We start from the raw sequence: 230,686 nt of genomic DNA, 5'->3' as shown, positions 1-230,686 counted from the left end.
TGGCAACCCGGGTTCGAAATACGAAAATACGCGCCATAACGCAGGGTTCATGGCGCTGGATTATATTGCGGAAAAGTTCGGCGTGCGCGTCGACCGCGTAAAATTCAAGGGGCTTTGCGGAACGGGGCTGATCGGCGGTAAAAAGGTCCTTTTGCTAAAGCCTTCGACCTATATGAACCTGAGCGGGCAGAGCGTAACGGAAGCCATGCGCTTTTACAAGCTTCCGCCCGAAAAAACAATCATCCTATACGACGACATCTCGCTTGATCCCGGACGCATGCGCATCCGCATGAAAGGCAGCGACGGCGGTCAGAACGGCATGAAAAACATCATTTACCTGAGCGGGAGCGACCGTTTCCCGCGCATTAAAATCGGCACCGGCGCAAAGCCGAGCCCTGAATGGGATCTGGCGGACTGGGTGTTGTCCAAGTTCAATGAAGCGGACCGCAAGGCGGTGTATGAGGCAATCGACCATGCATGCTCCTCGGTGGAGCTGATAGTGCAGGAGAGAGCCTCCGAAGCCATGAACAAATACAATTCCTAGTATCCTGTAACACCGCTTCCTAAAGAATAGTGTTATAAGATACTGGCGAAGCATATACTATATAATAAAATCCTGTAGAAAACGGAATTTGTACCTACAAAAATCACAGCCGTACAAAGGGGATTCCATGAAATTTCTCACGAATGCAATCAGCGGGCTGAAAGAATTCCAAAGTCTTGAAGCCGCAGTAAAAACCGGCGCGCTTCCCGCTGCGGTAACCGGGATTTCCGGTATTCACAAAGCCAATATCATCTATTCGCTCTGCGCAAAATTACAGCGCAGGGCTTTTGTTGTTGCCGGCGATGAAAGCGAAGCGCAGCGCCTTTGCGACGATCTGAGCGCCATGGGCATGAAGCCGCTGTTCTACCCCGTGCGCGATTTTTCCTTCCGCGACACAGCGGGAAGCAGCCACGAGTACGAGCACCAGCGCCTGCAGCTGCTGGAACGTACGCTCAGCGGCGAATGCGACGCAGTTGTCTGCTGCCTGGACGCGGCGTTACAGTACACCATACCGCCAGACGAACTGAAAAAGCGGACGGTTTCGCTGAAAACCGGTCAATCCATTCCCATGGAGCAGGTCTTGGACGCCCTGAACCGCTGCGGCTATGAGCGCGCCGATCAGGTGGACGGAACCGGGCAGTATTCGCAGCGCGGCGGTATTCTGGATATTTTCACGCCCGACGCGCCGAACCCGGCAAGGGTGGAATTCTGGGGCGACGAAATCGACACCATTTCCCTGTTTGATCTGGAAACGCAGCGCCGCACCGAAACCATTTCGCAAGTCACGGTCACGCCCGCCGTAGAAGCGCTGATCGATGACCCGGGGCTGTTGGCGCAAAAAATCGGGGAACTCGCTTCTTCCCTGCGCGGCAAGGCCGCACCGGCCGCAAAAGCTGTCTTGGCGGAGCAGGCGCAAAAGCTGGAAAACGGCCTGCACCTCGGCTGCGCCGATAAATATATTTCCCTGTTATACCCTTCGACCGCCACACTGTTCGATTACATGACGCCCGACACCCTGCTGTTTGTCAGCGAACCCGCGAAGGCAAAGGAGCGCATGCGCAGCACACTCTGGCAGTGGGGCGAAGACGTGAAAGCCCTTCTCGCGGACGGCACGCTCTGCCGCGGGCTGGACACCTTCGGCGGCGACTGGGATTACGCGCTGGAACGCTTTGCGCGCGGCGCCGTTTATCTGGACACCTTCGTGCGCGGCAGCTACGACACGCCTGTGCGCACCCTTCTGAACATGACCGCACGCCAGCTTTCCGTCTGGGGCGGCAGCACCCAGCTTCTGGGTGAGGATGTGCAGAATATGCTGGCAAGCAAATGGGCATGCGTCGTCCTTGTCGGCAATGAACGCGCGGCGCAGACCGCCGTCGCGGATTTACAGGCGCAGGGCATTCCCGCCGCCTATGTGGAGCATCCTGAAAAGGTCGAGCGCGGAACCGTAGTGGTTACCTCCGGCGCGCTTTCCGCCGGGCTGGAGTATCCGGGCGCGTTTTTCGGGCTGATTACCCATGGCCGCCTGATTTCCTCCCCGAAGAAAAAAGCAAAGCGCAGCAAGAACAGCCAGGAAATTTACAGCCTTGCCGAGCTGGTACCCGGCGATTATGTCGTTCATGCGGCGCACGGCATCGGCGTATTCGAAGGAATCCACAAAATCGATATGCACGGCGTCGTAAAGGATTATATTAAATTACGCTACGCCAAAAAAGATACCCTCTATGTCCCGGTTACCCAACTGGACATGGTCTCCAAATACATCGGCCCACGCGAGGACGCGAACATAAAGCTGCACCGCCTGGGCGGCGCGGAGTGGCAAAAGGCCAAAGCGCGCGTCCGCGCGGCGGTTAAAGACATGGCAAAAGAGCTGATGAAGCTTTACGCCGAACGGATGCAGACAAAGGGACATGCATTTCCTCCTGACAACGAATGGCAGCGCGATTTCGAGGCGCATTTTGAGTTTGAGGAAACCGAAGCGCAGCTCCGCTGTATCGAAGAAATCAAAAGCGACATGGAGCGGGAAGCGCCCATGGACCGCCTGCTCTGCGGCGACGTCGGCTTCGGAAAGACGGAAGTCGCCCTGCGTGCGGCGTTCAAATGTATCACCGACTCCAGACAGTGCGCCATGCTCGTCCCGACCACCATCCTTGCGTGGCAACACTACCAGACGATCACCAAGCGTATGGAGGGCTTCCCCGTTAAAATCGAGCTCCTTTCGCGTTTCCGCACCCCAAAGCAGCAGGAGGAAATCCTCCGCCGGTTAAGCCGCGGGGAAATCGATATGATTATCGGCACGCACCGGCTGGTTTCCAAGGACGTACAATTCCACGACCTCGGCCTCGTCATTATCGACGAGGAGCAGCGTTTCGGCGTTGCGCAAAAAGAGAAGCTGAAGGCTCTGTGTAAAAATGTGGATATCCTTACCCTTTCAGCCACGCCGATTCCGCGCACGCTGAACATGGCGCTGTCCGGCATCCGCGACATGAGCCTGATTGAGGAAGCGCCACACGACCGCCACCCGGTACAGACCTATGTCCTAGAGCACGACAACGGCCTGATCGCCGAAGCCATCCGGCGCGAACTTCGCCGGGGCGGGCAGGTTTACTACCTGCACAACGACGTTGCGACTATCGAGCGCACCGCCGCCCGTTTGCAGAAACAGATTCCCGAAGCGCGTATCGGCTTCGGCCACGGCAAGATGAACGAACAGGAGCTTTCTGAGGTCTGGCGCCGCCTGATTGAACACGAAATCGACGTTCTTGTCTGCACCACCATTATTGAAACCGGCGTGGACGTGCCGAACGCCAATACATTAATTATCGAAAACGCGGATCGCATGGGGCTTTCCCAGCTTCACCAGCTCCGCGGGCGCGTGGGGCGTTCCAGCCGCCGCGCCTATGCATACCTAACCTTCACACCCAACAAGGTGCTGACCGAAATTGCGCAGAAGCGCCTTTCCGCGATCCGTGAATTTACGGAATTCGGCTCCGGCTTCAAGATCGCCATGCGCGACCTGGAAATCCGCGGCGCGGGCAATATTCTGGGCGGCGAACAGCACGGGCATATGGAAGCCGTCGGCTACGATATGTACCTGCACCTGCTCGCCGAAGCGATCAGCCGCGAAAAGGGCGAAACGCCGCAGGAATACGATCAGGAATGCCTTGTAGACATGCAGGTACAGGCGCATATTCCCGAAAGCTATATTTCGAACCTCAGCCAGCGGCTGGAAATTTACCGCCGCATCGCCGATATCCGCACGCGCGAAGACGCGCTCGACGTAACCGACGAGCTAATCGACCGCTTCGGCGACCCGCCGGAGAGCGTAAACGGCCTGATTGAAATTGCTCTGCTCCGGAACCTTGCTTCCCAACTTGGCATCTATGAAATCAAGCAGCAGAACGACGTGCTTCTGCTTTACAAGAAGCAGATCGACATGAAGCAGGTCAGCGCGCTGATTTCCGCCCTCCATTCCCGCGTGATGCTCAACGCGGGCGCCAAGCCGTATATCAGCGTAAAAATCGAACCAGACGCCACGCCTTTGGACACGCTTACTGAAATTCTCGACGTAATTCAAAATGGCAGCTAGCGGGCTTGGTATTTTTTATCCTGTATGCAAAATGCGACAGTTTTTCGCTGGACAAGTCTATTTTATTCATGTATAATAATAAAATTGGTTATGCTAAAAAAGTTCGCGTGTTTACCATCTAGGAATTTCGCGCGCAAGCGTATGGAGGTAACTATGATAAAAATTTTGAAAAAGGGCGTTGCCGTCCTTCTCGCGTTTATTATGGCGGCAAGCACCGCAGCGTGTGCCAGCACCGACAAAAGCTGGGCAATGAAAAACAACAGCTTAACCGTTCCGATCGGCGTGTACATCTACAATCTGTATTCTGCATACCAGAGCGCGAATACCTTGAAAAAAGACCCAACCAAACCGGTTCTGGACCAGAAAATCGAAAACAAAAGCGCCGAAGAATATATCAAGGACAAGGCGCTTACCTACACCAAAATGCTTTTGGTTCTGAACGATAAAATGAAAGAACTGAATCTGTCCCTTACGGCGGAGGAAACCAAGACGATCAGTAGCGTCACCGATGCCCAGTGGGAACAGGCAAGTTCCACTCTCGAAAAATACGGTGTTTCAAAACAGTCATTTAACCTTGCCTATGCGGATTTTTACACCAAATACCAGAAGGTCTTTACCGCGCTTTACGGCAAGGGCGGCAAGAAAGAAGTTCCCGATTCTGAACTCAAATCGTATTTTGAAAAGAATTACACGGACTTCTCTTTTATTGCAAAATCTCTCTATAATACAAAATCCGACGGTAGTGTAACCCCGTTTACGGATCAGGAAAAGGCCGCCGTGAAAAAGCAGTTTGACGCTTACGCCGCAGAGGTTTCTTCCAAAAAGAAAACGATGAAACAGATTGCCGACGAATACAAGGCCGCTTCCAAACAGACCACCGAGCAGCTTCAGGAGGCAACCGAAAACCTGAACACAAGCACCAGTTACCCGGCGGATCTGAAAACCTTGCTGGATTCCATGAAGCCGGGCGAAGTAAAATCCGCTGAAATTTCCGGCGCTTTCCTCGTTGTCATGAAGAATGATATTACAAAAAAGACCAAGGACGAACTCAGCATGGAAAGCTCCCGCAATAACCTTCTGGCGGAAATGAAGGCAGAGGAATTCTCCAAGGATCTGGATAAGGCGGCGCAGTCCTACAGCAACGTCACCTTGAACCAGGCGGCGATCGATTCCTACAAGCCATCCATGTTCGTAACCGAAACGTCTTCCGCCGCTCCTGCGGCTTCCACAGCGTCCGCAGCTTCTTCCGCTGCCGGTACGGCTTCCACAGCTTCTAAGTAAAGAATAACCGCAAAGCGCCGGGGCGAAACCCCGGCGCTTATTTCTTTTTTCTTCTCGGATAAGGTTCCTTTACATCTGTCAACCCCACAAGGTAGTCGATACTGGTATTATAAAAGTCCGCTAATTTTACCAACACCGGAATCGGAATGTTTAATTTTCCCAGTTCGTAATCCGAATATTCCAATCAAATAACGGATGTTATAAACGAATTAAAGGTAGTGCATCAGGAAACCAAAGAAATGTATATTTTACAGGACAAAAGGAAAAATTGACTTTTTAATATAGCACCACCGTGCTGCCCTGGAAGGCGCAGCGGCATTCGTAGCTTTTCTGCTCACCTGTCTGCACATCATAAATAGAATTGAACTCAAACGAATCCTTTTCGTCCGAAAGGATATAGCGCGCAAGGATGAACCGGTCGTCCACACAGGCGAGGAACTCGCCCAGCTCCTTGCTGTATTTCGCGTGGATTTCCGAATTCAGGACACCGTCCACCTCGTAATTATCCTCGTCCTCGGTGATGCGGTAAACCCGTGCGCCGTTCACGTCAATATAGAAGGAAGCAGGCTTTTCGTCCCCTTTCAGGTTCAACTCCGCCGCCACCGTCTTTTTCCCGGTCATCTTGTTGTAAGCGCAGAGCCGTTGATCACCGGTGGGGAAATATTTCGCGCGGAAATACAGGTTTTCCGGATCCATTCCAGCGTAACGCACCAACCCGCAGGTTCCCGCGCTTAAAATCAGCTCCAGCGGCGCACGTTCCTCTCCGTTTTTCACAGCGATTATAAAATCGAAAAGCGGACAGAGCCAAACGTTGTCGTTCACGTTGTCGCCCAACCAGCGCCTGTTCTTATAGCATTTTTCCTTTTCCGCTTCGTCCCCATGGGGCAGAAGCACTAAAAGCTGAACCTCCCCGTCCCGTGTGAAAGGGATCAGGCCCATGCTGTCCGCATTGCAAATGCGCGGGTCGCGCACATAGTAGTACTTTTCTTCGTCCAGATCGTATAAATACGAAATCTTCGAGAAACCCGTCAGCTTTTTGTAAGCCCGGAACATATTCTGGTGCTTTTCGTTTTCTACGGTATAAAGGATGAGGTGGTCCTCATCCAGCGCTGTACAGTCCAAAAAGCTCCCGAGAAAATTCAGCTTCGCCATGGTTTTTTCCTCGCCGGTGTGCTTGTCGATGCGCAGAATCCAGGCTTCGCTTTCTCCGCTTTCCATCACAATGATGATATGGTCGGGGAAACAGAAAAAATGCTGGACAAAGGACGGATTGCTGAGTATGTAGTTGGTTACGATTCTTTCCCGCCGCGTAACCCGGTTATATTCTAAAATGAAGAGGCTGTTATGACCCTCTTCCTTTTTTTCTTCCGCATAATAAATATAATTGTCGCTGATTTCAATCAGCATGTCATTACAGTTTGCAAAGACATTGCGCAGGTCCACAACCTTCAAATTGATCCCTCCTGTTTTGTCCTTAATTATAGCATAAAAAACGGATCGGTTGCTTTCATTTTGTCGGATTGATGATATAATGATGATTGATACAATTCGTTGCCCATCCGGTCTGCAAAAACGGAAATTTTTCATAAGCTGGCGATAACATTGTTACAGGAAAGACACGGGAATCTTCTGGAAGTGAATATCCACGGTATGACCGTGGAAGAAGCAAAGCGCAGCTTGGAACAGCTTCTGAACCGGGCCGACGCAAAGGTCACAGAAATACGGGTCATTCACGGGTACAACAGCGGGCAGGCATTGCGCGACATGGTGCGCCTGCGGCTGAAGCATCCTCGCATTGCCGCGAAGCTCATCTGCCTGAATCCGGGCGAAACACGCATCCTTCTGCAGAAAAGGAAATAGCCGCGCGGGAAGCGGCAAAACGGCACTATGCGCCCGCTTTTCCCGGGAAATACACCGATTCGACCGGCTGTGCGCAGAAGAACCATTCTTCTGCGTCGGCCAGCTATTTTTTATATTCTTCAATCTTAAAACGCGGCCGCGCCTTTACTTCGCCGTAAATCTTGCCGATATACCCGCCCACAACGCCAAGGCACAAAAGCTGGACGCCGCCCAAAAACCAGACGCCGCAGAACCCTGCCGTTATAAAGGAACGGACTACCAGCGCCCGGATCACGCCGATCAGGCTGACAAGGCAAAGAACCGCCCCCAACCCCGCAATCATCCGCAGGGGCTTTACGCTGAAGGAGGTTATTCCGTCCCATGCAAAAGCGATCATCTTTTTCAGCGGGTATTTCGACTCCCCGGCAAAACGCTCATGCCGGTCGTAATACACATAGTCGCTGCGGTAGCCGATCAGCGGCACAATCCCGCGCAGGAACAGGTTGGTTTCTTTATATTCGCTCAGCGCTTCCAGCGCGCGGCGGCTCATCAGGCGGTAGTCCGCGTGATTGTACACCACATCCACTCCCAGCGCCGCCATGAACTTATAAAATCCCAGCGCGGTGGTACGCTTGAAAAACGTATCGGTCTCGCGCTTGTTGCGGACGCCGTAGACCACGTCGCAGCCTTCCATGAACTTGTCCACAAACTGGTCGAGCACCTCAATGTCGTCCTGCAGATCCGCGTCTAAGCTAATGGCGCAGTCGCAGGATTCCTTTGCGGTCATCAGCCCGGCCAGCAGCGCGTTCTGGTGCCCGCGGTTGTGCGCAAGCTTAATCCCGCTCACCAGTTCGTTTTCTTCGCTGAATCTGCTGATCAGCTCCCATGTTTTGTCGCGGCTGCCGTCGTCCACCAATAACATACGGCTTTTCCGGTCGGCGCGCCCGGACGCGATCATGCCGTTGATTTTTTCCGTTAGCCGCCGGACGGTTTCCGGCAGAACCTCTTCTTCGTTATAGCACGGTATTACAAAATAGACTGTGGGCATAGCAACCTCCGATCATTTCGTTTTCAGATTTTCCGCTTGTGCGGCGGATCCTATCGTTCTCGGCAAGGGGCGTTTAATTCGGTATGTTTTCCGCCTGTGCGGATGCTTTTTATCGCAGCGTTTGGTCATAATCCAGTAGAAGGCAAGCAGCGCCGCGCCGCCAAGGGTTATCAGCGCCCCTTGCTTTAAGCCGGGCGTCGTATAATCAAAGCGGATCGTGGACTCGCCCGCCGGCACCTTCACCGCCATAAACCCAACGTTGACCTTCAGAATCTCCGCCTCCCTGCCGTTCACCTTGGCGCTCCAGCCGCCTTCCCACGGCACGCTGAAAAAGACCAGCCGCTCTTTGTCGGCGTTGATTTTCGCGGTGAATCCGCCGTTGTCTCGTTCAAAGGAAGAGCATGACTCGGCTTTTCGGTTCAGGCAGTCCTCGAAATAGGCCTCCTGTGAAAAATCGGATTCCAAAAAATTGTCATCATGCTTTAGAATGCCGGTTACTTCCCTCACATCCTCGTTTTCCACCACCAGCGTTTTTAGCAGAAGCAGATGCCGGTTTTCCTTTTCGACCTGCTCGTATTCCGAGCGGGTGATGTAGGAATCGTAACTGAACCCCATGGGAATATAATACTGATTCTGGTAAATCTTAAACCCGTTCTGCGAAGCGTAATAACGCCAGCCCGGCATGGCCGGTGCGTTCGTATCCGTTTCGCCTACGGCAAAGTCCTTGCCGCTCAAAGCCGGATCGAAAAGCCAGCGGCAGCTTGTCAGCCCGCGCAGGCCGTAATACTTCGTTTCCGGGCGGGAACCCACATCGCGCTGTACGCCAACAGAGGGGTAGAATTCCATGATGGAACCGGGAACAATACTGTGGAACGCCTGAATGGTCGGGATCTGCCAGAACATGGCCTGATTGTCCATCCCATCGTAAACGTCAACGCGGCAGTTCCTGGTATCGGGCAGGTGGATATCCGCGCCGCCGTTGAGCGAATAGGGGATGATTTCCTTGTGGGCGTCGTCGCTCTGGGTTTTGCCCAACGCGATGAAGAACAGCGCGTAAACAAAGGAGATTGCCGCCACGCCGCCCATGCAGCGGCGGATAAACCCTTTTTTGTCGCGTTGATAATATTTGAAGATAATCGTCAGGAGGAGCAGGCTTACCATGGCGATGGCAACATAGGACCAGAAGCGCGTCGGGTAATCCTCCAGCCCGAACGTATAGGTTTTTTTGCCGTCCTGATCGGTGGATTTCACCATCAGCCCGATCGGCAACGCGATGCCGAGGGTAATGCCCATCGTCCATTTAATTGAGCTTTTCCAGTCAATGCACGCCCGCTGCAACGCAAGAATCGTCGCGAGGCTCATCATCAAAGTCAGCATATAGAACCAGCGCGCATAATAGGAAGCGTTAAAAAGCTGGAACGCGGAATTCAGCACCGGGACAAAGGCCATCAGGTACAGGATTCCCAACAGGGTTTTCAACCAATGCTTTCTCCGCATTTTTAAAAAGCCGATTACGCCGGTCATGCTGAACAGCGGCAGCCACGCGCCAAGCGAGGCCCATTTTGCCTCTGACTTCGGGGTAAAGTTCGGCCGCGCAGGGATATCCGGCGGGAAGAAGAAACATTCTAGAATATGGACGTACCGCTGGTTCCAGTCGTAAAGCAGCGCGTTCCAGCCCTCCGGCGGGTCGTTCACGCGCGGGTTCTGGATTACGGCGAGCACGGTCGGCACTAGCAGCACACAGGCGCACAGCACCCCGATGACCGCTTCGCATACCAGCAGCAGAAAATCGCGCAGCGTAATTTTCCAGTTCCCGCTGAACAGCCGGGTAAAGCCGTAAAGCAGCGTAAAAACAACCTGTCCCACAAAAAAGTAATAATTCACAAAGCAGCAGGCAAACACGGTGACCGCGAAAAGCCCCCTGCGCCTTTTATACATGTATTCGTCCAGCGCCCACAGCATGAGCGGGAAAAATACGATGGCTTCATGAAAATGGTTAAAAAAGATATTGTAAATCGAAAATCCGGAAAACGCGTACAGCATGCCGCCGATGACCGCATAATCCTTGTCCTCCACATACCGCTGCAAATAAAGGTATCCTGTCAGCGAAGCGCAGCCGAATTTCAAGATTAGCAGCGGGCCCATCAGGTACGGCACCGCCGCGCTCGGGAACGGGATGGTCAGCCAGAAAAACGGGCTTCCCAAAAGGTAAAACGAGTACGATCCGATGAAATTCGCGCCCAGGTCCGTTGTCCAGTTCCAGCCGATGTTCCCGCTGCGGATCGCGTCGTGGCACATTCGGTAGAAGGGCACCTGCTGCACATTAAAATCGCCGTAGAATAAAAAATAGCCGTTGTCATAAAGTATAAACGGGATGAAAAAGAGAAAGGACACTGCAAGGCCGTATAAAAAAGCCTTCAGATAGTAATTCTGTTTTCCTTCGCGGGTCAGTATGCTGGTCAAACTGTCGCCTCCGTTTAACAGCAGCGCACATGAGAAAACCGCCTGTGCTGCTTATGAAGTAATCAATCCATATTATAACACACGCTTTTGTTGGAACAAAGCGAATTTAATAAAACCGACCACGCTTCTTGCAAAATTTACGTTTTATTAGTATATTATAAATAATTCGTTTACTATTTATTATCGCCGCCCATTTCGGCGGATTTCCTGTCTTCCCCACTTGTTTCGGGGTAGTTTTGCTGCAAAATCGGGAAGTATATTTAAGGATTACAGGGGGATTTCGGATGTTCCATTTTTATGCGGTGCTTTCTCGCATGAAATATATTAACCGCTGGGGCCTGATGCGCAACACGCGCGAGGAAAACCTTTGCGAACACAGCTTTGAAACCGCTGTTATCGCCCACGCGCTGGCAGTACTTCGCAACACCCGCTTCGGCGGAAATGTAAATCCGGAGCGTGCCGCGCTCCTCGCGCTTTACCACGACGCGACCGAGATCCTGACCGGCGACCTTCCCACCCCGGTAAAATACTATAACCCGGAAATCCGCTCCGCCTACGCCGAGGTGGAAAAAACCGCCCGGAAAAAGTTGCTGAGCCTTCTGCCGGCTGATTTAAAGCCAGGTTACGAAGCCATCCTTGCCGCGAACGGCGAGAGCGACCGCAAGCTTCTCCCTCTTGTAAAAGCGGCGGACAAGCTTTCCGCTGTTATCAAATGCATGGAGGAAAAAGGGGCGGGCAACAGCGAATTCGCCAAGGCGGAAGTTGCGCTCCGCCAGGCCGTTGCCGATATGCACCTTCCCGAAGCGGACTGTTTTGTAGAGGAATTCCTGCCCTCCTATCAACTCACGCTGGACGAGCAGGATTGAATTGGGAATCTGTTTACAAATAAATTCTTTTAAATAATTATTTTATCGATGCAACAGAGTATAATGAATCGGTTATCGTAACAAAAATTGCCGATTAAGGACTGATGTTGTGAAAAAGGCAGGAAAAATGCGAAAAAATGCAAAAAGTCCAAAAACCTTGATTCGAAATATAGTGATTCTTGTTTTAAGCGTGGTCATGCTGATAACCGGCATGGGTTGTGTTTACGCTGACCAAATGCTAAGCCGAATTAATTTTGTCCCGATGGAGGAAAATTCACAGGTAAATACCGGCGAACTTTTCCAAGCGGGCGCCAGCAGCACCAGCGCAAAAGCGGGGATTTTGGGCGGGCTCTACCATGATGACGCCATTACGAACATCCTTGTAATGGGCGTGGACGATTACCAGCCGAACGACCCCGGGCGAAGCGACAGCATGATGCTGGTCTCCGTTGACACGCGCCACAAAAAGCTGAAGCTGAATTCCTTCATGCGCGATATGTATGTCGCGATTCCCGGGCATGGGAGTCAGCGGCTGAACGTCGCCTATACGCTCGGCGGCCCGCAGCTCTCCGTTGCCACCATCGAAGCAAATTTCGGAACCGATATCGACCGCTTTGTACTGATCGATTATGCTTCTTTCTCGAAAATTATCGACAGGCTCGGCGGCGTAACCATGACGATTACAAAGGGCGAAGCGCAGCTTATTAACCAGAACTCCGGGGACTCGCGCCGCAACTTGACCGCCGGAACCTTCGTTTTGAGCGGGAAACAGGCGCTTTACTATTCCCGTATCCGTGCGATCGGCGACGACTTCGAGCGCACCCAGCGCCAGCGCAAGGTCTTTTCCAGCCTTGTTGAAAAATTCAAAACTGCGGACATCGGAACGATCAACCAGGCGCTCTACGATGTTCTTCCTCTTATTACAACCAACATGACCAAGAACGAAGTGCTGAACATGGCGGCAAATTCGCTGACCTACCTGAATTACCCGATCAGCCAGAACCGTACGCCGGGCAACAATGAATACACCTCCGAACGGGTCAGCTTCAACGGAACCCCGGCGGACGTACTCGTTCCCGATCTGGATAAATGCAGCAAGAGCCTGGCGGAATTCATTTATGAAAGCAACCTGCCAAGCAAAACGTATGACGGCGATTAAGAAATGCCGTAAAAAATTCTTCATCAAGGCCGTACGGTGGAAGCCGTACGGCCTTTTTCAAAGGAGTTAATCAGAATGCCCACCCCGCTTTACACCGCTTTAGTAGAACATAAGGAACGCGGACGCGCCTCTTTTCACACGCCGGGGCATAAAAACAACCCCGGCGCCCTTCCGCCCGATCTGCTTTCGCTCGATTTCACCGAGCTTCCAGACACGGACAGCCTGTTCGAAGCGGACGGCCCCATCGCCCGGGCGGAAAATCTTGCGGCGGAGCTGTTCGGGGCAAAACGGACCTGTATTTCCGCGGGCGGATGCACCCTCTGCATTCAGGCGATGTTCCGGCTTGCTGCGCCGGGCGGTGGCAAAATCGTCTGCTCCCGCGTTTTGCACCGCAGCGCGGTAAACACCATGGCGCTGCTGGATTTAACCCCCGTCTGGGCAATGCCGGAAGATGTGCTTTCCGTACTTGCAAAAACACCCGACGCAAAAGCGGTTTACGTAACCAGCCCGAACTATTACGGGCAGCTTCTCGATATCCCCGCCATTGCCGAAGCGTGCCGGGCGCGGGATATCCCCCTTCTTGTGGACAATGCCCACGGCGCGCATCTGATGTTCACCGAGCCAAAGCTCCACCCGCTTGCCCTCGGCGCGAGCATGACCGCCTGTTCCGCGCACAAAACCCTGAATGTGCTGACGGGCGGCGCGTGGCTCCATATTGCGGACAGCCGTTATACTGCGGACGCAAAGGAAGCCATGGCGCTGTTCGCTTCCACCAGCCCCGGCTACCCGGTAATGGCTTCGCTTGACCTTGCGCGCGAGTGGCTCCGGCTGCACCGCAGGGAATTCGGCCCTTTGCAGGAAAAGGTTTCGGAAATCAAAGCCGTAGCGCAAAACCGCGGCATTTCCCTGCCGGGGGGCTTAACGGACCCGACGCGCATCACGCTGAACACAGCCTCCGCCGGAATCCCCGGGATCGAAGCCGCCGACCTTTTCCGCCAGGCGGGCGTGGAGCCGGAGTTTGCCGACGGCGCACATGTGGTTTTCATCGCAACCCCGTTTAATACGGACCGCGATTTTCTCCGGCTGAAGGACGCAATTGAACGCTTACCGGTGCGCATCCCCCTTCCGCAGGCGCCGGAGCTGCCGGAGCTTCCCCCTGTAAAGACAAGCCTGCGCGAAGCGGTTTTTGCCCCGTCGGAAAGCGTGCCGCTTGAACAGGCGGCGGGGCGGATTGCCGCGCAGGCCGCCTGCCCCTGCCCGCCGGGCGTTCCGGTCGTGATGCCCGGGGAGGAAATCACAAAAGAAATCCTCCGGTTTTTGCGCGGGTATGGCTTTTTCGCAATAAAAGTGTTAAAATAATATTCATAAAAAAGGGTTCCTGATTTTGCATTTTCTGGAGGGATTCATTATGAAACTGGTTCTTGCGATTGTAAGCAACGACGACAGCGGCATGGTTTCCGCCGCGCTGACGAAAGAAGGATTCGCCGTTACCAAGCTTGCAACCACCGGCGGGTTTCTGATGGCGGGCAACACTACCTTCATCGTCGGTACCGAAGACGACAAGGTTGACCAGGTTATCTCCATTATTTCCAAGCAAAGCAGCCGCCGCACCCAGCTTGTACCGAGCGCAACCACCATGGATGTCGGCATGTATTCCTCATTTCCGGTTGAGGTCACCGTGGGCGGTTCCACGATTTTCGTTCTGAATGTGGACCGCTTTGAAAAGGTATGAGCCAGTTAAACCTGCACGCGGTTCCCGCCGGCGAAGAGGTAAAGCATTCGCTTGCGCTTTTGTTTGAGGAGGGCAGGCTTCCCCATGCGTTGATTTTGGAAGGTCCCCAGAAGGAGCGCAACGAGCTTGCCGCCGCATTGGCAAAGGCCTGTGTCTGCACCGACCCTGTGGAAAGCCCCTGCGGAAAATGCCCGGGGTGCATCAAGGCGGCAGCCGGCTCCCACCCGGATCTTTTTACGCTGGACGGCGACGCGGACCCGCGCGCTTTCCCAATTGATGCAATCCGCTCCATACGGTCCGACGCCTATATCCGGCCGAACGAGGCAAATTGCAAAGTATATCTGCTGTACGGTGCGCAGAATATGAGTGAGGTTTCGCAGAATGCCCTGCTGAAGGTCTTTGAGGAACCGCCCGAAAGCGTCCGGTTCCTGCTCACCGCCTCCAGCGCAGCGGCACTTCTTCCCACCATCCGCTCGCGGGCGCAGATTTTTTCGCTGGAAGCCGTTCGGGAACAAAGCGGCGTTGAACCGGAATATATAAAAAAACTGGCCGCGGCGGTTACCGCGGCGAACGAAACGGACCTGCTGTTCTTAACAGCGGATCTGATAAAAAATAAGGATCGGCTGCGCGCCGTCCTTTCGGAACTTTTGCTTCTTTTCCGCGACGCGGCGGTTTTGCGCGCAGGGGGCAGTACCTGCCTCTCCGGTCAGCCGGAAGCGGTCGCGTCACTTGGTGCGGGGTTTACCCGCGGAAAGCTTCTTACCCTTCTGGACGAGGTCCGGAAAGCGCAGCGCGCGCTTGACCGAAACGCGAACGCGGCGCTGCTTGTAACGGCTCTTTGCGCAAATTTGCGCGCGGCCGCCGGCAGATAATGCCAATTTATTCATGGGAGGTTCACATGGCCGAGGTTATTGGCGTTCGTTTTAAAAATGTAGGAAAAGTATATTATTTTGACCCCGACGGGAATACACTTAAGCAGGGGGATATGGTCATTGTTGAAACCGCGCGCGGCATAGAGTGCGGCGAAATCGCAATGGAAAACCGGCAGATCAGCGACGAAAGCATCGTCCAGCCGCTGAAAAAGCTGATCCGCGTCGCCACAAAGGAAGATTTGAAAAAGATGGCGGAAAACAACGCCAAGGAAAAAACTGCCTTCAATATCTGCCTGAAAAAAATTGCAGCCCACAAACTGGAAATGAAGCTGGTCGACGTGGAGTATACCTTCGACAACTCCAAAATCCTGTTTTACTTTACCGCCGACGGGCGGGTCGATTTCCGCGAGCTGGTAAAAGACCTGGCTTCCGTCTTCCGCACCCGCATCGAACTGCGGCAGATCGGCGTGCGCGACGAAGCGAAAATGCTCGGCGGGCTCGGCATCTGCGGCCGGCCGTTCTGCTGCTCAACGTTTCTGGGCGGATTTCAGCCGGTTTCCATCAAGATGGCAAAGGAACAGGGGCTTTCGCTGAATCCGGTGAAAATATCCGGCACCTGCGGGCGGCTGATGTGCTGCCTGAAATACGAGCAGGAAACGTATCAGGATCTGCTGCGCTCTATACCGACCGTCAATTCCGTAGTAATGACTCCGGACGGAAAGGGCACCGTAGTCGACTTGAATATGCTGACCGGCGTTTTGCAGGTGCGCATGGATACCGCCCCGGAAGCCGCGCCCAAGCTTTTTAAAGCCTCACAGGTAAAGCTGATTAAGGGCGGCCACGTAAGCATTGACCGAAACGAATTGGAACAGCTCAAGGAGCTCGAAAAGGATTAAATTATTTCCTCCTATTCTGTTGCATTTTCTGTCATTTATGATAGAATTATGTAGTAATTAAATATGGAGGTGTTTTTCCCAATGGCATATGTTATTAGTGATGAGTGCATTTCCTGCGGCGCTTGCGAAGCGGGTTGCCCGGTAAACGCGATTTCTCAGGGCGACGGTAAATTTGTCATCGATGCAGATCTTTGCACAGAGTGCGGCGCCTGCGCCGATGCATGCCCCGTAGGTGCTCCTGCACAGGAATAATATTGCAACCGGATAAAGGCGGAGCGTTTTCGGCGCCCGCCTTTTTCTTTTTATACGTCTTCAGAAAAGACGAAAACAGCATAAATAAAAAGCCCAGCACAAGCTGGACTTTTTATTCGGCTCATCGTGTATTTCTCTCTATCATTTTGGAATATGGCGCTAAGCATACGAGAAACCGGGCGGGCGTGAAGGCGCCGCAAAAGCGGAAACTGAAAATTATTGCATACTGACTTTTTGATTTATTTATAGTAAAATATTACAAGAAATCAATTTGCCTTTCTTCCATAAGATTATAAAAACGAGGGGGAAATTTGTCTTGAAGGCCGAACGCCTTGAACCGCTTTCGCGCGATTACTCCGTAATTGTTTCGCAAAGCCACCGTTTTAATACTGACACCATCCTGCTTGCCGCGTTTTCCACGCCGCGGGCGGGGGAGCTCTGCGCCGATCTGGGCACGGGCTGCGGCGCCATCCCGCTGATCTGGTGCGCGCGGGCAAAGCCGCGCAAAATATACGCCCTTGAAATCCAGGAGGAAGCCTGCGCCATGGCGCGCCGTTCGGTCGAATACAACCGGCTTTCCGAAACGGTTAAGGTCGTGCACGGGGATATCTGCGAAATTAAAAAATACGGCCTGCCCGCCGGCGAATTCGGCACCGTTGCCTGCAACCCGCCGTACAAAATCGACGGCACGGGCATACACAATCCCTCGGAGGCACTACGCGTTGCGCGGCACGAAACCGCGTGCCGGTTTGAGGACATTGCAAAAGCCGCCGCGCACCTTCTGCGGTTCGGCGGCCGTTTCTTCTGCTGTATGCGCCCGGAGCGCCTTTGCGGTGCGATGCTCGACCTGCGGAACGCCGGGCTGGAGCCGAAACGCCTGCGCTTTGTGCAGCAGCGGCCCAACCGTCCCCCTTTTCTCTTTCTTTTGCAGGCGAACCGGGGGGGGAAAGCGGGCATGACGGTCGACCCCGTCCTGTTTATTGAAGGCAGCAACGGTTTTTCCGAAGAAATGCAGCAAATATACGGCGAATACACGCTGAATAAAGGAGCTTCGGGCAAATGAACGGAAAATTAATGGTGGTGGGCACCCCGATCGGAAACCTTTCGGACTTTTCCCCCCGCGCGGTGGAAACTTTACGGCAGGCGGATTTTATCGCCGCAGAGGATACGCGCGTCACGCTGAAGCTTCTCAACCATTTCGATATTAAAAAGCCGATGATCAGCTATTTCGAGCACAACAAGCGCGAGCGCGGGCAGATCATCTGCGACCGGATCGAGCAGGGCGAAACCTGCGCCCTTGTATCCGATGCAGGCATGCCCGCAATTTCCGACCCCGGCGAACTGCTCGTCTCCCAGTGTGCGGAGCGCGGGATTCCGGTTTACGTCGTCCCCGGTCCCAGCGCGCTTGTTTCCGCGCTGGCGGTTTCCGGGCTGCCGACGGGCCGTTTTACGTTCGAAGGCTTTTTAAGCATGAACAAAAAGAGCCGCCGCGAACACTTGGAGGAACTGAAAAATGAGCGCCGCACCATGATTTTTTACGAAGCGCCGCACAAGCTCCCCTCTACCCTAAGCGACATGCTCGCCGCGTGGGGTGATCGCCGCGTCGCCCTTGTGCGGGAACTTACAAAAATCCACGAGGAAGTCATCCGCACCACGCTTTCCGAAGCGGCCCGGCGCTACGCCGACGGCGGCGCAAAAGGCGAATTCGTACTGGTGATCGAGGGCGCCCAGGCCCCGGAAAAAACAGATTTCACGCTGGAAGACGGTGCCGACATGGCGCGGGACATGATTGCTGATGGGCTTTCGCCCTCGGAGGCCGCCAAAAGGGCCGCTGCAGAAACCGGATTGAAAAAGGGTGCCATTTACAAAGCGATTTTGCAAAGCGGAAAGGAGAATCCGTAAAATATGGAAATCATTGATTTAAACACATGGCCCCGCAAGGAACATTTTGCTTTTTTCCGGCGTATGGAATACCCGCAGTTCAATATCTGCGTAAAACTGGATGTGACGCATTTTCTGCAATTTGTAAAAGAAAACGGGCTTTCCTTTTACTTCACCATGGGCTACGCGTCCGCCGCGGCCGCCAATGAAATCGAAAACTTCCGGTACCGCATCCGCGGGGAACAGGTTGTCCTGCACGAAAAGGTGCACCCGTCCTTTACCATCCTTCCGAAGGGGAAGGAGCTTTACAAAATGGTTGCCGCCGACATGACCGACGATATCCACAGCTACACCAGAACCGTACAGGAAAAGGAGCGCCGCCAGCCGGTCTTTATGGATCCGGAAGAAGAAGGGCGCGATGACCAGCTTTACTGCACCTGCACCCCATGGTTTTCCTTCACACAGGTTACGCATCCCATCATGCTCGGGTGGCAGGATTCCATCCCCCGCCTTTCCTGGGGAAAGTACCAGCGGGAAAACGGAAAGGTGCTGCTCCCCTATTCCCTACAAGCCAACCATTGCCTGATGGACGGATACCATGCCGGAAAATATCTGGAGCGCCTGCAAGAGTACATTGATGCTCTTTAATGGAAACACCCAGATTTCATTTTAAAAATTGCGTTTTTTGATGATTTCCAATTCCTGCTTCATCTGTAAAATTTCCGCTTCGCGGCTTTGTATGTACATTTCTTCTGTTTTGCATTGAACCTGTTTAAGTTCTTCGATAATATCGGTGACTTTATTAAACAGAATCGTATACATTTCTTTATAATCTACCATTTTATCACCCCCAATGCTATTTTAGAACATTATCATAAAAAAATCATATTATAGAATAATTTGTTCTAAGCTATAATTTTCTCGGTGATAAAAATGCAAGTGTATACACGTATTCGCAATCTTAGAGAGGACCATGATCTGACACAGGTGAAAGTCGGCGCCGCTGTAAACGTGACGCAAAGGGCCTACTCCTACTATGAATCCGGCCAGAGGATGATCCCCCCTAATGTTTTATGCGCTCTTGCAGATTTTTATAATGTCAGTGTCGATTATCTTCTTGGAAGAACCGATAAAAAAGAGACAAACCGTTGAATTTTGTTCCGTACCGCCCGCCGGGCGGTACTTTTTTAATTTTTGAAAATCCCTGTTGACTCTCACGTTACGTCATAGTGTATGGTATACTCAAACGGAAACAAAAAGGCAAATTGACTTCGCAGAAAAACCGCAGCCCTTCGTTCGCGTTAAAAAGCCACAAAGACCCTCCTTACGAAAAAACGCGACCGTCTGAACCAATTAATTGATCTGGCAGACAAAATCATAAAGGGGGAAACGGCCATGAGTTTTCAGGAGTTTGACACAACCGAAATTGAACACGAAAAGCACCGCCCCAAAGGGAACGGTGCTTTTCGTTTGGAAGGGTTTACTTGGAAAGGATTTTCTTGAGATCTTCGTCCGGTGTGGAAATCGGGGATATCTGAAAATTCTCCACAAGATAGTTCAGTACGTTTGGCGAAACGAACGCTGGCAAGGTTGGTCCAAGATAGATATTCTTTATCCCAAGCGACAGGAGCGTCAGCAAAATGCAGACCGCTTTCTGCTCGTACCAGGAAAGCACCAGCGTCAGCGGCAGTTCGTTTACGCCGCATTGGAAGGCGTCCGCAAGGGCAAGCGCAACGCGGATGGCGCTGTATGCATCGTTGCACTGCCCCATATCCATCAGGCGCGGCAGCCCGCCGATTTCGCCAAGGTCCAAATCATTGAAGCGGTATTTCCCGCAGGCAAGGGTAAGGATTACGCTGTCCTTCGGCGCTTTGCGCACAAATTCCGTGTAGTAATTGCGGCCGGGCTTCGCGCCGTCGCAGCCGCCGACAAGGAAGATGTGCTTAATCGCCCCGCTCTTCACCGCTTCCACAACCTTATCGGCTACGGACAGCACCGTCCCGTGGCCAAAGCCGGTTGTTACCTGTGTCCCGCCGTTGATGCCCGTCATCGGATGGTCGCTTTCATAGCCGCCCAGCTCCAGCGCCTTGTTGATAACCGGAGTGAAATCCTTCTTGTCATCAATATGTACGATTCCCGGATACTGCACCACTTCGGTGGTAAAGACGCGGTCGCGGTAGCTGTCTTTTACCGGCATCAGGCAGTTGGTGGTAAAGAGCACCGCGCCCGGAATATCCGCAAACTCCTTCTGCTGATTCTGCCATGCGGTTCCAAAATTCCCCTTTAAGTGCGGATAGGCTTTCAGCTTCGGATAGGCGTGTGCCGGAAGCATTTCGCCGTGGGTGTAAATATGGATTCCCTTGCCCTTGGTCTGTTCCAAAAGCAGGTACAAATCGTGCAGGTCGTGGCCGCTGACCACAATGAACGGCCCTTTCTCGATGGTAAGCGGCACGGTGGTGGGCACCGGTGTGCCGTAGGTTTCCGTGTTCGCCCTGTCCAGCAGCTCCATGCATTTGAGGTTGACGGTTCCGGTTTCCATCACAATGGGCAGAAGCTCGTCCATGCCCCAGTCCTCGCCAATCGCAAACAGGCCCTTGTAAAAGAAGCGGTTCACTTCCTTATCGGTATAGCCCAGCATCAATGCGTGGTAGGCATAGGCCGCCATTCCGCGCAGGCCGAACAGAATGAGGGATTTCAGGGAACGGATATCTTCGTTCTCCTCCCATAATTGCTTCATGTTGTAATCGTCGGTGCGGGAACAGGGCGAAGAGCAGCATCCGCAACCGGGAGCCAGCGCGTTTTTCTCCCTGTGGACGGCCTGAATCTGCCGGCGTACGGTTTCGCTGTCAAAGTTTACGTTGGTTATGGTGGTGAACAGCCCCTCCAGCATCGCGCGGTCGGCGGAAGCGCCGGGTTCCTTTCCGGACGCCGCACGCGCAAGGCCGATCAGCGCCCCGGTCAGTTCATCCTGCAAATTGGCGGTGTCCGCCTGCTTGCCGCAGACGCCGGCTTTTCCGGTACAGCCGGTGCACCCGGCCGTCTGTTCGCACTGGAAGCAAAACATATTCGACATTCTTTATTCCTCCTGATTATGTAATGGATTTTCTAGCATTCCGCCCGCCCCTCGCATGGTTGAATGGGAGGGGCGGAAAATCGGATTTATTTATTCGGAAATACTACAATTAAAAACATTTTAAAGCGCTCCGCCGCGCAAACGGCATGCGGCGTCTTGCTGGGCATAATAATCGTTTCCCCCGCGTGAACCGTAAACTTTTCGCCGCCTACGGTAATTTCGCCTTCACCGTCCAGCGCAACCACCATCGCGTCCCCTTCGGACTCGTGGGTGCTGATTTCCTCTCCCTTGTCGAACGCAAACAGGGTCAGGCTGAGCGCACCGTTCTGCGCCAGCGTCTTGCTGACGATCTGCCCCGGCTGATAGCTCACCTGTTCCGCCAACGGGAGCACCTGTGCGAAATCGATGTTCTTAATATACTTGTCTGCCATTTTTCTTCCTCCTTATGCTTCTTCTAAAATTTCTCCATCGGTGGATATGGTGACAACCTGCCAAGGAATCAGCTTGCCGCAGTTCATCAGCGCGCTTTTTACCGCGTTGACGATACCGCCGCAGCAGGGAACTTCCATCCGCACCACCGTAATGCTCTTGATTTCATTGTTCTTTAAAATTTCCGTAAGCTTTTCGGCGTAGTTTCCCTCGTCCAGCTTCGGGCAGCCGATTAAGGCAATCCGGTTTCTGATAAAACGGTTATGGAAATCGCCGTAAGCGTATGCTGTGCAATCCGCCGCAACCAGCAGGTTCGCGTTCTCGTAAAACGGCGCTTTCACCGGGAGCAGCTTCATCTGTACCGGCCACTGCATCAGCTGGCTTTTTGCCTGCGCCGGGGCGCTTGCCACCGCAGGCGCCGCCTCGCGCACAATGGCTTTTGCGCGGGAACCAGGGCAGCCGCCCGAATGGCAGGGGCTATTCTGCTTCATAGCCTTCTGGTGCTTTTTCACGGATTCCTCGTCATAAGCCGCCGCTTCCCGTTCAATAAAGGAGATCGCACCGGTCGGGCAGACCGGCAGGCAGTTTCCCAATCCGTCGCAGTAATCGTCGCGGATCAGCTTCGCTTTCCCGTTGACCATCGCAATGGCCGACTCTTTACAGGCATTGGCGCAAAGACCGCAGCCGTTGCATTTATCTTCATCAATATGGATAATCTTACGTATCATAAAAACACCTCTGTTTCAATTTTGATTTCCTTTACTTTCTGGCCCTAGTGTACTATACTTAAAAAAATATTTCTGTTGCAGGTGCAACAGAAAAAGAAAAGAAGTAATTTTTATGAACGAAATAACGATTTTAAAAAGGAATAAATTGTTTGAGAACATAAAGGAAGCGGATATCCCCGCTATGCTGAAATGCCTTGGGACACGGCGGCAAAATTTCCATAAAGGAGAATATATCTGTATGGCAGGCCGGACGGAACCTGCCGTAGGCATTCTGCTTTCCGGCGAAGCGCAGATCACAAAGGAAAACCGGCTGGGGGACGCGATGATCGTCGGCACAATCCGAACCGGCGACCTGTTCGGGGAGGTTTACGCCTGCATGGGGAAAAGCGTGCTGCCGGTTTCCGTTGTCGCGCTGGGGAAATGCGACGTGCTGCTCCTGCACGTGGAACGGATTGTCCACACGTGCCAGAGCGCCTGCCCATTTCACCAGCAGCTCATCACCAACCTGCTGCGGATTATGGCGGAGAAAACCGCAATGCTGAGCCGGAAAATGGAATTTATCGCTTACAAAACCATCCGGAGCCGCCTGGAAGCCTATTTTTACGACCGGATGGAGCAATGCGGTTCCAATGAATTCATTATCCCGCTGAACCGGAACGAGCTTGCCGACTATCTCTGCATGAACCGGAGCGCCATGTGCCGCGAGCTTTCGCATATGAAATCCGACGGGCTTCTGGATTATAATGGAAACCATTTTTACTGGCTAAAAAAAGACAGTTAAATGGCAAGGATTCCGCCGCTTTAAAAGCAAGCAGGGAATCCGCTGTGAAATATTTCGGAAAGGCCCCTTTTCCGAGGAAATCCGTTACTTTACATTTCCGCCATGCGCAGCATTTCGTCCGGATCCCCGATCCCCTGCATAAAATCGCCCCTCATCAGCTTCATGACGGTCTTTTCATCCTGAATTTCCTTCGCGGTGCGGATACCCGCGCGGCGGAGAAACGGAATGGACGGGCACCAGCCCTGAACGGCATGCTGCAAAAGGCAATACCCCACCACTCCGGTAAACAGGAAGCAGGGACATTTTCTCTTCATATATCCGGCCAGCGAAGCGGTTGTTATCAGCATCCCGGCGTTCGCTTCCAGAACCCTTTCCGTGTCCCATTCCTCATCCAGCTCTTGAATCCGGTTGGTCAGCTCCTCTTTGCTGCCGTCTTGAAGGAGATGAATCCGGCAAACGGTGCACGCCCGTATTCTTTTATTTATCTTTTCGCAGGTATGCTGCGGCACTCTCTCCGTTGTGGAAGAAACCCATTTTTTCATAAATACAATCCTTTCTTAACCCAATTTGAATTTTAAAAGTATTGTCTCCCGAAAAGGGCGGGTTATGAACGGAAAAACGGCTGCGAAAATTGCAAAGGATATCTGCAAAAAGCCTGTATAAAAAATGCGGCTTCTCCATGAACCGCATTCCAAACAAAAAAAAGCGGGCAAACGCCCGCTTCTGATTTCTAAATTTTTTCTTTTGTTTCAAACGGCAGCCGGTTATTCCTCCTCCAGAACAAGCTGCCCGGTTTCGCGCGTACGGCTCATATTAATCATACGCTGGTTGCGGCTCCCCCGGAAGGCAAGGGTCAAATCCCTTTCCGCTAAAATAAAGGGGCCGTCGATCAGCACGTCGGTCTGGGCAAGGAGCGCGTCCACATCCGGGTCATGGTGGTTCACCAAATCCTCATAGAGGTAACCCGTAAAAACGGTTACACTCAGCTTTTTTTCATGAACCCGCTTTGCAAGCTCCGCAAGCGGCCGCGGCTGACAAAAAGGCTCGCCGCCGCTGAAGGTTACACCGTTTAAAAGGGGGTTTTCACAGATTTCCGAAAACAAGTCCTCAATATCCACCCATTTCCCGCCATTAAAATCATGCGTCTGGGGGTTGTGGCAGCCCGGGCAATGATGGGGGCAGCCCTGTGTAAAAACAACGTAGCGGAAGCCCTTGCCGTCTACAATGGACTCCGGCTCCACGCCGCTGATTTTCAGTTTAGAGGCCATGTTTAACCCTGTCCCTTTCCTCGGCGCGCTTCGCGTTGTTCCAGCGGTCGGTTGTGCCGACCAAATAGCCGGTGATTCTGCGAATCCGCTCGAATTTCGGGCCGCCGTCGTTTTCGCGGCGGTGGCATTTCGGGCATTCGTTGTCGATGATTCCGTTGTAGCCGCAGACCGGGTCGCGGTCAACCGGATGGTTTACCGAACCGTAGCCGATGCCGCTTTCCTTCATGCAGCGGATAACCGCCTCGAAGGCTTCCAGGTTTTTGCTGGTATCGCCGTCCAGCTCAACATAACTGATGTGCCCCGCGTTGGTAAGCGCATGGTACGGTGCTTCCAGCTTGATTTTATCAAACGCTTTAATAGGATAATAAACCGGGATATGGAAGGAATTCGTATAATACTCCCGGTCGGTAACACCCGGGATTTTTCCGTATCGTTTCTGGTCAATCCGAACAAACCGGCCGGCAAGGCCTTCCGCCGGCGTTGCAAGCAATGTAAAGTTCAGCCCGGTTTTTGCGGATTCTTCGTCCATGCGCTTACGCATATAGCCGACGATTTCCAAGCCGAGCTTCTGGCTTTCTGCGCTTTCGCCGTGATGCTTTCCGGTCAGGACTTTCAGGGTTTCCGCAAGGCCGATAAAGCCCATGCTGAGGGTTCCGTGTTTGAGAACCTCCCTTACGCTGTCTTTCGGGCCGAGCTTCTCGGAATCAATCCATACGCCCTGCCCCATCAGGAAGGGGTAATTATACACTTTCTTGGAGCATTGGATTTCGAAGCGGTGCAAAAGCTGCCGGATGACCATATCCATCCTCTCGTCCAAAAGCTCATAGAATTTCTTGAGATCGCCCTTCGCTTCAATGCCGATACGAGGCAGGTTGACGGAGGTAAAGCTCAAATTCCCGCGCCCGCAGGTAACCTCTTTTGTCTTATCGTAATTGTTGCCCATTACGCGGGTACGGCAGCCCATGTAGGCAACTTCCGAGTTATAGTCGCCCTTCTTATAGTACTGCAGATTGAAGGGAGCGTCGATAAAGCTGAAGTTCGGGAACAGGCGTTTCGCGCTGACTTTGCAGGCAAGCTTGAAAAGGTCGTAGTTTGGGTCACCTTCGTTATAGTTCACGCCTTCCTTCACCTTGAAAATCTGCACAGGAAAAATCGGGGTTTCGCCGTCTCCCAAACCGGCTGAGGTGGCTTCCAGCAGGTTGCGTATCACCATGCGCGCTTCCGGGGTGGTATCCGTTCCGTAGTTAATGGATGAGAACGGCACCTGCGCACCCGCGCGGGAGTTCATGGTGTTGAGGTTGTGAATCAGGGCTTCCATCGCCTGGTAGGTTGCCCGGTCGGTATTGCTGGTTCCAGTTTCCACCGCGTAGCGGTGTGCTTTGAGCGCCTGATCGGCGTTAATCTCCTCAAATCCGTTTTCCCGCTGGTGCTTCGGAAGGTAATTTTTCAGCTCTTCACCGTACCAGTCGGCATTGGAAAGCGTAATTTGCTCTTTTATAGCGGACCGGACTGCCGCGCACAGCGCGTCGGCATCGGCTTTTTTCATGCCGTTGGCAACCTGGAAATACTGGGACAGGGCTTTATAGTAGGCTTTGCGGAACGTTTTGGTAACGCCCGGCGCCATGGAGTAGTCGAAATTCGGTATGGACTGGCCGCCGTGCATTTCGTTCTGGTTTGCCTGAATCGCAATGCAGGCCAGCGCAGCGTAGGAACGAATATCGTTCGGCTCGCGCAGCGCGCCGTGGCCGGTGCAAAAGCCTTTGTGGAACAGTTTGATCAGGTCGATCTGGCAGCAGGTTTCGGTCAGCATATAGAAGTCCTCGTCGTGAATATGGATATCGCCGCCGATATGGGCCGCCGCGATGTCCTTCGGGAGGACATAATTATTGATAAAATACTTCGAACCCTCCGAGCCGTATTTCAGCATGGTACCCATGGAGGTATCGGCGTCGATATTTGCGTTTTCACGCTTAATGTCCACGTCCTTCGCGTCACGGAATGTCAATTCCTTGTAAATATCCATCAGGTCGCTCTGCGCTTGGCGGATTTTTGCATGCTCGGCACGGTAAAGGATATACGCCTTGGCTGTTTTCGCGTAATCGACGGCGATTAGTGCTTCTTCGACGGCATCCTGAACCTGTTCCACGGTGGGAACTGTGCCGTCTGGGAAAACGGCGGAAACCTTGTCGGTAAGCTCATTCAGAAGCTCATCGCTCATAGGTTCTTCTTTCACCGCCTGATTCGCCTTATAAATCGCATTGCGTATCTTTTGTTTGTCGAACGGAACAACGACACCATTGCGTTTTTTTATTTCCAATGCCAATTTTATGCACCCTCTCAATCTCCAAAATCTTACTGTAAACTTTTATCGAGTACTATGAATTTTACAAGATTTACTTGTGCTTGTCAAGAGCAAAATACACAATATATAGTATTTAATTTCTATATACGAGATAATAATCCCTATATCTATTATTTAACAATCTTTAGAAAAGCAGACGGAAAGCACAGAAAAAGGGTCGCGGGCCGCATTCGATAGCCCGCTTATTCCTCCTTCATTTGCCGTAGCCCCCATTCGTACATCTGCTCCAGCGACGGAATCAAATCCAGCCCGTTCTGTGTTATGCGGTATTCCACTTTCGGCGGAATCTGTTGGAACTGCCTGCGGACAATCATTCCGGAAGCCGTCAACTCCCGAAGGCTCTGGCTGAGCATCATGTCCGTAATGGAAGGAATCTGTTGTTTGATTGCGCCGTAGCGCAGATCCTCCCCGCCGCGCAATGCCCACAAAATACGGATTTTCCACTTTCCCCCCACAATGGACAGCGCGTATTCCAGCGGTTCCGACGAGGCGTCTTTCGGAAACAAGGCCCTTTCTGCCTGCGCCGCAACCTGCTGCACCTTTTTTTCCCGTTTTTTCTTTTTCTCCTTGTCCTTTTTCATAATGTTTCCTCCCATACCCCTGCCATGCCCGATTCCACGGCTGCGTTGGTACGGCTCCATCATTAACAAATCGTGAAATTAAGCCTATCATAACACCGCCATGCAGTAAAGTAAATAGAAACTTCGGCGGCCGTTTTCCCCATAATGGAACAAAAAAGTGTCTTTTTTACTCATCTTAAATCCTATTTAGAAATTTCTTTGCCTTTTCCGGAAAGTTTTCCAAGTTTTCCACGGAGTTTTCCACCGCTGTTGAAAGCTTCGTGGAAAAAACGGACAATCCATGTAAGACAAGCGTAAAAGGAATCCTTCCTGCAAGAAAAAAGTGAAAAACGGCTGAAATCAAACGAGAAATCCGTATTTTTGAGCGGACCCGTCCAATGCCGCCAGAAGGTTTTCAAAAAGAGAACCTTCTATTTTTTCCGTCGGCAAATTTGGCATTTCGAAGTCGCCGGGAACGGTTCCGCTCCTTCTTTAATCCGGAAAGTTTTCAACCATCTGCCGTTCCTATGTGGAAAAGTTTTTCACTTTTAAACGGCGGTCACGCTCTGCTTTGGAAAACACACAGCCACAGTAATCCTGACGGTAGAGATTATACTGCGCAGACAGCTCGATAGACCGCTTGTAGCCGTTGCGCTTCTTAAAATCGGAAGGCAGATACCGCACGCCGTATTTCTTTTCGAGCGCCGAGCCGATTTCATTCAGCTTCTCGGCGTTTTTATACGGGCTGATGGAAAGCGTGGTTGTAAAATAATCAAAACCGCCGGCATTTGCCGCCTGCGCAGCTTCCTCAAGGCGCAGGGCATAGCAGGCAAAGCACCGTTCACCGCCCTCCGGTTCCTGCTCATGCCCCTTTGCAAGGGCAAAAAAGCGCTCGGCGTCATACGTTCCTTCCTGAAAGCGGACCGGATATTTCACCGGCAGTTCGGAAATCAGCCGCTTAACCTCTTCCATGCGCTTCTTATATTCCGTAAGCGGGGAAATATTCGGATTATAGTAAAACAGGGTGATCTGAAAATATTCGGAGAGATACTCCAGCACATAACTGCTGCACGGCGCGCAACAGGCATGCAGCAAAAGCAACGGCGCTTTGCCGTCCAGCCCGCGAAGCAGGCTGTCCAGCTCCTTCTGATAATTCCTCTTCAAATGCGGGCCCTCCTTTTGAAAAGAACGGCAGTCCGCGCATCCGCTGGCTATATGCGGTTTTTCTGCACAGAATGCCGATCCGTTATCTGCTGTTATTGTTTTTCCTTGGTACGATTGTCATCCTTCGGAAGAATCGCAATGCCCAGTTCCGCAAGCTGCACTTCGTCAACGTCCGTCGGGGCACCCGACATCAGCTCCGAAGAAGAAGCCACCTTCGGGAAGGCAATTACGTCGCGGATGCTGTCGCAATCCAGCATCAGCATAACCAGACGGTCGAGACCAAACGCCATGCCGCCGTGCGGCGGCGCGCCGTAGCGGAACGCATCAATCAAGAATCCGAAGCGTTTCTGCGCTTCCTCCGGCGTTAAGCCCAGCGCTTTAAACATGCGCTGCTGTAGCTCGGGGTCGTTGATACGGATGGAACCGCCGCCGAGCTCGTTGCCGTTCAGCACCATATCGTAGGCAATTGCTTTTACGCTTCCCGGGTCGCTTTCCAGCTTGTCAAGATCCTCAAGGCGCGGGCAGGTAAACGGATGGTGCATTGCCACAAACCGGTTCTCTTCCTTGCTGTACTCGAACAGCGGGAAATCCGTCACCCACAGGAGGCACGGCTTGCTCTTGTCAATTAAATCAAAGCGCCTTGCCAGCTCGCAGCGGAGGGCGCCGAGGGAATCAAACACAACCTTGTTTTCATCGCTGGCGACAATCAGCAGGACGTCGCCGGTTTCCGCTCCCAGTGTTTTACGTACTGCGGCCGCTTCTTCGGGGGCAAGGAATTTTTCATAGGAAGATGTTTCCCCTCCCGCCGTCAACCTTGTCCATGCAAGACCTTTTGCTCCGTAGGATTTTATCCACTCGGTCAGCTTGTCGATTTCCTTGCGGCTCAGCTTTTCCGCAAGCCCTTTCAGATTGATGCCGCGCACGCCGCCGCCGCCATCAATCGCGCCCTTGAACACACGGAACTCCGTTGACTTCAGGTCGGCTGTCAGGTCCGCCAGCTCCAGCCCAAAGCGAAGGTCCGGCTTATCGGAACCGAAGCGGGTCATGGCCTCATCCCAGGTCATGCGACGGAACGGCGTTTCCAAATCGATGCCCAGTACTTTTTTATAGACAAGCTTCATAAAGCCTTCGGCGATTTCCATAACGTCGTCGGCGCTTACAAACGACATTTCAAAGTCAATCTGCGTAAACTCCGGCTGACGGTCGGCGCGCAGATCCTCGTCGCGGAAGCAGCGCGCAACCTGCATATAGCGGTCAAAACCGGAAAGCATCAAAAGCTGCTTGTAAAGCTGTGGGGACTGGGGAAGGGCAAAGAAACTCCCGGGGAACATCCGGGAAGGAACAAGGTAATCGCGCGCGCCTTCCGGGGTGGATTTAATCAGAATCGGGGTTTCGATTTCAAAAAAACCGTTGTCGTCAAAATAATCGCGCGCTACCTTCACGATTTTATGCCTGCCGATGATCTTATCCTGTACATCGGGGCGGCGCAGGTCAAGGTAGCGGTACTTCAAACGCAAATCCTCTTTTACATTTGACTTCTCCACAATTTCAAACGGAGGGGTTTCGCTCTTCGCCAGCACACGCAGGTCGGTGACCTCCAGCTCAATGTCCCCCGTCGGAAGCTCCGGGTTTTTTGAGGAACGCTCGCGCACGACGCCGGTTGCCGCTACAACATACTCGGAGCGCATGGAAAACGCCTTATCAAATATTGCGCGGTCGGTCGCGTCGTTGAAAGCAAGCTGTAAAATGCCGGTGCGGTCGCGCAGGTCAATAAAAATCAACTGTCCCAAATCGCGCTGGCGCTGCACCCAGCCGCACACGGTTACGGTCTTGCCGATATCGCTTGCGCGCAGCTCGCCGCAGTAGTTTGTCCGTTTCATTCCCGTCATGAATTCTGCCATAAATTAGCCTCCAAAGTTAATAGAATTCTGTATTTTATTATGAAGCCCTTGCGGGGGCCTGGGGCGGCGCCCCACGTTCCCAGCCTTTCAAAAAGCGCAGCAAGCAAAAACAGCCCGGCGGACGTTTCCGGGGAATCCCCGCAAGCGCCTTTCCGAAAGGTAGGAACTGCACCCGGTTTTATGTTTTCGCATCAACCAATCCGACCCATTCTTCCTGCATAGCGAAATTGTATCTGCTTTCGGTTTGTAAAGCAGGAGCAACGGAAAATCTTGGCTTTTAAACGTGCGCGCAGGCTCCGCCTGCCGGAAAAACAGCCGAAAGGGCGCTCGGCTTAAAACGCGATATCGTCCTCGCCCTTTGCCTGCAAAACAATAAACTGCTCGACAAAGTCCTTGCTCAGGTCGACTTCTTCTTTTTCACCGGTTTTCATGTTCTTTACCATTGCTTTTTTGCTTTCCAGCTCATTGTCGCCAAGCACCAGCGTATATTTCGCGCCAATCTTATCCGCGTATTTCATCTGTGCCTTCAGTCCGCGGTCGTTCAGGTCGCAGGCTGCGATAATGGAATACTCCTGCAGGCTGTGCGCCAGCCGGAACGCTTCCACCTTTGCCGCCTCTCCCAGCGCCGCGATAAAGATATCACAGGTTTCCGGCTCGGGCATTTCAATGTTCTGCTTCTCCATAATCATGATAAGACGTTCCATGCCGAGGCCGAAGCCCAGCGCCGGCAGATGCTGGCCGCCCATTTCCTCCACCAGTCCATCGTAGCGTCCTCCGCCGCAGACCGTGCTCTGTGCGCCAAGGTCCCCGGAAACAAACTCAAACACCGTTTTGGTGTAGTAATCCAGCCCGCGCACAATAGCCGGATTCACATTGTATTCGATCTTGACTGCGTCCAGATAGCTCTTCACGCTTTCGAAGTGTTCTTTGCACTCGTCACAGAGGTAATCAAGCATGCGGGGCGCGCCCGCGGCGATTTTCGAGCAGATCGGGCTTTTGCAGTCCAGAATACGCATGGGGTTGCGCTCCAGCCTGCCGAGGCAGGTTTCGCAAAGCTGATCCTTATACCCGCTGAAATACGCTTTCAGCGCCTCGTAATATTTGGCGCGGCAGTCCGGGCAGCCGATGGAATTGATCTCCAGCCTTAAACTGCGCACGCCAAGGCGGTCAAATATGCTTTTTGCAATACTGATCAGCTCCGCGTCCGCCATCGGCGAGGGAGCACCCAGCATTTCCATTCCAAACTGGTGGAACTCACGCAGGCGCCCCGCCTGTGTGTTTTCATAGCGGTAGCAGGAAGTGAAATAATACAGCTTCTGCGGAAGACCCTCGTTGTAAAGGCCGTGCTCCAAAAGCGCGCGCACCACACCGGCGGTCCCTTCCGGACGAAGGGTAATGGAGCGGCCGCCTTTGTCGTTAAAGGTGTACATTTCCTTTTGGACCACATCGGTCGTTTCGCCTACCGAACGCTGAAAGAGGCGCGTATCCTCGAAAACCGGGGTGCGGATTTCCCCGAAGCCATGGATTTTCGCCTCGCTGCGCATCACGTCCTCAACAACCTGCCACTTGCCGGTCTGAATCGGCAGCAGATCCTGTGTTCCCTTTTGTGCTTTAATCAGTTCCATAGCGTTTCTCCTTGAAAGAAAATAGAATATAAAAACCCCCGTCCCCAAAGGGACGAGGGAAATCCTCGCGGTGCCACCCTTCTTCAAGGGCCGAAGCCCTCCTCAAAAATCCCCGATAACGCGGGGAACGTCGGCTCCCGGATGTCTTCGCTGAAAGCGCCGATGCAGGCGCGCTTACAGTCACGACGCGCCCTCCCTGGGCTGGGCTTTCAGGTACTCCTTCCGTTCATCGCCCTTATTCTTTATGCTTTGGGGTTCAAAATATTGCGCCAATCCAAATCGCCGCGCTCCAGGCCGTGAATCAGCACCTCAGCGGTTGCGATATTCGTGGCGACCGGAATATTGTGCATATCACACAGCCGCAAAAGGTTCATATCGTTCGGTTCATGCGGCTTGGGGTTCAGCGGATCACGGAAAAACAGAAGCAGGTCCACCTCGTTACAGGCAATCCGCGCGGCAATCTGTTGGTCGCCGCCCTGGGAACCGCCTAAAAAGCGCTGGATTTCCAGCCCGGTTGCTTCCGACACCATCTTCCCCGTGGTTCCTGTGGCGCACAGGTAATGCCGGCTTAAAACGCCGCAATATGCGATACAGAACTGAACCATCAGTTCCTTTTTAGCGTCATGGGCAATTAATGCGATATTCATACCATTCTTCCCCCTATTATAAGGAATAAGCTTTAAAATTTTTGCAGCGAGGCAAGGGGAACATGTTCGCCCTCCAGCCTTGCGGCAAGCCGGCCCAATGCCATCGCGCCGATCGATTTCGGCGAGACCGGCGCGCTGTTCGCGGCAGCCGCCGCCAAAAGCGGATCCTCCGGAACAACGGCAATCAGCCGGATTCCGGCGGCGTCAATAACAGAATCCAAATCGGGATAAAAATTCTGCGTGCGGAAATTGCGGGTGCTGAACCGGTTGATAATCAGCCGTTGCTGCCGTACCCCGCCCTGCTCCAGAAGCATACGGGTTTTTCTTGCGCCGTTCAGGCAAACCGGGTCGGGGGTGGAAACAACCAGCGCGCGCGGCGCCGCCGCGACCGCGCTTTGGAACCCCCCACCAATCCCCGCGGGGCAGTCGATCAGCACATGGTCGTAATACCGGCTAAGCACGGAAACCAGCTGTTTCATAATGTCGGGGCTGATCAAATCCTCCTCCGTTGTGGGAGCAGGTATTACAAACAGCCCTTCGGCAAAAGGGCAGGGGTAAATTGCCTTCATCGGCTCCACACGGCCGGAAACCACATCCGCAATATCGAAAACTTTATTCTCTTCAATTCCAAGCATATGGTCAAGGCAGCCAAGGCCCGCGTCCCCGTCGATCAGCAGGACGCGCTTGCCCCTTTGCGACAGGGCAAGACCCAGGCCGGATGTGATCGTGGATTTTCCCACGCCGCCTTTTCCTGATGTAATTACGGTAATAGCTCCCATTTCATGACCTCATTCTCATACTACCACAAATTTTCTTGGTAGTCAAAACGTTTTTCTTGTAATATTTCAACAAATTCATTTTTTACCAATATTAATGGGAAGAGGTGGAACCGGAAGATGCGCCCGACGCCGCCGAAGAGGCGGAAGGCATTACGATATTTCCTTTCTCGTCCACCGTCTTTCCGTAGAAATAAGCGTCCAAAACATCCTTCGCAACGGAATTCGAGTACAGGCTGGTCGCGCCGTGCTCCAAAACAACCGCTACGGCGATTTCCGGATTGTCAAACGGCGCATAAGCCACAAGCACAACATTGTCCGAGTGGGGGGTCTGCACCGCCGTACCGGTTTTCGCGGCGATCGGGATGCCGTAATTCTTAAACATGCTGCTGGCCGTACCGGAAGTCGCAACCTTCCGCATGGCACGCTGTACGTAAGAAATGTATGTCTGGGAAACGCCCACGTTGTCCACTTCCTGCGGCTGGGTCTGCGAAATGACGTTTTTCCTCGTATAATCGGTTACTTTGCTGACAATATGGGATCTCAGCCTGGTCCCGTTATTCGCGATGGTCGCGGTATAGGTTGCGAGCTGAAGCGGGGTAAACTGGTTGTCGCTCTGTCCCACTGCGGCTTCAACGGTATCGGCATCCCACCAGGAACCGCCGGAAGCGGCACGTTCCTCGCGACCGGCCAAGATACCGGCGTTTTCGCTCAACTCAATTCCGGTTTTCACGCCCAGACCGAAATGCTTCGCATACATGTTCATATTCGTAATTCCCAGCCGGTACCCTGTCTCGTAAAAGAAGGAGTTGCTGGACTTTTCAATCGCGTAATCCACGGTGATCATCCCGTAGTTGCCGATACTTTTCAGAATCAGCCCGGTGTCTGCAAAGCGTCTGTAAACGCTGTTTCCTTCCAGCCGGGTGGACGTGGTAATCGCACCTTCCTGCAAAGCCGCCATCGCAACATAGGGCTTTACTACGGAACCCGGGGTAAACACGCCGTTAAAGGCGCGGTTAATCAGCGGCTTTGCTTTGTTTTGAATCAGGGATGTATAATAATTCGTATCATTTAAGTATTCTGTTAAATCATAGGAAGGGTAGGTGGAAGCGGCAAGCACAGAAAAGTCCTTTACCCGCAGCACCACCGCGCCGCCCGCGACACAGTCCTCGCCGTGCCCCTTGGACGATCCCTTGTAACGCTGTGCGCAAAGCCGCAAGCCGTTCGCGCGCGCAGCCTCCACATTTTTTGCCAGCGAGGCGTTCAGCACCTTTTGAATCCGGCTGTCAATGGTTAAAAATACGGAATTGCCCGAAACCGGCGCGGTTTTTACGGTTTCCGAAGCCAGCGAACCGGAGCCGGTGGTTTCCACCAGCTTCTCCCCGGATTTTCCGCGAAGCATGTCTTCATACGCCTGTTCAATGCCGCTCTTTCCGAGCCGGTCGTTGAACGCATAGCCTTTGCTCTTGAGCTTATCGTATTCCTCCTGCGAAATCGCGCCGATGGTTCCGATAATATGCGGTGCAATGGTTCCGTCCGGGTACTGCCGCACCGTCGTGACCTTTGCCGTCACGCCGGGAAGCATGGCGGAATTCTCGCTGATAATCCCAACCGTATCGCGGCTGACGTCGGGCGCGAAGGTATAGGGGGCGGAAAGGCTGAAGCCGCACTTCGTCATATTGTAGCGGACCGAAACAATGTTTCGCGTGTCCTGCGCGGAATACCCGGAAACCTCATACTTTTTTATCATTTCCGCCATGCATTCGTCAGCGGTGGCGTACGGGTTCATATTTAGGAAATCCTTGGATTTCATAGTGGCGATTTCTTTTTCCTCGCCCTCAATAAATTCATACTTTCCCTTCGCGTTGAGCCGGATGGGCAGAATATCCGTCCATTTCTCCCCGCGCTTGGATAAAAGATGAATAAGCTGGTAAATGGTCTTGTTCTGTGTATCGGCGGGCATGTACGCCCGATCAAAAACAATGGCATACCCCGTCTTGTTTACAGCGAGGCCAACGCCGTTTACATCAACAATTTCGCCGCGGGCCGCGTCCATAACAACAGTAGAAGAACTGGAACGGTTTGCCGTTTCCAAAAAAGAAGCGCCTTTAATAAGCTGCCAGTCAACAAGGCGGAACGTATAAACAGCCATCACGGCGAGAAACAGAGCCCCACAGAAAATGGCGCGCGAGCTTTCCTTCAATTTTCCCATGGAGAACCCCCCTTTTCTGTGTACGAATCATTCTTCCTTCTCGCGAATCTGTATGGCAAGCGCCCGGTTGAAGAAATAAGTAACCGGCATAATAGCAATGGTGTAGCAAAAACGCGGGATGTAATGGGCCGTAAACGCATACCCGGCATACTCATAATTAAACAGCAGGTAGAAAAACACCCAATGCAAAACAACCAGCGCCCCTGTTACAATAACCGCGGTAAGCATCGCGGTCAGGAAATTGGTCTGGATCAGATCGGCCGCGAAAAGCCCGATCGCATAGCAGGCTGCACAAAGCAAAAGCGCATGGAAACCCAGCACGCCACCCCCGCCGAAATCGATCAGCAGACCGGCCAGCAGGCCGAAGCTCATGCCCGCGGCCTCATTTTCAAACAAGCTGATGGAAAGGACCGCAGGGATCAGCAGAACGGGCCTTGCACCGAACAGGTTCGGGAGCAAGCCGGGCGTTTCCTGTACGATAAACAGCACCAGCAATTCAATTGTATAGGCAAAGTAGCGGATAACCTTCATTTTCTGCATTTACTTTCCTCCGGAGGCAGTAGAGGAGACGGAAGAAGAAGCGGATGCGGGAAGCGCCTGCCCCTGTCCTTCAAAAGAAGTGATGACCATTACGTCACGCACGCTTTTCACGTCGACAAAGGGCTTTACCTCCGCGTAAAGCGACACGTCATACGGATCGTTTTTTACTGCCGTAACCGTTCCGATGGCAAGGTTGCGCGGGTAAACGCCGCCCAGCCCGCTGGTAACAACAATATCCCCCGCCTTCACGGTCGTTCCGGCGGCAAGATAGCTCAGCTTTAATAGGCCGCTGTCCGCTAGCTTAATGTTGCTGCTGATCACGCCGGAATCGCGGTTCACCTTGTCGATAGCGCTGATCTTTGTGTCGGCGGAAAGGATCGTGGTCACGCGGCTGTAACTGGCGTTCGCACTAGAAATCCAGCCCACCACGCCGCTTTCAGTAATAACCGGGTCGTTTACGGATATGCCAGAAGAGGTGCCCTTGTCGATCTGGAAATTATAAAACAGATCATTCGGGTCGCGGCCGATGACCGCAGCGGAAACCGGCTTGAAGTCCTGATTCTCATTTTTCAGCTCCAAAAATTTCCGGAGCTGCGCGTTTTCCTGCTGATACGTATAATACTTAATAAGTTTCTGATTCAGCTCGGCGACCTGCTTTTTCAGCGCAGCGTTTTCCGCCATCAGCTCGTCGTTGGAACGGGTGACGGACTGCGCGGCAACCGCCGCGTTGTTTGTTATAACGGTGCTGACCTTCTGCATCGGCGTCGACACAAGGCTGATCAGGTTCGCCGTGAAGGAGCTGTCGTTGCTCGCCGTAAAAAGCATCAGGCCGAACAGAAAAAAGATAACGGCTATCAAAATTTTAAAGCTTTTAGTATGGAAATAATCTTTCAAAGCAGCGCCTCCTTTCTAAGCGGCACAGCCCGCCGAAGCGGGGAAAACGGAAGAGCGCCCGTTTATGAAGTGCAAAAAGCGGAGAGTGGTAACCCTCCGCTGTATTCTTTCCGAATTTATTTTTTGTTGTTTTTGTAATAGGAGGCCGGCATATTCACTTCAAGGAGCTTGCCTGTTCCGTCCACAACACAATCCAGCGGGCTTTCGGCAATATGGACGGGCATTCCGGTTTCCTGTTCCACAAGTTTATCCAAGCCGCGGAGCAGCGCACCGCCGCCGGTAAGCATGATGCCATGGTCGATGATATCCGCGGAAAGCTCCGGAGGCGTCTTTTCCAGCGTGGATTTAATCGCGTCAATAATCAGCGCGAGCGCGTCGCCTAGTGCTTCGCGCACTTCTCCGGCGGAGATGGTCACATTCTTCGGCAGCCCGTCTACCAGGTTGCGGCCCTTAATTTCAACGGACGCGTTTTCATTGTCTGCGGTGGGGAAAGCGGAACCGATTTTAATCTTGATTTCCTCTGCGGTACGTTCACCGATCAGAAGGTTATATTTCTTTTTCACATAGGAAATAATGGATTCGTCAAATTTATCACCCGCAACACGCACGGAAACGGAGGTAACAATGTCGCCCAGCGAAATCACAGCAACTTCCGCAGTTCCGCCGCCGATATCGACGACCATGCTTCCGGTCGGCTCACTAACGGGCAGGCCCGCGCCGATGGCCGCGGCCATGGGTTCCTCAATCAGCTCCACATTGCTGGCCCCGGCCTGACGGGCGGCGTCCTCCACCGCACGGCGTTCCACCTCGGTTACACCGGACGGGATGCAGATAATAATATGCGGGCGGGAAAACGCGTTGGATTTCACCGCTTTGCGAATAAAATGCTTGAGCATAGTGGCAGTAATGTCGAAGTCGGCGATTACGCCATCCTTCATGGGACGGACCGCGACAATGGAGCCGGGGGTACGGCCAATCATTTCCTTCGCCTGCGTACCGACAGCCAGTACGGTATCGGTGCGAACGTCAACGGCGACAACGGAAGGCTCGCGCATGACGATGCCCTTCCCTTTCATAAAAACCAGCGTGTTCGCGGTACCTAAATCGATCCCTATATCCTTTGAAAACATACGTTTATATTCCCCTTTCAAGACCTTGGCAAAATTCAATCGTTCTTATTATAACCTTTATAAATACATTTCTCAACTGTTAAATTTGTGAATAGGCAATATTTCTTTATTTTCCGTCCCCGGATGATTTTATACCAGCCAGAATCCGATTAATTTTGCCAATCGGAAGCCCCATTACATTGTAATAGTCCCCGTCGATGCGCTTGATAAACAGCGCGCCCCGGCCTTGAATCGCGTATGCACCGGCTTTGTCCATTGCTTCACCCGACGCAACATAGGAATCGATTTCGCTTTCCTTTAACGGATAAAATTCAACGGACGTGCTTTCGTGGCCGCGCAAATATTTCTTGTTGTTGATAATGCAGTACCCGGTGTAAACCTGATGCACATTGCCGGCAAGCAGCTTGAGCATTGCTTTCGCTTCTTCCTCGTTCTTCGGTTTGCCAAGCACTCGCCCCTTCAGAACGACAATCGTGTCGGCGCCAAGGACAATGTCCTGCGGATAGCGTTTTGCTACTGCCTCCGCTTTGCGGGCAGCAAGAAGCTCAACGATCTGTATCGGAGGCGTCCCCCGGAGATACCCCTCATTCACATCCGCGGGGACGACATTAAAATCATATCCTGCCATTTTCAAAAGCTCGCTGCGGCGCGGCGATGAAGACGCTAACAGCAACATGTATTCTTCCTACTCCTTCACTTTAATTTTTATATAGCCAGTATTGCGGCAAGCAAAAGAATTGCCTGCGCAACATTGATACTGACAAGCATTCCAAGCGTAAATTTTACGACGGATAAATCCAGTTCAACGGGCGAAAGCCCGAATTTTGCGGTAGCGCCCAGCCAGGAAACGTTTTTTATCCCGGCGCAGGACGTACCAATAATCTGCCCCAAAACCACGGCCAATACAAGCAGAATAATCAACAAAAGCGTTCGGATTCCATCCTTTTTCATTTTTGAATCTCCCGTTTTCCGGTCGACCCAAAACCGCCGGCTCCGCGCGCCGTTTCACCCAGTTCGTCGGTTTCCTCCAAAACCGGAAGGAGCACCGGCATAACGACAAGCTGCGCGCAGCGTTCGCCCGGCTGAATCGTATAGGGCTTGTCGCTGCAATTGGTGATCCCCACTTGAAGCTCGCCGCGGTAATCGCTGTCGATTACTCCGACCGCGTTTGGGAGCGTAATGCCGTGCTTTACGCCTAGCCCGCTGCGGGCAAAAATCAGCCCAACGGTATTTTTGCCCGGCAGTTCTATCGCGATCCCGGTCGGGATTTTGTAAAGCCCGCGCGGTTCAATCGTAACGGGTTCGTCCAGACAGGCGTACAGATCCAACCCGGCCGCCCCTTCGCTTGCCCGCGTCGGCAACACGGCGTTTTCACGCATTTTTTTTACTTTTAATGTTTCCATAAGCCACCCCAGTTTATGTATCAGGAAAGAACTGCCTCTTTCCGTAAAAGTCAAGCCGAGAAACGCAAAGGGTGCGCCCTACTCAATCCCCCGGTAATACAGCCCGCGCGTGTACTCGCCTTGCGTCGGCTCGCCTGTCAGGTACCGGCCGATAATTTCTTCCGCTTCCTCCTTGGTTTCCATCGTGAAGCGCAGTACGCCGAAATCCTGATTGCAAATCTCGTGGAGGCGGTCCGCCATGTCGAGCGGCACCGAATTCAGAACCTCGCTGCACGCCCCGCCGCACTGGACAGGGAAGCGGATTCCCTTCCGGTCAGTTAAAAACGGCGCGGTTTTGCAACTTTGGCATCCGCCCGCGTTCGCCGCGGGACAGTTCCGCGTAAGCATCAGCGGCAGCCTTCCGTAAAGAATGAGCCCGCGCGGCAATTCCCCGCCGATTTCCGCAGCCTGCCCAAGCGTCAGCTCAAACGAAAGCTCCGCGTCGGACAGGCCGTATTGGCGGTACCATTCGATGGCGGCCGTATTCGTAATGTTGAGGGAAAACCCGCCGTGCACCGTAAGCCCAAGTTCCTTCCCGAGCTCCGCCGCACCGAGGTTCCCGGCCCAGACGTCGGTGATTCCGGCTTCTTTCGCGGCGGCAAGCCGAGCGCGCAGGGCGCTTTCCATTCCGAACATGCCACGCGGGATTTCAAGGGCAATGGGGAACCCGTTTTCCCTGCACTCTTTTATCTTTTTTAAATCCGTATCATAGGGAATATATACTATTTCACAATTTTTTGCAAGTGCCGGAAGCTGCGCATTTGCAAAACGCGCACGGAGCTTCCTTTCGCCCGCCGAATACGTACCCGGCTTCGGGATTTCGCACATCTGAAACGGAACCGCTTCCCGCGCGGCGCGCGCCTGTTCCAGCTTTGCCAGCGCTTCCCGGCGAAGGCGGTTCAGCGCGGAAACTGGGACGGAAAGCCCCTCCCCAACCGTACAATCAATCCGCTCGGCGTAAAACGGCGTACCGCCCGTCTTTTTCAGCTGTTCCGCACAGCGCTCCGCGTCAATTGCGCGGTGGATCGCCGGCTGGGGCGTTTCCTCCAGCGAAACGGAAACCGTATGGTTTTCCCTGTCCGAAGCGGTAAGGGAAACGGGTTCGCCCTGTTGAACCGTGAGCGAAAACACAACGGGTATCCGCTGATATTCGTCTTTATAAAGGCTGCGCAGTTCCGAAAAAACGGCATTCGTCGCGCCGGTCACATCCTCCCGCGAACGGATGCCGAACATATCCCGGCCCCGATGCGCGTCGATGTAGCCGGTGGTAAAGCCGGAGCGCGAAAAAACTGCTCCCAGATTCTTCAAAAGCTCTTCCGGGACCGGCTGTCCGTCCGCCGCAAGGCGGCAGGCGCGCGTTGCTGCGGCAACGTATTCTGGGCGCTTCATCCGCCCTTCGATCTTCGCGCTGACAATCCCCGCGTCAGCGAGTTCGCCGATCCGGCATATCATAGATAAGTCCTTTAAACTCAAATCATGCCCCGTCCCGCCTTCAACGGAAAACGGCAGGCGGCAGGGCTGGGCGCAAAGGCCGCGGTTGCCGCTGCGGGAACCCAGCACGGAGCTGAAATAGCACTGCCCGCTGACCGACATGCACAAAGCGCCGTGGACAAAGGTTTCCAGCTCCACCGGAACCGCCGCATGGATTTCGGCGATTTCCGCAAGAGAAAGCTCGCGCGCGAGCACAACCCGCCGAATTCCCGCATTGTACAGCGCCCGCGCGCCCAGCGGCGTATGGACGCTCATCTGCGTGGAAGCATGCAGGCGAAGCTGCGGCACGCAGGTTTGGAGCAGCAAAAGAAGGCCCGTGTCCTGCACAAGCACGGCATCAACCGGCAAAGTACAGGCATAGGAAACCAATTCCAGCGCCTTTTTCAGTTCCTCCTGCAAAAGCACCGTATTTACCGCTAGGTAAACCTTCACCCCGCGGACATGGCAGTAAGAAACAGCTTCCTTCAGCTGGTCATCGTTAAAATTTTTGGCGTTAGCCCGCGCGCTGAATGCGCTGCCGCCCAGATACACCGCGTCCGCCCCCGCGCGCACCGCGGCAAGAAGGCTTTCCGGCGAGCCGGCGGGGGCCAGCACCTCTATCGCATTACAATTCATCATTTTTCTTTTCAAAGAAGTTTATAAAATCTTCCTGCTCAGCGGTTGTCCCTTCCTGAACGCGGGAATAGCTCCCGGCCTGCGGCTTTTGCACCGGCGCACCCACAGCAATTGGCTTTTGTACGCGCGGCTCCTCATGGGGCTTGTCCTTTTCATGCCCTTTGTTTTCCGCCAACCGCCCGCGAAGGGTCTGGATTTCTTGTTTCAGGCGCTCCACCTCTCGCTTTGCCTCCTCGGCTTCCATTCTGGCGTGGGAGGCATCTTCCAGATAATCCTTGATCTGCGAGCGGAGGTTGTCGGCTCCGCCGGCAGCCTTCTGCGCTTCGTCACAGAAACGCAGCGCCGTAATAATGGCGGCCATCGTAATGGAAACTCGTTCGTTTTTTCCGGTGATATCCTCTATGGCTTTTTCCACCTGTTCGCCGAGTGAACGGACGTAACTTTCGCTGTCATCCGACCCGATTACGCATTCGCATCCACAGATATTGAGCCGAACTCTATTTCTACTCATGAGGCCATTCCCCTTTCATTAAATTCAAAATATTTTTGACCTTCCCCGCCTGCCGGCCGGAGTAGCCTGATCGTCTTCGGTTGTATCAAACTGTTTCTTTTCATTATAATCTATTTTATAATAAGATGAAAGGTCTTTACGGATTTTTTACACTCTGTTTTTAAGAGCGTTTTTTGGCGAATTCTGTAAACTGTTTGTTTTGACGGCAAAACTCCTTCTGCTATTTATAAAAAAGTTCAGTTTTGTGTATAGTGCACAAATTATTGAAAAAAATACATGGTAATAAAAAGTGGAATCCTTTTTTATCTTAAAATCCCGAAAACTGCGCTCAGCCTTTAAAAACGGCCGTTTTTAAAGAAAAGGGTGACAACCGCCTATTATTCTTGAAAATAAAGGATTATTGGTATATAATATACACAACTTGATGAATTGCATTTTCCGAATGAAAACAGGTCAAGATAATATTCAAGATAATATATTGATATTCGGGGCATCGTAATACACGGTGCTATCCCGCCTTTGGAGGACGGTTTATGAACTACAAGCAGCCGATCGGCAAGATTAAAGAAACAATCGAAACCACATTGGACCGTGTTTTCGGCGTAAGCCTTGAAAATGCGACAGACGAACAATGCTACAAAGCCGTTGCGCTGACCGTCCGTGACCTGATGGCAAGGGGACGCAGCGAGTTTATGGCACAAGCCGAAAAAAGCCACGCCAAACAGATCTATTACCTCTGCATGGAATTTCTCCTTGGCCGTTCCCTGCGGAACAATCTTTACAACCTCGGCATTGAGGAAGACTACCGCACCGCTCTGAGTGAAATGGGACTGAAGCTTGACGCGCTTTACGACCAGGAGCCGGACGCGGGCCTTGGCAACGGTGGCCTTGGCAGGCTTGCCGCCTGCTTCCTGGACGGCCTTGCCACGCAGGGCTACCCCGCGACAGGCTATTCGCTCCGCTATGAATACGGCATCTTCCGCCAAAAGCTGGTGGACGGGTGGCAGACCGAGCTGCCGGATTTCTGGCTACCCGGCGGGAAAATCTGGATGCAGGCCGTTCCGGAAAAGAGCGTGGAAGTCCACTTCAACGGACATATTGAGGAATACTGGTACAACCAGTACCATGTGGTTAACCACAAGGATTACACAAAGGTTCTCGCCGTGCCGTACGACATGTATGTGTCTGGCATGGACGGGCGCGGCATCAGCCGCCTGCGCGTCTGGGCGGCATGCTCCCCCGAATTTGACATGAAGCTGTTCAACTCCGGCAATTATCTGCGCGCCATGGAACAGAACGCCATGGCGGAAGTCATCACGAAGGTTCTCTACCCTGAGGATAACCATTTGGAAGGCAAGAGCCTGCGGCTTTCCCAGCAGTATTTCCTGGTTTCCGCAACCATACAGGACATCATCCGCCGCCACCTGTTCCGGTACAGCACGCTTGACAACCTGCCGGATTTAGTCGCCATCCATCTGAATGACACGCACCCCGTACTGGCCATTCCAGAAATGATGCGCATTATGCTGGACGAATGCGGCTACGGCTGGGACGCGGCCTGGGATATTGTAACCCGGACAATCGCCTACACCAACCATACGGTGATGAACGAAGCGCTCGAATGCTGGAACGTCGAGCTGTTCAAATCGCGCCTGCCCCGTATTTACCAGATCATTGAGGAAATCAACCGCCGCTTCTGCGCCCAAATGCACGAGCGCGGCGTGGACGGCTACAAGGTGGGCCGCATGGCGCCGCTGAACGACGGCTATGTGAAAATGGCGAACCTCGCCGTGGCAAGCTGTCACAGCGTGAACGGCGTTTCCCAGCTTCACAGCGACATCTTAAAAGACCGGGTTTTCCACGATTTTTACACCGAGCTTCCGGAAAAGTTCACCAATGTGACAAACGGCATTGCGCACCGCCGCTGGCTGAATCAGGCGAACCCGTCGCTCGCGGCGCTGATTACCGACCTGATCGGGGACGGCTATATCCACAACGCGCAGGAGCTTGAAAAGCTGAAAAAATTCCAGGACGACGCCGCTGTTTTGAAAAAGATGGCGGAGATCAAGCGCGGAAACAAGGTCCGCCTTTCCAATTATGTAAAAAAGGAACTGAATCTTTCGCTGGACCCGGATTCGATTTTCGATATGCAGGTCAAGCGCATGCACGAATACAAGCGCCAGCACCTTAACGCACTGCACATCCTTTCCGTTTACCAGCGCCTGCGGGAGAACCCGGGCGAGGATTTCACCCCGCACACCTATATTTTCGGCGCAAAGGCAGCACCGGGCTACTACTTCGCAAAGCAGATGATCCGCTTCATTGTCAACCTTGGCAATACCATTAACAACGACCCGCTGGTCAACAAGAAAATGAAGGTAATCTTTCTAGAGGATTACCGCGTATCCCTCGCCGAGTTGATGATTCCCGCCGCCGACCTGAGCGAGCAGATTTCCCTTGCGGGAACCGAGGCCTCCGGAACAAGCAATATGAAATTCATGATTAACGGTGCGGTAACCATCGGCACGCTCGACGGCGCGAATGTGGAAATCCATGACTCCGTCGGGGACGACAACATCATCCTGTTCGGCATGACTACTCCGGAGGTAGAGGCATTAAAGCGCAATTACAATCCCCGCACGTTCTTTAACAGCAATCCGGTTATCCGGAAAGCGGTAGACGCGCTCAACGGGGGCTTTTCGGGCGTATCCTTCAGCGATATCGCCGATTCGCTTCTGAACATCGACCCCTACATGGTACTCGCCGACTTTGATTCCTACGCGCGGGCGCAGAAAAAAGCGGAAACCCTTTACGGTGACCGGTGCACCTGGAGCCGCATGTGCCTGATCAATACTGCAAACGCGGGGCGCTTCGCCGCCGACCGCGCAATACGGGAATACGCCAGCCAAATCTGGAACGCCGAGCCCGTACCGGAGAAAGGGGCCGCAAAACACTCCTCTGCTCGGAAGTAAACCTGTTCCGCAGACGGCCGGTATGACATTCTCAAAAAATGGGTATTCTAAAAAGGGCGGGTTTTGGCCCGCCCTTTTGATTCGCTTGGAGGAATTTTCATGTTTAATTCCCGTAATCCGGTATACCGCTGCCCCACCGGGGCGGTTCAAAACGGGATTCCTGTTCATTTTAAAATCACTATGCCCCGCGACCTGCATTGCAGCGCTGCGCGCCTGATTGTGCGGAACGACCAGACCGGCGGGGAACAGGTCCTCGGCATGTTCTGGTGCGGAATGAACGGCGACAATTACGAATGGTGGGAATGCCATTTCTGCCCTAGTGAGCCTGGGCTGTATTTCTATTGGTTCAGCGTGGACACCTGGCGCGGAACGCTGAAAATGACGCGCGGCTTCGGCGGCGAAGGGATTCTTCAAGAGTCCGCCCGCGTGTGGCAGCTTTCCGTTTACGACCGGAACTTCAAGACCCCCGACTGGCTTGCCGGCGGCATTATGTACCAGATTTTCCCTGACCGCTTCGCCCGTTCGGACAAACCGAAAACCGGCGTGCCCGCCGACCGCAAACTGCACGAAAACTGGAACGAAACGCCCGACTGGGAGCCGGACGAAGACGGAAAAATCACAAACAGCGATTATTTCGGCGGCGACCTTTGCGGGATCGAGGAAAAGCTCGGCTACCTGAAATCCCTCGGTGTAACCTGCATCTACCTGAATCCGATTTTTGAATCGCATTCCAACCACCGTTACGATACCGCAGACTACTCCAAAATCGACCCGCTTTTGGGGGACGAGAAAGATTTTTCGCGCCTTTGCACCGCTGCGCGCCGAATGGGAATCCGCGTGATTCTGGACGGCGTTTTCAATCACACCGGAAGCGACAGCGTTTATTTTAACCGGCATAACCGCTACGCGGAAAAAGGCGCGTACAATTCCAAAAATTCGCCCTATTTTCCGTGGTACACCTTCCACAGTTGGCCCGACCAGTACGAATGCTGGTGGAATTTCGTCACGTTGCCGAGCGTGAACGAACTGAACCCGCAGTACAATGAGTACATCAACGGTCGCGACGGCATTGTTAAAAAATGGCTTAATTTGGGCGCGACCGGCTGGCGGCTGGACGTTGCCGATGAGCTTCCCGACGCGTTTATTGAGCGGCTGCGCATCGCGGTAAAAACCCGCGACAACAACGCGTTGATTCTGGGCGAAGTCTGGGAAGACGCCTCCAATAAAATGGCGTACGGGAAAAGGCGCCGGTATTTCTGGGGCAATCAGCTTGACAGCGTCATGAATTACCCATTCCGAAACGCGATTCTCGGTTTCCTTACGGGCGCAAACCCCGCCGATATGATGGAAATTATTCTGACGGTGCTGGAAAACTACCCACCGCAGGTAATCCGGCTTTTGATGAACCATATCGGCACCCATGACACCGAACGCGCGCTAACCGTTCTTGCGGGCGAACCGCTGGGCGGGCACGGGCGCCGCTGGCAGAGCGCCACCCACCTTTCCAAGGAGCGCCGCAAGCGCGGGCTCCGGATGATGCGCCTTGCTTCTTTGATGCAGTTCACCCTGCCCGGCGTACCCTGCATTTATTACGGCGATGAAGCCGGGATGGAGGGCTACCGCGACCCGTTCAACCGCGCGTGCTACCCGTGGGGCAACGAGGAAACGGAGCTGATCGAATGGTACCGGAAACTCGGCGCAATCCGCGGTGCCTGCTCCTGCTTAAAGGAAGGCTCCTTCCATCCGCTCGTTTCCATTGACCACTGCCTTGCGTATATCCGGAAGGACGAAAACGACAGCCTCCTCTGCGCACTAAACGCGGGCACGGAAGGCCGCAGTATCTCCGTACCATACGAATGGCGGTACGCGGAGCCGTTAATCGGCCCGGCGCCCGACACAAACAACGCGCTTTTTCTGGAACCGGAAAGCTGCACCCTCCTGCGTCTGAAAGAAAAACCGGTCACCGACCAGAACGCTGAAAGCGCTGAAGAGCCTTCACAACCGGTAATGTAATCAGAATTATGCCGATCGTTTTGTAAAGCGTCGTCGTTGAAATCGCCGTAATAATCAGGCTCAGCGCGGGTTGTCCTGATTTTTCGAAAATCTGCTGGGCATAAATTATGTACAGCATGAAATAAACGCCGAACGTGTTGGTAAGGTTCCCGACCGCCGCCGCGACGATGATGGCGATGTTTTCCCCTTGACGCAGGTTTTTCAACGCCTTGTGCAGCCCCTTATACGTAAAGTACGCTGTTACCGGAATCAGCGCTCTGGGCAGCACCGATATTAGGGGGTTCACAAAAAACGGATCCAGTATGGAGCCCGGCGCACTAATTGCCAGAAAAAGGCTGGAAAAGCCGAATGTCAGCGCCACGACGAAGCCTTCGGAAAGCCCCAGCACCAGCGCGGCAATAATAGCTGGAACGTGCGCTATGGTGATGCTGACCAGCGGCAGGCGGATCATTCCGATAGGAGTGAACGCCAAAATCAAGGTCAGCGCGACCATTACGGCGGTAACCGTAAGCGTTTTTGTTGAAAAACGTTTTTGCGCAATTGCAGTCATAATGAAATCCTCCTGTTCCAAGATCAGTTTCTCCGATCTACTTTGACATTATTTTAACACATTTTGGGAAAATTTCCATACTTTGCGGACATAAATATTCCAAAAAAATATTTTCTTTTTTTCGCTACCCAATTAAAAAGGCTTTGTCAAATTTCATAAAGCAATTCTTGTTTTTTTATTAAAAATAATTCATCTTCCTGTTTTCTATACTAATGTTTTTATAAAATCAGACGATAACTGTAAAAAGCAAGAAATTCCAAGAAATTGCTAGATTCAAATCGGATCGGATCGAAAAAAGAGAGGAACGTTGGAAGATGAAGAAAAAAAGCTTACTGCGAAAGATGCTGGTATTCATCGCTATTCCGGCAGCCATTATTTTTTGTATAACGGATGCCATCGTTTTAAATAGTGTAAAGCAGTCGGTCACCGACCTGACAAACAAACAGCTCACCGCGCAATCCCAAGCGGCTTCATACCAGGTAAACAATTATTTCTCAAAATACATTGAAGTTGCCCGACAGATGGCCGCAAACGCCCAGTTAGAGGACGCTTTTCTCAAGACAGCTCCGGGCAACCCTCTTTCTTCGGTGGAAAACTTTCCCGTGATCAAGCGCAGCTTGGACAATGTGCAGAAGTCCGACCCGGACAATATTGTCGTTTCCTGGATTGCAGACCTTGATTCCAGCCAGTTTATCCGCTCCGACGGGGCCGTTTCCGCCGCCGACTGGAAGATTACGGAGCGGTCGTGGTACAAGGAAATGCTTAAAAAGTCGACTGTAATCCTTACCGAACCCTACCAGGAAGCTGCAGGGAACACTTTGATTGTGAGCGTCGTCGCGCCGGTGTATCAGCAGGGAACGAAAAACCTAATCGGAGTCGCCGCCCTAAATATCAGCCTCGACCATTTGTATTCCATGGTGCAGGGCTACAAGCTCGGAAACACCGGGTTCTATATTCTGACCACAGGTGCAGGCCAATTGATTTACCATCCGGACAAGAATCTTATGAATAAGAATGTTTCGGAATCCGGAATGTCCAAAAACATCATTACCGCGATTCAGAACAAAACAGCGGGCGCGATTACATACACGGCTATGAACAGCACGAATTACGGGTACGTATCGCCCGTAGGCGACACAGGCTGGACTATCGCGACCGGACTGCCCGAAAAAGAGTTCCAATCCTCCTACGACGCGGCGCAGACTTCCGTATTCATCATCTTTATCGCCGCCCTTCTTTTGTTGGTTGCGATTCTCGCGCTGGTTTCGAAAAGCATTGTTACGCCGCTTAAAAAGCTTACCGTCGCAGCGAGCGAAATCGCGGACGGCAATCTGGACGTAGAAGTCAATATTCAATCTTCCGACGAAACCAGCATGGTGGCAGACGCGATTTCCAGAACCGTCGACCGGCTGAAGCAATACATTCAATATATTGACGAGGTATCCGCGGTTTTGGATCAAATTGCCGTTGGAAACCTAGTTTTCGAACTTCGCTGTGATTACGTTGGCGAATTTTCCAAAATCAAGACCTCGCTAGAAAACATCAAATTCACCCTTGTAAAAACCTTTGAAAGCATCACCAGCTCCGCAGAGCAGGTGGCAAGCGGCTCCGACCAGGTAGCAAGCGCCGCGCAGGCTCTTGCACAGGGCGCGACGGAGCAGGCCAGCTCCATTCAGCAACTGTCCGCTTCGATCACCGAAATTTCGAATCAGGTTCGGCAAACTGCGGACAACGCAGCCAACGCAAGCCGTATTTCCAGCGAAGCCGCCGCCGAATTGCAGCGCGGAAACGAGCATATGCAGAGCCTTATGGAAGCCATGGCGGAAATGAGCAGATCTTCCAATGAAATCAGCAAAATTATTAAAACAATTCAGGATATCGCCTTCCAGACAAATATTCTCGCGCTGAACGCTGCGGTAGAAGCGGCGCGCGCAGGCTCTGCGGGGAAGGGCTTCGCCGTCGTCGCAGACGAGGTAAGAAATCTTGCCAGCAAGAGTGCAGAGGCCGCAGAAAATACAACCGTTTTAATTGAGAATACCGTAAATTCCGTACAAAAGGGCACAAAAATTGCGGATGAAACCGCACAGGCTCTGACCGCAATTTATGAAAGCGCGTCCAAGTCCGTTCAACTGGTTGACGAAATCTCGAAAGCATCGAGAGACCAATCTGTTTCCATCGGCGAAGTAACTACGGGAATCGATCAGATTTCTGCGGTTGTTCAGACCAATTCCGCTACTTCGGAAGAGAGCGCGGCTTCCAGCGAAGAACTGAACGGACAAGCGCAGTCGCTGAAATCCCTTGTTTCGAAGTTCAAGCTGAAACCCGCCGCCGGCGATACTCCCGCGGCAGGCAATCCGCTGCCGGTAAACGACATCGCGGAGAAATACTGATCCTATTGCCTACAAGACCTTCTCATAACTTTTTGGCTGCCGGTTGACCCCCTTTTCTTCGCAAATTCAAACCCTCCCAAGGGCGAAGGGGCGTTCCTTATAAGGCAGCAAATCCCCATCCTTTATGGAAGTACGCAGCGGGAATTTCCGCTGCGTACTTCTTCTATCCCGGCAGAAAATCGCAAAGAAACCGATCTTCCCTGCGTATATAACGATGGAACGGCTGTCACGTGAAGCTTGCAGGCTCCCTCAAAACCGTCCTGCAAACCCGCTCATCCACAGGAAGAACAAGAAACCTGCCCATGGATACGGATTCGCGTGCAGCCGTTCCCCTTTTTCTGCGTGCCAACAAGACCAGCTATCGTGACCGCTCTTCGCCTGCTATGTTTTAAAGGGCTACAGCCTTCCATAGAAGGGACAGGGTCGGAGCGGGCATGCCCTATGAAAAAAAACAACGACCCGGGCTTTTGCCCGGGTCGCCGCCACGCAAATACAACGAACTATTTTATAGAAGTAGGAAAGAACGTAATTTACATTCCGCTGTGCTTATTGGTTACGCATCTTAACCAACAGTAGCAACGAAAATCCTGGTGCCGTTTACATAAATTCCAGCCTGTGTGCCTTTTGCGCTATCGGATGTAATCTTGTAGAAATAATTGTTGCCGTTTTTGGAAACGAGATTCAGCTTAAAGGCAGCGGATCCAACACAGACAGTCGGAGCTTCCGCAGACGTAATTTGGAACTGATAAGCGCCCTTAACGGTCAGGTTCATTGTTGTATCACTTGTGAAAGCAGGCGCTTTTACAGTAGCAACAAAGATCTTCTTTCCGTTGAGGTAAATGCCGGTAGCAGCACCTACGGAGCCATTTGCAGTAAACTTGTAGAAGTAGTCATTGCCATTTTTGGAAACAAGCGCGATGGAAACGACGCCGCCTGTGCCGGCTGTAACAACCGGAACCGTTGCGGAAGTGACTTTCATCTGATAGCTTGCGCCCTTAGAAATGGACATGTCCGCATTTGTGTCGGAAACAGCCTCCGGAACCTCAATCGCTGTGATTTCGCACTTCGCCGGCGCGTAATCGTCGAGCTCATACCCATCTTCATCATAAAGGGTTGCAGTCAATGTGGTTTTGTTCTCGGATGCAAAGGTAGAATCAATGCTGTTTACCTTAACCGTTGCGGTATTGCCGGAAGAAGTTAATGTAAAGACATCGCTGCTGCCGCCGTCAAGCGTCCACTGGATTGTGCAGCCGCTCGGGAGGGATGTGCCGCCCGGATAAGCGGAAGCTGTGAATGTTTCGGAATAGCCCTTCGCAATGCTGGAGGCATCCTTGTTGATTGCGATACCCGCGAAGGAAAGGGCATCAATCTTAAAGGTATCAACCGCAGAGCCTGCGCTCTTTGTAAGAGTAAAGCCGTAGGTATCGAAGCTGTCAACGTCAACCGCGTCGGCATCCGCCTTGAATACTACTGTGCCGGGAACGAGCGTTTTGTCGGAAAGCTTCAGGGTAACGCCGGAAGCGCTGCTGGAAACATACAGCTTGCCGGCAGCAATCTTCATTGCACCGTCGCCTTCAATTGTCTCAGCTGTTACAGCGCCGTCAAAAGCAAGATTGGTATCGGAATCCAAAGAAATGGTATCGATCTTTACCGTGCCGCTGACGGTTGCATTGGTGTCTTCGTTTGTTGTATCAATTTTGCCGTTTTCCGCATTGGTCGGAGCCGGGATTTTGCCTGTGAAGGCATTGTCTTCGTCGCCGAGGTTCAATGTAGTTTCGCGGTAATCAAAGTCAATTGCGCTGACATTCGTATCATTGCCCAGGAAGGTGATGGTACCGTCGGCACTTGCCTTAACGCCAGCAACCGTAACTTTCGCTTCATCGGAGAACAGGGAAATCGTCGGGGCAGTAATCTTGCCTGTAACAACAGGAGTGTCCGCATCTGTTGCAGCAACCGTTACGGTGCCGTCCGCATCGATGGTTCCGACTGTACCGGCGTTAACCGTTACGTTGCTGTCTGTGTCATTATCCACATCCGTTACATCGATGTTGCCAACCTTACCGCCACTGACCAGAACAGAATCGTCGCCTGCGGCAACGGGTGCACCGTCGGTTGTAATGTTGCCGACTTTACCGTCTGTTACGTTTACGGTACCATTGTCAATATCAATGGAGCCAACGTTCGCATCGCCAATTGTAAGAGTGCCGACTGTGCCGGAAATCTTCTTTACATTGGTGTTTTCATTGACGGAAACGCTGGTGGTGCCGGCCGGGAATACGACTTCGCAATCTGTTACAACTGCAGAAGCAGAAGTTGCGTCGCCTGTCAGAACACTCTTGCCGTCTGTCTTGGAGATGGAGAATGTAGTACTGCCCGGTAAAACGGTTGCAACGTCGCATTTCTTTTCAATCTTTGTTTTCAGAGTATACTTATCGTCAGAATCAGTAGAAGCTTTGTAGGTTGAACCACTTGCAACAAGCTTCTTAACGGTAACAGTTACATTGCCGGTGGAAGCGTCCTTTGTATACTTGTCAATCTCAAAACTTTTACCGATCGTAGCTACCGGGAACTGTGTGAATGTAGAAGTTGCGTTGACTACCGAAACATGAACATCCGTGCCGGTAATGCTGAAGCTGTAAGCATTCTTGTCCGTGATTCCGGAGGTTGCCGTCGTTAAGTCTGCCGGAAGGTATGTAGCTAAAGCAGAAGTGGCGGCCGGCACTACCCTGTAGATACCAAGGGTCTTCGTGCTGTTGGCGGTCTGCGCAAATGTTTCGAAATCATCGAAGCCTGTACCGGAATCCTTTGTGGCATAATTGGGATCATACTCGCCGTATACGATCTGATCCTTGTCATAAACATATACCGTCAGGTCGCGTCTCGCCTTAACCGTATAGTCATTGCCGTCTTCGTCGGTATAGCTGCCTTCGTAAAGAACAGAAATAACTTCCTTACCGGAAGCGGAGCTACTCTTCAGTTTGAGCGTAGCTACATCCGTAGAACTGTTCACACTTAATGAAACAAGCTTATCACCCGATATATGAGAAATTGCGTTGATTTTCTCGTCTGTAACAGTATGGTGATCGACTGTCTCAAATTTAAAATTGCTGCCTCTGCTAAGCAGAAAATCTGTGAGGTTCGCTGTGGTTACCGCACCGCCGTTAACGAGATAAATCGCATCTTCGTTCGTGTCGGTGATCACTCCGGACATCGTCTTGGTGGACGCTTGAGCGAAGCTGACTGAAAAGCTGGAAACGACAAGCGCTAACGCAAGCACAAGCGAAACAACTTTTCCTGTGATTTTTTTCATCCTGTTTGTCCTCCTTAATTAAAATAAGCACCGTGAAATAACTTTTCTGCGGATTTTAAACCTTTTTGTCCCTTAAATGGTTAGTTGTACGTATTTGCATGTGCTATGAGAATGAAAACATACATACTCGCCATAGGCGTTAACAAAGCTTGCACAGATTCGAATAGCTAGAACAAGACGCACACCCAAAATCCATACCGCGCCCTGTACACCGCGGCGGTTTGACCCTGCTTACGAAATAAATCTCAACCGGACAAAAAGCTGCAGCGCCGGTATCCTGCCATTGAGCATAACCGATATAAAAATCCTATAATGCATTTTTACGGGACCGTATGTTCCCTTTTGGCATAAATGTATAACGATACCTCTTTCTGCAAATTTTATTAAAAAAATCCAACAAATTATTCCACTTTGTGCTGTGCTCATTATATAATATTTTTGTGTTGTGTCAATAATATACTGTACTATTTCCAGTAATTTCTATATAATTTTACCATATTTTAGAAAGATTTTTTCCAAATAATTTTTTAATTTCTTATTGGATAAATATACAAAATAATATTATTTATTTAGAAAAATCTGAATCTGGCCGGGAAAGCATTCGTAAAATACTTCCAAAGGAATTATAAAATCTTTCCTGCCAAACCTTTTAGCCGGAAACGAGATGATTGTATTTACAACCTGCTGTTGACAAATTCCTTTTATGCAATAAAATAAATATATTCCCGATTTCCAGCCGGGATGTGCCAACCGCGTTTTTATTTGTACTTTTCAGACGCCAAGGCAAAAAATGCAGAAAATTCTGTAAAACAGCCGCGATCCCAAGAAAAAAGCTTGACTTTTTCGAACATATCGAATATAATAGTTAAGCTGTCAATTGTGACAGCGAAAATTGCGCTCGTAGCTCAGCTGGATAGAGTGCTTGACTACGAATCAAGAGGTCGCGGGTTCGAGTCCCTCCGAGCGCGCCAGAAAAAATTTGAAAAACCGCATTAGATAGCCATTTCTGGCTTCCTAATGCGGTTTTTGCTTTATTTCTAAATGCTTATCAAAAACGCTGGAAAATATAGCTGTCGATATCGACTTTAAAATCCGTATGCCCATAATTGCAATGAAATCTTCCTCTTGCGCGCCTGATTTGGACACCATAGTTGCGCAAGTTCGGCGGCAGGCGTGCGGGGTTTTAATCTGCTTTGCTCTGCACCATGCAATAGAAGCAGCCCGGAAAATCCGGCCTGCTTCTTGTTTTCTTTTATACTATTTCATTCCTCAATTTGAACCTTTGGGCCAGTTCTTTCATGGTTTCTGCCTGACCGGAAAGTTCTTCGCTCGCCGCTGCACATTCTTCCGAGGTTGCCGAATTGGTCTGAATCACACTGGAAATCTGGTCGATGCTCATGGTGATCTGGTTAATCGAGCTTGCCTGCTGCTCGGAAATCTGTGCGATCTTCTCGACCTTATCCGCCGCTTCCTCCGTTTCCTTCACAACTTTTTGCAGCGCTTCCGCGGTGTTGTCGGCAATCTTCATCCCGCTTTGCACCTCTTCAATGGAGTGCTGGATAAGTCTGGTTGTCTCCTTTGCCGCGTCCGCACTTTTGCTCGCCAGGTTTCTGACTTCATCCGCCACAACAGAGAAGCCTTTCCCGGCCGTGCCCGCTCTTGCGGCTTCCACGGCAGCGTTTAACGCCAGAATATTGGTTTGGAAAGCAATGTCCTCAATGGTTTTGATAATCTTGCTGATTTCGTTGGAAGAACTGCTGATCTTACTCATGGCCCCCAGCATTTCCTGCATATGCCGGTTGCTGTTTTCCAGTTCCGCCGTCACATTGCCTACATTTTGGCTCGCGGTTACGGCATGGTCCGCATTCAACTTTACGTTTTCCGATATTTCCGTAATTGTTGAGGAAAGCTCCTCAATGGAGCTAGCCTGCTCGGTAGCCCCCTGCGCCAATGCCTGTGCGCTTGTGGACACCTGGTCGGAACCCCCGGAAACCTGTTCCGCAACCTCCCGAAGCCGGGTAAGCATATCGTTTAGCGAATAGACAATCCGAACCATCGCATCTTGAAGCGGAAGAAAATCGCCCTTAAATTCAACGGTGCGCTTCATGCGAAGATCCCCCTGCGCTAGTTTCTCAAGATTCCCGCTTAAGTCCGTTATGTACGCCTTCAGATATGCGTTGGTTTCTTGCAAAGCGGTGCCAAGCTGGCCGATTTCATCCTCAGAGTGGTCGGAAATCGTTACGCTTAAATCCCCATCCGCCATTCTCTTCGCCGCGTTCGTTACCTCATTAATCCGTTTGCCCATTTCCTTAGACAAATACAAGGCAAGCAGCACGGATACAATAAAGGAAACAAACAACGTAGCACCCTGGATAATAATCGCTAGTTTCAAATTTGACGGATCCATCATCTGTGCCGACTGGCCGAGCCTCTTCGTCTGGAAGATACTGTATACGCTTCCAATGCTGGAAATTATCGTCACGGTAAGAAAAGCAATCAACAATTTCCTTCTCAGTTTCATGTTCTTTAACATCGATGCATTTTTCCTTCCTTTCTAAAATGTTTGCTGCAAGTTTAGCCTATTACAATATCCAGTCACATTATAATAAGTTTGAAGGTCAAAATTTTGAAAAAGAAGCAAAATAAAACCGAAAATTGGTTAAATCAGGTATTTGTTTTCTGCTTTTAATGAAAAAAGATCCGGCTATTTTTCCGAAAAGAAATTCTTCTTTCATTCCGCGCTTCGCGCTGGCTGGCAGGGCAAAAATCACTTTGCATACCAATGGGGCCGCTGAACCGGGCGGCGTTTGGCAGGATAAAAGACAAAAGGCAGGAACCGGATTTGCGCGGCCCCAAAACCGATTTCACCCGAAAAAAACCGCAGATGCCGGTTGTATCCGGTTCGCAGGTTTTCTCTTTTAATATTTTTATGATTATTTAAGATTATAGAACGCTTTCATTCGCGGATAGACCGCTGTGCGGCCGAGATCCCTTTCAATCCGGAGCAGACGGTTGTATTTGGCCACCCGTTCGCTGCGGGAGGGCGCGCCCGTTTTGATCTGTCCCGCGTTCATGGCGACAGACAGGTCCGCAATGGTGGTATCCTCCGTTTCGCCGGAACGGTGCGAAACCACCGCCGTATAGCCAGCCCGCTGTGCCGTGCGGATGGCTTCCAGCGTTTCTGTCAGGGTGCCGATCTGGTTCAGCTTAATCAAGATGGAGTTCCCCGTCCCGGTGATAATTCCCTTTTTCAGCCGCTGGGTATTCGTAACAAACAGGTCGTCGCCCACCAACTGGATTTTGCTGCCCAGCCGCCCGGTCAGGGTTTTCCAGCCGTCCCAGTCCTCTTCGGCAAGGCTGTCCTCCAAAGAAATAATCGGATACCGGGTAGCCAGCCCCTCCCAATACGCGATCAGTTCCTCCGAAGTCATCTTTTTGTTTTTCTTCGGCAGCAAATACGTTCCGTCCTTCTGGTACCACTCGCTGGAAGCGGGGTCCATCGCGATTTTAAACTGCTCGCCGGGGCGGTATCCGGCCTTTTCAACCGCTTCCATAATCGCTTTCAGCGCTTCTTCGTCATCGTTCAGATTCGGGGCAAAACCGCCCTCGTCGCCAACCGCCGTGGAAAAGCCACGTCTGCCGAGGACATTTTTCAGGCTGTGGAATACCTCAGCGCACCAGCGCAGCGCCTCCGCAAAGGTGGGCGCGCCCACCGGCATAATCATAAATTCCTGAATATCAACGTTATTGGAGGCATGAACGCCGCCGTTCAGAATATTCATCATCGGAACGGGAAGGATGCGCGCGTCGCACCCGCCCACGTATTTATAGAGCGGAAGGCCGTAGTTCCGGGCGGCGGCTTTCGCGCAGGCCAGCGAGACCGCCAGAAGTGCGTTTGCGCCCAGCCTTGCCTTGTTTGGCGTACCGTCCAGTTCTTGCATTAGATGGTCAATTTCCGCCTGTCTGGAAACATCTATGCCCTTGAGGCACTGATGGATTTCCGTATTGATATTTTCTACGGCATTCTGCACACCTTTTCCCATATAGCGGTTTTTGTCGTTGTCGCGCAGCTCAACCGCTTCAAAGGCGCCGGTCGAAGCACCGGAGGGAACCGCGGCGGTACCGACCGTACCGTTTTCCAGTATGACCTCCGCTTCCACCGTGGGGTTGGCCCGGGAATCCAAAATCTCCCTTGCCCGGATTAACGCAATCGTACCTGATTTCATATGAACACTCCCTCTTTTCTTTTTTGTCCTTTTCTGCCTTAACAAAAAAACTCTGGTAATAAATATTTCCGAATAACAATTGTTTATACTCCCACCCCGTTTCCTGTATTCCTAAAGCCTTGTCCGAGGGCCGGAACTCCATTCTGGTCAGCCGCCCGCCATCCTTACTACGATAATGGGAAGCTTATTCTGGTTCAACCCGCCGTCTATAATTTGGATCGCATAGGGCGCCAGCCCCGTCGCCCTTCTGAAACTCGCTCTTTGCTTTCGTAAGCTGCGCATACTCCTCTTTCCCATCAACATTAATAACCGGCCCGGAAACAGGCGCTACGGAATCATCCGCACCCCCGGCCTTTTCCCTACTGTATGCGCTGCAGCCCGTAGCGGCGAAACGTACGGATAAGTATAGCCTTTTTCTGTTATTCGACAATATAAAAAGACAATAAAGAAAAGAATTTGCAACAAAAACTTTTCTATTTTTAAATTGCCGGTTTCAATTCCATTTTCCCTGCGGCAGGCTGAACCTGCGCGCGGGTTTCCTTTAGCCCTTTGTTTCCGGCGGGGAGCACTGATGAAACCACATGGCAAGCGTGTATCGAAAGGGTATTCGGGGATTTCCGGGCACGGGGGATTGCCGCCCGAATCTGCGGCTTTAAAATTTTATCTCCTCACAAAACGCAGTTTTGAACATATTTTATAATTGCAGGGAATTCTCTGAAAGCCTGCCGCCGGACAATGGAACCGAAAAAAGCGAGGGGGTGCTGCGATGGACGTGCTGGAAGTGCGGGATATTATGGAAACGTATCAATCGGACAACGGGGAAACCATCGCGCTGAAAAATATCAGCTTTTCCGTTCAAAAGGGGCAATTCGTCAGCATCGTGGGGCCGAGCGGCTGCGGGAAATCCACCCTGCTTTCCATTATCGCCGGGCTGATGAAGCCAACGGCAGGGGAAGTGTTCGTAAACGGGGAGAAAATCTCGGGAACTTCGCCGCATATCGGTTACATGCTCCAGCGCGACAACCTTCTAGACTGGCGCACGATTTACAAAAACGTGCTGTTCGGCCTGGAGGTGCGGAAAATGCTTACGCCGGAAACCAAAGAGCGGGCGGTAAACCTTTTGAAAAATTACGGCCTGTATGAGTTCCGCGACAAATCCCCCGCCCAGCTTTCGGGCGGAATGCGGCAAAGGGCGGCGCTGATCCGCACGCTGGCGATTAGCCCCGACATTCTGCTGCTGGACGAAGCCTTTTCCGCGCTGGATTACCAGACGCGCCTGACCGTTACCGAAGACGTTTACCGAATTTTGAAAAAGGAAAAGATCACAACGGTGATGGTAACCCATGACATCCCCGAAAGCATCAGCATGGGCGACCGGATAGTGATTCTGAGCGCCCGCCCCGCCGTTGTTCAAGAAATACTGGATATTGATTTTGAAGACCCGAACCGTACGCCGCTGAATTGCAGAAACAATCCAAAATTCAGAACATACTTCGATCATATATGGAAAGAGCTGTCATCCAATGAAACCAATACCGGCCTCTCCGGAACGAATTCAATACCTGAAAAAGAAGACACGCAGGAAATGGCAGATCCACTTGTGCAGGATCGGAATTTTGGTCGTATTTAACGTCATCTGGGAGCTTTCCGCCCGGTTCGGGCTGATCGACAGCTTTATTTTAAGCCAGCCCTCCCGCATCTGGAACACCTTCCTCGCCATGGCGCAGAACGACCTGTTCATGCATGTCGGCATTACGGTTTACGAAACGCTGGCGGGATTCCTGCTGGGCGTTGTGTTCGGAACCCTGCTGGCGGTCATCCTGTGGTGGAGCAGCTTTATCTCCAAGGTAAGCGAACCGTATCTGGTGGTGCTGAACAGCCTGCCGAAAATCGCGCTCGGCCCTGTAATCATCGTTCTTGTGGGCGCCGGCACCCGGGCCATTGTGTTTATGGCGCTCGCCATTTCGCTGATCGTCACCGTACTGGAAATGCTCAACGGCTTCCGCGGCACCAACCGGGAATATATCCGCATGGCCGCCACGTTCGGCGCGAACAAACGGCAGATCTTTACAAAAATCGTCTTCCCCTACAATATTTCCACCCTGTTCAATTCCCTGAAGATCAATATCGGGCTGTCGCTGGTCGGCGTGATCGCGGGGGAATTCCTTGTTTCCAAGGCGGGGCTGGGGTATCTGATTGTGTACGGCGGGCAGGTTTTCAAGCTGGATCTCGTCATGGCCAGCGTCATCATTCTTTCCATCGTTGCCGCGCTGATGTACGAGGCAGTGGCGCTCCTGCAAAAGCTGGTTTTAAAATGGTACGGACACTAAAACGGGAAACTTCCTTTCAGAAAGGGGTAAAAACATGAAGAAACTGCTCTCCATTACCGCCGCCGCGCTGAGCCTCGCCCTGCTGCTGGCGGTGACCGCCGGGTGCAAAAAAAACGGTAAGAAAGAGGCGGATACGGTCCGCGTCTGTGAAGTGACGCACTCGGTCTTTTACGCGCCGCAGTACGCGGCGATCAATCTGGGCTATTTTGCCGATGAAGGCATCGACCTGACGCTTACCACCGCGGAGGGAACCGACAAGGTGATGTCTACGGTGCTTTCGAACAACGCCGAAATCGGCTTTGCCGGGCCGGAGGCATCCATCTATGTTTACAATGAGGGCAAGGCGGACAGCACGCAGATTTTCGCACTGCTGACCCAGCGCGACGGTTCGTTCCTGGTCGCACGCAAGCCCGATCCGAATTTTACATGGAAAAAAATCCGCGGCAAAAGCGTCCTTCCGGGACGCAAGGGCGGCGTGCCGTACATGACCCTGCAGTACGTCATCCGCAAAAACGGGCTGGACCCGGCAAAGGACGTGAAGCTGGACGACAGCATCCAATTCGCCCTGATGGCAACCGCGTTCGCGAACGGCACAGGGGACTACGTTACCCTGTTCGAACCGACGGCTTCCATGCTGGAAGCGCAGGGCAAGGGCAGCATTGTCGCTTCCATCGGCAAGGAAAGCGGAAAAATTTCCTACACCGGCTATTTTGCTAAAAAGAGCTTTATCGAAAGAAATCCCGTATTAATCGAAAAATTTACGCGCGCGGTGTACCGCGGGCAATTGTGGGTTGCTTCACACAGCCCGGAGGAAATCGCAAAAACGATTGCGCCATCCTTCCCGGCGGCGGATGTGAACTTGCTGACAACGGTTGCAAAGCGCTATAAGAACATCGGCGTGTGGAGCCCCGACCCCGTTCTGCGGAAAGAGGAATTCGCCCTTCTGCAAACGGTGATGTCGCAGGCGGGCGAGCTGAAACAAAACGTACCGTATGACAAAATCGTAAACACCCAGTTTGCCGAAAAAGTAATACAGGAAGTCCGATAAAAATATTCTATTTAAAATAAAAATCCTTCTATATAGCTACTCCGGTGATGAAGCACGCCGCAAGACTGATAAAAAGGAAAGCCGCGATTCTCCGGGAATAAAGAAATCGGGCGAACGCTGGAGATATTGTTTCATACACACCAAGAGTGTGAACAAGGTGCTTTCAGTCGGGCGGGGAAAAATTGAGCCTAGGGCAAAAGGATCCGAATTGGATACGGTGCCGCTGCCCGATTGTAAGGCAAAAAACGTTGTACACGGATTCTTCGTCCATATATAATGCTACTGCACAATGCGAAATTCAAAAGTACCTCTATAAAAGGAACCACGCCGAAAATTCGGCGCGGTTCCTTTTTTCGGTTTATATGCTGCGGTTTAAGCCGCCTTGCTGTGCGATCTGGCAAAGCTGAAAAGGAAGCCGAGCGCCAGCCCAGCCAGCATGGGGAAAATCCATCCCATACCGATATTGAAAAAGGGTATGAAATCTTTGAAAAGCCGCAGGAAACCCTGTACGGCAGGCAGGGACGCTGCCTCTTTTGGAAATGCGTTCAGAAAGTCCGCGACCGCATCAACCAGCGTAAAGGCTACTGTCAGAAGATAGACGCACCGGCGGCCCTTGATCAGCGGCGAAAGGAGCGCCAGAAGAATCAGCGCGATTGCCAAAGGATAAAGGAACATCAGAACCGGGATAGAGTACGAAATAATCTGCGTCAGCCCAATATTGGCGATCAAGCAGGACACTACTGTGAATACAACGGCATACGCGTTATACCCCAAAAATCCCGGGAAAAGCTCAAAAAATGTTTTCGAGCAGGCAGTAATCAGCCCCACCGCGGTTTTCAGGCAGGCGAGCGTCACTATTACCGCCAGAAGGACTGTGCCCCAGCTTCCGAAATAATAGCGGGCGATCTGCGCTAGGGCAATGCCACCGTTTTCCGAAAGCGCCAGCTTTCCCATGCTGGACGCGCCGATATAAGCCAGGCAGCCATAGATCACGCCCATCAAAAGCACGCTGACGAAGCCGGATTTAAGGGTGCCCACAGCAATGCTTTTCGGGCTGTTTACGCCAAGTCCGCGCAGCGCCTGCACAACGATAATGCCGAACGCAAGGGAAGCCAACGCGTCCATGGTGTTATAGCCCTCAGTAAATCCCTTAAAGAAGGGCGCCGACGCGTAGGCATTCTGCACCTGCGCCGACGCGGGGTCGCCCATGGGCTTTACAAAGCTGACGACAATTAAAACCGCAAGAAAGGCAAGGAACAGCGGGTTCAGAATTTTGCCGACCCAAGTCAGGATTTTATTCGGCCGCAGGGCGAAAAACAGGGCGGCGACGAAAAAAAGAACCGTAAAGCAGGCAAGTCCCAACGCCTGCCGGTTTTCCGGAATGAACGGGGTAAACCCGATTTCATAGGATACAGTAGCGGTTCTCGGCAGGGCGAAGAACGGGCCGATGGTCAGGTAGAGCAAAACGGTCATCGCGTAGCCGAATGCCGGATGTACGCGGCTCGCAAGGTCAAACAGGCCGTTGCTGCCGGATACGCCGATCGCCACAATTCCCAAAAACGGCAGACCGATGGCGGTTGTTAAAAATCCTGCCGCCGCCGCAAAAACGGAGCTTCCCGCTTCCTGCCCCATGTGTACGGGGAAAATCAGATTCCCGGCACCGAAAAACAATCCGAAAAGCATAGAGCCGATAAAAATATAAGATGATGGTGATAAACGCTTCTTCTCTTCCAATCGCTGTACTTCCTCCAACTATAATAAGGTAAAAGGGCTGAACGGTTGATCAGCCGCAAAACATGTATCATTATACACGGAAATATCCGGAAAAGGAACACCCTGCGCCTAAAAATGCGCGCCCGCCGGTTCAGCGGGACTGCCGAACACCGGCTTTCCCGTTTTCCGGAAACGCAAATTCCATTAAGCGGGAAAACGCCCAAACAACCCTTGCCGGCAAAAATTTTGAGAAATACCGGTAAAACGGATTGACATTCTCGAAAAAAGAGGTATAATACAGTTGAACAGATAATCAACTATGCAATTGAAAGAAGGCAGGCTGCAATGAATTCGTATATTCCGGAAATTGATAAATGCGACTGTTCCGTTATCCACGAGGATGTTGTCGCCGAAGTCCGCCGACATATGCCGGACGAAGAAAACCTTCTGGACCTTGCGGATCTGTTCAAGGTGTTCGGGGATTCAACCCGGGTAAAAATACTCTGTGCACTATTCCATTCCGAGATGTGCGTCTGCGACATCGCCGCGCTTCTCGGCATGACGAAATCCGCGATTTCCCATCAGCTTCGCGTTTTAAAGCAGTCCAAGCTGATCAAAAACCGCAGGGACGGCAAAGTGGTTTACTATTCCCTTGACGACGAGCATGTAAAAACCATTTTTGACCAAGGTTTGGCCCATGTGACGGAATAAAATTTTTCTTAAACAGTTGATCAATTGCTCAATTAATCATATTATAAGAGTAAAAAAAGACTGGAGACGGGGGCGCTTATGAAGAAACAATACGAGCTCGAAGGGCTTTGCTGCGGACATTGTGCGGCGAAAATCGAAAAGGAAATTTGCTGTCTGGACGGAGTGGCAAAGGCGAACGTTGATTTTGCATCAAAATTATTGACAATTGAACTTACAAACCATGCCGCGCCGGAAACGGTCGCCGAACAGGCGGAAAGCATTGCTAAGCGGCATGATTCGGATATCGAGCTGAAGGAGCGCGACATTCCCGAACCCGGGAAGCGAGCCCTGTATTTGCTCGGGCTGAACTGCGCCGACTGCGCCAAAAAAATTGAAACCGCCATCCAGGGAATGGACGGCGTGGAATCGGCCCGCCTTGACTTTGCTACCCAAAAGCTTACGATAGAAGCGGCGGAAAAGGCGAAACTCCCGCTCCTTGTCCGGCAGGCTTCCCAAATCATTCGGGAAATAGAGCCGGACGTGGAAATTTCCTACACCGGCAAAACCGTGGAAACGGGCGCTGGGAAACGCACCCTTCACAGGATTAGCATGCTGATCGGCGCGGTCCTGTTCGCCGTCGGCATGGCTGTCCCGCTCCCGCATACGGCGGAGTTTTCGGTGTTCCTCCTCAGCTTTGTGCTGATCGGCGGCGAGGTGGTGCTGAAGGCATTAAGAAACATTGCGAGAGGGCAGGTTTTCGACGAAAACTTCCTAATGGCAGTTGCGGCTGTCGGTGCGTTTGCAATCGGCGAATATGCGGAGGCCGTAGCCGTTATGCTGTTCTATCAGGTCGGCGAATTCTTTCAGGATATGGCGGTTGACCGCTCCCGCAAATCCATCTCCGCCCTGATGGATATCCGCCCGGACTACGCCAATCTGAAAACCGGCGGGGAAGTGCGGAGGGTTTCCCCCGAGGAAGTCGCAATCGGTGATCGGATTCTGGTCCGCCCCGGCGAAAAGGTTCCGCTGGACGGAAAGGTCGTGGAAGGCGTTTCCTCCGTAGATACCGCTGCGTTAACCGGCGAATCCTTTCCGCGCGATGTGGAACCGGGAAGCGAGATTCTCTCCGGCTCCGTAAACAAAAGCGGCCTACTGACGGTGGAAGTAACGAAGGAATTCGGGGAATCCACGGTTACGAAAATACTCGACCTGGTGCAGAACGCAAGCAGCCAGAAAGCGCCCGCAGAAAACTTTATTACGAAATTTGCGCGGTACTATACACCCGCTGTGGTGTTCGCCGCCGTTGCGCTGGCGGTTCTTCCTCCGCTCTTCCTCCCGGGTGCGCCCCTTTCTCAGTGGATAAACCGCGCGCTGACCTTCTTAGTTGTTTCCTGCCCCTGCGCGCTGGTCATTTCCATTCCGCTCAGCTTTTTTGGCGGAATCGGCGGCGCGTCCAAAAACGGCGTGCTGATTAAAGGGAGCAACTATCTGGAAGCTCTCAACCATGTGGATACCGTTGTATTTGATAAGACTGGCACACTCACAAAAGGGAACTTCAAGGTAACACAGATTCAGCCGGAAGAGGGCTGGAGCGAAGGTGATATCCTGTATTACGCCGCACATGCGGAGCTCCATTCCAGCCACCCGATTGCCGTTTCCATCCGGGAAGCCTATCAAAAGGAGCCGGATGCTTTGCAGCTTGCGGATTACGAGGAACTCCCGGGAAAAGGCATACGGGTAAAGGTAAACGGAAAAACCGTGCTTGCCGGGAACAGCAGGCTGATGGACGCGGAAAACATCCGGCATCCGGCATCCGGCGCAGCGGGAACCGCCGTATATCTTGCCGTTGACGGCGCGTTTGCCGGGCTGATCATGATTAACGACGAGGTGAAGCCGGACAGCGCGCGGGCCATCCGGGAACTGAAAGCCGCGGGTGTCCGCCGGACGGTCATGCTGACCGGCGACAGCAAAAAGTCCGGCGAAGAAGCGGCTCGCGGGCTTGGACTTGACGAGGTTTACACAGAGCTTCTTCCCCAGCAGAAGGTCAAGCAGATGGAAAAGCTGTGCAGCCAGGCCGCAAAGGGCGGCAAGCTGGTGTTCGTGGGCGACGGGATCAACGACGCCCCGGTTCTGGCCCGTGCGGATGTCGGCGTGGCCATGGGCGGCCTGGGCTCCGACGCGGCAATCGAAGCCGCCGACGTGGTGCTGATGACGGATGAACCATCCAAGCTGGTCACCGCCATCCGAATTGCGAAAAAGACGCGGCGGATCGTATGGCAGAACATCGTTTTCGCCCTTGGCGTAAAGCTCTTGATTCTGATCCTGGCAGCTTTTGGAATCGCCACCATGTGGGCGGCTGTTTTCGGGGACGTCGGCGTCGCGATTCTCGCGGTGCTGAACGCCATCCGCGCCTCGCGAATAAAAAACGAAGAATAAAATACGAAATCATATCCGCTTTTCTAAAAGCGCCGTTTGCGGCGCAAAAATGCCGTCCGGAAAACCCCGGGCGGCATTTTGCTTTCACAGGAGGGGGCTCGTTTTATTTGGAACGACGATGCAATCTGGTTAAGGAACGGTAAGGACACACTTGCACAGCGGCGTTTGTCCCGGTACCGTTACGTAAATCCCGGTGCTTCCCTTACCGGCCGCCTTTACCTTGACGTAATAGGCGTTTCCCTGTTTGAATACGGAAACTGTTTGCACGACTTTGCTGTCGCCGGTGGTGAATACCGGGACTTTGTCCACCGCAGTCAACGTGAATTTAAACTGATAGGAAGCGTCCTCCTTTATCCGGTACCGGTAAGGCGTGTCGGAAATCAGCCCGCCGCAGTCGTCCGAATGCACGGTAAAAGAGGTGGTATCCCCGTTCGCGGCCGTCGTAACAATGGTTGCGCTGCCGTCGCCGACCTGGACAATCCGGTACAGATACCCATCGGGAAGCTTCTTCACAAACTCGACGGTTACCGCCGACGGATTGGTGGAAACGCCTTTCGGGGGAACGCTGTCCGACGTTGTAATTTTATAGAAATACGTGCTGTTTCCGCGGAACCGGTACGGAGCGGTCGTGTCGCTTTTTAATTTTTTTGCCGGGGCGGGCGAGGAAGGATCCGGCTTGTTTGCGGTATTGCCCGGCTTGTGGCCGGAGCGGTGCGAGCCGCCGCCCTGTGCGGTTAATCCGTTTTTCGTGGAGAGCAGGGCTTCCGCCGCCGCGTCGATCTCGCTTTGCTCCTCTTCTTTATTATTCAGAACGGATTTTGCGAAATCTAGTGCGCTGAGGAAGCTGTTCCAGCTCGACTCGGTGTAATTTCCCTTTTGAATCTTTTCACATTCGCCGACCAATCTTTGCAGCTTGCTGAAATCACCGCTACCGGAGGTGCTGCTGGGAACCGAAATCTTTGTCGGATCCCAACGGTCGTCTCCGGAAAGAATTCCTGCGATTGTGTAAGTCTGGGCTTCCTGCTGTGTAAGCAGCTTCGCCCAGGGCGCACGCTTGCTCAGATCCAGCGGTTTGCCGTTTAAATCCACCGAATTGTATTCGGAGTAGCGGGCGGTCGCTTCGTTTTCGTTTTTGCCCCAGTTGTCCCAGCCGAACGAGCTGATGTGGAGGTCCATGGCGCAGTTGATGTAAGACACGGCGGAGTAAGGCCGCCACGGACGGCCAAGCTTTACGGACGGGTTCTTTTTCAGCAAGGCTTCCCCGGTCAGCTTACAGTTCAGGAAAACATAACCGTAATCCTGTTCCGCCGGGGTGGAAGCTGCGGTGATATAGCCGCCTAAGCGCGAATGAATTTCGCAGTCATCGAATACGGCCTTTCCAGGGCCGAAGATAAAGTCCACCGATCCGGAAATAAAGCACTTGTTAAAGTAGGAGCGGTAAACGTGCGAGGTCTGCTGATCGGGTACGTTGCCGCTTGAGGAACTGGTGCCGTTGCGCGTCAGCAGAGTGTCTTGATAGCCGAGCAGGCGGCAGTTTGTGAAGCGGGCTCGGTCGGCGTTTAAATCAACCGCGACGCACTGCCCCACCGTGGATCCGGCAGCGTTTTCCACCGTTAAATCCTGCGCAGTAAAATCGCTCCCCGTAACTTGTAAGGTAAAATCATTAAACGTACCAAGGGGCTTGCCGTTTTCGTCCTCCTTCATGGGACTGTCGTCGTACGTGACGCGGGTTCCGTCCGCGCTTTCCCCCGCAAGAGTGATGTAGGGGCGGTCCACAACGAGCTTTTCGTCGTAGATTCCGTTTTTAATAAACACAACGCGTCGTTTCGGGTTCTTTGCCGGAATAGAGCGGATGGCTTCCCCGATTGTCCGGAAATCCCCGGTTCCGTCTTGTGCCACGACGATGGGGGAAACGTTCGGCACAATCGTGGGCAGAACCGACACGTGCGCGGTTGCCGTGCAACTTGTGCCCTTGATTTTCCCCGTTACGGAGAAGCCGGGAATGTTGATGCGGCTGTACAGTTGGCTGTTGACCGCATCCCATGTAACCGGAAGGTTCGCTTTTGTGCCGTCGTTGTACACGATCGGAACAGAGGCCGGCAGGGGCAGCTTTCCAACCGCCGCTTTTACGGAAACGAGCGGCACATGGTGGATTTTGCGGGTTTCCACCGTAACGGCGGCCTGCACCCTTCTCCCCGTATCCTTGACCGTACCCGAAACCTGGAAGGTTCCGGCCCGGTTGTACTGCGCAGGGCTAACGGCATCCCACGCCACGCGGTAAGGCACGACGGACCCGTCGCTGTAATTCAGGTACACATACTCCGGCAGGACCGGGGCCTTTCCAACAGCGGTTGAAACATTGGCCTTTGCAACCCCCTGTTCGCTGTCCTGCCCGGTGATGGTCAACGGCAGAACGCCGAGGATGGCCTTGTCGCAATTCAAGGTCGCCACCGCGATGCAGGAACCGTTTTGAACCGCAGTCACCACGCCGTTATGATCGATTTTAGCGATATTGGTATCGGAGAAATCCGGATTTTTTACCGACCAGCTTACGGACTTATCCGCCGCGTCGTCCGGAGAAACTTCCGCCTGAAGCGGGAGTCTGCCGTTTTTGTCGGCAATAAAATTCCTCGTGGCCTTAATTTGCAGCCCGGGTATTTTTTGCAGTGTTTTCACGTAGGAGAGTGAAAAATCGTCCACATCCATCACAACCGTGTCTTTGTTGTTGTTCGGCGAGTGGAATTCAAAAACGGAGGGGAACCCCGCCGCCGGGTCGTAATACCCTTCATAGGCGGAATCCGAAAAGGCGACCCTTTCCTCCCCATTGTATACCTCCGTCTTCTTGGTGTCCGTGTGGAGGACGATTTTAAGCGTATACCATTCGTCGCCCTTCACCTCCGGAACGACCGGGGCTTTTTCGCGGTCGGTATTTCGCTTTTCCTTTGCAAGGCTGGCGGTATTTCCCGAAACCTGCAACGGGAATTGCGCGATCACCTTGTTGCCCGCGTCCTTTAACGCGAATATGCTGTTGCCCGCGGCGGACGACAGGGACGGGAAACGGAAACGGAATTTCACCGTTACATCGCCGGACTGGGGGGCGAAGCGGTTGGTTACCGTCACATAGCCCGGACCGGTATCGGTTGCAGAAAGATAATGGTTCCCATTTTCGGTCTTGATTTCCGCTTTTCCGGCGGGATTGCTGTTTAAGGTCCAGTTTTCGGGTAGAGCCGCACCCGCTTCACAGCCCTCAAAGTCTTCGCTGATATCCCTCGGTTTTATGTCATCCTCCGTATTCTGGACCCCTTCCTGCACGTTCACGCAGTTTGCTTTTGTGGAAGGCTGTGCAAACCGGCAGTTGTTGAAGAAGATATTCTGGCAGGTATTCAAGCTTGCGTGGTGGAAATCGCAGTTGGTAAACTGCAGGTTCCGCAGGTAAGAGGACGATTTTCCGAAATCGGAACCGTTTAAATCCAATATATTGTTTCCGTTTGTGGTGCTGTTGGGTGCTTTGGCGTTAGTAAACTGGAAATTCGAAATATCCGGAAGCGGTACGCCCGGGGCAGCGCCCTTCTGCTTGTCGTAATTGGTGATAACCGATATTTTGTTGCAGACGGAATCCCTCAGCTGAAGGTTGCGGATATACCCGCCGCGCGAAGGGCTGACTTTCACGCGGACACCGGGGTTGACCGCTCCGTTTTGCACGTCGACCGGGACAAGCGTGCAGTCCTCTGCAAAAATGTCGCTGATGCCGCCCGACATTTCGCTGCCGATGGTAAGGCCGCCGTGGCCGGCATGGAACACACAACCGCGGTAGTAAATGTGATGGGACGGGCGGCCGATATCGCGCCCTTCCTTGTCCTTTCCGGATTTAATGGCGCTGCAGTCGTCGCCGGTTGAAAACTGCGTGCCAAGAATGTAGGTGTTTGTTGCGGAATTCGGGTCAAACCCGTCGCCGTTGTGCACCGTTGTGTTGATATCCAGCCCGTAAGCGGTAATGTCATCGCAGTAAACCGGCACAATCGTCCACATCATGCCGTTGCGGATATGGAGCCCGTCCATATAGACGTTGCCGCAGTTTTTCAGGCTGATCAGGCTGCCGCCGCCGATATGGTATTTCTTTTGAATGTCTTCCTGGCTGACGCCGGTCTCGGCAATCTTCTTGTACCGCTCCGCACAGTACTTTTCGTATTCCTCGCGCAGCTTCAGGCCGTTGTCTTCGTCCCCGATGGTGCCGGGGCCGAGGATCCGGATATTGTGCGTCGTCGCACCCTTCTTATTGTCCATGGTGCCCGCGTTGAGCAGGCTTGCAAACGCCGGGTTACCCTTGAACGGGTCGTTCGGGCGGTAAATATCCTCTATATCGTGCCTTGCGCTGGTGAAGGGATAGTCCTTTAGGTCCGTGCTGGGCTTTAGCTGCGCACCCGCGTCCACATAAAATGTCATGTTGCTGTGAAGGTTCAGCGCGCCACTCAAGTAAACGCCGGCCGGAAGGTATACGGTTCCGTCGGCCGGGCAGGTGTCGATTGCCTTTTGGATCGCTTGGGTGTCTTTTGCCTTTCCGTCGCCTTTTGCGCCGTAATCCTTAACATTATATACCTTGCCTTCCGGCAGCATATGGATAGTGGCGGCGTTGCTGGAAGGGGATTCAAAGCCCTCTTTTTTGCGGGCCTTTACGGTAAACGTATACTTGGTATCCGGTTTGAGCCCGCTTGCTTTAAAGTATGTATAACGGGTCGTGCCGATCAGCTGCCCGTTGCAATAAACTGCGTAATCCGTAACCTTGGAATAATTTTTCGGCTTTTCCCAAACCAGTACGGTCGAATTACTCCCGGTGGAAGCGGGCGCTGTGCGCAGGTTCTGCGGTGCGTAAAACCGTTCGGCCGGCAGTTCGGTTGTGGTTACCTCCGCCGAAGGACCGTTTGAAGAGGCCGCTCCGGTCGCGTCCGCCGCTTCTACCTTAAATCTGTATTTGGTGGAAGGCTTCAGCCGCACGGCGGTGTAGTTGTTCTGCCCTGCGGGAAGCACAGCCACGGGTGCGCCGTTCTGGTAAACAATGTACTGAACGACGCCGGTGTTGTCGGAAGCGTCGCTTTCCTGCCAATACAGGCTTACGGTGTCATTGCTTACGTTGGTTGTCTTTAAGGCGGCGCCGGATTTCCAAACAGGCGGCTGTGCCGCGTTTTTCGAAACATCGGTCATCGTTGTTTTTCCGGTAAATTTCAAACCGTTTGCATTCTGAATATCCCATGGATCCTTAATATGGGAATCGAACACAACGTTTTCAAACAAGCCGTTTTCAAAATAGCGGATGCTTGCCGGTTTTGTATTTTTAAAGATAACATTTCTAAATTGAATTTGATTATGGCTTTTTTCCGGCAGGCCTTCCACGTAAATTGCACTGCTCTTTGCGCTGTCAACGGAGCAGTTCTGCACCAGGATATTCTGGAACGCTGGTGCTTCTTCCGCCGGGTCGCTGATGGTACCGCCGTTATAGTTGCTTGTGAAGATGAACGGCTGCCCGCCGTTGTCGGTAAGGTTCCTCATTGCGGTGTCCCGGAACACGATGTTTCGTGCGCCGCCGCCCGTTCCCTTGCTGGTTTTGCAGCGAAGCCCAGTTCCCGTTCCGTTCAGGACATTGTCCTCGGCAAGGATTTTTTCTATCCATGCGGCAGTATGGCTTCCGCAGACCACCGCGCCGTGGCCGCGCTTGAAATAGTTGTTAAAGATCCAAATATCCGAGGTGGGCGCTTTTTGGGTGTCTGCCTTGCCGCGGCCCGCGTTAAACGCAATATTGTCGTCGCCGGTGTCTAGCACGCTGTTTAAAACAACCAGCCCCTTACCGCCGGAAAGGCCGGTACCGTCGCCGTTATTGCAGTTGAAAGTTTCCAGCTTCACGCTGTTTAAAACAACGTCGTTACAACCGCCGTTTATTTCCGTATGCTGGGCAGGGTTTTTCAGCGTAAGCCCGTCGCCGATGTAAAGATGGTTAATCCCCCTCATTTCGATCAGATTAGAGCGCGTGCTGTAGGCGTCACTTTCTGAAAAGCCGTAGTTGCGCAGGGCTTTTTGGTATTGGGAGGCCGCAAGCACGCCGTTTTTCTCTACTGTTTTCTGGCTGCTTTCCTTCGACACGAAGAAATGGTCCGGGTCGTTTGCCGAGGAATCCTCCTTCCATCCGTTTCCGTCGATGACTCCCTTGCCGACAATGCGGATGTTTTCGCCGGTTTTGCCCTTACTGTTGATAAGCGCTGCGGCTTTGCTTACAGCCTTCGGGTTGCTGTAAGGGTAATCGTCCGCATTTTCGGAACCCAGAAGGGTGCCCTCCACTTCCAGCGTCATATCGCTTTTCAGGTAAAGAGAACCGCTTTTAAAGATTCCTTCCGGAATCCGCACGACTCCCCCTTCGGGGCAGTCGTCGATCGCTTTTTGAATCGCCTTCGTATTCACCTTGGTTCCATCGCCGACCGCGCCATAACCGCTGTCCTTGATGTTGATGATTTTCGGCGTTTTCTTTGTCTTTACTTCCGTTTCATATTTGGAATCCAACTGGATTTCCTTTCCGCTTTTATCCACCGCTTTTACCGCAAAACGGTACTGCGTTTCCGCGCGGAGCCCCGTAACAATATAGTTGTGCATGGAGACTCTCACCATATCGGAATTTGCGGGAGTACTGTAAAATTTATCGAAAAATTTCTGTGACAGGGCTTCCTTGTTTTGGTCGGACTGCCCGATCAACCGATTATTTTCATAGATATTATAGTATTGGATATTCGTATCATTTTCAGGTTTGCTCCACACAAGCGTAAGCTTTTTGTCTTCCAAAGACAATGGTAAAACCGCAAGCCCCTTCGGGGTTACCGTCGGAAACTGGATTCCTTTTTCCGCCGTAGCCGCTTTTGCGGAAGCCTCCGACGGAACACCGGTAACAATCATGCCAAACAGGATTGTTAAAGCCAGTAGAAAAGAAAGCAGCTTTTTGGGCGCATATTTTTGCCAGATCAATACAATACTCTCCTCTCAAAATGAAGTTGCCTGTTTTTTCATTTTCGCATCGCCCCAAGGGCTTTTCCTCTTCAAATAAAGAAGCCTCCCTCTCACCTCCTAAGGGAGACGGCAAAAAAGCCGCCGGTCGTCGTGGGGTTTTTTACCATTTTCTTCCTAATATTTGGTAAACAAATGGAAAAATACTCTAAAATCCAGTATAAAGTTTAAAATTTTAATTTAAATAAGCAAATTTACGATTCCAGTTTGTTTTATTATGATCCCTTTAGACGGCTTTGTTTTTTGCCTTGCCTAAGGAGAAAGCGCTTCATTCCGCGGCGCCCACATTTAAAATTGTCTATTTGGAATAAAAATCAAGACAAAAAACAAGAAAAACAAACAATTATGATAAAAAAACAAATTTACTGACGCGTGCTTTCAAATTATACTTTTGTATAAACTGAATAAATTGAGGAGGATATGAATGGGAAAAAAGGTTTTGGCACTCATTTTAGCAGCAGCCATGGCATTGAGTGCGGCTCCCGCCGTTCAAACGGACGCCTTCGCGGAAGTAAAGGACTCGAAGGACTCCGGCAGGCGGGAGGATTCCGGCCCGATCATGGAATCGCGTGTAAGCGACGGCCTCAGCGTGATCCCGCTGTCCGTTGACGATCAAAGCTTGACTTTGGTGTGGAGCAAGCCGGAAAATTACGCGGATATCCAGGATTATTCCGTATATGCGAACGGCAAAAAAATTGGAAGAGCGAGCAAAAACAAAAATTCACCCGCGCAGGTTTTCTTCGACCGGTTCTATCAGGATAAAGAGAACACCGACGCGACCCGAATCAACTTCCACAATTACATGGTGACCGGGTTAAGCCCGAAAACGGATTATACGTTTACGGTCAAAGCGGTCATGAAGGACGGAAAGGAAAAGGATCTGGGCGGAAAGTACACAACGGACGCGACCACCTTGGAAAAGCCAACTGTAATCGACGTAACTTCCGCGGGCTACAACGCGGACAAGACCGGGGAAACAGTCTGCACCGCCGCGATTCAGAAAGCGATTGACGACTGCCCCAAGGGCGGGACGGTATTGCTACCCGAAGGGGGGAAATTCCTTTCCGGTTCCCTGAAGCTTCACGAAGATATGACCTTCCGCGTGGACGGAACGCTGATTTCTTCCACCGATCCCATGGACTGCGGCGGACAGAACTATCTGGACGCAAAGGAGAAAATGGATAAAGGCGATAAAAAAGCAAAATTCCCGAAGAAATTCGACCCGTTCATCAGCTTCGGCAGCAGCACCAAAAAGCGCGTTGCGAATGTCCGGCTTGTCGGCAAAGGCGTAATCGACGGGCAGGGCTGGAAGCTGGAGGACTCGTCGCCCGACGTGGAGTACAGCAAAGGCGATATGATCCAGTCCAAAACCAGCAATCCCGATACCATTCTGGAAAACGGCATTTTAGCCGCGAACCAGTATAAAATGGCAATTGATCTTGGAATGGACCCAAAAACCGCTTACGGAACAAGGTCCCAGCTGGTGGAGGGCCGCCAGGTCAGCAATATTTACGTCGGCAACGGCCTTACGCTGAAAAACCCCAGCAACTCCGTTCTGGGCATGTCCTATGTAGACAATTACGTTGTAAACGGCCTGATTACGCAGTCCTTCAACATCAATAACGGCGACTGCATCAATGTTGCGCGCTTCCAGGGCTTCACCGCGCTGAATAACGTGGTAAATTCGGGCGACGATAATATCGTCATGAACGCGGGAAGCGGAAACGACCCGCTTTCCGGAAGCGCATGGATATTCAATAACTACATTGCGCGCGGCCACGGCGGCGTGGCGTTCGGCAGCGGGACAACCCGTGATATCGACAATGTTATGGCAGAAGACAATATCCTGGTGGGAACCAGCGACGGCCTGCGCTGCAAGTCGAAGCCGGGCTCCGGCGGCGGCGTAAACCATGTGGTTTTCCGCGATACTGCTATGCGGAACCTGACCAATCTGGTGCATGGCAAGGTGGACGGAAATACCATCGGCTATCAGATGGACGGCTGCCCATTCATTTTCACGACCAATTATCCGGGCGAAATCCAAAAGATCGGCTGGCCCGTATTCCGCAATTTCGATATTTACAACTGTTCGGTAAACGGCACAACCACCCACGGGATTATCGTTGATGGAAGCCACGACGAAGAGGATGTTAAGGCCGCCGGAATCGAGTTTAAGGCCTGTTACAACCTTCACTTTAAAAACATCCGGTTTAAAAATACCAGAGCGCCAGAAATCGACTATCTGGAAGACAGCAGCTTTGAGAATGTAATTTTTGAAGGCGTCAAGGATCCATGGGCGGCGGAAAACCTTACCCATTGCAATAACATTCTCATTACCAACGAAAACGAAGAAAGAACTCCGGACGATAAGGACAAGAACAAAGACAGCAATAAAAAAGCAAAACGTAATCATTCAAAAAAGCACGGCGGCACGTCTTACCGGGAAACCGGCCCGGCTTCCGGGACTCCAAAAGAAACCAAGGCGCCCCGCGTACTGAAAAGCGATACAACCAAGCCGTATTCGTTCAAGGCGAATAAAACCTATTTCTATCTTGTGAAAACAGACAACTCGCAGGTGCCAACCGCGGTTTCCTCCAATCCGTCCGCCGTTTCGGTTATCTTTGAAAAAAAAGTTGACGGCGGTTACCTTTACAAAATTACGAATGTGGGGCCCGGTACGGCTGTTATTACAACCACAGCCGCCAACGGTGAAACCACTTCCTTTACCGCAACAGGCCGCCTGAACGGGATTTACTCCGACACAAACGCTCCGTTTGCCCTGAACAGCGGCAAATCCTACGTTATGAAATTCACGGCGGAAAATCCGGATCTGAACCCGGTCTTTACGGTTGGGAACGGAAATGTCCTGAGCATCTCCAGTATTGTAAAAAGAGGAAACAATTATTTTGTTACGGTAAAAGCAATTGGAACCACAAAAACAAGTAGCGGCGTTTATTGTACGCTCCCGTCCCAAAGGGCGGCGCTCCAATGTATCGTGAATATTGCATAACCTTTTTGGAAAGGTTTCCAAATTTTATCCTGCGTTCTTCTTAGATAAAATAGATGTTTTTGCCCCTCCCCCGCAAAAGCCGGGGCAAATTACAGCAAAAGGACCGGAAAGCCGAGATATCGGCTTCCGGCCCTTTTGCTTTGGCTAACTTCTATACGAATCATGAATCCGCCTGCTGGTAATCGAACCAGTCAAAATCGGAAAAAACGCCGTCGCCGCGTAAATCCTGGCAGCAGATTCCGACCATAGCTCCGGTGAAGCCGTTTCCGTCTACATGTTCATCCGAAAGGACCCGCATGTTGAGGACAGGCCCCAGCTTTTGATACTGTTCGCCGTCAACGGAGTAAGAAAACTGGAGGGCCGCACCGTCGATCGCTGCCCGGAGATAGACGGGGCCGTCCTCCGGAACGGGAACCGGCTCGGTTTCCGTTACCGTCCGGTTATCCACCGACGTTATGGAAACGCTTTTGCCCGCGGTTTCGTCATAGCTGATTTTGGCGTAATGATAGTTGTCGTAATTATAATAGCATACCAAACCGGCCATATGGTGAAAACTGCGCGGCGTAAATTCCACGCTGGTGCCGATTGTGCAATGCAGGCTTTGCAACCGGCGGGCAAGCAGCCCCTGCCGATACTTTGAGCAAAGGGAATTCCCACCGCGGATCCGCACATAGCCCTTCCGCTCCGTAAGGCTGATGCCGCAGCTTTGGGCAGACTCGCGGAGCGTTAAAAACGCGCGCGGCAGTTTAGGGCCGTCGAAGTCCTCCCGCACGGGCGGATCCTGCACCGAAAAGACGGGCAGGTCGGGAACCTTAAATTCCGTAAGCGGGAGCTTGTTTTCCGCTCCGGGAATATAGAACCAGCCGTCGTTTGTCCATTCGATATTTTGAACCGCCGTTTCACGCCCCAGTATGCTGTAACCGTCCAGCGGGCGCGAACACAGATGGAACATAAGCCACCGGTGGTCCTCTGTTTCCACCAACGAACCGTGCCCGGCGCGCTGGATGGGGTAATTTTCCGCTCCCTTGGAGGACAAAATCGGGTTCTGCGGGTGCACTTCATAAGGCCCGAAGATGGTTTTGCTGCGCGCAACCGTACAGCAGTGCCCGAATTCCGTGCCGCCCTCCGCGCAGAGCAAATAATAAAAGCCGTTATGCTTATATAGGTTGGGGCCTTCCGTTTTTCCGAGCTGCGTTCCTTCGAACACTTTATAAACCGGCCCGGTCAACCCCCTTTTTTCGTGGCTGTATTCCTGCAGCACGACGCCGCCGAAACGCTTCCGGTAGGCGCGCTGGTCAATCGTCATATTGACCAGCCACATTTTCCCGTCATCGTCGTGAAACAGGGACGGGTCAAACCCGGAACAGTTTAAATAGACCGGCTTTGACCACGGGCCGTGGATATCGGACGCGGTAATGAGGAAATTGTGCGTGTCCTTAAAGCGGGACCGGTCGGTATAGACGATTGTGTAAAGAAGGTAATAAATGCCGTTGCTGTAAGACAGGTTGGGCGCCCATATGCCGCAGGAGGTATCGATTCCTCTCAAATCCAGAACGGAATCGTCCGAAAGGGGCGGCTCGATGGTCTCCCAGTTTTCAAGGTCGCGGGAATGCAGTAGTGTGACGCCCGGGAACCATTCAAAAGTGGAAGTGGCAAGGTAGTAGTCGCTTCCCACCCGCAGAATGGAAGGGTCTGGATAAAATCCGCGCAGGATGGGGTTTTTAATCTTTTTCACGCCGATTGCTCCTTATGAACAGGGGGTTTTGCCGCAACCAGCAACCCCCGTGGTATTTTTAAATTTAAAAGCCGAAGTACTTTTTTACGTTATTGTAGGAGATATCCTGCACCAGCTTCCCAAGGGCAGGAAGATTGCAGGGCACTTCCCCGTTTTCCACCCAGCCGCCGATTAAATTGCAGAGGATGCGGCGGAAGTACTCGTGGCGGGTATAGGAAAGGAAACTGCGCGAATCGGTAAGCATTCCGATAAAATTCCCCAGAAGGGAAAGGCTGGCAAGGCTTATCATCTGCGCTTCCATTCCATGCTTGGTATCGTTGAACCACCACGCCGCGCCGTGCTGGATTTTTCCGGCGGCCTCGGTTCCCTGAAAACATCCGATGATAGTGTCCAGCATGGCGTTGTCGTTTGGATTCAGGGAATACAGAACCGTTTTCGGAAGCGTATTAGAGGAGTTCAAATCGTTCAGGAAGGCGGCAATCTGTTTCGCGTCTCCGGAAGCTCCGATACAGTCAAAACCGGTATCCGGCCCCATCTTTTTATACATCGGGGTGTTCGCGTCACGCAGCGCGCCGTAATGCAGTTGCATCACCCAGCCGCGCTTTGCGTATTCGCGGGCAAGAAAAGACAGGACGGCATATTTATACGAATCGATTTCCTCCTGTGAAAGCGGTTCCCCGGCTAAACCCCTTTCAAAAATCTCCTGCACCCTTTCCCCTTCGGCCGGGCGGTATAGAATGGCATCCAGCCCATGGTCGCTCGCGCGGCAGCCCATGCTGTGGAAAAAGGCAAGCCGGCCGGAAAGAGCGGAATAAACGTCGTCCATGCTGCGGATTTCCGTATTCGAAGCTTCAGACAGCACTTTTACATATTCCGCAAAATCCGGTTTTCCAATGTTCATAATTTTGTCCGGCCGCCACGCCGGAAGGACCTTCACTTTGCAGGAAGCGTCTTCGCGGATGGCCTTGTGCCAGCGCAGGTCGTCCGCCGGATCGTCCGTTGTAACGATGGTCTCCACGCGGGAGGATTCAATAATTTTCCGCACGCTGAGGCTTTTCAGCTTTTCGTTGCATAAATTCCATACGGTTTCGGCAGTCTCGCCGTTGAGCTCGCCATGGTAGCCGAAATAGCGCTGCAGCTCAAGGTGCGTCCAGTGATAAAGCGGGTTGCCGATCGCCTTGGGCAAAGCCTCGGCAAACATTTGGAATTTTTCCCGATCCGAAGCGGAACCGGTTATTTTCTCCTCGTCGATGCCGTTCGAGCGGATCATCCGCCATTTATAATGGTCGCCCCCAAGCCAGACCTCGGTAATATTGTGAAATTTACGGTCCTGCGCAATCTCCTGCGGGGGTATATGGCAATGGTAATCGATGATCGGCATTTGTTCCGCATATTCGTGAAACAAGGTTTTTGCTGTTTCGTTCGATAATAAAAAATCTTTATCCATAAAAGCTTTCATTTTTCAACATTTCCTCTCGTTTCGGTTGAAAAAGTATCTCTTTCAACTAGTCTGGAAGAAATCATTACGCGATTGGAAATCGGTTTTCCCTGTATAAAATCCATCAAAAGATTAACTGCGGTTGGGCACAGCGTGTCGAGCATGCTGTCCACGCTGGTGAGCGCGGGTGTGGCGCTCTGCGCAAAAACGGAGTTGTTAAAGCCAATGATCGGCAGGGAAAGATTTTGTTCCGCCAGCGCTTTTTGGGCCCCAATGGCAATGATATCTTCCGAAGCGATAACTGCGTCAAAGCGTACGCCGTCTTGGAGCAGGCTTCGTACCTTCTCCCGGGTTCCCTCAATGTTTTTAGGAACCTTTATGGTTAAATTTTCCGGATGTTCGCAGCCAAAAGCCAGGCACCCCTCGCGGAAGCCGTTTAATTTCTGCCTTCCGCTGTAGGTAAGGATGTCGTACAGGTACAGAATTCGTTCGCAGCCGCAGCTGTGGAGCAGGCTGGTATTTTTCATCATGGCATTTTTATCATCGCACAGCACGCAGATCACCCCGGGCAAATCCACAAGCCCGTTGATAATCACGACGGGAACCTGCTTTGCGGCCTCCTCAATATGGGAGTTGTCTGTATCTTCCTTAAATGCAGAGCCGATGAGGACCACGGCGTCCACCCTTTTCTGAAGAAGGAGCTTCAGGTATTTCTTCTTATTTTCAAGCTGGTTCCCGGTGCAGCAAAGCAAAACGTCCAGCCCGTGCGCGCGCAGGCAGCTTTCCACAAGGGACACCGCCTTTGCATAATAGATGTCGGAAACGTCCGTACACAGGATACCAACCATTTTTATGGAATTTAGCCCAAGGCCGCGCGCGAAAATATTCGGCGTATAGCCTTCTTCCTTCATAACCGCCAGAACCTTTTCCTTGGTTTTGGCGCTGACATTTTTCCCGCCGTTCAACACGCGCGACACCGTCGCAATGGAAACGCCGCTGCGCTTTGCGATATCATAAATATTCATATTCATCTCTCCGTTGTAAGCACTTTCAAATATATTATAATGGATTTTTTGAAATATACAATTGTTTTCGGAAAAATTACGCAAAAAAAATAAAAATTTAGAAAGTTGTTGACTTTTTCAAAACGAATGATACAATGAAAAATTGTAAGCACTTACAATTAGCCGAAAGCCCATTTCATCCTCGCGAGAAACTATTAAAGGGGGAAATCTTTTGAAAAGAATAGAAGAACTGTATCAACCGGTCGAGCGCCCGATCAAAATCGTTCAATTCGGAGAAGGAAATTTTTTAAGGGCGTTTGTTGACTATATGACGGACGTTGCCAATGCGTTGGGTGTTTTCAACGGGAATATCGCAGTTGTAAAGCCGATTCCGTTCGGCAGCCTGGAGCGGTTTCAAAAGCAGAAAAATCTTTACACCGTGTCGCTGCGCGGCAGGAAGAACGGGGAAGCCTATGTTGAAAACCGCGTGATCACCAGTATTTCACGCTGCGTGGACTGCTATGAGGATTTCGCGTCCTTTCTGGAACTGGCGCGCCTGGATTCCCTGGAATTCGTCGTGTCCAACACAACGGAAGCCGGCATCGCCTATGACCCGTCGGATCGGTTCGACATGGCGCCGCAGTCTTCCTATCCCGGAAAGCTGACCCGGTTCCTGTACGAGCGTTTCCATACTTTTTCGGGCTCCGCGGAAAAAGGGCTGGTTATCCTGCCGGTGGAGCTGATTGAAAACAACGGCAGGAAACTGAAGGAATGCGTTTTACAATATGCGGCGCAGTGGGAACTGAAGCCGGAATTTAAAGACTGGCTTCAAAACTCCTGCGTGTTCTGTTCCACGCTGGTGGATCGCATTGTTACCGGCTATCCGAAGGGTGAAGCGGAACAAATCTGTGAAAAGCTCGGCTACCAAGACGAGCTGCTGGATACGGCGGAGCCCTTCGGACTGTGGGTGATTGAAGGCCCGAAGGACATTTCAGAACGCCTACCCTTTCCGAAGGCCGGGCTGCCGGTTGTCTTTACAGAAAACCAAAAACCCTACCGCGAGCGGAAGGTGCGGATATTAAACGGCGCCCACACCGCAACGGTTCTGGCCGGTTATTTAATGGGCAGGAACATTGTCCGCGAGTGCATGCACGACCCGCTGATCCGCAAATTTATGGAACAGGTTGTGCTTGAGGAAATTGTACCGACGGTAAAGCTCCCCCACGAGGAAGCAGTCGCTTTCGCCCAGTCCGTATTTGAGCGGTTCGACAATCCGTTTGTGGACCACGCGCTCCTTTCTATTTCCCTCAACTCCGTTTCCAAGTGGAAAGCCCGCATCCTGCCGACCTTTAAAGATCAATACCGGGCAGCGGGGAAACCGCCGAAGCTCCTGACCTTTTCGTTCGCCGCCCTAATGGCATTCTACCAATCGGACGAGTGGAAAGAGCACGCGCTGATCGGCCGCCGAAACGGGGAAAGCTATGAAATCCACGACGACGAAAGCGTATTAAATTTCTTCCGGTGCAATAGCAGGAAACCGGTAAATGAATTTGTGCGGGCGTTCGCGTCCGAAACATCCTTCTGGGGGGAAAACCTTACAGAGTACAACCGGTTTGAGGAAATGGTCTGCGGCTATCTTTCCGACATACTGGAAAAAGGCATGGCAAAGGCCATGGAACACGTTCTTTCGAGTGAGGGGTAACGATGGAAGACAGTATCCGTATCCACAAGGACGACAACGTCGCGGTGGCTCTGCATGAATTGAAAAAAGGGGACTGCGTCTTCGCCAGCGGTTTCAAAATTGCCGCGTCGGAAACCATCCCTGCGGGGCATAAGATCGCGCTGGCGGAAATTCCGCAGGGGGCCCCCGTTATCAAATACAGGTTCCCGATCGGCTCGGCTTCGGTACCCATTGCGCAAGGGGCATGGGTTCATACCCATAATGTGAAATCCCGGCTGGGAAATCTGCTCGAATACCGATATCAGCCTGATTTTAAAGAGCTGGCGAAAATGCCCGCCGCTCCCTTTTTGGGCTACCGTCGGGAGAACGGGCGGGTTGGCATCCGCAACGAGGTATGGATTATCCCGACGGTCGGCTGCGTGAACGCCGTGGCAAAGCAAATTGAGGATCACGCGCAAAAATTCCTTTCCCCCGAAATCGACGGAATCTTCAGCTACAGCCATCCCTACGGATGCTCGCAGCTCGGGGACGACCAGCGCAATACGCAGAAAATCCTATGCGGCCTGATCAACCATCCGAACGCCGCCGGCGTGCTGGTGCTGGGCTTGGGCTGTGAAAATAACAGCATTGCCAAAATGAAAAAGGTTCTCGGCAATTACAACGCGGACCGCGTAAAATTTCTAATCTGCCAAGACTGCGTGGACGAGGTGGAGGCCGGTACGAAGCTGGTCGGGGAGCTTTGCCGCTACGCGCGGGAATTCCGGCGGGAGCCTTTCGGCGCGAACGAGTTGGTAGTAGGGTTAAAATGCGGCGGTTCGGACGGATTCTCCGGCATTACCGCCAATGCCGTGACCGGGGCTTTTTCCGACCTTCTCGTTTCGCAGGGAGGAACGACGCTTCTCACCGAGGTGCCGGAAATGTTCGGCGCGGAGCAGATTCTGATGCAGCGCTGCCGCAATGAGGAAGTCTTTGAAAAGACCGTTTCTTTAATTAACGGTTTTAAAAGCTATTTTAAGCGTTACGGCCAAAAGGTGGACGAAAACCCGTCGCCCGGAAATAAAGCGGGCGGCATCACCACGCTAGAGGACAAATCGCTCGGCTGTGTGCAGAAAGCGGGTTCCGCGCCGGTGGAGGATGTTCTGGACTACGGGGAGCGCGTGGAACGGCACGGGCTGAATCTGCTGCAGGGTCCGGGCAACGACCTTGTCGCCGCCTGTGCGCTAGCCGCCAGCGGCGCAAATTTGATTCTGTTTACAACCGGACGCGGCACACCCTTCGGCTGCCCGGTCCCGACGGTGAAAATAGCGAGCAATTCCGCGCTGGCCGCCCACAAGAGCCATTGGATTGACTTCGACGCGGGCAGGCTGCTTTCGGGGGAATCCCTTCCCGCGCTGTCGCAGGAGCTTTTCGAGCTCGTCCTATCCATAGCCGCAGGGACGGTTCGGACCAAATCCGAAGCTCTTGACAAGCGGGAGCTGGCCATTTTCAAAGACGGCGTTACGCTGTGAAATAACGCTTTTAAAAAGCGGAATGTGGAGGTTATGGAATGAAGAAAATCATGCTGGCAGGGGAACCGATGGGCTTGTTTATTGCAAAGGAAGAAGGGCCCTTGGAAGCAGTTTCTACTTTTTCCGCCGCGGTTGCCGGGGCGGAATTCAATGTTGCGGTGGGGCTTTCCAGGCTGGGGCATGAAGTCGGATACCTGACAAAGCTCGGCAACGACCCCCTTGGAAAACGGATTGTGCGCCTCATGGAAGAAAATGCGATTGCAACGGACCTTCTTTCCTGGACGGACGACAGGCCAACCGGATTTATGCTGAAAGGCAAGGCGAAAAAAGGCGACCCGGATATTTTTTACTTCCGGAAAAACTCGGCAGCCTCTACCATCAGCCGGGAGGACATTGATAAAATCGATTTTTCAAAGTATGGGATTTTACATATAACGGGCATTCTCCCTGCGCTTTCGGAAACGGCGCGCGACGCTTCTTTTTACCTGATCCAAAAGGCGAAGGAAAACCGGACGATGATTTCCTTTGACCCGAATATCCGCCCGCAGCTTTGGCCGAACCGCGAAACAATGGTTTCCATTATGAACCGCATTGCTGAACAGTCGGATTATTTTCTCCCCGGCGTAAAAGAAGCCGAAATCATGATGCAAAGCAGCAGCCCCGAGGCGATTGCAGAGTATTACCTTTCCAGAGGGGTAAAAAACGTCATTGTGAAAATCGGGAAGGACGGCGCGTATGCGGCAAACGGGAAGGAGAGCTTTACATGCCCCACTTACCAGGAAGAGCGGATTGTCGATACGGTCGGCGCAGGGGACGGATTCGCTGCGGGGATTCTGAGCGCGGTCAACGAAGGCCTTTCGCTCATAGATGCCGTCCTTCGCGGGAACGCGATCGGAACCATGCAGCTTCAGAGCGAGGGGGACAACGAGGGGCTCCCCACCCGCGTGAAGCTGAACGCGTTCATGCGAACCCACGCGTTGAAAAAGACAGGAGGCGGAAAATGAAAACCCTATTTGACAAGCTTTACGAAATTGGAATTGTCCCAGTTGTGAAAATCCAGGACGCGGCAAAAGCCGCCGATATGGCAAGGGCACTACAAAAGGGCGGTATCCCCGCGGCGGAAATCACATTCCGCACCGAACAGGCTGCGGACGCCATCCGCCGGATAGCAGAAGAAGTGCCGGATATCTGCGTGTGCGCCGGAACGATCCTTACCGAAGCGCAGGCGAAGCAGGCCGTCGCGGCCGGGGCGAAGGCAATCATTAGCCCGGGAAGCAATCCCGGCGTCATCGACTGGTGCCTTGCGCATGCGGTTGAGGTCATCCCGGGCTGCGCTACCCCCTCCGAAATTGAGTTCTGCATCCGCAAAGGGCTGAAAGCCGTCAAGCTGTTTCCGGCGGAAGTGATCGGCGGCGTAAGAATGCTGAAAGCGCTGTCCGGCCCCTACCCGGAAATGTGGTTTATGCCGACCGGCGGAATCAGCGAGGAGAATCTGCAAAGCTACCTTGCGCTTCCGAATGTCCTTTGCTGCGGCGGAAGCTGGATTGTCCCCGGCAAGCTGCTGGAAAACGGCAACTTTATGCAAATAGAAGTTTTGGCGGCAAAGGCAAAAGCCAGAGCTAAGAGAGCTTTTTAAGCGTTCAGAAAAAAATCCGCAGGAATTTAAAAATCGTGATCGTAAAAAAACAAACAAAACAATAGAAAAATCCTTATTGGAAGGGCTTACAAATTTTACTATAATGATAAAAACAAAGACATAAACCAAAAGAATCTATCAACTTTGTTTAGGAGGAACTTCTATGAAAAGTAGCCCAGGGGTGCTGGCCACCAAACCGCCTGTAGAAAAACGCGGGCGAAGGATAAGCGATAAAGTTTTCCCTTATCTGCTTATCGCGCCGACGGCAATACTCATTCTGCTTGTTATGGTTTATCCGATTTTCCGCGTTTTCTATCTCAGCTTCCAGAATTATGACCTTACCAATCCGTTTATGGACGGGTTTGCCGGAATTTCCAATTTTGTCAAACTGTTCACAGACGATCCCCTCTTTTTTTCATCCATTGGAATCACTTTCAAATGGGTTCTGCTGCAGGTGGTGTTTCAGCTTCTGCTGGGTCTGATTGTCGCACTAATCCTCAACGCGAAATTCCGCGGCCGCGGGGTCGTAAGAGCCATATCGCTGGTTCCGTGGGCCGTTTCGGGTGTTTTAATCACCATGCTGTGGTCGCTGATGTATGACCAGAACAGCGGTTTGTTTAACGACCTTCTTATCCGGATGGGCATTCTGAAGGGGCACATCGCCTGGCTGGCGGATAACCGCACGTTTTTCGCGGCAATTATCGTAGCGGAACTGTGGAGGGGCATTCCGTTCTTTGCCATCACGCTCCTTGCTTCTCTGCAAAGCATTCCCGAAGATATTTATGAATCCAGCGCGATTGACGGCTGCGGCGCGGTAAGGAATTTGATTTATATTACTTTGCCATTCTTAAAGGAAAGCATCATCTTTGCCACCCTGCTCCGCGCGATCTGGGAATTCAACTCGATTGATATGATCTTCACCATGACGAACGGCGGACCGATGGATCAAACCACGACGCTGCCGATTTACATGATGAAGACGGCGATTATACAGGGCAATTACGGCTACGGCTCGGCAATCGGCGTCGTCTCCTTCCTTTTCCTGATGCTGTTTGCCGCACTATACATAAAAATCAGCGGTTACGGAGGTGAGGACGCATGAAGAAGAAAATCCGCATAAAAAACATTCTGGCCCGGACTTTCCTGCTTTACATCCCCATTGCGATTATTTTAACCTGCGTCCTGATCCCGTTCCTGTGGGCGCTGTCGACTTCCTTTAAGACGCAGCAGGAATTTTTGTCCCCAACGGTACGGTATCTGCCGAACGCGCTGAATTTTGAAAATTACAGCTATGTGTGGCAGGAAAGCCATTTCGGAACCTATTTCCTGAACAGCCTGATGGTTTCCGGCATATCGGTTGTTTTCATTATCATTTTCTGCATTTGCAACGCTTACTCGCTAAGCCGGTACCGCTTTAAGGGAAAGAAGTTTTTTACCATGTTTTTGCTGGGCACACAGATGATGCCGGTTATTCTATTCATCATCCCGCTGTTTTCCGTTTTTAAAAACATGCACCTGATCGACACCCCATGGGCGTTGATCGTTTTCAATATCGTACTGCAAACGCCGTTCAACACCCTTTTAATGCGCAGCTTTGTCAACGGGATTCCAAAGGAAATCGACGAGGCGGCAAGCATTGACGGGGCGGGCCGCGCCACAATCATGTTTAAAATCCTGATTCCGATGCTCCTTCCCGGCATTGTGGCGGTCAGCGCGTTTGCGTTTATCGGCTGCTGGAACGAATTTGTCGTCGGTTTTACAATGATTCAAACTAATGCCAAGTACACCATCCCGGTCGGCCTTAAATTTATGATCGGGCAGTACAGCGTCAATTACCCGGCGCTGGCCGCGGGAAGCATCATTGCGCTGATCCCGCCGGTAATCCTCTTCGCGTTCATTCAGAAACACTTGATCTCCGGATTGAGCTCTGGCGCCGTAAAGGGCTAGTGCTGAATCAAAAATATAATTTTTAATTGGAGGAGTATTTTATGAAAAAGGCAATTTCTGCCATTCTGGCAGCTACCATGCTATTTAGCACGGTAGTTACCGGCTGTGGCAACGGTCAGCAGGCTTCCACGTCGAGCGGCGCGGAAGGCCAGCAGAAAACATCCGGCAAGACGGTCGTTACCTTCTGGGGCGCTTCCGTTTCTGCGGACAGGCAAAAGTTCTTCGACTATTTCACCAAAAAAGTGTCCGAAACCTATCCGGACATCCAGCTGGAATTCCTCGGCGTTCCGGGCAACCTGCAGGATTACCGCCAGAAGCTGGACGTAGCCATCCAGGCGGGAACCGCGCCGGACATTACGAACGATTTCCGCCCCGCGCTTGTGACAAACGGCTATTATCAGGACCTTACTCCCTACTTTGAAAAATGGAAGGACAAGGGCGAAATCAACGAAGAGCTGATCAAAGCGAACAAAACGTATGATCCCCGCGGCAAGGGCCTTTACGCTCTGCCTTACAGCTCGCAGACTTGGAACATGTGGGTCCGTCCGGACTGGCTGAAGGAAGCCGGCATGAAAACGCCGGAAACCTGGCCCGACTTTTTCTCGGCTGTACATAAAATGACCGACAAGAGCAAATCCCGTTACGGGCTTGCTATCCGCGGCGGCGGCGGCAGCGCCAACACCCTGGAGATGCTGATGTACTCCTACTCCGGTATTGACCACTATTTCACACCGGACGGTAAGGCGACGATCAATGACCCGAAGCATGTCGAATTTTTGAACAAGTACCTCGGCTGCTATAACGTCGATACCGCGCAGGACGACCTTACAAAGGGCTGGACAGAGCTTGCCAACGCGTTCCAGTCGGACAAAGCCGGTATCGTGGTTCACAATCTGGGTTCCGGCGCATCCATGGCGAAAGCGTTCAACAACGATACGTCCAAATTCCAGGCAGCCCGTTTCCCGAAGAGCGAAAAGGGCTATGTGCTCCATCCGGGACTTATGCCGCTGGGCTTGTCTATGTCCTCCTCTTCAAAGAACAAGGACGCCGTGTGGAAGGTTATCACGCTGTATTTGAGCGAAGAAGTAAATACGGAATATTGCAAGCTTTACGGCGAAATTCCGGCCAACAAGAAAGCCGCCCAAAACAGCTTCTTTAAGGATACCCAGTATATGAAGGTCGGCGTTGATCTTTTGAACTCCAACGACGTTAAATTCAACGACACTCCATACTACATGCCTGCATACGCCAATGTTCAGAGCCAGATGGAATCTTCCATTCAGAAGGTTATGACCAAGCAGATGTCTGCAAAAGACATGCTTGACCAGTGGGCACAGCTTTTGGAAAAAGCACGCTCGAATTATCTGGCGCCGCTGAACGGATAATTTATTTCATAACAAACCATATGAAAAAGGGAGGGGCGGCAGCCCGTCCCTTTTTCACCATATACAGCCTTCCTTTCTACTTCCGGGGATTTGCATGCAGGGCATGAAAAAGGACGGTCCGCTTTTCCCAATTCGTTTTTTGAAATGCAAAAATATGTTATACTATTTTATAAACAGAATGTGTAAATTTTTCCTCCGCCAAGCCGGAAAAGGTGTCTGCGCGGAGGGTTCGTCCAACGTTATCGACCGGAATTTTTTTGGAAAAGAGGGACGAATTTGTTTCTGAAAAAAATATCGGAATTCGTGTCGCGGAAACCGTTGAAGCGCCAAATGATCGTCCTGTTTTTACCCGTTACCGTCGTCATTTTAATTACGATCGGAATCTGCTCCTACATATTTGAACTGGTTCAGGTGAAAAGCAACGCGGCCTACCAGATTGAAAGCACGCTTTTTCATACGGCCAGCATTCTGGACGACAAGCTTTTTACCATATTCAGCCAGCTATCCAAATTCTGCGACAGCACACCCGCGGGCAACCTGATTATCGACAATTACGATGAGGCTTCAAAAAGCAATAAATTCAACGATATTATTGCCTGCTACCGCTATATGGACAACATTTATTACACGTATAACGAAGTAATCCATTCCTTGTATTTCCGCACGAATGGCGGCACGCTCGTACAGGTGTACAAGGATCTGTCCCCGGCCGACAATTCGCTGGACATGAAAAAATGGTTTGAAACCTACAAAGGCTCCCCTTACGGCTATTACTGGCGGAACCTGCATAAGGACGAGGTATTCAAAACGCCGGACGGGGAAAACGTCCTGTCCGTCATACGGAATATCGGGAACGAGCATACGGAAAAGAAAGCCGTTGTCGTGTTCAATTTAAAGCCGTCCTATTTCCTTCGCGCGATTGAAAACGCAAAAATCAGCGAGCACGGCTATCTCATGCTAGTCAGCAACGACGGCTTTATGATGCCCCAAAACAGCGGTGCTGAATATCGGCTGAAGGCACAGGATCTGCGTGCCCTCCAGGCAAAAAAATCGCGCAGCGGCTCGTTTGAATGTGTAGGCACAAAAAACCATTTGCTGTCCGTATCCTACCGTAAGCTGGAAACAAACGGCTGGATGATCGCAGCGGTGGCGCCCGAAAGGGACTACGTGGCCATTTTCAGCAAATTCCGTTATGTGCTGATGCTGATCATCCTGTTTATCATCTGTATTTATACCGTATTGTGCAATTTGTTTGCGGAAAGCATTGCCAAGCCGATCACCGCATTGTCCAGCCGGGTGAAGCGTTTTGAAAACGGGGACGACCAAGTCGACCTGTTTGACGGTTTCCCGTCCGAAAATGAAATCGGGACGCTTGCGGCGGGGCTGTCCAGCTTAAGGCAGTCGGTGAACAATTTGCTGGAACAGGTAAAGCAGGAACAGATTCAAAAATCAAAAGTCGAGCTTTTGGCGCTGCAAGCCCAGATAAAACCGCATTTCCTCTACAACACGCTGGCTTCCATCCGGCATCTAGTGGCATTGGGGGATATGGAGCAGGCGGGGAAAATGTGCGCGGCGCTGGAAAACTTCTACCGCATCGGCATTAGCGACGGACGCGAAATCATAACCGTCTGGGAAGAAGCCGAGCATGTGGAACACTACCTGAGCATCCTGCAAATGCGGTACAACAAGGATTTTGACTACAATATTGAAATCGACGAGGACCTTTTATCCGCGAAAATCCTCAAGCTTACGCTCCAGCCCATTATCGAAAACGCCGTTTACCATGGAATCAAAGCAAAGGAAGGAAAGGGCACCATCATCTTGACTGGAAGGAAGGAAGGGGAAACCGCCGTCTTTCAAATTTACGACGACGGGGTTGGCATGACCCCGGAGCAGCTTTCCTCGCTGAGGCGGTCTCTGGCCGGGGACGGGAAGGAAAGCTTTAAAAACTTCGGAATCCGGAATGTAAGCCAGCGCCTGAAGCTGTACTTCGGAAGCAGCGCGTCGCTGGAAATTGAAAGCGCGGTTGACGTTTACACGCAGGTAACGATTAAAATACCATGGATATCGGAGGTGGAAGATAATGCACAGGCTATTGATTGTGGACGATGACGAAATCCTTAGAACTGGTATTGAAAAAAATATTGATTGGCGCGGCAACGGGATCGAGGTGGTCGGGACGGCTTCCAACGGAAGGGAATGCATGGCAATGCTGGAAACCGCGCTTCCGCAGATCGTACTGACAGACATCAAAATGCCGTTTATGGACGGAATTCAGCTTTCGGAAGCGATTTACCATCTTTACCCCAATATAAAAATCGTATTGCTCACCGCATACAACGATTTTGAATACGCCAAAAAAGCGCTGAGCTTTAAAGTGTGCGATTATGTCATGAAGTACGAGAACAACGATATGATCCTGGCAGCGGTGAAAAAGGCGGCTTCGGAATACGATAAAGTAAAATACAACCGGGATATTCTTCAAAGAAGCTCCCAGCTTCTAAAAAACCACTTTTTTCAAGTGCTGGTGCAGCAGCCGTATGACGAGTGGAAAATCCGGCAGCTGATGCGCCAAGCCAAGCTGGACTTTACTAGTCCCGGTTTCCAGATTATCTGCTTCCAGATTACCGCCGGGCAAAATGAAACAGGCGCTGTTTTCTGGAAAAACGAAGAGCTGTGCGAGCAGTACGGCAGCCTGTTTGTCGACTGCATTAAAAATGAAAACCGCAAGGGTTACGGGTTTATTCTGAAAGAGCAGCTCAACGTGCTTCTAAATGCCGATACGGTGCCCGCGGAAGAAGATATTCTCTCCGTGATCCAGGGAATCGAGAAGGTGCTGAACGTCTCCATCTGCGCGGGCGTCGGGAATTTTTACACCGGGCTGGAGAAAATCGCGCAATCGTATCAGGAGGCGGCGCAGGCGCTGCTTCAGAATATCGAATATCCGGACAGCAGCCATCGGAAGCTTTCGTATTATTCCGAGCATCCCGATACCTGGAACTCGCAGTATATGGTTTTAAAAACCATCAAGCAGTATGTGGAGGAGAATTTCGGGAACCAGCAGCTTTCGCTGAACGTGATTGCCAAAGAGGTGCACCTGACTCCCAATTACCTCAGCTCCTTGTTCAAAAAGTACTGTCAGATCAATATTATCGACTATATTACGAAAATCCGGATCGCAAAAGCAAAGGAGCTTTTGAAATCCACCGACTTAAAGGTGTATATGGTTGCGGAATACGTGGGGTACACCAATTCCCAATATTTCAGCGTCCTGTTTAAAAAGAGCACGGGGATGACACCCTTCGAATACAGGCAAAAAAATTTCCACGAAAAGGATTCCGAACCGACAGGGGGAAATCCGCTTTCGGGCGGCTTCCTTTCCCCCGCTTCGCCGGCAGTACGAGGATAAGGGACGACAGTACGCCGTTTTCCTGCGCCGTTTGCGGTACTCCTCCAGCGGAAGGCTTCAAATCAATGGAAAACTTGAAAGTTTGCAGAGTCTGGGGTAACATTCCGCATACTTAGCCACCCCAAAGCGCAGGGAGAGTCCCGGATTGTTCCTGCGCCGGGAACCCTTTCCGGTGATTCCCAAAAAAGACAAGGCTCAACCTGCCGCGGGTGGGAACGTCGCTATGCGCCTCCGCTTTTTATACATAAAAACAGCATACTTAAAAACAAATTTATAAATATTGACAATTCAAATCCGTTGGGCTATACTATATGTAAAGTTTGTTGTGCTCGTGCACAAAAGAATTATATTTAGTAATTTTTATTTGCGGCATTATGTGCTCGTGCACGAAAGGGTGGAAAAACATGTCGGCTACCATAAAAGACATTGCCCGCGCAGCGGGGGTTTCCCGGGGAACGGTTGACCGGGTGATCAACGGACGGGGCGGTGTAAAGCCAGAAGTGGAACAGAGAATCAAACAGCTCATCGTCGAGATGGATTACAAGCCCAACCGGGCGGGTAAGGTTTTGGCGGGACTGAAAAAGCCAATGAAAATCGGCTGCATGCTACCCGCAATTGACAACCCCTTTTATTCCGACGTCATTTGCGGTTTCAAGCAGGCGGAACGGGAGCTACACGATTTCGGCGTATCGCTGGAATTCGCGCAGGTTAAGGGATTTGATCCAGCCGAGCACATCCGCGCCATAAAGGAACTGGCGGAGAAAAACGTATCTGCCCTCTGCGTGTCAACAGTAGATGTCCCCGAGGTTCAGGAAACGCTGAACAATTTTATTGAAAAGGGGATTCCCGTAGTATCTGTCAACTCCGATGTGAGCAACACAAACCGCCTTTGCTATGTGGGGTGCAACTATACGGAAAGCGGGAGAGCCGCCGCGGGCCTTCTGGCCCTAATCCAAAACGAGCCGCTGGAAGCCCTAATTATCACAGGGTCGCTGAAAATGCAGGGACACAACCAGCGGATTGACGGATTCATCCAGGCGCTGAAGGACCGGAATATCCGGTTCCACGTTGCCGATGTGGTCGAATCCATGGATGACGACGGCACCGCCTATACCCGCACACGCGACGCGCTGGAAAAGCACAAACAGGTGAACTGCGTTTATATAACAGCCGCCGGTGTTGCCGGGGCCTGCTGCGCGGTGAAGGAACTAGGGCAGGAAAACAAACCCACCGTCCTTACGTTCGACGACGTGCCCGCCACGCGGGAACTGGTGCTTGAAAACGTGATCGCGGCAACAATCTGTCAGGAGCCCTTCAAGCAGGGGTATGAATCCGTTAAAATCCTATACGACTATTTTGTGAACGGAACAAAACCCAAAAAGGCCCATTACTTTACGGACACCGTTATTAAAATCAGAGAAAATATTGAACCGCATCCCCCTCGACGGGGGAATTTTCAATAACGCATTGGAAAGGAATTTCATTATGACGATTTATCCTGTTCAGAGTGAACGTTTTTTTCAGTACGGCCAGATTTTAAAGGGCTATGACTGCAGCGAGCTTCTGCAAAAGATGGCGGACACCCCGCTGCCGGAAAACCATACGATTTACGTTCCCTCCGACCCGGAGCTGGAAAAGCTGAAAATCTTCCGGGATTTTGAAAACCGCGGCTTCGGCGGGCTTCCGCTCCAGATGGGCTACTGCAACGGCAGCAACGTGAAGCTGAACGCGGTGGAATACCACCGCACCTCGGAAATCAATATCGCCGTTTCGGACCTAATTCTGCTGGCCGGTTCCCGCAACGACCTCGATTCCAAAACATACACGTACGATACCTCGCTGATCGAAGCGTTTCGGGTTCCTGCCGGCTGCGTATTTGAAATTTACGCGGGCACCCTGCATTACGCACCGTGCAACGCCGAGGAAGGCGGGTTCCGCAATGTGGTTGTTCTTCCAAAGGGGACCAATCTGCCGCTTGAAACCCGCACCGCAAGAGAATTTGAAGACCAGCTCCTCTTTGCAAAAAACAAATGGCTGGTGGCGCACCCGGAATCCGGTCTGGAAAAAGAAGGCGCATATGTGGGCCTGAAAGGATGGAATATTACAGTAAGTTGATTCGAAACGGAGGCTTTGTTATGGGAAATCAATGCGTACTTGGTCTGGACGTCGGCACCTCCGGGTGCAAAATTCTCGCGCTGAGCGACACGGGAGAAATCCTGCAATCCGTTGTGGAGGAATACCCCTGCTACACACTGCGGGAAGGATGGTCCGAACAGGACCCGGAGGACTGGTGGAAAGGGGTCCGGAACGGACTGAAGCGAATCCTCCCCCTGCTTGGCGGCAAGGAAATCTGCGCGGTCGGCTTTTCCGGGCAAATGCACGGCATGGTCACGCTGGACGAGAACTTGCAGGTCGTCCGCCGGGCTATTTTATGGAATGACCAGCGTACCGGAAAGCAGTGCGACGAAATCACCGAAGCGGCGGGCGGGCTTGAACGCCTGCTGGATATCACCAACAACCGGATGCTTACGGGCTATACGGGCGGAAAAATCCTTTGGATGAAGGAAAACGAGCCGGAAAACTACAACAAAACGCGGTTTATTCTGAACCCGAAGGATTACATACGCTTCAAGCTTTCCGGCGAAATCGCAACGGATGTTTCCGATGCTTCCGGCACCGGTCTGTTTAACGTGAAAGAACGCAGATGGGCGACGGATCTTATCCGCAAAATCGGATTGGATCCGGATATTTTCCCGAAGGTTGTGGAATCCACGGACGCGGTAGGGCATGTTTCTAGGGAAGCCGCGGGGCTGACCGGAATCCCGGAGGGGACGGTTGTCGCGGGGGGCGGCGGGGACGCCGTTATTTCCACAACCGGGTTGGGGCTGATCAAGCCCGGCCGCATCGGCATTACGCTGGGCACCTCGGGCGTGGCGGCCATGGGGCTTCCGGCTTTCCTTCCGAATCCGGACGGCATGCTTCAGGTTTTCTGCGGCAACGCGCCGGGTTCCTATAACGCGATGGGTGTTACCCTTTCTGCCGCGGGCGCTTACCAATGGTTCCGCGGCGCGCTCGGGGAGTATGAACTGGAGAAAGCAAAGCAGACGGGCAAAAGCGCGTTCCGCCTGCTGGACGAAAAGGCGGCGGCGGTTCCCCCCGGTGCGGACGGCCTGATTTTTCTGCCGTATCTGACCGGCGAACGCGCGCCGATCAACGACCCGAACGCCAAGGGCGCGTTCCTCGGTTTAACTTCAAGGCACAGCAAGGGGCATTTTGCCCGCGCTGTTCTGGAGGGCGTAGCCTTCTCTCTGAAACAGGTTTACGACCTCATTATGGGTGGAAATATGGATATTGTATCGGATGAAATCGTGCTGGCGGGGGGCGGAGCAAACAGTCCCCTCTGGCGCCAGATTTTTGCCGACGTGTTCAATCTTCCGGTGCGCACCGTTTACGGCAGCGCGGAGGGCGGCTCCTTCGGCGCGGCGCTTGCGGCCGGGGTTACGGCGGGAATCTGGAAAAATCTTGAGGAAACCGTTCCGTTGATCAAGCCGGAAAGCAAAACGCTTCCCGTTCCCGAAAATGTACCGCTTTATCAGGAACAATATCAAAAATACACTAAATTTTACGGGGCTTTGAAATGGAGCTTTAAATGATTCGGTTTTAAGGAGGCCTTTTTTATGATACAGAATATACCGGAGGTCCGGCTGGGCATGATTGCCGTAAGCCGCGACTGCTTTATCATCTCTTTGTCGGAAAAGCGCAGAAAGGCAATTGCGGAAAGCTACGCCGCAAGGGGCGGCAAAATTTACGAAGCAAAAACTACTGTGGAAAACGAGCAGGATATGCTCAAGGCGGTGGAAGAAGCCAAGAACGCCGGCTGCAATGCGCTGGTGGTATTCCTCGGGAACTTCGGGCCGGAAACGCCGGAAACTCAAATTGCCCAGCGCTTTCGCGGTCCTGTCATGTATGTCGCCGCCGCGGAGGAAACCGGAAAAGACCTGATTAACGGGAGGGGCGACGCATACTGCGGTATGCTGAATTGCTCCTACAACCTCAACCTTCGCCATATGCCGGCGGTTATCCCCGAATACCCGGTCGGCACCGCGGACGACATCGCCGCAATGATTGAGGATTTTGTCCCGGTCGCCCGCGCCGTCATCGGGCTGAAATCGTTGAAAGTCATTACCTTTGGCCCGCGCCCGCAGGACTTTTTCGCCTGTAACGCGCCGATTCAGCCGCTTTACGACCTCGGCATTGAAGTCCAGGAAAATTCCGAGCTTGACCTGCTCGTTTCCTACCGGGCGCACGCGGGCGATAAAAGGATACCGGGAATTGTGGACGACATGGCGAAGGAGCTTGGGACAAAGGGCAACCAGTATCCCGACCTTCTTCCCCGCATGGCGCAGTTCGAACTGACCCTTCTCGACTGGGCGGAACAAAACAGGGGTTCCCGCGACTACGTCGTTTTCGCGGACAAATGCTGGCCCGCGTTCCCGAAGGAATTCGGCTTCGAGCCCTGCTATGTGAACAGTCGCCTGGCTTCCAGAGGAATTCCGGTTGCCTGCGAAGTGGATATTTACGGTGCGGTCAGCGAATACATCGGCGCCTGCATCACCGGGGACGCGGTCACGCTGCTGGATATCAACAACAGTGTCCCGAAGGACCTGTATGAGGAGGACATTAAGGGCAAGTACCGCTATGCGCCGGAAGAAACCTTTATGGGCTTCCACTGCGGCAACACGCCGTTTTGCAAGCTTTCCAACGGCGCGGTAAAATACCAGCTCATCCAGAACCGGCTTTTGGAAAACGGGCAAAAACCGGACTTCACGCGCGGCACGCTGGAGGGCGACATCGCGCCCGGGAAAATTACATTCTTCCGTCTGCAAAGCACCTCCGACGCAAGGCTGACGTCCTATATCGCCCAGGGCGAAATCCTCCCTGTGGCAACCCGTTCCTTCGGCGGTATCGGTATCTTCGCGATTCCGGAAATGGGAAGGTTCTACCGCCATGTGCTGATTGAAAAGCATTTCCCGCATCACGGCGCGGTGGCGTTCGGCCATGTGGGCAAATCCCTTTTCACCCTTTTCCGTTATCTTGGCTTGGAGGACATCTCCTTCAACCAGCCGAAAAATATGCTGTATAAAACGGAAAACCCGTTTGCCTAATTCATTTCATTCCTTCCTTTAAATAAGCCCCGTCCTCTCCCGTTTCTTGGGAAAGGGCGGGGCTGGTTTCTTTATCCTTTTCGGACGGCGCTATTCGTCCGCATTGTCGTAATCATCCAGAAAATGGTGCTTCTCCTTGCCTTTATAATACCCGATCACCGTTTCCAGATTGATCCTTTCCACGCTGTGGAAGATGTTTTTATCCACATTCGGGTTCACTTTGCGCAGCTGCGCAATCAAATCCTTGATTTCCTGCCGCTTGGACGCGCTGTGTTCCCGCGCGGCGTCCTCCGTAAAACGGCAGGCGCATTGGATAAACTCCAGCCCGTTGTACCGCCGCCACGCGATGATATCGGCCTCCTTCACCTGATAAAGCGGGCGGATCAGCTCCATGCCGGGGAAATTCGTGCTGTGCAGCTTCGGCATCATGGTGCGCACCTGCGCGCCGTACAGCATGCTCATTAAAATCGTTTCGATTACGTCGTCAAAATGATGCCCCAGCGCGATTTTATTGCAGCCCAGCTCCTGCGCGTACTTATAAAGATACCCCCGGCGCATGCGGGCGCAAAGGTAGCAGGGGGAGCGGTCCATTTTGCTGACGATATTGAAAATCCGTGTTTCGAAAATCCGGATGGGTATTTCCAGCGCCCTTGCGTTTTCTTCGATTTTGCGGCGGTTTTCCGGGTTGTAGCCGGGGTCCATCACCAGGTATTCGGCTTCGAAAGGGAAATCGCTGTATTTTTGCAGGTGCTGAATGCATTTCGCCAGCAGCATGGAATCCTTCCCGCCGGAAATGCAGACCGCAATCCGGTCACCCTCCTGTATCAGCCGGTAGTCCTTTACCGCCGCGATAAAAGGATTCCAAATATCCCTGCGGTATTTTTTAATAATGCTTCTTTCCGCCTGCTGTGCGAATTCCATGGCATTTCTCCTGTCCTGTGTTCCCGATGCGTTCCGCCCGCCGAGGGGCTGAAAAAGCAAAACCGGGCGCGGTTTTTGTAAAATATTTCTATATTTTTAATTTCATGTAAATTACCTGTTGCATTATTGGAATAAAAGAGGTATAATTTGCCTATAAGGCATAAAAATATAAAAGTGCAATGCAGGAACAGGCGTTGGCGCGCCTGCTCCCTGCATACGGAGACTAACCCTCTCCATACGCAACTGATAAAATCAGCACATTGCGTATTCTATTATACCTCCTGTTTACGGATTTGTACAGGGGTATTTTCGAATTTCGCATTGTGCAGGTAGCGTTGTATATGGACATTGGGGGCCATATACAGCGTTTTTTTATGCCTTACACTCGGGCGGCGGGCTCCGCCATCCCATCGAATCCTTATGCCTCAAGGACAATTTTCCTCCGCCTCCCGACTTTAATAAGCGTTTTCACACTCCTTGCAATTCCTTGGTGTGTGCGAAACCATATAGTGTTGCTTCCGGCTTCCCCGGCGTTTCTGACCCGCCGGGGAAAAAACAGCACAAACCCAGCGTACGACTTATCTCCATCCCGCGGAGATTCGGTTCTTCATAGCACAGGGTGCCCCGGCGCTCTGCCTGCCCTGCCGGGGCGTCCGCCGTTAAAGGCGCACAGCGAAAGCAAAGCGCGAAAGAGCCGTTCCGGCGATTCCGGAACGGCTCTTTCCATAAGGAAATTAGAAGAGTAACGTAATTTTATCAATCTTTCTTGTTTTGGTCAAAGATAACGGCAACCAGAATAATCGCGCCCATAGCAATTGTCTGCCAGTAGGAGGAAACGCCCAGCAGACTGAGCGCGTTATTGATGATGCCGATGACACACAAACCGACGACGGTCTGAAGAATACCGCCGCGGCCGCCGGACATGCTGGTGCCGCCCATGGCGACTGCCGCAATCGCGTTCAGCTCATAGCCGTTCGCGGCCGCCGGCTGACCGGCCTGCAGGCGGGAAGAAAGCACAGCGCCCGCCAGCGCGGAGAGAATCCCGCAGAGGATATAGACCCAAGCTTTGATCTTCTTCACGTTGATTCCGCTTAACTGGGAAACATCCTCGCTGCTTCCGACGGCGAAAACATAGCGGCCGAAGCAGGTGCGGTTCAAAATCAGATAGGCAAGGCCCAGAATAATAATCATGATAATAACCATTACCGGAATGATGCCGATGTAGCCAAGGCCGATCCAGCTGTACGCTTCGGGCATGCCGAAAACCGGTTTCGCGTTGGTAAACACATACGCAAGGCCCCTGGCAATACTCATCATAGCGAGCGTCGCCACAAACGGCGGAACCTTCAGCTGGGAAACGTTGAACGCGTTGAACGCACCGCAGATGCCACCGATGACAACGGAGGTGCCGAAAATAACAAGAATGCTCATCGGAATGCCGCTGTCCGGCATAGTATTGATAATGGTGGAGGAAATAATGCCCGTTAAGGCGGCTACGGAGCCGACCGAAAGGTCGATGCCGCCGGTCAGGATAACGAACGTCATTCCGGTTGCGATCAGCGCATTAATGGTAATCTGCATTAATACGTTGATCAGGTTCCCGACTTCGGCAAAACGCGGCACGAAAATCATGGAAATGATAAAAAGACAGAGCAGGAAGATCGGCATGGTATAATCATGCGCAATCCGCTTTACATTTAATTGATTTTTCATTCTATAATCCCCCCGGCTTAACCAGCGTGAATGCTGGCCAGTTTCATAATATCTTTTTCCCCGATATCTCGATTGTCCAGGAATCCGGAAACGCGGCCTTCGCCCATAACCATAATCCGGTTCGAAACGCCGAGCACCTCTGGCATTTCGGACGATACCATGATGATGCTTCCGCCGTTTTCAACAAATTCCTTCATCAGCAGGTAGATTTCGGCTTTCGCGTTTACGTCGATTCCTCTTGTCGGCTCGTCCATGATCAGGATTTTCGACTTTGCGACCAGCCATTTCGCAATAACGACCTTTTGCTGATTTCCGCCGGACAGATTCTGCACAAGCGCCATTTCGCTCGGCGTTTTTGTGTGAAGGAGTTTTATGTATTCCTTCGCTACATCGGTTTCCCATTTTTCATTGATAATGCCGTGATTGGAGTTTTCATAAATACTTGCAAGGGAGGTGTTCATCTTAACCGACTTCGCAAGCAGCAGCCCCTGCCCGCGGCGGTCTTCCGGAATCAGCCCCAGCCCGGCGTGAATCGCCTCGCGCGGGGAGCGGAAATGCACTTCTTTGCCGAAAACGGTCACCCTGCCGCTGTTGTATTCGTCGGCGCCGAACACGGCGCGCATCACCTCGGTGCGGCCCGCGCCGATCAACCCGGCGACGCCCAGAATTTCACCCTTGTGCAACTCGAAGGAAACATTTTCAAACACACCCTCGCGGGTAAGGTTTTCGACTTTCAGCACAACTTCGTCCTTTACGCTTTCGCTGTCGGCCCGGTAGTAGAACTGGGTCATCTGCCGGCCGACCATCAACGTGATCATGTCGTCCTCGCTTACTTCGGAAAGCGGCGCGGTTTTAATCAGCGTGCCGTCGCGAAGGACGGTGATACGGTCGCATATGGTTGTGATTTCCTTGAGCCTGTGCGATATATAAATAATGCAAACATTATTTTTTTTCAATTTATCAATGACGGTAAAAAGCGCGTCAACTTCGTGCTGTGAAAGGGAAGAAGTCGGCTCGTCCATAATAACAACGGAGCTGTCCTGCGACACAGCGCGCGCGATTTCCACCATCTGCTTATCTGCGTTATTCAGATCACGTATTACGGATTTCGCTTTAATATTTACGCCGATGGAATCAAGGATCCCCTGCGCTTCGGTATTCATTTTTTTACGATCAAGCAGACCGGAGTTTAGCCTTGGCTCGCGGCCCAGAAAAATATTTTCGGCAACGGTCAAATCGGGAATGACGCTTAATTCCTGGTGGATAACGCTGATCCCGCTTGCAATGCCTTCTCTTGGATTTTTAAAATTAACTTTCTTTCCATGGACTTCCAGGCTTCCGGTGTCAGCCTGATATACGCCGGCAATAATTTTTATCAAAGTGGATTTTCCCGCTCCGTTTTCACCTAAAAGCGCATGGACTTCACCCGGATAAAATTCAACTGATATATCGGACAATGCTTTCACACCGGGAAAGGATTTATTGATACCGGACAACTTAATAATCGGTTCCTGCCCCATTTGTATACTTCCTTTCCATATACTGATTCAACATTTCGGTTCTTACGGATACCCGCCCCGGCGCCTCCCGCGGAAATGGACGGCACGGCGGGAAGGGGTTGAACCGATGTTCCGGCAAAAGGATGGGGACAGGTGGTTCCCCATCCCCACTACCGCAGCCGGAATTATTTTGCGTTTGTCTTATCGATCATGAACGGAGAAATTGCAATCTTCTTTTCTACAGTCTTGCCGTTTATAGTGTCAACAGCAGCCTGAAGAGCGGTTTCGCCGATTGCAGCAGGATCCTGCGCAACGTCTGCAATCCAGAGGCTGTTGGGCTTTTTGATTTCGGCAATGCCTTCCGCGTTGCCGTCAAAGCCGATGATCTTCACTTTTTTGTTCGCGGATTTAATGGAAGAGAGAGCACCCATAGCCGCCGGGTCGCCTACGCAGAAAACAGCGTCAAGATCGGCATGCTTCTGGAGCATGTTCTGCATAACGTCAGCAGCTTTTGCCTGGTCGCCGGAGTAGTTCTGTACATCGACAACCTTAATGTCGGGAGCATTTTTGCCAATCCACTCTGTAAAGCCCTTTTCACGGTTTACGCAACCTTCGATTTCGGAATATGTGATAACTGCGGCCTTGCCCTTCTTATCCTTGAGGACATTGTTTACAAGGTACTCTGCAGCCAGCTCGCCGCCCTTATAGTTGTCGGTGGAAACGTGGCAGACTGTGTCACCGTCGGAAGGAACGTCCATGGTAAGTACCGGAATATTTGCTTTGGATGCAAGTTCAACCATGGACTTGCTGCCTGCGGAGTTTGTCGGGCAGAGGATGATTGCGTCAACTTTTTGTGTAATGAAGTCCTGAACCTGGCTGAGCTGTTTGCTGGCGTCTTGGTTGGCGTCCTGAACAATGAGCTTTACGCCGAGTTCTTTGGCTTTTTCGTTCAATGCGTTCTCAATGTTGTTGTAGAACACGTGCTGTCTGGTCAAAAGGCTGACGCCGACGGTGATGTCCTTCTTGGCCGCTTCCTTGCTTTCCGCCGGTGCGCTTGCCGCCGCGCTTGCCGCGCTGTTGCTGCTGGTTCCGGGGCCGGAACAAGCTGCAAGTGTCGCAACCATTGCTACTGCTAATACCATGCTGATAATTTTCCTAAACCTTTTCATGATAAATCCTCCTAATTAATTTATGAAAATGGAGTTTTCTCCAAATTCGACGGATTACGCTTTATTGCCGCAGCCGCAAACTGCAATTTTATGCTTTACGGTTTCGGCAACATATTTTTTGCCCGCGTTCATGAACACCTTGGGGTCATAAACGCCTTCGTCTTTAAGCGCCTCGCGAACGCCCTTTGTCAAAGCGGCGCGCAGCTCGGTTGCAAAGTTGACCTTGCAGATGCCAAGCTCGATGCTGCGGCGGACGGCTTCGTCCGGGACGCCGGAAGCGCCGTGAAGCACGACCGGAACGTCGACCAGCTCGACAATCTTCTTCAGGCGGTCAAAATCCAACTTCGGCTCGCCCTTGTAAAAACCGTGCGCGGTGCCAATTGCCACCGCAAGGGAACGCACCCCGGTTCTTTCGGCGAAGTCCTTCGCCTGTTCGGGGTCAGTATAAATCTGTTCATTCGCTTTCACCTCGTGGGTGTCTTCCTTGCCGGAAACCGTCCCGAGCTCGCCTTCCACGTCGATGCCGAGCTTTTTCGCTTCTTCTACGACGGATTTGGTAAGGGCAACGTTTTCCTCATAGGGAAGCTTGCTGCCGTCGATCATGACGGACGTGTACTTTTCCCGAAGGGCTTCCATGCAGCGGTCGTAGCTGTCGCCATGGTCAAGGTGTATGGCGACGGGGATATCCGCCTTCGCGGCCTCCACCGCAACCATCGCGCGAAGCATATCCATCCCGGCGTATTTCACTGTGCCGGGGGTTGTCTGGATAATGACGGGGCTTTTTAGCTCCGCCGCGGTGCAGATAACAATCTGCGCCATTTCCATGTTTTCAATGTTGAATGCGGTCACGGCGTAACCGCCGCGCTTTGCGTTGAGCAGCATTTCCCTTGTGGTTACTAATGGCATTCTAAAGACTCCATTCTAAAACTTATCTATTTCATTCAATTTCTTCCGCGCGAATCAGCGGCAGCATTTTTTCAAAGCTCTCTTTTGTGCACATCTGCGTGCCCTCCATGATCAACGAGCCGTGCGCCACAGCGACGCCGTAGCGGAGCATGTCCGCGCAGGACATCCCGCGCGCAATCGCGTAGCAGATGCCCGCCACGAGGGAATCGCCCGCGCCCTGTACGCCCCGGACCGGTATGTCCGCACCGGCGGAGAAATACGCCTTCTTTTCTGTTACCAGCATCGCGCCGTTCTTCCCAAGGGAAACACACACCAGCGTAACGCCCTGTGCAATAATTTTCCGGGAAATCCGGATCACGTCGTTTCTGGATTCGATTTTTTCACCAAACGCCTCTTCCAGCTCGTCCTTGTTCGGCTTGATCAGGTAGGGGCGGGCCTTAATGCCTTCCAAAAGCAGCTCGCCGTACGCGTCGATTACGGTTTTTACGCCGAAGCTGTGGGCCTTGTCCGTCAGGGTTTTGTAGATGTCCTTCGGAACGCCCGGCGGCACGCTGCCGTCCAGCACGAGCAGCGTGGTTTTGGGGAGATATTCCTCCACCAGCCGCACCAGCTCCGAAACGCAATCCTGCGTAACGGAATGGCCGCTTTCGTTCAGCTCACTCATAACACTTGTCTTTTTATCAAAAATTTTTATATTGGTACGGAGCAAACCCTCCACATTTAAAAATTCGTTTGAAATGTTCTTCTGGTTCAAGAAATCTGTCAGTACGGAGCCGCCGCCCACATAATTGAAGCCGAGGCACCGCGTTTCTTCCCCTATATTATTTAATGCGATGCTTACGTTGATGCCTTTTCCGGAAACATCGCACCGAAAATTCTCCACATGATTGGTTCCCCCATAGGCAAATCCGTCAACCGTTACGGTTCTGTCGATACACGGGTTCAGCGTAAGTGTGGTTATCATCTTTTGTACCCACCTTGTCTATGTATTTATTCGGATCCTTTCCTTTCTGAGGCCCAATCCGACATTGCCTGGAAAATAATCCAGACAGAGGTTGCCCCCGCGTCCTGCAGCCCGAGAGCTTTGGTTCCGTAGGATTTGGCGCGGCCGAATTTTGCCACGCAGTCCCGTGTGTGTTCCATCCCTTTTTTTGCGCATTCGGCCCCCATTGCCAGTCCTGCCGGAAGATCCGCGTTTTCCGCGGCCGCCTCCTCCAGCCCGACAACCGCCGGCTCGAAAGCATCCACCATTGTTTTGTCGCCGACCTGCGCCTTTCCTCTCCTTTTCAAAGCCTCCAGCGAACGGCGGTAAATACCGGCCAGAAGCGCAAGGTCGGCCTCCTTGTGCGGTTCAAGCCCGACAATCCCGCTGATAAACATCGTCCCAAAGAGCACGCCCGAGGCACCGCCCATTGTATCCAGAAGCGTCATGCCGACTTCCTGAAACAAATTTTCCACTGTTTCGAATTCCTTGTCCTTCAAAGCCTCCTGCACCGCTTTGAAGCCAAGCGCCATGCCGAAGCCGTGGTCGCCGTCGCCGAGTTTCAAATCAATTTCCGTTAAAAAATCTTCGCTCTCCACTACTCTTTGCGCCACAAAAAGAAACATATCTTTAAGCTGGCGCGTATCCAATGTATTCATACACAAGCACTCCTCACCAGGCCCAGCCGCCGCTCATCCGCGCGGGCGGTTGTTTTTTTTAAAGAATGGCGAATACGCCGGCATATCATAATAACGTTTCAGTTCCTCGTCCACTTTCAGAATGGAAATGGAGAAACCGCCCGTTCCCTGCGGACAGAACAGCGAATCAATAAAGAGGTCGTGCACCTTGATGCCCTTGCCCTTCAGGATCTCCGCCACTCTGCGGTTTACAATGCAGAGCTCCAGCAGGCTGGTAAACCCAAAGCCGTTCACCATAACGGCAACTTCGTCCCCGGCACAAGCCCCGCAGTCCTTCAGAAGATAATCCATCATGGTATCGGCGATTTCATCCGCCGGTTTCAGTCCCGTGCGGAGCACGCCCGGCTCGCCGTTAAAGCCCATGCCGTATTCGATGAAGCCCTCCGGCAGCTCGCACATGGCCTTGCCGCTCGGCAGGTATCCGGGCGAGGTGGTAACGCTGAACGTAAACGTATTCCGGTTGGCCTTCTGAATTACGCGCACGGCTTCATCCAGCGGAAGCCCCGCGTCGCAAGCACCGCCCGCAACCTTCATCACCAGCGCAACGCCCGCCACGCCGCGGCGTTCTTCCTGCTTTTCCCTCGGCGCGCTTGTGATATCGTCCGCAACAAACACACAGCGCGTGTCGATGCCGTCCAGTTGGGCAAGCTCGCCGACCAATTCGAAGTTCAGCACGTCGCCCGCATGGTTCGTACAGATATAAATAACGCCCTTTTCGTGGTTGACCGCTTTGGTCACATTCAGAATAGCCCGCGCCGGCGGCGCGATATACACATTTCCCAAAGCCGCACCATCTGCCAGCCCTTCGCCCACATAACCGAGGATCCAGGGTTCGTTTCCGGAGCCGCCGCCCGTTACAATGGATACCTTGTCCTTTTTCCGCTTCATCAGGATACCCTTATAATCCGGAAGCGGTTCGAACAGATCGGGGCAGGTAGCAATATAGCCTTCGATCATTTCCTTTATCATCTGTTCCGGTTGATTGATTATCTTATTCAAAGCCGATGTCTCCCTTAACTGTCTTCCCCGGGGTCCACCACGACCAAATCCACCCCGGTGCTTTCAATCTGGTTCCGAAGCTGCTGGGGAATCCGATTGTCTGTAATCAGCCTGGTGATATTCTTAATCGGACTAATCCGTGCCATGGATGTGTGCCCAAATTTGGAAGAATCCGATATTAATATGGTTTCCCGCGCAGCTCTCAATACGCACTGCTTCACCTGCGCTTCGTAAAGGTTCGGGGTTGTGATCCCCGTTTCCACCGTAATGCTGTTGCATCCGATAAACGCCTTATCCATGCACAGGCTGTTAATCGTGTTTTCCGCAAAGCCGCCGACGCAGGACATGATTTTGTGGCGTACGCTTCCGCCGATAAAGACCAATTCAATGTCGTCAGCGTCCAAAAGTTCAAATGCAATATTCAGCGCGTTGGTAATCACAACAATATCGCGTTTGTTGCCGTTCTTAATTTCGCGCACCAATTCCAGCGTTGTGGAGCCGGCATCGATAAAAACGGTGTCGGAGTTATTGATGTACTCGTAGGCTTTTTTGGCGATCGCGCGTTTTTCCTTCGTGTTCTTTTTCTCTTTTTCCTTTTCCTCAAACTCGCGAATTGTGGTAATATTGACCGCTCCGCCGCGGGTACGCCGTAAAAGCCCCTCGTCGTCCATCTCGTTGAGAATCTTCCGAACCGTTACCTCGGAGGTTCCCAGCACCTCGCTCAGCTCCGGCACGGTTACAACGGGCTTTTTCTCCAGCATTGAAAGAATCAGATTCTTTTTTTCAACAGTCAGCATTTGCTTCCTACCTTTCGTTGCGTTTTTATTTTATATCGAAATCTTTCAAAAGTCAACTATTTTTTGTAAAAAATATAATCTTTCGAAAGTGATTTCCTTTTGGACGTAATTCCGGCGCTTTTTCTCGAATTTCTGCACTTTTATAAGATTTATTATAAATCATAACAACTTTTTTGTCAAAATCGAATCTTATTTGAACAAAAGATGAACTCGGCGACCCTGTTTTCGCGCCTTGTTTGCTTTCCTACAGCTTTATTCCCTTTCGAAGTCTTACGTTTTCAAGCAAACATCGCTTCCCTGCTGAAAAGCGGAACCCGCGCAAATTGAAAGTTTAATCAAACTTTTTTTGCGAGGGCTGGGGAGGGAATCCCGGCGTTTGCTCCGCGTTCGTCTATCTCCATCCCCCGGTGATTCGGCTTTCTTTATGAAACGACGCGCTCGCAATTACTGTCGGGGCGCACTTTATTTTATTTTTTCACGTGCGAGATTGCGACCGACCCTCAGCGGGCCGAACTGGTTCTGACCTCCATCCGAAGGGCGGCACAACCCGTGCTGCCGCATGAGCCACATGCCGAAGCGCCGCTGGAAAGAAATGACCGAATTTTCCCATGATAAAAAAGCCGCCTCTATTTTCCGCACAAAAAAATTAAGTTATTAAATATAGTCGCAAAATCCCCAATTTTTTGACACAATTTAACCATCACCCCTAAATTATTTATTTTTCTATCCGATAATTCTATTAGCAATAGAACGAATTGGAGGTATTGTGTTGAAAAGGATAAGTAATATCAACCTTGTAAAAAATGCGAATAAAAAGATGAAAAAGGAAAGCATAAAGAATGATTTGCTTCGCCTTGTATCCATCAGCATCAGCGGTGTTATTCTTCTACTTACCTGTGTGTCGATCTTTTTCACGTATAATTCCACAAGGGATTCTCTGGAAAAAAGCATCAAGCAGTCGTCAAAGCTCGTTTCCGGAAAAGTGACCCAGCAAATTCAGACTTTCTCCTTGATTGCCCAGACCGTCGGCATGTACAAAAACATGTACGTCAGTAAGGATCAGATGAAAACGTTTCTGAACAACACCTGTCAGCAGTACAGCCTGACGGAAATTGATATATTAAGCCCGTCCGGGTATTCCCAGATTTCCGGTAAAAGCTACACGGACGACCCCGCGTACAACCATGTGAAATACAGCAGCTCCGATTTTTTAAGCGATCCGATTATTGAAGGCGACACCGCCTATTTTGAATATATTCAGCCTTATGAAACCAGCATCATTCTTTTGAAAATTCCGTATTCCGTAATCGGCTCCATTGTTTCCGGTGTGAAAATGGGCGACAACGGAAGTACTTACATAATAAATGATAAAGGCGTACAGATTGCGAACAACGATTTTTCATTGGTTCTGAACAAACACAACAATCTGGAAGCCGCCAAAAAAGAGCCTGCAAAATACCGTGAAGTCGCCGCTTTAGAAAACGATATGATTCACGGAAAAGCGGGTTTTGCCTTTTACAACTTTAATAATACTGCCAAATTCGGTTCCTACGCGCCAATCGAAAAAACAAACGGCTGGTCCGTCAATGTTACCGCATTGCAGTCCGAATTTCTTTCCAGCGTAACACGCTCCGCCATCGGCATGGTAATCCTTGGTATGCTGGCCCTGATTCTTTCCCTCGTCTTTACCACGAAACTTGCCGGAAGACTCACCAAGCCGATTACAGACGTCGTTACTGCGATCGACCAGATGTCCCAGGGCGACCTGAACATAAACCTGCAGATCCGCAAACGCGACGAAATGGGAATAGTTTCTGAAAAAATCAACCAAATGGTTCAGAATTTCCGATTGATTATCAGCGATATTTCCTCCGTCCTCGGCGAAATTGCACAGGGCAATTTGGACGTGCGGAGCAGCGTTCCCTACGCCGGGGAATTCCAAGAAATCAAATCCTCAATGGAAAACATCGTTTCAAAATTGAATGAAACCATGACAAAAATCAGCCAGGCTTCGGAACGGGTCAGTTCCAGCGCCGAGCAGGTCTCCGGCGGTTCGCAGGCGCTTTCGCAGGGCGCGACGGAACAGGCCAGTTCTATTGAAGAGCTTTCCGCCTCCATCAATGAAATTTCAACACAGGTGAAGAACAGCGCCGCCAATTCGCAGGAAACTAAGGATACGGTGAAAGACGTTGCCGAAATCCTGCGCCAGACAAACCAGGAAATGCAGCTCATGATTGAGGCGATGAATAAAATCAGCAGTACATCCAATGAAATCAGCAAGATCAACAAGGCGATTGAGGATATCGCGTTCCAGACCAACATCCTCGCTTTGAACGCCGCGGTTGAAGCGGCAAGGGCAGGCGCCGCAGGAAAAGGCTTCGCCGTTGTAGCGGATGAAGTCCGGAATCTTGCAGGAAAGAGCGCCGAGGCCGCGAAAAACACCACATCTTTGATCCAAAGCGCAATCGACGCGGTGGACAACGGCATGAAAATCGCCGACAGAACGGCGGAAACCCTTACCGCGGTGGTGTCGGGAACCCAGGAAATCATTTCGCTAGTGGACAATATTACCGAAGCGGCAAACGATCAGTCCAATTCCATTACCCAGATTACACAGGGCGTGGATCAGGTTTCCGCAGTAGTTCAGACCAATTCCGCTACGGCGGAGGAAAGCGCGGCGGCGAGCGAAGAACTATACAGCCAGGCAAAAATGCTGCGCGAGCTGGTTGATAATTTCAAGCTTAAGGGGTTCCGCAGCGCTCAAGCGCCACAATCCACGGCTTTACCGGTTCAAGAAGATCCTTGCAACACTCCCGAGCCGGATATGTCTGACTTTCCCGAAGCGAATACGGAACCGTATTCCTTGCCGACCGATAAATATTAACTAAACACCTGCCCCCCGGCCAATGGCCGGGGGTTTTGCCCGGGACAAGCGTTCTCGCTCCGTAACAAACGAAATACAGCCTAAAGGCGCGAGCGCCGCTTTTCCGACAAAGCGCAAAAATCCCCTTCCGAATCTGGATGGTCCAGACCCGGAAGGGGGTACTTAATTTTACAAACAGAACTACGCCAGCTCTAAAATTTTCCCTCTAAGGCTGAAAATATGCCTTTCAATCAAGCTGACCGCGCCAGCCTTATCAAATTTGCCGAGCCGTTCGCACAGCTCCAGATGCTCATTCGAAGAGGATTTGATCAGCCGCGGCTGGGGGCACAAAGCGATTTTCATCGCCACTAAAAGGCGGCCTTGTATGGATTTAAAAATGTCGCACAAGCATTCGTTTTCCGTCATAGAGACCATTGCTTTATGAAAATGAAGGTCCTCCTTACAGAACATCAAATAGTCGCCCTGCTGATAATAATCAGCGGCGAGAAGGGCGCTCTCTTTCAGAATCTGAACCGCTTCTCTGTCCTTTCTGTCGCAGATTTCCATTACGGCAAAACGCTCAACCAGCATTCTGGCAGTACAGATGTCGCGAATCTGTTTATCATTGTACTGGGGAACCGAAATGCTTCCATTGCATTTCACATCCAGGATCCGCTCGTTCGCAAGCAGCTTTGTCGCCTGTATAACAGGTGTGCGGCTTACACCGTATTTTTCCGCAAGCTCGTCAAGTGAAATTTTTACACCCGGTAGATACTCCCCGTTGATCAAGCTGTCCTTTATCTTTTCATAAACAATGATGTCCAAATTCTTTTTTATCGTCATGGTGACATCATCCTTAAATATTCTTCCATATAATAATATATTTAATTTGGTGAAATTACAATAGAATAAAAATAATATTTCGGACAACCAGAAAGAATCCGGCGGTTCTGCCGGCTCTTTTAGGCTGAGCCAAATTTACGGAAACGAAGGTATCGGTTTGAAACCAGTTCCTCGGCGCTAAGGCGAAGGTTCTCCGCAAGCTTCTGCGAAAGCAAGCGTTTCAGTTCGGCACAGGTCAGGTGAAAACCGCGCCCGTGCTCCCCGATAATCCGCTCGATAACCTTCATGCGGTACAGGTCATCTGCCGTCAGCTTCAGGCATTCGCTGGCCTCTTTCACTTTCCTGGAATCCTTCCACAGAATGCTCGCGCAGCCTTCGGGGGAAATGACGGAATAAACGGCGTTTTCCAGCATCCACACCTCGTCCGCAACCGCAAGCGCAAGCGCGCCGCCGCTGCCGCCCTCACCGATCAGGATGGAAATAATCGGAACCTTCAGCGTCATCATTTCCATCAAGTTTTCGGCAATCGCCTGCCCCTGCCCGCGTTCTTCCGCGGCAATGCCGCAGTACGCCCCGGCGGTGTCGACGAAGCAGACCACCGGCCGGCCGAATTTTTCCGCAAGCTTCATCTGCCGCAGGGCTTTGCGGTAGCCCTCCGGGTGGGCGGAGCCGAAATTTCGGTACACTTTTTCCTTTATGTCACGCCCTTTTTCCAACGCGATTACGGTTACCGGCTGGTTGCCCAGCCGGGCAATGCCCGTAATAACCGCCTTATCGTCGCCAAAGCGTCGGTCGCCGTGCATCTCGATAAAATCCTGAAAAATATTCGCAATATAATCGCTTCCCGTGGGCCGGTTCTTGGCGCGGGCGGCGTTCACTTTCTCATACGCGTTCATCCGGAAACCTCCTTATGCAGGGAAAGCAGGGTTGTAATCTGCTTTTTCTGTTCCTTCCGTTCAGAAATCATGTCGACAAACCCTTTTTCCAGAAGAAATTCCGCCCGCTGAAAGCCCGCAGGCAGCTTCTGCCGCATGGTCTGTTCAATGACACGCGGTCCGGCAAAGCCGATGAGAGCGTTCGGTTCCGCAAGGATGATATCCGCCTCCATGCCGAAGCTGGCGGTTACGCCGCCGGTTGTCGGGTCGGTCAGAACGGCAATGTACAGGTTGCCGGCGTCGCTGTGGCGTTTCACCGCGCCGCTGGTTTTCGCCATTTGCATAAGGGAAAGGATTCCCTCCTGCATTCTGGCGCCGCCGGACACAATATAACCCACCACCGGAAGTGAATGCTCCGTGGCGTATTCAAAGATGCGCGTGATCTTTTCCCCGACCACAGTTCCCATGCTGCCCATCATGAAGCGGGCCTCCATCACGAACAGCGCGCAGGGGAAACCGCCGATTTCGGCGGTGCCGGTTACGACGGCCTCTTTTTCCGCGCTTTCCAACCGGGCGTGCTTAATTTTTTCCGGATAGTTTGGAAAATTGAGCGGGTTTTTCGAAAGAAGATTACTGTTTAGTTCGATAAAGGTGTTTTCATCCGCAATAAAATGAATCCGCTGGCGTGCGTTCATGCGGAAATAATAGCCGCATTCCGGGCAGACATTTGCATTTGCATTCAGCTCGCCGGTTAACAGCGGCTTTTTACAGGAAGGGCAAAGAACGCACATTTCGCCCGGAACATCCGGCGACGGCACCTTGTAAATCCTGCTTGAACGCTCAAGCTCGTTTTTCGGGCGCCGGAAAAACTCTTTTCTCAAAATCATGCGTATCCCCGTTTCTCAATAAAATCAGTACAGTAATTTCCGGCCTTGAACTCCGGATCGTTCAGAATTTCCATTTGCAGCTCCGCGTTGTGCTCTACGCCATCGATTACCAGCTCGCCTAGCGCCGCCTGCATCTTGCGCACGGCCTCCTCGCGGGTCTGCGCGTGCACAATCAGCTTGCCGATCATGGAATCGTAAAACGGCGGGACAACATAGTCCTGGTACAGGGCGGTGTCGAAGCGCACCCACGGTCCGCCCGGGACATGTAGGAAGGAAACCTTACCACCGCCGGGGGTAAATCCCTTCTTCGGGTTTTCCGCGTTAATGCGGCACTCGATGGCATGCCCCTCGGTGCGCACATCCTGCTGATGGAAGGAGAGCGGAACGCCCGCGGCAATGCGGATCTGCCATTTCACAAGGTCGATCCCCGTTACCATTTCGGTAACCGGATGTTCAACCTGCAAACGCGTATTCATTTCCATGAAATAAAAATTGCCGGACGAATCCATCAGGAACTCAATGGTTCCGGCGTTTACATAGTTGACGGCGCGCGCGGCCCGTACTGCCGCGTCCATCATTTTCCGGCGCGTTTCCTCGCGCACGGCGGGGGAGGGGCTTTCCTCCAAAAGCTTCTGCCGTTTGCGCTGGATCGAACATTCCCGCTCGCCAAGGCAGACGGTGTTGCCGAAGCGGTCGCACAGGATCTGCATTTCAATATGTTTTACGGGGGAAAGAAATTTTTCCATGTAAACCGTACCGTCGCCGAATGCGCTCTGCGCTTCGGAGGAAGCGGTCGCATATGCGTTCTGCAGATCTTCCGGACCGTTTACGGTACGGATTCCGCGCCCTCCGCCGCCCGCGCTGGCTTTAATCAGAAGCGGATACCCGATTTTATCGGCTTCCTCCCGCAGGCGGGAAGGGTCGTCGATGCGGTCGCAGCCCGGTACCACCGGAACACCCGCCTCGCGCATGGTCCGGCGCGCGGCGTCCTTGTCGCCCGTCTTACGAATCAGGTCGGCGTCCGGCCCGATAAAAGCAATGCCGCATTTTTCGCAGAGCTCCGCGAATTCCGCGTTTTCCGAAAGAAGTCCGTATCCGGGATGAATCGCCTGCGCGCCGGTTGCCACGGCGGCGGACAGGATGGCGGGAATATTCAAATAGCTGTCCTTTGCGAGGGCCGGCCCGATGCATACGCTTTCGTCCGCAAGGCTTGCGTGAAGCGATTCGCGGTCGGCCTCTGAAAAAACGGCTACGCTGGAAATGCCCATTTCCCTGCACGCGCGGATAATGCGCACAGCGATTTCCCCGCGGTTCGCAATCAGAATTTTTGAAAACAAGCTTCCAACCCCTTTCTCCGTCAATCCTCAATCAACGCAAACGACAGCTCACCGCTTACCGCGAGTTTTCCCCCCACAAGCCCCTTTGCGCTTGCAAAATAAAAAGGGCCCCTTTGGTTTGTTAAAATGCATTCGATTTCAAGCGTATCGCCCGGAAGGACCTTGCGCTTGAATCTTACTTTATTTAAACCTGTGAAATACGGCGTTTTGCCCTCTGTGCTTTCGCCGATCAGGATACAGCAAGCCTGCGCCATCATTTCGCAGAGCACCACGCCCGGAACGACAGGATTGCCGGGGAAATGGCCCTGTAAAAACCATTCGTCGCCCTTTACCGTATACCGGCCAAGGGCTCTATCGTCGTCCGCTTTTTCCACATGATCTATCAGCAGCATCGGTTCCCGGTGCGGAAGGATTTTCTTAATTTCCTCTCTATCCATTCTCTTCTCCTATTTCATACGGAATAAGGTCTGGCCATATTCCACAACCTGTCCCGCAGCCGCGCAAATTTCCGTAATTTCCCCGTCGCGGTCGGCGGTGATTTCATTTAAAAGCTTCATGGCTTCAATAATGCAGAGCGTGTCGCCCTTTTTCACCTTGCTGCCCACCTGTACATACGGTTCGGAATCCGGGGAGGGAGCGGAATAAAACACGCCCACCATGGGAGATTTAATTTCTGTTCCCTCCGCTTGCTGTGGGGGGGCAGGTTCCTGCGCGCCCGGCTGTACGGCCGCGGGGGGCTGCAGGGTTGCGCTGGCTAGCTCCGCCGCCTGTGCGGCTTTCCTCTCCATGCGAAGGGTGGTTTCGCCCTCCTTAAGCTCCAGCAGCGTCAGGTCGTTATCCCGCATAACCGACGCGATTTCTTTCAGCTTTTTCAGTTCCATCCGTCATCCGTCCTTTCATTCGCCCGTATATTTCCGGAAAGCAATGCAGGCGTTGTGCCCGCCGAAGCCAAGGGAAACAGACAGGGCAAGGGTGGTTTCCTTTTTCCGGGCGGTGTTCGGGGTATAATCCAGATCGCAGTCCGGGTCCTTTTCCTGCAAGCCGATGGTCGGTGGAATGACTCCGTGCTTTAGTGCCAGCACGCTGGAAATCGCCTCAACCGCGCCCGCCGCACCGAGCATATGCCCAGTCATGGACTTGGTGGAGCTGATGCTGGTCCGGTAGGCTTTGTCGCCCAGCGCTTTTTTTATGGCGATGGTTTCCGATTTATCGTTAAGCGGCGTTCCGGTGCCGTGCGCGTTGATGTAAATTTCATCCTTGTCCTGATACCCGGCCTCTTCCAGCGCGAAGGAAATCGCCCTTGCGCCGCCAACGGCTTCCGGGTGCGGCGCGGTAATGTGGTGCGCGTCGCAGGTATTGCCGTAGCCGCAGATTTCCGCGTAAATTTTCGCGCCGCGCGCTTTGGCGTGCTCGTATTCCTCCAGAATCAGAATTCCCGCGCCCTCGCCCATAACGAAGCCGTCGCGGCGTTTATCGAACGGGAGGGAGGATTCTTCGGGGAGGTTTTTTGTGGAAAGCGCCATGCAGTTCGTAAACCCTGCGATGGAAAGCGGATTAATCGCCGCTTCCGCGCCGCCGGCAATCACCGCATCCGCGTGCCCGCCCTTGACCGTTCGGAACGCTTCGCCCAGCGCGTGGGTAGAGGTGGCACAGGCGGTTACGACCGGAAGGCACGGACCCTGCGCATTATACTTAATCGCAATATTTCCCGAAGCCATATTCGCAATCATCATCGGCACAAACAAAGGGGACACCTTGCGGGGGCCGCCTTTTAAATACTTATCGCACTCCTTAATGAAGGTATCCATCCCGCCGATGCCGGAACCGACGTAAACACCGAGGCGTTCCGGGGAAAGGGTTCCGGCGATTCCGCTGTCTGCCATCGCCTGGGAAGCCGCCGCCATAGCGTACTGTGTGAAAAGATCGGATTTCCGTATCTCGGCTTTTTCCATATACTCTTGCGGATCAAAGCCCTTGACCTCCGCCGCGATTTTCACCTTAAAATCAGCGGTGTCAAACCTTGTGATAAAGCCAATCCCGCACTTTCCGTCGATCAGATTGTTCCAGAATGCTTCCACCGCATTTCCGACCGGGGACACCACGCCCAATCCGGTTACAACAACTCTTCTCATGTTTCTTCCTCCTCGGCGTTTCCGCCGCTCTGCCGGTATTCCTGCTCCAGCGTTTCAAACAATTTTTTTACCGGCACGATTTCTTTTACCTTATATCCGTTTGCTCCAATAAATGCGAAGCCGTTGTCTAGCTTGCCCTTGCAGGCGTTGATCAATGCCATGGAAATGCAATAGGGGCTGGTTTCGCGCGTACAGGTGGATATGCAGTGGAACGGGCAGGCTTTCGGCCTGCGGGTACCCTGCTTCGCCTCATGGAGGAAACGGTTTACAATCGCGCGCCCGGGCATTCCCACCGGGCTTTCAATAATCCCGATATCCTCTTTTTTACAGTCCACATACGCCTGTTTAAAGGCGATATCCGCGTCGCACTCGTCGGTCGCGACGAAACGGGTAGCCATCTGTACGGCGGAAGCGCCCAGATGCAAGAACCGGCGGATATCCGCCCCGGTAAAGATGCCGCCCGCCGCGATAACGGGGATTTTCCGCCCGACCTGTTCCTCCAGAGGGCGGATTGCCTCAATTACCTGCGGCACCAGGTTTTCCAACCGGTAGGCGGGATCGTCGATCTGTTCCTTGCGGAATCCCAGGTGGCCGCCCGCCATGGGGCCTTCCACTACGACGGCGTCGGGGATATAATCGTATTTTTCGCGCCACCATTTCGAGATGGTTTTCACCGCGCGCGCGGAGGAAACAATCGGCGCAAGCTTGGTTTTACAGCCCTTTTTCACAAAGGCGGGCAGGTTCAGCGGAAGCCCCGCACCGGCAAAGATAATATCGATGCCCTCTTCAACGGAGGTTTTCACCATATCGCCGAAATCACTAAGCGCAACCATAATGTTCACGCCCAGTGCACCGGCGGTTTTTTCCCGCGCGCGCCGGATTTCCCCCCGAAGGGCTTCGATATTGCCGCCCGGCGTATTTTTTCGGTTTACCATACCGACGGAGGCGGCGGAAAGCACGCCGAGGCCGCCCTCGTTTGCAACGGCCGCGGCCAGCCCGGAAAGGGAGACCCCGATCCCCATGCCGCCCTGCACAACCGGCGTTGGAACAATCAAATCGCCGATTACGAGCGGCCCATGATCAAAATATGCCATATGCCTTCCTTTCTACGTGCGGCTTACATGCACAGGCCGCCGTCAACCTTAATAACCTCTCCGGTAAGATAGCCCGCGCCGTCTCCGGCAAGGAACGCCGCCAGTTCCGCGACATCCTCCGGCCTGCCCATCCGTTTTAGGGGGATGGCGCTGACCGCGGCTTCCTTTGCTTTGTCCGCAAGGCCGGCGGTCATGTCCGTTTCAATAAAACCCGGTGCAATCGCGTTGCAGGTTACGTTCCGCCCCGCCAGTTCCTTGGCGGTCGCTTTGGTAAGGCCGATCAGCCCCGCCTTGGCGGCGGAATAGTTTGCCTGACCGGGATTTCCCACGATACCGGAAACAGAAGCGATATTGATAATCCTGCCGCCGCGTTTTTTCATAAAATTCCGGTACGTATGCTTAATCATATGGAAAGCGCCCTTTAGATTCGTATCCAAAACGGCGTCGAAGTCCTCTTCCTTCATAGCAAGCAGCAGGCCGTCGCGCACGATTCCGGCGTTGTTGACCAGAATATCGATACCGCCGAAATCCGCGAGCACCGCGTCCACCAGCGCTTTGGTCTGCGCGTCGTCGGAAACATCGCACCGGTAGGCCTTTGTCTTCACACCGTACGATTCGATCGTTTCACAGGTTTCCTTTGCCGCGGCCTCGTTCCCGGCGTACACAACTGCAACGTCGGCGCCCTCCTGCGCTAGTTTCAGCGCGATCGCCTTTCCGATTCCTCTGGAGCCGCCCGTTACAACGGCTGTTTTTCCTTTCAGCATGGCTGCCTCCTTATTTCTTCTGCGGCGCTCTGTGCGTCCGAAAAGTTTTCCACGTTCAGTACCCTTACCTGTGGAGAAATCTTCCGAATCAGTCCGGTCAGCGTTTTTCCCGGACCGACTTCCACAAAGGTATCCACCCCGTCCGCAATCATATTCTCTACGGATTTCTGCCAGTAAACCGGGCTGTTCACCTGGCGGGCAATCGTATTCCTGCGGCCTTCGCCGTAGGGCTTCGCATCCACGTTGGAGTAAACCGGCAGTTCCGGTTCCTTCACGTCCATCTCTTGCAGTTCCAGAAGCAGTTTGTCCGACGCTTCGTCCATGAACGGGGAATGGAAACCGCCGCTTACTTTCAACGGGACGGCGCGCCCGCCCGCATTCTGTACTTCCTTACAGAACGCGTCCATCTCGCTTTTCGGCAATGCAACAACCGTCTGCCCCTTACAGTTAAAATTCACCGGATAGGAATTTTGGAACCCTTCGCAAAGTGAACGCACCTGTTCGACGGAAAGCTTTAAAACCGCGGCCATGGCGCTTTGGCTCTTTTCCGCCGCGTCCTGCATGAATTCCGCCCGTTTGCAGACAAACCGGATGCCTTCGTCGGTTGAAAACGCACCGGCAAAGGTCAGCGCCGCAACTTCGCCGAGCGAAAAGCCGGCTGCCGCTTCGGGCTGGATCCCCAGTTCCCGCAGGCATCTTGCCGCCGCCAGATCCACACAGAGCACACAGGGCTGGGTGTTGATCGTCTGGGAAAGCTCCTCGAGCGTACCCGAAAAGCACTGGTTTGAAGTGCCGGGGCGGATGGAATCGGCCCGGTCAAACACTTCCCTTGCCGCCGGGCTGTTCTCGTACAAATCTTTCCCCATACCGCTGTACTGCGTGCCTTGGCCGGCAAACACGAATGCTACTTTACCCATTTCCCGGCTCCTTTCAAAAGGGTTTCCGCTTCCCCGAACATCTCGCGGATAATCTCCGCGGCGGGCTGTTCCTTTTTCACCAGCGCCGCGATCTGCCCGGCCATGAAGCAGCCCTTTTTCTCGTCGCCCTCAACCGCTGCAAGGCGAAGCGCACCCACGCCGAACGCTTCCAGTTCCTTGTCGGAAACCTCGCTGTTGTATTCCATTTTCGCAAATTCCCTAGTAAAGCTGTTTTTAAGAGCCCGTACTGGGTGCCCTATCCGTTTTCCGGTTGTAATCGTATCAATATCCTTCGCATTGAGGATTTTCTTTTTATAATTCGGATGTACGCCGCATTCTTCTGCGACCAAAAAGCGCGTGCCGACCTGCACGCCGACCGCGCCAAGCATGAAGGCGGCGGCGATTCCGCGCCCGTCCGCAATGCCGCCCGCCGCAAGGACGGGGATATTCACGGCGTCGCAGACCTGCGGCACCAGCGTCATGGTGGTCAGCTCGCCGATATGCCCGCCGGACTCACAGCCCTCCGCAATAACGGCGAGGGCGCCGCTGCGCTCCACGCGCTTTGCCATGGCGGTGGACGGTACGACGGGAATCACCTTAACTCCCGCCTTGTTCCACTCCTCCATATACGGCGACGGATTGCCCGCCCCGGTGGTAACGACCGGCACCCGCTCGTCGATCACCAGCCGGGCGACTTCATCGGCGTAGGGGCTCATCAGCATTATGTTCACCCCAAACGGTTTATCCGTCAGCGCCTTTGCCTTATGAATCTGATCCTTCAGCCAGTCAGCGCTGGCGTTCATCGCGGAAATCAGCCCCAGACCGCCGCCGTTGGAAACAGCCGCCGCAAGCTCCGCGTCGGCAATCCATGCCATTCCTCCCTGTAAAATCGGGTATTCAATCCCAATCAATTCGCAAAGTGGCGTTTGTACCATTGAATTTCCTGCCTTTCCTTATTCAGCATTCAGCGATCTTCTTTTGTCCACCGGAGGACGCATGCTCCCGAGGTAAGCCCGCCGCCAAACGCGGCCAAAGCCAGGAGGTTTCCTTTTTTCAGTTCCCCGGCCCGGTTCAGTTCGTCCAACAGGATTGGAACGCTTGCCGCCGACGTGTTTCCGAACCGGTCGATATTGTAACGGTATTTTTCCGGGGCAATGGAAAGCCCCTTTTTCGCTGTTTCAATAATCCGCAGGTTTGCCTGATGGGGTACCACAAAATCGATATCGTCCTGCGTAATCCCCGCTTCCCGGATCACTTCCTGCAAATCGTTGCACATGGCGGACACCGCGAATTTGTAAATGTCCTTACCGTTCATCCGCAGATACTGAGCGGCCGCTTTCCGCTCGGAAAATGGGCAGTTGCCCTCTGTATTTTCAATATGGAGAGGTTCCTCGTTTCCGCTGGCGTGCACTTTGATGGACAGCAGGCCGTCGCCCTCCGAAAGTACCGCCGCGCCCGCACCGTCCCCGAACAGCACGCAGGTGGAGCGGTCCGTCCAGTCCAGAAGCTTGGACATCGCCTCCGCCGCGACGATCAGGATTTTTTTGACCCGCTTTGCCTGAAAATAGCAAAGCGAAACATCCAGCGCGTAAAGAAAGCCCGTACAGGCGGCGTTTATGTCGAACGCCGGGCAGTACGCGCCGATCCGCTTTTGCACCAGACAGGCAAGCGACGGCGTAATGTATTCCCCGCGGGCCGTTGCGCAGATAATCAAATCCAGCTCGCCGGAGCTGATTCCGGCATCCTCCAGCGCGCGCCGCGCCGCCTCCGCCGCGAAGTCCGTAATGGTTTCCCAAACCGAAACATGCCGGCTCTTAATTCCGGTGCGGGTGGAAATCCATTCGTCGGAGGTGTCGACAATCCGGGACAGCTCCTCGTTGGATTTGGAACATTCGGGCCATGCGCTTCCTGTGCCGATAATATTTAAACTCATATTTCCTCCGTCATGCAGGCTTATCCTTATCAGATGAAAAACAGGCTGTGGTAAATCATCCGGACAAGTGCGTTTTTATTTCATATATCACGAACCCGGGGGGATAAACGGCTCCTTTACAGCCGCTTTCGCGCGGGAGCGCCGCGCACGGTGCGGGAAAACAGCGAAAGGGCGCTGTGCGCCCTCAGCCTGCCGCAATATATGCCAGCCCGGCGCAGCCCGGTCCGGCATAGGTGCCGACAACCGGCCCTATGTTAATCGTTTCGCTGCCGGAAATATCCGCCGACGTGGCCACCGTCTCTTTTAAAAGGCTTAGAACCTGCGGCGCGGCGGTCTCGCCGAAAACAATCGGGTGCTCCGTGTCCGGCTTGTCCCGCTGTATCAGCGTCCCGATCTTCTCGATGGCCGCACGCATTCCCTTTTTCCTGTCCGGAGCGATCATCTCGCCGTCCTTCATGGAAATAATGGGTTTAATATGCAGCATCGTACCGACAAAAGCGGAGGAAGCCGAAAGCCTTCCGCCCATTTTTAAATATTTCAGCGAATCAAAGGCCGCGTAAAAGCGGAGACGGGGCTTCAGCGCTTCCAACGCCTCACAGATCTGCTTTGCGGAATACCCCGCGTCGCGCATCCGAACCGCCTCAAACACCATAAGCGCCAGCCCAAAGGTCACCGTTTCGGAATCCACCAGATGAATATTCTGGGCGCCGAGAAGGTTTTTCCCGATGCCCGCCGACTGGTACGTTCCGCTCAACCTGCTGGAAATGAAAATTCCAACAACCTCCTGCCCGCTTTTGGCATAGGGCGAAAACGCCTGTGCAAACCTCTCCGGATTCACCTGCGCGGTGGTCGGAAGCCGATTGCTTTTGGAGAGCATTTCAAAAAACTGCGGCGCGGAAAGGTCTACGCCGTCTTTATATTCTTTATCGCCAAAACGGACGGTAAGAGGCATGCATTCCACCCCCAGCTCCGCACAGCGCTTCTGCGGAATATCCGCCGTGCTGTCCGTAATGATTTTCACATCCATTATGACTCCTCCGTTCAAACTTTATTTCGACTCTAGAAAGTTCTTCACCGCCGCCAGCCCTTTCACAAATACCGTCAGTTCTTCCTCGTTCATCGCCGACATAATAGCCGACACCATCTTGTGATGGAAGGATGCGTGAACCTGGTTGGCGGTTTTCCCTTTTTCCGTCGGGTAAATCCGAACAACCCGCTTATCGCGCTGATCCTGCCGCCGTTCCACGTATCCTTTTTTTTCCAGCGTATTGATCGTTGTGGTGAGTGTGCCTGCTGTGATCCTTTGCGAGGACGCAATTTCCGACGCGGTATTTTTTGCGGCCTGAACCGCGTCGCACACCGCCTCGATCACATGCATTTCCCGGAGGGACAGGTTGTGGAATTCCTTCGTTTTTAAGCTTGCTTCCTCTGTGCGGAGCACTTCGTTGAATACTTTGACAAGGAAATGGTTGATTTGCGAATATTCCTCCAACATGCGGCACACCTCCTCAAAATTAATTTGATGTTCAAAACAATTTCGTTATTTTGCATTATAACAAATCCTTATCTACGTGTCAAGAAGCGGTTTGTCGGGGGTATTGCTCTGTTTTTATCGAATTTAGAAAAATCCAAAACGGATTTTATTGGGAAAAACAGGTAAATCAGCGAAAAATCCGGCTGAATTTGCAGGGGTGAAAAGCGAAAACCGCTGTGCATGACTGCGGAAAATCATGTTATAATGTTGATATAAGCAAATGCAGACGGAGGCTCTACTATGAACGTTTTCGATATTGTCGGGCCGGTGATGATCGGTCCTTCCAGCTCGCATACGGCTGGCGCGGTGCGCATCGGGCGGATTGCCGGCGCGCTTCTGGAGGGCGAGCCGGTCCGCGCGCATATTCTTCTGCACGGCTCCTTTGCGAAAACCTACCGGGGGCACGGGACGGACAAGGCACTTGTGGCGGGAATCATGGGCATGGCACCGAGCGACATACGCATCCGGCAGAGCCTTGAAATCGCAAAAGAACGCGGGCTGGACGTAGTTTTCGGAAAAACCGAGCTGGAGGGTGCCCACCCAAACACAGTAGTGATCACGCTGAAGGACGCAAAGGGGCGTACGGTAAAGGTGCAGGGAGCCTCCGTGGGCGGGGGCAACATCCTGATCAGCGAAATTAACGGGATGAAGGTAGAGGTAACCGGGCAGCAGGACACGCTTCTGGTGCTGCACCGAGATGTTCCGGGAGTAATCGCACATGTTACAAACTATATTGCGGCGCAGGGCGTGAATATCGGCAATTTCAAGCTGACCAGAAGCCGGCGCGGGGAAACCGCGATGATGACGATTGAGATGGACGGCGAATTCAGCCGCGAAAGCAACGAAGGTATTGAAAAGCTGCCGAATGTCATCCGTTCTATTATTCTGCGACCGGAATAGCCCTTTTATGTCGTATTGAAAACGGAAGGAAAAGAAAAATGAGTATTTATTATTCCGTACAGGATCTAATCGAGACCGCCGAGCGGGAAAACAAAAAAATATCGCAGATTGTGCTGAAGGATCAGGCCGCCGAGCTGCAAAAGCCGGAATCCGTGCTTTACAAAAACATGCGGGAAAGCTTTCTGGTGATGCACCAGTCCGTATCGGACGGCATCAGCCCGGACATGCGCTCCGTTAGCGGGCTTTCCGGCGGAAGCGCCTATAAAATGAATCTTGCGGTGGAAAACGGGAAAACGCTTTGCGGCAAAGTCTTCGGCCGTGCGCTCGTGCGCGCGCTTGCGGTTTCGGAAAGCAATGCATGCATGGGGAAAATCGTGGCTGCGCCAACGGCCGGCTCCTGCGGGATTCTTCCCGCCGCGCTGCTCACCGTAATGGAGGACCGCGGGCTGAACGAGCGCGACGTGGTGATGTCGCTGTTTACCGCTTCTGCGTTCGGGATGGTGATTGCGAACAACGCGAGCATTTCCGGCGCGCAGGGCGGTTGCCAGGCGGAATGCGGGAGCGCTTCTGCAATGGCAGCGGCGGCGCTGACCGAGCTGGCGGGCGGCACGCCCAGGATGGCGGCGCACGCGTGCGCGATCGCGCTGAAAAACATTCTGGGGCTGGTCTGCGACCCGGTCGCCGGGCTGGTGGAAATCCCGTGCATCAAGCGCAACGCCATGGGCGTTGCAAACGCCTTTGTGGGCGCGGAACTTGCCCTTGCCGGAATTGAAAGCGCCATTCCCGCCGACGAGGTCATTGTGGCCATGAAGCGCATCGGCGACATGATGCCCGGCAGCTTAAAGGAAACCGCCGAGGGCGGGCTTGCCGGAACGCCGACCGCCAAGAGGCTGAAAAAACAGATTTTCGGGGAATAAAAAAGAGACTGTGTTTGCAGTCTCTCTTTTTAAAATGCGATCATCAGACCGCCGTTGTCGTTGTAAAAGCTGGTGAGCCCGCGCGTTTGCAGGATCGTGATTTTCGTTGTCATACAGACATGAATAATCTTTTCCTTCAGGCGCTGCGCCCCCACCGGATTGTTGCAGTGGGAAATGACCACCGGCTGGCCGGCAAGGTTTTTCCATTCGCTCATGGTCCTTACGATTGCTTCCAGCGCGCGTTCTTCGCCGCGCGGCTTCTGCAAAACGCGGATGGTGCCCTCCGGCGTATTGGCGGCGACGGCGCGGATCCCCAGCGAAGACGCAAGGATGCCCGCAATGCGCGACATACGCCCGTTTTTCACAAGGTTATCGTAGGAGCCGCAGGAAAAAAGCAAAAAGATGCTCCGGGCGTAAGCTTCCGCCTGCTTTACCACCGCTTCGAAATCCAGCCCTTGAGTAATCAGCTCCTCCAGCTTGCGCAGGATCAGAACCAGCCCGCCGCCCGTTGTGTGGGAATCAATCACATGGATGCTTTTTTCCGGGCTTTCCTCCAGCACCATCTTTTTCCCGATCAGCGCGCTGTTATAGGTCCCGCTGAGCGCGCTCGTCATGGTAACGGCGACAGTCTTGTCGCTTTTACGGAATTCTTTCGCCCATTCTTCCGGCGCGGGGCATGCTGACGAGGACGGCCCTTTATAGCTTTTCATGTCCGTCATCATTGTGTTGACGTTCAGCTCGTCATTGTCAATATATTCGTTGTTCCCTACGGTGATTTTCAGGGGCACAACCCCAAAATGCAGTCCGGAACCCGCAAATGCGTTTGAAGGCAGGTCGCAGGAGCTGTCGGAAATAATTCCCCAAGTCATAAAAGCACTTCCAATTTTACAAATTTAATAATATGGTTTTAAATACCATATATTTTGATTTATAATACCACATTACCCAATTTATAATTATTCTTGTATGGAATTTATTCGGAAGAATTGAAAAATAAATTCAATCGGGTTATACTATTTGACAAACGAATCGCCTTATACGCACGGTTTGCATCGAATTTAAAGAAATGATTGGAGCTGAGCAGAATGTTTGAAGAAATTGCCGCGCAGGCAAAAACGGCTGTGAGCGAGCTGTTGGACGCCGCAAAACTAAATGCCGGGGATATGCTGGTGGTCGGCTGTTCTTCTAGTGAAATCGGCGGGCACGATATCGGTTCGTCTTCCAATGTAGAAATTGCAAACGCGGTTTTCGGCGCGATTTACCCGATTTTAAAGGAAAAAGGGATTTATTTAGCGGCGCAATGCTGCGAGCACCTGAACCGCGCGCTGATTATTGAAAAAGAAGCCGCGCTGAAAAACGGGCTGGAAATCGTAAACGTCGTCCCGCAGCCGAAAGCGGGCGGATCCTTCGCTTCGGCGGCGTACGCGAACTTCGAGCATCCCGTCGCGGTGGAGCATGTCTCAGCGCAGGCAGGGATGGATATCGGCGACACGCTGATAGGCATGCACCTACAAAGGGTGGCGGTACCGGTGCGCCTTTCCGTTCGGAAAATCGGCGAAGCAAACCTGACCTGTGCCCGCACAAGGCCGAAGTTTATCGGCGGCGAGCGCGCACATTACGATGAAACGCTGAAATAAAACAGAATTTCCCAATGATAAAGCCCCGCGCCCTAGCGAAAGCTAACCGCGGGGTGATTTTTTGGGAAAATCCGTTTATGAAACCGACCCGAATTTCAAAAATTACTTTACGTCCCTTCCCAAAGACGTTCAAAACCGCATCAAGCGTTCCGGGGTGCAGATCAGCACGCTCGGCGAGCTGATGATGGTGGGGGAGCGTTTTAAAGAAACCGGGGTAACGGACGGAAAAAGCGGATAATTTCCTGTGTTTTGGAAAAAATATCCGCGGAGGTGAAATTCCATGGGACGAAAATACAGCGGCCTTTACGAACTGATTGAAAACGACGGTGAAGCAGGGGATTACTTTGATACCCTGCCGGAGTATGTAAAGGAAAGCATTCAGGAGCGCGAGCAGAATATCAATTCCTTCGAAAGCCTGCGCGATTATGCCGCCAATCTGATGCGCAACGAATGAGGATCGGGCGGGGATACACCGCCCGATACATATTGACAGCACCCCGCTTTTGTGCTACACTTACGAAAATATTTATAGCATATTTGAAACACTGTGACGAAGAGAGTAGTCCCTTTGAACGCACACACAGAGAAGCTTCCACGGGGAACCGGGCTGAAAGGAAGCGTGCGGGAGGCCGGATGAAGATGGCTTCTGAGTGGCGCACCGAGATGGATTCCCATTTAGGCTGCGACGGGATTTCCCGTTATCGAAAGCGGGTATAGGCAGTAAAACTGTAATACCCTTAGAGGTTCGTTCCCGCGAGGGACGGGCAAATTGAAGTGGTACCACGGGAGAACACCCGTCTTCAGAAAGCATACGCTTTCCGAAGACGGTTTTTTTATTGTTCCTTTTCCGAAAGCGTGAGGAACACATTCCATCTCATTTGAAAAAGAGGCTCGAAAGGAAGCATTGTTATGAAAATCAGCGAATGTTTGAAGAGCGGCAGGGTGACGGTTTCCTGCGAGCTGTTCCCCCCGAAAAAGGACGGCGAGCTGGAGCATGTGCGCGAGGTTGTGCGCGACATGGCCGCCTTGAAGCCCAATTTCATGAGCGTAACCTACGGTGCGGGGGGCGGAACCTCTGAAAACACCGTCCGCATTGCGCAGGAAATTGAAAGCAGGGGGATAACGGCGCTTGCGCACCTTACCTGCGTTTCCTCCACCAAGGACCAGGTCGCACGGATATTGGCGGAGCTGAAGGAAAAGCGGATTGAAAACATCCTTGCCCTACGCGGGGATATTCCGAAGGATTCCGACTTCCCCTCGCCCGGGCACTACCGCTACGCCTGCGAACTGGTTGCCGAAATCAAGGCGCACGGCGGTTTCTGCATCGGCGCGGCCTGCTACCCGGAAGGGCATATCGAGTGCGCCCACAAGGAGGACGACATCGAGTATTTGAAGCGGAAGGTGGAAAGCGGCTGCGACTTTCTGACCACCCAGATGTTTTTTGACAACAATATCCTTTATAATTTCCTGTACCGCATCCTTGCGAAAGGAATCAACGTCCCCGTGGTGGCGGGGATCATGCCCGTTACGAATAGCAGGCAGATCAAGCGCATCTGCGCCCTGTCCGGAACGGTGCTGCCGCCCCGCTTCAAGGCGATTGTCGATAAATTTTCCGACCGCCCCGCGGCGATGGAGCAGGCGGGCATTGCCTATGCCACCGAGCAGATTGTCGACCTGATCTCCAACAACGTGAAAAATATTCACATTTATACCATGAACAAGCCCGACGTTGCCGCGAGGATCATGGGAAACCTGTCGGAAATCATCGGGTGATACCATGACGGATCGAAACGAAATCCTGCGGTACCTCGGCTTTCGGGGAAAACCGGCGGACGAACGCACCCTGCAAACCATGGAATCGTGCCTTGCCGAGCTGGAGCAGGCGGTCACGCCGCGGAGCATACACCGGGGATTCCCCGTGGCCTTTTCCGGCGGCGCGGTTACCGTCGGCGGCCTTCGCATTGAAAGCGTCGACCTTGCAAGGCATATTTCCGGATGCGGGGAAGCCGTCCTTTTTGCCGCCACGCTCGGCGCGCGGGCAGATTTCCTTCTGGAACGCGCCGCCAAAGCCGACATGAGCCGCGCCGTTGTGATGCAAGCGTGCGCCGCCGCGCTGACGGAAAGCGTGTGCGACGAATTCCAGCGAAAAATTGCGCGGGAAGCGGCAAAGCGCGGGCTGTACCTGCGCCCGCGCTACAGCCCCGGCTACGGAGACTTTTCCATCCGCTACCAGCGGGATCTTCTGAACATACTGGATTGCCGGAAAATCGGCCTTTCTATGACGGAGGACTTCATGCTCGTGCCGACCAAATCCGTCACCGCCGTCATCGGGCTTACGAAAGAGAAAACAAGCTGCCATATTGCAAAGTGCATGGAATGCCGGTCGTTGGACTGTCCGTTCCGAAAGGAGTGATCGTATTGGGAATTCTGGAAGATTTAGGGAAACGCCTGCTGTTTTTCGACGGCGGCATGGGCACACTACTGCAGGAAAACGGGCTTCCCCCCGGGGAACTGCCGGAGCTTTGGAACCTTACCCGCCCGAAGGTCATTTTCGATATTCACAGCCAGTACCGCAAGGCCGGCGCGGATATTCTGAAAACCAATACCTTCGGTGCCAACGCGATCAAGCTGCGCGGAAGCGGGCACAGCCCGGAGGAAATCATCTCCGCCGCGGTGGGAATCGCAAAGAAGGCCGCAGGCGGCGCGCTGGTCGCCATGGATATCGGCCCAACGGGGAAGCTCTTAAAGCCGCTTGGCGACTTGGCCTTTGAGGACGCCGTCGCCGTCTTTTCCGAAGCGGCGCAGGCAGGAAAGAAGGCCGGGGCGGATCTCATTCTGATTGAAACCATGAGCGATACCTACGAATGCAAAGCCGCCGTTCTTGCGGCGAAGCAGACCGGGCTTCCCGTTTTCGCCACCGTGGTTGCGGACGAGGAGGGAAAGCTTCTGACCGGCGGCGACCTTCCCGCCGCGGTCGCGCTGCTGGAGGGCTTGCAGGTGGACGCGCTGGGGCTGAACTGCGGCTTCGGGCCGGAGCAGATGAAGCGGCTCGTCCCGCGGCTTCTGGAGTGCTGTTCCTTTCCGGTGATCCTTAACCCGAACGCGGGGCTGCCCCGCAGCGAGGAGGGCAAAACCGTCTTTGACGTAGGACCGGAGAAATTTTCCGCCGCCATGGAGGAACTCGCGCGGGACGGCGTGTGGATTCTGGGCGGCTGCTGCGGCACAACCCCGGACTATATCGCCGCGCTGGTGAAGCGGTGCGCGAAAATCCCACCCAAGCCCATCGGAAGGAAGAACCGCACGGTGGTTTCCTCCTTTGCAAAGGCTGTGGTATTCGGGGAAAAACCGGTACTGATCGGCGAACGCATCAACCCGACGGGCAAGCCGAAGCTGAAACAGGCGCTGCGCGACAACGATATGGATTACCTTCTGCGCGAGGGAATTGCCCAGCAGCAGAAGGGCGCGCATATTCTTGACGTGAATGTCGGGCTGCCGGAAATTGACGAGCGGACGCTGCTGCCGCACGCGGTTTCGGAAATTCAGAGCGTCGTCGACCTTCCTCTCCAGATCGACACCTCCGACCCGACCGCCATGGAAGCCTCCATGCGGATTTATAACGGTAAGCCGCTGATCAATTCGGTGAACGGCAAGAAGGAATCCATGGAAGCTGTGTTCCCGCTTGTGAAAAAATACGGCGGCGTGGTCATCGCGCTGACGCTGGACGAAAATGGCATCCCTGAAACGGCGGAAGGGCGGTACAAAATAGCCGAAAGGATTGTAAAAACCGCCGCGCAGTACGGGATTCCACGTACGGATATCATTGTCGACACGCTCGTCATGACCATCAGCGCGGGGCAGGAGAACGCGGCCGTCACGCTGGAAGCGCTCCGCATGGTGCGCGAAAGGCTGGGCGTTCTCACTTCGCTCGGCGTGTCCAATATTTCCTTCGGGCTGCCGCACCGCGAGCATATCAACGCAGCGTTCTTCCTGATGGCCTTGCAGAACGGGCTGGACGCGGCCATCGTGAACCCCGGCTCCGAAGAAATGATGGACACCTATTTCGCCTACTGCGCGTTAAGCGGCAAGGACGAAAAATGCATGGCGTATATCGACCGGTATTCCGCGCAGAAAGCCGCCCCCGCGCCCGCTCCCGGAGAGCTTTCCCTTTCCGGCGCAGTAACGGGCGGGCTGAAGGAAAGCGCGCGCGCCGCGGCGCACTCCCTGCTGAAAACGCAGGAGCCGCTCGACATCATCAACTCCGAGCTGATTCCCGCGCTTGACCGCGTGGGCAGGGATTTCGAAAAGGGCGTGCTGTTCCTTCCCCAGCTTTTAATGAGCGCGGAGGCCGCCAAGGCGGCGTTTGAGGAAATACGCGCCAGCATGGGGCGGGAAGCGAACCGCTCCAAAAAGGAGAAGATCATCCTCGCCACCGTAAAGGGAGACATCCACGATATCGGCAAGAATATTGTTAAAGTGCTCCTTGAAAACTACGGGTACGACGTAATCGACCTTGGCAAGGATGTCCCGCCCGAAACGGTGGTGGACGCGGCGGAAAAAGACGGCGTGAAGCTGGTTGGGTTAAGCGCGTTGATGACCACCACCGTGGCGAATATGGCGGATACCATCCGGCTTCTGCGCGAAAAAATCCCCGCGTGCCGGGTGATGGTCGGCGGCGCGGTCTTAACGCCCGAGTACGCAAAGCAGATTGGCGCGGATTTCTACGCCAAGGACGCCATGGCGTCGGTGCATTACGCGCAGGAGCTTTTTGCAAACGCGGGCGGGCAGGCTTAGGGCTTCGAAAGACGTCCCCATTTGTCCGAAGCCTTCTCAAAGCGCAGGGAAAGGGAAGGGGCGTCAGAAGCTTTAAAAGCCGTCAAAAAAGGAACCGCGCCGAAAACCGGGCGCGGTTCCTGTGAAATATTGCTATATTTTCAAATAAATTGAAATTCCCTGTTGCAATATTCGAATAAAAGGGGTATAATTGCCTGTAACGCATAAAAATAGAAAATGCCATGCAGGAACAGGTGCTACCAACACCTGCCCCCTGCATACGGAGAACGGAACTCTCCATACGCAACTGATAGAATCAGCACATTGCGTATTCTATTATAACCTCTTTTCCCATTTTTGTACAGAGGTTTTTTCGAATTTCGCATTGTGCAGGTAGCGTTGTATATGGACAAGGTCCGTGTACAGCGTTTTTTTATGCCTTGCACTCGGGCGGCGAAGTGCTTCATTTTGCGGTCCCCAACCAAACAATCTGATTTTTTCCTTCGCCGTCCGACTTTAAAAAACATCTTCACACTCCACTAATTCTCGGTGTGTGCGAAACCATATATCGCCATATGCGGGGTTTGGGGCTGCACCTTGCCCGGTGTTTTGAAAAGCCGAACCAATCCTTCTCCCCTTAGAGGGAATGGGCACAGCGCCTAGCAGATACGCGGAAGCCCTTCGCCGTACAGAACCGTGACAATCCGAGTGCCGCCGATGGGTGTGCGGAGCAGCACTTCGCCGTACCCCTCTGAAACAACAGAACCAATAATCGCCGCGTTTTCGCCGTACCCGCTGTTTTTCATGCAGGCAAGCGCTTTCTCCGCGTCCTCGGGTGCGACGACGACCGTCATCTTTCCCTCATTGCCCATATAAAGAGGGTCAAGCCCAAGAATATCGCAGAAACCGCGCACCTGTGCCGAAACCGGCAGCTTTTCTTCAATCAGCTCGATCCGGCAGTTCGAAGCGGAGGCGAACTCATTCAGGACGGTTCCCAGCCCGCCCCGGGTTACGTCGCGCATGGAGCGCACCTTCACGCCCGCTTCCAGCAAGGCGTTTACCATCTCGCCAAGCGGCGCGCAGTCGCTCTTTATCGTGTTCGTAATCTTCATCCGCTCGCTCAGTATCGCGGCGTGGTGGTCGCCCAGATTCCCCGAAACCAGCACAACGTCGCCCTTTTTGCAGTAGGAGGAACGAATGTCGACACCTGCCGGAACAAAGCCCACGCCCGCGGTATTAATATAAATCCCGCCGTGGCCTTCCACAACCTTTGTATCGCCCGCCACAATGCTTACCCCGGCTTCTTTTGCGGTTTCCGCCATGGAGGCCGTTATTTTTTCCAAGTCCTCCGTTTCCGCGCCTTCCTCAAGGATAAAGCCGCAGGTAAGGTACTGCGGTTTTGCCCCGGACATCAGAAGGTCGTTGACCGTACCGCAGACGCACAGCCGCCCGATGTCCCCGCCGGGGAAGAACAGGGGCGTTACCACAAAGCTGTCCGTAGTAACGGCAATGCGCTCCGCGCCCGGAACAACGGCGGAATCCTCCATTCTGGCAAGGACGGGATTATGAAAATGTTTTTCAAAAATACCGGCAATCAGCTCGGAAGTTGCCTTTCCGCCGCTGCCGTGCGCCATGGTAATTTTCATTTTGTTTTCCTCGCGTTTATATAATAATTATAACAGCTTCCCTCCATGGAAACCATGCAGGCCCCCTGGGGGGCCTCCGGGCTGCAGCAGGTGCCAAACAACGGGCATTCCACCGGGGACAGCGCGCCGGTGAGCACCTTGGCGCACTGGCAGCGCGCGTTCGCGCCGCAGTCTTCGGTTAAGCCTTCGCTGCCCGCGTCATAACGGGCGTATTCGTCCCGCAGCCGGATTCCGGAATCCGGGATAACGCCCATCCCGCGCCACGCAGCGTCGCAGGGGACGAAGTATTTTTCCACCATGCGCTGGGCGGAAAGGTTGCCTTGTTCCGATACCGCCGAAGGATACAGGTTCAGAACCCCGGCTTTTCCGCGCCTTTTCACCAGCGCGTAAATCGCCGCCAGAATCTCGGGCCCTTGGAAGCCCGCGACCGCAAACGGGATTTTGTATTTTTCGGAAAGCGGCGCGAAAATGCGGCTTCCGGTAATCACGCTGACATGTCCGGGCGCTATAAATCCGTCCACACCGCCCTGGTTAGCGCAAATCCAATCGATGACCGGGGGCATGGTTTTCAGCGAGGTCAGAAGCTTTACGTTGGTAATCCCGGCCTGCTCCGCTTCCTCCAGAAGCATGGTATAAACCGGGGCGGTGGTTTCAAACCCGACCGCCGCGAAAATATAGGTATGCTTCGGGTCGTCCGCCGCCATTTTCAGGGTATCCTGCGGGGAATACACCATGCGGACATGGCCGCCTTCGGCTTTCGCGTCGTTCAGACTTTTCCGGCTGCCCTTTACGCGGAGCATATCGCCGAAGGAAACGACCACGTTTTCCGGCTCTATGCAAAGCGCGGTCAGGCGGTCGATATACGCCGTTACCGTTACACAGACGGGGCACCCCGGCCCGGAAATCATATGGATGGAAGGGGGGAGCAGGCTGACGATCCCGCAGCGGGAAATCTGCGCGGTATGGGTGCCGCAGACCTCCATCAGCCGGAGCGGCGGGCCGTCGTAATGCTTTAAATAAGACTGAATATCCGTCATAGCTCTTCCATTTCCTTTAACAGCTCTTCGATCGAATTGCTTTCTTCTTCGGAAAGCACCTGTAAAATACAGCCGGCGTGAACCAGAACCCGGTCGCCCGGCTTAATTTTCACAAGGCCGGCCTCCGCCTCCACCGTATTGCCGTTAAAATCGACCGTGGCCGTTCTTCCGTTTATTTTCAGCACCTTGCCCGGCAACGCAACACACATAACAATCACCATATCCAGCGGATTGGATAAAGCGCCCGCCCTTCATCCGCAAAAAGGGCGGAGCTGTTTCTATTTGGAATTTTCCTCCTGCACCATCGCGGCAAGCCACGCCTGCCCAAGGCAGATGCCGCCGTCGTTGCAGGGAACGGCGCTGTTCAGGTACACGTCGAACCCGTCCTCCGTCAGCTTCGCATAGCATTGCTCCAGCAACAGGAGATTGCCAAACACGCCGCCGCTCAGCGCGACGCGCTTTTCGCCGTCTTCCGCGCGTATTTTCCGGCAAACGGCAAGCACAACGTCGGACAGCGCCACATGGAACCCGAACGCAATCCGTTCCCTGTCGCCGCCTGCGCGCGCCTTTTGAAGGATCTGGCTGACCAGATCCACCTGGTCAAGCTCGATTTCCCCGCCTTCCTTTTCCAGAAGCGGGATTCCCAGCGCGGAAGGCCCTTTTCCGGCAGCCTTCGCCGCGGCAGCCGCATTTTCCAACGCGATGGCGCATTCGCCCTCGTAACCGTTGTTCTCCCGGATACCCAGCAGCGCGCTGACCGCGTCGAACAGCCGGCCCACGCTGGAACTGTCCTGCGTATTAATCCGGTGCTTCAGCGCGGCCCGTACCATTTCGTAGCGGGGGCTGCCCCAGCTTTCGCCCGCGGCGCTGCGGTAGCAGTCTGCGGCAAGCACGGCGTTTTTTGCCACCGCGTCCCCGCCGCAGAGCGGCACGCTCCTAAGGTGCGCCCGGCGCACAAAGTCCTTGCCCTTGCAGAGCAGGAATTCGCCGCCCCAGACCGTTTCGTCCGTACCGTAACCGGTGCCGTCGAACACAACGCCGATACAACCGTCCAGATGGTGCTCCGCCATGACGGACGCCGCGTGCGCGTGGTGATGCTGGAACTTGAGCGCGCCCGCCGAGGTAATTTTTGCGGCAAGCTCTTCCCCCAGGGCGGTTGTGTGGTACCCGGGGTGCAAATCGCAGGCGACCGCGAGCGGCTCAATCCGCAAGAGGCGTTCCATATGCTTCAGGCCGTTGCGGTAATTCCGGCTGATCTGAAAATTTTCCATATCGCCAAAATATTGGCTTACATACGCGCGATCCCCCTTGTACAGGCAGAAGCTGCTTTTCAGGTCGCCACCCATGGCGAGCACCGGCTTTTTCGGGCGCGGCGCAAGCATGATCGGGAGGGGGACGTACCCCCTGCTGCGGCGGATAATCTGGGTTTTTCCCGCGAAAACCCGCGCAACGGAATCATCCAGCGGCGACAGGATCCGGCGCGTATGGTAAAGCACCCCCGAAAGGAACGGGGAATTTACTTTCAGCATATCCTCGTCTTTATAAATCATCGGCTCCGTTGTAAAATTACCGCTGGTAACCACCAACGGGCCGAGCGTATCCGTCAGCATCTGATGAAGCCCGGTGCAGGGCAAAAACGCGCCGAGAAACCGGCTTTCGCCGCTAACCTGCGGGCAGAACGCCTGCTTGGTTATCCGCAGCAGGACGATCGGCCTTGCGGTCGACTTTAAAAGCTCTTCCTCCTCTTTGCTTACACTACAGTACGCACGGATGCTTTCCATCGAGGGGAACATAACGGCGAAGGGCTTTTTCTCCCTGGCCTTCAAAAGCCGCAGGCGCTCAACCGCCGTTTCCTGCTCAGGGGAACACACAAACTGGTAGCCGCCCACGCCCTTCAGGGCAAGAACCCCGCCGTTGCGCAGAAGGGCAACCGCCTTTGAAAAGGCTTCCTCTTTCTCCCACGTCATGCCCTGATCCCGCAAAATAAGCTGCGGTCCGCAGTCATGGCAGGAAATCGTCTGCGCATGGCATCTGCGGCCTGCTTGGTATTCCTTTTCACAGGCGGAGCACATGACGAAATCCCGCATTGTTGTTGTACCGCGGTCGTAAGGAAGCGTATTCATAATGCTGTACCGCGGCCCGCAGGAAGCACAGCTAATGAAAGGATAGTGATAGCGTCTGTCCTTTGGGTCATACAATTCTTTCTTGCAGCTTTCGCACATGGGGATGTCCGGGGGAAGCACCGGCGCTTCCGTATGGTCTGTATATTTTCCGCTTAAATCAATGCGGAAGCTGTCAAACCGTTCCTCCGGCAGCGGCTTTACCTCAACGCGAAGAACCTGTGCGCCCTCCGGCCGCTGTTCGTGCAGGCGGCGAACAAAAGCTTCCACTTCCGCCTGACCGCCCGAAGCGGTGATTTCCACAATTCCGCCGCTGTTGCGCACCCACCCTTTCACGCCGAGTTCTTTCGCCTGCGCGGCAACAAACGGGCGGTAACCTACGCCCTGCACGATACCGAAAACGGTTATGAAAACAGTCATGCGCTCTGATCGTCCTTCGGCTCCTGCGTAAAGGTCTCCGTTCCTTTTTCGCTGGCTGGCTGGGTATAGGCGGGGCGCATGCAAAGGCATTTTTTCGGGCAACTCGCCACACAGTAGCCGCACTGGATACAGCTGAAGCGTTTAATGGACCAGCTTTTTGCCGCGCGGTCTACGGTAATGGCGCCCGTGGGGCATTTTTTGGAGCAGAGTCCGCAGAAAACGCAGACGTCTATATCATTTTCCACATGCCCCCTGGTGCGCTCGGGGTAAACCCTCGGCTCCTGGGGATACAGCCGGGTCGCCGGCTTAGAAAACAGGTTATGCAGCTCTGTTTTCGCAAATGTCAGTAATTTCATATTTATCACCTCTCGGTACAGCTAATGCACGGATCAATCGTGAGAATCAGAATCGGAACATCAGCAAGCTGAGCACCCTTCAAGGTTTCAAGCATTCCGGGCAGGTTCGCAAATGTAGGGGTCCGAACGCGGACGCGGTCGAGGAATTTGGTTCCGTTGCCCTTTACATAGTAAACCGCTTCGCCGCGCGGCTGTTCCACGCGCATGAAATACTCGCCGTCCGGGAAGCCTTTAACGGGCACAGCAATTTCGCTGTCCGGAATCTTTTCTACCGCCTGACGAATAATGTCGATGGACTGGAACAGTTCCTTTATACGCACGTCGGTGCGGGCGTAGCAGTCGCCCACATCGCTGGTAATCGTTTCAAACTCAAGGTCGGAATACGCGGCGTAACCCATCCTGCGGGTGTCGCGTACAATGCCGCTAGCACGCATGAATGGGCCGACCGCGCCAAGGTCGTGCGCCTGCTGTTTTGTTAACAGGCCGACGCCCTGCAAACGGGAATTGACCGCCTTATTTTCCAGAAAGGTTCTGGAAAGCTCGCGCAGGTCCTTTTCCATCCCGTTCAGGATCTTTACGAATTCCTTGAGCATATCGGCGTCCATGTCCTTCATTACGCCGCCGATTTTATTCACCGAAAAAATCACGCGGCCGCCGGTGGATGTTTCAAACATATCCAGGATTTTTTCGCGCATCCGCCAGGATTGCATAAACAGGCTTTCAAAGCCGAACGCGTCCGCCAGAAGGCCGAGCCACAGTAGGTGGCTGTGCAGGCGCGACATTTCGCACCAGATGGTGCGAAGGTATTTCGCACGGGGCGGAACCTCCACGCCCATCACATGCTCTACCGACTCGCAGTAGCCCATGCCATGCATAAAGCTGCAGATGCCGCAGATGCGCTCCGCAACGTAAACATATTCGTTAAAATCTTTCTTTTCAACCAGTTTTTCAAGGCCCCTGTGGATAAAACCGATGGAAGGCACCGCCTCCACCACTTTTTCGTCCTCCAGCACCAGGTCCAGATGGATCGGTTCCGGCAGTACCGGATGGTGCGGCCCGAACGGTACGATGCTGCGTTTAGACATCTGGTATCCCTCCTTACGTTATTTAAAAGGCGTTTTCTTATCGGTACGGTAAAGGGTACCTTGATAATCAACGGAAATCATTTTGATCTGTACGCCGAAAAGGTCGTGTATTTCGTTTTCATACAGAAAGGCCGTCGGGTAAATATTGGTGATGCTCGGAATCTGGGCATCCTCGCCGATGGTAAAGCGCAGGTTATATAAATCGTAGTCTTTTCCGAAGGAATAGGATAATTCATAGCCATCCTGCGTCCGTGTGGAGCAGATCTGCACCAAACGGCACTCACTGTTTTTCATTTTCAGGACTTCCTCTAAAAGGGAGTCGGGGGAAATGGGTATAATAATATTTTCCGCCATGACTAATCCTCCTTCTGTGCAACCGGGGCCTTGCCCGCTTTCATTGCGGCGCGCTTTTTGTCGAGAAGGGCAACCGCCTTCACCACGCCGTCGATAATGGATTCCGGTTTTGCGGCGCAGCCCGGCACATAAATATCAACGGGAATGACCGTATCGACTCCCCCGAGTATATTATAACACTCTTTAAAAATTCCGCCATCACAGGCACAAATTCCCACAGCGACAACCACCTTCGGGTCCGGCATCTGGGAATAAAGCTGTTTTACCACTTCTCGGTTCTGGCTGTTAATGCCGCCGGTGATCAGAAAAATATCGGCGTGCTTCGGGTTTCCGGTGTTCACAACGCCGAACCGCTCCACGTCGTAAACCGGGGTTGTACAGGCGAGGACTTCTATGTCGCAGCCGTTGCAGCTGGAACCGTCATAATGCAAAAGCCATGGTGACTTTGAGATATTCATGATTCAAGCACCTCCCTTAATGTACAAGCGTAAGAATCAAAAGATTGACTCCGCCCGCAACCAGCGTTACCAACCAGGTTGATTTCAGCATACTGTCCCACTTTACACGGGGGAACAGGTTGTCCACAAACGTTTCCAAAATATAAGCTAAGAGGCAGACAGCCGCGGCAATCAAGAAGCTCCACCACTTCATATTTACAATGAACAGGCCGACCATACCGAGGAGCAAAACATCCTCGTACCAAACGGCAAGTTCTACAAGCGCCAGAATATTGCCGGAAAGCTCCGTTGTAATCCCCTTTACCATTTCCTGATGCGCATGGTGGGAGGTGCTGATGTCAAACGGGGATTTTCGAAACTTAATGGTTAAGATGTACAGGAAGCCAAAAAACATACCGGGCAGATATGCGATGGGGGAAACGCTGCTTTGGGCAATATCTCCGACCATAAAGCTTCCCGTTGCAATATAGAATCCAATTGCGGTAAGCAGGAGCATCGGCTCATAGGCCATCATCTGCAAAAGCTCCCTCTGCGAGCCCATGGCGCTGTACGGGGAATTTGCGGAGCAGGCCGCCATCATCAGGAAAACCTCCGCCAGTGTCAGCGCAAAGCACACGAGCAGCAAATCGCCGCCGATGAAGAACAGGCAGCCTGTGAACAGGATAAAGATGAAGTAGCCGCCCACAAAGAAATCCTGCACACCGTTTACCACGAGGGACTGCTTTTCAAACAGCTTGAAAAGGTCGTAAAAAGGCTGGAGAAGCGGCGGGCCCTGGCGCCCTTGGAACCGCGCGCCGATTTTTCGGTCAATTCCGGCGAGAAACCCGCCGATAAATGGGGCCAGAATCAGATAGAGTGCAATTTTCAGGATTCCCATGTCAGATGGCGCCTCCAATCGCAAGAATCATAAGAATAACCATTATCGCCGAAGCCAACACGAGCGACGGCTTTAAAAGCTTCTTTTCGCCGAAATATTCGTCCATATACCAGTTTGCAAGATACATGGATTTTTCCTGTCCAAAGGAGTCGACGAACGTGCGGTCATCGCCGCGGTTAACACCCGCCATATAGGAAATAACCATTTTATTCTCCTTGCCGAACGTGAGCAGGTTCACCATAACCGGAAGAATTACGATCATGCACAGCATCAGAAGCATGGCATTGATATCGCTTCCGCTGATAAGCGCCACGACGGTAGTATTAAACATCTGTGAAAGGAACGGCTCGACGAAAACGCCGGAAAATACCGGAAAAAGGATGCACAGCGCGATGACGAGGAAGGTAAGCGTGTAAAGCGAGCACTTCTCGCTCTTGCGCACCGTGTCCTTGAGCTGCTCGGAGCGATGGATAACGGCAACCAGTTTGCCGAGCCATTTTCCCCAGTAGAACAGCGTGCTCGCACTACCGAAAACCAAAAACACGACAAGCCATACGCTCTTGGAATCAACGAACGCCTTTAACGCGGCCCATTTGGAAATCAGCATTCCGAACGGGGCAAGGAACATGCCGCAGATACCGACGATCATAACGAACGCCAGCTTCGGAAGGCGGACGATCAGGCCATGCATATCTTCAATGTTCCGGCTGCCGGTGCTGTTTTCCACCGCGCCGACAGAAAGGAACAGAAGGGATTTGGACACCGCGTGGAATACCAGAAGAAGGGTCGCGGCCCAGACCGCCTCTTGCAGCCCGACGCCTGCGCATGCGGTAATTAATCCCAGATTCGAAATCGTGGAATAGGCAAGCACCTTTTTGCCGTCGCTCTGTGAAATCGCGAGCAGCGAAGCCGCAAAAAAGGTAAAGCCGCCGATGCAGGTCACCATAACTCCTACAAGGTTGCCGTGAAGGGAAGGCGCCAGCCGGATGAGCAGGTAAACGCCGGCTTTTACCATGGTTGCCGAGTGCAACAGCGCCGAAGTCGGCGTAGGCGCAACCATTGCGCCGAGAAGCCAGCGGGAAAACGGCATCTGCGCGCTCTTTGTCAGCGCCGCAAAGGCCAGGAGCGTTACAGGGACGATAACCGCCCCGTTGCCTGCCGACGCGGCGACCAAATCCTGCAGGTTCGCGATGTGCAGCGCGATGGAGCTGTACAGGATCGCGAAGGAAAAGCCCATGCCGCCCAGAAGGTTCATCCAGAGTGCGCGAAAGGAATTGTTAACCGCTTCCTCCGTCTGGGTGTAGCCGATCAGCAGGAACGAGCACAGCGTTGTAATTTCCCAGAAGAAATAAATCCAGGTAAGATTGCTCGAAAAAATCAGCCCGAACATCGCCCCCATAAAGACAAACAGCATGGAGAGAAAGAACGAGGACCGGTCTTTATACTCCGTGTGATGCTTATGGTAATCCTTTATGTACCCGACCGCGTAAACGCAGATCAGGGCACCGACAATGCCGACAACCAGGCACATGATTAGGGTGAGGTGATCCACCAAAATGTGCTCCCCGCCCTCTGCGCTCAGACCGGCAGCTTCCATCCACACGACGGGAAGCGTCCCCGCTGCGGACAGCAAAAGCACAATCCATCTTTTATACCGAATGCCATAGTAAAACACAAGGCCCATCAGACCGAGTTCCACCACCATAAAAAACTCGTCGAGCATCTGTGTTTCCAATAGATAGGACTGCGTCCCTCCGCCTTGCAGCGAACTCACGCAAAGCAGCAAAACCGTTGCAACAATCACAAAGCTGCTGCAGTAAATGAGTCCGTCCCGCAGCTTGCCCGGTTTTGCAAGGGCAATCAGCAAAGCCGCAAGAAAAGGAAAGACCATTAGCGTTGCTATCATTTCCATAATTACCACCATTTCTCCCATGTGTACGTATTCTCCGCATTTTCCATGCGAATTGCCAGGAGCTAAACACAAAAAATAAAAGTTTTTTTCAAAAAATTCACTTTATTTTCTGTATTGCACTCCAAAAAAATATATTAATGTCGCTTTTAACAACGGACACAGATATAATAATAGTCACATTTGTGCAAAAGCGCAAGATGAATATTGACCCTTTTTTGCCTGATTTGTTAGCATATTTTATGTAAAAGGTTCAAAAAAGGCAAAACCATTTGTCTATTATGACAGGTTAGAATATAAATTTGACAAAATCCCAGCGAAAAAACGCATAACCTGTGCGGTTATGCGTTTTTTGTGACCGGATCAAAAGAAAAATCATCCGGCTTGTTGATTTGCGGCATCAATAATCTTCAGGAGCAAATCGGCAATACCCACATTATATCCGCTGGAGGCGTACACACCGCGCCCGCCGCGGCAAACGACGGCAAGCGGAAGTTTGTCCGGGTCTACAAACATCCTGCGGGCCATCGGCACCGCGGTTTCCGCAAAGTCGGCACAATGCACCAGGGCGGCGGGAAGGACCTCCTTCGCTTTTGCAAAGGTCGCGTTCTTCCACGCGGCGGAACTCTGGATAAGGAACAGAAGCTTGCAGTCCGCGGCATTCAGCGCGTCTTTCGCCTCAATAAACTCATTTAAAATATGCTCGGTGGGCTCGCGGCCTTCCTCCAGCCAGACAACCAGCGCGGTCCCCGCGCCGAGAACGGAATCCGCCGGAACCGGCTCGCTGCGGTCATTGTAAATCTGGAACGGCAGGAGCGGAATGTCCTGAATCAGGTCGCTGATCTCTGTTTTGCACAGTTCGATCGAAAGTTCTTTTGCTTCGCCCGCGTTTAGCCGGAAGCAGTATTTTTTCGCGAACTGGTTGCCGTTCGGCGTGCGGCTGGAAGTCAGCAGGCGGTACGCGCCCGGATTAAGGGACAGCATGAGCGTTCCGTTTTCCCATGCGGCGTTGGAAAGCTCCAGCGTCCTGTACTCGCCGTCTTTCAGCACAGCCAGCGTCCAGTTGTGCAGGTAAGCCCATTTTTCCCCGTTCCCCAGCAGGGTGAGCTTCGCATCCTCCGCGCGTTCCTCTTCCTCCTGCACATTGTGGAACGCGCCGCCGCGGTAATACTGGGGCGCCATGTCCACCGGATTCAAGCGCGCCGGAATCCCGAGCGTGCGGCAGATTGCGGTAAACAGCACCCTGCGGTCTAGCTCCCCGCCCTGACCGGTGCGTACAACGCATACGGGCGTTGCAATCAAGCGTTCGCTCTGCCTGTCCGCGCTGACCTGGTACTTGCTGACATACGCCCAGACGTCTTTTGGGTTTTTACGGAAGGAATCCGCCGTCGGCTTGTCAAACAGCCCGGACAGGAATCGGCGGTATTCGGAAAGCTGCTCCAGATACACGCGCGGGCACAGGATATAGGGGACAAAGACATTTTCCGGGAAATCCCCGCGGTAAGGAAGTGCTTCGCGGAAATGCTCCTCGAGAAGCGCGGCGCGAACATCGTGCAGATCCTTTTTCATTAAAGAGCAAAGCATTTTTATTCGAAGCTCGCGATTCTCGTCTCCGAAGTCCATAGACAGGAAGTCGTAAACCTCCGGGAAATTGCCCTGTGCCGCTTTCAGAAGCTCCCGCACCTTCTGCGGGTCTGCAAAGCGGGCGGCTAGCGCGTCCGCCTTTTCGTTATCAAAGAAACCGGCGGCGTATTCCTTGCGCTTTTGGTCGGCCTGATGGATGACCGCCCGCCTTTTTTCCTTCTGCTCCTCTGTCAGCGCAATAAAGTTGCGGGAGCTGTCCTTCGGCGCGCGGAAAACGAAGTCCTCCTGTGCGTCCGGTTCTTCGGCAACCGCGCGGGTAAAGTCGATTTCGATCGAATCCATTTCTTCCGTGTCGACAAAAACCTCAGCAAAACGCCCGTCCTTCACCGCGTGAATATGGATGCTACCGAAACCGAGCGTTACGGCCGCGCGGCCGGCCTCATCCGTTTTAACGGAAGCAATCGGCGAAAATTCGGAACCGTTCAGCAGTTCAAAGTGGACGGTCACGCCCGCAAGCGGTTCGGGATTTTTGACGGTAACCGTAAAGCGGCGGTTCTCCGCATAGCGTTTGAGTTCATTTAAATAGAGGGTGCAGCCGTCGCGGGTGATCTCTTCCTCATCCTGCGAGGGCAAAAACGCCTTGCAGGTCATCAGCATGGAGCGCGCGGCGGCTTCGGTAAACCATCCCCGGTTTAAAACAGGCTCCGGCTCGCACGCGCCAAGGAAATACCAATCCCCATCGCACCAGACTTCCACCCATGCATGGTTGTCGTCGCAGTGCGCCCAGCGGGGCGCGTAAATCTGGCGCGCCGGGATACCGACGCTGCGCAGGGCGGTCACCGCAAAGGTGGATTCCTCTCCGCAGCGCCCGTAGGAGGATTTCATTACAGTAAGGGGCGAAACGGTGCGGTCGTCCGTCGCCTGATAGGTTACATGCTCGGCGCACCAGACGTTGACCTCCAGTGCGGCCTCCTTCATGCTTTTTCCGCGGACCCGGTCTGCCAGTTTCTTTCGGAAAAGCGGGCGGCAGTCCTCAATCGCTTCATTATTTATACGGTACGAAACCACATAATTCAAGAAAATATCTTCCGGAATCCGGCTTTTCCAAAAGGGATTCTCCCAAACAGACAGCCCGAATTGCGCAAATTTCTGATAAAGGGAAAAGTCATAATCCCCGATATCGCTTGCGGGCATAGTGCTGTAAAAAAACTCTAGAATCATGCGCTCGTCTTCGCTACAGCCACGCATTCGTTCCAAAATCACTTCGCCGTCATGCCCCAGGGTTGCTTTGGATTCCATAAACTGCTGGTGAATCCTGTCCCGCAGCGCCTGTGAAAAATACATATCCATATCTCCTTCACACCTTATATTCTGCTATTCCTGCCCGGGCTTTATCAAGTGGCAGGCAACAAAATGCCCCGGCCGCACCTCGGCCATCTTCGGCGTCACTTTCCGGCACTGCTCCGTCGCTTTCGGGCAGCGCGAGCAGAAATGGCAGCATTCCGGCAAGTTGATCGGGCTGGAAATGTTTCCCTGCAGCGGCACACGCTTGCGGGACTGCTCCAAATCCGGGTCCGGAAGCGGGATGGCGGAAAGCAAAGCCTGCGTATAGGGATGCAGCGGATTGTCAAACAGTTCCTTGCTTTCCGCAAGCTCGGTCATGCTGCCAAGGTACATGACCCCCACGCGGTCGCTGATGTACTTTACCATGGAAAGATCGTGCGCAATAAACAGGTACGTCAGCTTCCTTTCCTCCTGCAATTTCTTCAAAAGGTTGATCACCTGCGCCTGAATGGACACATCCAGCGCAGAAATCGGTTCGTCTGCGATGATAAAGTCCGGGTTCACCGCAAGCGCGCGCGCAATGCCGATGCGCTGGCGCTGCCCGCCGGAAAATTCGTGCGGGAAGCGGTTGGCGTGCTCTTCCTGCAAGCCGACAACCTCTAGCAGATCAACCACCATCTGGGCGCGCTCCTGCGCCGATTTGGCCAGATGGTGCGCGTCGATGCCCTCCGCGATAATGTCCATGACCTTCATGCGGGGATTCAGGGAAGCGTACGGGTCCTGAAAGATCATCTGCATGCGCCGGGAAAGCTCGTGGCTCTGCGCGGCGCTCATTTTTCCGGACACGTCCGCGCCGTCAAACAGGACGGTTCCGCCTGTGGCGCTGTAAAGCCGAATGATCGTGCGGCCCAGCGTGGATTTTCCGCAACCGGACTCCCCGACCAGACCGAAGGTTTCGCCCCTGTAAATGGAAAAGCTGACGTCGTCCACCGCTTTCAGCATCTGGTTTTTCCCAACGTTAAAGTACCGTTTCAGGTTCTTGACCTGTAAAATGACTCTCTCCTCAGGCATTGTCCGCACCGTCCTTTCCCTGCTTTTTCGCGCGTTCGTCCAAAAGCCAGCACGCGGCTTTGTGGGTGCCGGAAAGGCTGGTGTATTCCGGCATATATTCCTGACACACCTTCATTGTATGCGGGCAGCGGGCGGCAAACGGACAGCCCTTCGGCGGGTCCATCAGGTCGGGCGGCGTACCCAGAATGGAAAAGAGCTGCTGGTTGTGCTCGTGTAGCTTCGGGATGGAAGCCAGCAGGCCCTTCGTATAGGGATGGGCGGTTTCGTAAAACAGGTCGCGCAAGCCGCCGGTTTCCACCAGCCTGCCGCCGTACATAACGGCCACGCGGTCCGCAATATTCGCAACCACGCCCAGATTATGGGTAATCAGGATAATAGACGTATCGATTTTCCCCTGCAGCTCTTTCATTAAATCCAGAATCTGCGCCTGAATGGTAACATCCAGCGCGGTGGTGGGTTCGTCCGCAATCAGGATTTTCGGGTTGCACGCAAGCGCGATTGCAATAATCACGCGCTGGCGCATGCCGCCGGAAAGCTGATGGGGGTACTGCCCGAAGCGGGTTTCCGGGTTGGAAAGTCCGACTAAGCGGATCTGCTCGATCGCCCGCTCCTTCAGCGTTTCCTTGGAAAGCTCGGGATGATGCTCGTGGATGACTTCCATTATCTGCTTGCCGACGGTCATCGTTGGGTTCAACGAGGTCATCGGATCCTGGAAAATCATCGAAATTTCTTCGCCGCGGATTTTTTGCATTTCGCGTTCCGGAAGCGTGGTAAGCTCCCGGCCTTCCATGCGGACCACGCCTTCGGCCACCCTGCCGTTGTTCGGCAGAAGCCCCATGATCCCTTTTACGGTGATGGATTTTCCCGAACCGGACTCGCCCACAATGGCGAGGGTTTCCCCTTTTTCCAGCGAGAAGCTGACGCCGCGCACCGCCTGGACAACGCCAAGCTGCGTCTTAATATGCACATGCAGGTTTTCTACTTCCAATAAACTGCTCATTGCGGCCCTCCTCACTGTCTCATTCTGGGGTCAAGCGCGTCGCGCAGCCCGTCGCCCAGAATACTGAAACAAACCATGATTAAAATAATGACCAGAGCGGGGAAGATCAGCAGGTACGGGAAATTCTGCAAAACCTGATACCCATTGTTGATCAGAACCCCCAGCGAGGCGTTCGGCTCCGCCAGGCCGATTCCGATAAAGCTTAAAAACGCTTCGGTGAAAATCGCCGATGGGATGTCGAACATGGCGTTGATAACAATAACGCCGACAGTATTCGGAATAAGGTGCTTCAAGATGATATCCCGGTTGCTGGTACCCAGCACGCGGGCGGCCAGGACGAATTCCTGGTTTTTCAGCTTCAGAATCTGGGCGCGCACCAAACGCGCCATGTTCACCCATCCGGTAATAGAAAGCGCCAGAACGATCGTCCAGATTCCGGCAGGCATGACCATCATCAGCAAAATGACGATAATCAGTTGCGGAACGCCGACAAGGACTTCAATGATACGCTGCATAATTGCGTCCACCCTGCCGCCGAATAGAGCCGAAACCGCGCCGAACGTTACGCCGATAAACAGGTCGATGAATGCGGCGGCAAAGGCGATTAAAAGCGAAATCCGCGTACCCTGCCAGATACGCGCCCATTGGTCGCGGCCGAACTGGTCGGTGCCGAAGGGATAGGCAGCGCTCGGGGATTGATAAATCCGCGAATAATCCGTATCGAAGTAGGTATGCTTTGCGAAAACCGGGCCGAAAATCGCAAGGAGGATGACGATGACCAGCACAAACAGGCTGACAACCGCCGCCTTGTTCTTTTTCAGGCGCAGCCAGCCGTCCTGGAACGCCGTCAGGTTCGGGCGGGCGATGTGTTCCCTTTCGTCCTTGTCCACCACGACTTTGGTAAACAGCTCCTGAGGGATTTCTGTTTTCGTCATTTGTTAATCCCCCTTTCCGTTGGACGCCAGGCGAATCCTCGGGTCAATGACCGAATAGAGGATATCGACGACCAGCATCACAAAAATGTAGAATGCGCTGTAAAAAACGGTGATTCCCATAATTGTGGAATAGTCGTTCGTTTTGATGGAATCCACAAACAGGCTGCCGATTCCGGGGATGCTGTAAATATTTTCAACCGCAAGGGAACCGGTCAGCAGGTTGACTACGATCGGCCCAAGGATGGTTACAACCGGAATGATCGAGTTGCGCACCGCATGCCGCATTAAAACCTTAAACTGGTTCAGGCCCTTCGCCTTGGCGGTTACAATATAGTCCTGTCCCAGCACATCCAGCATTTCCGTGCGCATAAAGCGCGCGATCATTGCGGTAACGCTGAACGAAAGCGCAATGGAGGGCAGCACGGAGTTTTTCCAGCTTTCCCAGAAAGCCACGGGGAGAAGCCCCCATTTCAGCCCGACATAGTATTGCAGCAGCGCCGCGGCAACAAAGTTCGGAACCGACACGCCCAGAACGGCGATAACCATGGTAAAATAATCGATTCCGCTGTTGTGCCGCCACGCGGCGATGATGCCCAAAATCAGCCCGATGGAAAGGCCGATAAGGATCGCCTGAATACCGATCAGGGCCGAAGGGCCTATACGCCCCATAATTACGCCGGAAACCGGCTGACCCGAATAGAAAAAGGAGGTTCCGAAATCCCCTTTTGCCACATTCAGGATATATTTGCCGTATTGAACGATGACCGGGTCGTTCAGCCCGTATTTTTCCAGTAACTGCGCCTGCTGATCCGCCGGTAGCAGGGAAAAGCGCTCCGAATCAAACGGCGTGCCCGGCAGTTTTTTCATCAGGAAAAAGGTCGTTGTTAAAATGATTAACAGAGTAATCAGCAAATACACCATGCGCTTGCATATGTATCTGAACATTCCGTATACCCTCCCTAGCTATCTTTACTAAAAAAGAGGGGGAAGAACTCCTCCCCCTCTTTCATTCCCAGTTTCCCGATTCTCTTAATTCAGGGAAGCATATTTGAATTCGATCGGTGCGCCAAACGGATGGGTAACCAGGTTTTTCACATTCGGTTTTGTGAGATAAGCGGATCCTCTGTAGAACAGCGGGGATACGACCGCGTCATTAACAACCAGGAGCTTTTCCGCCGTAAGCATATCCTGCAGGCGCTTTTCGTCGTCGGTCTGCTTTTTCGCGTCGGCAATCAACCCGTTATAGGTGTCGCTCTTGTAGCTTCCGCGGTACGGTGTGCCGTTTGTCCACAGATCCATATAAGTCATTGCATCGTCGTAGTCCGCGCCCCAGGCGGTAATCGCCATCTGGAAGTTGTTGTTATCCATCAGCTGGTTTCTTGCCTTTTTCGTTTTGGAATCAATCTTTACATCAATGCCAAGATTCTTCTTAAATTCGCTCTGAAGGTAGGTTGCAACGGTCTTTGTTACGGAATCGTCCTCGGTCAAAAGGGTGAGGGTCGGTACGCTGCCAAGCTCTTTTACGCCCTTGTCCCAGTATTCCTTTGCCTTCGCTGCATCGAACGCAGTAATGTCGCCGTTGAGTTCACGGAATGTCTCCTTGCCGTTCCCGTACATATAGTTCGGAATCAGGCCGGTTGCCGGTGCGGAACCGTCGGAAAGGATGGCGTCCGCAAGGGTTTTGCGGTCGATCGCATAACCGAGCGCTGTACGGATATTTTTATTGGACAATGTCTTGTCCGTCAGGTTGAACTGGAGGTAAGTCGTGCGGAATTCATTGTTGGAGCTGAATTCCGGGCTGGATTTCATTGCCGGAACGTCGGAAGATGAAAGGATGACCCTGGAAAGCTCGCCGGCCTTGTAAGCGTTAAGAGCCGTGGCCTGTTCCTTAATGATGCGAACCTTGACGTTCGGAACTTTTACATTCGCAGCGTCCCAATAGGAATCGTTCTTCTTCATAACGCTTCCGCTCGCCGGGTCGTAGGAGGTAAGTACATATGGGCCGCAGTAAATCATGCTGCCCGCATCCAGGCCGTACTTATCGCCCTTGGATTTCACAAATTCCTCGTTCAGCGGGAAAAACATCGGAAGGGTGGTCAGGCGGATGAAATACGGTGTCGGCTGCTTCAGCTTGACTTCAAAGGTTTTGTCGTCAAGCGCTTTCACGCCGACATCCTCGGCTTTCGCTTTGCCGGCAAGATATTCCTCACCGTTGACGATGTAGTCCGTCATAATGAAAGAATAGCCGTTTGTAGCGTCCGCGCTCATCTGCTTGAGCCAGGAAAATACGAAATCCTTCGCGGTAAGGGAGGTGCCGTTGCTCCATTTCAGGCCGTCCCTCAGCGTAAAGGTGTAGGTAAGCTTGTCGTCAGAAATCTTGCAGTCCTGCGCCAAAGCCGGTTCCGGCTCATGCTTGGCGTTCAGGCGGTAAAGCCCTTCGGATACATTATTCAGAATGGTAAAGGAGTTTGTGTCGGAAGCCGCCCACTGCACCATGGTGCGAATTTCGTTTGTGTCGTACACCGTAATGGTGTCGCTGGACGCCGCCCCGGAACTCGCCGTCTGTTCCGTACCGGACGCAGCGGTGCCGCCGGATGAACCTGTGAAACCGCAGCCACCGGCTGTTATGACCATGGCCGCTGCAAGAATCAGTGCAAGCAGTTTGCTCTTTTTCATACAATCTCTCTTCTTTCCTAAAAATTTTTGATTTTTTGCTTTTGGAATAATAATACTGTGCGTAAGATTGACTGATCATAAGGGTCTTTAGTTTGTTTTGTTTCCGAACTTACTTATTTTGATATTATCACCATCCTTTCAAAAAGTCAATGTATTTACCAATAACATTTTAATTCATTTTCGTAATTTTGTATAGATTTAATTAAAAATCCCAGCAATACTATTGAAAATCGAATTTTCCCATGCTATGATGGTTACAAAATCCGACAATAAATGAATGGATCGTGATGAACATTATACACACCGTAGACCAAACCCATATCCGGTCGATTAACCAAAGGGTTATCCTTGAAAAAATCTACTGCGACGAACCGATTTCCCGTGCGGAACTGTCGCGCGAGCTGTGCATCAGTAAATCCGCCATGACGGAAAACATTTCGTCCCTGCTGGATATTGGGATCATTCAGGAGGTAGGCGCCGGAGCCGCCATGTCCACAGGCGGACGCAAGCCCATCCTTCTCAAATTCAATGAAAATTACCAATATATTATTGCGATTGAGCTGAATTTCGAGGATCCGATCTTCGTGCTGGGGAACCTGCGCGGCGAGACCCTCAACAAGATTACGGTTGCGATCGCAAACGACGCCAAGTACCCCGAAAGGCTGAATCTGGTTTTAAACGCAACCAATCTTCTGCTTTCTACCGCGGGGTTGAGCCGCCAGGATCTGGCGATTATTGCGATTTCGTGCCCGGGCGTGTTTGACCCGGAAAACCGCAATTACTACGCGGAATCCAATTTTGCCAACTGGAATATGAGCGACCTTTCCCGCCAGCTGGAAGAACTTTTTGAAACGCAGGTGCTGGTCGTAAACGACGTAAACGCCGCGGCGGTGGGGGAGTTCACCACCGGTGCCGGCAAAAAGGCGGAAAACCTTGTGTACATCAGCGGCGGCTACGGGTTCGGCGCGGGTATCATTATTAATGGAAAGCTGTACCTGGGCAGCACCAACCGCGCGGGAGAAATTTCGAACTCCATTCCTGCCGGGCCTTTGGGGCTGGTAAACGGAAAATTCGGGAATCTGGGCGACACCGTCAATATCCGAGCGCTGAAGCAATACATCCGTACCAAAGCGCCGAAGGAGACGCGGGACGCCTTCGCCGCGCTGGGGAAAACTCCCGATTCGGCCGGGTTCAAAGACATTGTACGGGTCTGGCGCGAGGGCGACGAATTTTTAAAAAAATGCATTGACGGAATATCTGAAATAATCGGCGCGACCATTTCCAATATTATCAGCCTTCTAAACTGCGACATGGTCATTTTGGGTGGTGATTACGTTACCTTTCAATCGCAGATGCTTCCGATCATCAACCGCATTGTGCAGGAAAGCGCATTCGAGCCCATAAGCGTGGTTTCCGCAAGTTTGGAAACGAATGCCGGGATCTGTGGGCTGTTCGCCCTTTCCAAAGAGATCATTTTCGATAGAATCTGCAATTATGAGCATACATAGCCTTTGCATTCTGGAAATGCAGAGGCTATCATTTTATGGTATAATGATGATGAAGATGGCTTTTCAGCCATAGGATTCTTCTTTTCGTTCATTTGAAAGCCTGATTTGAAAAAAGTTTAAATATTTTAACGCAAACCGCAAAAAGCTGTTGGGCCGCCTGCGGCAAAAGGAGAATGGAACATGGAAAAATCAAAAGTTTATTTTGCGGATTTCCGGGCTACTTCGGAATGCAACCTTCTGCAGAAGCTGGAAAAGCTCGTGAAGAAAGCCGGCATTGAAACGCTTCCCTTCGCGGACAGGTACACGGCGGTGAAAATCCATTTCGGCGAACCGGGCAACCTTTCCTATCTGCGGCCGAATTTCTCGAAGGTCATCGTCGATCTGGTGCGCAGGCAGGGCGGGAAGGTTTTCCTGACCGACTGCAACACCCTGTATGTTGGAAGAAGGAAAAACGCGCTGGACCATCTGGACGCCGCTTATGAAAACGGATACAACCCGTTCGCAACCGGCTGCCATATCCTAATTGCGGACGGCCTAAAAGGCACCGACGACACGCTGGTACCGATCGACTGCGAATATGTAAAAGAGGCCAAAATCGGCCGCGCGATAATGGACGCCGACATATTTATATCCCTGACCCATTTTAAGGGGCACGAAAGCACGGGAATCGGCGGCGCGCTGAAAAATATCGGCATGGGCTGCGGCTCCCGCGCGGGAAAAATGGAAATGCACAGCGATGGAAAACCGGTCGTGGAGAAGGACGAATGCCGCGGTTGCGGCGCCTGCCGCAAAAACTGCGCGCACGACGCGATCTCCTTCGACGAGAACCACCGAGCCCAAATCGACCATGAGAAATGCGTAGGCTGCGGGCGCTGCATCGGCGCCTGTAATTTTGACGCGGTGCACCCCGGCGGGGATACGGCGAACGAAATATTAAACTGCAAAATTGCGGAATACGCCTATGCTGTGTTAAAGGACCGCCCCCATTTCCACATCAGCCTTGTAATGGATGTGTCGCCCAACTGCGACTGCCATGCGGAAAACGATGCACCGATTGTTCCGGACGTGGGCATGTTCGCTTCCTTTGACCCCGTCGCGCTGGACGTTGCCTGCGCGGATGCGGTTAACCGCCAGCCCGTTTTAAACGGCAGCTTCTTAGCGGAACAGCCACAGACCACCCATGACCATTTCACAGACACGCATCCTGTGACCGACTGGAGGGTCGGAATTGACCACGCGGTAAAAATCGGGCTGGGGAACCGGGATTATGAACTTATTACCATAAAATAATCCTGTTTCCCTAAAAAAAAGGCAAGAACCAGCCGAAAAATACGTTGTAAAGGGCAATTTTAAAGCAAGAATTTTAGTAAACAGAAAAGCAGGGATGATTATGAAGGAAATTAAAGTAGCAGTCGTAGACGATTCTCCTTTTTCCGTAGCGATGCTGACCAACATGCTGACGGAAAACGGATTTCAGGTCGTCGGCAGTGCAAACAATCTGCAACAGGCTGTGGATGTGGTCGCAAAGGAAAAACCGGACGTAGTCACAATGGACATAACGATGCCGGAAGTGGACGGAATCGAGTGCACAAAAACGCTTCACAAGCTGGATCCGGACCTGAAGGTGGTCATCGTCAGCTCCATGATGGACGACGAAATTATTCGCAAGGCAAAGCGCGCCAAAATTTCGGGTTATGTGCAGAAACCAGTAGACGCCGAGGAGCTTACCCTTACAATTAAGCGAATCATGGCGGACGAAGAATTGTTCGCGGAGCTTGACAAACTGTACTACACCGTATTCAAGGAAGCGCTCAGCGATACGTTCAATAAATTTTTCCACGCCGTCCCGGAATACCGCGATGAACAGAAAGCCAACATCGAGCAGACTTCGCGCGGGATCTCCTCGGTAATGGGCATTATCGGGCGCTACGGCGGTCGCATGATTCTGGACATGTCTACGGATACGGCTTCCGGAATTGCGCGGACGCTGTTCAAAATCGACCAGCCGACAAAAGAGCACATTATAAACGTAATCGGCGAACTTTCAAATATTATCGCCGGGAACGCATGCTCGCTGATGAATAAAAGCAATCCGCTTTTCGGGCTTCGCGTTGCTCCGCCGACCATTGTGTACGGCGAATTAATTAAAATTTCAAACTCCGAACTGAACACGGTTACTTCCGTGAAGGCGGACACCACTTTTGGCGAGATTTATATGAATATTGGGTTTAACAGAGGCGAGTGTGAATGAGTAATAAATATGAAGAAGCCTTTTCCAATACCTTTCTGAACGTAATGCCTCAGTTCGGTATTGAAAGCGTCACGCTGGAAAGGCAGACGGAATGCGGAAGCAAAATCGACGCCCCCGGCGTAGTGTGCATCATCGGCGTGACAGGGGATCTGCATGGGAACGTCATTTTTGCCATGACGGACGAATGCGCAAAAATGGTTGCTTCTTCCATGATGGGCGGAATGCCGATATTAGAATTCGACGAAATGGCACAGAGCGCCATTTCAGAGCTGGGAAACATGCTTGCCGCAGGCGCATGCACCTATTTGGAAATTATGGGAATCAAGGCGGATATTTCAACGCCAACCTTAATGCACGGCGATTTTGTCGTACAGGCAAGCTTTGAGCAGGTAACGTGTCTGGAGATGCGCATTAACGATATGCATTTCTACATATACGTTTCCCTGGAAAGAAAATAACGGCTAAAACATCATTTTAAAGTCGAACCCCGGCTTGCGCCGGGGTTTTTTGCTGTTAATTTCTTTTTTTCTACAACCAGATTACCCTTGACAATTCCGCCTATTATGATTCGCATCCGCTTTTTTCCCTTTGAAAGTATTTTCTTCTATTCTTAAATTTTTAAATAGAAAATATTTTTGGATTTAATTTTCCCCTGTTTAAGCGGCTGAAATTCCGAATTCGCAAAATCCGACTTAATCTCTCATTTTCCCCACATCTCCGACATTCAATTTATTCCTATAAAAATTCATTTGAAAAATATTCACAAATCCGGATAATTCGAATTGAGTGGTTTTATATTTATTAACAAATACTGTTAGACAGTATTTAAAACTATTTGAAAAGGAGTTGTATTGAAATTGAATGTCAGAAAACTAGGCGCACTTCTCTTGTCCTTCGCAATTTTTCTGTCGGTGATTATAATACCGCAGCCGGCATACGCCGCAGAGAAAGAGGGGAACAAATACCCCATTGTGTTTTGCCACGGCAACGCTGGGTGGGGCCGGGATGAGATGCTGGGCTACCGGTACTGGGGAGGACTAGTAGACCTGCAGAAAAAACTGACCGACGCCGGCTATCCAACGTATACCGCTGCCGTCGGCCCGTTTTCCAGCAACTGGGACCGTGCCTGTGAGCTTTACGCGTACATAAAAGGCGGCACGGTCGACTACGGTGAAGCACATTCCAAAAAACACGGCCACGCGCGCTACGGGAAGTCGTTCCCGGGCCTTTACCCCGAATGGGGAACGGAAACAGACGGCAGTCTGAATAAGATTCACCTAATCGCGCACAGCCAAGGCGGCCAAACCGGCCGTATGCTGATTCAGCTTCTGGAAGAGGGAAGCGAAGAGGAAAGAGAAGTCACCAAGACCGGTTTAAGCCCCCTGTTTGAGGGTGGGAAGCCGTGGGTCGCCAGCCTTACCACGCTTGCCTCGCCGCACAACGGCACAACGCTTGCCGATGTGGACATCTACAAATTAAAGGACTTCGCCACCTACCTGATTTCGGCTGCGGCTGCGGCCACCGGAAAAGGGGTGGAACCGGTTTATGATTTCAAGCTGGATCAGTGGGGCCTAAAACGCCAAGCCGGGGAATGTTTTACCAACTATGCAAAACGCGTGATGAACAGTTCTATCTGGAACGGAAAAGTCCGGGACTTCAGCTTCTGGGATCTCAGCACCACCGGCGCGGCCGAGCAAAACGCTTGGGTTACGGCAAAGGACGACGTGTATTATTTCTCCTATTCCACCTGTGCCACAACGGAAGAGCGCCTGACCGGGCACCAGATCGGGAAACCGCTCGTCATGAACCCTGTTTTATTTGCACCGGCCGCCGTAATCGGGCTTTATACACGCAGTGGAAAGGAAAAACCGGATATTGACCGCACCTGGTGGCGCAACGACGGCATTGTGAACACAATTTCAGCAAAAGGTCCCTCGGTGAATTCCACAGATGAAATCGTGGAATATAACGGTACCCCGCAGATCGGTAAATGGAACTACATGGGCGTGCAGAATATGGACCATATGGCTATTGTCGGAATAGGAAAATACAATGTAACGAACCTGTACCTTACCATTGCAAAAAATGTCCGCAGTTTGCCTGTAGTTAGTTAATAAATTTTCCGGCATTTTCCCGGACGGAAGCAATTTTTCGCCGGGAAAATGCTGTTTTATTTGATGTTGCAATAGAATTCTCTTGTCAATTTAATTTCCATGTGTTACCATTATTTATATCTATTTGCTTTAAGGGATGTGTGTTTATGCAGCCGGATACATTTTCTCAGCAAAAAATCGAGGTGAATATGCTGGGCGAGTTTTCCATAACCATCAACGGGCACCAGCTTACGAATTTAAAAGGCCGCACCAAAAGAGCCTGGATGCTTATTGAGTATCTCCTAGCAAACCGGCACAAAGACATTTCCATAGACAAACTGATTGAAGTCCTCTGGCCGGAGGACGAATGCAAAGATCCGCTGAACGCCTTAAAAAACCTGGTTTACCGGGCACGGGAGCTGCTGAAGCGGCTTTCACAGGACAGCCGGGCGGAATATATTCAGTATATCCGCAATACTTATTCATGGAACAACAGTTATCCCTGCATAATCGATACCGAACAGTTTGTCGAATTGATTAAACGGGGTGCAGACGACAAACTGGATGTCGAAACCCGCATTTCAGCGTATAAAGATGCACTTACGCTGTACCGCGGCGAATTCCTTCCGAAATCAGCATACAGCAACTGGGTCATTTCTTTGAGCACCTACTACGCAAACCTCTACACGGAATCCGTCCAACGCGTGTGCAGGCTGCTGATCCAAGAGCACCGCTTCGAGGAAGTGATCGGCGTCTGCGACGCCGCTCTGACACATTCTCCGCTGGAAGAACCCATCCACAAGATGCTGCTTTACGCTTATCTTTCCACCGGCCAGCGGAATCAGGCGCTTGACCACTACAATTATGTAATCCAGCTGTTCTACAAGGAACTCGGCGTGGACATCTCCGAATCCATGCGCTCACTTTATAAGCAGCTCATGAACAGCATCAATAACGTGGAGCTGGATCTGAGCGTTATTAAAAACGATCTGCAGGAAAGCGCGGATATCCGCGGCGCATACTACTGCGATTACGATACGTTCAAATCCTTCTACCGCATACAGGCGCGTACGGTTACACGCACCGGGAATTCTGTGTACATTGTCCTGTTTACGTTGAACGATCTTGAGGGCGGAATTCCAAAGCCAAAGATTGCGAAACTTGCCGCAGAACGTTTGAAAAGCTCAATTTTGGAAAGCCTGCGCAAAGGGGACGTTGTTTCAGCTTACAGCAACACACAGTTTATCGTGATGCTTCCCCTGATCAATTATGAGAACGCGGAAATGGTAGCAAAGCGGATTCTTCAACGGTTCCGGTTCCGGTACCGCAGGGAAAATGTGAAAGTAACCACCAGAATTAACGCGCTGGACGCTCAGCCGTAAACTAACCAAATCGTGACAGGGGGGACACTATGAGAAAATACAAATATCTCTTCCTTGTGTTTCTTCTTGTCCTGCTTCTTCCTGCCTGTACTGTGCGGGACACCGATCTGACCGGATCGGTCTCATCCCCGGTGTCTGCTTCCGCTTCTTCTTTCATTTCTTCTGCTGCTTCTTCAGCAGCTTCTGCGGCTGCGGATTCCCCGGGGGTGGAAGCTTCCGAAGCGGCGTCACAAACAGCCGAAGGCGGCGAATCTTCAAAAAGCCCGTCCTCGTGGGTATCGCGGGCGCCAAGGGAATCATCCGCCGCGCCGTCTTCCCTGGCTGTTTCTTCCATGACGATTGCATCGTCCCTGCCGCCCATGGCGGCTCCGACCAAACCGATGCCCCCGGTAACGGCGAAAATGCCGCAGGCCTCCGGCAGCGCGGTATTTTCCAAAAACGGTGCGGAGGTTGACTACAGCAACGCCTCCGAAGGATACATAATGGTTCGGTACAGCGGTTCGGCGGCAATGAAGATTCTGGTCTATTTTAACGGCGGCTCTTCCTATTATCAGTACAACATCGCCGGAAACGGCGCTTATATCACCCTGCCGTTGCAAAACGGAAGCGGCGCTTACCGGGTCCGCTTTATGGAAAATGTTTCAGGAAACAGCTACGCCGAGCTTTGCTCCACGGAGCTGAACGCGGACGTAAGCGGTTCGGGCTATGCACTGTACCCGAACCAGTTTGTGGATTACACCCGTTCCTCCGCCGCGGTGGCAAAGGCAAAAAGCCTTTGCGCTAATGCTACCAGCAACGCGCAGAAGGTGGAGGCGATTTACCGGTTTATCGCCGGAAATATCAAATATGACTACGCAAAAGCAAAGGGCGTAAAAGCCGGTTATCTTCCCAATGTGGACAGTACCCTTTCTTCGAAAAAGGGGATCTGTTTTGATTATGCTTCCCTGATGGCGGCAATGTGCCGCTCGCAGGGGATTCCCACCCGGCTGGTGATGGGCACAACGGGCGCGGGCTACCACGCATGGAACGAGGTTTACCTCGGCGGGTGGAAACGGTATGATTCCACCTTTGCGGCGGCCGGCCAGTCCGCCGGATATTATACGGCGGAAAAGTATTATTAATGGCGGAGAAATCTGTTCGCTCGTTTAAAGAATACAAAGAGAGATCTGCCGAAAAGGCGGTTTGGAGGAAAAGCCATGAAAGACACAACGGTCAGACAGGAAAAAGTGAAGCCGCTTTCCTCGGGCGAGGTTTCCCTTTTCTGCTCGCAGATTGTCCTTCTGCTGAAAGCGGGAATCCCGCTGAAAGAGGGCGTGGGGGAAATCAGCGACAACGTGGAAGACGAAAATGTGCGGGAGCTGATTCGCCGGATTCAGGCAAGCATGGAGCAGAACGGCTCCTTGTACCTTGCGCTGAACAGCACCGGCGCATTCCCGAAATATATGGTAAACATGGTCAATATCGGCGAGAAAGCGGGTAATCTGGAAAATGTGATGGAAGCGCTCTCGCTGTATTACGACCGCGAAAACAATTTGCGAAGTTGTATCCGCAGCGCGCTTCTGTATCCTTTTATTCTGGTGCTGATGATTGCGGCAGTCATCGCGGTACTGGTCATTAAGGTGCTTCCGATTTTCCATCAGGTGTTTCTGGATATGGGCTCGGATATCTCCGACACCGCCTCCTCCGTTATGCGGGCGGGTTCCACCATCGGTACCTGGGCGCTGGCAATTATCCTGATCCTTGCCGTGCTCCTGCTGGCGGCACTCCTTCTTTATAAAACCGAAAGCGGTTACCGCTTTATTTCCGGCTTCCTGCACAATTTTCCGCTGACGCGCAAGCTCTCCGGAAAAATCGCGCTGGCGCGCTTTGCCTCCGTGCTTTCCATGCTGCTTTCCAGCGGCTACGACACCGAGGAGGCGCTGGCGCTCGCGCCGGGCGTTTTAAACAATCGAATTGTGCTGGATAAGGTTGAGCAATGCCGCTCCTTTGTCGCATCCGGCACTTCGTTTACACAGGCGCTTACCAAGGCGGGCATTTTCCCGGGCATCTATTCCAGCATGGTGAATATCGGCGACAAAACCGGAAACCTGGACGGCGTGATGAAGCGGCTCGCCGAGTTGTACGGCGACGACGCAAACGAAGCCCTGAACCGCGCGGTTTCCATTATTGAACCTGTCATGGTCGGCGTGCTTTCCGTTATTATCGGCGCGATCCTGCTTTCCGTCATGCTTCCCTTAATGGGGATCATGTCGTCGATCGGCTGACCGGGGCGGGTGTTGAATTGATGAAGGAAAAAGGATTATACCGCGGGATTGTGCTTTCCGCTTTGGCTTTCTTCGCAGTGCTCTGCCTGTTCTGGTTCGGATTTGGAAACGCGCAGCGCGCGAACAGCCGGGAAAAATTACAGGTAACGCAGGCGGCGATTCAAAAGGGGATTGTCAGCTGCTATGCGGTGGAAGGCTTCTACCCGCCGAATATCAAATACCTTGAGGAACATTACGGAATAACGATTGACCATTCGAAATACATTGTCCATTACGAGACGGCGGGCGAAAACGTGATGCCTTCGGTAGAAGTTTTGGAAAAGGACGGCAATTCTTAAAAACGGGAGGAAAAACCGATGAACAGCAGAAGTTCCCATTCCGTCAATACGGTATTCGTGCTTTTGATTTTTTGCCTGTTTGCCGTTTGCTCCCTGCTTCTGGTGCTGATCGGCGCAAACAGCTACCGCAGGATTGTGAGCGAAATGGACTCGAACAATGAAACGCGCGCATCCCTCTCATATATTTCCAATAAAGTGCACGCGGCGAACGGCGGCAACGTGCGCATTGAAACCCTGAACGGGCAGAAAATGCTGGTCATCCGGTCGAATGAAAACGGACGGGAATACAATACCTATATTTATCTTTACAACGGCTATTTGATGGAGCTTTATACCAAGGCTGACAACGGGTTTACCCCGGGGAACGGGGATAAAATCACACCGCTCACAGCCTTTACCATGGAAAAGGACGGCAGCGAGCTGAAGCTTTCGGTGTGCGGAGAAAACCGCCGCCATCTTTCGCTGAACCTGTTCCTTTCCTGAATCGGGTGATAATATGAGACGCATACCGGGACAGATGAACCCCTTTTTTATTGAAATTATTTTCGTTATCCTGTTCTTCGCAATTTCCGCAACGGCAACCCTTCAGCTTTTTGTGGCGGCGAACAACCGCGCAAGGCAGAGCAGCGACCTGAGCGTCGCGGTGATTCATGCGGAAAACATTGCGGAACAGGTTTTAACCATGACCTCCCCAAACGAGCTGCCCCCGGCACTGAAAAATGCCCGGCAGTCGGGCGGGAAATATACCATTGACTACGACAAGAACTGGAACCGGACGCAAACCAACCCGCGCTATGTGGTCGGCGTGACCTTGAACAAAACGGTTACCGCTGGCGGGACTCTTGTCCGGGCAGACATTGATATAAACCGGCGGCATAACGGGGAAAGAAGGATTTACAGCCTGCATTCCGAAAAATATCTCCCTCGCCGCACAGGAGGTTCGGCGTGAAACAAAAACGGTGCTTTAACTGGAGCGTGGGCGCTTCATCCATCCTCATGATCTTTGTTGTCCTCTGCCTGACGACATTCGGAATCCTTTCCTATGTTACGGCGAACGCGGACAATAATCTTTCCACAAAAAACGCGGAAACGGTGGAAAACTATTATAAGGCAACCGCGCTTTCGGAAGAAATGTTGCGGGATATAGACTCTGCCCTGCTCGGCGCGGCGAATGACGCGAAGCAAGCCGCAGAAAACGGCGACCTTACCCGCCTTTCGAATTACAGCCAGTACCGCAGTCGGCGCGAGCTGGAACCCGCCGCCGCAATTTTGAAAACGGACGCGACGGCACAGGAAAAAGCCTCGGTTTGCTACCGTGCCTTTGCCGAAATGCTTTTAACCAAGCTGAACGGCGTAACCGTAAAGGCGGAGGAGGACCGCCTTGCCGCCGTATATTTCACACAGGCCGGATCCGGCCGCCGGATTCGGACCACGCTGACGGTTTTCCCCTACGGGAGCGCCGAGCGGTATAAGGTGACCTCTAAAAATCTAGTGAACTCCCAGCCGGTTGAAAGCGGCCTTTTGGACGACGACACCATCGAACTATGGCAGGGAAACAGTTCCGCGCCTACGGAGTGATTAAATGGAAATTCACATCAGGGAAATTCTGAAAAAAGCCGTCGCAGAGAATGTTTCGGATATTTTCATTATATCGGGATGCCCGCTTTCCTTTAAAACAAACGACGTAATCCACCCGGTCGATTTGGACGCGTTGCGCGCGTATCCGCTGAAACCGGAGGACACCAGGAAATGCATTGAAGAAATCTATACGCTGGGCGGCAACCGGGATATGAACCCGTTCCTGCAGTCTGGCGACGACGATTTCTCCTTTTCCATCGAGGGTCTGTGCCGCTTCCGGTGCAACGCCTATTTACAGCGCGGCTCCATGGCCGCGGTGCTCCGGGTCGTCGCGTTCGACCTGCCCGACCCGAAGATCCTGCATATTCCGGATACGGTCATTGGGCTGAACCGGTGCAAAAAGGGGCTGGTGCTTATCACCGGCGCGGCGGGCAGCGGAAAATCCACCACGCTCGCCTGCATTATCGACCGTATCAACCATACGCGCAATAGCCATATCATTACGATTGAGGATCCGATTGAGTTCCTCCATCGGCACGACAAAAGCATCGTAAGCCAGCGCGAAGTGGCGCATGACACCCAAAGCTATGTTCACGCGCTGCGCGCCGCCCTGCGGCAGGCGCCGGACGTGATCCTGCTTGGCGAAATGCGCGATTACGAAACGATTTCCACCGCGATGACCGCAGCGGAAACGGGGCAGCTTGTGCTTTCCACCCTGCATACGGTCGGTGCGGCAAACACCATCGACCGCATTATCGACGTTTTCCCGCCGAACCAGCAACAGCAGATCCGGGTGCAGCTTTCCATGGTTTTACAGGCGGTTGTCTCCCAGCAGCTTCTTCCCGCGGTGGACAGCACTTTGATTCCCGCCTTTGAAATAATGCTGGTGAATCCTGCCATCCGCAACATGATCCGCGAATCAAAGGTACATCAGCTCGACAACGCCATCAATTCCGGCGCGGGCGAGGGAATGATCAGCATGGACGCTTATCTGCTGAAGCTTTTGCACGAAGGGAAAATCACAAAGGAAACCGCGCTGATTTACGCGTCAAATCCGGAGAACCTTTCGAAAAAAATAAATTAGGGAGCTGGGCAATGGGGGCACCACCCCAACCCCGCAAAAATGCGGCGCCCCGGCAGGCTGAATTGCCGGGGCGCCATTAGTTAAGGACACCAGATCTCCATGAGATGGAGATAAGTCGTACGCTGGGTTAGTGCCGGCTTTTTCCCGGCGGGGCAGGATTGCCGGGGAGCCGGATATGGCGATATATGGTTTCGCACACACCGAGAATTAGTGGAGTGTGAAGATGTTTTTTAAAGTCGGACGGCGAAGGAAAAAATCAGATTGTTTGGTTGGGGACCGCAAAATGAAGCACTTCGCCGCCCGAGTGCAAGGCATAAAAAAACGCTGTACACGGACCTTGTCCATATACAACGCTACCTGCACAATGCGAAATTCGAAAAAACCTCTGTACAAAAATGGGAAAAGAGGTTATAATAGAATACGCAATGTGCTGATTCTATCAGTTGCGTATGGAGAGTCCTTTTCTCCGTATGCAGGGGGCAGGTGTTGGTAGCACCTGTTCCTGCATTGCACTTTTTATATTTTTATGCCTTACAAGCAGATTATACCCCTTTTATTGGAATAATGCAACACAAATTTTGAATTTATATAGTAATATGAGAATATTTAACAAAGAACGTGTCGAAACTTCGGCACGTTCTTTTTCATCTCATACATTTTTTAGACTACCCGAAGGCCGGATGTACAGCATTGAACTTTTTCAATATCAAAAACAGTCCTCCCTGCACTCCGGGTATCCCCAACTAATTTTCGGGTACACGCAAAAATCTTCTTTATAAATAATAAAAAACGTTTGAAAATATCTGAAAAATGAAAAATTTTCGAGCCTATAAATACTGCTAACTGAAATAGAATAATACCAAAAAAGAAATATCCATATTTATTTTGCTGACGTAGGAAAGTCCATAAAAGAATCACTCTTTTCTTATTTTACATATTGACATTAAAATTTTATGTGGTATTCTTCTTATAAAGAAAATAGTTGAGGAAATCAACTAAATAAAGGAAGGAAAAGTACTTATGAAAAAGTTGCGTCTAGCGCTTCTGTTAGTGTTGACGCAAACCCTGACGGTGGCGGCTCTGAACCCTTTTCGTATAAATTAAGTAAGAAAAACTTAAAACTATCTCACACTCCAGACCTAATAACTTTGAATGAAAAAGTTACGGTCGATACATACATGGGAGTTGGAAATATGACTGTTAAAATACGTTCTTAAAATTCTACTACAAAAGCAACTTGGGATACATCTTGTATTCCGTAATATAACAACTTATATTCAATCCCTTGCAAAAGTTCTATAAACCAGCACCCTATTGCGAACCAGCATGCTATGCTGAAGCAATAGGGTGCTGGTTTAATACCAAAAGGAAAAGCAAATAAGCTCCATTCAAAGCCAAACCTATTAGGCTATCTTCCAGACTTTCATTGCCCCCCGATAAACTCGGGCCGGAACTTGGAATACATGATTTTCTGGCGGCTGTAAAGGCCGGTGTAGCCAGAAAGCATATAACTGACAGCGGCGGCGAGGAAATAGAACACCGCGCCCGTCGCGCCGAACAGCTCAATGCTGAGCACCAGCGAAGTAAGCGGGCAATTGGTTACGCCGCAGAATACGGCCATCAGGCCGACCGAAGCGCCGAACGACGGGCTAAGGCCGATCAGCCCGCCCGCAGCACAGCCGAACGTTGCGCCCGCAAAAAAGGACGGAACAATTTCGCCGCCCTTAAAGCCCACACCGAGCGTGACCGCGGTAAACAGTATTTTCAGCAGGAAGGCTTCCGGCTTGGCGGTTCCGTTCATTGCGTTTTCAATACTTTCCATGCCCGCGCCAAGATAATCCGTACCGAAAACAAGCATCAGCACCACCATGGCCGCTCCGCCGGCGGCGGCACGAAGATACGGGTTTTTCAGCTTTTTTTGGAAAAAGTCCCCAATATATTTCATGGAATAGCATAACAAAACGCTTACGCCCGCACAAAGCGCGGCAAGGAATATCACGCGCAGGAAAGCGGCGGCTTCCGGGGCAGGGATTCCTGTAACGGAAAAGGCGGTCGGCGCCGCTCCGAAAGATTCCGCCACCGCGGCCCCGACCAGCGAAGCCGTAACGCAGGGAACCAGCGCGGCGTAATACATAATCCCGACGCTGATCACCTCCATGGCGAATACGGCGGAGGTGAGGGGCGTGCCGAACAATGCGGAAAAGGCCGCGCTCATGCCGCACATCGTCATAACATGCAGATCCTTTTCATCCAGGCCGAACAAGCGCCCCATCTGAAAGCCAAGGCTCCCGCCGATTTGGAGCGCCGCGCCCTCGCGCCCGGCCGAACCGCCAAACAGATGCGTAATACAGGTGGAAATGAAGATCAGCGGCGTCATGCGCAGGGGAACCTCCCGGGTGGAGCGCACCGCCAGCAGAACCAGATTCGTCCCCTGCGGGCTTGTCACTTTGCAGGCGTGGTAAAGGAATACAATCGCAATCCCAGCGAGGGGCAGAAAATAAACGATTTCCATATGCGCCGTACGGAATCCGGTAACGAATTTCAGGCAGAAAGAAAACGCCGTTCCGACAAGGCCGACCACCCCTCCAGTCAGACAGGATAGAAGAATCCATTTTAGAAAAACACCAATATTTTTAAACAGGCTCATTCCCTGCTGTTTTATTTTTTCAGCCGCAAGTCCCATTGTTTTCCGCTCCAAAGGTATTATAACCGGCATTTTCCAAATGGAAAACGGCGGTTATTTTTTATTATAGCACTTCGGGCGCAAAATGGGAACGCAAAAAAGCCCCACCCAACAGGCGGAAATGAAAGCAGGCCCTGCGCAAAACTGCAGCAGGGCCTGCTCAACAGGATTTGACCTAAAAGCGTTAAACACCAGACGGACTTAGGAAATGGCGCCGCCGTTTTGAAGCGTTTTCGCGCTGTCCAAAACCTTTTGCAAATCGCCGTCCGTCACAAGGCCGTAAACCGAGCCGTTCACCACCGCAGTATAGCGGCGGTCACCGCTTTTATAAAACGCCACGGTATCCGTACCGCTCCGGTTAAAATAGGCGAATTCCAGCTTCGCCGCGGGGATACCGGTTGGATTCCCGTTGGCGGGTTCCAGAATCTGCAAGCTGGTGACGATCTTGAAATAATTCGTATAATTCTTGCTGTAATCCAGCGTTTTCCCGTCGTTCCCCGTGACCGAATACGTGTACTGGGCTTTGTCTTCGGTGGATTTCGTTTCATCCTTTTTCCGGGCAACCGTAAATGTATATTGCGCGCCGTTTCCACTAACCGTCAGCGATTTGACCTCGGAAACCTCCGGCGCAACCAGGTTCTTGCTACGCAAGCTGAACGCGCTTGCATTTAACAGCGCGCTGACACTTTCATCCTTTACAAAATAGATAACCGGCACCTTTTCCAGCATAACCCAATAGCCGGTGTCTTTTTTTGCGCCGATTTTCAGCTGATAGCTCTGCTTGTTTACCGTATAGTCCGCAACGACCAACGGTTTATCAAGGCCATAGCGCTTGAGCACCTCGGCATTGGGGTTCAGCGCTTCCACGGAATCCGCCGTCATGCTGGTCAGGGCGGTTTTAATCGCACTAAGCTTATCGGCATCCGTTTTCGCGCTCACCGGGGAAGTAAGGACCAAATCGGAACCGCTCTTTCCAAGCAAAAGCGGCTGGTCGTAATTTTTGCCGCTCAACGCGATTTTCGTAAAGTCATTTTCCCCGGAGGGATTATTGATAGACAGGATTTCCTTGGTTACAAAATATTCCTTGCCCTCCAGAAGACCGCTGTCGATACTCACCGTATAAACATTGTTGGAGTTTTGCCCGCACATGTAATATGCGCTGCTGTCTGTTGCGGTAACATTTCCGATTTTATAATTATAGGTACTGCCGTCCTTGAAGGTGATTTCCACCGTCGCCTTGGGATTTTTCAGCCCGAAATCGTCCAAATTGGAAACGGTGCCCAGATTCTTAGTGGCAACCAGGCTGTATCCGTTCTGCACCACCTGGGAAACAGCGGAGGTATTGGCCGGAATGTTCCCCAGCTCCTTTACGTAAAACGTGATCTCCTCCGACGCGGCGGAAGAAGCACCGGAAGATGTGCCGGAGGAAGCGGTTTTCTTTTTAACGGACGGAAGAATAGTGTAGCTTCCCTTCTGGTTGACCACTTTCATGGAAGTAATGTCCGAACTGTTTTTGGAAACAAGCTCGATAGTGGAAGTTGAGGACTCGGAAAAGGAGTCCCCTCCCTTGGGCTGCGTCATCAGAAGCGCGGCGGCAACCCCGCCCAAAACCACAACGCTGATTCCAACGATGGCGAGGTTTCGGATATTTTTATTCATATTACAGGTGCCTCCTTCTGCGGTAAACGCAGATACCTGCTATTACGATCGTCAGCGGAATCAGGAGGGTAAACACGCCCAAGCCGAGCAGGATACTCGTTCCGGTGCTCAAATCAATATCCTGCACATTGGTATCGACCGGCGTTTCCGTAATGGCGGTCGTTGCATTGGTTGTGCCGGTGGCGTACCGGGAAAGGTCGACAAGATATGCTGCGTTGGCGAAGGTGTTGGGGGCAAGGATATCGGAATTGAACATCGTTGTGCTGCCCAGCGCAATAACATTCGCCTTATACTCTTTCCCGCCTGCTTTTACCGTATCCTGCGACAGCACACCCGTATGATAGGCTGCCTTGGCGGGCTTATCGCCCTCCTTGGTGTTGTTATCCACCAAATAGCAGGTATCGTTTGATTTGGAAAGGGAATAAGTCTGTCTTGTGCCCTTTGTATCATACAGAATATTGATCGGGCTGGACTGCGGCGTGGTGTAGTATTTGTTGTACGAGGAGCTTCCGCCCAGATCCAGCGTGGTTTCCAAATTGGAGAGGATGAAGCTCGGGTCGCTCGTATAATATTTGGACGAATCGCTTTCCACCACGATTGTCTGCGGCGTTACGCTGATTCCCCACTCCTTCAGGAAAGCGGAGAGCTTTGGCATGGCGGTCTGGCTCGGGTGGAAGGTAATCAGCAGGGAACGGTCACCCGCAAGCGAGCTGCTGCTTAAAAATGCGTCCAGCTTCTGGATTTCCGAATCCGTATAATCGGTTGTCGGGCAACCAAGAACCACCAGCCGCGCACCCGTAGGAATGGCGTCCGTCAGCAGGTTGAAATCCTTGGTTTCAAAGCTGTTGTTGCTTAAAAGCTTTTTATAGGTTGTGGTATCCATCTGTTCGCTGTGGCCGGTGTCGAACGCGGCGATGGAAACCGATTCCGAAATAACCGAGTTCAAACCAGAAGCAAGCGCGCTGTCCACCATGGAGGTGCCACCCATGGTCCCGTCCGGATTATAGGAAACATTGAACAGATCCGTAACGGTGAGCACGCGGTAACGCTTATCCGACCGGATGATCACATTGCCGACAGTAATATTGTCGGACCGGTAATCGCTTGCAAAAGTCGGGTTGGTATCCAGATCAATATACTTTACGCTGATATTCCGGTTCCGCTCCGCCATTTTGGCGGCAAGCTCGCCCACCTGGCTGTACCCGGCGATAATCCGGTCGCTTTTTGTCTGCGACTCGGTTGCAATAATATAAATCGTAACTGGAGTCTTCACTTTATCCACAATCGACGCGGCTTGTGTGGAAAGTGTATTCGTGTGGTTCTTTGTAAGGTCGACGTTCATGGACGGATACCGCTCGCCCAGCAGGCCGACGATCACATTAATCAAGATCACCACAACGATAAAACCCGCGGTAAACGCGGCGGAAATTCCGCTACGACGGAATTTTTCCGTTTTTACAACCTCTTTGAAGGAACGGCGGTTCTTTTTTGCCTTTTTGGGTTTCTTGGATTTTTTCCCTGATTTTTCCTCAGCCTGCGCCGTTTCTTTGGCGGCCGTTTCCGCTGCGGGCTGGGAAGCTTCCTCCGTTACGGGGGAAGCAGGATTCTTCTTGTTTTCGTTCGTCATCTGTCTACCCTCCTTAGCTCCATCTTTTGCTTTCGAGCTTGCGGGCGGTCAGGAAGATAAATACCGCGGCGACGCTCAGGAAGAAAACAATGCTCGGAATATTCAATATTCCCTTGGTAAACGGCTGAAAGCGCGTATCAAACGAAATCCAGTTGATCACTTTGGTGACATTCTCGTCTGTAACCAGACCGTTTAACTGATTGACCACCATGAGAATGATGGAAACACCAAAGGTCGAGATGGCGGCGACGATCTGGCTCTGCGTCAGGCTGGAAATGTAAATGCCGACGGCGATCATTCCCGCACCGTACAACAGGGTGCCGAGGATATTCCCGAAGATATGCGCCCAGCTTAGGGAAGAGTGCAGCCCGATTACAACGGCCGGAATTAACGAACCGAGCAAGGCTATGGCAAAGACGGCGACCGCCGCCAGAAATTTGCCAACCACAATCGACGTTACGCCCACTGGCGCGGTAAGCAGCGCCTGGTCGGTGCGGTTGCGAATTTCCTCACTGAAGCTGCGCATGGTGATAATTGGAATCACCATCATACTCCAGATAAACATGGTACTGTAGACGCTCTGGATATAGTAGGAGGAACGGAGCATCATTACCTGATAAAAATAATAACCGTAAAGCGCCAGCAGGATAGCTATGCAGGCGTACCCGATGGGAGAAATAAAATAGGCCTTTAATTCCCTTTTTACAATCGCCCTCACGCTGTTTCACTCTCCTTTCTGGCTTCTTCACCGGTGTTGTCTTCAATATAGGCCGCGGCGGTCAGCCGCAGAAACACATCCTCCAGCGAAAGGCCGGCGCTGTGCATTTCCAGAATGGGCCAGTTGTTTTCCGCCGCCAGCCGGAACAGGGCGCGGCGCGGATCGCAGCCCTCGCAGGCTTCCACGCTGTATTCGAATACGCCGGGTTCCTTTTCGCCCAGCGTCCGCACCGAAACAAAATCCGGCACGCCGCGCAACGCTTTGGAAACCTCGTTTTCGCCGCCCTCAATCCGGACGGTAATGCGGCTGTCGCCGCTCAAGCTGCGCGAAAGGCTTTCGGGTGTACCGTCGGCAACCAGCTTGCCCCGGTTAATGATAATAATCCGCTCACAGACCGCTTGGATTTCCGGCAGGATATGGGAGCTGAGGATAATCGTATGGTTTTTCCCCAGATTATGAATCAGGTTGCGGATTTCAATAATCTGCTTCGGGTCAAGGCCGACGGTGGGCTCGTCCAAAATCAGCACAGGGGGATTCCCCAGAAGCGCCTGCGCCAGGCCGACACGCTGTTTATAGCCCTTGCTCAGATTATGAATCAACCGTCCGTACACATCGGTGATTTTGGTAAGCCCGCAAATCTTTTCCAAATGCTCCTTGCGCGGCAAGGCAACCTTTTTCAGGTCGTACATGAAATTCAGATATTCTTTCACCGTCATATCGGGATAAAGCGGCGGCTGTTCAGGAAGGTAGCCGATCAGCTTTTTCACCTCGTTCGGATTGTCGAGCGTGTTGTACCCGCCAACCGTAATCGAACCGGCGCTTGCGGAAAGATACCCGGTGATGATATTCATAGTTGTGGATTTTCCGGCCCCGTTCGGCCCCAAAAATCCGACGACGGTGCCTTTCTCCACCGAGAAATTGATATTGTCCAAAGCGACGTTCTGCCCATAGCGCTTTGAGAGGTTTTTCACCTCAATCATTCGAATCCCTCCTGTTTACGGCGATTTTCATCCGCTATACTTTTCTATTTTATCAATTTCCCTAATTAAAAATGTAAACATTCTTTTAAGGAATACAGGCTATTTTATAAATTCTATGTGATGGTTATGTGAAAAAGTGTCGTATTCTGGGGAAATACAGGATTTCCGCAGCCAAGGACGATGGGGCGCCGCCCCAAGCCCCCAAACGACACCGTGCGCTCCCCGGCGGAGATTCCCCGTAGGAAACGGCAAAAAAGGAACCGTGCCGAAAAAGTGGCGCGATTCCTGTAAATTATTTACATATTTTCATTTAAATTTGAAATTTCTGTTGCAATATTCGAATAAAAGGGGTATAATCTGCTTGTAAGGCATAAAAATAGAAAAATGCAATGCAGGAACAGGTGCGGCAACACCTGCCCCCTGCATACGGAGATCAGCACTCTCCATACGCAACTGATAGAATCAGCACATTGCGTATTCTATTATAACCTCTTTTCGCATTTTTGTACAGAGGTTTTTTCGAATTTCGCATTGTGCAGGTAGCGTTGTATATGGACATGAGGGCCGTATACAGCGTTTTTTTATGCCTTACACTCGGGCGGCGGGCTCCGCCATCCCATCGAATCCTTATGCCTCAAGGACAATTTTCCGCCGCCGCCCGACTTTAATAAGTCTCTTCACATTCCTTGCAATTCCTTGGTGTGTGCGAAACCATATAGTTGCTTCCGGCTTCCCCGGCGTTTCTGACCCGCCGGGGGGAAAGCCGGAACTGACCCAGCGTACGACTTATCTCCATTCCATGGAGATGTGGTGCCTTACTTATAGCGCCCCGGCCATCAACCCCGCCGGGGCGCCGCATTTTTATATCTTCCCGTCCTGTAAAAGCCGCGCGGCTTTCAGCACCAGAACCTGCGTTTTGGAATCGGGGATTTCGCCGTCCATTACCATGCGCACGGCTTTTTCCATCGGAATTTTTTCTACCTCCAGAAATTCGTCCTCGTCAAAGTCCGTTTCCCCGAACGCCTGCGCCCGGCAGGCGTACAAATAAATGACCTCGTTCGTATAACCGGGGGAGGGGTACAGCTTTCCTAAGTTTACATAATCCCTGCCGATGGTTCCGGTTTCCTCGCGCTGTTCGCGCTTGACCGCCTCCAACGGGTCCTCGCCCATTTCCAGTTTCCCGGCGGGCGCTTCCAACACGACCTCCTTATACGGATAGCGGAACTGCCGCACAAAAAGCATTTCGTTCTTCTCCGTCAGTACGGCGACGCTGACCCCACCCGGGTGGTCGACACATTCGCGGGTAGAGGTTCTTCCGTTAATCAGCTCAACCTTATCCACATGAAAATGCAGTACTTTGCCCGCGTAAAGGTCTTTCCGCTTTAGTGTTTTTTCATTTAATTCCATATTTTATTCCCCAAAATATTACTAATAGTATTTTTTTACTTTAAATATTACATTTTGTGAATAGTTCGCACCGCAAATATATTTCTATCTGTATTTTTAAAAAATAATTATACAAATTGGATATTTCTACTCCTGCTTATTTACTGTTATACGCGTAGGAGTAATTCGGATCGTAGGAATACAGCGCGCGGTAAAGCTGCGCGGCGCGGCTGCGGTAGAAATCCATGGTTGCACTTGCCGCGTTCACCTGTGCCATGGAACCGCCCGCAGCCTGCGCGTCGTCGCTGATTTTTTTCAGAGCGGCGGACTTCCCGTTTTCCCACGCTGTCTGTTCGTCCTTAATTTTGGTAAGCTCGCTACCCTTCGCAAGTTTACATAATTTTTTATACGCAGAGGAAACCTCTTTTTCCCAAATGCCCGTGTACTTGTTGGAAAGGTTCACCATTGCCACGTTGGAAATGGCGTCGTTCAACTCTTGAATATATTTTTTATCGATGGGGTTTTTCTTAAAAAGCTCGTCGAATTCCTTATTGTCGGTCGTGATTTCCACCACCGGCCCCGGCTGGGATTCCGCAGGCTCGTTCGACGTTACGACCACCGTATCGCTGGAAGCCGACTCGCTCGAAACCTCGCTGGAAACGGCGGGCAGGCTTTCGGCCGCAAAGCTGGAAGCAGGGACCGAGCTTTCGCCGCCCTTTTTGCTGCCGCAGGCAGCAAAGACCGACGCGGCGAGGGCAAACGCCAAAACTGCGCAAAGGATTTTCCTGTTTTTCATACACAGCACCCTTTCTTATTCTTCCGAATCGGGTTCGGTTTCGGTTTCAGCACCGGCGTCCGCGTCGCCTTCGTCTTCGGGAAGCGTATCGGTTTCCTCGTTTTCCTCATGAGCGGTACGGGCAAGCGTAACAACCTCGCTGTCCTCGTTCAAGCGCATGACACGCACACCCTTAGAGGGCCTTGCGCATTCGCGGATGGAATTCGCTTGGATGCGGATGATGATTCCGTCGGAGGAAATCATGATGATGTCGTCGTCAAGATCAACCACCTTGATGGCGGCAACCTCGCCGTATTTCTCAACGTGATAATTGGTAAGCCCCTTGCCACCCCTGGCCTGGAGCCGGTAATCGCTGATGGGGGACAGGCGGCCGTAGCCGGTCGCGGAAACGGTCAGCACCAACCCGCCCTCGCGCAGGGAGCTCATGCCGATAACATAGTCGTTTTCGCGGAGCGTAATCGCTTTTACGCCGCGCGCCGCCCTGCCCATAGGGCGCACGTCGCGTTCATCGAAGCGGATGGCCATGCCAAGGCGCGTTGCAACCAGAAGCTGGGTTTCGCCGTCCGTAAGGCGCACCCACGAAAGCTCGTCGCCCTCGTCAAGGTCAATCGCGATCACGCCGCCCTTGCGCGCGGTGTTGTAGGCGGAAAGACGGGTGCGCTTGATAATCCCGTTGCGGGTAACCATGCACAGGTAGCTTTCCTCGTCAAACTCCGGCACGCGGATCATGGATGTGACCCTTTCATTCTGCATAATTGGGAGCAGGTTCGCAATATTCATGCCCTTACTGGTGCGCGAGCCTTCCGGAATTTCGTAGCATTTCAGGCGGTAAACGCGGCCAAGGTTCGTAAAGAACATCACGTAATCGTGGCTGTTGATTACGAACATATCGCACGCCACGTCCTCTTCGCGCCGGGTCATCCCGCTTACGCCGCGGCCGCCCCTGCGCTGGATGTGGTACGTATCGGTTTTCTGGCGCTTCACGTAGCCGAAACTGGTCAGCGTTAAGACGCATTCCTCCTGCGGGATCAGATCCTCGATATCAACCTCGCCGCTCACGGTTGCAATTTCGGTGCGGCGCTCGTCGCCGAATTTCTTTTTCACCGCGATTGCCTCGTCCTTTACAATACCGAGCAAACGGGTCTGATTGCTTAAAATATCCTTATAATCCGCAATTTTCACCATCAGCGCGGCAAGTTCTTCCTCCAGCTTCTGGCGTTCCAGTCCGGTCAGTGCGCCGAGCGGCATCTGCACAATCGCCTGCGTCTGGGCGTCGTCCAGCCCGAAGCGCTCAGTCATGCGTGCGCGCGCCGAAGCCCTGTCCTTCGAACTGCGGATAATGGAAATAATCTCGTCGATATTGTCAACCGCAATTTTCAAGCCTTCCAGCAGATGCGCGCGTTCTTCGGCCTTGCGAAGGTCGAACTGTGTGCGGCGGCGGACAACGCTTTCCTGGAATTTGATGTATTCCTGAAGCATTTCCTTTAAGGTAAGCAGTTTTGGTTCGCCATTCACAATCGCAATCATAATCGCGCCGAACGTCGTCTGCATCTGGGTATAGGAATAGAGCTGGTTTAAAACAATCTGCGGGGAAGCGTCGCGCTTTACGGTAATCACCAGGTGCATGCCCTCGCGGTCGGAGTGATCCTCCACGTTGGAAATGCCCTCGATGCGCTTTTCCTTAACCAATTCGGCGATGCTTTCGACCAGCCGCGCTTTATTCACCTGGTACGGAAGCTCCGTAACCACGATATTGTAGCGGCCGTTCTTTTCTTCTTCAATTTCGGCGCGGGCGCGCACGGTAATGCGGCCGCGGCCCGTCGCGTAGGCGGCGCGGATACCGGATCGACCCATGATGATGGCGCCGGTTGGGAAGTCCGGCCCCTTTATGTTCTGCATAAGTTCGTCGAGCGTGGCGTCGGGATTGTCGATCAAGGTGCACATGCCGTCGATGACCTCGCACATGTTATGCGGCGGGATATTCGTTGCCATGCCGACGGCGATACCGGTGGAACCATTAACCAGAAGGTTTGGGAAATGGCTCGGCAGAGCCGTGGGTTCCTTTAAGCGGTCGTCATAGTTCGGCATAAAGTCGACGGTATCCTTATCGATATCCTGAAGCATTTCCAAGGAAACCTTACTCATGCGGGCTTCCGTATAACGGTAGGCGGCCGGGGGGTCTCCGTCCACGGAACCGAAGTTTCCGTGCCCGTCCACCAACATATAGCGCATAGAAAAATCCTGTGCCAGACGCACCAGCGCGTCGTACACCGAAGCGTCACCGTGCGGATGGTAGCGCCCCAGAACAGAACCGACTGTGTCGGCGCATTTGCGATATGCCTTGTCCGGCATCAGGTTATTTTCATACATCGTATAAAGGATTCTTCTGTGAACCGGTTTTAATCCGTCGCGTACATCAGGGAGCGCGCGGGAAACAATAACCGACATGGAGTAATCCAGAAACGATTTTTTCATTTCCTTTTCCAGGTCTACATTTATAATTCTTTGATTATCCTGTAATTCGTCCATTAGCGGGCACCTTCCTGCTGATATTTTTCTTGAAGCTTCGTCTGAAGAATGTTACGGATCCGGACGCACTCACTGTCGCCCATTGCCCTTTTCGGAAGAAACCTCATTTCGTTGATTCCTGTATAGAGGATAAACACCCTGCCGTCCTCATAGGCTCTGTAAAAAAGGTCATACGGGATGGAGGCCGTATACCGTTCGTTTTGAAATATAACCGCTTCATCTAGAAATTCGGTGGTCTGCGCAATAAATTTTTCTTTATTTGCGTCAAAATAGCGAAGAGCGCGCCGGCGAAGCATATACTGCGCGATTAATCTATGAAAAAATCCTACCAGAATCCCTGCCGCGGCCATTGCGGCATAAAGGATGCTGTTTACGACACTTTTAAAGGAGAAAATCTGCAGCAAGACTGCGGAAACCAGCAGAACCGCCCCGGTAATCCGTAAAACAAGCTGCTCGCTTTTTTGAAAATCAGCTTTTGCCTGCGCGGCCTTAAAATCCGCGTAATCGAACTTTGTCGGTAGAAAGCTAACTGAAACCGGGTTGTTTTCCATGCTTCCCCCTCCTTAATGTCCGCTTTTCAAATAGCGCGCGGCAAACGCGCCGGAAAGCGCGGCGGAAATCGCTTCGACCCGCTCGTTCGGGAGGTCCTGCTTTTTAATGATGAGTAGCTCCCGTTCCCGTCCGCCTGCGGCGATAAAGGCGGAGCCGGTTTCCATGCACATGGAAAAGTCCGTCCAATATTCCAGAATCTGCTCATAGGAATTTTTAATTACCACGCTGTCGCGGTAAATTTCAACCTGCTGCGGAATGGACCAGAGCGCATTGGAACGATAGAGCCGCGCGCCCCATTTTTTCAGATCGTTCGGCTGAACAAATCCAAAAAGGAAGCAAAACGCCAGCGCCAGCACGATTCCGCCGCAGGGAACCCAGAAAGTGGAAAAATGCGCCCGGTAACACGGGATGCACGAAGCGATCACAATCGCCGCCGACAAAAAGATACCCGCGCGAACCCAGCGCCTGCGCAGAGGGGAAGAGGCGCAGTAAGCGGCATAATACGCATTTGCGTAATCTTCGGAGCTGATTGTCTGGGATACCGTTTCAATCGGCCCACCCCCGTAAAATGTCGGCATAAATGAAAACTCCTTTAATTTCAGGCTTTCGGCTGCGTCCCGGCAAGAATCATTGCCTGAACCTCCGGCAGGACGGCCGGTTCCACACAGCGCAGCGGCAGAATAACCATGTTTCCGTCGCGTATGTAAAGTACGATCATGTCGTCGAAATATAGGCTCTCGCAGCTTCCGTCAAGGAGAATCTCCCATTTCTTATCAAACAGCCCCATCTCAATATGGTCGGGGTAGATTTTCATGCGGATCTCTTTTCCATCGGCAATCCGTATGGAATGGATTTTCATTCTAAGCGACGGATAAACACCCACAAAAAAAACCAGCAGGATACATACGGCGGCAAGCGACACGTACCGGGGATCCTTCTCGGCGCTCCATTTTACCAAAAACATCGCCGCCGTCCCGGCGCAGAGAAGCACCGCGACCACGGAAAGCGCAATCCGGCTTGAGGTGTACTGCACTTTCCGAAGCGCCCGGAAAATTTCGCGGGACGTGAGCACATATTTCAGCTTGATCCCCGTATGCTGTTCCTCAAATACCTCGGCGGTATCATCCGCGACAAGCTCCGCTTCGGAGCCGTCCCACTCGATTGAATCTTCCTTGTCCTCTTCCTCGGGGGTCTTTTCCCCCTGGGGTTCAGGAGGTTTGGAATTGGTATCCTGTTCTTTTAAAAATTGTTTCATAGATAACTCCTTCTCGGTTTTATGTAATACAAAATGTATAATTAATTACTATTTAACAATTTGTTAAATAGTACATCGTAAAACCAACAGGGTCAGACATCCAGATTCTGTACATATTTTGCATTTTTCTCAATAAATTCACGGCGCGGCTCCACCTTGTCACCCATCAAAACGGTGAAGGCTTCGTCGGCTGCTGCGGCATCTTCCACTTCGACGCGCAACATAATACGGGTCTCCGGATTCATGGTCGTTTCCCAAAGCTGTTCGGCGTCCATTTCACCAAGACCTTTGTAACGCTGAATTTCATAATTGCTGCCAAGCTCCGCCATTTTGCGGTCGCGTTCGGCGTCGCTGTACGCATAGTAATGATTTTTTCCTTTGGTCAGCCGGTAAAGGGGCGGCTGGGCAAGGTAAATATGCCCCTCTTCCACAAGCGGCTTCATGAAACGGAAGAAAAATGTCAGCAGCAGGGTACGGATATGGGAGCCATCGACATCGGCATCGGCCATAATAATAATTTTCCCGTAACGAAGCTTGCTTATGTCAAACTCATCACCAATTCCGCAGCCAAGCGCGGTAACGACCGGCTGCAGCTTTTCGTTGCCGTACACTTTGTCAAGCCGGGCCTTTTCCACGTTGAGCATTTTGCCCCAAAGTGGCAGGATCGCCTGGTACCTGCGGTCGCGTCCACCTTTTGCGGAGCCTCCGGCGGAATCACCCTCGACGATGTAAATTTCCGTTTCCTCCGGGTTGCGGCTCTGGCAGTCGGCCAGCTTGCCGGGCAGGGCGGCATTTTCCAATGCGGACTTGCGGCGGACAAGGTCGCGGGCCTTCCGGGCGGCGTCGCGCGCGCGGGAGGCAGCCATCGCCTTGTCGAAAATCGCCTTTGCGGTGGAGGGGTTTTCTTCCAGATATGTCGCCATCTTTTCGCTGATCAGGTTGCTGACCAGTGTGCCGATTTCCGTATTGCCCAAACGCGCCTTGGTCTGGCCCTCGAACTGGGCGTCCTTCATTTTTACGCTGATAATAACCGTCAAACCTTCGCGGACATCATCGCCCGAAAGGTTTTTATCATTTTCTTTGAGAATATTATATTTACGCGCGTAATCGTTCATGACACGGGTGAGCGCGCGCTTAAAACCTTCCTCATGCGTTCCGCCATCCGTCGTATGGATATTGTTGGCGAAAGAAAGCATAAGTTCGTTGTAAGAATCATTATATTGCATAGCGACCTCGGCCGAAGCGGAGCCATCCGGCGCCGTGGTAGTGAAATGGATGATATCGGGGTGGATAACCTCCACGGCTTTTTTCTTATTGATATACTCCACGAAGCTGCTGATGCCGCCACTGTAGCAATAGCTGTTGCTCACCGGATTTTCCGGGTCGCGCAAATCGGAAAGCGTAATATGGATGCCAGCATTTAAAAACGCCTGCTCGCGCAGCCGGGTCTGAAGCGTTTCATAATCGTAAACCGTGGTTTCCTGAAAGATTTCCGCGTCCGGTTTAAAGGTGACATGCGTTCCGGTAAGGGCGGTATCGCCGCGCTGCTCCAGCTCCGTTACCGCCTTGCCGCGCTCGAAGCGCTGGTAATAAATTTTTCCTTCGTTGTAAACTTCGACTTCCAGCCATTCGGAAAGCGCGTTGACAACCGAAGCGCCGACGCCGTGCAGGCCGCCGGAAACTTTGTATCCTCCTCCGCCGAATTTTCCGCCAGCGTGTAGCTCGGTGAAAACAACGGTCACGGCGGGGATTCCCAACTGATGCTGAATGCCGACCGGAATGCCGCGCCCGTTGTCGGTAACGCTGATGACATTTCCAGGCAAAATCTGAACCTCGATTTTATCACAAAAACCGGCAAGCGCTTCATCAATCGCGTTGTCTACAATTTCATAAACAAGATGGTGCAATCCCCGCGGGCCGGTGGAGCCGATATACATTCCCGGGCGCTTCCGGACCGCGGCCAGACCTTCAAGTACCTGTATTTGATTTTCGTCGTATTTCTGTCCTGACTGCGTAATCTCGCTAAACTCCAAGTTTAACCCTCCAGTTATTATACAATTTGTATATATAAAATACTTTTACTCAATCATAAAAAGCAATTGCTATCTTCTGTATTTGGAAACGTTACCGACAACAATCGTCTTGTCGATGTTCGGGTCCCGCGGCCTGCTGGCATACCGGTTTTGGGGCACCGCGTAAGCAGCGCGGGGCTGCGCCGGCGCTCTTCTGCCGGTTTCCGGTTTCCGCAACCGGACAAGGTAAACCGAAAGAAGATAAAACGCGAGATAAGGCAGCACGGCAAGAAAAATCGAAGAAAGGCTGAGCGATTTTACGGAAAGCATATGGATAAGGTAAATCAGCCCGCTCAGAATAATTGCAAAAATAGACAGCCCATAAGTCGAGGGGTCCAGTTCAATATCGGAAAAGCCGCCGCATTTTGGGCATTTGAATTCTCCCTGCGTTTTAATGGACCAGGTTTGAAGAAAGCCCAGTTTCTTTCCGCAGTGCGGACATCTAGCCTTTCGGAATTTTTTCATTTCACTTACACCTGATCTTTCATACATTTGCAATTTCGTCCATAAAACCCGTCCGTTTCAGAAGGGTTACGGAGGAAATCTGTGTGATATATACATTCACCCTGTTGTTTTTATCGCGGCAAAGCACAAAGGACTTTGGCATTTCCATGGAAACATTCACAACCCTTCCCGCTTTCTGCGCGGCGGAAAGATAATCGCGGGTCGTATTGGAAATGGTAGAAGTCTCAATATCAAATATGCCCACAATATCACTCACTTTAATCACTGTGTCCTGCCCAAGATGAAGATACATAAGAAAAACCTCTCATTTTTTGCTTAGGACGCCCCCGTCCATAAAAAACAGGATGCCATCCCGAAGCTGTTTTACCGCGTCGGGTTCGCAGCAGGTAATAAAAACCTGACAATCGGTCAGATGGTTCAGCAGGTAATCCTGCCTTCCGGAATCCAGCTCGCTCATAACATCGTCGAGAAGGATCACCGGCCTTTCGCCGGTTTCACGAAAAAGCAGCTCTGCCTCCGCAAGCTTTAAGGCAAGCACAACGGAACGCTTCTGCCCCTGCGAGCCAAAGGTTCGCGCGGACAGAGAGTCGATCGTGATTTCCATATCGTCGCGATGGGGGCCGAAATTTGTGTGGCCCGTGGCAATATCGTCGCGGCGGGAAGCATACAGCGCCTGTTTCAGGTCTTCGGCGCTTTTCTGATATTCCAGTTGGATGTTCTCTTTATTTTGACTAATCCCGGCGTAAATTTTTTGCGCCGGTCCTCTTATTTTCTCAAGATAGCCGGCTCTGCCCTTCATCACGCTTTCGCCGAGGGCCGCGAGCCGTTCATCCCAGACATCGAGCGTATCCAGAAGTGCGGAATGCCGGGGAATTTCCTTTAAAAGCGCGTTGCGCTGGACAAGCGTCCGGTTGTAACGGGATAAAAGCGCGGCGTATCCGGGTTTTACTTGGCAAAGGGCCGCGTCGATAAAATTGCGCCGGAAGGACGGGCCTTCTCGCACCAGCGAAAGATGCTCCGGTGAAAAGAGCACGGCGAAAAAACGCCCGATCAGCCCGGAAGCCCGTTTCAGAGGAACGCCGTTTAAAACGGCGTTCCTACGCCCGTTCAAAATAGCGATCTGCGCCGTTTGTTCGCGTTCTTCGCAGAAAAAACCGATGTTAACTTCCGCCCTCCGCTCCCCGCGCAGAACCAGATCGGCGTCTTTCGCCCCCCGGAAGGAGCGCCCACCCGTAAAAAGCCAGATTGCTTCCAAAAGATTGGTTTTTCCCTGCGCGTTCGGCCCGCTGATGAGGTTGACGCCGGCGTGCGGCTCCATCTGCCCGGCTTTCAGGTTCCGGTAATTTTCAAAATCCAGGCGGCGGATGATCACCCTTTGCACACCTCATAGATTACAGAATGGAATTCCGCTTTATCGCCGGGGCGCATCTTTTTGCCGCGCATCGTGCAGACTTCGCCGTTGACCTTTACTTCACCGTTTTGTACCGCGAACTTTGCCTGGCCGCCGGTGTTTACCGCACCGCCAAGCTTTAAAAGCGCGTCAAGACGGATAAATTCCGTATTGATCGCTATTTTTTCTGTTTTCATATCAAGCCTCGCTCTTCAGGCGGACAGGCAATACCAGAAACAGATAGGAATTGCCTTCCCGCGGTAAAATTTTCATTGGGCTTAATGCCCCGTTGAGCTGTATTTTCATCTCGTCGCCCTCGGTATTCCGAAGTGCGTCGAGAAGGTACCGGTTATTGAAACCCATTTCCACAGGCTCACCCTCCATTTTCGCGGGGAGCTGGTCGCTTGCGCGGCCGATGGAAGTGGAACAAGAAACTTTGATTTCATTATCCTCAAATAAACAGCGAACCGGGCTTTTCAGCCGGTCGGTGATAATCAGCGAAACACGCTCCACGCTTTCGATAAACGAACGAGTGGAAACAAGGATCTCCATAGCGCTTGTGTTCGGAATCGCCGCGCGGTAATCCAGGAATTCCCCTTCCAGCAGGCGGGAAATGACACAGTAGCTGCCAATTTGGAATAAAATATGCCGCCGCCCGATGAGGATTTCCAGTTCTTCGTCATCGTCGCTCAGAAGCTTCATCACTTCCTGCAGCGTTTTGCCAGGAACCACAAAGTTCAGTTCCTCCTCGCATTTTGCGGTTTCCTCCCGCAGAGCAAGGCGGTACCCGTCGACGGAAACCAGCCGGATTTTATTTTTGTCCAGCTCAAACAGGGTTCCAGTATGGATCGGCTTAGCGTCGCTTTCCGCAACGGCGAAAATCGTCTGGCGAATCATGCTTTTCAGCGTACAGTTGGCGATCTTGATGGAGGTTTCCCCCGTAATGCTGGGCAGTTCGGGGTATTCCTCCGCCGGAATTCCGGCAATAGAGAAATCCGCCGGGCCGCTTTGAATCTTTGTGATGTTTTTATCGTCTACGGAAAGGTGGACATCGTCGGCCGGAAGACGACGGACAATATCACCAAACAGGCGTGCGCTTAGGACGATTCTTCCTTTTTCTTCCACTTTTGCTTCGATCTTGGTTTTCATCCCAAGCTCCAGGTCGTATCCGCATAGTGTAATTTCGCTTTCCTCTGCGGAAAGGAGGATTCCTTCCAGAGCGGGAACCGAGGACTTGGCGGATACTGCGCGCTGAATATTCAACACAGCTTCGTTTAGCTGCTGCTGTTTGCAGATAATTTTCATAATCTCACCTTTTGTTTCCGTTTATAATAGAAATAAATGATTTTATTTTAGTAAGAGTAGTAGGGGGCGGGGAAAAGTTGAAAGCTTTGCGTCTTTTAGGCTACATCGGGTTTTTTCGGGAATTTTTCCTGTGATTTCCTTGTTAACTCTTCGTTAACATTGCGTATTAAAATTTGAGTTTTTAACCGCATGTTGAAAACTCTGTGGGGAATGTTGAAAACTTGTTAAATAATTCGTGGAAAGAGAAAAATAAAAAAATTGCGTTTTCCCCCGGATTGTTTAAATGTGGAGAAACTTTGCACATTTTAACGGTCGCGTATATTTTTGACAATATCTTCTACTGTCGCTTTGAATTTGGGGTCTTTGGCGATTCCCTTTTCGACCTGCTGTATGGCGTAAACAACGGTGGAATGGTCGCGCCCGCCGAATTCCTTGCCGATAGAGGTCATCGGAAGCTGGGTAATTTCCCTTACGACATACATAGAGACCTGCCGTGCGCTGGAAATGTTTGCCGAGCGTTTCGACGAGCGGATGTCATCGCTGGAGGTTCCGAATGTGCGCGCTACTTCGTCGATGATTTTTTCGACGGTCAGCGGCGTGGGCTGATCGTTGTTGATGATATCGCTGATAGCCGCCTGCGCCGTTGTGATGCTCGGGCTTTCACCCGCCAGCAAAAAGTAGGCTTTCATTTTTTTCACTGCGCCTTCAAGCTGACGGATATTATTCTTCAGGCGGTTCGCTATGTATTCGGCAACGCTGTCCGACATATCAATTTCCAGAAGTTCTGCTTTCCTTTTTATAATAGCAATGCGTGTTTCGAAATCAGGCGGCTGAATATCGGCCGTCAGCCCCCACTCGAAACGGGTTAAAAGGCGTTCCTCCAGCGTGGCGATATCCTTCGGCGGCCGGTCGGAAGTCAGTACGATTTGCTTTTTTGCTTCGTATAAGGTATTAAATGTATGGAAAAATTCCTCCTGCGTTGAATCTTTTCCAGCTATAAACTGGATATCGTCGACCAGAAATACATCCGCTTTCCGGTACCTGTTGTGGAATTCGGCGGTGGTACCGCGGCGGATCGCTTCGATGAGTTCGTTCGTAAAGTCGTCGCCCTTGATATAAATAATATTCATTTCCGGATGCGTATGGCTGATTTCGTTGCAGATCGCGTAAAGAAGGTGGGTTTTGCCCAATCCGGAATTTCCGTAAATAAAAAGAGGGTTATATAAGGTTGCCGGCTTGCTTGCAACAGCCATGGATGCCGCATGTGCGAATTTATTGGAAGGGCCGACAATGTAGGTGTCGAACGTAAACTCATAGTCATCGTTGATGGCCGGGGTTTCGTCATTCTGCTTTTCGATTCCGGCTTCGTCCGGTGTGCAGATGCGAATTTGGATTTTCTGGCCGAAAATTTGTGCGAACGCTTCTTCCAGCATATCGATATAATAATGTTTGATTGTCTGTCGGTGCAGTTCATTCGGAACCTTCAGCACCGCGACACCCTGTGCGAAGTCAAGAGTAACCGGTTCGATACGCTTGATCCAGGTCGAATACGCAATTTCCGTGATCTTGCTTTTACAGTAATCGCAGACCAGATTCCATACCTCGGTAAAGGATTCCATCTTATAAACCTCATTTTAACAAATATTTATACTCTTAGGCATAACACAATTAATATTACCACAAAACGATCGGCTTTTCAAATTTCAATTTCGGATTCAGACACACTATATTGTATCGCGCGCGTGAGGAAAACCATAGACGATAAAATTTTTTTATTTTCCTTTTATTTTAAACTAAAATGTGGTATATTGAATAATATAATTAGATAAATTGCAAAATTGCCCCCTGAAAGATTTTTCCTGGGCTCAGGCGACAAATTATAGGTTGACAGTTTGCGCATTCTTAATATATAATGCTATATTGCAAGGTTTGTACCCCGAAAGGAGGGTTTTTATGCTGAGAACATATCAGCCAAAGAAGCTCCATAGGAAAAAGGAGCACGGCTTCAGAAAGAGAATGTCCACAAGAAACGGCCGCAAAGTTTTGGCCCGCCGCAGAGCTAAGGGCAGAGCACGTTTGAGCTATTAAGCAGAGGGCCACGCAATGTGGCCTTTCTTTTTAGCTCCCGATTTTGGGAAAAGAAATGCGGTGCGGGTTTAAAGTGATGGATTTTCTATCAATTAAAGAAAACAAGGATTTTTGCAGGATTTATGCAAAAGGGAAATCTTTTGTCAGCCCTGTGGTTGTAACATATGTTTTGAAAAACCGGAGGAAAAATATACGGGTTGGCATTACGACCACAAAGAAAATTGGAAATGCTGTGAAAAGGAATAGGGCCCGCCGCGTAATCCGCGAAGCTTTCCGGATTTTGGCACCCAGCATAAAGCCGGGATACGATTTTATTTTTGTTGCAAGGGGGAAAACCCCTTATGTGAAAAGCACGGAAATCGTCCGTGCGCTTTCGGCGCAGCTTAAAAAAGCGGGGGTCATGAAATGAAACGCCCGTTGATCTGGCTGATACGGTTTTATCAGAAAGGAATTTCGCCGTATAAAAGGCCTTGCTGCAAATATTATCCCACCTGTTCAAATTACGCAATTCAGGCTATTGAGCGCTTCGGCGCCTTTAAGGGATTTTGGCTCGCTTTGTTTCGCATATTACGCTGTAATCCGTTCAGCCGGGGAGGGTACGACCCTGTTCCGGAAAAACGGACAAGCGATAAGCATGATAGATAGAATAGAGGAGTACTGCTTATATGTACGATTTTTTTAATTTTTTCGGGAACATTCTCGGTTATCTGCTCTGGTTTTTTTATACCCTGATTCAGAACTATGGAATCGCCATTATTTTATTCACCATCGTATTGAAAATCCTGATGTTCCCCTTTTCCATCAAACAGCAGAAATCGTTGGCCGCCAGCAGCAGGCTGGCGATTAAGCAGAAAGAATTGCAGAAGAAATACGGCAACGATCGGCTGAAGCTTCAACAGGAAACGCAGAAGCTTTATGAAAAGGAAGGCGTAAACCCAACCGGCGGGTGCCTTACCACCTTTATTCCGTTCCCGATTATGATCGGTCTGTTCTATACCGTTCAGAATCCGCTCTCAAACGCGTTGCACCTTTCTGCGGATGGGATCAACAAAGCGGTTGCCATGTTGAAGATGATTCCGGGAGTTGGCGCAAATTTCAACGCCCAGTATGCACAGATCGAAATTGTTAAGCATTTTGCGGATTTAAAGCCCCATCTCACCATGTTTAGCGGGGACGAGCTTAAGAAAATAGAATCTTTCAGCCATGGATTCCAGTTTCTGGGTATGAATCTTCTCGATACGCCCAGCGATGGCGCCAATATTTTCGGAACGCTGTTCCGCTCAAATCTTTGGGTTATTCCGGTGCTGTGCCTTGTTTCCTCTTTGGTCACACAGTATTTCATGATGAAAATGCAGCCCGGGATGCAGCAGCAGGAAGGTTGCATGAAATATATGTTTTATTTCATGCCTTTGTTTAGTGCATGGTTGGCCTGCACCCTGCCGGCGGCTGTCGGTTTTTACTGGATTATTTCGACCCTTACCGGATTTTTACAGACGCTTATCCTGAATATCTGGTACAGTCCGGCAGATTTGAACGCGAAGGCCGAGGCGCAGCGAATCGCCCTGCTGGAGCAGGAGGAAGCAAAAATGGAGAGAATCCCGGCAGTTTCTGTGCCGGCTGAAACAGGAAAAGGCAAGGCGGGAAAAAACAGGAAACCAAAAGCGTAAGGAAGCATTCGTATAATCATTAAGTTTAAGAAAAACGAGTAAACACCCGGGGGAGGTAATACCGTGATAAGAGAAGCGATTGCAACCGGTGAGACGGTAGAACTGGCAAGAGAAGCCGCATGCAGGGAACTCGGTGTGGAAACCTATGATGCGGATTTTGAAATTCTGGAAATGCCTACAAAAAAGACATTCGGTCTTTTCGGCGGAAGCCCGGCAAAGGTAAGGGTTTTTGTGAAAACCAGCCCCGCAGAAGCTGCTGCGGAGTATTTGAAAAAAATTCTGGAACATATGGGCCTTTCTTCGGTGGATATTCAAATCACTGAGGAAGAGAACGGCGCGCAGCTTTCCCTTTCCGGGGACGATATCGGCTTTATTATCGGTCACCGCGGAGAAACGCTCGACGCTCTCCAGTACTTAGCGGGACTTGTGGCAAACCATATCGACAATACCTATTACCGGATTACGCTTGACATTGGAAATTACCGTGAGAAACGCAGAGAAACACTTGAAGTTTTGGGTAAGAGAATCGCCGCCAAAGCGGTGAGAACCGGGCGCAACGCCTCTTTGGAGCCGATGAATCCGTACGAGCGGCGGATTATCCATACCGCAGTGCAGACGGTGGAAGGGGCGAAGTCTTGGTCGGAAGGTGAAGACCTTGCCCGCCATGTTGTGATCGGGCCGGAAGCCGGCGAGCGGCCGCTTCCACGGAGAAACTACAATAAGGGCCAGCGCCGTTCGTATGGGGAAAAGCCGCGGCCTGGTTACGGTAATCGGTCGCCGAAGTCGGCGCAGAACAGTACGCAGCCGTCGCGCCCTTCTGTGAAATCGGCGCCGAAGAGCGATAAGGATGCTCCGCTTTACGGCCGTATCGACTTAAAAAAAGAATGATTTGACGGGCGGTTCGCAGAATCGCCCGTTTCTTTTCGTTGAAATTGGAAATATCTTGTATAAAATTTTAAATTTTTCCCGCGCTTCGCGCGGATAAGGCGATGAGGTACCTTATGGAAAACAAAAGTATTTACAATACTTCTTCAAAGACGATCGCGGCGATTTCCACGCCGCAGGCACCGGGCGGGATTGGGATTGTCCGTATTTCCGGACCGGATGCACGGAAGATTGCAGGAAAAGTGTTTACTTCAAGCCGCGGAAAAACGCTGGACGATATAAAGGGCTATACCGCCCTTTACGGCAGGGTTCACGACGGGGATGAGGATATTGACGAAGCAATCGCCCTGAATTTTACCGCACCAGCAAGTTTTACTGGCGAGGATGTTGTGGAGCTTTCCTGCCATGGCGGGCTGTATATTTTGCGCCGCGTGCTGAAAGCGGTGTTTGCCGCCGGCGCTGTACCCGCCGGGCCTGGCGAATTCACGCGACGGGCATTTTTGAACGGCAAAATCGGGCTGACCGAAGCAGAATCCGTCATGCAGTTAATCGGCGCGCAGGGGGAGCAGGCTGCAAAGGCCGCGCTGGCCGGGCATGACGGCGCTCTGGAAAAGAAAATCCGGCAAATCCGCGAAAGCCTGCTTCAGATGGCCGGGCATCTGTCCGCTTGGGCAGATTATCCGGAAGAGGATATTCCGGAGGTCAATGAAGGTTCCCTGCATGCAACCCTTTGCTCAGTAAAAGGAGAACTGGAGCGTCTTCTAAGCCAGTTCGAAGCGGGGCGCGCAATCCGGGAGGGTGTTGTTACAGTAATCGCCGGCCGCCCAAACGTGGGAAAATCCACGTTGATGAACTTGCTTTCCGGATGTGAGCGCTCCATCGTTACCGAATATGCAGGAACTACGCGCGACATTGTGGAGGATACCGTCATTCTCGGGGATATCCCGCTCCGCCTTTCCGATACGGCCGGAATTCACCTGACCGAAGACCCGGTCGAGCGAATCGGTGTGGAGCGCGCGCGCGAAAGAATCCGGGAAGCCCAGCTTATTCTGGCGGTTTTTGATTCCTCGCAGGAGCTGAACGATGAAGACCGGGAACTGGTTTCCTTTGTCCTCCGGTCGCCGGCAATTGCGGTTGTCAATAAAAGCGATCTCCCGATAAAAATAGACATAAAGTATATTAAAGAAAATTTTAAACAAATAGTATATATTTCTGCTCTGTCCGGCGAAGGATTGGAGCAGTTAAAGAACGCGGTAGCGGAGCTTTTGCACACAGCAGGATTGAATCCGGCGGATGGGATCCTGTTTACGGAACGCCAGCGCGACGCGGCGCGCCGCGCCGAGGACAGCGTCAGCGAAGCGATCGTGGCTGTGGAGAGCGGAATGACGCTTGACGCGGTAACGGTTTCCATTGAGGGTGCGATTTCCGCTCTGTTGGAACTGACCGGGGAACGCGCGACCGAAGCGGTCGTCGATTCCGTTTTTCATAATTTTTGCGTTGGGAAATAGGTTGGCGCGGAATTGGGAATAGAACCGAATACTGGTTTATAATGGAATACGCCTGCGGAGAAATATATGGAATTTGGCAAACTGTACGCGCGCCGGGTGGAAATTCCGGAGAGGGTTCCCCGAACGAAAGCAGTCTGATAGGCGCTTTCGTTCCCCTTCCTACGCGGGCGAAAGCAAACGGGAGGCGGGGCGCCGCCCAAAAACCCGCAGGCTTTTTAAAGCCTGCACGCAATATTTATTGTTTGATTGCGCTTTCCGGTGATAGGATATAGGAGGAACGATTATGCGATACAATGCTGGTGAATATGATGTAGCGGTCATCGGCGCAGGGCACGCGGGGATTGAAGCCTCGCTTGCTTCTGCGCGCCTTGGCTGCCGCACCTGTGTTTTTACAATCAATATGGACGCCGTTGGCAACTGCCCCTGTAATCCGTCGATCGGCGGTACGGCGAAGGGGCACCTTGTGCGGGAAATCGATGCGCTGGGCGGAGAAATGGGAAAAACTGCGGACGCGGTAACGCTGCAAAGCCGGATGCTGAATTTGGGAAAGGGTCCGGCCGTCCATTCCCTGCGTGCGCAGATCGACCGCCGTGAATACAGCAAGGTGATGAAGCATAAATTGGAGCTTCAGCCGAACCTGCATATGAAGCAGGCGGAGGTTGTGGAGCTTACCCGCGAAGAGAACGGCATATGGCAGCTCGTTACGCGCATGGACGCGGTCTATCGCGCGAAAGCGGTGATTATCGCAACGGGAACTTTTTTGGGCGGGAAAATTTATATTGGTGACGTTTCCTATGAAAGCGGCCCGGACGGAATGTTCCCCGCTGCGTTTCTGGGTGCTTCGCTGAAAAAACTGGGTCTGCGCCTGCGCCGTTTTAAAACCGGCACACCTGCGCGTGTTTTAAAGTCCAGCATTGATTTTACGGATCTGGAAGTGCAGTACGGGGACGAGCCGGTTATCCCGTTCTCCTATGACACGTTGACGCCGCCGAAGAACCGCGCGGTTTGCCATATTTCCTGGACAAATGAAAAAACCAAGCAGATTATTCTGGAAAATATCGGCCGTTCCCCGATGTACAGCGGGAAAATCGAGGGTATCGGCCCGCGTTACTGCCCGAGCATTGAGGATAAGATTATGCGGTTCCGGGACAAGCCGCGCCATCAGCTTTTCATCGAGCCTTGCGGCCTGGATACTGAGGAAATGTATTTGCAGGGCATGAGTTCTTCTCTGCCCGAAGATGTGCAGATTGCTTTCTATCACTCCATTAAGGGTTTGGAGCATGTTCAGATTATGCGCAGCGCTTATGCGATTGAATACGACTGCGTTGACCCGCTCCAGTTGAATGCGAGCTTGGAGTTTATGGATTTCCCAGGGCTTTACGGAGCGGGACAGTTTAACGGAAGCTCCGGTTACGAGGAAGCCGCCGCGCAGGGATTGGTTGCTGGAATCAATGCTGCGCTGAAAATACAGGGCAGGGAGCCGATGATTCTCGACCGCGCTGGTTCTTATATAGGGACTTTGGTGGACGACCTGATTACAAAGGGCGTTACCGACCCTTACCGCATGATGACATCTCGGAGCGAATACCGTTTGATTCTCCGGCAGGATAACGCCGATGAGCGCCTGACCCCAATCGGGCGGAAAATCGGGCTGATTTCAGACGAACGTTGGGAGCGTTTCAAGTTAAAGCAAAAGCAGAAGGAAGAGGAGCGCAAACGTGTGAAAAGTACCGTCCTTCCGCCGTCCGAGGCTCTGAACAGGATACTTGTTTCACATGAAACATCGCCGGTAACGACCGGTGTGCGGCTGTCGGATCTGCTTCGCAGGCCGCAGCTAAACTACGAATGCTTAAAAGAGGTCGATCTGAGCCGCCCCGATTTGCCGGCTGCGGTATTTGAAAACGTAGAAATAGAAATCAAGTATGAGGGGTATATTAAACGGCAGAAAGCGGATATTGCGGAGATGCGGCGGCTCGAAGCGCAAAAGCTTCCGCAGGATATTGATTACACGAAGATTTCCGGGCTGCGTAGCGAAGCGCAGGAAAAGCTTTCCAAGGTAAAACCTTCCAGCGTTGGACAGGCTTCGCGCATTTCTGGGGTTAGCCCCGCGGACATATCCGTGCTGCTGATCTGGCTTGCTCGCAAGAAGGAGGCGTAACATGGAGGATATTCAAGCCCTGCTGATTTCATCCGCACAGAGCATGGGAATAGAGATCAACAAAGGACAAGCGGAAAGTTTTCAACAATACATGGAACAATTGTTGAATTGGAACGAGAAAATGAATCTAACGGCCATCAAAGAGCCACGTGAGGTTGCGGAAAAGCATTTTCTGGACAGTATCCTGATTTTGAAGTATCTGAAGCTTCCGGCAAACGCAAAGCTGATCGATGTCGGCACCGGCGCGGGTTTTCCTGGTGTGCCGCTGAAAATTATGCGTCCGGAACTGGAACTGACCCTGCTGGATGGCTTGAACAAACGGCTTATCTTTTTAAAAGATGTGCTCGGTCATCTGCATTTGCAGGCCGAGCTGGTTCATGCGCGTGCAGAAGAAGCCGGGCGGCAGAAACCGTTCCGCGGGAAATTCGATTTTGCAACCGCACGCGCTGTCGCGCCGTTAAACATTCTTTGCGAATACTGCCTGCCGTTTCTGAAAATGGGAGGAACCTTTGTCGCCATGAAAGGGCTGGAGCCGGAGCAAGAAACCGAAGAAGCAAAGAAGGCAATTGCGCTTTTGGGCTGCGAACTGGCGAAAATTGAAAAATTTACGTTGCCGGACGGCGACCGGAGGAGCTTGATTTTTATCCGGCGCACCGAGCCTTTGCCGGATCTGTATCCCCGCCATGGGGCAAAAATTTCAAAGAATCCCCTGTAGATTACGTGCTTCGGAAATACAGATTTCCGGGTAAATGGCAGGGAATCATCACGAACCGCCAAAATAGAACAAAAAGATATTTCTCTTGGTTGCCATAATATTACAAATTATTGCCGCCCAGCATGCTATCCTTATTAAAAAGGGACGAGCAGGGGGCGGTAATTTTGCATTTATTCAATGAATCGTGTAAAGTAGTGCAGATTCCTATCAACTCTATTCACCCAAATCCGGCACAGCCGCGAAAGGTTTTCAGCGAACAGGAGCTTTTGGAGCTGTCGCGCAGCATTCGTACCAACGGCTTGCTCCAGCCGATTACGGTTCGCCGCGTAAAAGACGGCTACGAACTGATTGCAGGAGAACGCAGGCTCCGAGCATGTAAAATCGCCGGGCTGACCACAGTAGGCTGCATTATCAACGACTGTTCCCCTGAAACAAGCGCGGTTCTTGCCATGACCGAAAACCTGCAAAGACAGGATTTGCAAATTTTTGAGGAAGCGGAGGGAATCCGCCAGCTTATCGAGCAATGGAATGTGACTCAGGAAGAAGCTGCTTTACGGCTTGGCAAAAGCCAATCCACGCTTGCAAACAAACTTCGGCTTTTAAAGCTTACAAAAGAGGAACGGGAGAAAATCACCGAAAACGGCCTTACGGAACGCCATGCACGCGCGCTTTTGCGGATTAAAGATGAAGTCCTGCGCAAAAACGCGTTGAATCTGATTATTGCCCGCGACTGCAATGTAAAACAGGCGGAGGAGCTGATTGACAATTTCCTGCAAGGAAACGAGAAGCCGAAGAAGACAAAACGCACCGTTGTGGTGAAGGATGTCCGCATTTTCCTGAATACGATCAACCATGCGATTGAGACCATGCGGCAAAGCGGAATCAATGCGCAGACGCTGAAAAGCGAGACGGACGAATACATCGAATGTCTAGTTCGTATTCCGAAGGCACAGGCGACTTCTGGCGGAAAAAAGCCTGCTTAAAAAAATTATAAGTTTTTACTCCTATTTCCCTATATCATTTCCCACAAGGTAGGCCGGACGCAAGTTCGGCCTGCTTTGTTTCACATGAAACATTGGCTGTTCCGCTGCGAATTTATAGAAAAATCCGGCTCTGTGGAGCAGAAAGGCAGAGATTTCCCCAACATATGTCATAACTACTTTATCTTAGGGAAAAAGCGTGTTATAATAGTACCATTCTATACGGATACCCGAAAAGGGGGTTCCGTTTTTTTCAGCGATGATCCGGCGGGACAGAAACCCGCTTCGGGAGGGAAAAGAATGGGAAAAATTATCGCGATTGCCAACCAGAAGGGCGGCGTCGGTAAAACCACAACATCGGTTAACCTTTCCGCTGCAATGGGCATGAAGGGAAAGAAAACCCTGCTTGTGGATGTTGACCCGCAGGGCAATGCGTCCAGTGGTGTCGGTGCGGACCGCCGCGCGCTGGAAAACACAGTTTACGAGGTTCTGATCGGCGAAGCGAATGCAAAAGATGTAATCATTCCTACGGAATTCAGCAATCTGGATCTACTTCCGTCCAGCATGGACCTGGCGGCGGCTGAAATCGAGTTGGTTTCGCTTGAACACCGCGAATCCATTCTGAAAAACGCGTTGGTTCCGTTCCGGGATCAATACGATTTTATCTTTATCGACTGTCCGCCCTCGCTCGGCCTGATTACGACCAACGCGCTGACGGTGGCTGATACGCTTCTGGTGCCGATCCAATGCGAATATTACGCGCTGGAGGGCCTGTCCCAGCTTATGAATACGGTTCGCCGCGTAAAGCGGCAGTACAATTCCCAGCTTGACATTGAAGGCGTTCTGCTGACAATGTACGACGGCAGGCTGAACCTGACGCAGCAGGTTGTGGAAGAAGTGAAGAAATACTTCCCGCGCAAGGTGTTTGCAAGCGTGGTGCCGCGCACCGTGCGCCTTTCCGAGGCGCCGAGCTTCGGAAAGCCCATCCAGTACTTCGATAAAAGCTCCCGTGGGGCGCTGGCTTACGACGCACTAGCGGAGGAAATTCTGGATTTGAATAAGAGATAGCGGGGGGAAGAAGAGATGGCAGCAAAAAAACGCGGCCTTGGAAAAGGCCTGGACGCGATTTTCGCGGAAAACGATACCGGAGACCGCAACGCAGCGGTCTCCCTTAAAATAAGCGAAATTGAACCGAACCGTGCGCAGCCCAGAAAAGATTTTAACGAAGAAGCGCTCGCCGAGCTTGCCGACTCCATTTCACAGCACGGCGTTTTGCAGCCGCTTCTGGTTCGGCCGATTGTCGGCGGCTACCAGATTGTTGCGGGGGAACGCCGTTGGCGTGCCGCGCGCATGGCGGGTATTTCCGAAGTACCTGCGGTGATCCGGGAAATGACCGACAGCGAGGTAATGCAGCTTGCACTCATTGAAAATTTGCAGCGTGAGGATCTGAATCCCATTGAAGAAGCGCAGGGCTACCAGTCTTTGATGGAGAACTACGGCTTGACACAGGAGGAAGTTTCAAAAACCGTGGGAAAATCCCGGCCGACGGTGGCAAACGCGCTCCGGCTTTTGAATTTGCCGAAAGAAATCCTGGATATGGTGCATTCCGGAAAGCTTTCCGCCGGGCACGCTCGCACATTGCTCAGTTTCTCGAATCCATCGGAAATGTTGAAGGCGGCGAAGCTGGCTGCGGAACAGGGAATTTCGGTGCGCGAGCTGGAAAAGCTGGCAAAAAAGGCAAACGAACGCCTGAAACAAGCCGAGCCGGAACCGAAGGCAAAGAAGAAGCCGCGGTATTTCAGCGAAGTCGAGCTTGCGCTGAACGAGCATTTGGGCCGCAAGGTACAGGTGAGCGGCACAAAAAAGCGCGGCGTCCTGCAAATCGAGTTCTACGGGGAAGAGGATTTGAGCGAGCTCGTAAAACTTTTCAACAATAATTAGCCAAACGGTGGAAAATAAAACAGAATAAAAAGGAGTAATAAAACAATGCTTGATATTAAATTGATTCGCAGCAATCCGGAAAAAATTAAAGCCGGTGCGAAAAAACGCTGTATTGATGTGGACGCTCTGGTGGATGATATTCTCAAAATTGACGAGGAACGCCGCGAAGTGACCGGAAAAGTGGAAAAAATGAAGGCGGAACAGAATGCGGCCACAAAGAAAATTCCACAAATGAAAAAAGCTGGGGAAGATACCACCCAGTTAATGGCGGAGCTGAAAACCCTTTCCGAACAGATTAAGGCAGCGGACAGCGAGCTGGGCGAGCTGGAAGAAAAGCAGAAAACGCTGCTGCTGTCCCTACCGAATATGCCGGACGACGACCTTCTGGAGGGCGGCAAGGAAAACAACAAGCCCATCCGCCTTTACAAGGAACAGCCGAAATTCGATTTTGAGCCGAAAAACCATGTGGATCTCTGCGAAAACCTTGGCATGATCGACTACCAGCGCGGCGCGAAGCTGGCTGGCGCCGGTTCCTGGGTATACCGCGGTATGGGTGCGCGTTTGGAATGGGCTTTGTTAAACTTCTTTATCAGCGAGCATCTGAAGGACGGCTACGAGCTGATCCTCCCGCCACATATGCTGAACTATGAGTGCGGCTACGTTGCCGGGCAGTTCCCGAAATTTACCGAAGAAGTTTACTGGATTCAGAATCCGACCAGCAACGATAAAAAATTCATGCTTCCGACCGCGGAAACCGCTCTGGTCAACCTGCACCGCGACGAGGTGCTTTCACTAGACGAGCTTCCGCGCAAATACATTGCGTACACCCCCTGTTACCGCAGGGAGGCCGGCAGCTACCGTTCCGAGGAGCGCGGCATGATTCGAGGCCACCAGTTCAATAAAGTCGAAATGGTGCAGTACACCGCGCCCGACAAGTCTGACGAAGCTTTTGCGGAGCTTGTTGAAAAAGCGGAGAGGCTCGTACAGCAACTTGGTTTGCATTACCGCCTGAGCAAGCTCGCCGCAGGCGATTGCTCCTTCTCAATGGCGCGCACCTACGATATTGAAGTCTGGATTCCGAGTATGGGGATTTACAAGGAGGTCAGCTCCGCTTCCAACGCAAGGGATTATCAGGCCAGAAGAGGCAATGTGAAGTTCCGCGGCGCGGACAAGAAGCTTCAGTTCGTCCATACGCTGAACGCTTCCGGTCTTGCGACCAGCCGCGTGATCCCCGCCATTGTGGAGCAATATCAGAACGCCGACGGCAGCGTAACCGTGCCGGAGGTTCTGCGTCCGTTTATGGGTTGCGATATTATAAAATAAGAGAAACTGCCCCCCCGCGGGAGAAAACGCCGCAGGGGGTGTCATTTTACATAACAATGAGGTATCACATATGGACAAGACGGATTTGATCAGAGAGTATTCCCGGAAAGTGCGCGTCGCAAGCTATGAGATCGGCGCGCAAGGGCAGATGAAGCTCAGCTTCCTGATGCGCATGTGCCAGGAAACAAGCGAACAGCATCTCGATATTGTTGGCTTGAGCTATGAAAAGTTGTACGAGGACGGCATGGTGTTTCTGCTGATTACAAACCGGATGAAAATTAAGCGGATGCCGTTGCGTAACGAAGAGGTAACAATAAAAACGCATCCGCGCGGGGTGTGCGGCGCGCAGTTTTACCGTGACTTCAAGATTTACAGCGGGGACGAGCAGATTATTGACGTGATGCAGACCTCCGTCACGGCCGACCCGAATTCGCACAAAATTCTTCGCCCGAAAAAATTTCTGGATTACGGGGTATTTTCCGGCGAAAAGGTAGCTCCGGAGGATCGGGTGCCGAAAGCCGAAATACCGGAGGATCTGCCTTTCGTGGGGGAAAGGCCGATTCGTTATTCCGACCTTGATTACAACTGCCATTTGAACAATACCGTTTACGGGGATATTGTAACGGATTTTCTGCCGGGCGGGCACGATGCCTTCCGTTACGCCGAGGTGCAGATTAATTACATTAATGAGAGCGCGCTGGGCGATGTTCTGAAGATTTACGCCGCAAGAAAAGACGGATTTGTCATGATGAAGGGGGGCAATGCGCGCGGCTGCGGATTCACCGCGACGGCGACGCTACTTCCAATGGATGGAAAGCCCGTATAATTCGAAAATAATCAGTTGAAATTGTATGCGCGTAATGATATAATATCAAAATATATTAAAATAACAAGAGAAAAAAGCGGCGCGGAAAGCGGTTTGCGGCGCGCAAAAATGTGACAGGAGGAAAACATGTTAAACACAAATTACTCGGAAAAATTTGCAAAGGAAGGCCTGACGTTTGACGATGTTCTGCTGATCCCGGCTGAATCCAACGTATTGCCCAAGGAGGTGGATTTAACCACCCGGCTTACGAAAACCATCAAGCTGAACACGCCGTTGATGACGGCCGCCATGGATACCGTTACGGAAAGCAACATGGCGATTGCGATCGCCCGTGAAGGCGGCATTGGCATTATTCATAAGAATATGTCCATTGAAATGCAGGCCGACATGGTGGACCGGGTAAAGCGTTCGGAAAACGGTGTTATTGTGGACCCGTTCTTCCTTTCTCCTCAGCATTACGTGCATGATGCGAATGAGATTATGGCGAGATACCATATTTCCGGCGTGCCGATCTGTGAAAACGGCAAGCTGGTGGGCATTATTACAAACCGCGATTTACGCTTTATGACCGAAGAGGATTACGACCAGCCGATTTCCGCCGTAATGACAAAGGAAAACCTTGTTACGGCTCCGGTTGGGACAACCCTTGCGCAGGCGCAGGAAATTCTGCGCAAGCACCGTATTGAGAAACTGCCGATCGTTGACGACCAGGGCAACCTCAAGGGTTTGATTACCATAAAGGATATTGAAAAAGCGGTGCGTTACCCGAATTCCGCGAGGGACACGGGTGGCCGCCTGCTTTGCGGCGCGGCGATTGGCGCGACGGGCGATGTTCTTGAGCGTGTTGCCGAGCTGGTAAAGGCACAGGTTGACGTTGTTGCGCTCGATTCCGCCCATGGGCACAATAAGGACGTCATAGAAGCCGTCAGACGCGTGAAAAAGGCGTTTCCCAACTTACCGCTCATCGCGGGAAATGTCGCGACAGGAGAGGCCACAGAGGCCCTTATTGAAGCGGGCGCGGATTGCATTAAGGTCGGCATGGGGCCGGGCTCCATTTGTACCACCCGTATTGTCGCCGGCATCGGTGTGCCGCAGATCACTGCTGTTTACGATTCTGCCTGTGTCGCCGCGAAATACGATATTCCGGTGATTGCGGACGGCGGCATTAAGTACTCCGGCGATATTGTTAAGGCGCTCGCCGCCGGCGCAAATGTCGTCATGGTCGGCTCGCTGGTCGCGGGCTGCGAGGAATCCCCCGGTGAAACCGAGTTGTACCAAGGCCGTCAGTTCAAGGTCTACCGCGGAATGGGTAGCCTTGCCGCGATGGGACAGGGCAGTAAGGACCGCTACTTCCAGCAGGATCAGAAAAAGCTGGTTCCGGAGGGCGTCGAGGGCCGTCTGCCGTACAAGGGGCCGCTCTCTGATACCATTTACCAGATGGTGGGCGGTATCCGTGCCGGCATGGGCTACACCGGCTGCAGAAACATTGAAGAACTGCATGAAAAGGCTCAGTTTGTCCGTATTACGGGCGCCGGCCTAAGGGAAAGCCATCCGCACGATATTCAAATTACCAAGGAAGCGCCGAACTATTCAATCCAGTAAGTATAATCTTATAAAAATATACAAATAGGATTCTAAAACCGTTTACTACAATTCTGGGGAAGGTAGGATTTCTGTATCGGATTCGTCTCTTTTTCCCGGGAAATACCGGACGGAAGAAGAAATATTTAGAATTTCAAATATTTTGCAAAAATGTGTTGACAAAACACAGCATTATCGGTTATAATATAAAACGCTCCGCTTTGAATTTTAAAGCGGAGATAGATGGCGGCATAGCTCAGTTGGCTAGAGCATTCGGTTCATACCCGGAGTGTCATTGGTTCAAATCCAATTGCCGCTACCATATACGGCCCGGTGGTCAAGCGGTTAAGACACCGCCCTTTCACGGCGGTTTCACGAGTTCGAATCTCGTCCGGGTCACCATAAAAAACAGATGTACCCTCGAAGTTCGGGGGTATATTTCATATGGACGCATAGCTCAGCTGGTTAGAGCGCTCGCTTCACACGCGAGAGGTCATGGGTTCGAGTCCCCTTGTGTCCACCAAAAAGAGACAGCACTCATTTGAGTGCTGTCTCTTTTTGCGGGCTAAGGGCTTGGCGGGAATCCCCGGTTTAGGCAGGAAAAACACCCCCTGTCTAGCAGATCCGTAGGCTCTTGGGGCGTGCAGGGAAAGATGGGGGCGAAGGTGGTGTTGACTCCGAGCAAGCCTAGCCCCTTCTTAATAAAATAGGAAAAATCCCCAAAGCGGTTTGGCGTGCACGCCTGCGGGCGTACATTCTTCCACTTCGTTTTGTGTAAATCCGGCGGCTTACGCCGGTTTTTTTCTGGCTGCGTAAATCATAGATCTTTCTGTATAAAGGAAATACAGCTTAAGATGGAATGCTCCACCATATCGCTGACTGTCTGATCGGTATAAAACGCTGTATGCGGCGTAATTATGACATTCGGAAAGGAATTTAAGAGGGAAAGTTCCCGGTTGTCCAATATTTCGCTCTTTAAATTATGATAATAGAGGTCCGACTCCTGTTCCATTACATCCAAAGCCGCACCACCGATTTTTTTCTTTTCTACTGCGTCAATCAAAGCCTTTGTGTCAATCAGGGAGCCCCGGGCTGTGTTCACAATATATACGCCATCCTTCATCAGCGCGATCGAATCCTTATTAATCAAGTGGAAATTTTCCTTCGTCGCAGGTGCGTGCAGCGTTATAATATCACTCTCTGCAAAAAGCTTCGCAAGCGGGACGTACGCAACATCCTTCGCGATTTCTGCATTTTGATTTATATCATAGGCAATCACTTTGCAGCCAAAACCGCGCAAACATTGAATTACTGTCCGGCCGATCCTTCCGGTACCGATTACCCCAATCGTTAAATTATGCAGTTGTTTTCCCTGCACTCCATCATCCAATGAGTAATCTTGTATATTGCTACGCGCCAAGATAGTTTTGATTTTACGGATTGCCATCAGAATCAGCATGACGGTATATTCAGCCACACTGTAAGGGGAATACGCTACGTTTGCCACCTGGATTTCCAGCTTCTTTGCGGCGTCAATGTCAATATGATCATATCCGATCGTTCTTGTGGAAATGAATTTCACGCCGGCGTTATGAAACTTCTCCATTAATTCCGCATTGATCTTGTTTGTTAAAATGCTGATACATTCATAGCCCTTTGCCATATCTGCATTTTCAAGCGTTGGCGCCTCTTTGCATAGCGTGACTTCCACTTGATGCTGTTCGCTGAATTTTCGAAAATATTCCGCTTCGTCTTTTCTGCAGCTGTAGACCAGGATTTTCATTTTGCTACTCCTTTGATTTGTATATGCTAGATTTGGTTTCCCTAAGGGATAACATGGTATCCCGCGTCGGCAATTGCCTCGCAGATTTGCTTCCTGTGTTCGTGATTCCTTGTTTCCATCCGAACCTTCACAGAGCAGGCGTTTACGCCCATATTTTCCATCATTCGGTCATGGTGGATACTTACCACATTTGCGCCATGGTCGGCGATAATCGCGGAAATCTCCTTAATCCGGCCGGGTCTGTCCATTGTTTCAATGGTCAGATCGCCCAAACGCCCCGCTTTCAGAAGGCCGCGGCTGATAACCTTGGAAAGAATGGTCACATCAATATTTCCACCGGAAAGAAGGCAAACTGCTTTTTTCCCCTTGATGTCAATCTTGTTGAACATGGACGCCGCCACAGCGACCGCTCCCGCGCCTTCCGTAATCAGCTTGTGCTGTTCTATCAGCGTGAGTATCGCGGTTGCGGTTTCGTCGTCCGTTACAGTAACAACCTGATCCACATACTTGGAACAGAAGTCGTAGGTCAGGTTTCCAGGGCATTTTACCGCAATACCGTCTGCAAAGGTGGATACGCTCTTAAGCTCCTCTATTTTATGATCCTCCAGCGATTTCGCCATGCTCGGCGCGCCGCTGGCCTGCACCCCGTAAACCTTGCATTTCGGATTCATGGATTTTATGGCGAAGGCGACGCCGGAAATCAGTCCGCCTCCTCCTACCGGAACGATCACCGCGTCCACATCGGGAAGCTGTTCTAAAATTTCCAATCCAATCGTCCCCTGACCCGCGATCACATCGGGGTCGTTAAACGGATGGATGAAGGCCGCGCCGCTCTCTTTTTGAAGCGCACACGCCTTTTTATAGGCGTCGTCGTACACCCCTTTTACAAGGCATACCTCCGCACCGTAGCTCTTGGTCGCCTCAACCTTTGAAATTGGCGCGCCGTCAGGAATACAGATCAGCGACCGAATTCCGTTTTTCTGCGCCGCGAGCGCAACGCCCTGCGCGTGGTTTCCGGCGGAACAGGCGATGACTCCCTTTGCTTTTTCCTCTTTTGTAAGCTGTGAGATTTTGTAGTAGGCGCCTCGCACCTTGAACGAGCCGGTTATCTGCAAGTTTTCGGTCTTTAAGTAAATCTGGCTTTCCGGGTAAATGCGCGGGGCGTGGATTAAATCTGTTTTACGGATCACATCCTTTAAAACAGAAGCGGCATGATAAACTTTATCTAATGTCAACATAACGATTCTCTTTTCATATCCTCATTGCTGTGCCGTCGGCCGCGGCCGGCGGCCTTGCTGTGTTTATTCAACCAATGCAAATTGCTGCCATGGCTTTACGTGGTCAATCAAAAATAATTCCTCGTCGGCGATTCTTCCCACAACGTTTGTCTTACCGGAATTCTCCCTGTCTTTCAGCGCAATCTGCAATTCCCCGGTGTAATTTTTATAGTACATATTATCAATTGTAATATCCCCGCGTTTAATATTTCTCGTGTTCACCGGGGCAAATCCATTTCCGTCGTATTTTACCCTGCTTTTGCTGGACCGTATCATATATTCGGAAACATCCCCTCGATTCAAATGAAGCCGGTTCAGAACAATATCCCTTTCCAGATCGGAGATATTCTTTTCCAAATGGACATGGAAAGTCAATTTATAGGGATCGACTTCGCTCAAGGCCTTCAGCTCTTCATCTGACGCAAAAGCATTCGCGATGATTACGTCGTCAATCAGATTCGTCGAAAAAAGATGTTTTGCCTGTACCTGTATCGGCAGATTCCGATGTTTCTCCAAGGTGCATAGCCCCTCATTGACGGGCCATGGGCCGAAACTCGCGCTTTTTGAAGAAACAAACGCGGCGGTCCGGATATTAAACTTTTTATATTGTTCGTTGCACTTCATGAAATGATCATAAGAAATTCCGGAATATTTATGAGGATAAAAATTATGGCACCCTAAGAGATTATCCGGGTTAGGCTGATAGCTGAAGATATTATCCAGATATTTTGTGCCGGCGCTCATGTTCAGCTCGATTTTCAAGCCAAATAAATTGAAGGACATGGCGGCTTCCTCCAGCCCTGTAAAACCATGATCCAGGCGGATGCCATAAAGCCCCATTTCTTTAAAAATATGAAGGTCGTCATAGCTTATCCCGAGGTGCTGAAACACCGATGGGTCAACGTCTGCAATTACTTTCATCCCGTATTGATTCGCATGAGCGACCGTTTTTTTAAACTCGTCGATGATTTTTTCTTTCTCTCCCTCGACGGAGAGAAGGCAGGTAAATACCCTTTTGAATCCATATTTACTGGCCCTGTCAATGTAGGCTAAATTTTCCTCTAATTTTGCATGGGCTGGGTAAACGGAAAATCCAATTGTTCTCATAGCTTTTCTCCTTGTTTAAAAAATTTGCTTACTTGTCTTAAATAAGCAAGCGGTGGCGCGCTTTTTCCCGTTGCTTTTGCTTGTTTCGCAACCGGATGTTATATAAGTGCTTAGGTGGCTTTTTTACAAAGCCACCTAAAAATCACTTATATTACTGCTTTACGGTTTTTATTCCTTATTGTTTTCATATAATTTTTCCTGCTCACAGTATTTTTTGTCTTGCGCTTTGATAAAGGGTAGGTAAATCAAAAACGATATAACGATTTCCACGGCTTGCAGAATGGCTCCCCTTATCCCTGAAACAAGGAATCCGCCGATGATCGGGGGAGTGGTCCAGGGAATAATTACGCCGTTCGGCGCCGGAACGAGCCCGGCGGCCATCGTGCAATAGGTTATGACCGCTAAAATCAAAGGTGTGCAAATGAATGGAATGAGCAGGATCGGGTTCAAAACGACGGGCAGCCCGAATATGATCGGTTCATTGATGTTAAAAAGTCCCGGAAGAATGGAGAGTTTGCCGATTCTTTTGCATTGCTGGGATTTGCAGACAAGCAGCAGCGCAAGGCATAGGCCCAATGTGGCACCGCCACCGCCTAACCACAGATAGATGGAGTTGAATTGCTGCGTGATAATATGGGGTAGTGCCTCTCCTTTTCCAAATGCCAAAAGGTTGTCCGCCGACAAAGCTAGCCATATCGGGGTCATAACGGATTGTACAACATCCCCACCGGCGATACCGAACATCCAGAACAGGCCGATAAAGAAGTTTGCGATTATGACCGCCCCCAGGCTGTCGCCCAGCGAAACCAGCGGCAATTGCAGAACATTGAAGATGCAATTATGTATGGTGCCGAATGGAGTATATGCAAAGATTAATCTTATTATTCCAAAGGAAAATATGGTGATGGTTCCCGGAATAAGCGCGGAGAATGCCTTTGCAACGGTGGGCGGGACACCCTCCGGCATTTTAATAACCCAGCCTTTATTTGAGACAAAGCGCATGATTTCCGTGGCAAGTATCGCGGAAACCATTCCGACAAACAAGCCCTTGGAGCCGATCCATTCCATCGGGATAACGCTGTCGACCTGATAAACCGCCTTTGAGCCTTCCGGCGTAAAGTTTGTAACGAACGGTGTTAACACAAAGAAGGAAACAAGCGAAATGACTGCGGTGTTCAACCCGTCCTGTTTGTAATGGTTGGTTAAACTGTGCGATATTCCGATTATTACAAATATCGACATAATCGCCATGGAGGCGTGATAGGGGACTAAAAAGAAATCGCCCCAGTGTTTTCCGAAGATACCGGACATAAAATCCCCGTAGCCCGGGATCGGCAATTCTTCAATTAACAAAGATATGGCACCGATGATCAGGAGCGGCATTGCCAGCATAAAGCCGTCACGTATGGCAATCAGATAACGGTTGTTGGCGATTTTATCCGCCACCGGCATGATTTTTTCTTCGAGAAGATTTTCTTTTTTCTTCATGGGTGATCCTCCCTGTTCTGGTTTTCCATCATTTTTAGCGCTGTTTTCAAAACCTTTTCTCCATCCATCATCCCGTAATCCATACTGTTGATTACATCCACGGGTATGTTTTTTTCGCTGCATAGCTTTTTGGCCCTGCCCAATGCAAACCGGATTTGCGGCCCAAGCAGCACAACATCCGCGTCGTCCAGATGACTTGCCATTTCCGCTTCGGGAAAAGCATCAATCGATACATCCATTTCCATCGCTTTTGCCGCATTTTGCATCTTTGTAACTAATAAACTGGTAGACATTCCTGCAGAACAAAACAAAAGAATTCGTTTCATCAAACAGCCTCCTCAAAATTTTATTAAGCATCAATTTATTTCCAATCGTTTTGATAAATTGATGGGCTTACTTCGTTAGCTCCTTGGGAAATAGCCCTCTTCTTCCGCGGTACCAATGGGTTCCCCTTTGCTTAATTTAACCGCAAAGTCTGCAATCTTTTTCAACGAACCATTTAATCCGGTTCCCCCAACTTTGGGCGTTTCAATAATGTAGACCCGCTTTCGGAAAAGCTCCGTTCCCGTACTTTCTTTCGCCATCGCCGCAAAAGCCTGCACGTGGGCTTCGTTTGTCAAGGCTTCCGCCAGATAGCCGCAGCAGTCCCCATATCTTTTATGGTTTAAAGCCGGCCCGCAGATGACGACATCCGCCTTCAGATTTTTAATTATATCCGTGAGTGCCGCAATAGCCTTTTCCCGGTTCTCTAAAAAGTAATGGTCTCCGCATATTACCGTACCAACGATATCCGCGCCTTTCCGGAGCAGCATGGTCCGCAAAAGCATCCCCGTTCCTACTGCACCGGCCTGTGCTTGGGGTTCTATATCCATCCTTTCGTCACCACCCAGACCGGCCTGTACCTGATTTAAAAATTGAACTACTCTTATCATTTTTTTACGCTCCTTATGTATTTCAGCTCTTCCCAAGAATGGGATGGATCCATAATGGATGCCTACAACGCCAATGCCTGTTTCAAAACCTTCTCTCCGTCCATCTTTGCGTAGTCCGTACTGTCGATAACGGAAACCTTAATCCCCTTGGGCTCGAATTGCGCTTTCATTTTGTCAAGCGTGTACGCCACCTGCGGTCCGAGAAGCAAAATATCCGTATCATCCGCATATTTTTGGAAATCGCCTTCCGGCACCGCACGGATTTTTACATTTGATACGGATTTAATTGCCGCGGTATTCATCTTGCTTACCAGCAGACTCGTTGACATGCCTGCCGCGCAGACCAAAGTAATACGTTTCATTTCCCTTCCTCCTTATTTTTAAAAAATTTTTCATAAAGATCAATAAACTCTTTTGCGATATCAATAATCATGATCGCGCTCATTAAATGATCCTGTGCATGCGCCAAAAGTACGGACATATTTTTTATATTTCCGTCCGCCTCCTCCTGAATGATCTCCGTTTGGAACCGATGCGCCTCGGTCAAATATTCGCCCGCTTTGTCAATTTGAGCGCGCGCTTCCGCAATCTTGCCATTTTTCGCGCTTTGGATTGCTTCCATCGCCTGGCTTTTGGCATCCCCGCTATTTACAATAAGCTGCATAGAAATTGTTTCAATACTCATTTTCGTTCACCTTTTATATACAAATTTTACTTTCCTGCTCAAAGAATAAGCAATATTCATGCCAAAACGCTTCAGGGCATAAGAACTTTGGGCGTAAGCGCAATCCGGTATTGCCATTGTGGTTATCTGTTTCATGTGTTTTGAGTTTTGTTTGCGAAATAATTCACATTATTACCAATATTGCAGCACGAACATTGACTTTATTAGGCAGGTACACTATACTAACCTTGATTAAATCGTGATCTTGGGGGGCTTGAGCATGAAACGGATTGATATTGTGCGAAAAAGACTGGGCGAGCTGTCGGCACAGGGGGGAGTCACCGCCGGGGAACTTGCGAAAGACTTGGGGCTTTCGCGTGCGAATGTGAGCAGTGATTTGAATAGGATGTGCAAAGAGGGAAGTGCGGAAAAATTCGGAATAAAGCCGGTGTATTACAAAATTTCTTCCCCTGCGGCTGAACAGAATGCGGGGTCTTTGCTGGATCGTTTTGTCCGTGACAACCCGAGCCTGTACCATTGTGTCGAACAGGCAAAGGCCGCCGTACTGTACCCTCCGCATGGCATGCATATGCTTCTTTTCGGGGAAACGGGTGTGGGAAAATCCATGTTTGCCGAACTGATTTATCAATACGCACGCGAACGGAAATGCGCAGGGAAAGATGCGCCTTTCATCGTCTTTAATTGCGCAGATTATGCAAACAACCCCCAGCTTTTGGTCAGCCAGCTCATGGGAACAAAAAAGGGCACATACACGGGCGCGGATACGGACAAGCCCGGCTTGCTTGAAAAGGCGGACGGCGGATTTTTGTTTTTGGACGAGGTGCACCGACTTCCTCCCCAGGGACAGGAAATGCTGTTCACCTTTATTGACAGAGGCGTCTACCGGCGACTGGGTGAAACGGAAAATGAGAGGAAAGCGACCGTTTTGCTCATTTGCGCCACCACAGAAGACCCGGATTCCACTTTGCTGAAGACATTTGTCCGCAGAATCCCCATGATTATAAAAATTCCGAATTTAAGCGAGAGGAACATGGATGAAAGACTCAATCTGATCAGCCATTTCTTCCGCAACGAATCGGCCCGGCTCGGAAAGCCGATTTCCGTCTCCGTAAATTCCATGCGCGCCCTGCTGAGTTATTGCTGTCCTAACAATGTCGGCCAGTTGAAGAACGATATCCTGATTATCTGCGCGAAAGCGTATTATGACTATATTTCAGGCAAAAAAGAGGATTTGCGTGTGGTCAGCTTTGATCTGCCGGATAACATAAAACAGGGGCTCTATCTGGAAACCACCCATCGTCAAATTTGGAACCGGCTGATTGGAATCAATAAACGGTACTGTGTGTTTGACAGCAGCTCGAAGGAATTGTTGCTGCGGAATAACGAGGACGCAGAAAATATTTACGAAATGATCGAAAACCGGACGCAGGAGATGAAGGAGCGAGGTATCTCCGACGAAGAGATCAGCAAGGAGATCAGCAATGAAATCCGCCTGTATTATAAAAATTTTCTTGATATTTCAGAGCATCCGCAGGATTTCTCAAGCATAACAAACCTTGTCGGCGTTGAAGTAATGGCGGCAGTTGACAAAATTCTCATGGAAGCGCAGAAAACATTAGCCCGCAATTTTGGAAACAACATCCGGTATGGTCTGGCGGTACATATTTATAACTCCATTAACCGGGTAAGGCGGGGCCGTAAAATTATCAATCCGCAGCTGAATCTCATCCGCAAAGAGCATGCCGCCGAATTTTCCGTTGCGCTGGATAGCCTGAAAATTCTCAATCAAGAATTCAATATCACCATGCCCATTGATGAAGCCGGATTTTTGGCGGCGTTTTTTTACATTGCCCACCTTGACCACATTAAGGAAAACGAAAAGGTACAGGTGATTGTTGTTGCCCATGGTACCGCAACCGCCTCTTCGATGGCGGCCGTTGCCAACCGCTTGCTCGATATGAACTGCGTGATCGGGATTGATGCTTCACTAGATGAGAATCCGCAGAAGGTCTATTCCAGATTGAAAGAGTGCCTTCTGCGCCTGCCGCAGAAAACCAATGTGCTCCTGTTGGTGGATATGGGCTCTCTGACGAATTTTTCCTCCGATCTTGAGGAGGAACTGAAAATCCAGGTGAAAACAATCCCCCTGGTCAGCACGCTGCATGTGTTGGAAGCCGCCCGGAAGGCCGCTTTGGGATACCCCCTCGACTATGTGTACCAGGAGACTTTATCGGTAAATGAATTGCTTACGGAGACCTCCCGGTCAATGCCGAATAAGAACAAGCTGGCAAAGATGTTTATCCTCACGATTTGCACAACCGGGGAAGGAAGCGCACAGCTTCTAAAGAATATTTTGGACAGCCAGCTGAATTATCACAACGCTGTATGTGAAACGGTTGCGCTGAAGCTGGTGGACACGGAAAGCATTTCCACCCGACTGGCTTCCATCAGCAATATCGGGAAAATCATCTGTATCGTCAGCACGTTTAAAATCGATCTTGATGTGGCGCAGTTCGGGCTGACCGAGGTGTTGGAAGGGAATGCGGTGCAGGAAATACAAAGGATTATTGATAAGGAAAACACCCTAGTCGAAATTGGGCAGACCCTTGCCAACATGCTGAAAAATACCGATAGCCATTACATTTTTGAGGATATACGCGGCGTAATCCAGCAAATTGAAACGCAAATACAAAGGCAGCTGCTTTCCGACGTGCTAGTCGGCGTGTTTTGCCATATTGCCTGTATGGTTGACCGCATCCTGGGAAAATCCCCGCTCAGTAAATTTCCGGATAAACAAGCCTATATCGAAAAGAACAGCGGGCTTTTTAAAATTGTCCGGTCGTCCTGCGACAGATTGGAAAACAAATTTGAAATCCGCATTCCGGATGACGAAATCTGCTATATTGCCTCTTTTTTTATGCCAGAAAACTGCGTTTCCGAATAAATACAGCCCTTTTGCCTGTGGCGGAGCCGCGACCGAGTAAGCGGCCAAAGAAGGCGTAAAGAAGCAAAAACCCGCCCGCCGGATTTGCGAGGCGGACTTGAACCAAGGGCCGGCAATGCGGCGGATTCTTTTATTTGCGATATTGTTGGCATGAAAATTGCTTAATCTATTTGTGAAACACATCAATAAAGGAGATAATTTTGATTATGATATCACAACAAGTGAAAGTACAAAACAAAATCGGGCTGCATGCCAGGCCGGCTTCCATGCTGGTAACCGCCGCGGACAAATACCAGTCCCAAATCACCATTTGGAACGGGGATCGCTCCGGAAACGCGAAATCCATGATCAACCTGTTGGCCTTGCGCGTAAAAATGAATGACGTTATAACGATTCAAGCGGATGGAATCGATGAAAAGGAAGCGGTAGCCGCTTTGACAGAGCTTGTAGAATCGAAATTCGGGGAAGAATGAACCCTTGCGCAAAGGAGACGGAGACCATGAAAACAGGAATCAGCGTTTCAAAAGGGTATGCTGTGGGAAAAGCATATGTATTGGACACCGAGCAGCCGGCAAGCTTTCAAACTACTGCAGACAACCCGGGCGTTCAGGCGGATAGGCTGAAAAGGGCGCTGGAAAAATCAAAGGAGCAAATCGAAGAAATTGCGGCCGGCATCCGGGAGCGGTTAGACAGTAGAAATGCGGAAATCATTGAAAGCCATCTGAACTTTTTAAAAGATCCGGCGTTTATCGGCGAAGCCTTTTCGAAAATAGATCGGGAGTCTGTGTCCGCAGAAAAGGCAGTTGATGATGTAACGCAATCGCTGTATGATACTTTTTCTGGGTTCGACGACGATTATATGAAGGAGCGCGCCGCCGACATTCAGGATGTAGGGACAAGGATTATCCGCAATTTGGCGGGGGAGCAGAAGGAATTTGATTTCCGGCAACTGCCTGCTGGTACTGTGCTTTTCGCGCATGACCTTAAGCCCTCGGATACCGCCCAAATTTGCAGGGACAACGTGTGCGCCATAGTTACGGAAACAGGGGGAGAAACTTCCCACACGGCGATACTGGCAAAGGCGCTCGGTATTCCGGCCATGGTAGGCTGCAAGGAGATTCTTTCGTCCGTACAGACAGGAACCACCGTGGTTGTGGACGGTACAGCAGGCGAAATCCTTGTTAACCCCGGTACGGATTTGGTGAATCAGTATCTTACACGGATAGAACAGGAGAAACAGCAAAAAGAAAAAGTAGCCTGTTTCGCAAGAAAGAAAATTTTTACAAAAGAAGGCAGACGAATTCTGACGTTCGCCAATATCGGTGGCCTGAAGGATCTGGAAATAGCACTTGAAAACGGCGCCGAGGGTGTGGGGCTTTTCCGTACGGAGTTTTTGTTTATGGACAGAGGCACAATGCCGACAGAGGAAGAACAGTTTCGCGTTTATAAAGAAGCCGCAAAAAGATTGGACCGGAAAACGCTTACGATACGAACATTGGATATAGGTGGGGATAAAAGCCTTCCATACCTCAAAATGGAAAAGGAAAGCAATCCGTTTTTGGGGCTTCGGGCGATCCGGCTCTGCCTGAAAAATCCGGAAATTTTTGAAACGCAGCTCCGAGCGATTCTAAGGGCTTCCGTTTACGGAAATATCCGGGTCATGTTTCCGATGATAAGTTGTATGGACGAGTTTCAGCGGGCAAAAAGCGTCCTAGATTCCTGTAAGCAGCAATTAGAGCAGAAGGGCGTTCCGTTCGATTCTTCTATAAAAATCGGTATGATGATTGAAATTCCGTCTGCCGCTCTTCTGGCGGAGAAATTTGCGAAACAAGTCGATTTCTTCAGCATCGGCACGAATGATTTAATCCAATACACGCTTGCCGTGGACAGGATGAATGAGAGGATCTCGGATCTGTACAACCCGCTTCATCCCGCGGTTCTGCGTCTGATCCAGATGACGATTTCTGCCGCCCTTCAGGCGGGAATCCCCTGCTGTATGTGCGGGGAATTGGCGTCGGACGAACGGGCGATTCCGCTGCTGCTTCAATATGGGTTAAACGAGTTTTCCGTCAGCCCGGGTGTACTGGCGGAAATAAAAAGCGTCTTGCTTCAAAGCGTCGGTTCTTAATTTCCCCCGGAACAGCTCCAAAGGTGGGAGGCGGTTTTATGGATCTTTCGTACACGGAAAATCAGATACTTATCCAAAGCCAGAGCCAAAAGCTGGCTTTGACGACAGAAATGCGGGAGTCACTCGCGCTGCTGCAGATGCCGCTTCCGGAACTGAAGCAGAAGATAGCGCAGGCTGTCATCGAGAATCCCGTATTGGAATATGAGGAAGAATATCCGGCCGCAGCGGATGAATTGGCCGATTGTGCGCTTGGTGCCGACAGCGAAACCTACCAGGACGAGAAAGCGGTTTTAGAGCTTGCTAAACGGCTTTCCTCCGACGCCTTTTTTCCGGATTCCTACACAACGCATGGTACGGACGCGGAGGATTTTCTGCCGTTTGCCACGCTCACAGCAAAGGCAACCTTTACCGATTATCTTCTGGAACAGCTCAGGGAGAGGAAAACGGATGCGGTGACAGCGAAAATCTGTCGGTATATTATCGAAGACCTTGACGATCGCGGGTATCTGACCGATCCCGCGGAAGAGGTTTCGAAGAAGCTTCATGTCCCGCTGGAAACGATCCATAACGCCCTGGCGGTTGTCCGGCAGATGCAGCCCGCCGGGGTGGGTGCCGCAAACCTTCGGGAATGCCTTACCCTCCAGCTCCTGCAAAATCCGAGCTGCAATGGCCATCTTATAAAAATCGTTGAGGAGCACATGGAGCTGCTCGCTGAAAACCGGATCCCAGAAATTGCGAAAAGGCTTGCTTTGTCGGTTAAAACCGTACAGGAATACTGCAATATCATCCGACGGCTCAATCCAATTCCTTCCAGCGGATTTTATACGCAAAACGACGGCGGATTTGTCATTCCGGAAGCTGCGGTTTCAAAGGTGGGCGACGGCTTCGTCATTCAAGGCAATGACCGCGATCTGCCCCGTTTGTGTATCAGCGCCTACTACCGGCAGCTGGTGAAGAATCTGGATGACAAAGAAGCCATTGCCTATCTTAAGGATAAAATAAGGCAGGCCGCCTCTTTGATCAAGGGGCTGCACAACCGGAAAAGTACAATTTCGCGCGTTTTGGAAAGAATTGTGGAGTTCCAGAAGCCCTATTTTGAAAACGGGTATGCTTATTTAAAGCCTATGACGATTGCAGACATTGCCGCTCCGCTCGGGATGAACGAATCGACGGTGAGCCGCGCCATCCATGAAAAATACATCACCTGCCAATTTGGGACAATCAGTTTGAAATCCCTTTTCACTTCCAGAATCCCTTTGCAGGACGGCGGCGGCGCTCTTTCTTCCTTATCCGTAAGGCAGAAAATCCGGGCGATTATCGAAACGGAGGATAAATCAACGCCCCTTTCCGATGAGGATATTGCAAATAAAATGAATGACCTTGGAATCATCATTTCTAGGCGAACCGTCGCAAAATACCGCGGCCAGATGCGCATTCCGAAAGCAAAATTGCGCAGGAATTGTTATTCCGATTCCAAAACAGATCGGCAGGCTGCAATATAGAGCGTTCCGACTTGAAATTTTGCATAGAGGAAAGAAAAAGCCTCCCGCAGGATGGTAGCTGCGCCATCCTGTGAGAGGCTGAATTTTTATCATTTTGAAATTTTTTACTAAATTTCGTTTCTTTGTCGGGAAATCCTATTGAAAGCCATAAGATGTTATGATATATTATATTACAACAATATAACATTTATAGGAGGGCAATATGTTAAAGTTTGATGAAGCGAAAGTCTTACAGGACCATAGAAACGGAATCGAGCTGATTCCAAAGGCCGAAGCCATCGTTGACAGGATCTGCAAAAGGGGGTATTCCAATATCTTCTACATCGGAATCGGAGGAACGGTGCTGTACGCCGGACAGATGATGCATATTGTAAAGCAGCTTGGGGCTACAGTACCATTTTACTTAGAGAATGCCGCCGATTTCTGCCTGGAAGGGAATCCGTTTCTGAACAAGGATTCCGTAGTGGTCATCGAGTCCGTTTCCGGGGATACGCCGGAAATGGTGGCGGCAATGGAAAAAGTTCATCAAATCGGCGCGGAAATAATCGGATATATTGAAAAAAAAGACAGTCCATTGTATGATATATGTGATAATGTTATTAATACAATCGGAGCAGCGTATTACTTCTGGTACACGGTCACGCTCCGCTTCCTAAAAAACGCCGGGCAGTTCGATGCCTACGATACTTTTTTTCCCCAGCTTGCAAATATGCCCGAAAATGCCGTTCAGATTTACAAAGATGCGGACGCGGACGCAAAGGCGTATGCCGAAAAGTACTGCGATGAGCCGCTGACCTATCTTGTCGGTTCCGGAAATCTGGAAGACTGGGCAACCTGCCACGGGATGTGTATTATGGAAGAGATGCAGTGGATGCGCACAAGGCCGGTGTCGGCGGCGAATTTCTTCCACGGTACGCTGGAAGTAATTGAAAGGGAAACTCCGGTTATTCTGATTAAGGGTGAAGATAAAACCCGTCCGCAAATGGATCGTGTCGAAAAATTCGTGAATAAAATCAGCGCAAAGGTGATTGTTTTCGACACGAAAAAATTCAAATTAAACGGAATCAGCGACGAGTTCCGGTGGATTCTGGCGCCGATCGTGATGCGGTCCGCATTCCAGAGAATAAACGTGCATCTGGAATACTACAGAAGGCATCCGCTCGAAATCAGAAGATATTACCGGAGGCTGGATTACTGATTCCCGAAACGATACAGGAGAGAGTATGGAGGAACTTATAAGAGAAAAGGGAACACCGCTTTATCTGCAGTTGGCAGATGAGTTGAGAAAGCAGATTGAAGAAGGCATACTGAAGGAGGATGAGAGGATTCCTACGGAAAAAGAGCTGAGCGATAGGTATAACGTTAGCAGGATTACCGTGAGGAAGGCGCTGGAAATTCTTACAGACGAAGATCTGCTTACCCGAAAGCAAGGAGTGGGTACATTCGTGACCGGCAAGAAGCTGGTCAGGAACCTGAATACGCTTATGAGTTTTTCCCAGAACTGTATTCAGAACGGCGAAAAGCCGGGGACAAAATTCCTGTCCGCGGATATTGTGACCGCGATGCCAAGCGATGTGAAATATCTTCACATACAGAAGGGCGAAAAAATCATACGGATCCGCCGGTTACGCTACTGCAACGACGTGCCCGTAATGCTGGAGGAAAACCATTTCCCGCGAAAGTTTGCCTTCCTGCTTTCAGAGGACTTGAACCAGCCGCTTTTCAGCACGCTTGCAGCGCATAATGTAATCCTGAAAACGGGCACCAAAAAAATAGGCATCTGTTATGCCACAAAGGAAGAGGCGAAGGAACTGGGTGTAAAGGAAAACGAAGCCCTCCTTTATATGTGGGACACCTGTGCGGACGCCGACGGAAACCCCGTCTATTATGGAAAAAATATTATTAATGCAGACCGTTACACCTATATCCTTCAATTAGATGTGGATGAGGGCGCAAAATAACGGCCGAATATCCCGAAAGAAAACACAAAGGAGCAGCAAAGGAGCAGCCTAAGCTGCTCCTTTTTATTGCGCAATAATGCAAGAACGGAAATGCAATATCGCCGTATTCTGTATACTTTTTCATAAAAAGCAAATAAAATAACAAAATTTTTAGATAAGTTGAAAACTTATTGACAGTTTATTATATATATGATATAACAATATCAAGACAAGCGGTTCGTGATGATGTTATAATATGTTATAAGGAAGTTTTAAGATGATCAGAACACTAGGAATCGGGGATAACGTCTGCGACAAATACCTCCATATTTCAACGATTTATCCGGGTGGAAACGCCTTAAACGTGGCGGTGTTCAGCGCAATGCACGGCGCGCGGGCCGCGTACCTCGGAACCTTCGGGGATGACCTGGTCGGAAAGCATGTTTATCAAGCCGCGTTGGAAATCGGACTGGATCTTTCCCATTGCCGCTTTGCGCACGGGGAGAACGGCTGTGCCCGTGTCCAACTTGTAAACGGGGACCGCGTGTTCCTCACCGGGAATAAGGGCGGTATTTCCCGGGAGAAGCCCCCTGTGCTAACCGGGATGGACGAGGAATACATAAGCGGCTTTGATTTGGTCCATACAAGCGTGTACAGCTTTTTGGAACCACAGCTGCCGGTCATACGCAGGGCGGCCAGGTTCCTGTCCATGGATTTTTCCAACCGAATGGACGACGGCTATTTCCGGGCGTGCTGCCCCTATATCGACTGCGCGGAAATTTCCTGCGGCGATATGGAAGAGAGTAAGATCCGGGCGGCGATGGAGAAGATAATGATCTACGGATGCAAGCATATCGTCATTGCCACACGGGGTTCAAAGGGCGCGTTCGTTATGGTGGACGGGGATTTCTATGAGCAGTCTCCCCTATTGGTAAAGGCGAGGGACACAATGGGCGCCGGGGATGCCTTTATCGCGAGTTTCCTGACAAATTATCTTGACGGGATCGCGGACGCGGTGGATTTCGGTACCGGTTCCGGGAAAAAAGGGATCACCACCGCCGCGGAGTATAAGGATTGTCTAATACGCTTAAGCCTTTGCAGAGCTGCAGTTTTTTCTTCCGCTCAATGTCAGCGCGACGGTTCTTTCGGCTACGGAAAACAGGTCGAACTGACGGAAGAGGATAGAAGGGTCATGAAAAAGGAAAGCGTGTAAGAATAAAGAATCTTCAAAGGGAGAATATGAAAGGAGAAGTTTGTATGAAAAGAGGAATACTGAAAAAAGCAGTCGGCTTTACGATGGCATGCGTGATGGCATTTTCCTTTGCCGGATGTGCCGGAAATTCGGAATCCGGAAGCGCATCTGCCGGTGGAAGCTCCGCGGGTTCGGCTGCCGCGGGAGGGCAAAAGGTAATCAAGTTCTTCCACCGTTTCCCGGACGAGCCCTACAACGGTTTCATTGAGAGCAAGCTGCACGAGTATGAAAAATCCCATCCCGACATCAAGTTCGACATTATGAGCGCGCAGAATCAGGACTACAAGGAAAAGATCAAGGTCGTTGTGGGCGGCGACGACACCCCGGATATCTTCTTCAGCTGGGCGGGCGACTTCACAGAGCGGTTTATCCGCGAGAATTTGATTCTGGATCTGACGCCCTATATGGATAAGGACCCGGAGTGGAAAAATTCACTTCTTGAAAACCAGATGAGCATTTATACGACGAAGGACGGCATGATATACGGCATTCCTTTCCGTCTTGACAGCAAGCAGTTCTTCTATAATACGGAGATCTTCGAGAAGAACGGCATTGAAGTCCCGAAAACATTCGATGACCTGCTCGCCGCGTGTGCGAAGCTGAAAGCGGCCGGAATAACGCCGATCGCATACGGCAATTCGGAGCCCTGGGCGGGACTTCATTACATTGGGACTTTGAACCAGATTTACGTTCCCGACAGCGTACGGGAGAAAGACTATGAACCCACGACCGGAAGCTTCACGGATCCCGGTTATGTGCAGGCCATGAAGTCTTATCAGAAGCTCCTTCCATACATGACGGAGAACCCGGACGGAGTAAAGCCGGATATGGCAAGATCCATGTTTGCCATGGGGCAAGCGGCCATTTACTACGGCGAGCTGATTGAAATTCCGTATATCAAGACCGACGGCCCGGATCTGAAATTCGGTATGTTTAAATTCCCGGAGGTCGTCGGTGCGAAGGGTAATCAGGAAATTTTGACCGGTGCCCCCGAAGGATTCGTTATTTCCTCCAAGACCAAGTATCCGCAGGAATGCGTGGATTTCCTAAAGTGGTTCCTCGGAAAAGAAGTGGGGACTGAACAATGCCAGAAGATTGGTTGGTTCAATGCCGCCAAGGATACCACAAGTGGGCTGACGGATCAGTCTTTAATCGATGGGTATAAGGTTGTAAGCGAAGCGAAGCAGATGAGCGAATGGCTCGACAATGCGCTGTATTCCACCGTATCCAAGGAATATCAGGAGGAAGTGTCCAAGCTTACGAACGGTACCGTTTCGCCGGAGGAAGCAATGAAGAAGATTCAGGCGAAGGCGAAAGAAGCGCAGACACTAGTGAAATCGGGACAAAAGGGCGAATAAGCACAGGCTTCCAGGATACCGTTTCGGGCATGTTTCCCGGCGTGAAGTATGTGTGTCGTTAAAAATAGTACTCGTAGCGAATCCCCTGAAATAAAAAACTGCGGGCAGGCTTTCAAAAGGAGACCTGCCCGTATTTCAAAAAAGCAGGTGAAGGATTTGAAAACAAGAAAATGCGTTCCGTATCTCTACATGCTTCCCGGGCTCATTATGGTTCTTTTCTTTGTCTATATCCCGGTTTTCATGAATATAGGATACAGTTTTTTCCGGCTTTCCTCCTATTCCGCGGGCGCGGCCTTTGTCGGTCTGGATAATTACCGCCGGTTTTTTATGGACGAAGCCTTTCCCATCATGCTCAAGAATAACGGGCTGTACTGCATTATTTCATTGATCGTACAGGTGGGGTTCGGAACAGTTTTGGCGTTGATTATTGAAGGCACTGCCATTGCAAAAAAATTAAAAAGTATCTACCGCAACATTTATTTCATGCCGTCGTTGATCTCACTAGTGGCGGTAGGCTTAATGTTTACGTTCATTTATGACCCGAATGTCGGCTTTTTGAACGCGCTTCTCAAGGCGTTGCATTTGCCCGGAAAAGCGTGGCTGGGCGATTCCAAGCTTGCGATCTACTGTATCATTGCGATGAGCCAGTGGCAGTTTACGGGCTATATTGCCCTTCTGATGTGCGTGGCCTTTCAGAATGTTCCGGAGGAATATTCCGAAGCGGCCGCAATTGACGGTGCGGGCCCGGTGAGAAGGGCGGTCAGCATCCTGATTCCCCAGGCGAAGGAACAGCTTCTGGTATGCTCCATCATAACGGTCATTGGTGCGTTTAAACTGTATACGGAGGTTTACTCCACAACAAGCGGCGGGCCCGGAAACAGCACCCAGGTTCTCGGTCTGTTCCTGTACCAGCAGGCTTTCCTGCACGACGACCTCGGGATGGCGGCCGTTACCGGCGTATTCATCTTTGTAATCACCGTTGGGCTTTCTGTGCTGCAGTTGAAAGTCACAAATTCCGGAAAGGATTGAAGGAGGAAAAAACATGAAAACAAGCAGCTATAAAACATCCAAAATTCTCCTCAATCTGCTCTGTATTCTCCTGTGCGCCGTAATCTTCGCACCCCTTCTTTGGATTATCCTAAATTCTTTAAAGACCAATCTGGAGCTTTTCCGGAATTCCCTTTCCCTGCCGCAGGTATGGAGGTTTGACAACTATGTGAAAGCATGGAACCTTGGCCTGTACAGGTATTTTGGGAACTCCGTCCTGGTCAGCACGGTCTCGCTCTGCGCGATTTTAATCCTGTCTTCATTTCTCGCTTACGGGCTTACCAGGTTCAAAGCCAAAGGGGCCGGAATCATTTTCATGATTGTTCTGGGGGGGATGGCGCTTTCGGAACAGGTGGCGCTGGTACCGCTGTACAAGATACTGAAAACGCTGGGAATTTACGATACCTATTTTGCGGTTATACTGCCCTATATTGCGTTCCGCATTCCGTTCACCGTGTTCCTGATGCGCTCGTATTTCCTGTCAATTCCGGTGGAATTGGAAGAAGCTGCGATTGTGGACGGGTACAACAGTTTCCAGATTTTCACGAAGATCATCGTTCCGATCAGTAAACCGATCTTTGCGTCCTGTGCAATCGTGAACCTGAATTTCGTTTGGAATGAGTTCCTCTTTGCGAACGTATTCCTGAACAATAAAGCGATACAGACCATTCCGATCGGCCTTATGACCTTTAAAGGCGACCTGAAGGTCGACTATACGACAACGCTGGCCGGTTTGATTATTGCGTCGCTTCCGCTAATTATCCTGTTCTTCTGCATGTCCAAGCAGTTTGTGCGCGGGCTTACCGCCGGGGCGGTGAAGGGATGATGAAAGCGGTCATTTTTGATATGGACGGCGTAATCGTGGATACGGAGCCGATGAATCAGCAGCGCGTTCTCCAATATATCCGGCAGTACAATTCCTCGGTAAAGGAGAAGGATTTGGATGTTCTTGTGGGGAGAGGCTCGAAAGAGACTTGGGACCTCATCGCAAGCCTTTCCGGATCCGGTAAGAGCGCGGAAGAAATGAAAGAAGAATTCCGCTTTCGCTGGATTCCGCGCTACGGCGGGAAAACCGACTATGGAAAGCTCTTTCGTCCGGCTGTTAAGGAGGTGCTTGCCTATGCACGCAGAAACGGTATCCGCACAGCCGTGGCCTCCTCGACGGAATATGCAAAGGTGAAAGCCATCCTGAAAGAAGTGGGCGTCTTTGACAGTATGGACGCTGTGATCAGCGGTGAGGATTGCAGCAGGCCGAAGCCGTTCCCGGATGTGTATCTTGAAACTGCGAAAAGGCTTGGCGTATCCCCGGAAGAATGTCTGGTCATAGAGGATTCGACGGTTGGAATCGAAGCGGCTCACCGGGCGGGAACCTTTGTAGCGGCACTAGTCGATAATCGGTTCCCGTTTGACCGCAGCAGGGCGGACATTGCGATCGCCTCGATTGCCGATGCTATTTTGCTTTTGGATAAAGAAAATTAGGAGGAATTTGTAATTATATTTGACATGTATTATTAGTTGTATTATAATGGTTATAACATAATAATACGTCATGTCTTCGCCGGAAAGGCGTATCAAAAAATACAAAGAGGGATCGATATGGAAGTAAAAAAAATTGTTTCAGAAATTAAAAAAGAGGTTCCGGGTATCAAGTCGGTGTATTACGTAGGCTGCGGCGCATCGAAGGCAGAGCTTTATCCCGGAAAGTACTTTCTTGAGCAAAACGCAAAAGTGCTTCGCGCGGGTCATTTCACAGCCAATGAATTTGTGCACGCAACACCGGTCGGCGTAGACAGTACCGCGATTGTAATTACCTGCTCCCTCGGCGGAAACACGCCGGAAACTGTTGCGGCGTCCAAACTGGCGATGGAAAAGGGCGCAAAGGTCATAGCGGTAACGCACAAGGAGGATTCCCCCCTTGCACAGAACGCCCACTACGTGATTGTGCATGGCTTTGAGAAAAACTACGCGGCGAAGCTCGAAAAGATGGTAAATGTCCTCGACCTCTCCGTAGAGATTTTAAATCATTATGAGGGGTATGAGCATTACGAGGATATGCAGACGGCTTTTGGCAAGATCTATGACATGATCGAAAACGCGGTTTCCTTTGTGCTTCCCGCGGCAAAGAAGTTTGCGCAGGATTACAAGGACGCGCCGTTCGTATATGTGATGAGCTCCGGCGCAACGCAATGCGTTGCCTACACATTTTCATTGTGCCTGATGATGGAGATGCAGTGGATTAATTCCGGCTGCTTCCACGACGGGGAGTTCTTCCATGGCCCGTTTGAAATTGTGGATAAGGATGTTCCGTTCATCCTGCTGATGAACAGCGGACGCACACGCGCCCTGGATGCGCGCGCAATGGATTTCCTGCATCGCTTCCAAGCGAAGGCAACCATTGTGGATGGGAAAGATTACGGGATTGATTCGCTTCCGCCGGCTGTGGCCGAGTATTTTAATCCGATGATTCTGAGCGCCGTAATGCGCGTCTACGCAGAGCAGATTGCGATTGTTCGCAGCCATCCGCTCACCATGAGAAGGTATATGTGGAAATTGGAATACTAATCGCCGATCCCCATTTGCCGCAAAGATACCTTGAATATTCGCCTGTTTGTAAAAGAAATTGTTTCGGTTAATTTCACCGGCTGGTGCAGTTTTGCTACGGTTTTTTTTACAGGCAGGGCTATAAAAAGGCTGACGAAAATGCTATGAAAAAAGAAGAGAGCCACAACGAATGGTTACATATGGTGTATATCTTGCTCGGCGTCGTCTTGTTTTCGGTCTCTTACCGTTTTTTTCTGATTCCCGCGGGGCTTTACAGCGGAGGCTTCACCGGGGTTGCGCAAATTATTAAATGGGTGATCGCCGATGCATGTGGCATTCCCGTACCCACGAATATTGATATTGTGGGGATTATCACCTGGTTGATGAACATACCGCTGGTCTATATGGGTTTGAAAGTCTTAGGCCGCAAATTTATTATCCGCACGATCATTGCCGTATGCGTTCAATCCTTCTTGATGACGGTGCTTCCGGCCCCGCCGAAGCCTTTGTTTTCCGACGCTTTGCTCAACTGTCTGATCGGCGGGGCTGTTTGCGGCTATGGTGTGGGGCTATCGCTTAGGGAAGGCGGTTCGGGCGGAGGGACGGACGTTGTGGGAATGATCTGTTCCAAGAAGTACCCGAGCTTCAGCGTCGGGCGGATCGCGCTCTTTATCAACACCTGTGTCTATCTCTTTGCGGCGGTGAAGCTCGATTTGGAAATAGCGGCGTATTCGCTTATCTTTTCCTTCATCGCGACCGTCGTAATGGATAAGGTGCACGATCAAAACATCAAGCTTACGGTGTTCATTGTCTCCAGAAACCCGGGGCTTGGCAAAAAACTGACTGAGTTTACGGGCAGGGGAGTAACCAGCTGGAACGGCTGGGGCGAATTTACCCAGCATGAACAGCTTGTCCATATGACGGTCATCAACAAATATGAGTGGCAGTACCTGAAAAGATTGCTTTTTCAGGAGGATCCGAAGGCTTTCGTCTTTGTCGTTTCGCCGAACATGCTCCTTGGCAACTTTGAAAGCCGGCTTGAAGTGCGTTAGGAGCTTCTGTAAAACAATCTTTCTGCCCCAAAGCCGCAGCATGAATGCCAATTCGATTCAAAGAGCCGTTTGGGTCCGTCCCGAACGGCTCTTGTCAGCTTCGGTTCTGTACTTTTTGTTTGCCGGATTTTATTATAAAATTGCCTCCCAGTCGTCCATTATGGGCGATGGGAGGCTTTTTCTTGGTTCCGTCCGCCATGCGGCTTCGCTGCGCGGGTTTATGCGGCCTTACGCCTTGATGGGCTTGAGCTTTATCAGCGCGCGGCAGACTGCCGCCGTAAGCACAGCGGCCACAGCGGCTTCCGGTATGCCGTTTGAAAAGATAACGCTCAGCACGGCGGTATAAACCATGTCTACAGCAATGTGCTTTACTTCTCCATACGCGTCGCGGAAAAGGAAATAAATCAAGTTCATAACCAGAATCGTGTTGGTCATGGAGCCGGCAAGGCCGCTCAAAGCCAACGACAGCATGTCATACTTGCCCTTCATTGCCTTACTGAAAAGCGTATAGCAGTAATAGGGGACAACGCCCACCAGAATGCGGGGGAGGAAAGCAACGAGAAGCGCGGCCCAGCTTCCCATCGTGGTTCCCGGAACCGGAATCAGCGGGGAAAAGGCAAAGGAAAGAAGGGTTGGGGCAAAGGTATTATTGTAAAAACTCGTAAGGCCGAAAACAAAGCCCAGCCCCGCGCCGATTTTCGGACCGAGCAGGATGGAGCCGATAATTACGGGCACATGGATGATCGTCGCTTTAATCAGCGGGAGCTGTATGTACCCGATCGGGGTAAAATTTAAAAGGAGGATAATTGCGCAGAAAAGGGCGGTGAGGACCAGTCGGTTCGTGCCGGTTTTTCGATTCATAAATGTTCTCTCCTTCTTGATTAGGAAACACGAATTGTTTTGGATGCACCTTGTCATTCAACCCGTGCTTTTTTCGATACGGCTATCAGCCGGTTTGCTTGTATTGCCAGCCCTTCCAGAAGCAGTTCTGGTTCATAGCGGGCTTCAAGCTCGCAATAGGGGATAATGGCTTTCGCGTTTCCGCCGGTAACGATTACGTCTGCGTTGGCGCCAAGCTCCTTCTCAATCCGCCGGACAAGCCCTTCCAGCATCGCCGCCGTTCCGAAGGTCGCCCCCGAAAGCATACACTCGGCGGTGTTTTTTCCGATCGCCGACTTCGGACCGAAGAAGGGGATTTCGTGCAGCTGGGAGGTGCTGGCCGCCAGCGCCCGCAGCCCGGTCCGTACGCCGGGCAGAATCACGCCGCCCGCAAAAGCACCGGACGAATCGATTACGTTCAGGGTTGTGGCGGTGCCGAAATCCACGACAACGAACGGGGGTTTGTATTTCTGCAAAGCCGCGGAACAGCATAAAAGCCTGTCCGTTCCCAAAACGCCCGAATAGGCGGAGGTGTCGAATTCCCAGCCCGTCCGGCTGGAGATCAGAACCGGCTCCGTTTGCGAAATCTTTTCCGCCGCGTTCAGAATGATCGCGTTTTTTTCCGGGACGACGGACGAAATCACCGTGCCTTCAACCTCCTCCCGGGATACCCTGCATTTCCGGAGCAGAGAGCGGAAAAGCGCGAGCGCGCGCCTTTCGCAGGAAAGCAGGTGGATGGGGAAGTAGCCGGAAGCGAGGATCCGTTTTTCGTACAGGCCGTAGTTTACATTCGTATTCCCAATATTGGCCAAAAATATCATAGCGTTTTCTCCTGAAGATGATCGGTTATTGCGCGGAGGATGTCGCCGACGTCGGCAAGCGCGCCCTTGCCAAGGTCGCCGCACGCAAGAAGGGATTCCTTCGGCTCGATGATTTCGTATCCGTGTTTTTTCAGCTTTTCAAGATTGTCCTTTACAATCGGATTTTCATACATCCGGGTATTCATTGCCGGAGCAATCAGCAAAGGGATGCCCTGCATGGCGAGCGCTACGGTCGACAGCATGTCGTCCGCGATGCCGTTTGCGATTTTCCCGATAATATCGGCGGAAGCGGGCGCAATCACGAACAGATCCGCTTTTTTACAAAGGGAAATATGCGTGACTTCGCGCGGATAGTCCAGCTCGAACATGTCGGTATAGACCCGGTTCTTCGACAGGGTCTGCAGGGTCAGCGGGGTAATAAACTCCGCGCCGCCCTTCGTCAGAATCACATCCACGTTGTAGCCGGATTTTGTAAGCGCGTTGGTGATATCCGCCGCTTTGTAGGCGGCGATGCTCCCGGTAACGCCCAATACGACATTTTTCATTTCTGCCCGCCCTCCTTGGCTTTGCGCATAACATGCTCTTTGATTGCCGCGGCGATTTCGTCTTTCGTGTGCAAACGGGTCATCGAATGGTCTTTTCCCAGTAAAATCGCTTCGTGGCGGTTTTCATCAATTTTTTCCTGATCGTTTGCCAGAACGAAATCGCACTCGTTCCGCTTCATCAGATTCCGTGCCGCGTCGAGAAGCTCGGTTTCTTCCACGCCGGCAAGAAGCTTGAACCCAACCAGAATGGTTTGCGGCTGGAGCTTTTTAAATAGCCCGATGATTTTTGGCGTCTTTTCAAGGCATAGGAATACATTTTCTATGTCCGAGGAAATTTTCTTGGGCCTGTCCCCGCCGCCGCAGGACAAAAGCGCGGAATGGATCTGCGCAGCAAGGGATTCCGGGTTTTGGCTGCCGTTTCCGACGGACTTTGCAAGCTGCGCCGCCAGCCATTCGGACGGTGCGCTGTATTTTACCCGGTAGTCGCTGACCGCCATAGAGTGAATGACCGCGTCGTACGCGCGCGCGTGCATTTCCTCTTCAACAGTCCGCTGCAGGCTTTGCACATCGCTGATGCGGAGAATGCGTGCACGCGGTTTTTTGGGCAAAACAGCATTTTCGGAACAGAGACAGGTTACAGAAACGGACTCGTCCGTAAGAAAGCAGTCCGCAATCAGGCTTCCCAGCCGTCCCGTCGCCGTGTTGCTGATTTTACGAACGTCGTCAATCTTTTCCGACGTACCTCCCGCCGTTATCAGAACGTTCAAAATATGCCCCTTCTTTCCGTTAAAATAAATCGGAATAAATCAATCCCCTTCCAACTTGGAGCTGCTCATCCACAAGCTCGCCGGAAATTTCGCTGGAAACCGCCAGCGAGCGCAGGCCTTCAATCAGGAACAGAATCGAATCCGCAAGACGTTCAATGTTTTTGGCGGTGATCGCCCCCGCTTTTTGCCCGAATTTCAGGATTTCCAGAATAATCACCTTCGTATTGTAAAACTGCTCCGTGTAAAAGTCCCGGTCCGAAACATTTTTGTGCGCGAAACAGAATTCCATCATGGCGACGAACATGCTCTTGTCCATGTTTAAAAGGCGCCTTTTCTGATCCGCGAAAAATTCGTCGACAAGCTGGTTAAAATCCTGATTCTTTTCAATGCTGGTGCGGATACACTCTATTTTCTCCTGATTGTGCTTTTTTACAACTTCGATGAAAATTTCATCCACCGTTGAAAAATAAAGGTAAATGCCGCCCCGGCTGATCCCGCATTCCTCAATAATATCCTTCATGGTAACGCGGTCGAATCCTTTGCGGATAAATACTTGTTTTGCGTTTTTTAAAATCAGCTCTCTTTTTTCAGAAGCTTTCGACATAAGGGCTGGTTCCTCCGATCCTATAAAATATGACACTTGTGTCATATTTTATAAATACTATTATATTCCACCTGCGTCATCTTGTCAATAATTTATCAAGCGTTATGGTATAAAGAAACCGAAAAGATTTTTAAAGGTGGCAGGAAGAAAGACGGCAGGGCAGGCAGTCGGTTCGCAAGTGGCATAGAATCGTACGCACTCAATGGAAACAGCCCCACGGTTTTCCGTGAGGCTGTTTCTGTATGGCGATGGGATTGGGCTTATAAGCGGAATTGGCTGACAAGCTCTTTCATCGTTTTTGCCTGGCCGTTGAGTTCTTCGCTTGAAGCAGCGCTCTCTTCCGAAGTGGCGGAATTCGTCTGCACTACTGCGGAAATTTGGTCAACGGCAATCGTAACCTGCTTAATGGATGCGGCCTGCTCATTGCTTGCCTTGGTGATCTTTGCGATCAGTTCTGACGTCTGGCCGACCTTTTCAATCATTTGCTGTAGGGACTGGGCCGTTTCGTTTGCCACCCCTGTGCCGTTTTGTACGGTGCGGATGGAGTTGTCGATCAGAGAGGTTGTATTTTTTGCCGCCTCCGCGCTCTTGCCCGCAAGATTCCGGACTTCATCGGCGACAACGGCAAAGCCCTTTCCGGCTTCGCCGGCGCGGGCCGCTTCCACAGCCGCGTTCAGGGCGAGGATATTGGTCTGGAACGCAATGTCTTCAATGGTCTTAATGATTTTTCCAATCTCATTGGACGCGTCGTTGATGTCCGACATAGCAGTAACCAGGCGCGCCATTTGCGCGTTGCTGTGCTGCGCCTCGGAGTACGATTCCTGCGCAAGCTGTTCCAGCGCATTGGCGTTTTCCGCGTTTTCGTTCACATGGTCCGCAATTTCGGTAATAGAAGCGGAAAGCTCCTGAATCGTGCTGGCCTGCTCCGCGGCGCCCTGCGCCAGCGCCTGCGCGGCATTCGAAACCTGGTCGGAGCTGCTTGCAACCTGGTCGGCGGAATCGGTGATCATGGTAAAGGTTTTTGTGAGTCTGGATTTAATATTGTTAAGGGCATCCCTGATCTTTGCAAATTCACCTGTGTAATCGCATTTCAGGTCAAACACAAGATCCCCAGAGGCAATCCGGTCAAGGACGGCGGTAATCTCATCGATGTATTCGATGTAGTGGCTGAGCCTTTGCACAATTTCTTGAATCGCGACGGCAACCTGTCCGGTTTCGTCCATGGACTTGACATCCACTTTCACATTCAGGTTCCCGTCCGCAATCTGCTGTGCGGAAGCGGTAAGCTTTTTCAGCGGCCCAATAATGCTCTTGGAAATCAGAACAATGATTACGAGCAGAATAAGGAGCGCAATCAGAAAAGTGACGAGGAACGTCATCTGTGTTGTGTTGTAGGATTCATTGTACTCCGCCTCCGGCAGCCCGGTTGCTACCGTCCATCCGGTATCGCCAACCGGCGCAACATAGCCGTAGTTGGTATGATTCATCGCGGTATAGGTGACCGGCCCGGTGGTTTTGTTCGTAATCGCATCGATAATATTTTTGGACATGTTGGATTCAGAGACATTTTTGTTAATAAAAGTCGAATCGGGGTGGTAAATCATCACGCCCTGCTTGGAGCAAAGGATGAAGAACCCGGTGTTGCCCAGCCGGTAGCCCTGCATCATTTTACTGATTTTTTCAAGGTTGAAATCGATTGCGGTCACGCCGAGCAAAGTCTTTGTGCCGGAATCGTAAACCGGGGAAACCACGCTTACAACCCATTCCTTTGTGCTGGCGTCCTGGTACGGATCGGTAATCACGGTTTTCTGTTCTTTTACCACTTGCTGGTACCACGGCCTTGTTTCGATTTTATAGTCCGCACCCGAAAGGTATCCGTCCGATTGTGTATATTGGCTGGAATCGATATCCGCAATCCAGGATGCGATGATGTTATCCGGATCACTTTGATGAACGTTAATGAGGCTCCTTTTTGCATTTGCGAATTCTGCGGGAGCGGTGAGCTTTGTTCCCGGGGTGACTTTCTTAAAAAGATCCTCAAATTGGGAATTCGCCGCCATCTGCACTGCGACCTGCTCATAGTTTGAAAAATACTCGCTGATCTGATACGATGCGGCTTGAGACTTGTCCGTAAGCTGTTCGTTTAAAAACAGATAAACAGAATTTTTAACATTGGATAGCGAAATCAATGCCGTAATTACAAAAACCAGTGCAACCGGTATCCCGATAAAAAGCAGCAGTTTTGTTCTTAAGCTTTTCATTCCCAGCATAACATCATCTCCTTTTCATTGTAAGACACATCGACAAAATTATCGCTGATTCTTAAGACATATATCGACAAAGTTTTTGCCGAATTTAGACACTAAAGGCAGTTTGTAAAAATATACCAGCAAAGCAGCTTTTGCTTATCAAAACAGAAGAACGGGAAGGCTGGAAATGCCTACCCGTCCATTGATAAAAAGATATTCTGAAGGAAGAAAACACCGGCACCCCGCGGCCGGAGGCTCGGATTCCGCTTTTTGAAGAATCGTTACGCTTCGTTCGTCTTTTCCAACTTTTTTTTGTCCTTACAAACTATGTTGCACCGGCACAAAATGTTCACGCCGGTCATAAATCCCGGAGTACCGGAATATATTGAATGATTAAGTCTTTTGGAAAGGTGGACGCGGCCGTGCGCAGCAATTTTTATACCTTCAACGGATATATGAAAAAGGATGAAGACGCCCTGACTGCGTCTATGGAGGATTACCTGGAAATGATTTACCGGCTGTCATACGAAACCGGGTTTACCAGAATCCACATCCTTTCCCAGGCGCTGAACGTCCAGCCCTCCTCTGCCACGAAAATGGTGCAGAACCTTGCCCAAATCGGAATGGTCAAATACGAACGGTACGGGTTCATTATGCTGGAGGAAAAAGGCAAGAAAACGGGCGCGTGGCTTTTAAAGCGCCACACGATTTTGGAGGATTTCGCGCGCATCATCGGCGTGGGGGATTCCTTCCTTTTGGAGGAAACCGAAAAAACCGAGCATATGTTCAGTAAGGAAACTATTTTGTGCTTTGCGGACTTTGTGGAATTCATGCGGCGCAATCCCGATATTCTGGAACGCTATAAAGCGTTCAAAAGCAGTCGATTTTAATAAAAATATTTGAGTTGACGAACAAAAATTTAGATGATATAGTTAATACAATCGTTTTTGCAAATTCGCTAAGCTTATGAAAAGGGGATGTTGTTATGACGAAGGAAATGATGGTTCCTTCCTATGACGGGACCAAGCTGTTTTTCCGGAAGGATGTTCCGGAAAGCCCGAAGGCGATTGTCGTTGTGGTGCACGGCTTGTGCGAACACCTTGGCCGCTACAATTATGTGACGGAAAAGCTGAACCGGAGCGGCTTCGGCGTTTACCGGTTTGACCACCGCGGCCACGGCAAATCGGAAGGCAGGCGCGTGTTTTTCCATGATTACAACGAAATGGTAGATGACGTAAATCATTTTGTAGAGATGGCGAAAATGGAAAACAAGGGGCTTCCCGTATTTCTGCTGGGCCACAGCATGGGCGGCTGCGCCGTTACCTTGTTCGGGACAAAATACCCGGGCAAAGTACAGGGGATCGTGACCTCTGGCGCGCTTACCCGCATGAATGCCGCTGCGCCGGGTTCCCTGCCGATACCGCAGCCCGCGGATGCCTATTTCCCGAACGAGCTGGGCGACGGCGTTTGCAGCGACCCTGCCGTTGTAAAAGCGTATGAGGACGACCCGCTGGTGGAAAAGCAAATTTCCGTCGGCCTGTTCAATGCCCTGTATTACGGCGTAGAGTGGATGAAGAAGAACGCCAAGAAGTTTACCGACCCGGTTTTGCTTCTCCACGGCTGCTGCGACGGTCTTGTAAGCGAGAAGGATTCCCGGGAATTTTTCGGGGATATTGCTTCGAGCGATAAAACCCTGAAAATCTACGCGCACCTGTACCATGAGATTCTAAACGAGCCATGCCGCGACGAAATCATTGCGGAGATTGTCGACTGGCTGAACAAGAGGCTGTAATACATAGTTAGGAATTAAAAGCTGCCCGCAGAATTGCCGGGCAGTTTTTTGTTGGGCTTCCGATGAAAACTTTCCATTCCGGAAAATCCTTTGCAACGTTGGAAATGTCGGATTGTCACGGCGCGTTTTTCCCGCTTGAAAGGGAAAGAAACTTGATGGTTGACAAAACAACGGAAAAATCGGATAATTACAAAAGACTTTCCTTTTCTCCCGGCAAAGGCCGGAAAAAGGGATACACTATAATACAAATGTTATTTTGCTATTTAGAGAGGGCTTGCAGATGAAAAAAGTTTTAATCCTCGCGCTCGCGATTGTGATGGCGGGAACCATGGCGGCTTGCGGCATGGGCGATGTTGGCGGAACGCCCGCGCCGGCTTCTTCCTCGGCCGCTTCGCAGCCGGTATCGTCCGCGGTCAGCGCGGACAGTATGGACGATAACCTTTCCGGCCTTGTAAAATACCTTGCCGCCAATTCCGTTCTTTTCGGCAATCAGGAGCAAATGAAAGCCGACTTTATCGGCGCGAAAAAGGGTGTGAAGTACCAGTTCAGCTATAACGGAAAAGACAATGTAACCGTTGAGCTGTACGAGTTTGACACCAGCCTTAACAGTACGGCACAGACTGTTTTTGACGAAATCAAGGCGAAAGGCAGCTTTAAGATGATGAGTCAGGAGGTTCCGGCGGTTATTTCCGACAACGGAAAGTATCTGATGGTTTATAAGGATACTGTTACTTCCGACCAGAATCAGAAGCGCCAGGATGAGGTCACGAAGCTTTTCAAGGAATTTAAAAAGTAATTGCATAAGATAAAAAGCCGCACGGTTGTTTTGCCGCGCGGCATTTTCCATGCAGGGGGAAAATCACAGTTTAATACTAAAAAATTCGCTTGACAGCGGCGTTGGACGAGCCTATTATAAAGACAGAAAAATTCCAGTTTTTGTAAAATTCATAGGAGGAACTTTAATGAGAAAGAGATGTACGGCTCTGCTCCTGGCACTTACGTTTGCCCTTTCCATGTGTACGATGGCTTACGCGGATACAACCGCTTCGGCCTTAGCGTTGAGCGCGCAGAGCCTCGCGCTGAAAAGAGGCGAAACCGCTTCCCTTACGGTGAGCGACGGTTCATCCGTTACATGGACTTCCAGCAACCCGAATGTGGCTTCCGTAAGCGACGGCACCGTTACCGGCGTGTCCCTCGGCAGGGCAACGGTTACCGCGACGGCCCCGGACGGCAGGACAGCCGCTTGTGTTGTCAACGTCGTCCTGAAGGGGATCGATGTTTCCGTGCACCAGGGAACGGTGGACTGGGCGGCCGTAAAGGCTGACGGCGTGGATTTTGCAATTCTGCGCAGCGGCTACGGCAATGAGAAGCCCGAATCACAGACAGACGCGACCTTTGCCGCAAATTACGACGGTGCAACCGCGAACGGGCTGAAAGTCGGCGCATATCACGTCAGCTACGCCACAACAGCAGCCGAAGCCCAGCAGGAGGCTCAGCTCTGCCTCGGTATTCTGAACGGGCGCAAGCTGGACTATCCGGTTTATTTGGACGTAGAACAGCCATTCCATTCATCCATGCAGGCAGGCCAGCTCGATTCCATAATTTCAACCTTCTGCAACGCGATGATTAAGGCGGGTTACCGCGCCGGCGTGTACTGCAATACGACCTTATTAAATCAATTTAAAACCATATCTTCCCTTAGCACTTATGATATATGGGTTGCCCACCCGGATGTACTTCTGCCGAATTACAGCGGTCCCTATACCACATGGCAGTATACTTTTGCCGGCAGCGTTTCCGGTATAAACGGTGCGGTCGATATGGATTACTCGTATCAGGAATATCCGCTCGGGCCACAGGCGTTTTTCCAGCCCTCCGGCACAGCGGTAACGGATGCTTCCATTCTTTCCGATACCGGCGCAGCGATTACCCTCAAGGTTGGAAAAACCTATCAGTTTAAATTTACGCCCAAAAATGCTTCTGATAAACCTACGTTTTCCACCGGTAACAGCAGCGTGATTAAAACCGTGTACCAGAAAAAGATCGGCGCAAGTTATTATTATAAGATTCAATGCGTTAGACGCGGATGTACTTCGGTGTATTCCACCCTGCCGAAGCAGAAGGCGGTTCGCCGCTGCGTAGTTACCGTAGTCTGATATATTATTCGGTATGGAACTATTTTATATATGTAAGAAGGGACGCCGGACAGGATTGTTCGGCGCCCCTTTCTCTGTTAACTGCAAAAACGGTGATCCCCGATAACCGTAATAATAGGACGGGAAAAAATCCATCCGCTGGTGGCTTTTGCCGGGTTGTAGTAATAAATTGCCCCTCCCGACGGATCCCAGCCATTAATCGCGTCACGCGCGGCTTTGTATGCGCTGTCTGAGACCGGTGCATTGATTCCGCCGTCGTTTATGCAACTGAATGCGCCCGGTTGGTAAATTACGCCCGCCAATGTATTCGGAAACGATGGATGCTCAATACGGTTTAAAATAACCGCGGCAACCGCAACCTGCCCTACATACGGCTCCCCGCGCGATTCCGCCGAAGTTACCCGCGCCAGCAGCGAGATGTCGTTGCTGCTGAAACCGCCCAGCCCACCGGAGCCGCCGAGGCCCAGCGCTTTTAGGGTTTTGGGTCCGGCGATGCCGTCCGGCGTAAGGCCCTTTACCTTCTGGAACCGGATTACGGCGTTTCGCGTGTTCGTCCCGTAAATACCGTCGATTTTTCCTTTATAATAGCCCTGGTTCTGTAGTTTGGTCTGAATGCTGCGCACTTCGCTCCCTTGCGAACCGAGTTTTGAAAGCGCGCCGACCGAACCGCTCCCGCTTTTTACGATGGATATGACAAGGACATTAACCAGTAAAACAATAGCAATTGCCCAAATATATTTCAGTTTCTTATTCATTCTTAAAACACCTCTGAAAAGAATTTTTCCCTTACAATGATGTTTTATCCAAGAGTGAGGATATTTTTATTTTCTATATATGAACTAAAAGTGTGAAACGAGGCTATTTTTGGCGGAAAATCTGATTTTTTTAAAAAATTTTAAAAAAAGGGTTGACTAAAAGGGCTGGATTTGGTATTATAGTCAAGCGCCTTACGGAAGGCGCAAACGGAAAAACAAAGCCGAAGCCGCGAAAACGCAGAGCAGAAGCGAAGTTTGACCGGCCAGGACCTTGAAAATTAAACAACGTAACGAATTAAGGAACCCGTAAACCAGAGAGTAGAAAGTACTTTCGGACAAAGTTGGTTGTCACTTAAAAAGGCAACAAAAATACACGTTAGTGTATCGTGAA

199 protein-coding genes, 4 tRNA genes and 1 pseudogene (1 of these 204 cut by a window edge) are annotated in these 230,686 nt (G+C 51.8%); 95 read left to right on the top strand and 109 right to left on the bottom strand.

The window, feature by feature from the left end; genetic code table 11:
* From pth to CAGA_RS05485, 3 genes are all read left to right on the top strand, one after another.
* Nucleotides 1-544, top strand: partial view of an aminoacyl-tRNA hydrolase gene (gene pth, locus CAGA_RS05495; RefSeq protein ID WP_135658639.1) — the 3' portion only. It extends 68 nt beyond the left edge of the window; the window shows 544 of its 612 coding nt (coding positions 69-612); the start codon falls outside the window, past its left edge; its stop codon occupies nt 542-544.
* Nucleotides 545-671: 127 nt separating this feature from the next.
* Nucleotides 672-4,130, top strand: a complete 3,459-nt coding sequence (mfd, locus tag CAGA_RS05490) for a transcription-repair coupling factor (RefSeq protein WP_135658636.1) — start codon at nt 672-674, stop codon at nt 4,128-4,130.
* Nucleotides 4,131-4,283: 153 nt separating this feature from the next.
* Entirely contained in the window at nt 4,284-5,411 is a 1,128-nt protein-coding gene (locus CAGA_RS05485) for a peptidylprolyl isomerase (RefSeq protein WP_135658633.1), read from the top strand.
* A gap of 37 nt (nt 5,412-5,448) precedes the next feature.
* Here the strand turns inward: CAGA_RS05485 and CAGA_RS05480 are convergent.
* Nucleotides 5,449-5,589 (bottom strand): annotated as a pseudogene (locus tag CAGA_RS05480) (helix-turn-helix domain-containing protein); the annotation flags it as partial.
* Nucleotides 5,590-5,687: 98 nt separating this feature from the next.
* Nucleotides 5,688-6,854 carry a hypothetical protein gene (locus CAGA_RS05475; RefSeq protein ID WP_243112955.1) on the bottom strand — a complete coding sequence of 389 codons (1,167 nt, stop codon included), beginning with the start codon at nt 6,852-6,854 and terminating at the stop codon, nt 5,688-5,690.
* A 159-nt stretch (nt 6,855-7,013) separates the two neighbouring features.
* Between CAGA_RS05475 and CAGA_RS05470 the strand changes: the two genes are divergently transcribed.
* Nucleotides 7,014-7,271: a Smr/MutS family protein gene (locus CAGA_RS05470; protein WP_135658624.1), complete on the top strand. Its 258-nt coding sequence runs from the start codon at nt 7,014-7,016 to the stop codon at nt 7,269-7,271.
* Between the two features lie 103 nt (nt 7,272-7,374).
* Here CAGA_RS05470 and CAGA_RS05465 read toward each other — a convergent pair whose 3' ends face one another.
* Together CAGA_RS05465 and CAGA_RS05460 are read right to left on the bottom strand one after the other, a co-directional pair.
* Nucleotides 7,375-8,298 (bottom strand): glycosyltransferase family 2 protein, encoded by a 924-nt coding sequence (locus CAGA_RS05465; RefSeq protein WP_135658621.1) that lies wholly within the window; start codon nt 8,296-8,298, stop codon nt 7,375-7,377.
* Nucleotides 8,299-8,310: 12 nt separating this feature from the next.
* Nucleotides 8,311-10,761, bottom strand: a complete 2,451-nt coding sequence (locus CAGA_RS05460) for a YfhO family protein (RefSeq protein ID WP_135658618.1) — start codon at nt 10,759-10,761, stop codon at nt 8,311-8,313.
* 284 nt (nt 10,762-11,045) lie between these two features.
* Between CAGA_RS05460 and yfbR the strand changes: the two genes are divergently transcribed.
* The 10 genes from yfbR (at nt 11,046) to CAGA_RS05410 (ending at nt 19,067) form a co-directional block, all read left to right on the top strand.
* Nucleotides 11,046-11,627, top strand: a complete 582-nt coding sequence (gene yfbR / locus CAGA_RS05455) for a 5'-deoxynucleotidase (RefSeq protein ID WP_135658615.1) — start codon at nt 11,046-11,048, stop codon at nt 11,625-11,627.
* A gap of 127 nt (nt 11,628-11,754) precedes the next feature.
* Complete coding sequence (locus tag CAGA_RS05450) at nt 11,755-12,786, top strand: LCP family protein (RefSeq protein ID WP_135658612.1); 1,032 nt, start codon at nt 11,755-11,757, stop codon at nt 12,784-12,786.
* Between the two features lie 75 nt (nt 12,787-12,861).
* Nucleotides 12,862-14,145: an aminotransferase class I/II-fold pyridoxal phosphate-dependent enzyme gene (locus CAGA_RS05445; RefSeq protein WP_135658609.1), complete on the top strand. Its 1,284-nt coding sequence runs from the start codon at nt 12,862-12,864 to the stop codon at nt 14,143-14,145.
* A gap of 49 nt (nt 14,146-14,194) precedes the next feature.
* Nucleotides 14,195-14,518: a cyclic-di-AMP receptor gene (locus tag CAGA_RS05440; protein WP_135658602.1), complete on the top strand. Its 324-nt coding sequence runs from the start codon at nt 14,195-14,197 to the stop codon at nt 14,516-14,518.
* Nucleotides 14,515-15,390: a DNA polymerase III subunit gene (locus CAGA_RS05435; RefSeq protein WP_135658599.1), complete on the top strand. Its 876-nt coding sequence runs from the start codon at nt 14,515-14,517 to the stop codon at nt 15,388-15,390. The genes CAGA_RS05440 and CAGA_RS05435 overlap by 4 nt, the downstream gene beginning before the upstream one ends.
* A gap of 26 nt (nt 15,391-15,416) precedes the next feature.
* Entirely contained in the window at nt 15,417-16,286 is an 870-nt protein-coding gene (locus CAGA_RS05430) for a PSP1 domain-containing protein (protein WP_135658597.1), read from the top strand.
* 81 nt (nt 16,287-16,367) lie between these two features.
* Nucleotides 16,368-16,538, top strand: a complete 171-nt coding sequence (locus CAGA_RS05425) for a DUF362 domain-containing protein (RefSeq protein WP_135658595.1) — start codon at nt 16,368-16,370, stop codon at nt 16,536-16,538.
* Nucleotides 16,539-16,854: 316 nt separating this feature from the next.
* Complete coding sequence (locus CAGA_RS05420; RefSeq protein ID WP_135658593.1) at nt 16,855-17,601, top strand: tRNA1(Val) (adenine(37)-N6)-methyltransferase; 747 nt, start codon at nt 16,855-16,857, stop codon at nt 17,599-17,601.
* A complete protein-coding gene (gene rsmI / locus CAGA_RS05415; protein ID WP_135658591.1) occupies nt 17,598-18,440 on the top strand; it encodes a 16S rRNA (cytidine(1402)-2'-O)-methyltransferase in 843 nt (280 codons plus the stop codon). Before CAGA_RS05420 ends, rsmI begins: the two co-directional genes overlap by 4 nt.
* Before the next feature lie 3 nt (nt 18,441-18,443).
* Nucleotides 18,444-19,067: a chloramphenicol acetyltransferase gene (locus CAGA_RS05410; protein WP_135658589.1), complete on the top strand. Its 624-nt coding sequence runs from the start codon at nt 18,444-18,446 to the stop codon at nt 19,065-19,067.
* A 21-nt stretch (nt 19,068-19,088) separates the two neighbouring features.
* On the opposite strand, the gene CAGA_RS12630 is transcribed toward CAGA_RS05410, so the two are convergent.
* Nucleotides 19,089-19,259 (bottom strand): hypothetical protein, encoded by a 171-nt coding sequence (locus CAGA_RS12630; protein WP_167875166.1) that lies wholly within the window; start codon nt 19,257-19,259, stop codon nt 19,089-19,091.
* A 93-nt stretch (nt 19,260-19,352) separates the two neighbouring features.
* Here CAGA_RS12630 and CAGA_RS05405 point away from each other — a divergent pair, with 93 nt between their 5' ends.
* Nucleotides 19,353-19,571, top strand: coding sequence for a helix-turn-helix domain-containing protein (locus CAGA_RS05405; protein ID WP_135658587.1), 219 nt, complete (start codon nt 19,353-19,355; stop codon nt 19,569-19,571).
* A 328-nt stretch (nt 19,572-19,899) separates the two neighbouring features.
* Here the strand turns inward: CAGA_RS05405 and hcp are convergent, their stop codons facing one another.
* The 3 genes from hcp to CAGA_RS05390 form a co-directional block, all read right to left on the bottom strand.
* Nucleotides 19,900-21,492: a hydroxylamine reductase gene (gene hcp, locus CAGA_RS05400; protein ID WP_207669551.1), complete on the bottom strand. Its 1,593-nt coding sequence runs from the start codon at nt 21,490-21,492 to the stop codon at nt 19,900-19,902.
* A gap of 86 nt (nt 21,493-21,578) precedes the next feature.
* Nucleotides 21,579-21,923: a cupin domain-containing protein gene (locus CAGA_RS05395; RefSeq protein WP_135658585.1), complete on the bottom strand. Its 345-nt coding sequence runs from the start codon at nt 21,921-21,923 to the stop codon at nt 21,579-21,581.
* 12 nt (nt 21,924-21,935) lie between these two features.
* Entirely contained in the window at nt 21,936-22,649 is a 714-nt protein-coding gene (locus CAGA_RS05390) for an ATP-binding protein (protein WP_135658583.1), read from the bottom strand.
* Between the two features lie 112 nt (nt 22,650-22,761).
* Between CAGA_RS05390 and CAGA_RS05385 the strand changes: the two genes are divergently transcribed.
* Nucleotides 22,762-23,430, top strand: coding sequence for a Crp/Fnr family transcriptional regulator (locus CAGA_RS05385; protein WP_135658581.1), 669 nt, complete (start codon nt 22,762-22,764; stop codon nt 23,428-23,430).
* A gap of 89 nt (nt 23,431-23,519) precedes the next feature.
* Here CAGA_RS05385 and CAGA_RS05380 read toward each other — a convergent pair whose 3' ends face one another.
* The 18 genes from CAGA_RS05380 to CAGA_RS05295 form a co-directional block, all read right to left on the bottom strand.
* Entirely contained in the window at nt 23,520-23,972 is a 453-nt protein-coding gene (locus tag CAGA_RS05380; RefSeq protein ID WP_135658579.1) for a YgaP family membrane protein, read from the bottom strand.
* A gap of 222 nt (nt 23,973-24,194) precedes the next feature.
* Nucleotides 24,195-24,698: an anaerobic ribonucleoside-triphosphate reductase activating protein gene (gene nrdG, locus CAGA_RS05375; protein ID WP_135658577.1), complete on the bottom strand. Its 504-nt coding sequence runs from the start codon at nt 24,696-24,698 to the stop codon at nt 24,195-24,197.
* Nucleotides 24,688-27,021, bottom strand: coding sequence for an anaerobic ribonucleoside triphosphate reductase (locus tag CAGA_RS05370; protein WP_135658575.1), 2,334 nt, complete (start codon nt 27,019-27,021; stop codon nt 24,688-24,690). The genes nrdG and CAGA_RS05370 overlap by 11 nt, the downstream gene beginning before the upstream one ends.
* A gap of 221 nt (nt 27,022-27,242) precedes the next feature.
* Complete coding sequence (locus CAGA_RS05365) at nt 27,243-27,641, bottom strand: winged helix-turn-helix transcriptional regulator (RefSeq protein WP_135658573.1); 399 nt, start codon at nt 27,639-27,641, stop codon at nt 27,243-27,245.
* A gap of 504 nt (nt 27,642-28,145) precedes the next feature.
* A complete protein-coding gene (locus CAGA_RS05360; RefSeq protein ID WP_207669550.1) occupies nt 28,146-28,784 on the bottom strand; it encodes an epoxyqueuosine reductase QueH in 639 nt (212 codons plus the stop codon).
* A gap of 92 nt (nt 28,785-28,876) precedes the next feature.
* Nucleotides 28,877-30,685, bottom strand: a complete 1,809-nt coding sequence (gene aspS, locus CAGA_RS05355) for an aspartate--tRNA ligase (RefSeq protein WP_135658569.1) — start codon at nt 30,683-30,685, stop codon at nt 28,877-28,879.
* Between the two features lie 332 nt (nt 30,686-31,017).
* Entirely contained in the window at nt 31,018-32,310 is a 1,293-nt protein-coding gene (gene hisS / locus CAGA_RS05350; RefSeq protein WP_135658567.1) for a histidine--tRNA ligase, read from the bottom strand.
* A gap of 242 nt (nt 32,311-32,552) precedes the next feature.
* A complete protein-coding gene (locus tag CAGA_RS05345; protein ID WP_135658565.1) occupies nt 32,553-32,957 on the bottom strand; it encodes a methylglyoxal synthase in 405 nt (134 codons plus the stop codon).
* A 32-nt stretch (nt 32,958-32,989) separates the two neighbouring features.
* Entirely contained in the window at nt 32,990-33,736 is a 747-nt protein-coding gene (locus tag CAGA_RS05340) for a nucleotide-binding protein (protein WP_135658563.1), read from the bottom strand.
* 91 nt (nt 33,737-33,827) lie between these two features.
* The gene (locus CAGA_RS05335) at nt 33,828-35,945 is read right to left on the bottom strand and encodes a penicillin-binding transpeptidase domain-containing protein (RefSeq protein ID WP_135658561.1); all 2,118 of its coding nucleotides are present in this window, start codon (nt 35,943-35,945) and stop codon (nt 33,828-33,830) included.
* A 27-nt stretch (nt 35,946-35,972) separates the two neighbouring features.
* Entirely contained in the window at nt 35,973-36,485 is a 513-nt protein-coding gene (gene mreD / locus CAGA_RS05330; protein WP_135658559.1) for a rod shape-determining protein MreD, read from the bottom strand.
* On the bottom strand, nt 36,486-37,379 hold the full coding sequence (mreC, locus tag CAGA_RS05325) for a rod shape-determining protein MreC (RefSeq protein ID WP_135658557.1): 894 nt from the start codon (nt 37,377-37,379) through the stop codon (nt 36,486-36,488).
* Between the two features lie 116 nt (nt 37,380-37,495).
* Nucleotides 37,496-38,509 (bottom strand): rod shape-determining protein, encoded by a 1,014-nt coding sequence (locus tag CAGA_RS05320; protein WP_135658555.1) that lies wholly within the window; start codon nt 38,507-38,509, stop codon nt 37,496-37,498.
* Nucleotides 38,510-38,615: 106 nt separating this feature from the next.
* The gene (locus CAGA_RS05315) at nt 38,616-39,185 is read right to left on the bottom strand and encodes a Maf family protein (RefSeq protein ID WP_135658553.1); all 570 of its coding nucleotides are present in this window, start codon (nt 39,183-39,185) and stop codon (nt 38,616-38,618) included.
* 29 nt (nt 39,186-39,214) lie between these two features.
* Nucleotides 39,215-39,460 carry a DUF4321 domain-containing protein gene (locus CAGA_RS05310; protein ID WP_135658551.1) on the bottom strand — a complete coding sequence of 82 codons (246 nt, stop codon included), beginning with the start codon at nt 39,458-39,460 and terminating at the stop codon, nt 39,215-39,217.
* Entirely contained in the window at nt 39,457-39,912 is a 456-nt protein-coding gene (gene dut / locus CAGA_RS05305) for a dUTP diphosphatase (RefSeq protein ID WP_135658549.1), read from the bottom strand. The genes CAGA_RS05310 and dut overlap by 4 nt, the downstream gene beginning before the upstream one ends.
* Nucleotides 39,913-39,990: 78 nt before the next feature.
* Nucleotides 39,991-42,072: a U32 family peptidase gene (locus CAGA_RS05300; RefSeq protein ID WP_243112951.1), complete on the bottom strand. Its 2,082-nt coding sequence runs from the start codon at nt 42,070-42,072 to the stop codon at nt 39,991-39,993.
* The gene (locus tag CAGA_RS05295; protein WP_135658547.1) at nt 42,047-42,568 is read right to left on the bottom strand and encodes a cell division protein ZapA; all 522 of its coding nucleotides are present in this window, start codon (nt 42,566-42,568) and stop codon (nt 42,047-42,049) included. Before CAGA_RS05295 ends, CAGA_RS05300 begins: the two co-directional genes overlap by 26 nt.
* A gap of 533 nt (nt 42,569-43,101) precedes the next feature.
* Between CAGA_RS05295 and CAGA_RS05290 the strand changes: the two genes are divergently transcribed.
* Entirely contained in the window at nt 43,102-45,540 is a 2,439-nt protein-coding gene (locus CAGA_RS05290) for a glycogen/starch/alpha-glucan phosphorylase (protein WP_135658545.1), read from the top strand.
* A 99-nt stretch (nt 45,541-45,639) separates the two neighbouring features.
* Entirely contained in the window at nt 45,640-47,553 is a 1,914-nt protein-coding gene (locus CAGA_RS05285) for a glycoside hydrolase family 13 protein (RefSeq protein ID WP_135658543.1), read from the top strand.
* Here the strand turns inward: CAGA_RS05285 and CAGA_RS05280 are convergent.
* Nucleotides 47,501-48,103, bottom strand: a complete 603-nt coding sequence (locus tag CAGA_RS05280; RefSeq protein ID WP_135658541.1) for an ECF transporter S component — start codon at nt 48,101-48,103, stop codon at nt 47,501-47,503. The two genes, CAGA_RS05285 and CAGA_RS05280, sit on opposite strands and share 53 nt — an antisense overlap.
* A 314-nt stretch (nt 48,104-48,417) precedes the next feature.
* Between CAGA_RS05280 and CAGA_RS05275 the strand changes: the two genes are divergently transcribed.
* Nucleotides 48,418-50,493, top strand: a complete 2,076-nt coding sequence (locus CAGA_RS05275; protein ID WP_135658539.1) for a methyl-accepting chemotaxis protein — start codon at nt 48,418-48,420, stop codon at nt 50,491-50,493.
* 562 nt (nt 50,494-51,055) lie between these two features.
* Here CAGA_RS05275 and CAGA_RS05270 read toward each other — a convergent pair.
* On the bottom strand, nt 51,056-53,803 hold the full coding sequence (locus CAGA_RS05270; protein ID WP_135658537.1) for an autotransporter outer membrane beta-barrel domain-containing protein: 2,748 nt from the start codon (nt 53,801-53,803) through the stop codon (nt 51,056-51,058).
* An 894-nt stretch (nt 53,804-54,697) separates the two neighbouring features.
* On the opposite strand from CAGA_RS05270, the gene CAGA_RS05265 reads away from it, so the two are divergent.
* A tRNA-Arg gene (locus tag CAGA_RS05265) sits at nt 54,698-54,774 on the top strand.
* Between the two features lie 281 nt (nt 54,775-55,055).
* Here the strand turns inward: CAGA_RS05265 and CAGA_RS05260 are convergent.
* The 3 genes from CAGA_RS05260 to CAGA_RS12915 form a co-directional block, all read right to left on the bottom strand.
* Nucleotides 55,056-56,324: a methyl-accepting chemotaxis protein gene (locus CAGA_RS05260; protein WP_167875165.1), complete on the bottom strand. Its 1,269-nt coding sequence runs from the start codon at nt 56,322-56,324 to the stop codon at nt 55,056-55,058.
* A 412-nt stretch (nt 56,325-56,736) separates the two neighbouring features.
* Entirely contained in the window at nt 56,737-58,029 is a 1,293-nt protein-coding gene (gene eno, locus CAGA_RS05255; RefSeq protein ID WP_135658533.1) for a phosphopyruvate hydratase, read from the bottom strand.
* 147 nt (nt 58,030-58,176) lie between these two features.
* Nucleotides 58,177-58,311 (bottom strand): hypothetical protein, encoded by a 135-nt coding sequence (locus CAGA_RS12915; protein WP_277668661.1) that lies wholly within the window; start codon nt 58,309-58,311, stop codon nt 58,177-58,179.
* Between the two features lie 484 nt (nt 58,312-58,795).
* Between CAGA_RS12915 and CAGA_RS05250 the strand changes: the two genes are divergently transcribed.
* The 3 genes from CAGA_RS05250 to CAGA_RS05240 are packed head-to-tail and all read left to right on the top strand — an operon-like array spanning nt 58,796 to nt 61,407.
* A complete protein-coding gene (locus tag CAGA_RS05250) occupies nt 58,796-59,659 on the top strand; it encodes an ABC transporter ATP-binding protein (protein ID WP_135658531.1) in 864 nt (287 codons plus the stop codon).
* Nucleotides 59,553-60,359 (top strand): ABC transporter permease, encoded by an 807-nt coding sequence (locus CAGA_RS05245; protein ID WP_135658529.1) that lies wholly within the window; start codon nt 59,553-59,555, stop codon nt 60,357-60,359. The genes CAGA_RS05250 and CAGA_RS05245 overlap by 107 nt, the downstream gene beginning before the upstream one ends.
* Before the next feature lie 34 nt (nt 60,360-60,393).
* Nucleotides 60,394-61,407 (top strand): ABC transporter substrate-binding protein, encoded by a 1,014-nt coding sequence (locus CAGA_RS05240; protein WP_135658527.1) that lies wholly within the window; start codon nt 60,394-60,396, stop codon nt 61,405-61,407.
* 372 nt (nt 61,408-61,779) lie between these two features.
* Here CAGA_RS05240 and brnQ read toward each other — a convergent pair whose 3' ends face one another.
* Nucleotides 61,780-63,141, bottom strand: coding sequence for a branched-chain amino acid transport system II carrier protein (gene brnQ, locus CAGA_RS05235; RefSeq protein ID WP_243112950.1), 1,362 nt, complete (start codon nt 63,139-63,141; stop codon nt 61,780-61,782).
* A 324-nt stretch (nt 63,142-63,465) separates the two neighbouring features.
* On the opposite strand from brnQ, the gene CAGA_RS05230 reads away from it, so the two are divergent.
* Nucleotides 63,466-63,831, top strand: coding sequence for an ArsR/SmtB family transcription factor (locus tag CAGA_RS05230; RefSeq protein WP_135658525.1), 366 nt, complete (start codon nt 63,466-63,468; stop codon nt 63,829-63,831).
* 78 nt (nt 63,832-63,909) lie between these two features.
* Nucleotides 63,910-66,246, top strand: a complete 2,337-nt coding sequence (locus CAGA_RS05225) for a heavy metal translocating P-type ATPase (protein WP_135658523.1) — start codon at nt 63,910-63,912, stop codon at nt 66,244-66,246.
* Nucleotides 66,247-66,375: 129 nt separating this feature from the next.
* Here CAGA_RS05225 and CAGA_RS05220 read toward each other — a convergent pair whose 3' ends face one another.
* Complete coding sequence (locus CAGA_RS05220; protein WP_135658521.1) at nt 66,376-73,248, bottom strand: pectinesterase family protein; 6,873 nt, start codon at nt 73,246-73,248, stop codon at nt 66,376-66,378.
* A 463-nt stretch (nt 73,249-73,711) separates the two neighbouring features.
* On the opposite strand from CAGA_RS05220, the gene CAGA_RS05215 reads away from it, so the two are divergent.
* Nucleotides 73,712-76,297, top strand: a complete 2,586-nt coding sequence (locus CAGA_RS05215; RefSeq protein WP_135658519.1) for a glycosyl hydrolase family 28 protein — start codon at nt 73,712-73,714, stop codon at nt 76,295-76,297.
* 160 nt (nt 76,298-76,457) lie between these two features.
* Here CAGA_RS05215 and CAGA_RS05210 read toward each other — a convergent pair whose 3' ends face one another.
* The 3 genes from CAGA_RS05210 to CAGA_RS05200 form a co-directional block, all read right to left on the bottom strand.
* The gene (locus CAGA_RS05210) at nt 76,458-78,032 is read right to left on the bottom strand and encodes a glycoside hydrolase family 43 protein (protein WP_135658517.1); all 1,575 of its coding nucleotides are present in this window, start codon (nt 78,030-78,032) and stop codon (nt 76,458-76,460) included.
* A gap of 64 nt (nt 78,033-78,096) precedes the next feature.
* Nucleotides 78,097-79,491: a glucuronate isomerase gene (gene uxaC, locus CAGA_RS05205; protein WP_135658515.1), complete on the bottom strand. Its 1,395-nt coding sequence runs from the start codon at nt 79,489-79,491 to the stop codon at nt 78,097-78,099.
* Nucleotides 79,488-80,495: a LacI family DNA-binding transcriptional regulator gene (locus CAGA_RS05200; protein ID WP_135658513.1), complete on the bottom strand. Its 1,008-nt coding sequence runs from the start codon at nt 80,493-80,495 to the stop codon at nt 79,488-79,490. The genes uxaC and CAGA_RS05200 overlap by 4 nt, the downstream gene beginning before the upstream one ends.
* Before the next feature lie 211 nt (nt 80,496-80,706).
* Between CAGA_RS05200 and CAGA_RS05195 the strand changes: the two genes are divergently transcribed.
* From CAGA_RS05195 to CAGA_RS05135, 13 genes are all read left to right on the top strand, one after another.
* The gene (locus tag CAGA_RS05195; protein ID WP_135658511.1) at nt 80,707-82,176 is read left to right on the top strand and encodes a tagaturonate reductase; all 1,470 of its coding nucleotides are present in this window, start codon (nt 80,707-80,709) and stop codon (nt 82,174-82,176) included.
* A 2-nt stretch (nt 82,177-82,178) separates the two neighbouring features.
* Nucleotides 82,179-83,663, top strand: coding sequence for a UxaA family hydrolase (locus CAGA_RS05190; protein ID WP_135658509.1), 1,485 nt, complete (start codon nt 82,179-82,181; stop codon nt 83,661-83,663).
* 38 nt (nt 83,664-83,701) lie between these two features.
* Nucleotides 83,702-84,667: a sugar kinase gene (locus CAGA_RS05185; protein ID WP_135658507.1), complete on the top strand. Its 966-nt coding sequence runs from the start codon at nt 83,702-83,704 to the stop codon at nt 84,665-84,667.
* Nucleotides 84,664-85,299 carry a bifunctional 4-hydroxy-2-oxoglutarate aldolase/2-dehydro-3-deoxy-phosphogluconate aldolase gene (gene eda, locus CAGA_RS05180; RefSeq protein ID WP_135658505.1) on the top strand — a complete coding sequence of 212 codons (636 nt, stop codon included), beginning with the start codon at nt 84,664-84,666 and terminating at the stop codon, nt 85,297-85,299. Before CAGA_RS05185 ends, eda begins: the two co-directional genes overlap by 4 nt.
* A gap of 163 nt (nt 85,300-85,462) precedes the next feature.
* Nucleotides 85,463-86,401, top strand: a complete 939-nt coding sequence (locus CAGA_RS05175; protein WP_135658503.1) for a carbohydrate ABC transporter permease — start codon at nt 85,463-85,465, stop codon at nt 86,399-86,401.
* The gene (locus CAGA_RS05170; RefSeq protein ID WP_135658501.1) at nt 86,398-87,246 is read left to right on the top strand and encodes a carbohydrate ABC transporter permease; all 849 of its coding nucleotides are present in this window, start codon (nt 86,398-86,400) and stop codon (nt 87,244-87,246) included. The genes CAGA_RS05175 and CAGA_RS05170 overlap by 4 nt, the downstream gene beginning before the upstream one ends.
* Before the next feature lie 41 nt (nt 87,247-87,287).
* On the top strand, nt 87,288-88,631 hold the full coding sequence (locus tag CAGA_RS05165) for an ABC transporter substrate-binding protein (RefSeq protein ID WP_135658499.1): 1,344 nt from the start codon (nt 87,288-87,290) through the stop codon (nt 88,629-88,631).
* Nucleotides 88,632-88,907: 276 nt separating this feature from the next.
* Nucleotides 88,908-90,743 carry a sensor histidine kinase gene (locus CAGA_RS05160; RefSeq protein WP_135658497.1) on the top strand — a complete coding sequence of 612 codons (1,836 nt, stop codon included), beginning with the start codon at nt 88,908-88,910 and terminating at the stop codon, nt 90,741-90,743.
* Entirely contained in the window at nt 90,715-92,040 is a 1,326-nt protein-coding gene (locus CAGA_RS05155; protein ID WP_135658495.1) for a response regulator, read from the top strand. Before CAGA_RS05160 ends, CAGA_RS05155 begins: the two co-directional genes overlap by 29 nt.
* A 404-nt stretch (nt 92,041-92,444) precedes the next feature.
* The gene (locus CAGA_RS05150; protein ID WP_135658493.1) at nt 92,445-93,503 is read left to right on the top strand and encodes a LacI family DNA-binding transcriptional regulator; all 1,059 of its coding nucleotides are present in this window, start codon (nt 92,445-92,447) and stop codon (nt 93,501-93,503) included.
* A 22-nt stretch (nt 93,504-93,525) separates the two neighbouring features.
* Nucleotides 93,526-94,155, top strand: coding sequence for a DUF4867 family protein (locus tag CAGA_RS05145; RefSeq protein ID WP_135658492.1), 630 nt, complete (start codon nt 93,526-93,528; stop codon nt 94,153-94,155).
* A 20-nt stretch (nt 94,156-94,175) separates the two neighbouring features.
* Nucleotides 94,176-95,693: a xylulokinase gene (gene xylB, locus CAGA_RS05140; RefSeq protein WP_167875164.1), complete on the top strand. Its 1,518-nt coding sequence runs from the start codon at nt 94,176-94,178 to the stop codon at nt 95,691-95,693.
* Nucleotides 95,694-95,717: 24 nt separating this feature from the next.
* Nucleotides 95,718-97,205, top strand: coding sequence for an L-fucose/L-arabinose isomerase family protein (locus CAGA_RS05135; protein WP_135658488.1), 1,488 nt, complete (start codon nt 95,718-95,720; stop codon nt 97,203-97,205).
* Nucleotides 97,206-97,295: 90 nt separating this feature from the next.
* On the opposite strand, the gene CAGA_RS05130 is transcribed toward CAGA_RS05135, so the two are convergent.
* From CAGA_RS05130 to CAGA_RS05095, 9 genes are all read right to left on the bottom strand, one after another.
* On the bottom strand, nt 97,296-98,126 hold the full coding sequence (locus CAGA_RS05130) for a tRNA lysidine(34) synthetase (RefSeq protein WP_135658486.1): 831 nt from the start codon (nt 98,124-98,126) through the stop codon (nt 97,296-97,298).
* Between the two features lie 756 nt (nt 98,127-98,882).
* Nucleotides 98,883-99,839, bottom strand: a complete 957-nt coding sequence (locus CAGA_RS05125; RefSeq protein WP_135658484.1) for an ABC transporter permease — start codon at nt 99,837-99,839, stop codon at nt 98,883-98,885.
* Between the two features lie 17 nt (nt 99,840-99,856).
* Nucleotides 99,857-101,359, bottom strand: a complete 1,503-nt coding sequence (locus tag CAGA_RS05120; RefSeq protein ID WP_135658482.1) for a sugar ABC transporter ATP-binding protein — start codon at nt 101,357-101,359, stop codon at nt 99,857-99,859.
* A 164-nt stretch (nt 101,360-101,523) separates the two neighbouring features.
* Nucleotides 101,524-102,507: a substrate-binding domain-containing protein gene (locus tag CAGA_RS05115; RefSeq protein WP_135658480.1), complete on the bottom strand. Its 984-nt coding sequence runs from the start codon at nt 102,505-102,507 to the stop codon at nt 101,524-101,526.
* Between the two features lie 54 nt (nt 102,508-102,561).
* Nucleotides 102,562-103,413 (bottom strand): class II fructose-bisphosphate aldolase, encoded by an 852-nt coding sequence (locus CAGA_RS05110; protein ID WP_135658478.1) that lies wholly within the window; start codon nt 103,411-103,413, stop codon nt 102,562-102,564.
* 31 nt (nt 103,414-103,444) lie between these two features.
* Nucleotides 103,445-104,377 carry a 1-phosphofructokinase gene (gene pfkB / locus CAGA_RS05105; protein WP_135658476.1) on the bottom strand — a complete coding sequence of 311 codons (933 nt, stop codon included), beginning with the start codon at nt 104,375-104,377 and terminating at the stop codon, nt 103,445-103,447.
* Between the two features lie 26 nt (nt 104,378-104,403).
* Nucleotides 104,404-105,054 carry a dihydroxyacetone kinase subunit DhaL gene (gene dhaL, locus CAGA_RS12625; RefSeq protein ID WP_167875163.1) on the bottom strand — a complete coding sequence of 217 codons (651 nt, stop codon included), beginning with the start codon at nt 105,052-105,054 and terminating at the stop codon, nt 104,404-104,406.
* A 33-nt stretch (nt 105,055-105,087) separates the two neighbouring features.
* Nucleotides 105,088-106,092 carry a dihydroxyacetone kinase subunit DhaK gene (locus CAGA_RS12620; RefSeq protein ID WP_167875162.1) on the bottom strand — a complete coding sequence of 335 codons (1,005 nt, stop codon included), beginning with the start codon at nt 106,090-106,092 and terminating at the stop codon, nt 105,088-105,090.
* Nucleotides 106,093-106,106: 14 nt separating this feature from the next.
* Nucleotides 106,107-106,889: a DeoR/GlpR family DNA-binding transcription regulator gene (locus CAGA_RS05095; protein ID WP_135658474.1), complete on the bottom strand. Its 783-nt coding sequence runs from the start codon at nt 106,887-106,889 to the stop codon at nt 106,107-106,109.
* Between the two features lie 769 nt (nt 106,890-107,658).
* Between CAGA_RS05095 and CAGA_RS05090 the strand changes: the two genes are divergently transcribed.
* On the top strand, nt 107,659-109,773 hold the full coding sequence (locus CAGA_RS05090) for a methyl-accepting chemotaxis protein (protein ID WP_135658472.1): 2,115 nt from the start codon (nt 107,659-107,661) through the stop codon (nt 109,771-109,773).
* A gap of 180 nt (nt 109,774-109,953) precedes the next feature.
* On the opposite strand, the gene CAGA_RS05085 is transcribed toward CAGA_RS05090, so the two are convergent.
* The 14 genes from CAGA_RS05085 to CAGA_RS05020 all read right to left on the bottom strand — a co-directional run bounded on the left by CAGA_RS05085 (nt 109,954) and on the right by CAGA_RS05020 (nt 122,029).
* Nucleotides 109,954-110,595, bottom strand: coding sequence for a GntR family transcriptional regulator (locus CAGA_RS05085; protein WP_135658471.1), 642 nt, complete (start codon nt 110,593-110,595; stop codon nt 109,954-109,956).
* A gap of 119 nt (nt 110,596-110,714) precedes the next feature.
* Nucleotides 110,715-111,491 carry an acetyl-CoA carboxylase carboxyltransferase subunit alpha gene (locus CAGA_RS05080; protein WP_135658469.1) on the bottom strand — a complete coding sequence of 259 codons (777 nt, stop codon included), beginning with the start codon at nt 111,489-111,491 and terminating at the stop codon, nt 110,715-110,717.
* A complete protein-coding gene (gene accD, locus CAGA_RS05075; protein ID WP_135658467.1) occupies nt 111,488-112,357 on the bottom strand; it encodes an acetyl-CoA carboxylase, carboxyltransferase subunit beta in 870 nt (289 codons plus the stop codon). The genes CAGA_RS05080 and accD overlap by 4 nt, the downstream gene beginning before the upstream one ends.
* Nucleotides 112,354-113,694: an acetyl-CoA carboxylase biotin carboxylase subunit gene (gene accC / locus CAGA_RS05070; RefSeq protein WP_135658465.1), complete on the bottom strand. Its 1,341-nt coding sequence runs from the start codon at nt 113,692-113,694 to the stop codon at nt 112,354-112,356. Before accC ends, accD begins: the two co-directional genes overlap by 4 nt.
* Nucleotides 113,695-113,714: 20 nt before the next feature.
* The gene (fabZ, locus tag CAGA_RS05065) at nt 113,715-114,131 is read right to left on the bottom strand and encodes a 3-hydroxyacyl-ACP dehydratase FabZ (RefSeq protein WP_135658463.1); all 417 of its coding nucleotides are present in this window, start codon (nt 114,129-114,131) and stop codon (nt 113,715-113,717) included.
* Between the two features lie 9 nt (nt 114,132-114,140).
* On the bottom strand, nt 114,141-114,575 hold the full coding sequence (accB, locus tag CAGA_RS05060) for an acetyl-CoA carboxylase biotin carboxyl carrier protein (protein ID WP_135658461.1): 435 nt from the start codon (nt 114,573-114,575) through the stop codon (nt 114,141-114,143).
* Between the two features lie 15 nt (nt 114,576-114,590).
* Nucleotides 114,591-115,826 (bottom strand): beta-ketoacyl-ACP synthase II, encoded by a 1,236-nt coding sequence (gene fabF / locus CAGA_RS05055; RefSeq protein ID WP_135658459.1) that lies wholly within the window; start codon nt 115,824-115,826, stop codon nt 114,591-114,593.
* Nucleotides 115,823-116,920, bottom strand: coding sequence for an NAD(P)H-dependent flavin oxidoreductase (locus CAGA_RS05050; RefSeq protein ID WP_135658457.1), 1,098 nt, complete (start codon nt 116,918-116,920; stop codon nt 115,823-115,825). Before CAGA_RS05050 ends, fabF begins: the two co-directional genes overlap by 4 nt.
* A gap of 23 nt (nt 116,921-116,943) precedes the next feature.
* Nucleotides 116,944-117,684 (bottom strand): 3-oxoacyl-[acyl-carrier-protein] reductase, encoded by a 741-nt coding sequence (gene fabG / locus CAGA_RS05045; protein ID WP_135658455.1) that lies wholly within the window; start codon nt 117,682-117,684, stop codon nt 116,944-116,946.
* Nucleotides 117,678-118,601, bottom strand: coding sequence for an ACP S-malonyltransferase (gene fabD / locus CAGA_RS05040; RefSeq protein ID WP_135658453.1), 924 nt, complete (start codon nt 118,599-118,601; stop codon nt 117,678-117,680). Before fabD ends, fabG begins: the two co-directional genes overlap by 7 nt.
* Nucleotides 118,589-119,536, bottom strand: a complete 948-nt coding sequence (gene fabK, locus CAGA_RS05035) for an enoyl-[acyl-carrier-protein] reductase FabK (RefSeq protein WP_135658451.1) — start codon at nt 119,534-119,536, stop codon at nt 118,589-118,591. Before fabK ends, fabD begins: the two co-directional genes overlap by 13 nt.
* 29 nt (nt 119,537-119,565) lie before the next feature.
* Nucleotides 119,566-120,534 carry a beta-ketoacyl-ACP synthase III gene (locus CAGA_RS05030; protein WP_135658450.1) on the bottom strand — a complete coding sequence of 323 codons (969 nt, stop codon included), beginning with the start codon at nt 120,532-120,534 and terminating at the stop codon, nt 119,566-119,568.
* A 184-nt stretch (nt 120,535-120,718) separates the two neighbouring features.
* Nucleotides 120,719-121,561 (bottom strand): DegV family protein, encoded by an 843-nt coding sequence (locus CAGA_RS05025; protein WP_135658448.1) that lies wholly within the window; start codon nt 121,559-121,561, stop codon nt 120,719-120,721.
* Nucleotides 121,562-121,582: 21 nt separating this feature from the next.
* Entirely contained in the window at nt 121,583-122,029 is a 447-nt protein-coding gene (locus tag CAGA_RS05020; protein WP_135658446.1) for a MarR family winged helix-turn-helix transcriptional regulator, read from the bottom strand.
* A gap of 279 nt (nt 122,030-122,308) precedes the next feature.
* On the opposite strand from CAGA_RS05020, the gene sdaAB reads away from it, so the two are divergent.
* Nucleotides 122,309-122,968, top strand: a complete 660-nt coding sequence (sdaAB, locus tag CAGA_RS05015) for an L-serine ammonia-lyase, iron-sulfur-dependent subunit beta (protein ID WP_135658444.1) — start codon at nt 122,309-122,311, stop codon at nt 122,966-122,968.
* Nucleotides 122,969-123,006: 38 nt separating this feature from the next.
* A complete protein-coding gene (gene sdaAA, locus CAGA_RS05010) occupies nt 123,007-123,885 on the top strand; it encodes an L-serine ammonia-lyase, iron-sulfur-dependent, subunit alpha (protein WP_135658442.1) in 879 nt (292 codons plus the stop codon).
* A gap of 29 nt (nt 123,886-123,914) precedes the next feature.
* Here the strand turns inward: sdaAA and CAGA_RS05005 are convergent, their stop codons facing one another.
* Nucleotides 123,915-124,754, bottom strand: a complete 840-nt coding sequence (locus tag CAGA_RS05005) for a DegV family protein (protein ID WP_135658440.1) — start codon at nt 124,752-124,754, stop codon at nt 123,915-123,917.
* A 216-nt stretch (nt 124,755-124,970) separates the two neighbouring features.
* Here CAGA_RS05005 and CAGA_RS05000 point away from each other — a divergent pair, with 216 nt between their 5' ends.
* From CAGA_RS05000 to CAGA_RS04985, 6 genes are all read left to right on the top strand, one after another.
* Nucleotides 124,971-125,522: a TIGR01440 family protein gene (locus CAGA_RS05000; RefSeq protein WP_135658438.1), complete on the top strand. Its 552-nt coding sequence runs from the start codon at nt 124,971-124,973 to the stop codon at nt 125,520-125,522.
* A 61-nt stretch (nt 125,523-125,583) separates the two neighbouring features.
* Nucleotides 125,584-125,760 (top strand): hypothetical protein, encoded by a 177-nt coding sequence (locus CAGA_RS12610; RefSeq protein ID WP_167875161.1) that lies wholly within the window; start codon nt 125,584-125,586, stop codon nt 125,758-125,760.
* Between the two features lie 42 nt (nt 125,761-125,802).
* Nucleotides 125,803-125,976 carry a hypothetical protein gene (locus CAGA_RS12605; protein WP_167875160.1) on the top strand — a complete coding sequence of 58 codons (174 nt, stop codon included), beginning with the start codon at nt 125,803-125,805 and terminating at the stop codon, nt 125,974-125,976.
* A gap of 455 nt (nt 125,977-126,431) precedes the next feature.
* Nucleotides 126,432-127,295, top strand: coding sequence for a methylenetetrahydrofolate reductase [NAD(P)H] (metF, locus tag CAGA_RS04995; RefSeq protein WP_135658436.1), 864 nt, complete (start codon nt 126,432-126,434; stop codon nt 127,293-127,295).
* Nucleotides 127,296-127,299: 4 nt separating this feature from the next.
* The gene (locus CAGA_RS04990; protein ID WP_135658434.1) at nt 127,300-127,935 is read left to right on the top strand and encodes a vitamin B12 dependent-methionine synthase activation domain-containing protein; all 636 of its coding nucleotides are present in this window, start codon (nt 127,300-127,302) and stop codon (nt 127,933-127,935) included.
* Nucleotides 127,899-130,313 (top strand): homocysteine S-methyltransferase family protein, encoded by a 2,415-nt coding sequence (locus CAGA_RS04985; protein ID WP_135658432.1) that lies wholly within the window; start codon nt 127,899-127,901, stop codon nt 130,311-130,313. Before CAGA_RS04990 ends, CAGA_RS04985 begins: the two co-directional genes overlap by 37 nt.
* Nucleotides 130,314-130,951: 638 nt before the next feature.
* Here the strand turns inward: CAGA_RS04985 and hypE are convergent.
* From hypE to CAGA_RS04905, 16 genes are all read right to left on the bottom strand, one after another.
* Complete coding sequence (gene hypE, locus CAGA_RS04980) at nt 130,952-131,938, bottom strand: hydrogenase expression/formation protein HypE (RefSeq protein ID WP_135658430.1); 987 nt, start codon at nt 131,936-131,938, stop codon at nt 130,952-130,954.
* The gene (hypD, locus tag CAGA_RS04975; protein ID WP_135658428.1) at nt 131,935-132,975 is read right to left on the bottom strand and encodes a hydrogenase formation protein HypD; all 1,041 of its coding nucleotides are present in this window, start codon (nt 132,973-132,975) and stop codon (nt 131,935-131,937) included. The genes hypE and hypD overlap by 4 nt, the downstream gene beginning before the upstream one ends.
* The gene (locus tag CAGA_RS04970; protein WP_135658426.1) at nt 132,972-133,184 is read right to left on the bottom strand and encodes a HypC/HybG/HupF family hydrogenase formation chaperone; all 213 of its coding nucleotides are present in this window, start codon (nt 133,182-133,184) and stop codon (nt 132,972-132,974) included. Before CAGA_RS04970 ends, hypD begins: the two co-directional genes overlap by 4 nt.
* Nucleotides 133,185-133,253: 69 nt before the next feature.
* Nucleotides 133,254-135,515, bottom strand: a complete 2,262-nt coding sequence (gene hypF / locus CAGA_RS04965; protein WP_167875159.1) for a carbamoyltransferase HypF — start codon at nt 135,513-135,515, stop codon at nt 133,254-133,256.
* Nucleotides 135,512-135,871 (bottom strand): 4Fe-4S dicluster domain-containing protein, encoded by a 360-nt coding sequence (locus CAGA_RS04960; RefSeq protein WP_135658421.1) that lies wholly within the window; start codon nt 135,869-135,871, stop codon nt 135,512-135,514. Before CAGA_RS04960 ends, hypF begins: the two co-directional genes overlap by 4 nt.
* A 5-nt stretch (nt 135,872-135,876) precedes the next feature.
* A complete protein-coding gene (locus CAGA_RS04955; protein WP_135658419.1) occupies nt 135,877-136,956 on the bottom strand; it encodes a hydrogenase large subunit in 1,080 nt (359 codons plus the stop codon).
* A gap of 18 nt (nt 136,957-136,974) precedes the next feature.
* Nucleotides 136,975-137,310, bottom strand: coding sequence for an NADH-quinone oxidoreductase subunit C (locus tag CAGA_RS04950; protein WP_135658417.1), 336 nt, complete (start codon nt 137,308-137,310; stop codon nt 136,975-136,977).
* A gap of 2 nt (nt 137,311-137,312) precedes the next feature.
* Entirely contained in the window at nt 137,313-137,768 is a 456-nt protein-coding gene (locus CAGA_RS04945) for an NADH-quinone oxidoreductase subunit B family protein (protein WP_135658415.1), read from the bottom strand.
* Nucleotides 137,769-137,784: 16 nt separating this feature from the next.
* On the bottom strand, nt 137,785-138,645 hold the full coding sequence (locus CAGA_RS04940; protein ID WP_135658413.1) for a respiratory chain complex I subunit 1 family protein: 861 nt from the start codon (nt 138,643-138,645) through the stop codon (nt 137,785-137,787).
* Between the two features lies 1 nt (nt 138,646).
* A complete protein-coding gene (locus CAGA_RS04935; protein WP_243112949.1) occupies nt 138,647-140,578 on the bottom strand; it encodes an NADH-quinone oxidoreductase subunit 5 family protein in 1,932 nt (643 codons plus the stop codon).
* Nucleotides 140,579-140,929: 351 nt separating this feature from the next.
* Nucleotides 140,930-143,482, bottom strand: coding sequence for a transglutaminase domain-containing protein (locus tag CAGA_RS04930; RefSeq protein ID WP_167875158.1), 2,553 nt, complete (start codon nt 143,480-143,482; stop codon nt 140,930-140,932).
* Between the two features lie 30 nt (nt 143,483-143,512).
* Complete coding sequence (locus CAGA_RS04925; RefSeq protein WP_135658407.1) at nt 143,513-144,493, bottom strand: ABC transporter ATP-binding protein; 981 nt, start codon at nt 144,491-144,493, stop codon at nt 143,513-143,515.
* Complete coding sequence (locus CAGA_RS04920) at nt 144,486-145,493, bottom strand: ABC transporter ATP-binding protein (protein ID WP_135658405.1); 1,008 nt, start codon at nt 145,491-145,493, stop codon at nt 144,486-144,488. The genes CAGA_RS04925 and CAGA_RS04920 overlap by 8 nt, the downstream gene beginning before the upstream one ends.
* An 11-nt stretch (nt 145,494-145,504) precedes the next feature.
* The gene (locus CAGA_RS04915) at nt 145,505-146,428 is read right to left on the bottom strand and encodes an ABC transporter permease (protein WP_135658403.1); all 924 of its coding nucleotides are present in this window, start codon (nt 146,426-146,428) and stop codon (nt 145,505-145,507) included.
* A 3-nt stretch (nt 146,429-146,431) separates the two neighbouring features.
* Nucleotides 146,432-147,373, bottom strand: coding sequence for an ABC transporter permease (locus CAGA_RS04910; protein WP_135658401.1), 942 nt, complete (start codon nt 147,371-147,373; stop codon nt 146,432-146,434).
* Between the two features lie 84 nt (nt 147,374-147,457).
* Entirely contained in the window at nt 147,458-149,104 is a 1,647-nt protein-coding gene (locus CAGA_RS04905) for a peptide ABC transporter substrate-binding protein (RefSeq protein ID WP_135658399.1), read from the bottom strand.
* A gap of 287 nt (nt 149,105-149,391) precedes the next feature.
* Between CAGA_RS04905 and CAGA_RS04900 the strand changes: the two genes are divergently transcribed.
* The 13 genes from CAGA_RS04900 (at nt 149,392) to CAGA_RS04840 (ending at nt 161,602) form a co-directional block, all read left to right on the top strand.
* Nucleotides 149,392-150,612, top strand: coding sequence for an ROK family transcriptional regulator (locus CAGA_RS04900; RefSeq protein WP_135658398.1), 1,221 nt, complete (start codon nt 149,392-149,394; stop codon nt 150,610-150,612).
* Nucleotides 150,613-150,792: 180 nt separating this feature from the next.
* A complete protein-coding gene (locus tag CAGA_RS04895) occupies nt 150,793-151,902 on the top strand; it encodes a DUF362 domain-containing protein (RefSeq protein ID WP_135658396.1) in 1,110 nt (369 codons plus the stop codon).
* 100 nt (nt 151,903-152,002) lie between these two features.
* The gene (locus tag CAGA_RS04890) at nt 152,003-152,863 is read left to right on the top strand and encodes a response regulator (RefSeq protein WP_135658393.1); all 861 of its coding nucleotides are present in this window, start codon (nt 152,003-152,005) and stop codon (nt 152,861-152,863) included.
* Nucleotides 152,860-153,321, top strand: coding sequence for a chemotaxis protein CheX (locus tag CAGA_RS04885; RefSeq protein WP_135658391.1), 462 nt, complete (start codon nt 152,860-152,862; stop codon nt 153,319-153,321). Before CAGA_RS04890 ends, CAGA_RS04885 begins: the two co-directional genes overlap by 4 nt.
* A gap of 399 nt (nt 153,322-153,720) precedes the next feature.
* The gene (locus tag CAGA_RS04880; RefSeq protein WP_243112947.1) at nt 153,721-154,977 is read left to right on the top strand and encodes an esterase/lipase family protein; all 1,257 of its coding nucleotides are present in this window, start codon (nt 153,721-153,723) and stop codon (nt 154,975-154,977) included.
* Nucleotides 154,978-155,123: 146 nt separating this feature from the next.
* Nucleotides 155,124-156,338, top strand: a complete 1,215-nt coding sequence (locus CAGA_RS04875) for a BTAD domain-containing putative transcriptional regulator (RefSeq protein WP_135658389.1) — start codon at nt 155,124-155,126, stop codon at nt 156,336-156,338.
* 29 nt (nt 156,339-156,367) lie between these two features.
* Nucleotides 156,368-157,459, top strand: a complete 1,092-nt coding sequence (locus tag CAGA_RS04870; RefSeq protein ID WP_135658387.1) for a transglutaminase-like domain-containing protein — start codon at nt 156,368-156,370, stop codon at nt 157,457-157,459.
* Between the two features lie 75 nt (nt 157,460-157,534).
* A complete protein-coding gene (locus CAGA_RS04865) occupies nt 157,535-158,602 on the top strand; it encodes a type II secretion system F family protein (RefSeq protein WP_135658384.1) in 1,068 nt (355 codons plus the stop codon).
* Nucleotides 158,603-158,619: 17 nt separating this feature from the next.
* Complete coding sequence (locus tag CAGA_RS04860) at nt 158,620-158,940, top strand: hypothetical protein (RefSeq protein WP_135658382.1); 321 nt, start codon at nt 158,620-158,622, stop codon at nt 158,938-158,940.
* Between the two features lie 18 nt (nt 158,941-158,958).
* Nucleotides 158,959-159,423 carry a DUF4860 domain-containing protein gene (locus CAGA_RS04855; RefSeq protein ID WP_135658380.1) on the top strand — a complete coding sequence of 155 codons (465 nt, stop codon included), beginning with the start codon at nt 158,959-158,961 and terminating at the stop codon, nt 159,421-159,423.
* A gap of 13 nt (nt 159,424-159,436) precedes the next feature.
* Nucleotides 159,437-159,889, top strand: a complete 453-nt coding sequence (locus tag CAGA_RS04850) for a type IV pilus modification PilV family protein (RefSeq protein ID WP_135658378.1) — start codon at nt 159,437-159,439, stop codon at nt 159,887-159,889.
* Nucleotides 159,886-160,518, top strand: coding sequence for a hypothetical protein (locus CAGA_RS04845; protein WP_135658374.1), 633 nt, complete (start codon nt 159,886-159,888; stop codon nt 160,516-160,518). The genes CAGA_RS04850 and CAGA_RS04845 overlap by 4 nt, the downstream gene beginning before the upstream one ends.
* A gap of 4 nt (nt 160,519-160,522) precedes the next feature.
* A complete protein-coding gene (locus tag CAGA_RS04840; RefSeq protein WP_413814393.1) occupies nt 160,523-161,602 on the top strand; it encodes a type IV pilus twitching motility protein PilT in 1,080 nt (359 codons plus the stop codon).
* A gap of 1,423 nt (nt 161,603-163,025) precedes the next feature.
* Here CAGA_RS04840 and CAGA_RS04835 read toward each other — a convergent pair.
* The 18 genes from CAGA_RS04835 to dnaA form a co-directional block, all read right to left on the bottom strand.
* A complete protein-coding gene (locus tag CAGA_RS04835; RefSeq protein WP_135658372.1) occupies nt 163,026-164,285 on the bottom strand; it encodes a chloride channel protein in 1,260 nt (419 codons plus the stop codon).
* 201 nt (nt 164,286-164,486) lie between these two features.
* The gene (locus tag CAGA_RS04830) at nt 164,487-165,944 is read right to left on the bottom strand and encodes a DUF4340 domain-containing protein (RefSeq protein ID WP_135658370.1); all 1,458 of its coding nucleotides are present in this window, start codon (nt 165,942-165,944) and stop codon (nt 164,487-164,489) included.
* Between the two features lies 1 nt (nt 165,945).
* Nucleotides 165,946-167,571, bottom strand: coding sequence for a Gldg family protein (locus CAGA_RS04825; protein WP_135658368.1), 1,626 nt, complete (start codon nt 167,569-167,571; stop codon nt 165,946-165,948).
* A 13-nt stretch (nt 167,572-167,584) separates the two neighbouring features.
* Complete coding sequence (locus tag CAGA_RS04820) at nt 167,585-168,289, bottom strand: ABC transporter permease subunit (protein WP_135658366.1); 705 nt, start codon at nt 168,287-168,289, stop codon at nt 167,585-167,587.
* A complete protein-coding gene (locus CAGA_RS04815; protein ID WP_135658364.1) occupies nt 168,286-169,269 on the bottom strand; it encodes an ABC transporter ATP-binding protein in 984 nt (327 codons plus the stop codon). The genes CAGA_RS04820 and CAGA_RS04815 overlap by 4 nt, the downstream gene beginning before the upstream one ends.
* 861 nt (nt 169,270-170,130) lie before the next feature.
* Nucleotides 170,131-170,676: an NUDIX domain-containing protein gene (locus tag CAGA_RS04810; protein ID WP_135658362.1), complete on the bottom strand. Its 546-nt coding sequence runs from the start codon at nt 170,674-170,676 to the stop codon at nt 170,131-170,133.
* A 136-nt stretch (nt 170,677-170,812) separates the two neighbouring features.
* Entirely contained in the window at nt 170,813-171,451 is a 639-nt protein-coding gene (locus tag CAGA_RS04805) for a lysozyme inhibitor LprI family protein (protein ID WP_135658360.1), read from the bottom strand.
* 15 nt (nt 171,452-171,466) lie between these two features.
* The gene (gyrA, locus tag CAGA_RS04800; RefSeq protein ID WP_135658358.1) at nt 171,467-173,980 is read right to left on the bottom strand and encodes a DNA gyrase subunit A; all 2,514 of its coding nucleotides are present in this window, start codon (nt 173,978-173,980) and stop codon (nt 171,467-171,469) included.
* Nucleotides 173,980-174,531: a YcxB family protein gene (locus tag CAGA_RS04795; protein ID WP_135658356.1), complete on the bottom strand. Its 552-nt coding sequence runs from the start codon at nt 174,529-174,531 to the stop codon at nt 173,980-173,982. The genes gyrA and CAGA_RS04795 overlap by 1 nt, the downstream gene beginning before the upstream one ends.
* 12 nt (nt 174,532-174,543) lie before the next feature.
* Nucleotides 174,544-175,110, bottom strand: coding sequence for a hypothetical protein (locus CAGA_RS04790; RefSeq protein ID WP_135658354.1), 567 nt, complete (start codon nt 175,108-175,110; stop codon nt 174,544-174,546).
* Between the two features lie 20 nt (nt 175,111-175,130).
* Nucleotides 175,131-175,787, bottom strand: coding sequence for a hypothetical protein (locus CAGA_RS04785; RefSeq protein WP_135658352.1), 657 nt, complete (start codon nt 175,785-175,787; stop codon nt 175,131-175,133).
* 92 nt (nt 175,788-175,879) lie between these two features.
* Nucleotides 175,880-177,820 (bottom strand): DNA topoisomerase (ATP-hydrolyzing) subunit B, encoded by a 1,941-nt coding sequence (gene gyrB / locus CAGA_RS04780; RefSeq protein ID WP_135658350.1) that lies wholly within the window; start codon nt 177,818-177,820, stop codon nt 175,880-175,882.
* 69 nt (nt 177,821-177,889) lie between these two features.
* Nucleotides 177,890-178,324 carry an SIR2 family protein gene (locus CAGA_RS04775; RefSeq protein ID WP_135658348.1) on the bottom strand — a complete coding sequence of 145 codons (435 nt, stop codon included), beginning with the start codon at nt 178,322-178,324 and terminating at the stop codon, nt 177,890-177,892.
* Nucleotides 178,325-178,343: 19 nt separating this feature from the next.
* Nucleotides 178,344-178,616, bottom strand: a complete 273-nt coding sequence (gene remB, locus CAGA_RS04770) for an extracellular matrix regulator RemB (RefSeq protein ID WP_135658346.1) — start codon at nt 178,614-178,616, stop codon at nt 178,344-178,346.
* Between the two features lie 12 nt (nt 178,617-178,628).
* A complete protein-coding gene (recF, locus tag CAGA_RS04765; protein WP_243112945.1) occupies nt 178,629-179,705 on the bottom strand; it encodes a DNA replication/repair protein RecF in 1,077 nt (358 codons plus the stop codon).
* A complete protein-coding gene (locus tag CAGA_RS04760) occupies nt 179,693-179,911 on the bottom strand; it encodes an RNA-binding S4 domain-containing protein (RefSeq protein ID WP_135658340.1) in 219 nt (72 codons plus the stop codon). Before CAGA_RS04760 ends, recF begins: the two co-directional genes overlap by 13 nt.
* A gap of 1 nt (nt 179,912) precedes the next feature.
* Entirely contained in the window at nt 179,913-181,019 is a 1,107-nt protein-coding gene (gene dnaN / locus CAGA_RS04755) for a DNA polymerase III subunit beta (RefSeq protein WP_135658338.1), read from the bottom strand.
* Between the two features lie 305 nt (nt 181,020-181,324).
* On the bottom strand, nt 181,325-182,638 hold the full coding sequence (dnaA, locus tag CAGA_RS04750) for a chromosomal replication initiator protein DnaA (RefSeq protein WP_135658336.1): 1,314 nt from the start codon (nt 182,636-182,638) through the stop codon (nt 181,325-181,327).
* A 334-nt stretch (nt 182,639-182,972) separates the two neighbouring features.
* Between dnaA and rpmH the strand changes: the two genes are divergently transcribed.
* From rpmH to CAGA_RS04665, 17 genes are all read left to right on the top strand, one after another.
* Nucleotides 182,973-183,107: a 50S ribosomal protein L34 gene (gene rpmH, locus CAGA_RS04745; protein WP_135658334.1), complete on the top strand. Its 135-nt coding sequence runs from the start codon at nt 182,973-182,975 to the stop codon at nt 183,105-183,107.
* Nucleotides 183,108-183,183: 76 nt separating this feature from the next.
* Nucleotides 183,184-183,516, top strand: a complete 333-nt coding sequence (rnpA, locus tag CAGA_RS04740) for a ribonuclease P protein component (RefSeq protein ID WP_135658332.1) — start codon at nt 183,184-183,186, stop codon at nt 183,514-183,516.
* The gene (yidD, locus tag CAGA_RS04735) at nt 183,513-183,752 is read left to right on the top strand and encodes a membrane protein insertion efficiency factor YidD (protein ID WP_135658330.1); all 240 of its coding nucleotides are present in this window, start codon (nt 183,513-183,515) and stop codon (nt 183,750-183,752) included. Before rnpA ends, yidD begins: the two co-directional genes overlap by 4 nt.
* A gap of 20 nt (nt 183,753-183,772) precedes the next feature.
* On the top strand, nt 183,773-184,774 hold the full coding sequence (locus CAGA_RS04730; RefSeq protein WP_135658329.1) for a YidC/Oxa1 family membrane protein insertase: 1,002 nt from the start codon (nt 183,773-183,775) through the stop codon (nt 184,772-184,774).
* A 63-nt stretch (nt 184,775-184,837) separates the two neighbouring features.
* A complete protein-coding gene (gene jag, locus CAGA_RS04725) occupies nt 184,838-185,662 on the top strand; it encodes an RNA-binding cell elongation regulator Jag/EloR (RefSeq protein WP_135658327.1) in 825 nt (274 codons plus the stop codon).
* 113 nt (nt 185,663-185,775) lie between these two features.
* The gene (mnmE, locus tag CAGA_RS04720) at nt 185,776-187,167 is read left to right on the top strand and encodes a tRNA uridine-5-carboxymethylaminomethyl(34) synthesis GTPase MnmE (protein WP_135658325.1); all 1,392 of its coding nucleotides are present in this window, start codon (nt 185,776-185,778) and stop codon (nt 187,165-187,167) included.
* Between the two features lie 283 nt (nt 187,168-187,450).
* Nucleotides 187,451-189,325 carry a tRNA uridine-5-carboxymethylaminomethyl(34) synthesis enzyme MnmG gene (gene mnmG, locus CAGA_RS04715; RefSeq protein ID WP_135658323.1) on the top strand — a complete coding sequence of 625 codons (1,875 nt, stop codon included), beginning with the start codon at nt 187,451-187,453 and terminating at the stop codon, nt 189,323-189,325.
* 1 nt (nt 189,326) lies between these two features.
* Complete coding sequence (gene rsmG, locus CAGA_RS04710; RefSeq protein WP_135658321.1) at nt 189,327-190,040, top strand: 16S rRNA (guanine(527)-N(7))-methyltransferase RsmG; 714 nt, start codon at nt 189,327-189,329, stop codon at nt 190,038-190,040.
* Nucleotides 190,041-190,204: 164 nt separating this feature from the next.
* A complete protein-coding gene (locus tag CAGA_RS04705; protein WP_243112942.1) occupies nt 190,205-191,023 on the top strand; it encodes a ParB/RepB/Spo0J family partition protein in 819 nt (272 codons plus the stop codon).
* 297 nt (nt 191,024-191,320) lie between these two features.
* Entirely contained in the window at nt 191,321-192,088 is a 768-nt protein-coding gene (locus tag CAGA_RS04700) for a ParA family protein (RefSeq protein ID WP_135658317.1), read from the top strand.
* A gap of 15 nt (nt 192,089-192,103) precedes the next feature.
* Nucleotides 192,104-192,961, top strand: a complete 858-nt coding sequence (locus tag CAGA_RS04695) for a ParB/RepB/Spo0J family partition protein (protein WP_135658315.1) — start codon at nt 192,104-192,106, stop codon at nt 192,959-192,961.
* 45 nt (nt 192,962-193,006) lie between these two features.
* The gene (gene serS, locus CAGA_RS04690; RefSeq protein ID WP_135658313.1) at nt 193,007-194,284 is read left to right on the top strand and encodes a serine--tRNA ligase; all 1,278 of its coding nucleotides are present in this window, start codon (nt 193,007-193,009) and stop codon (nt 194,282-194,284) included.
* A 70-nt stretch (nt 194,285-194,354) separates the two neighbouring features.
* Nucleotides 194,355-195,110, top strand: a complete 756-nt coding sequence (locus CAGA_RS04685) for an acyl-[acyl-carrier-protein] thioesterase (protein WP_135658310.1) — start codon at nt 194,355-194,357, stop codon at nt 195,108-195,110.
* 126 nt (nt 195,111-195,236) lie between these two features.
* Nucleotides 195,237-196,712, top strand: coding sequence for an IMP dehydrogenase (gene guaB, locus CAGA_RS04680; protein ID WP_135658307.1), 1,476 nt, complete (start codon nt 195,237-195,239; stop codon nt 196,710-196,712).
* 224 nt (nt 196,713-196,936) lie between these two features.
* A tRNA-Met gene (locus CAGA_RS04675) sits at nt 196,937-197,013 on the top strand.
* Between the two features lie 5 nt (nt 197,014-197,018).
* Nucleotides 197,019-197,093 (top strand) — tRNA-Glu (locus tag CAGA_RS04670).
* Nucleotides 197,094-197,137: 44 nt separating this feature from the next.
* Nucleotides 197,138-197,214: transfer RNA gene (locus tag CAGA_RS04665), tRNA-Val, on the top strand.
* Nucleotides 197,215-197,508: 294 nt separating this feature from the next.
* Here the strand turns inward: CAGA_RS04665 and CAGA_RS04660 are convergent.
* The 8 genes from CAGA_RS04660 to CAGA_RS04625 all read right to left on the bottom strand — a co-directional run bounded on the left by CAGA_RS04660 (nt 197,509) and on the right by CAGA_RS04625 (nt 203,963).
* Complete coding sequence (locus CAGA_RS04660) at nt 197,509-198,474, bottom strand: D-isomer specific 2-hydroxyacid dehydrogenase family protein (RefSeq protein ID WP_135658305.1); 966 nt, start codon at nt 198,472-198,474, stop codon at nt 197,509-197,511.
* A 41-nt stretch (nt 198,475-198,515) separates the two neighbouring features.
* Nucleotides 198,516-199,712 carry a threonine ammonia-lyase gene (gene ilvA, locus CAGA_RS04655; RefSeq protein WP_135658303.1) on the bottom strand — a complete coding sequence of 399 codons (1,197 nt, stop codon included), beginning with the start codon at nt 199,710-199,712 and terminating at the stop codon, nt 198,516-198,518.
* A 63-nt stretch (nt 199,713-199,775) separates the two neighbouring features.
* Nucleotides 199,776-200,858 (bottom strand): DUF871 domain-containing protein, encoded by a 1,083-nt coding sequence (locus CAGA_RS04650; RefSeq protein WP_135658301.1) that lies wholly within the window; start codon nt 200,856-200,858, stop codon nt 199,776-199,778.
* A 168-nt stretch (nt 200,859-201,026) separates the two neighbouring features.
* Entirely contained in the window at nt 201,027-202,346 is a 1,320-nt protein-coding gene (gene celB, locus CAGA_RS04645; RefSeq protein ID WP_135658299.1) for a PTS cellobiose transporter subunit IIC, read from the bottom strand.
* On the bottom strand, nt 202,343-202,672 hold the full coding sequence (locus tag CAGA_RS04640) for a PTS sugar transporter subunit IIB (RefSeq protein WP_135658298.1): 330 nt from the start codon (nt 202,670-202,672) through the stop codon (nt 202,343-202,345). Before CAGA_RS04640 ends, celB begins: the two co-directional genes overlap by 4 nt.
* Nucleotides 202,673-202,747: 75 nt before the next feature.
* A complete protein-coding gene (locus tag CAGA_RS04635; RefSeq protein ID WP_135658296.1) occupies nt 202,748-203,278 on the bottom strand; it encodes a glycine/betaine/sarcosine/D-proline family reductase selenoprotein B in 531 nt (176 codons plus the stop codon).
* A 62-nt stretch (nt 203,279-203,340) separates the two neighbouring features.
* Nucleotides 203,341-203,640, bottom strand: coding sequence for a PTS sugar transporter subunit IIB (locus CAGA_RS04630; RefSeq protein WP_135658293.1), 300 nt, complete (start codon nt 203,638-203,640; stop codon nt 203,341-203,343).
* A complete protein-coding gene (locus CAGA_RS04625) occupies nt 203,637-203,963 on the bottom strand; it encodes a PTS lactose/cellobiose transporter subunit IIA (RefSeq protein WP_135658291.1) in 327 nt (108 codons plus the stop codon). The genes CAGA_RS04630 and CAGA_RS04625 overlap by 4 nt, the downstream gene beginning before the upstream one ends.
* A 259-nt stretch (nt 203,964-204,222) precedes the next feature.
* Between CAGA_RS04625 and CAGA_RS04620 the strand changes: the two genes are divergently transcribed.
* From CAGA_RS04620 to CAGA_RS04560, 13 genes are all read left to right on the top strand, one after another.
* On the top strand, nt 204,223-206,907 hold the full coding sequence (locus tag CAGA_RS04620) for a sigma 54-interacting transcriptional regulator (protein WP_135658289.1): 2,685 nt from the start codon (nt 204,223-204,225) through the stop codon (nt 206,905-206,907).
* Between the two features lie 206 nt (nt 206,908-207,113).
* Nucleotides 207,114-207,380 (top strand): HPr family phosphocarrier protein, encoded by a 267-nt coding sequence (locus tag CAGA_RS04615; protein WP_135658287.1) that lies wholly within the window; start codon nt 207,114-207,116, stop codon nt 207,378-207,380.
* Nucleotides 207,381-207,406: 26 nt separating this feature from the next.
* Nucleotides 207,407-209,035 carry a phosphoenolpyruvate--protein phosphotransferase gene (gene ptsP, locus CAGA_RS04610; RefSeq protein ID WP_135658285.1) on the top strand — a complete coding sequence of 543 codons (1,629 nt, stop codon included), beginning with the start codon at nt 207,407-207,409 and terminating at the stop codon, nt 209,033-209,035.
* 38 nt (nt 209,036-209,073) lie between these two features.
* Nucleotides 209,074-210,537: an RNA polymerase factor sigma-54 gene (gene rpoN / locus CAGA_RS04605; RefSeq protein ID WP_135658283.1), complete on the top strand. Its 1,464-nt coding sequence runs from the start codon at nt 209,074-209,076 to the stop codon at nt 210,535-210,537.
* A 202-nt stretch (nt 210,538-210,739) separates the two neighbouring features.
* Nucleotides 210,740-211,735 (top strand): SIS domain-containing protein, encoded by a 996-nt coding sequence (locus CAGA_RS04600; protein WP_135658280.1) that lies wholly within the window; start codon nt 210,740-210,742, stop codon nt 211,733-211,735.
* A gap of 25 nt (nt 211,736-211,760) precedes the next feature.
* Nucleotides 211,761-212,498, top strand: coding sequence for a GntR family transcriptional regulator (locus tag CAGA_RS04595; RefSeq protein WP_135658278.1), 738 nt, complete (start codon nt 211,761-211,763; stop codon nt 212,496-212,498).
* 256 nt (nt 212,499-212,754) lie between these two features.
* Nucleotides 212,755-213,690 (top strand): PfkB family carbohydrate kinase, encoded by a 936-nt coding sequence (locus CAGA_RS04590; protein ID WP_135658276.1) that lies wholly within the window; start codon nt 212,755-212,757, stop codon nt 213,688-213,690.
* Nucleotides 213,691-213,734: 44 nt separating this feature from the next.
* Nucleotides 213,735-215,087, top strand: a complete 1,353-nt coding sequence (locus CAGA_RS04585) for an ABC transporter substrate-binding protein (protein ID WP_135658274.1) — start codon at nt 213,735-213,737, stop codon at nt 215,085-215,087.
* Between the two features lie 156 nt (nt 215,088-215,243).
* The gene (locus CAGA_RS04580; RefSeq protein WP_135658272.1) at nt 215,244-216,116 is read left to right on the top strand and encodes a carbohydrate ABC transporter permease; all 873 of its coding nucleotides are present in this window, start codon (nt 215,244-215,246) and stop codon (nt 216,114-216,116) included.
* A gap of 13 nt (nt 216,117-216,129) precedes the next feature.
* Nucleotides 216,130-216,960: a carbohydrate ABC transporter permease gene (locus CAGA_RS04575; protein WP_135658270.1), complete on the top strand. Its 831-nt coding sequence runs from the start codon at nt 216,130-216,132 to the stop codon at nt 216,958-216,960.
* On the top strand, nt 216,957-217,613 hold the full coding sequence (locus tag CAGA_RS04570) for an HAD family hydrolase (protein ID WP_135658268.1): 657 nt from the start codon (nt 216,957-216,959) through the stop codon (nt 217,611-217,613). The genes CAGA_RS04575 and CAGA_RS04570 overlap by 4 nt, the downstream gene beginning before the upstream one ends.
* Nucleotides 217,614-217,730: 117 nt before the next feature.
* Nucleotides 217,731-218,696 carry an SIS domain-containing protein gene (locus CAGA_RS04565; protein ID WP_135658266.1) on the top strand — a complete coding sequence of 322 codons (966 nt, stop codon included), beginning with the start codon at nt 217,731-217,733 and terminating at the stop codon, nt 218,694-218,696.
* A 143-nt stretch (nt 218,697-218,839) separates the two neighbouring features.
* Nucleotides 218,840-219,727, top strand: a complete 888-nt coding sequence (locus CAGA_RS04560; RefSeq protein ID WP_135658264.1) for a YitT family protein — start codon at nt 218,840-218,842, stop codon at nt 219,725-219,727.
* 228 nt (nt 219,728-219,955) lie between these two features.
* On the opposite strand, the gene CAGA_RS04555 is transcribed toward CAGA_RS04560, so the two are convergent.
* From CAGA_RS04555 to CAGA_RS04530, 6 genes are all read right to left on the bottom strand, one after another.
* The gene (locus tag CAGA_RS04555) at nt 219,956-220,588 is read right to left on the bottom strand and encodes an ECF transporter S component (RefSeq protein WP_135658262.1); all 633 of its coding nucleotides are present in this window, start codon (nt 220,586-220,588) and stop codon (nt 219,956-219,958) included.
* A gap of 53 nt (nt 220,589-220,641) precedes the next feature.
* A complete protein-coding gene (locus CAGA_RS04550) occupies nt 220,642-221,427 on the bottom strand; it encodes a type III pantothenate kinase (RefSeq protein ID WP_135658260.1) in 786 nt (261 codons plus the stop codon).
* Nucleotides 221,424-221,972: a flavoprotein gene (locus CAGA_RS04545; protein WP_135658258.1), complete on the bottom strand. Its 549-nt coding sequence runs from the start codon at nt 221,970-221,972 to the stop codon at nt 221,424-221,426. Before CAGA_RS04545 ends, CAGA_RS04550 begins: the two co-directional genes overlap by 4 nt.
* Nucleotides 221,969-222,739 (bottom strand): phosphopantothenoylcysteine decarboxylase domain-containing protein, encoded by a 771-nt coding sequence (locus tag CAGA_RS04540; RefSeq protein ID WP_135658256.1) that lies wholly within the window; start codon nt 222,737-222,739, stop codon nt 221,969-221,971. The genes CAGA_RS04545 and CAGA_RS04540 overlap by 4 nt, the downstream gene beginning before the upstream one ends.
* Nucleotides 222,740-222,758: 19 nt before the next feature.
* Complete coding sequence (locus CAGA_RS04535; RefSeq protein ID WP_167875157.1) at nt 222,759-223,343, bottom strand: TetR/AcrR family transcriptional regulator; 585 nt, start codon at nt 223,341-223,343, stop codon at nt 222,759-222,761.
* A gap of 260 nt (nt 223,344-223,603) precedes the next feature.
* Nucleotides 223,604-225,613: a methyl-accepting chemotaxis protein gene (locus CAGA_RS04530; RefSeq protein WP_135658253.1), complete on the bottom strand. Its 2,010-nt coding sequence runs from the start codon at nt 225,611-225,613 to the stop codon at nt 223,604-223,606.
* A gap of 368 nt (nt 225,614-225,981) precedes the next feature.
* Here CAGA_RS04530 and CAGA_RS04525 point away from each other — a divergent pair, with 368 nt between their 5' ends.
* From CAGA_RS04525 to CAGA_RS04510, 4 genes are all read left to right on the top strand, one after another.
* A complete protein-coding gene (locus CAGA_RS04525) occupies nt 225,982-226,482 on the top strand; it encodes an iron dependent repressor, metal binding and dimerization domain protein (RefSeq protein ID WP_135658251.1) in 501 nt (166 codons plus the stop codon).
* A 95-nt stretch (nt 226,483-226,577) separates the two neighbouring features.
* Nucleotides 226,578-227,384, top strand: coding sequence for an alpha/beta hydrolase (locus CAGA_RS04520; RefSeq protein WP_135658249.1), 807 nt, complete (start codon nt 226,578-226,580; stop codon nt 227,382-227,384).
* A 280-nt stretch (nt 227,385-227,664) separates the two neighbouring features.
* Nucleotides 227,665-228,180: a hypothetical protein gene (locus CAGA_RS04515; RefSeq protein WP_135658247.1), complete on the top strand. Its 516-nt coding sequence runs from the start codon at nt 227,665-227,667 to the stop codon at nt 228,178-228,180.
* Nucleotides 228,181-228,346: 166 nt separating this feature from the next.
* Nucleotides 228,347-229,540, top strand: coding sequence for a GH25 family lysozyme (locus CAGA_RS04510; RefSeq protein WP_167875156.1), 1,194 nt, complete (start codon nt 228,347-228,349; stop codon nt 229,538-229,540).
* A 77-nt stretch (nt 229,541-229,617) separates the two neighbouring features.
* Here CAGA_RS04510 and sleB read toward each other — a convergent pair whose 3' ends face one another.
* A complete protein-coding gene (gene sleB, locus CAGA_RS04505) occupies nt 229,618-230,295 on the bottom strand; it encodes a spore cortex-lytic enzyme (protein ID WP_135658242.1) in 678 nt (225 codons plus the stop codon).
* Nucleotides 230,296-230,686: the final 391 nt, after the last annotated feature.

This window comes from Caproiciproducens galactitolivorans, from assembly GCF_004768785.1.
Taxonomy (GTDB): domain Bacteria; phylum Bacillota; class Clostridia; order Oscillospirales; family Acutalibacteraceae; genus Caproiciproducens; species Caproiciproducens galactitolivorans.
Note: the sequence above shows the minus strand (reverse complement) of the source record. Positions and strands in the feature narration are given on the sequence as shown.

Excerpts from the sequence above, each read along its gene's own strand:
- mfd (WP_135658636.1), top strand. The coding sequence starts at position 672 with ATGAAATTTCTCACGAATGCAATCAGCGGGCTGAAAGAATTCCAAAGT.
- CAGA_RS05485 (WP_135658633.1), top strand. The coding sequence starts at position 4,284 with ATGATAAAAATTTTGAAAAAGGGCGTTGCCGTCCTTCTCGCGTTTATT.
- CAGA_RS05465 (WP_135658621.1), bottom strand. The coding sequence starts at position 8,298 with ATGCCCACAGTCTATTTTGTAATACCGTGCTATAACGAAGAAGAGGTT.
- yfbR (WP_135658615.1), top strand. The coding sequence starts at position 11,046 with ATGTTCCATTTTTATGCGGTGCTTTCTCGCATGAAATATATTAACCGC.
- CAGA_RS05450 (WP_135658612.1), top strand. The coding sequence starts at position 11,755 with ATGCGAAAAAATGCAAAAAGTCCAAAAACCTTGATTCGAAATATAGTG.
- CAGA_RS05445 (WP_135658609.1), top strand. The coding sequence starts at position 12,862 with ATGCCCACCCCGCTTTACACCGCTTTAGTAGAACATAAGGAACGCGGA.
- CAGA_RS05440 (WP_135658602.1), top strand. The coding sequence starts at position 14,195 with ATGAAACTGGTTCTTGCGATTGTAAGCAACGACGACAGCGGCATGGTT.
- CAGA_RS05435 (WP_135658599.1), top strand. The coding sequence starts at position 14,515 with ATGAGCCAGTTAAACCTGCACGCGGTTCCCGCCGGCGAAGAGGTAAAG.
- CAGA_RS05430 (WP_135658597.1), top strand. The coding sequence starts at position 15,417 with ATGGCCGAGGTTATTGGCGTTCGTTTTAAAAATGTAGGAAAAGTATAT.
- CAGA_RS05425 (WP_135658595.1), top strand. The coding sequence starts at position 16,368 with ATGGCATATGTTATTAGTGATGAGTGCATTTCCTGCGGCGCTTGCGAA.
- rsmI (WP_135658591.1), top strand. The coding sequence starts at position 17,598 with ATGAACGGAAAATTAATGGTGGTGGGCACCCCGATCGGAAACCTTTCG.
- CAGA_RS05410 (WP_135658589.1), top strand. The coding sequence starts at position 18,444 with ATGGAAATCATTGATTTAAACACATGGCCCCGCAAGGAACATTTTGCT.
- CAGA_RS12630 (WP_167875166.1), bottom strand. The coding sequence starts at position 19,259 with ATGGTAGATTATAAAGAAATGTATACGATTCTGTTTAATAAAGTCACC.
- CAGA_RS05405 (WP_135658587.1), top strand. The coding sequence starts at position 19,353 with ATGCAAGTGTATACACGTATTCGCAATCTTAGAGAGGACCATGATCTG.
- hcp (WP_207669551.1), bottom strand. The coding sequence starts at position 21,492 with ATGTCGAATATGTTTTGCTTCCAGTGCGAACAGACGGCCGGGTGCACC.
- CAGA_RS05395 (WP_135658585.1), bottom strand. The coding sequence starts at position 21,923 with ATGGCAGACAAGTATATTAAGAACATCGATTTCGCACAGGTGCTCCCG.
- CAGA_RS05390 (WP_135658583.1), bottom strand. The coding sequence starts at position 22,649 with ATGATACGTAAGATTATCCATATTGATGAAGATAAATGCAACGGCTGC.
- CAGA_RS05385 (WP_135658581.1), top strand. The coding sequence starts at position 22,762 with ATGAACGAAATAACGATTTTAAAAAGGAATAAATTGTTTGAGAACATA.
- CAGA_RS05380 (WP_135658579.1), bottom strand. The coding sequence starts at position 23,972 with ATGAAAAAATGGGTTTCTTCCACAACGGAGAGAGTGCCGCAGCATACC.
- nrdG (WP_135658577.1), bottom strand. The coding sequence starts at position 24,698 with ATGGCCTCTAAACTGAAAATCAGCGGCGTGGAGCCGGAGTCCATTGTA.
- CAGA_RS05365 (WP_135658573.1), bottom strand. The coding sequence starts at position 27,641 with ATGAAAAAGGACAAGGAGAAAAAGAAAAAACGGGAAAAAAAGGTGCAG.
- aspS (WP_135658569.1), bottom strand. The coding sequence starts at position 30,685 with ATGGCAGAATTCATGACGGGAATGAAACGGACAAACTACTGCGGCGAG.
- hisS (WP_135658567.1), bottom strand. The coding sequence starts at position 32,310 with ATGGAACTGATTAAAGCACAAAAGGGAACACAGGATCTGCTGCCGATT.
- CAGA_RS05345 (WP_135658565.1), bottom strand. The coding sequence starts at position 32,957 with ATGAATATCGCATTAATTGCCCATGACGCTAAAAAGGAACTGATGGTT.
- CAGA_RS05340 (WP_135658563.1), bottom strand. The coding sequence starts at position 33,736 with ATGGGAGCTATTACCGTAATTACATCAGGAAAAGGCGGCGTGGGAAAA.
- CAGA_RS05335 (WP_135658561.1), bottom strand. The coding sequence starts at position 35,945 with ATGGGAAAATTGAAGGAAAGCTCGCGCGCCATTTTCTGTGGGGCTCTG.
- mreD (WP_135658559.1), bottom strand. The coding sequence starts at position 36,485 with ATGCAGAAAATGAAGGTTATCCGCTACTTTGCCTATACAATTGAATTG.
- CAGA_RS05320 (WP_135658555.1), bottom strand. The coding sequence starts at position 38,509 with ATGTTTTCAAAGGATATAGGGATCGATTTAGGTACCGCGAACACGCTG.
- CAGA_RS05315 (WP_135658553.1), bottom strand. The coding sequence starts at position 39,185 with ATGTTGCTGTTAGCGTCTTCATCGCCGCGCCGCAGCGAGCTTTTGAAA.
- CAGA_RS05310 (WP_135658551.1), bottom strand. The coding sequence starts at position 39,460 with ATGAAAAAGGATGGAATCCGAACGCTTTTGTTGATTATTCTGCTTGTA.
- dut (WP_135658549.1), bottom strand. The coding sequence starts at position 39,912 with ATGGAAACATTAAAAGTAAAAAAAATGCGTGAAAACGCCGTGTTGCCG.
- CAGA_RS05295 (WP_135658547.1), bottom strand. The coding sequence starts at position 42,568 with ATGAGTAGAAATAGAGTTCGGCTCAATATCTGTGGATGCGAATGCGTA.
- CAGA_RS05290 (WP_135658545.1), top strand. The coding sequence starts at position 43,102 with ATGAACTACAAGCAGCCGATCGGCAAGATTAAAGAAACAATCGAAACC.
- CAGA_RS05285 (WP_135658543.1), top strand. The coding sequence starts at position 45,640 with ATGTTTAATTCCCGTAATCCGGTATACCGCTGCCCCACCGGGGCGGTT.
- CAGA_RS05280 (WP_135658541.1), bottom strand. The coding sequence starts at position 48,103 with ATGACTGCAATTGCGCAAAAACGTTTTTCAACAAAAACGCTTACGGTT.
- CAGA_RS05275 (WP_135658539.1), top strand. The coding sequence starts at position 48,418 with ATGAAGAAAAAAAGCTTACTGCGAAAGATGCTGGTATTCATCGCTATT.
- CAGA_RS05270 (WP_135658537.1), bottom strand. The coding sequence starts at position 53,803 with ATGAAAAAAATCACAGGAAAAGTTGTTTCGCTTGTGCTTGCGTTAGCG.
- CAGA_RS05260 (WP_167875165.1), bottom strand. The coding sequence starts at position 56,324 with ATGAAACTGAGAAGGAAATTGTTGATTGCTTTTCTTACCGTGACGATA.
- eno (WP_135658533.1), bottom strand. The coding sequence starts at position 58,029 with ATGAAATCAGGTACGATTGCGTTAATCCGGGCAAGGGAGATTTTGGAT.
- CAGA_RS12915 (WP_277668661.1), bottom strand. The coding sequence starts at position 58,311 with ATGCGCAGCTTACGAAAGCAAAGAGCGAGTTTCAGAAGGGCGACGGGG.
- CAGA_RS05250 (WP_135658531.1), top strand. The coding sequence starts at position 58,796 with ATGGACGTGCTGGAAGTGCGGGATATTATGGAAACGTATCAATCGGAC.
- CAGA_RS05245 (WP_135658529.1), top strand. The coding sequence starts at position 59,553 with ATGAAACCAATACCGGCCTCTCCGGAACGAATTCAATACCTGAAAAAG.
- CAGA_RS05240 (WP_135658527.1), top strand. The coding sequence starts at position 60,394 with ATGAAGAAACTGCTCTCCATTACCGCCGCCGCGCTGAGCCTCGCCCTG.
- CAGA_RS05230 (WP_135658525.1), top strand. The coding sequence starts at position 63,466 with ATGAATTCGTATATTCCGGAAATTGATAAATGCGACTGTTCCGTTATC.
- CAGA_RS05225 (WP_135658523.1), top strand. The coding sequence starts at position 63,910 with ATGAAGAAACAATACGAGCTCGAAGGGCTTTGCTGCGGACATTGTGCG.
- CAGA_RS05215 (WP_135658519.1), top strand. The coding sequence starts at position 73,712 with ATGGGAAAAAAGGTTTTGGCACTCATTTTAGCAGCAGCCATGGCATTG.
- uxaC (WP_135658515.1), bottom strand. The coding sequence starts at position 79,491 with ATGAAAGCTTTTATGGATAAAGATTTTTTATTATCGAACGAAACAGCA.
- CAGA_RS05200 (WP_135658513.1), bottom strand. The coding sequence starts at position 80,495 with ATGAATATTTATGATATCGCAAAGCGCAGCGGCGTTTCCATTGCGACG.
- CAGA_RS05190 (WP_135658509.1), top strand. The coding sequence starts at position 82,179 with ATGGAAGACAGTATCCGTATCCACAAGGACGACAACGTCGCGGTGGCT.
- CAGA_RS05185 (WP_135658507.1), top strand. The coding sequence starts at position 83,702 with ATGAAGAAAATCATGCTGGCAGGGGAACCGATGGGCTTGTTTATTGCA.
- eda (WP_135658505.1), top strand. The coding sequence starts at position 84,664 with ATGAAAACCCTATTTGACAAGCTTTACGAAATTGGAATTGTCCCAGTT.
- CAGA_RS05175 (WP_135658503.1), top strand. The coding sequence starts at position 85,463 with ATGAAAAGTAGCCCAGGGGTGCTGGCCACCAAACCGCCTGTAGAAAAA.
- CAGA_RS05170 (WP_135658501.1), top strand. The coding sequence starts at position 86,398 with ATGAAGAAGAAAATCCGCATAAAAAACATTCTGGCCCGGACTTTCCTG.
- CAGA_RS05165 (WP_135658499.1), top strand. The coding sequence starts at position 87,288 with ATGAAAAAGGCAATTTCTGCCATTCTGGCAGCTACCATGCTATTTAGC.
- CAGA_RS05155 (WP_135658495.1), top strand. The coding sequence starts at position 90,715 with ATGCACAGGCTATTGATTGTGGACGATGACGAAATCCTTAGAACTGGT.
- CAGA_RS05150 (WP_135658493.1), top strand. The coding sequence starts at position 92,445 with ATGTCGGCTACCATAAAAGACATTGCCCGCGCAGCGGGGGTTTCCCGG.
- CAGA_RS05145 (WP_135658492.1), top strand. The coding sequence starts at position 93,526 with ATGACGATTTATCCTGTTCAGAGTGAACGTTTTTTTCAGTACGGCCAG.
- xylB (WP_167875164.1), top strand. The coding sequence starts at position 94,176 with ATGGGAAATCAATGCGTACTTGGTCTGGACGTCGGCACCTCCGGGTGC.
- CAGA_RS05135 (WP_135658488.1), top strand. The coding sequence starts at position 95,718 with ATGATACAGAATATACCGGAGGTCCGGCTGGGCATGATTGCCGTAAGC.
- CAGA_RS05130 (WP_135658486.1), bottom strand. The coding sequence starts at position 98,126 with ATGGAATTCGCACAGCAGGCGGAAAGAAGCATTATTAAAAAATACCGC.
- CAGA_RS05125 (WP_135658484.1), bottom strand. The coding sequence starts at position 99,839 with ATGAAAAATCAATTAAATGTAAAGCGGATTGCGCATGATTATACCATG.
- CAGA_RS05120 (WP_135658482.1), bottom strand. The coding sequence starts at position 101,359 with ATGGGGCAGGAACCGATTATTAAGTTGTCCGGTATCAATAAATCCTTT.
- CAGA_RS05115 (WP_135658480.1), bottom strand. The coding sequence starts at position 102,507 with ATGAAAAGGTTTAGGAAAATTATCAGCATGGTATTAGCAGTAGCAATG.
- CAGA_RS05110 (WP_135658478.1), bottom strand. The coding sequence starts at position 103,413 with ATGCCATTAGTAACCACAAGGGAAATGCTGCTCAACGCAAAGCGCGGC.
- pfkB (WP_135658476.1), bottom strand. The coding sequence starts at position 104,377 with ATGATAACCACACTTACGCTGAACCCGTGTATCGACAGAACCGTAACG.
- dhaL (WP_167875163.1), bottom strand. The coding sequence starts at position 105,054 with ATGAATACATTGGATACGCGCCAGCTTAAAGATATGTTTCTTTTTGTG.
- CAGA_RS05095 (WP_135658474.1), bottom strand. The coding sequence starts at position 106,889 with ATGCTGACTGTTGAAAAAAAGAATCTGATTCTTTCAATGCTGGAGAAA.
- CAGA_RS05085 (WP_135658471.1), bottom strand. The coding sequence starts at position 110,595 with ATGACGATAAAAAAGAATTTGGACATCATTGTTTATGAAAAGATAAAG.
- CAGA_RS05080 (WP_135658469.1), bottom strand. The coding sequence starts at position 111,491 with ATGAACGCGTATGAGAAAGTGAACGCCGCCCGCGCCAAGAACCGGCCC.
- accD (WP_135658467.1), bottom strand. The coding sequence starts at position 112,357 with ATGATTTTGAGAAAAGAGTTTTTCCGGCGCCCGAAAAACGAGCTTGAG.
- fabZ (WP_135658463.1), bottom strand. The coding sequence starts at position 114,131 with ATGGATAGAGAGGAAATTAAGAAAATCCTTCCGCACCGGGAACCGATG.
- accB (WP_135658461.1), bottom strand. The coding sequence starts at position 114,575 with ATGGAACTGAAAAAGCTGAAAGAAATCGCGTCGGTTATGCGGGATAAC.
- fabF (WP_135658459.1), bottom strand. The coding sequence starts at position 115,826 with ATGAGAAGAGTTGTTGTAACCGGATTGGGCGTGGTGTCCCCGGTCGGA.
- CAGA_RS05050 (WP_135658457.1), bottom strand. The coding sequence starts at position 116,920 with ATGGCATATTTTGATCATGGGCCGCTCGTAATCGGCGATTTGATTGTT.
- fabG (WP_135658455.1), bottom strand. The coding sequence starts at position 117,684 with ATGCTGAAAGGAAAAACAGCCGTTGTAACGGGCGGCTCCAGAGGAATC.
- fabD (WP_135658453.1), bottom strand. The coding sequence starts at position 118,601 with ATGGGTAAAGTAGCATTCGTGTTTGCCGGCCAAGGCACGCAGTACAGC.
- fabK (WP_135658451.1), bottom strand. The coding sequence starts at position 119,536 with ATGGTACAAACGCCACTTTGCGAATTGATTGGGATTGAATACCCGATT.
- CAGA_RS05030 (WP_135658450.1), bottom strand. The coding sequence starts at position 120,534 with ATGAGTTTAAATATTATCGGCACAGGAAGCGCATGGCCCGAATGTTCC.
- CAGA_RS05025 (WP_135658448.1), bottom strand. The coding sequence starts at position 121,561 with ATGGATGTGAAAATCATTACGGACAGCACGGCGGATATTCCGCAGAAG.
- CAGA_RS05020 (WP_135658446.1), bottom strand. The coding sequence starts at position 122,029 with ATGTTGGAGGAATATTCGCAAATCAACCATTTCCTTGTCAAAGTATTC.
- sdaAB (WP_135658444.1), top strand. The coding sequence starts at position 122,309 with ATGAACGTTTTCGATATTGTCGGGCCGGTGATGATCGGTCCTTCCAGC.
- sdaAA (WP_135658442.1), top strand. The coding sequence starts at position 123,007 with ATGAGTATTTATTATTCCGTACAGGATCTAATCGAGACCGCCGAGCGG.
- CAGA_RS05005 (WP_135658440.1), bottom strand. The coding sequence starts at position 124,754 with ATGACTTGGGGAATTATTTCCGACAGCTCCTGCGACCTGCCTTCAAAC.
- CAGA_RS05000 (WP_135658438.1), top strand. The coding sequence starts at position 124,971 with ATGTTTGAAGAAATTGCCGCGCAGGCAAAAACGGCTGTGAGCGAGCTG.
- CAGA_RS12605 (WP_167875160.1), top strand. The coding sequence starts at position 125,803 with ATGGGACGAAAATACAGCGGCCTTTACGAACTGATTGAAAACGACGGT.
- metF (WP_135658436.1), top strand. The coding sequence starts at position 126,432 with ATGAAAATCAGCGAATGTTTGAAGAGCGGCAGGGTGACGGTTTCCTGC.
- CAGA_RS04990 (WP_135658434.1), top strand. The coding sequence starts at position 127,300 with ATGACGGATCGAAACGAAATCCTGCGGTACCTCGGCTTTCGGGGAAAA.
- CAGA_RS04985 (WP_135658432.1), top strand. The coding sequence starts at position 127,899 with ATGCCGGTCGTTGGACTGTCCGTTCCGAAAGGAGTGATCGTATTGGGA.
- hypE (WP_135658430.1), bottom strand. The coding sequence starts at position 131,938 with ATGAAAATTACCATGGCGCACGGCAGCGGCGGAAAGGCAACTTCCGAG.
- hypD (WP_135658428.1), bottom strand. The coding sequence starts at position 132,975 with ATGACGGATATTCAGTCTTATTTAAAGCATTACGACGGCCCGCCGCTC.
- CAGA_RS04970 (WP_135658426.1), bottom strand. The coding sequence starts at position 133,184 with ATGTGTGTTGCGTTGCCGGGCAAGGTGCTGAAAATAAACGGAAGAACG.
- hypF (WP_167875159.1), bottom strand. The coding sequence starts at position 135,515 with ATGACTGTTTTCATAACCGTTTTCGGTATCGTGCAGGGCGTAGGTTAC.
- CAGA_RS04960 (WP_135658421.1), bottom strand. The coding sequence starts at position 135,871 with ATGAAATTACTGACATTTGCGAAAACAGAGCTGCATAACCTGTTTTCT.
- CAGA_RS04955 (WP_135658419.1), bottom strand. The coding sequence starts at position 136,956 with ATGTCTAAACGCAGCATCGTACCGTTCGGGCCGCACCATCCGGTACTG.
- CAGA_RS04950 (WP_135658417.1), bottom strand. The coding sequence starts at position 137,310 with ATGGCGGAAAATATTATTATACCCATTTCCCCCGACTCCCTTTTAGAG.
- CAGA_RS04945 (WP_135658415.1), bottom strand. The coding sequence starts at position 137,768 with ATGAATATCTCAAAGTCACCATGGCTTTTGCATTATGACGGTTCCAGC.
- CAGA_RS04940 (WP_135658413.1), bottom strand. The coding sequence starts at position 138,645 with ATGGGAATCCTGAAAATTGCACTCTATCTGATTCTGGCCCCATTTATC.
- CAGA_RS04935 (WP_243112949.1), bottom strand. The coding sequence starts at position 140,578 with ATGGGAGAAATGGTGGTAATTATGGAAATGATAGCAACGCTAATGGTC.
- CAGA_RS04930 (WP_167875158.1), bottom strand. The coding sequence starts at position 143,482 with ATGTATTTTTCACAGGCGCTGCGGGACAGGATTCACCAGCAGTTTATG.
- CAGA_RS04925 (WP_135658407.1), bottom strand. The coding sequence starts at position 144,493 with ATGCCTGAGGAGAGAGTCATTTTACAGGTCAAGAACCTGAAACGGTAC.
- CAGA_RS04920 (WP_135658405.1), bottom strand. The coding sequence starts at position 145,493 with ATGAGCAGTTTATTGGAAGTAGAAAACCTGCATGTGCATATTAAGACG.
- CAGA_RS04915 (WP_135658403.1), bottom strand. The coding sequence starts at position 146,428 with ATGACGAAAACAGAAATCCCTCAGGAGCTGTTTACCAAAGTCGTGGTG.
- CAGA_RS04910 (WP_135658401.1), bottom strand. The coding sequence starts at position 147,373 with ATGTTCAGATACATATGCAAGCGCATGGTGTATTTGCTGATTACTCTG.
- CAGA_RS04905 (WP_135658399.1), bottom strand. The coding sequence starts at position 149,104 with ATGAAAAAGAGCAAACTGCTTGCACTGATTCTTGCAGCGGCCATGGTC.
- CAGA_RS04900 (WP_135658398.1), top strand. The coding sequence starts at position 149,392 with ATGAACATTATACACACCGTAGACCAAACCCATATCCGGTCGATTAAC.
- CAGA_RS04895 (WP_135658396.1), top strand. The coding sequence starts at position 150,793 with ATGGAAAAATCAAAAGTTTATTTTGCGGATTTCCGGGCTACTTCGGAA.
- CAGA_RS04890 (WP_135658393.1), top strand. The coding sequence starts at position 152,003 with ATGAAGGAAATTAAAGTAGCAGTCGTAGACGATTCTCCTTTTTCCGTA.
- CAGA_RS04885 (WP_135658391.1), top strand. The coding sequence starts at position 152,860 with ATGAGTAATAAATATGAAGAAGCCTTTTCCAATACCTTTCTGAACGTA.
- CAGA_RS04875 (WP_135658389.1), top strand. The coding sequence starts at position 155,124 with ATGCAGCCGGATACATTTTCTCAGCAAAAAATCGAGGTGAATATGCTG.
- CAGA_RS04870 (WP_135658387.1), top strand. The coding sequence starts at position 156,368 with ATGAGAAAATACAAATATCTCTTCCTTGTGTTTCTTCTTGTCCTGCTT.
- CAGA_RS04865 (WP_135658384.1), top strand. The coding sequence starts at position 157,535 with ATGAAAGACACAACGGTCAGACAGGAAAAAGTGAAGCCGCTTTCCTCG.
- CAGA_RS04855 (WP_135658380.1), top strand. The coding sequence starts at position 158,959 with ATGAACAGCAGAAGTTCCCATTCCGTCAATACGGTATTCGTGCTTTTG.
- CAGA_RS04850 (WP_135658378.1), top strand. The coding sequence starts at position 159,437 with ATGAGACGCATACCGGGACAGATGAACCCCTTTTTTATTGAAATTATT.
- CAGA_RS04840 (WP_413814393.1), top strand. The coding sequence starts at position 160,523 with ATGGAAATTCACATCAGGGAAATTCTGAAAAAAGCCGTCGCAGAGAAT.
- CAGA_RS04835 (WP_135658372.1), bottom strand. The coding sequence starts at position 164,285 with ATGGGACTTGCGGCTGAAAAAATAAAACAGCAGGGAATGAGCCTGTTT.
- CAGA_RS04830 (WP_135658370.1), bottom strand. The coding sequence starts at position 165,944 with ATGAATAAAAATATCCGAAACCTCGCCATCGTTGGAATCAGCGTTGTG.
- CAGA_RS04825 (WP_135658368.1), bottom strand. The coding sequence starts at position 167,571 with ATGACGAACGAAAACAAGAAGAATCCTGCTTCCCCCGTAACGGAGGAA.
- CAGA_RS04815 (WP_135658364.1), bottom strand. The coding sequence starts at position 169,269 with ATGATTGAGGTGAAAAACCTCTCAAAGCGCTATGGGCAGAACGTCGCT.
- CAGA_RS04810 (WP_135658362.1), bottom strand. The coding sequence starts at position 170,676 with ATGGAATTAAATGAAAAAACACTAAAGCGGAAAGACCTTTACGCGGGC.
- CAGA_RS04805 (WP_135658360.1), bottom strand. The coding sequence starts at position 171,451 with ATGAAAAACAGGAAAATCCTTTGCGCAGTTTTGGCGTTTGCCCTCGCC.
- gyrA (WP_135658358.1), bottom strand. The coding sequence starts at position 173,980 with ATGGACGAATTACAGGATAATCAAAGAATTATAAATGTAGACCTGGAA.
- CAGA_RS04795 (WP_135658356.1), bottom strand. The coding sequence starts at position 174,531 with ATGGAAAACAACCCGGTTTCAGTTAGCTTTCTACCGACAAAGTTCGAT.
- CAGA_RS04790 (WP_135658354.1), bottom strand. The coding sequence starts at position 175,110 with ATGCCGACATTTTACGGGGGTGGGCCGATTGAAACGGTATCCCAGACA.
- CAGA_RS04785 (WP_135658352.1), bottom strand. The coding sequence starts at position 175,787 with ATGAAACAATTTTTAAAAGAACAGGATACCAATTCCAAACCTCCTGAA.
- CAGA_RS04775 (WP_135658348.1), bottom strand. The coding sequence starts at position 178,324 with ATGAAAAAATTCCGAAAGGCTAGATGTCCGCACTGCGGAAAGAAACTG.
- remB (WP_135658346.1), bottom strand. The coding sequence starts at position 178,616 with ATGTATCTTCATCTTGGGCAGGACACAGTGATTAAAGTGAGTGATATT.
- CAGA_RS04760 (WP_135658340.1), bottom strand. The coding sequence starts at position 179,911 with ATGAAAACAGAAAAAATAGCGATCAATACGGAATTTATCCGTCTTGAC.
- dnaN (WP_135658338.1), bottom strand. The coding sequence starts at position 181,019 with ATGAAAATTATCTGCAAACAGCAGCAGCTAAACGAAGCTGTGTTGAAT.
- dnaA (WP_135658336.1), bottom strand. The coding sequence starts at position 182,638 with ATGGAATCCTTTACCGAGGTATGGAATCTGGTCTGCGATTACTGTAAA.
- rpmH (WP_135658334.1), top strand. The coding sequence starts at position 182,973 with ATGCTGAGAACATATCAGCCAAAGAAGCTCCATAGGAAAAAGGAGCAC.
- rnpA (WP_135658332.1), top strand. The coding sequence starts at position 183,184 with ATGGATTTTCTATCAATTAAAGAAAACAAGGATTTTTGCAGGATTTAT.
- yidD (WP_135658330.1), top strand. The coding sequence starts at position 183,513 with ATGAAACGCCCGTTGATCTGGCTGATACGGTTTTATCAGAAAGGAATT.
- CAGA_RS04730 (WP_135658329.1), top strand. The coding sequence starts at position 183,773 with ATGTACGATTTTTTTAATTTTTTCGGGAACATTCTCGGTTATCTGCTC.
- mnmE (WP_135658325.1), top strand. The coding sequence starts at position 185,776 with ATGGAAAACAAAAGTATTTACAATACTTCTTCAAAGACGATCGCGGCG.
- mnmG (WP_135658323.1), top strand. The coding sequence starts at position 187,451 with ATGCGATACAATGCTGGTGAATATGATGTAGCGGTCATCGGCGCAGGG.
- rsmG (WP_135658321.1), top strand. The coding sequence starts at position 189,327 with ATGGAGGATATTCAAGCCCTGCTGATTTCATCCGCACAGAGCATGGGA.
- CAGA_RS04700 (WP_135658317.1), top strand. The coding sequence starts at position 191,321 with ATGGGAAAAATTATCGCGATTGCCAACCAGAAGGGCGGCGTCGGTAAA.
- CAGA_RS04695 (WP_135658315.1), top strand. The coding sequence starts at position 192,104 with ATGGCAGCAAAAAAACGCGGCCTTGGAAAAGGCCTGGACGCGATTTTC.
- serS (WP_135658313.1), top strand. The coding sequence starts at position 193,007 with ATGCTTGATATTAAATTGATTCGCAGCAATCCGGAAAAAATTAAAGCC.
- CAGA_RS04685 (WP_135658310.1), top strand. The coding sequence starts at position 194,355 with ATGGACAAGACGGATTTGATCAGAGAGTATTCCCGGAAAGTGCGCGTC.
- guaB (WP_135658307.1), top strand. The coding sequence starts at position 195,237 with ATGTTAAACACAAATTACTCGGAAAAATTTGCAAAGGAAGGCCTGACG.
- CAGA_RS04660 (WP_135658305.1), bottom strand. The coding sequence starts at position 198,474 with ATGAAAATCCTGGTCTACAGCTGCAGAAAAGACGAAGCGGAATATTTT.
- ilvA (WP_135658303.1), bottom strand. The coding sequence starts at position 199,712 with ATGTTGACATTAGATAAAGTTTATCATGCCGCTTCTGTTTTAAAGGAT.
- CAGA_RS04650 (WP_135658301.1), bottom strand. The coding sequence starts at position 200,858 with ATGAGAACAATTGGATTTTCCGTTTACCCAGCCCATGCAAAATTAGAG.
- celB (WP_135658299.1), bottom strand. The coding sequence starts at position 202,346 with ATGAAGAAAAAAGAAAATCTTCTCGAAGAAAAAATCATGCCGGTGGCG.
- CAGA_RS04640 (WP_135658298.1), bottom strand. The coding sequence starts at position 202,672 with ATGAAACGAATTCTTTTGTTTTGTTCTGCAGGAATGTCTACCAGTTTA.
- CAGA_RS04635 (WP_135658296.1), bottom strand. The coding sequence starts at position 203,278 with ATGATAAGAGTAGTTCAATTTTTAAATCAGGTACAGGCCGGTCTGGGT.
- CAGA_RS04630 (WP_135658293.1), bottom strand. The coding sequence starts at position 203,640 with ATGAAACGTATTACTTTGGTCTGCGCGGCAGGCATGTCAACGAGTCTG.
- CAGA_RS04625 (WP_135658291.1), bottom strand. The coding sequence starts at position 203,963 with ATGAGTATTGAAACAATTTCTATGCAGCTTATTGTAAATAGCGGGGAT.
- CAGA_RS04620 (WP_135658289.1), top strand. The coding sequence starts at position 204,223 with ATGAAACGGATTGATATTGTGCGAAAAAGACTGGGCGAGCTGTCGGCA.
- CAGA_RS04615 (WP_135658287.1), top strand. The coding sequence starts at position 207,114 with ATGATATCACAACAAGTGAAAGTACAAAACAAAATCGGGCTGCATGCC.
- ptsP (WP_135658285.1), top strand. The coding sequence starts at position 207,407 with ATGAAAACAGGAATCAGCGTTTCAAAAGGGTATGCTGTGGGAAAAGCA.
- rpoN (WP_135658283.1), top strand. The coding sequence starts at position 209,074 with ATGGATCTTTCGTACACGGAAAATCAGATACTTATCCAAAGCCAGAGC.
- CAGA_RS04600 (WP_135658280.1), top strand. The coding sequence starts at position 210,740 with ATGTTAAAGTTTGATGAAGCGAAAGTCTTACAGGACCATAGAAACGGA.
- CAGA_RS04595 (WP_135658278.1), top strand. The coding sequence starts at position 211,761 with ATGGAGGAACTTATAAGAGAAAAGGGAACACCGCTTTATCTGCAGTTG.
- CAGA_RS04590 (WP_135658276.1), top strand. The coding sequence starts at position 212,755 with ATGATCAGAACACTAGGAATCGGGGATAACGTCTGCGACAAATACCTC.
- CAGA_RS04585 (WP_135658274.1), top strand. The coding sequence starts at position 213,735 with ATGAAAAGAGGAATACTGAAAAAAGCAGTCGGCTTTACGATGGCATGC.
- CAGA_RS04575 (WP_135658270.1), top strand. The coding sequence starts at position 216,130 with ATGAAAACAAGCAGCTATAAAACATCCAAAATTCTCCTCAATCTGCTC.
- CAGA_RS04570 (WP_135658268.1), top strand. The coding sequence starts at position 216,957 with ATGATGAAAGCGGTCATTTTTGATATGGACGGCGTAATCGTGGATACG.
- CAGA_RS04565 (WP_135658266.1), top strand. The coding sequence starts at position 217,731 with ATGGAAGTAAAAAAAATTGTTTCAGAAATTAAAAAAGAGGTTCCGGGT.
- CAGA_RS04560 (WP_135658264.1), top strand. The coding sequence starts at position 218,840 with ATGAAAAAAGAAGAGAGCCACAACGAATGGTTACATATGGTGTATATC.
- CAGA_RS04555 (WP_135658262.1), bottom strand. The coding sequence starts at position 220,588 with ATGAATCGAAAAACCGGCACGAACCGACTGGTCCTCACCGCCCTTTTC.
- CAGA_RS04550 (WP_135658260.1), bottom strand. The coding sequence starts at position 221,427 with ATGATATTTTTGGCCAATATTGGGAATACGAATGTAAACTACGGCCTG.
- CAGA_RS04545 (WP_135658258.1), bottom strand. The coding sequence starts at position 221,972 with ATGAAAAATGTCGTATTGGGCGTTACCGGGAGCATCGCCGCCTACAAA.
- CAGA_RS04535 (WP_167875157.1), bottom strand. The coding sequence starts at position 223,343 with ATGTCGAAAGCTTCTGAAAAAAGAGAGCTGATTTTAAAAAACGCAAAA.
- CAGA_RS04530 (WP_135658253.1), bottom strand. The coding sequence starts at position 225,613 with ATGCTGGGAATGAAAAGCTTAAGAACAAAACTGCTGCTTTTTATCGGG.
- CAGA_RS04525 (WP_135658251.1), top strand. The coding sequence starts at position 225,982 with ATGATTAAGTCTTTTGGAAAGGTGGACGCGGCCGTGCGCAGCAATTTT.
- CAGA_RS04520 (WP_135658249.1), top strand. The coding sequence starts at position 226,578 with ATGACGAAGGAAATGATGGTTCCTTCCTATGACGGGACCAAGCTGTTT.
- CAGA_RS04515 (WP_135658247.1), top strand. The coding sequence starts at position 227,665 with ATGAAAAAAGTTTTAATCCTCGCGCTCGCGATTGTGATGGCGGGAACC.
- CAGA_RS04510 (WP_167875156.1), top strand. The coding sequence starts at position 228,347 with ATGAGAAAGAGATGTACGGCTCTGCTCCTGGCACTTACGTTTGCCCTT.
- sleB (WP_135658242.1), bottom strand. The coding sequence starts at position 230,295 with ATGAATAAGAAACTGAAATATATTTGGGCAATTGCTATTGTTTTACTG.